This is a genomic window from Myroides sp. N17-2 (genome assembly GCF_002286775.1).
Lineage (GTDB): Bacteria > Bacteroidota > Bacteroidia > Flavobacteriales > Flavobacteriaceae > Flavobacterium.
The window spans coordinates 57,672-240,889 of sequence record NZ_NSGJ01000002.1; the positions used below are offsets into that span (position 1 = coordinate 57,672).

General features: G+C 34.8%; 156 protein-coding genes, 3 tRNA genes and 2 riboswitches (1 of these 161 only partly in view). Of the genes, 89 read left to right on the forward strand and 70 right to left on the reverse strand.

The window, feature by feature from the left end; translation table 11 throughout:
• Positions 1-2,194 carry the 3' portion of a PD-(D/E)XK nuclease family protein gene (locus CF599_RS01525; protein ID WP_121964280.1) on the forward strand. It extends 572 nt beyond the left edge of the window, so the window shows 2,194 of its 2,766 coding nt (coding positions 573-2,766); the start codon falls outside the window, past its left edge; it ends in the stop codon at positions 2,192-2,194.
• A 30-nt stretch (positions 2,195-2,224) separates the two neighbouring features.
• Here the strand turns inward: CF599_RS01525 and CF599_RS01530 are convergent, their stop codons facing one another.
• Positions 2,225-3,007 (reverse strand): alpha/beta fold hydrolase, encoded by a 783-nt coding sequence (locus CF599_RS01530; protein ID WP_121964281.1) that lies wholly within the window; start codon positions 3,005-3,007, stop codon positions 2,225-2,227.
• Positions 3,008-3,845: 838 nt separating this feature from the next.
• On the opposite strand from CF599_RS01530, the gene CF599_RS01535 reads away from it, so the two are divergent.
• The 6 genes from CF599_RS01535 to CF599_RS01560 all read left to right on the forward strand — a co-directional run bounded on the left by CF599_RS01535 (position 3,846) and on the right by CF599_RS01560 (position 10,298).
• A complete protein-coding gene (locus CF599_RS01535; protein ID WP_121964282.1) occupies positions 3,846-4,694 on the forward strand; it encodes a ChaN family lipoprotein in 849 nt (282 codons plus the stop codon).
• Between the two features lie 182 nt (positions 4,695-4,876).
• Entirely contained in the window at positions 4,877-5,704 is an 828-nt protein-coding gene (locus CF599_RS01540; RefSeq protein WP_121964283.1) for a succinate dehydrogenase cytochrome b subunit, read from the forward strand.
• 17 nt (positions 5,705-5,721) lie between these two features.
• The gene (locus CF599_RS01545; protein WP_121964284.1) at positions 5,722-7,722 is read left to right on the forward strand and encodes a fumarate reductase/succinate dehydrogenase flavoprotein subunit; all 2,001 of its coding nucleotides are present in this window, start codon (positions 5,722-5,724) and stop codon (positions 7,720-7,722) included.
• Positions 7,723-7,773: 51 nt separating this feature from the next.
• Complete coding sequence (locus tag CF599_RS01550; protein ID WP_121964285.1) at positions 7,774-8,517, forward strand: succinate dehydrogenase/fumarate reductase iron-sulfur subunit; 744 nt, start codon at positions 7,774-7,776, stop codon at positions 8,515-8,517.
• A gap of 91 nt (positions 8,518-8,608) precedes the next feature.
• Positions 8,609-9,445, forward strand: coding sequence for an ion transporter (locus CF599_RS01555; protein ID WP_254050215.1), 837 nt, complete (start codon positions 8,609-8,611; stop codon positions 9,443-9,445).
• An 88-nt stretch (positions 9,446-9,533) separates the two neighbouring features.
• Positions 9,534-10,298, forward strand: coding sequence for a nitrilase family protein (locus tag CF599_RS01560; RefSeq protein WP_121964287.1), 765 nt, complete (start codon positions 9,534-9,536; stop codon positions 10,296-10,298).
• Positions 10,299-10,356: 58 nt separating this feature from the next.
• Here the strand turns inward: CF599_RS01560 and CF599_RS01565 are convergent, their stop codons facing one another.
• Both CF599_RS01565 and CF599_RS01570 read right to left on the reverse strand, forming a co-directional pair.
• Positions 10,357-11,961, reverse strand: coding sequence for an Ig-like domain-containing protein (locus CF599_RS01565; protein ID WP_121964288.1), 1,605 nt, complete (start codon positions 11,959-11,961; stop codon positions 10,357-10,359).
• A gap of 67 nt (positions 11,962-12,028) precedes the next feature.
• Positions 12,029-12,712 carry a ComF family protein gene (locus CF599_RS01570; protein ID WP_254050216.1) on the reverse strand — a complete coding sequence of 228 codons (684 nt, stop codon included), beginning with the start codon at positions 12,710-12,712 and terminating at the stop codon, positions 12,029-12,031.
• A 128-nt stretch (positions 12,713-12,840) separates the two neighbouring features.
• On the opposite strand from CF599_RS01570, the gene CF599_RS01575 reads away from it, so the two are divergent.
• The 4 genes from CF599_RS01575 (at position 12,841) to CF599_RS01590 (ending at position 15,672) form a co-directional block, all read left to right on the forward strand.
• Positions 12,841-13,044, forward strand: coding sequence for a hypothetical protein (locus CF599_RS01575; RefSeq protein ID WP_121964289.1), 204 nt, complete (start codon positions 12,841-12,843; stop codon positions 13,042-13,044).
• Positions 13,044-13,430, forward strand: a complete 387-nt coding sequence (locus CF599_RS01580) for a YchJ family protein (protein WP_121964290.1) — start codon at positions 13,044-13,046, stop codon at positions 13,428-13,430. The genes CF599_RS01575 and CF599_RS01580 overlap by 1 nt, the downstream gene beginning before the upstream one ends.
• Positions 13,431-13,500: 70 nt before the next feature.
• A complete protein-coding gene (gene aspA, locus CF599_RS01585; RefSeq protein ID WP_121964291.1) occupies positions 13,501-14,901 on the forward strand; it encodes an aspartate ammonia-lyase in 1,401 nt (466 codons plus the stop codon).
• Between the two features lie 141 nt (positions 14,902-15,042).
• The gene (locus CF599_RS01590; RefSeq protein ID WP_121964292.1) at positions 15,043-15,672 is read left to right on the forward strand and encodes an NAD(P)H-binding protein; all 630 of its coding nucleotides are present in this window, start codon (positions 15,043-15,045) and stop codon (positions 15,670-15,672) included.
• 163 nt (positions 15,673-15,835) lie between these two features.
• Here CF599_RS01590 and CF599_RS01595 read toward each other — a convergent pair whose 3' ends face one another.
• The 3 genes from CF599_RS01595 to CF599_RS01605 form a co-directional block, all read right to left on the reverse strand.
• Complete coding sequence (locus CF599_RS01595) at positions 15,836-16,726, reverse strand: hypothetical protein (RefSeq protein ID WP_121964293.1); 891 nt, start codon at positions 16,724-16,726, stop codon at positions 15,836-15,838.
• A 246-nt stretch (positions 16,727-16,972) separates the two neighbouring features.
• Positions 16,973-17,548 (reverse strand): YceI family protein, encoded by a 576-nt coding sequence (locus CF599_RS01600; protein WP_121964294.1) that lies wholly within the window; start codon positions 17,546-17,548, stop codon positions 16,973-16,975.
• Positions 17,549-17,666: 118 nt separating this feature from the next.
• A complete protein-coding gene (locus CF599_RS01605; RefSeq protein ID WP_121964295.1) occupies positions 17,667-18,902 on the reverse strand; it encodes a lactate oxidase in 1,236 nt (411 codons plus the stop codon).
• Between the two features lie 773 nt (positions 18,903-19,675).
• Between CF599_RS01605 and CF599_RS19450 the strand changes: the two genes are divergently transcribed.
• Complete coding sequence (locus tag CF599_RS19450) at positions 19,676-19,924, forward strand: hypothetical protein (protein WP_143824782.1); 249 nt, start codon at positions 19,676-19,678, stop codon at positions 19,922-19,924.
• Between the two features lie 88 nt (positions 19,925-20,012).
• Positions 20,013-20,642: a hypothetical protein gene (locus CF599_RS01615; protein WP_121964297.1), complete on the forward strand. Its 630-nt coding sequence runs from the start codon at positions 20,013-20,015 to the stop codon at positions 20,640-20,642.
• 60 nt (positions 20,643-20,702) lie between these two features.
• Here CF599_RS01615 and CF599_RS01620 read toward each other — a convergent pair whose 3' ends face one another.
• The 3 genes from CF599_RS01620 to CF599_RS01630 form a co-directional block, all read right to left on the reverse strand.
• Positions 20,703-22,247 (reverse strand): glycine--tRNA ligase, encoded by a 1,545-nt coding sequence (locus tag CF599_RS01620; protein ID WP_121964298.1) that lies wholly within the window; start codon positions 22,245-22,247, stop codon positions 20,703-20,705.
• Between the two features lie 92 nt (positions 22,248-22,339).
• Positions 22,340-23,080, reverse strand: a complete 741-nt coding sequence (gene bla, locus CF599_RS01625; RefSeq protein ID WP_121964299.1) for an MUS/TUS/MOC family subclass B1 metallo-beta-lactamase — start codon at positions 23,078-23,080, stop codon at positions 22,340-22,342.
• Between the two features lie 35 nt (positions 23,081-23,115).
• Positions 23,116-24,279, reverse strand: coding sequence for a histidinol-phosphate transaminase (locus tag CF599_RS01630; protein WP_121964300.1), 1,164 nt, complete (start codon positions 24,277-24,279; stop codon positions 23,116-23,118).
• A gap of 531 nt (positions 24,280-24,810) precedes the next feature.
• On the opposite strand from CF599_RS01630, the gene CF599_RS01635 reads away from it, so the two are divergent.
• Entirely contained in the window at positions 24,811-25,182 is a 372-nt protein-coding gene (locus CF599_RS01635) for a hypothetical protein (protein WP_121964301.1), read from the forward strand.
• A 196-nt stretch (positions 25,183-25,378) separates the two neighbouring features.
• Here the strand turns inward: CF599_RS01635 and CF599_RS01640 are convergent, their stop codons facing one another.
• From CF599_RS01640 to CF599_RS01700, 13 genes are all read right to left on the reverse strand, one after another.
• Complete coding sequence (locus CF599_RS01640) at positions 25,379-26,542, reverse strand: efflux RND transporter periplasmic adaptor subunit (protein WP_121964302.1); 1,164 nt, start codon at positions 26,540-26,542, stop codon at positions 25,379-25,381.
• A gap of 4 nt (positions 26,543-26,546) precedes the next feature.
• On the reverse strand, positions 26,547-30,896 hold the full coding sequence (locus CF599_RS01645; RefSeq protein WP_121964303.1) for a CusA/CzcA family heavy metal efflux RND transporter: 4,350 nt from the start codon (positions 30,894-30,896) through the stop codon (positions 26,547-26,549).
• 99 nt (positions 30,897-30,995) lie between these two features.
• Positions 30,996-31,376 (reverse strand): hypothetical protein, encoded by a 381-nt coding sequence (locus CF599_RS01650; RefSeq protein WP_121964304.1) that lies wholly within the window; start codon positions 31,374-31,376, stop codon positions 30,996-30,998.
• A 187-nt stretch (positions 31,377-31,563) separates the two neighbouring features.
• Positions 31,564-32,052: a hypothetical protein gene (locus tag CF599_RS01655; RefSeq protein WP_121964305.1), complete on the reverse strand. Its 489-nt coding sequence runs from the start codon at positions 32,050-32,052 to the stop codon at positions 31,564-31,566.
• Positions 32,053-32,213: 161 nt separating this feature from the next.
• Positions 32,214-32,708 carry an SMI1/KNR4 family protein gene (locus CF599_RS01660; RefSeq protein WP_121964306.1) on the reverse strand — a complete coding sequence of 165 codons (495 nt, stop codon included), beginning with the start codon at positions 32,706-32,708 and terminating at the stop codon, positions 32,214-32,216.
• Positions 32,708-33,397, reverse strand: coding sequence for a DUF2625 family protein (locus CF599_RS01665; RefSeq protein WP_121964307.1), 690 nt, complete (start codon positions 33,395-33,397; stop codon positions 32,708-32,710). Before CF599_RS01665 ends, CF599_RS01660 begins: the two co-directional genes overlap by 1 nt.
• On the reverse strand, positions 33,394-34,047 hold the full coding sequence (locus CF599_RS01670) for a hypothetical protein (RefSeq protein ID WP_143824783.1): 654 nt from the start codon (positions 34,045-34,047) through the stop codon (positions 33,394-33,396). The genes CF599_RS01665 and CF599_RS01670 overlap by 4 nt, the downstream gene beginning before the upstream one ends.
• A 169-nt stretch (positions 34,048-34,216) precedes the next feature.
• The gene (locus CF599_RS01675; protein ID WP_121964309.1) at positions 34,217-34,837 is read right to left on the reverse strand and encodes a hypothetical protein; all 621 of its coding nucleotides are present in this window, start codon (positions 34,835-34,837) and stop codon (positions 34,217-34,219) included.
• A gap of 209 nt (positions 34,838-35,046) precedes the next feature.
• Positions 35,047-36,588, reverse strand: a complete 1,542-nt coding sequence (locus tag CF599_RS01680) for an acyl-CoA carboxylase subunit beta (protein WP_121964310.1) — start codon at positions 36,586-36,588, stop codon at positions 35,047-35,049.
• A 7-nt stretch (positions 36,589-36,595) separates the two neighbouring features.
• Positions 36,596-38,035, reverse strand: coding sequence for an acetyl-CoA carboxylase biotin carboxylase subunit (gene accC, locus CF599_RS01685; protein WP_121964311.1), 1,440 nt, complete (start codon positions 38,033-38,035; stop codon positions 36,596-36,598).
• A 2-nt stretch (positions 38,036-38,037) separates the two neighbouring features.
• The gene (locus tag CF599_RS01690; protein ID WP_121964312.1) at positions 38,038-38,523 is read right to left on the reverse strand and encodes an acetyl-CoA carboxylase biotin carboxyl carrier protein subunit; all 486 of its coding nucleotides are present in this window, start codon (positions 38,521-38,523) and stop codon (positions 38,038-38,040) included.
• Between the two features lie 540 nt (positions 38,524-39,063).
• Positions 39,064-40,122, reverse strand: a complete 1,059-nt coding sequence (thiL, locus tag CF599_RS01695) for a thiamine-phosphate kinase (RefSeq protein WP_121964313.1) — start codon at positions 40,120-40,122, stop codon at positions 39,064-39,066.
• A 76-nt stretch (positions 40,123-40,198) separates the two neighbouring features.
• The gene (locus tag CF599_RS01700; RefSeq protein ID WP_121964314.1) at positions 40,199-43,402 is read right to left on the reverse strand and encodes a DUF2723 domain-containing protein; all 3,204 of its coding nucleotides are present in this window, start codon (positions 43,400-43,402) and stop codon (positions 40,199-40,201) included.
• Positions 43,403-43,581: 179 nt separating this feature from the next.
• Here CF599_RS01700 and CF599_RS01705 point away from each other — a divergent pair.
• Together CF599_RS01705 and CF599_RS01710 are read left to right on the forward strand one after the other, a co-directional pair.
• Positions 43,582-43,652, forward strand: a tRNA-Gln gene (locus CF599_RS01705).
• A 521-nt stretch (positions 43,653-44,173) separates the two neighbouring features.
• Positions 44,174-44,244 (forward strand) — tRNA-Gln (locus CF599_RS01710).
• Positions 44,245-44,347: 103 nt separating this feature from the next.
• On the opposite strand, the gene CF599_RS01715 is transcribed toward CF599_RS01710, so the two are convergent.
• Genes CF599_RS01715 through CF599_RS01735 form a run of 5 tightly spaced genes read right to left on the reverse strand, consistent with a single transcriptional unit; the run spans position 44,348 to position 49,060 of the window.
• Positions 44,348-45,133 carry an enoyl-CoA hydratase/isomerase family protein gene (locus CF599_RS01715; protein WP_121964315.1) on the reverse strand — a complete coding sequence of 262 codons (786 nt, stop codon included), beginning with the start codon at positions 45,131-45,133 and terminating at the stop codon, positions 44,348-44,350.
• Positions 45,134-45,150: 17 nt separating this feature from the next.
• A complete protein-coding gene (locus tag CF599_RS01720; RefSeq protein ID WP_121964316.1) occupies positions 45,151-46,623 on the reverse strand; it encodes a PAS domain-containing sensor histidine kinase in 1,473 nt (490 codons plus the stop codon).
• Positions 46,623-47,162, reverse strand: coding sequence for a CopD family protein (locus tag CF599_RS01725; RefSeq protein ID WP_121964317.1), 540 nt, complete (start codon positions 47,160-47,162; stop codon positions 46,623-46,625). Before CF599_RS01725 ends, CF599_RS01720 begins: the two co-directional genes overlap by 1 nt.
• Before the next feature lies 1 nt (position 47,163).
• Positions 47,164-48,183, reverse strand: coding sequence for a ferrochelatase (gene hemH / locus CF599_RS01730; RefSeq protein WP_121964318.1), 1,020 nt, complete (start codon positions 48,181-48,183; stop codon positions 47,164-47,166).
• 4 nt (positions 48,184-48,187) lie between these two features.
• Positions 48,188-49,060, reverse strand: a complete 873-nt coding sequence (locus CF599_RS01735) for a helix-turn-helix transcriptional regulator (protein ID WP_121964319.1) — start codon at positions 49,058-49,060, stop codon at positions 48,188-48,190.
• Between the two features lie 232 nt (positions 49,061-49,292).
• Here CF599_RS01735 and hemA point away from each other — a divergent pair, with 232 nt between their 5' ends.
• The 16 genes from hemA to dnaG all read left to right on the forward strand — a co-directional run bounded on the left by hemA (position 49,293) and on the right by dnaG (position 67,926).
• Positions 49,293-50,543 carry a glutamyl-tRNA reductase gene (gene hemA / locus CF599_RS01740; RefSeq protein WP_121964320.1) on the forward strand — a complete coding sequence of 417 codons (1,251 nt, stop codon included), beginning with the start codon at positions 49,293-49,295 and terminating at the stop codon, positions 50,541-50,543.
• 1 nt (position 50,544) lies between these two features.
• The gene (gene hemC, locus CF599_RS01745) at positions 50,545-51,474 is read left to right on the forward strand and encodes a hydroxymethylbilane synthase (RefSeq protein ID WP_121964321.1); all 930 of its coding nucleotides are present in this window, start codon (positions 50,545-50,547) and stop codon (positions 51,472-51,474) included.
• Position 51,475: 1 nt separating this feature from the next.
• Complete coding sequence (locus tag CF599_RS01750) at positions 51,476-52,141, forward strand: uroporphyrinogen-III synthase (RefSeq protein ID WP_121964322.1); 666 nt, start codon at positions 51,476-51,478, stop codon at positions 52,139-52,141.
• A 37-nt stretch (positions 52,142-52,178) separates the two neighbouring features.
• Positions 52,179-53,207, forward strand: coding sequence for a uroporphyrinogen decarboxylase (gene hemE / locus CF599_RS01755; RefSeq protein WP_121964323.1), 1,029 nt, complete (start codon positions 52,179-52,181; stop codon positions 53,205-53,207).
• Positions 53,208-53,273: 66 nt separating this feature from the next.
• Positions 53,274-53,633 (forward strand): hypothetical protein, encoded by a 360-nt coding sequence (locus tag CF599_RS01760; protein WP_121964324.1) that lies wholly within the window; start codon positions 53,274-53,276, stop codon positions 53,631-53,633.
• A 6-nt stretch (positions 53,634-53,639) separates the two neighbouring features.
• Positions 53,640-53,960, forward strand: coding sequence for a hypothetical protein (locus tag CF599_RS01765; RefSeq protein WP_121964325.1), 321 nt, complete (start codon positions 53,640-53,642; stop codon positions 53,958-53,960).
• Positions 53,961-54,096: 136 nt separating this feature from the next.
• Positions 54,097-55,002 carry an oxygen-dependent coproporphyrinogen oxidase gene (hemF, locus tag CF599_RS01770; protein WP_121964326.1) on the forward strand — a complete coding sequence of 302 codons (906 nt, stop codon included), beginning with the start codon at positions 54,097-54,099 and terminating at the stop codon, positions 55,000-55,002.
• A gap of 310 nt (positions 55,003-55,312) precedes the next feature.
• A complete protein-coding gene (hemB, locus tag CF599_RS01775; RefSeq protein WP_121964327.1) occupies positions 55,313-56,305 on the forward strand; it encodes a porphobilinogen synthase in 993 nt (330 codons plus the stop codon).
• 287 nt (positions 56,306-56,592) lie between these two features.
• Positions 56,593-56,958 (forward strand): hypothetical protein, encoded by a 366-nt coding sequence (locus tag CF599_RS01785; protein ID WP_121964433.1) that lies wholly within the window; start codon positions 56,593-56,595, stop codon positions 56,956-56,958.
• Positions 56,959-57,122: 164 nt separating this feature from the next.
• On the forward strand, positions 57,123-57,509 hold the full coding sequence (locus tag CF599_RS01790) for a c-type cytochrome (protein ID WP_254050217.1): 387 nt from the start codon (positions 57,123-57,125) through the stop codon (positions 57,507-57,509).
• A gap of 567 nt (positions 57,510-58,076) precedes the next feature.
• A complete protein-coding gene (locus tag CF599_RS01795) occupies positions 58,077-59,678 on the forward strand; it encodes a fumarate hydratase (RefSeq protein WP_121964329.1) in 1,602 nt (533 codons plus the stop codon).
• Positions 59,679-60,052: 374 nt separating this feature from the next.
• A complete protein-coding gene (locus tag CF599_RS01800) occupies positions 60,053-61,927 on the forward strand; it encodes an SIR2 family protein (RefSeq protein ID WP_121964330.1) in 1,875 nt (624 codons plus the stop codon).
• Between the two features lie 153 nt (positions 61,928-62,080).
• Positions 62,081-63,430, forward strand: a complete 1,350-nt coding sequence (locus CF599_RS01805; protein ID WP_121964331.1) for an SWIM zinc finger family protein — start codon at positions 62,081-62,083, stop codon at positions 63,428-63,430.
• Between the two features lie 304 nt (positions 63,431-63,734).
• Positions 63,735-64,775 (forward strand): 23S rRNA (adenine(2503)-C(2))-methyltransferase RlmN, encoded by a 1,041-nt coding sequence (gene rlmN / locus CF599_RS01810; RefSeq protein WP_121964332.1) that lies wholly within the window; start codon positions 63,735-63,737, stop codon positions 64,773-64,775.
• Positions 64,776-64,881: 106 nt separating this feature from the next.
• Positions 64,882-65,859 carry a polyprenyl synthetase family protein gene (locus CF599_RS01815; protein ID WP_121964333.1) on the forward strand — a complete coding sequence of 326 codons (978 nt, stop codon included), beginning with the start codon at positions 64,882-64,884 and terminating at the stop codon, positions 65,857-65,859.
• Between the two features lie 84 nt (positions 65,860-65,943).
• On the forward strand, positions 65,944-67,926 hold the full coding sequence (gene dnaG / locus CF599_RS01820) for a DNA primase (RefSeq protein WP_121964334.1): 1,983 nt from the start codon (positions 65,944-65,946) through the stop codon (positions 67,924-67,926).
• Positions 67,927-67,949: 23 nt separating this feature from the next.
• On the opposite strand, the gene CF599_RS01825 is transcribed toward dnaG, so the two are convergent.
• Positions 67,950-68,435 carry a hypothetical protein gene (locus CF599_RS01825; protein ID WP_121964335.1) on the reverse strand — a complete coding sequence of 162 codons (486 nt, stop codon included), beginning with the start codon at positions 68,433-68,435 and terminating at the stop codon, positions 67,950-67,952.
• 72 nt (positions 68,436-68,507) lie between these two features.
• A complete protein-coding gene (gene nadE / locus CF599_RS01830; RefSeq protein ID WP_121964336.1) occupies positions 68,508-69,314 on the reverse strand; it encodes an NAD(+) synthase in 807 nt (268 codons plus the stop codon).
• A 74-nt stretch (positions 69,315-69,388) separates the two neighbouring features.
• Between nadE and gldB the strand changes: the two genes are divergently transcribed.
• Together gldB and gldC are read left to right on the forward strand one after the other, a co-directional pair.
• Positions 69,389-70,375 (forward strand): gliding motility lipoprotein GldB, encoded by a 987-nt coding sequence (gene gldB / locus CF599_RS01835; RefSeq protein ID WP_121964337.1) that lies wholly within the window; start codon positions 69,389-69,391, stop codon positions 70,373-70,375.
• Positions 70,375-70,713: a gliding motility protein GldC gene (gene gldC / locus CF599_RS01840; protein ID WP_121964338.1), complete on the forward strand. Its 339-nt coding sequence runs from the start codon at positions 70,375-70,377 to the stop codon at positions 70,711-70,713. Before gldB ends, gldC begins: the two co-directional genes overlap by 1 nt.
• Positions 70,714-70,771: 58 nt before the next feature.
• Here gldC and CF599_RS01845 read toward each other — a convergent pair whose 3' ends face one another.
• From CF599_RS01845 to CF599_RS01860, 4 genes are all read right to left on the reverse strand, one after another.
• Positions 70,772-71,752: an acyl transferase gene (locus CF599_RS01845; protein WP_121964339.1), complete on the reverse strand. Its 981-nt coding sequence runs from the start codon at positions 71,750-71,752 to the stop codon at positions 70,772-70,774.
• Between the two features lie 95 nt (positions 71,753-71,847).
• Complete coding sequence (locus CF599_RS01850) at positions 71,848-72,198, reverse strand: T9SS type A sorting domain-containing protein (protein WP_254050218.1); 351 nt, start codon at positions 72,196-72,198, stop codon at positions 71,848-71,850.
• Positions 72,199-72,308: 110 nt separating this feature from the next.
• Entirely contained in the window at positions 72,309-73,445 is a 1,137-nt protein-coding gene (locus tag CF599_RS01855) for a hypothetical protein (RefSeq protein ID WP_121964340.1), read from the reverse strand.
• Positions 73,446-73,767: 322 nt separating this feature from the next.
• A complete protein-coding gene (locus tag CF599_RS01860) occupies positions 73,768-76,521 on the reverse strand; it encodes a TonB-dependent receptor (protein ID WP_121964341.1) in 2,754 nt (917 codons plus the stop codon).
• Between the two features lie 184 nt (positions 76,522-76,705).
• Here CF599_RS01860 and CF599_RS01865 point away from each other — a divergent pair, with 184 nt between their 5' ends.
• From CF599_RS01865 to CF599_RS01910, 10 genes are all read left to right on the forward strand, one after another.
• Positions 76,706-77,398, forward strand: coding sequence for a response regulator (locus CF599_RS01865; RefSeq protein ID WP_121964342.1), 693 nt, complete (start codon positions 76,706-76,708; stop codon positions 77,396-77,398).
• Between the two features lie 3 nt (positions 77,399-77,401).
• Entirely contained in the window at positions 77,402-78,463 is a 1,062-nt protein-coding gene (locus CF599_RS01870; RefSeq protein ID WP_121964343.1) for a cell wall metabolism sensor histidine kinase WalK, read from the forward strand.
• 102 nt (positions 78,464-78,565) lie between these two features.
• A complete protein-coding gene (trmB, locus tag CF599_RS01875) occupies positions 78,566-79,237 on the forward strand; it encodes a tRNA (guanosine(46)-N7)-methyltransferase TrmB (RefSeq protein ID WP_121964344.1) in 672 nt (223 codons plus the stop codon).
• A gap of 1 nt (position 79,238) precedes the next feature.
• Positions 79,239-79,865: an amino acid permease gene (locus CF599_RS01880; RefSeq protein ID WP_121964345.1), complete on the forward strand. Its 627-nt coding sequence runs from the start codon at positions 79,239-79,241 to the stop codon at positions 79,863-79,865.
• Positions 79,865-80,200 carry an MGMT family protein gene (locus CF599_RS01885; protein ID WP_121964346.1) on the forward strand — a complete coding sequence of 112 codons (336 nt, stop codon included), beginning with the start codon at positions 79,865-79,867 and terminating at the stop codon, positions 80,198-80,200. Before CF599_RS01880 ends, CF599_RS01885 begins: the two co-directional genes overlap by 1 nt.
• Positions 80,201-80,793: 593 nt before the next feature.
• Positions 80,794-81,246, forward strand: a complete 453-nt coding sequence (locus tag CF599_RS01890; RefSeq protein ID WP_158221761.1) for a lipocalin family protein — start codon at positions 80,794-80,796, stop codon at positions 81,244-81,246.
• A 27-nt stretch (positions 81,247-81,273) separates the two neighbouring features.
• The gene (locus CF599_RS01895) at positions 81,274-81,756 is read left to right on the forward strand and encodes a hypothetical protein (protein ID WP_121964348.1); all 483 of its coding nucleotides are present in this window, start codon (positions 81,274-81,276) and stop codon (positions 81,754-81,756) included.
• Between the two features lie 108 nt (positions 81,757-81,864).
• The gene (locus CF599_RS01900) at positions 81,865-82,404 is read left to right on the forward strand and encodes an STM3941 family protein (protein ID WP_121964349.1); all 540 of its coding nucleotides are present in this window, start codon (positions 81,865-81,867) and stop codon (positions 82,402-82,404) included.
• Positions 82,405-82,592: 188 nt separating this feature from the next.
• Positions 82,593-83,849, forward strand: coding sequence for an AAA family ATPase (locus CF599_RS01905; RefSeq protein ID WP_121964350.1), 1,257 nt, complete (start codon positions 82,593-82,595; stop codon positions 83,847-83,849).
• Positions 83,840-84,388 (forward strand): hypothetical protein, encoded by a 549-nt coding sequence (locus tag CF599_RS01910; RefSeq protein ID WP_121964351.1) that lies wholly within the window; start codon positions 83,840-83,842, stop codon positions 84,386-84,388. The genes CF599_RS01905 and CF599_RS01910 overlap by 10 nt, the downstream gene beginning before the upstream one ends.
• 125 nt (positions 84,389-84,513) lie before the next feature.
• Here the strand turns inward: CF599_RS01910 and CF599_RS01915 are convergent, their stop codons facing one another.
• Together CF599_RS01915 and CF599_RS01920 are read right to left on the reverse strand one after the other, a co-directional pair.
• A complete protein-coding gene (locus CF599_RS01915) occupies positions 84,514-85,845 on the reverse strand; it encodes a PAS domain-containing sensor histidine kinase (protein WP_121964352.1) in 1,332 nt (443 codons plus the stop codon).
• Between the two features lie 8 nt (positions 85,846-85,853).
• The gene (locus tag CF599_RS01920; RefSeq protein WP_121964353.1) at positions 85,854-87,200 is read right to left on the reverse strand and encodes a sigma-54 dependent transcriptional regulator; all 1,347 of its coding nucleotides are present in this window, start codon (positions 87,198-87,200) and stop codon (positions 85,854-85,856) included.
• A gap of 152 nt (positions 87,201-87,352) precedes the next feature.
• Between CF599_RS01920 and CF599_RS01925 the strand changes: the two genes are divergently transcribed.
• The 13 genes from CF599_RS01925 to CF599_RS01985 all read left to right on the forward strand — a co-directional run bounded on the left by CF599_RS01925 (position 87,353) and on the right by CF599_RS01985 (position 104,966).
• Positions 87,353-88,594 carry an efflux RND transporter periplasmic adaptor subunit gene (locus CF599_RS01925; protein WP_158221762.1) on the forward strand — a complete coding sequence of 414 codons (1,242 nt, stop codon included), beginning with the start codon at positions 87,353-87,355 and terminating at the stop codon, positions 88,592-88,594.
• A 23-nt stretch (positions 88,595-88,617) separates the two neighbouring features.
• Positions 88,618-89,301 (forward strand): ABC transporter ATP-binding protein, encoded by a 684-nt coding sequence (locus CF599_RS01930; RefSeq protein WP_121964435.1) that lies wholly within the window; start codon positions 88,618-88,620, stop codon positions 89,299-89,301.
• A gap of 12 nt (positions 89,302-89,313) precedes the next feature.
• A complete protein-coding gene (locus CF599_RS01935; RefSeq protein ID WP_121964355.1) occupies positions 89,314-90,069 on the forward strand; it encodes a GIN domain-containing protein in 756 nt (251 codons plus the stop codon).
• Between the two features lie 3 nt (positions 90,070-90,072).
• On the forward strand, positions 90,073-92,451 hold the full coding sequence (locus CF599_RS01940) for an ABC transporter permease (protein ID WP_121964356.1): 2,379 nt from the start codon (positions 90,073-90,075) through the stop codon (positions 92,449-92,451).
• 2 nt (positions 92,452-92,453) lie between these two features.
• Complete coding sequence (locus CF599_RS01945; protein WP_121964357.1) at positions 92,454-94,901, forward strand: ABC transporter permease; 2,448 nt, start codon at positions 92,454-92,456, stop codon at positions 94,899-94,901.
• Positions 94,902-94,903: 2 nt separating this feature from the next.
• Positions 94,904-97,357, forward strand: coding sequence for an ABC transporter permease (locus CF599_RS01950; protein ID WP_121964358.1), 2,454 nt, complete (start codon positions 94,904-94,906; stop codon positions 97,355-97,357).
• Between the two features lie 19 nt (positions 97,358-97,376).
• Positions 97,377-98,207, forward strand: coding sequence for a GIN domain-containing protein (locus tag CF599_RS01955; RefSeq protein WP_121964436.1), 831 nt, complete (start codon positions 97,377-97,379; stop codon positions 98,205-98,207).
• Between the two features lie 23 nt (positions 98,208-98,230).
• Complete coding sequence (locus tag CF599_RS01960) at positions 98,231-100,657, forward strand: ABC transporter permease (protein WP_121964359.1); 2,427 nt, start codon at positions 98,231-98,233, stop codon at positions 100,655-100,657.
• On the forward strand, positions 100,650-101,945 hold the full coding sequence (locus CF599_RS01965; protein ID WP_121964360.1) for a TolC family protein: 1,296 nt from the start codon (positions 100,650-100,652) through the stop codon (positions 101,943-101,945). Before CF599_RS01960 ends, CF599_RS01965 begins: the two co-directional genes overlap by 8 nt.
• A 117-nt stretch (positions 101,946-102,062) precedes the next feature.
• On the forward strand, positions 102,063-103,193 hold the full coding sequence (locus tag CF599_RS01970; RefSeq protein ID WP_121964361.1) for an Mrp/NBP35 family ATP-binding protein: 1,131 nt from the start codon (positions 102,063-102,065) through the stop codon (positions 103,191-103,193).
• A gap of 20 nt (positions 103,194-103,213) precedes the next feature.
• Complete coding sequence (locus CF599_RS01975) at positions 103,214-103,453, forward strand: NifU family protein (RefSeq protein WP_121964362.1); 240 nt, start codon at positions 103,214-103,216, stop codon at positions 103,451-103,453.
• A 117-nt stretch (positions 103,454-103,570) separates the two neighbouring features.
• On the forward strand, positions 103,571-104,623 hold the full coding sequence (locus CF599_RS01980) for an NAD(P)/FAD-dependent oxidoreductase (protein ID WP_121964363.1): 1,053 nt from the start codon (positions 103,571-103,573) through the stop codon (positions 104,621-104,623).
• A gap of 1 nt (position 104,624) precedes the next feature.
• Positions 104,625-104,966, forward strand: coding sequence for a 2Fe-2S iron-sulfur cluster-binding protein (locus CF599_RS01985; protein WP_121964364.1), 342 nt, complete (start codon positions 104,625-104,627; stop codon positions 104,964-104,966).
• A gap of 448 nt (positions 104,967-105,414) precedes the next feature.
• On the opposite strand, the gene CF599_RS01990 is transcribed toward CF599_RS01985, so the two are convergent.
• Both CF599_RS01990 and CF599_RS01995 read right to left on the reverse strand, forming a co-directional pair.
• Positions 105,415-106,119, reverse strand: coding sequence for a DedA family protein (locus CF599_RS01990; protein WP_121964365.1), 705 nt, complete (start codon positions 106,117-106,119; stop codon positions 105,415-105,417).
• Positions 106,120-106,139: 20 nt separating this feature from the next.
• Positions 106,140-107,384 (reverse strand): dicarboxylate/amino acid:cation symporter, encoded by a 1,245-nt coding sequence (locus CF599_RS01995; protein ID WP_121964366.1) that lies wholly within the window; start codon positions 107,382-107,384, stop codon positions 106,140-106,142.
• A gap of 304 nt (positions 107,385-107,688) precedes the next feature.
• Between CF599_RS01995 and CF599_RS02000 the strand changes: the two genes are divergently transcribed.
• From CF599_RS02000 to CF599_RS02020, 5 genes are all read left to right on the forward strand, one after another.
• Positions 107,689-109,590: a S9 family peptidase gene (locus CF599_RS02000; protein ID WP_121964367.1), complete on the forward strand. Its 1,902-nt coding sequence runs from the start codon at positions 107,689-107,691 to the stop codon at positions 109,588-109,590.
• Positions 109,591-109,825: 235 nt separating this feature from the next.
• Positions 109,826-110,701, forward strand: a complete 876-nt coding sequence (locus CF599_RS02005; RefSeq protein ID WP_121964368.1) for a hypothetical protein — start codon at positions 109,826-109,828, stop codon at positions 110,699-110,701.
• Positions 110,702-111,173: 472 nt separating this feature from the next.
• A complete protein-coding gene (locus CF599_RS02010; protein ID WP_121964369.1) occupies positions 111,174-112,373 on the forward strand; it encodes an aminopeptidase C in 1,200 nt (399 codons plus the stop codon).
• 25 nt (positions 112,374-112,398) lie between these two features.
• Positions 112,399-113,232, forward strand: coding sequence for a mechanosensitive ion channel family protein (locus tag CF599_RS02015; protein WP_121964370.1), 834 nt, complete (start codon positions 112,399-112,401; stop codon positions 113,230-113,232).
• A gap of 111 nt (positions 113,233-113,343) precedes the next feature.
• Positions 113,344-113,931, forward strand: a complete 588-nt coding sequence (locus tag CF599_RS02020) for a type 1 glutamine amidotransferase family protein (protein ID WP_121964371.1) — start codon at positions 113,344-113,346, stop codon at positions 113,929-113,931.
• A gap of 327 nt (positions 113,932-114,258) precedes the next feature.
• Here CF599_RS02020 and dusB read toward each other — a convergent pair whose 3' ends face one another.
• Positions 114,259-115,251 (reverse strand): tRNA dihydrouridine synthase DusB, encoded by a 993-nt coding sequence (dusB, locus tag CF599_RS02025; protein WP_121964372.1) that lies wholly within the window; start codon positions 115,249-115,251, stop codon positions 114,259-114,261.
• 155 nt (positions 115,252-115,406) lie between these two features.
• Here dusB and CF599_RS02030 point away from each other — a divergent pair, with 155 nt between their 5' ends.
• Positions 115,407-117,773 carry a hypothetical protein gene (locus CF599_RS02030; protein WP_121964373.1) on the forward strand — a complete coding sequence of 789 codons (2,367 nt, stop codon included), beginning with the start codon at positions 115,407-115,409 and terminating at the stop codon, positions 117,771-117,773.
• Between the two features lie 104 nt (positions 117,774-117,877).
• Here CF599_RS02030 and CF599_RS02035 read toward each other — a convergent pair whose 3' ends face one another.
• A complete protein-coding gene (locus CF599_RS02035; RefSeq protein WP_121964374.1) occupies positions 117,878-119,035 on the reverse strand; it encodes a Pycsar system effector family protein in 1,158 nt (385 codons plus the stop codon).
• 27 nt (positions 119,036-119,062) lie between these two features.
• Here CF599_RS02035 and CF599_RS02040 point away from each other — a divergent pair, with 27 nt between their 5' ends.
• Positions 119,063-122,803 (forward strand): BamA/TamA family outer membrane protein, encoded by a 3,741-nt coding sequence (locus CF599_RS02040; protein WP_121964375.1) that lies wholly within the window; start codon positions 119,063-119,065, stop codon positions 122,801-122,803.
• Here the strand turns inward: CF599_RS02040 and CF599_RS02045 are convergent.
• Entirely contained in the window at positions 122,786-123,667 is an 882-nt protein-coding gene (locus tag CF599_RS02045; RefSeq protein ID WP_121964376.1) for a hypothetical protein, read from the reverse strand. The two genes, CF599_RS02040 and CF599_RS02045, sit on opposite strands and share 18 nt — an antisense overlap.
• A gap of 294 nt (positions 123,668-123,961) precedes the next feature.
• Here CF599_RS02045 and lepA point away from each other — a divergent pair, with 294 nt between their 5' ends.
• Together lepA and CF599_RS02055 are read left to right on the forward strand one after the other, a co-directional pair.
• Positions 123,962-125,758: a translation elongation factor 4 gene (lepA, locus tag CF599_RS02050; protein ID WP_121964377.1), complete on the forward strand. Its 1,797-nt coding sequence runs from the start codon at positions 123,962-123,964 to the stop codon at positions 125,756-125,758.
• A gap of 85 nt (positions 125,759-125,843) precedes the next feature.
• Positions 125,844-126,659, forward strand: coding sequence for a hypothetical protein (locus tag CF599_RS02055; protein WP_121964378.1), 816 nt, complete (start codon positions 125,844-125,846; stop codon positions 126,657-126,659).
• A gap of 73 nt (positions 126,660-126,732) precedes the next feature.
• Here CF599_RS02055 and CF599_RS02060 read toward each other — a convergent pair whose 3' ends face one another.
• The 7 genes from CF599_RS02060 to CF599_RS02090 form a co-directional block, all read right to left on the reverse strand.
• Positions 126,733-129,468, reverse strand: a complete 2,736-nt coding sequence (locus tag CF599_RS02060; RefSeq protein ID WP_121964379.1) for a pitrilysin family protein — start codon at positions 129,466-129,468, stop codon at positions 126,733-126,735.
• Between the two features lie 134 nt (positions 129,469-129,602).
• Positions 129,603-129,920 (reverse strand): thioredoxin, encoded by a 318-nt coding sequence (gene trxA, locus CF599_RS02065; RefSeq protein ID WP_121964380.1) that lies wholly within the window; start codon positions 129,918-129,920, stop codon positions 129,603-129,605.
• Positions 129,921-129,922: 2 nt separating this feature from the next.
• The gene (locus tag CF599_RS02070) at positions 129,923-131,356 is read right to left on the reverse strand and encodes a rhodanese-like domain-containing protein (RefSeq protein ID WP_121964381.1); all 1,434 of its coding nucleotides are present in this window, start codon (positions 131,354-131,356) and stop codon (positions 129,923-129,925) included.
• 73 nt (positions 131,357-131,429) lie between these two features.
• The gene (locus tag CF599_RS02075; protein ID WP_121964382.1) at positions 131,430-132,221 is read right to left on the reverse strand and encodes a sulfite exporter TauE/SafE family protein; all 792 of its coding nucleotides are present in this window, start codon (positions 132,219-132,221) and stop codon (positions 131,430-131,432) included.
• Positions 132,222-132,229: 8 nt separating this feature from the next.
• On the reverse strand, positions 132,230-132,862 hold the full coding sequence (locus tag CF599_RS02080; RefSeq protein ID WP_121964383.1) for a Crp/Fnr family transcriptional regulator: 633 nt from the start codon (positions 132,860-132,862) through the stop codon (positions 132,230-132,232).
• A gap of 77 nt (positions 132,863-132,939) precedes the next feature.
• Positions 132,940-133,353, reverse strand: coding sequence for a DUF6691 family protein (locus CF599_RS02085; RefSeq protein ID WP_121964384.1), 414 nt, complete (start codon positions 133,351-133,353; stop codon positions 132,940-132,942).
• Positions 133,354-133,554: 201 nt separating this feature from the next.
• Positions 133,555-134,115: a YeeE/YedE family protein gene (locus tag CF599_RS02090; protein WP_121964385.1), complete on the reverse strand. Its 561-nt coding sequence runs from the start codon at positions 134,113-134,115 to the stop codon at positions 133,555-133,557.
• A gap of 177 nt (positions 134,116-134,292) precedes the next feature.
• Here CF599_RS02090 and CF599_RS02095 point away from each other — a divergent pair, with 177 nt between their 5' ends.
• The 12 genes from CF599_RS02095 to CF599_RS02150 all read left to right on the forward strand — a co-directional run bounded on the left by CF599_RS02095 (position 134,293) and on the right by CF599_RS02150 (position 150,087).
• Positions 134,293-134,652, forward strand: coding sequence for a DsrE family protein (locus tag CF599_RS02095; RefSeq protein WP_121964386.1), 360 nt, complete (start codon positions 134,293-134,295; stop codon positions 134,650-134,652).
• A 64-nt stretch (positions 134,653-134,716) separates the two neighbouring features.
• Positions 134,717-137,161, forward strand: coding sequence for a bifunctional UDP-N-acetylmuramoyl-tripeptide:D-alanyl-D-alanine ligase/alanine racemase (locus tag CF599_RS02100; protein WP_121964387.1), 2,445 nt, complete (start codon positions 134,717-134,719; stop codon positions 137,159-137,161).
• 44 nt (positions 137,162-137,205) lie between these two features.
• Positions 137,206-137,646: a large conductance mechanosensitive channel protein MscL gene (gene mscL / locus CF599_RS02105; protein ID WP_121964388.1), complete on the forward strand. Its 441-nt coding sequence runs from the start codon at positions 137,206-137,208 to the stop codon at positions 137,644-137,646.
• 266 nt (positions 137,647-137,912) lie between these two features.
• On the forward strand, positions 137,913-141,272 hold the full coding sequence (locus CF599_RS02110) for a SusC/RagA family TonB-linked outer membrane protein (protein ID WP_121964389.1): 3,360 nt from the start codon (positions 137,913-137,915) through the stop codon (positions 141,270-141,272).
• A 13-nt stretch (positions 141,273-141,285) separates the two neighbouring features.
• Positions 141,286-142,830 carry a RagB/SusD family nutrient uptake outer membrane protein gene (locus tag CF599_RS02115; protein WP_121964390.1) on the forward strand — a complete coding sequence of 515 codons (1,545 nt, stop codon included), beginning with the start codon at positions 141,286-141,288 and terminating at the stop codon, positions 142,828-142,830.
• Positions 142,831-142,849: 19 nt separating this feature from the next.
• Positions 142,850-143,731: a putative zinc-binding metallopeptidase gene (locus CF599_RS02120; protein WP_121964391.1), complete on the forward strand. Its 882-nt coding sequence runs from the start codon at positions 142,850-142,852 to the stop codon at positions 143,729-143,731.
• A gap of 22 nt (positions 143,732-143,753) precedes the next feature.
• Positions 143,754-145,109, forward strand: coding sequence for a DUF4302 domain-containing protein (locus CF599_RS02125; RefSeq protein ID WP_121964392.1), 1,356 nt, complete (start codon positions 143,754-143,756; stop codon positions 145,107-145,109).
• 131 nt (positions 145,110-145,240) lie between these two features.
• Positions 145,241-145,855 (forward strand): 4'-phosphopantetheinyl transferase superfamily protein, encoded by a 615-nt coding sequence (locus CF599_RS02130; RefSeq protein ID WP_121964393.1) that lies wholly within the window; start codon positions 145,241-145,243, stop codon positions 145,853-145,855.
• Positions 145,856-145,907: 52 nt separating this feature from the next.
• Positions 145,908-146,627, forward strand: a complete 720-nt coding sequence (locus CF599_RS02135) for a Bax inhibitor-1 family protein (protein WP_121964394.1) — start codon at positions 145,908-145,910, stop codon at positions 146,625-146,627.
• A 71-nt stretch (positions 146,628-146,698) separates the two neighbouring features.
• Positions 146,699-147,325: a nicotinamide riboside transporter PnuC gene (pnuC, locus tag CF599_RS02140; protein ID WP_121964395.1), complete on the forward strand. Its 627-nt coding sequence runs from the start codon at positions 146,699-146,701 to the stop codon at positions 147,323-147,325.
• Entirely contained in the window at positions 147,310-147,708 is a 399-nt protein-coding gene (gene arfB, locus CF599_RS02145) for an alternative ribosome rescue aminoacyl-tRNA hydrolase ArfB (protein WP_121964396.1), read from the forward strand. Before pnuC ends, arfB begins: the two co-directional genes overlap by 16 nt.
• A 71-nt stretch (positions 147,709-147,779) precedes the next feature.
• Positions 147,780-147,868, forward strand: a riboswitch (TPP riboswitch).
• A gap of 74 nt (positions 147,869-147,942) precedes the next feature.
• A complete protein-coding gene (locus CF599_RS02150) occupies positions 147,943-150,087 on the forward strand; it encodes a TonB-dependent receptor (protein ID WP_121964397.1) in 2,145 nt (714 codons plus the stop codon).
• 250 nt (positions 150,088-150,337) lie between these two features.
• On the opposite strand, the gene CF599_RS02155 is transcribed toward CF599_RS02150, so the two are convergent.
• Entirely contained in the window at positions 150,338-150,793 is a 456-nt protein-coding gene (locus CF599_RS02155) for a hypothetical protein (RefSeq protein ID WP_121964398.1), read from the reverse strand.
• 312 nt (positions 150,794-151,105) lie between these two features.
• On the opposite strand from CF599_RS02155, the gene greA reads away from it, so the two are divergent.
• Together greA and CF599_RS02165 are read left to right on the forward strand one after the other, a co-directional pair.
• Positions 151,106-151,585 carry a transcription elongation factor GreA gene (gene greA / locus CF599_RS02160; RefSeq protein ID WP_121964399.1) on the forward strand — a complete coding sequence of 160 codons (480 nt, stop codon included), beginning with the start codon at positions 151,106-151,108 and terminating at the stop codon, positions 151,583-151,585.
• Positions 151,586-151,600: 15 nt separating this feature from the next.
• Positions 151,601-151,990 carry an HIT family protein gene (locus CF599_RS02165; RefSeq protein ID WP_121964400.1) on the forward strand — a complete coding sequence of 130 codons (390 nt, stop codon included), beginning with the start codon at positions 151,601-151,603 and terminating at the stop codon, positions 151,988-151,990.
• A 37-nt stretch (positions 151,991-152,027) separates the two neighbouring features.
• Here CF599_RS02165 and CF599_RS02170 read toward each other — a convergent pair whose 3' ends face one another.
• The gene (locus tag CF599_RS02170; RefSeq protein WP_121964401.1) at positions 152,028-153,179 is read right to left on the reverse strand and encodes a PAS domain-containing sensor histidine kinase; all 1,152 of its coding nucleotides are present in this window, start codon (positions 153,177-153,179) and stop codon (positions 152,028-152,030) included.
• A gap of 135 nt (positions 153,180-153,314) precedes the next feature.
• On the opposite strand from CF599_RS02170, the gene CF599_RS02175 reads away from it, so the two are divergent.
• The 3 genes from CF599_RS02175 to aat are packed head-to-tail and all read left to right on the forward strand — an operon-like array spanning position 153,315 to position 155,579.
• Entirely contained in the window at positions 153,315-154,187 is an 873-nt protein-coding gene (locus CF599_RS02175) for a flavin reductase family protein (RefSeq protein ID WP_121964402.1), read from the forward strand.
• 25 nt (positions 154,188-154,212) lie between these two features.
• Positions 154,213-154,884, forward strand: coding sequence for a DUF3127 domain-containing protein (locus CF599_RS20060; protein WP_121964403.1), 672 nt, complete (start codon positions 154,213-154,215; stop codon positions 154,882-154,884).
• A 50-nt stretch (positions 154,885-154,934) separates the two neighbouring features.
• Positions 154,935-155,579: a leucyl/phenylalanyl-tRNA--protein transferase gene (gene aat, locus CF599_RS02185; protein WP_121964404.1), complete on the forward strand. Its 645-nt coding sequence runs from the start codon at positions 154,935-154,937 to the stop codon at positions 155,577-155,579.
• Here the strand turns inward: aat and CF599_RS02190 are convergent.
• The 14 genes from CF599_RS02190 to rplM all read right to left on the reverse strand — a co-directional run bounded on the left by CF599_RS02190 (position 155,556) and on the right by rplM (position 167,109).
• The gene (locus CF599_RS02190; protein WP_121964405.1) at positions 155,556-156,293 is read right to left on the reverse strand and encodes a HesA/MoeB/ThiF family protein; all 738 of its coding nucleotides are present in this window, start codon (positions 156,291-156,293) and stop codon (positions 155,556-155,558) included. The two genes, aat and CF599_RS02190, sit on opposite strands and share 24 nt — an antisense overlap.
• A gap of 15 nt (positions 156,294-156,308) precedes the next feature.
• The gene (gene thiH / locus CF599_RS02195; RefSeq protein WP_121964406.1) at positions 156,309-157,418 is read right to left on the reverse strand and encodes a 2-iminoacetate synthase ThiH; all 1,110 of its coding nucleotides are present in this window, start codon (positions 157,416-157,418) and stop codon (positions 156,309-156,311) included.
• Between the two features lie 3 nt (positions 157,419-157,421).
• A complete protein-coding gene (locus CF599_RS02200) occupies positions 157,422-158,198 on the reverse strand; it encodes a thiazole synthase (protein ID WP_121964407.1) in 777 nt (258 codons plus the stop codon).
• Complete coding sequence (locus CF599_RS02205; RefSeq protein ID WP_121964408.1) at positions 158,195-158,815, reverse strand: thiamine phosphate synthase; 621 nt, start codon at positions 158,813-158,815, stop codon at positions 158,195-158,197. Before CF599_RS02205 ends, CF599_RS02200 begins: the two co-directional genes overlap by 4 nt.
• Positions 158,805-159,557, reverse strand: coding sequence for a hydroxymethylpyrimidine/phosphomethylpyrimidine kinase (locus CF599_RS02210; RefSeq protein ID WP_121964409.1), 753 nt, complete (start codon positions 159,555-159,557; stop codon positions 158,805-158,807). The genes CF599_RS02205 and CF599_RS02210 overlap by 11 nt, the downstream gene beginning before the upstream one ends.
• On the reverse strand, positions 159,524-160,156 hold the full coding sequence (locus CF599_RS02215; protein WP_121964410.1) for a thiamine phosphate synthase: 633 nt from the start codon (positions 160,154-160,156) through the stop codon (positions 159,524-159,526). The genes CF599_RS02210 and CF599_RS02215 overlap by 34 nt, the downstream gene beginning before the upstream one ends.
• 12 nt (positions 160,157-160,168) lie before the next feature.
• Positions 160,169-161,983, reverse strand: a complete 1,815-nt coding sequence (gene thiC, locus CF599_RS02220; RefSeq protein WP_121964411.1) for a phosphomethylpyrimidine synthase ThiC — start codon at positions 161,981-161,983, stop codon at positions 160,169-160,171.
• A 44-nt stretch (positions 161,984-162,027) separates the two neighbouring features.
• Positions 162,028-162,234 (reverse strand): sulfur carrier protein ThiS, encoded by a 207-nt coding sequence (thiS, locus tag CF599_RS02225; protein WP_121964412.1) that lies wholly within the window; start codon positions 162,232-162,234, stop codon positions 162,028-162,030.
• Between the two features lie 64 nt (positions 162,235-162,298).
• A riboswitch (TPP riboswitch) is annotated at positions 162,299-162,399 on the reverse strand.
• A gap of 96 nt (positions 162,400-162,495) precedes the next feature.
• Positions 162,496-162,975, reverse strand: coding sequence for a methyltransferase (locus CF599_RS02230; protein WP_121964437.1), 480 nt, complete (start codon positions 162,973-162,975; stop codon positions 162,496-162,498).
• 71 nt (positions 162,976-163,046) lie between these two features.
• Positions 163,047-164,216 (reverse strand): dicarboxylate/amino acid:cation symporter, encoded by a 1,170-nt coding sequence (locus CF599_RS02235; RefSeq protein WP_121964413.1) that lies wholly within the window; start codon positions 164,214-164,216, stop codon positions 163,047-163,049.
• Between the two features lie 89 nt (positions 164,217-164,305).
• Positions 164,306-165,271, reverse strand: a complete 966-nt coding sequence (gene tsf, locus CF599_RS02240) for a translation elongation factor Ts (RefSeq protein ID WP_121964414.1) — start codon at positions 165,269-165,271, stop codon at positions 164,306-164,308.
• 102 nt (positions 165,272-165,373) lie between these two features.
• Positions 165,374-166,120 (reverse strand): 30S ribosomal protein S2, encoded by a 747-nt coding sequence (gene rpsB / locus CF599_RS02245; RefSeq protein ID WP_121964415.1) that lies wholly within the window; start codon positions 166,118-166,120, stop codon positions 165,374-165,376.
• Between the two features lie 147 nt (positions 166,121-166,267).
• Positions 166,268-166,654, reverse strand: coding sequence for a 30S ribosomal protein S9 (gene rpsI, locus CF599_RS02250; protein WP_121964416.1), 387 nt, complete (start codon positions 166,652-166,654; stop codon positions 166,268-166,270).
• Positions 166,654-167,109, reverse strand: a complete 456-nt coding sequence (rplM, locus tag CF599_RS02255) for a 50S ribosomal protein L13 (protein ID WP_121964438.1) — start codon at positions 167,107-167,109, stop codon at positions 166,654-166,656. Before rplM ends, rpsI begins: the two co-directional genes overlap by 1 nt.
• Before the next feature lie 403 nt (positions 167,110-167,512).
• Here rplM and CF599_RS02260 point away from each other — a divergent pair, with 403 nt between their 5' ends.
• Entirely contained in the window at positions 167,513-167,902 is a 390-nt protein-coding gene (locus tag CF599_RS02260; protein WP_121964417.1) for an immunoglobulin-like domain-containing protein, read from the forward strand.
• An 82-nt stretch (positions 167,903-167,984) separates the two neighbouring features.
• Here the strand turns inward: CF599_RS02260 and CF599_RS02265 are convergent, their stop codons facing one another.
• Complete coding sequence (locus tag CF599_RS02265) at positions 167,985-168,548, reverse strand: 1-acyl-sn-glycerol-3-phosphate acyltransferase (protein ID WP_121964418.1); 564 nt, start codon at positions 168,546-168,548, stop codon at positions 167,985-167,987.
• 592 nt (positions 168,549-169,140) lie between these two features.
• Between CF599_RS02265 and CF599_RS02270 the strand changes: the two genes are divergently transcribed.
• Positions 169,141-169,701: a hypothetical protein gene (locus tag CF599_RS02270; protein WP_121964419.1), complete on the forward strand. Its 561-nt coding sequence runs from the start codon at positions 169,141-169,143 to the stop codon at positions 169,699-169,701.
• A 24-nt stretch (positions 169,702-169,725) separates the two neighbouring features.
• Positions 169,726-171,126, forward strand: a complete 1,401-nt coding sequence (locus CF599_RS02275; RefSeq protein WP_121964420.1) for a DKNYY domain-containing protein — start codon at positions 169,726-169,728, stop codon at positions 171,124-171,126.
• 124 nt (positions 171,127-171,250) lie between these two features.
• On the opposite strand, the gene polA is transcribed toward CF599_RS02275, so the two are convergent.
• Entirely contained in the window at positions 171,251-174,070 is a 2,820-nt protein-coding gene (polA, locus tag CF599_RS02280) for a DNA polymerase I (RefSeq protein WP_121964421.1), read from the reverse strand.
• Positions 174,071-174,256: 186 nt separating this feature from the next.
• Here polA and CF599_RS02285 point away from each other — a divergent pair, with 186 nt between their 5' ends.
• Positions 174,257-175,498: a metallophosphoesterase gene (locus tag CF599_RS02285; RefSeq protein WP_121964422.1), complete on the forward strand. Its 1,242-nt coding sequence runs from the start codon at positions 174,257-174,259 to the stop codon at positions 175,496-175,498.
• 202 nt (positions 175,499-175,700) lie between these two features.
• Positions 175,701-175,994: a co-chaperone YbbN gene (locus CF599_RS02290; protein ID WP_121964423.1), complete on the forward strand. Its 294-nt coding sequence runs from the start codon at positions 175,701-175,703 to the stop codon at positions 175,992-175,994.
• Here the strand turns inward: CF599_RS02290 and CF599_RS02295 are convergent.
• The 5 genes from CF599_RS02295 to CF599_RS02315 all read right to left on the reverse strand — a co-directional run bounded on the left by CF599_RS02295 (position 175,989) and on the right by CF599_RS02315 (position 182,782).
• Positions 175,989-176,618 (reverse strand): polysaccharide deacetylase family protein, encoded by a 630-nt coding sequence (locus tag CF599_RS02295; RefSeq protein ID WP_121964424.1) that lies wholly within the window; start codon positions 176,616-176,618, stop codon positions 175,989-175,991. The two genes, CF599_RS02290 and CF599_RS02295, sit on opposite strands and share 6 nt — an antisense overlap.
• Before the next feature lie 74 nt (positions 176,619-176,692).
• Positions 176,693-178,102, reverse strand: coding sequence for an efflux transporter outer membrane subunit (locus tag CF599_RS02300; protein ID WP_121964425.1), 1,410 nt, complete (start codon positions 178,100-178,102; stop codon positions 176,693-176,695).
• 1 nt (position 178,103) lies between these two features.
• Entirely contained in the window at positions 178,104-181,247 is a 3,144-nt protein-coding gene (locus tag CF599_RS02305) for an efflux RND transporter permease subunit (protein ID WP_121964426.1), read from the reverse strand.
• 3 nt (positions 181,248-181,250) lie between these two features.
• Complete coding sequence (locus tag CF599_RS02310; RefSeq protein WP_121964427.1) at positions 181,251-182,405, reverse strand: efflux RND transporter periplasmic adaptor subunit; 1,155 nt, start codon at positions 182,403-182,405, stop codon at positions 181,251-181,253.
• Between the two features lie 8 nt (positions 182,406-182,413).
• Positions 182,414-182,782, reverse strand: a complete 369-nt coding sequence (locus CF599_RS02315; protein ID WP_254050219.1) for a GbsR/MarR family transcriptional regulator — start codon at positions 182,780-182,782, stop codon at positions 182,414-182,416.
• A 346-nt stretch (positions 182,783-183,128) separates the two neighbouring features.
• Between CF599_RS02315 and CF599_RS02320 the strand changes: the two genes are divergently transcribed.
• A tRNA-Gly gene (locus CF599_RS02320) sits at positions 183,129-183,201 on the forward strand.
• Positions 183,202-183,218 lie beyond the last annotated feature (17 nt).

Below are 183,218 nucleotides of genomic sequence, written 5' to 3' on the forward strand. Positions count from 1 at the left end.
TAGTAACGACAAGGTATTTTACTTTGCAGGGTTTAATGCTTTAAATGCTGCAGAGGAGCAGATTATACAGCATTTCTTATTGGAGAAAAGAGGAAAGGTATTTTGGGATATAGATAAACACTTTTTAGAGGATCCTTATCATGACGCGGGGTTATTCTTACGCAGGATCAAAAATAGTTGGCAACATTATCAGTATAATCCATTTGAGTGGATTGTAGATGAGTTTGGCAAAGAAAAAAACATACAAGTTATTCAGACACCTAAAAGTGTAGGACAGGCTAAAATAGCAGGACAGATAGTAGAATCACTTGGTGAAGAGGCTTCTCGTCTTGAGAAAGTAGCGGTAGTATTAGGTGAGGAGAACTTGCTTCTGCCAGTATTACATAGTTTGCCATCGACTGTTTCGAGTTTGAATATTACTATGGGATATAGTGGTAAAAGTAACCCGATACAGATACTGCTAAACAAAATATTTAAACTTCACTTATCTGCTATACGCCGTTCGGGGAAGCAATACGTCGTTTATTATAAAGAGATCTTAGATGTATTAACGAATCCTGTGTTAGCGCAGATTATAGTTCCTGAGGAAGTTATTAAAGAAATTAATAACCGTAACTTAAGTTTCTTTAGCTTAAACCGTTTTAATGAATGGATTTCTGACAGTGATTTTCCAATGCGTGCATTAGTGTTTAATGCTTGGAAAGATCGTACTCCTGTTGAGATATTGCAGAACTTGGTTGAGATAGTATTAGCTATTAAGGCAAGTTTAAATGATGAGGTGCATAGTGAACGTATTAGTAAGACATTCTTATATTCGTCTTTTCAAATGCTTAACAGACTAGTATCATACTGTCAACGCTATGATTTTATTAAAAGTTATGATACTCTATATTCTCTATATAAACAAGTAATGGATATGTCTGAGGTTTCTTTTGAAGGTGAGCCTTTACAAGGATTACAAATTATGGGAGTATTAGAAAGTCGTGTTTTAGATTTTGATACGGTTATAGTTACTTCTGTTAATGAAGGTAAATTTCCTGCAGGTAAGTCGATAAATTCATTTATACCTTATGATGTTAAGCGTGAGATAGGTTTGCCGACTTATAAAGAGAAAGATGCTATTTATAGCTATCACTTTTATCATCTGTTATTAAGAGCGAAGAATGTATATTTGCTATATAACTCGCAGGCTGATGGGATGGATGCTGGTGAGAAGAGTAGATTCTTAACTCAGTTAGAAGTAGAGCAATTAGATACACATAATGTGAAATATGTTACTTATTCTGCTGATTTACCTGAGAAGGCGAATGAGTTAATACAAGTGCCTAAATCTACATTATTACAAGAGGAGTTAAAGAATATTTCAACAACGAAAGGGTTTTCTCCGTCGGCATTATCTAATTATCTGCGCAATCCTATACAGTTTTATATGCAGCGAGTATTGCGTATTAAAGAAGTAGAAGAGGTAGAGGAGAGTGTGGCTTTAAATACGCTGGGGACTATTATTCATAATTCATTAGAGAATCTATATAAACCTTATAAAGGAGCGAAGCTTACGGTAGATATTATTAAAAATATTCAGAGCAAAGCAGATGTAGAAGTTCAAGCACAGTTCGAAGAAGTTTTTAATAGCGATAAAGAGAAGATTGGTAAGAATTTGCTTGCATTTGAGGTGGCTAAGCGTAATGTGTACCATTTCCTAGAAGAGGAATTGAATAAACTGAAGGAAGGAGATGATATTCTACTTCTAGAATTAGAGACAGAATTAACCTATACTTTAGAGGATGATAGATTGCCATATCCTATTAATCTATTTGGTTTTGTGGATAGAATAGAGGAGAGAAATGGCGTGATTAGAGTTATTGATTATAAAAGTGGAAAGGTAGAATCTAATAATGTAAAATTAAGTACTTGGGAAGGGCTAACCCTTGATCTAAAAAATGATAAGATTATTCAGCTGTTATGTTATGCATTAATGTACACTAAGAATAATCCGAATCAATCTGTAGAGGCAGGTATTTATTCTTTTAAAAATAGAAAGGAAGGATTCTTGTTCTTTGGGGTTAGAGAGGGAAGGAATGAAGTTAATCATGAGATTACTTACGATACATTAGCTTTATTTAAAGAGGAATTAGTCACTCTGTTATTAGAGATACTTAATCCTGATATTGATTTTATACAGAATGAGTTATAGAAAAATAGGAAAGCTCTTGCTTTCCTATTCTTATTTTAGACTTGTTTTTAATGCTTCTAATAATTCTTCTTTAGCCTCTATCTGAGGCAAGTGACCACTATTAATCACAATAAGCTCTGTTTCTGTGTTCTCGATTTCTTTAGTAACTTCATTTAGTGAAAGTACTGGGTCTAGACGTCCTATAATCATTTTAATAGGGTAAGGAGCGAAGTGCAGAAGAATCTCTCTGTCATTTCGTGACTTCATTCCTTCTACAGCAGCTAATATTCCTTGTTTAGAGATTTTTAATGCTGTTTCTAAGTGCTGTTCTACTTCTTTGGCATGAGTGATTTTGGCATCTTCAAGGAATGTATTATTTATGGCCATTGTTACAAATAGGTCACTGTTTTTCTTAATAACATCTAGCGCTCTATCTCTGTTTATCTTTCTTTCTGCGCTGTCAGCTCTAGTAGAAGATGATACTAGAACTATTTTCTTTACATAATCTGGATATAACTCGCCAAAAGCTAATGATACATAACCTCCCATGGAGTGACCAATAAGAGTTACTTTCTTTAAGTTTAAAGAAGAGATTATGGCGAATACTGCATCAGCCATATCTTCCATAGTGTGTACATAACCTATGCATCCTGATTCTCCATGACCTAATAGGTCTATAGCAATGACTCTATACTTCTGAGAGAAGTAATCTAAGTAGTAATTCCACATGTTGCTGTTTTCTAAAAAACCATGTAAGAATACTAATGTATTTCCTTTCCCTTCGTCGTAGTATGATAAATTGGTGTTCTTATAAAGAATTTTTGTAACTCCCATCATTGTAATTTGCTACAAATTTAAAGTATAGTACCAATGAGTGCAAGCTTTTAGCGCTCAAAAAAATAAGTAAACAAAGGTAATGTCTTGTGTGGTTAATTGTAATTCACTAAACAGCTTATAGAGTCAAGTTAATATATAGTCAAATGGAATAGAAAGCATTTTAATGTCTAATGTATGTGTAAGTTTCTACAAGATTCATTTAGCGTACTGTTCTTTGATTATCAGTCAAATATAGCTTAATTGATGCCTAAGAGGAGACTTGTGGAAGAATAAAGGGAGAATTCTTGGGTAAATGTCTTGTTAGCCCGTTTATTGTCCTAGTATTCTCCTACAATTGTCCTAGGAAAGGCTAACATAGTCGGTATTTACTGTGGTTAGGGGGTGTTTATGAAATAATGAGTAATTGTTTTTTTTACGCTATAATATTGATTTGTAATTAATTACTCTTTTTGGGCTGAAAAAAAAACATCAGAAAAAGTGTTGTTTTGTATATTTTGAGGATTAAGAAAGGCCTTTTAGCTACAAAATAGTAGTTTCAAGTGTGTTGAATAGCAAATTTTAATAGGGAAGTAGTGCTGTAAAGAAAAAAAAGTTTTTAAATGTTTAGAAGGAAATACTTGGTTTAGGATTCTCTAATTTTTTTTTAAAATGTTTGTTTCGTCGGGAAATTGTTTTGCTTTTAATTCTTAATTTATTGCTCACAAATGGTTTAATCTATTGACTTATATCAGTAAATTAGATGTTGTTTATTTTGAGTGATTAGATGTAGATTAGTCTATCTAAACTAAATCTAAATAAACTAAAAGTATATCTTTGTCGTTCAAATTTATATACGATGAAAAATATTATAGCTGTATTTATGCTTTTTTGTACTGTGTCTTATGGTCAGTCAGGTCTTCCTTATCAAATCTATACAAGTAAAGGCAAGAAAGTAACTTATGAGAAAATGATTAAAGAATTGACTAAGAATGATGTAGTCCTTTTTGGAGAGTTTCACAATAATTCTTTAGGACATTGGCTACAATTACAAGTAACACAGTCTTTAGGAGAAAAAAGAGAGTTAATGTTAGGAGCTGAGATGTTCGAGGCTGATAATCAAAAGGGATTAAGTGATTATGTACATGGTGCAATTGATGAAGAGGCATTTGGTAAAGAGGTTAGACTTTGGAATAACTACAAAACAGATTACAAGCCTTTAGTAGAATACGCAAAAACAAATAAACGTGAGTTTATTGCTACTAATGTCCCTAGACGTTATGCTAGTTTACTATTTAAGAAAGGAACTGAAGCACTTGATTCGCTAAGTGTAGAAGAAAAAAGTTGGATAGCTCCACTGCCTTTTGCGTATGATGGAAATCTTCCTGGTTATAAAAAGATGTTAGATATGTTCGAAGATCATAAAGATGAGAACTTACCTAAAGCACAAGCAATAAAAGATGCTACTATGGGACACTTTATCGTTAAGAACTTTAAAGCTCCTCAATTATTTCTTCATTTTAATGGATCATACCACAGTAATAACTTTGAGGGGATCGTTTGGTATCTAAATCATTATAATCCTGGATTAAAAATTAATACAATTACGATGGTGGAAAGTGATAATACGGGCAATTTCGAAAATGATAATTTAGGTTTAGCTAACTTTATTATTGTTATAGATGCGAATATTTTAAAGTCTTTTTAACATAAAGCTATGTAAAACGCTTTAAAGTCTTAAAATGGTTTTGGATTGAGCTGTATAGTGTCTTTTTGATTGTGTTATTCTTTGTTTGTACTGAGTATAAATAGAAGTCTGCGCTTTGTGCATAACGTTAAGAAGGTGTATTTTTGAGAGATTTTTTCAAGAAAAACAATTAAAATTACATTATGGCAAAATCTGCACTTTTAAAGTCATCCCTAGCTAAAAAATATTGGATGGCTCTTACAGGGTTATTTTTATGCTTGTTTTTAGTAGGTCACTTGGCGGGAAACCTTCAATTGATCTTTGGTGACGCTTCAGCATTCAATGAGTATGCGTTATTTATGACTACTAATCCAGCAGTAAAAGTATTATCTTATGTTACTTACATTTCAATCCTTTTTCACGCGATTGATGGTATCGTTTTAACAATCCAAAACAAGAAAGCACGTCCTATCGGATATGCAAAAAACAACGCTGCTGCTAATAGTTCATTTTCTTCTAGAAATATGGCTATCTTAGGAACATTGTTATTAGTATTCATCGTTACGCACATGGCTAACTTTTGGGCTAAGATGCACTTTGCTCAAATGCCTGTTCAAACTGTAGAAATAACAGTAGAAGGTCAGCCTGATCCTGTTTTAATTTACAAAACAGTACAAGAGCAAGCAATTCCTGTATCAGCTGTTGAGAGTGGACAACTAGAGTTAAAAGGAACTCAGTTTTTCCAACCAGGTACAAATTTAAAAATTGCTGATGGATACAAAGATTTACATAAAATCACTATTGAGTTTTTCAAAAACGAGAGCACTGGTTTAATTGCTACTATTGCTTATGTATTAGCTATGGTTGTTCTAGGATTCCACTTATCTCACGGATTTGGAAGTGCATTCCAGTCTTTAGGTGTTAATAACCCTAAGTACAAAGGATGTATCAAAGGACTTAGTTTCTTAATAGCATATGTTATCCCTGCATTGTTTGCTATCATTCCATTATATATTCATTTTATTAAATAGTCCTAAAGAAATTTATCATGAAATTAGATTCTAAAATACCTAATGGACCAATTGATAAAAAATGGTCTGATTATAAAAATCATATAAAATTAGTTAACCCTGCTAATAAACGTAACATTGATGTTATCGTTGTTGGTACAGGATTAGCTGGTGGTTCTGCTGCTGCTACATTAGCTGAGTTAGGATATAACGTAAAAGCTTTTTGTTACCAAGATTCACCTCGTCGTGCGCACTCTATCGCTGCTCAAGGGGGAATCAATGCTTCTAAGAACTACCAAGGTGATGGTGACTCTGTTTACAGATTATTCTATGATACTGTAAAAGGAGGAGATTACCGTGCACGTGAGGCTAACGTTTATCGTTTAGCTGAAGTATCAGAAAACATTATTGACCAATGTGTAGCTCAAGGTGTGCCTTTCGCACGTGAGTACGGAGGTCTTTTAGATAACCGTTCTTTTGGTGGGGTACAAGTATCTCGTACTTTCTACGCTAAAGGACAAACTGGACAACAGTTATTATTAGGAGCGTACTCTGCTATGAACCGTCAAATCGGTCGTGGTAAGATCCAAATGTATAACCGTCACGAGATGTTAGACATCGTTAAAGTGGATGGTAAAGCAAGAGGTATTATCGCTCGTAACTTAATCAACGGTGAGATAGAGCGTCACTCTGCTCACGCTGTAGTTATTTGTACAGGTGGTTACGGAAACGTATTCTTCTTGTCTACAAATGCAATGGGTTCTAACGTTACTGCTGCTTGGAAAGCACATAAACGTGGAGCTTTCTTCGCTAATCCATGTTATACACAGATTCACCCAACTTGTATTCCTGTTACTGGTGACCACCAATCAAAGCTTACTTTGATGTCTGAGTCATTGCGTAATGATGGACGTATTTGGGTTCCTGCAAGAATGGAAGACGCTGTAGCTATTAGAGAAGGTCGTATGAAACCAACTCAAATCGCTGAAGAGAATAGAGATTACTACTTAGAAAGAAGATACCCATCATTCGGTAACTTAGTACCTCGTGACGTTGCGTCTCGTGCTGCTAAAGAAAGATGTGATGCTGGATATGGTGTTAACGCTACAGGTGAAGCTGTATACTTAGACTTCGCTTCTGCTATAGACCGTTACGGTAAAGAACAAGCTCGTATTCACCATTTAGATGAGAACGATGCTAAATTAGTTTATAAATTAGGTAGAGACGTTGTAGAGAATAAGTATGGTAACTTATTCCAAATGTATGAGAAAATCGTTGATGAGGATCCGTATACAACTCCTATGATGATTTATCCAGCTGTTCACTATACAATGGGTGGATTATGGGTAGATTATAACTTAATGTCTACTATCGAAGGATGTTATATCTTAGGTGAGGCTAACTTCTCTGATCACGGTGCTAACCGTCTAGGAGCTTCTGCATTAATGCAAGGTTTAGCTGATGGATATTTCGTATTACCTTATACTATTGGTAACTACTTAGCGGATGATATCCGTACAGGTACTATCCCAACTGACTTACCTGAGTTCGAAGCTGCTGAGAAAAATGTTCGTGATATTATCGAACACTTACTTAACAATAAAGGAACTCACTCTGTTGACTTCTTCCACAAGAAGCTTGGTAAAATCATGTGGGATAAAGTAGGTATGGCTCGTAACGCTAAAGGATTAACTGAAGCGATGGCTGAAATCGCTCAGTTAAGAGAAGAGTTCTATAAAGATGTGAAAGTATCTGGTACTAACGAAAGCTTTAACCAAGAGTTAGAGAAAGCGTTAAGAGTAGCTGATTACTTGGAACTAGGTGAATTATTCGCTAAAGATGCTTTACACCGTGAAGAATCTTGTGGAGGACACTTCCGTGAAGAACACCAAACTGAGGATGGAGAAGCAAAACGTGATGACGAAAACTTCGCTTACGTTGCTGCTTGGGAATACAAAGGTAATCCTAGCGATGCAGTGCTTCACAAAGAAGACTTAGTTTATGAAAACATTAAATTGGTAACTCGTAGTTATAAATAATATTGAGGCTTAGGTCTTCGGACCTAACCTTTTTGTAAAAATTCGATACAAATGAATCTTACACTTAAAATATGGCGTCAATCAAACGCTAAAGAACAAGGGAAAATGGTTGATTATAAAATCAGCGACGTTTCTCCTGATATGTCTTTCTTAGAAATGCTTGATGTATTAAACAACGAGTTAATCGAGAAAGGTGATGATCCTGTAGCTTTCGACCATGACTGTCGTGAGGGTATCTGTGGTATGTGTTCTTTATTCATTAATGGAGAAGCTCACGGACCAGATAGAGGAATTACTACTTGTCAGTTACACATGAGAAAGTTTAAAGATGGAGATACTATCTACATTGAGCCTTTTAGAGCTAAAGCTTTCCCAGTGATTAAAGACTTAGTAGTTGACCGTACTGCTTTTGATAAAATTCAACATGCAGGTGGTTTCATTTCTGTAAATACTTCAGGTAATACACAGGATGCTAATGCTATTCCAATTCCTAAACATGATGCTGACCGTGCTTTTGACGCAGCTACTTGTATTGGATGTGGTGCTTGTGTAGCTACATGTAAAAACTCTTCTGCTATGTTATTCGTATCAGCTAAGGTTTCTCAATTTGCTTTGTTACCACAAGGTAAAGTTGAAGCTGCTGACCGTGTATTAAATATGGTTGCTGAGATGGATGCTTTAGGGTTTGGTAACTGTACTAACACTGGAGCATGTGAGGTAGAATGTCCTAAAGGAATTTCTTTAGAGAACATCGCTCGTATGAACAGAGAGTACTTAAAAGCAAGCTTGAAATAATAGTTTTTCTTGAAATAAACGAAAGAGCAGATATATTTATATATCTGCTTTTTTTATTTTTATCCTTTAAATTTTTGAACATAGTTGACTGATGCAGAGCAAAACTATTAAATATAGAGTATATGATTTGTTGAATAATGAATCACATACTATCGGCAGTAAGATCGTACAAGGATCAATAATAGCGCTAATTCTTTTGAATGCAATCTCATTAATCTTTGAGTCTATACCAGAGGTTAAGATTGAGTATGCTCCTTTTTTTGTACAGTTTAATCTTTTTTCGGTGCTGTTTTTCTCAATAGAGTATGTCCTTCGTATGTGGTCTATTAGCTGTGATGAGCGTTTTAATAAACCATTTCTAGGTAGATTAAAGTATGCTTTTACGTCAATGCAGCTTATCGACTTATTGGCTATTCTACCATTTTATCTATCATTTGTTCATGTTGATTTGCGCATTTTACGCTTGTTAAGAGTTTTTAGATTATTGCGTGTATTTAAGGTCGCGAAGTATGTTTCGGCATTAGCTATTGTGATGACCGTTCTTAAACGAAAGGCAGGAGAACTTGCTATAGCTGCATTCCTATTAGTATTCCTTTTACTTATTGCATCTACCGCTATTTACTATGCTGAGAATTCCTCACAACCTGAAGCATTTTCTAGTATACCTGATTCGATGTGGTGGTCTGTTATCACTATTTGCACAGTTGGGTATGGAGATATATACCCTATTACGGTACTTGGTAAAGTTATAGGAGGTATTCTAGCAGTGATAGGTATAGGTTTTTTTGCATTACCTACAGGTATTATATCTTCTGGATTTACTGAAGTGTTAGAAGAACGAAAAGAAAAGAAAGCAATTGCAGATCAGTTAGTCAAAGAGAAAGACGCATTGGAGAGCTGTCCTTGCTGTGGGAAACCTATTGATTAATTGTATAGTAAAGTTAAGTTTATCATGAATTCAGAGTAGGTAGATATTATTGTTTATTTTTGAAATTAAATCATAGTAAATGAGTCATATGAAAGTAGCCCTGTTACAAGCTCCATTAGCTTGGGAAGATATAGAGAAGAATAAGACACACTTTATTGAGTTATTAAATAATATCGAATCAGAAACTGATTTGGTAGTATTACCCGAGATGTTTGTTTCAGGATTTACGATGAGCCCTGAGAGAGTATATATGACAATGACAGATAATTACATTGCAGAACTTCAATCGTTGTGCAAAACGTACTTATTTGCTCTAACAGGGAGTATAGTGATTAAAGAAGGAGACAACTATTATAATAGATTGTTCTTTATAACGGATACAGGTGAGATTAGTACGTATGATAAAAGACATCTTTTCTCTTTAGCAGGAGAGGAGAAGGTCTATAAAGCAGGTAATGATCGACTGATAGTAAACTATCGAGGATGGAATATATGTCCGTTAGTGTGTTATGATTTGAGATTTCCTGTGTTTAGCCGTAACTATGGTGAAGCTTATGACTTACTTATTTATGTCGCAAGTTGGCCAGATCAGCGAATTTATGCGTGGGATGCCTTATTAAAAGCACGTGCTATTGAGAATATGAGTTACTTAGTAGCAGTGAATAGATGTGGTAGTGATGAGAATAACAATATATATTCTGGACATTCTCAAGCCTTAGATATGTTAGGAGGATATCTATTAGAACCTTTAGTAGGAGAGCAGATAGCCTATGTTACACTAGATAAAGCTAGACAAGATAAGATTAGAAAAAGCTTTGGAGTCCTTAGAGACGCAGATGCCTTTACGATATAGCAGAAAGAATTATAAAATAGAAACGCCCCAAAGTATAATGCTTTGAGGCGTTTTTTATTTATAAACTGATTTGTTCTTTTATATCCCAGTTAGCGCGTACATCTATCTGTTCAGGGAAGTAGACAGTCTCTTCAGGTTGTCTTCTATCCCAGTAGTATCCAGTGTCCCATTTACCATTCTTATTATCATCATAGATTACTCTGATGTAATATTGTCTAGGAGGGAGCAGTGTGAATTCAAATGTATTCTTACTGTCACTAGATTGACTTACCACAACTTTTTCTCTTTCATCTAGTAGCTCTACTATCACTGGGAATCTTTTTAATCCGTTAAGTGTGATAGTTAGATTACCATAATCTGTGTAGGCCTGTGTCTTACTATTTATGATTAATGTATCATTTGCTTTGCCAAAGAAGTCTGTTATTGCTCCTGGCATTACTGATACTTTGTAACTATCTAACTCTTCTTTTTTAAACTTAAGAAAGATCTTTTGTTCTAGAGATTTGTTATCTATCTCGAAAGGTATAGCCACAGAATCTTTATTCAGGATAGTGATTAATTCTTTCTTTATATTTTTGACAGGAGTACTAGTCTCTATAAATAGGTCAGATAGGAAGTGCAATGTTCCTGAAGAAGCATTAACTGATAGTGAATCTATTTCTTTCATCTTTGGTCTTGGTTTAACCATAAATGTTTTAGTGAACTCTCCTTTAGATGCTGTGATATGTAGAGAATCTGCCTCGATTTTAGGGAACCATACTTGTAAGCTGTCTTTCTCTGGCATATAAGTATAAGTACTTGGAACTATGATGCCATTTTTCTTTACTTCGACTTTAGCATCCTCAGCATTACCTGTGTAAGGGATATACCATTTGTTTTGTGTAATCTGTGCAGGTCTAGTAGCTACAAATTTTTCTTCTGATTTAAATAAGGTAAGGTCAAATGTCTTATCAGTAGGGATCTCAATAGGCTCTTTTATGAATGCAATCTTGTCTTCTACAGGATTAAACATAAAGTTACTGTTCTTATCTTTTAATGCTACTAAGTAATATTTACCTGCCTTGATATTCTCTATAGAGAATGTCGTTAGACTATCTAATGTATTCGTTACGTATAGAGGCTTCTGTCTATAGATAGTAGAGTCTTTAAAAGTCTCAGCATCGTATAGCATTACATTGACGAAGTTATCAGATTTAAGTTGATGAGCAGACTTAATTGTTCCACCTAATTTCAGTGAGTCAATATAGTCTCCTGTAGAGAAGATGTACTTAAACTGCTTTAGTACATTCCCTTCATTGTTATCTATAATAGCATCCCCGAAGTTAAAGCTATAAGTAGTATTTGCTTTAAGAGAGTCTATAAGGTTAATAGTTACCGTCTTTCTAGCATTACCCATAGGTAATACCTCTGGCATTCTATCCATCGGTGGAGATATGATTAAGTTTTGATTCGCATTCTTAATCTTAACGAATTCGTCAAAATCTATAGTGATCTGTTTTTTATCAAAGTGGATAGAGTGATTCTTAGGATTACTACCTAATACCACAGGTGGAATAGTGTCTTTATCTCCTCCAGAAATAAATCCTCTTTTCGCACAGTTTGAAAATGTTATAAAACAAAATATCGTAAAGCAAACAATAAAGTAAATACGAAACTTAGACATAATTTTAATTTAAAAGACAAATTAACAACTATATTTTTTAGTTAGAAAATATCACTTCTTAAAACTTTTAAATGCTACGTGCTAAACACAAGATTGTAATCTTGGTATTAGGGATTAATAGTAGTTTTTTACAGCAGGCTTCTAATGTATTGCCTGTAGTGAGAATATCATCTAAGAGGAGAAAATGATTGTGTTCTTGGGTGATTTGTGTTCTATCGATATCAAATATCTCGTTCTTCTGATTCTTACGTTGAAAACGTGACTTGGTAGTTTGTGAAGACGTCTTCAGTGTTTTAATCAGTAGTTTGTTATTTATAGAGAGATTAAAGTGTTCACTTATCGCTTTTGCGAAACCATCTACTTGATTATACCCTCTAGTGCGCAATTTGTTTTTATGCATGGGTACAGTGAGTATAGAAGTAACATCTTGTAGTACAGAAGTTTTATCTAATTGAGAAGCGTAAATGTTGCCTAGAAAATAACTTATCTCTGGATGATTCTTGTATTTAAGATTATGGATAAGTTGCTGTACGATACCTCCTTTAGCGAAGTACATCATACAAGCCATATGTTCTAAAGGAATCTTACCATAGAACTTGTTGATAGAAGCATTGTTAGAAATGGTGTGTTCTTGAGTAAAGGGAAGGTCATTTCTGCAGCTCAGACAGATTATTTCTTCATTGTGTAGAAGCAAATTATTACAGGCTTTACAATTGTTAGGAAACAGGACATTCAGAATATCTTTTACCATTGTTCTTTTTAATAAGGATTTGAGTCTGATTTTTATTCATAATGTGTATTGTGGCATAAAATTAGTTATAACTAAACTGTGCTAATGATGAATAACAAATATCTTTGTAGTCAAATGAAAGTATTGAAATGAAAATAGAAGAAGTTCAACAACAGATTATGCAATTAATGGTATTAATTGCTCAGAATAAGAAAAGTGAAGCGTCTAAGGCAATTGAAAATATTGAAGAGGCTATCAATGAAGGATTAGACTTTGCTCAGACAGATGAGGAAGTGGTACATTGGGGTAAGTTTTTAAAGATTATAGAAGAACTAAAATTGAAAATAGCATAATGGAATTAGAGCAGCCGTGTTATTGTTGTAGTGGTAAGGAGTACTCGCATTGCTGCGAACCTTTTATCACACTCAAGGAGAATCCTAATACAGCTGAGCAGCTTATGCGTTCTCGTTATACTGCTTATGCACTAGCTAATGCTATTTATATCGTTAATACTACACACCCAAAGACAAGGCATGCTCATAATAAAAAAGCGATACTTCAATGGGCAAAAGAGAACATATGGTTGCAATTAGAAATTGTAGCAAGTGAAGAGTCGCGTGTAGTATTTAAGGCACACTTTAAGGATATAGAAGGGAATGTATATATACATTATGAGGATTCTCTTTTTGAAATATTAGGTGGTAAGTGGTACTATGTATCCGGTACATTTAATGAATAATACTCTAGATTTAGAGAGGTCAAGTTAAAATTACTTCGTAAATTAGTGAAAATATAAAAACTGTATTAATATGAAAACAACCAGAGTAGAAAGTGATTTAATAGGTGAATTACAAATTCCTATAAATGCTTATTATGGAGTACAGACACAGAGAGCAATTAATAACTTTAAGATATCAACAAGTAAGTTGTCTGATTATCCTGAGTTTGTTAAGGGGCTAGCTATAGTTAAATGGGCTGCAGCTAAAACCAATTTCGAGTTAAACGTATTAGACGAAAAAATATATAAAGTAATCGCTGATGTATGTCAGGAGATTATAGATGGTAAATTACACGCTGAGTTCCCAGTGGATATGATTCAAGGGGGAGCTGGTACTTCAGTAAATATGAATGCTAATGAGGTTATCGCTAATAGAGCGTTAGAGATCTTAGGATTCGAGAAAGGGGACTATGCACATTGTTCTCCTAATGATCACGTTAATTTGTCTCAATCTACTAATGATGCTTATCCTACTTCTTTTAAAGTAGCAATATTCGAAATGAATAAACGAGTAGTAGAGAAGTTAGAGTTATTAGTAAAAGGTTTTGAAGCTAAAGCTAAGGAGTTCGAAAACATTATTAAAATGGGTCGTACACAACTTCAAGATGCTGTGCCTATGACTTTAGGACAAGAGTTCGGAGCATTTGCATTTACTTTAAAAAGAGAAATAGCTACATTAAACCAAGCTAGCCAAGCATTCTTAGAGATTAATATGGGGGCTACAGCTATCGGTACTGGTTTAAATGCTGTACCTGGATATGCTGATCTATGTGCTAAGAACTTAGGCTTATTAATGAAACAACCTGTTACATCTGCTGAGAATCTTGTAGAGGCTACATCTGACACAAGCGGATTTGTTGCTTACTCAGGAGTATTGAAAAAAGTTGCTATCAAGTTATCTAAGATCTGTAATGACTTAAGATTATTATCTTCAGGACCACGTACAGGACTTAACGAGATACAACTTCCTCCTATGCAACCAGGATCTTCTATTATGCCAGGTAAAGTAAACCCTGTTATCCCTGAAGTGGTTAACCAGGTATGCTTTAAAGTGATTGGTAATGATATGACGATTACTATGGCGTCTGAGGCAGCTCAATTACAGTTAAACGTGATGGAGCCTGTATTAGCACACACATTAATGGAGTCTATGATATGGATGGAGAATGCTATGCAGACTTTAGTAGAGAAGTGTGTAGTAGGAATCAAAGCTAATGTAGAGCATAATAAAGACTTAGTGTTAGGAAGTATTGGTATCGTAACAGCATTAAATCCATATATTGGATATAAGGCAAGTACTAAAATTGCTAAAGAAGCTTTAGAAACGGGAAGAGGAGTTTATGAACTAGTATTAGAGCATAATTTATTGACTAAAGATAAGTTAGACGAGATCTTAGACCCTAAACATATGCTTGCACCGCATTCGATTTAATAAACAAAATAAATATCAATAAAAAAGTCTCCTATTGGGAGACTTTTTTATTGATATTTATGTAACTTTTTGAGAATCTGTTGTCTTAAGTGTAGATTGGTAGGTTTTTTGTGGTACTTAGTAAAGTTTAATATACGGATTATGAAAGCATTAGTTATAGGGGGTACTGGAGCAACAGGAAAAGTGCTCGTACGCCAATTGCTTTGTGATGATGCTTTTCACGAAGTAGTTATTTTTATTAGAAGAGAATGGGAATTACAGCATCCTAAATTAGTTACCCATATAGTTGATTTTGAGAATATCGATCAGTGGAAGCACTTAATTCAAGGAGATGTTGCGTTTAGCTGTTTAGGTACTACATTAAAAGAAGTAGGAAGTAAAAAGAAGCAGTGGCATATAGACTATGACTATGTAATGCAATTTGCTCAATATGCGAAAGGGAATAGGGTGAATACTTTTGTGCTATTATCTGCCAAAGCTGCTTCAGAGCGCAGTGCTTTCTTTTACAGTAGACTGAAAGGAACTCTAGAGCGTTCAATACTTAATTTGCGTTTTGATAATACTATTATCTTGAGACCAGGCTTATTACTACGTCCAGGTTCAAATCGTTTTGGTGAACGTCTAGCAGCTAAAATATTACTTGGTTTTAATGCGATAGGTATGTTTAAGAAACATAAACCAGTTGAAGTTGTCAAAGTAGCTAATCGAATGCGCCATGAAGCCAAGGTAGATTGCTGTCGACGATTAATTGTAGAGAGCAATGAGATGTAGATATGTGTATTAGTACACTTATTTGGTTATATTTAATATAAACAATACCTTTTAATTGCATTCTAGTAAGTCAGTTATACTAGTGTATTTAGTGTATAAACATAAAGTAGGCTTAACCCCATAAGAGTTAAGCCTAATCTTTAGTGTATTCTGAGTTTATATGTTATTTAAAACTTGCTGCTATTTTAAATAATGCATCTGGATTACTAACACCATCTTTTACATTCATTACTTTAATATTATCACTATCTCCTGTACCTGTACTTAACGGTAACTGTTGAGGTATCTTAGGAGTTTCTCCAAATAGTGTTTGGTATAATACGATAGAGTTAACGAATACTGCATCATTAAGCATGTGTCTTGATGAGTCTGTATGACGCAATACATCTTTCCCATCTTTGGTTGCTGTATAGCCTTCTTTACCTTCATATGCAGCACCTAATACAGAAGAAAAGTCTAGGTATCCAGTGTTAGGCAATGCTTTCGCTACTGCTACACCATTCTCTACTAATAGAGGTTGGTAATCTTTATAGTCTGCTCCATTGTACTCGAACGGCACAGTTAATCCATAGATATAAGTGGCCACACCAGGACTATTTGTAATTACTTGATCGTGTACATTCTTTGTATTTGTTTTGTACTTATCTAGTTCTTGGATTGCTACAGGAGTTGCTTCTTGTAAGATCACATAGTCAAAGTAATTGCCATCTTTATCTGTTTTACCAAACAGCTTATCTGCATCTTTCTTATTCGCACCGATGATTTTGTCGATACTTACTCCCATTGCTAGTAGTGATTTTACCTCTACTTCTTTATTATTCTCTTTTGCAAGAGCTTCTAACATTTTAGGAAAACTTGCGAAGTACTCTGTATGACTGTTACCAACGAATAATACTCTTACAGGACCTTCTGCTTTAGGAGGTGTAGGTTTAGCAACTAACTCTTTAGAAGTAGTTCCTTCAGTTGCTCCATCTGTACCTGCAGTCTTGTTCTTATCTCCACATGAAGTAAGTATTAACGCTCCGATAAAGGCACTTAATAAAATCTTTTTCATAGTATTTTTATTTAAAAATAATGTTAATACTATCAAAGCTAAACATTATAATCTTTCTAATACAACTTATCGATTTTTATTTTAATAGTCTTCGAACTCTATTTTTAATGCTTCTTAGGGTATTCTATCTATTTGTTATATAATAAAATAGGCCTCACATTATCTGTGAAGCCTATTTGGGAAATCAAGAGTCTATTTATATTTCTTGGGTAAATAATAGACAGACTCTTGGTAATTATGAAAGGATTATTTAGCCTTGTTGAATTCTAAGTTCACGTTAATTTTAACGTCTTTAGCGATACCTTGAGCTGTAGGGTCATACGCTACACCAAAGTCAAAACGGTTGATAGTAGTGCTAGCTTGGAATCCAAGTTTAGTATTACCTTGACCATCATCTTTTAATAAACCACCGTAAGTAAGATCAAAAGTTACTTTCTTAGTGATATCTCTTATTGTTAAGTTACCTTCTAATTTGTATTGGTCTTTACCTGTTTTTTTAATTGAAGTACTTTCAAAAGTCATTGCAGGGAATTTCTCTGCATTAAAGAAATCATTTGTTTTTAAGTGGTTATCACGCATCTCGATAGAAGTGTTCACACTGTTGATATCTACAGAGAATTTGAATGTTCCCTTAGTTAGATCTTCTGTATTTCCCTCAAATGTACCTGTGTATTTATCAAAACGACCATCTACATAAGAGATTCCCAAGTGCTTCACTGAGAAATTTACGAATGAGTGATAGTTATCTACATTCCACTTAGTTTGTGCGAATGATGCAACTGAGAATAATGTTGCTACGAATAATAATGCTATTTTTTTCATCTTATTAATTTTTATTGTTTTGTTATCTGTTACAAATGTAGTTCTGTTATATCCTTTATTGCTTAACCTAGATTAAGAACGGTATTGAGAAATAGTGATTGTAGATTATTTTTATGTATTAGATACTTAAATCTTTATCTGTATATAGTTTAGTGTTTTGTATTTCTTGAATATTTTTAGCTCCACCTAAGAACATATTGATGATTAACTCTTTGTTTAATTGGTCTATTACAGATGTTACTCCTTGACTGCCTCCTAAATGTAATGCATAAAGTATAGGTCTGCCGATAGCTACGATATCAGCTCCACTAGCTAATGCTTTAAAGATATGAGATCCTCGTCTAACACCACTGTCAAAGATAATAGGCACACGTTTGTTGACTGTTTTTGCAACCAATGGAAGCACATCAAATGAAGATGGACCTGCATCTAGTTGTCTACCGCCATGATTAGATACCCATATTGCATCTGCTCCAGCTTGAATTGCTATCTCAGCATCTTCAGGTGACTGTATTCCCTTAACGATAACAGGTAATCCTGTCATATCTTTTACATATTTAATATCTGTAGGTTTAAAGTCTTGCTTGGCTTGTGCATATATTTCTGTTATACCTGCGCCTTTTCCTGTTTTATTTCCATCAGTTTGCTGGGCAGCAAATAACTCTAAGTTACCCATTACTAGTGGAAATGTAAATCCTGTTTTGATGTCTTCTTCTCTATATCCTCCTACAGGTGAATCTACTGTCAGGATGATAGCTTTCGCTCCGTGTTTTTTTGCTCTTTCTAATGTGAATTTATTAAAGTCATCATTTTTACTCATGTATAACTGAAAGAAGAATGGCGCACCGTTTATTCCTTCAGCCACTTCTTCTATTGTCTTATTTCCATAAGTGCTCAGTGAGAATAGAGATCCTGCTGCTATCATTCCTTTAGCTGTAGCTACTTCACCGTCTACGTGAGATAATCCTTGAGCTGCCATAGGAGCTTGTATAATGGGAGTCTTTAATGAAATTCCAAATAAACTTGTTGATAGGTCTATGTCCTCATGTTTAATCCCTTTTAGCACGCGTGGCATGATATACTTCTTATCGAAGTTCTCAGTATTGATCTTAAGATTGTTTTGGTCTTCAGCACCACCTACGATATATCCAAATGCGCCTTTATCCATTTCAAGCTTGACTTGTCCTTCTAAGTCGTGTAAGTTGACAATCTTTAGTTTTTTCTCAGCAGTACTAGCTTGATATCCTTTTCCTTTTTTTTCTTTCCCTTGTGTAGTTGTTTCTGTAGTTGGTACATGAGCATAAGTACTAGTCATAAGTGTTACGGCTATCAATGTTACTATTGTCTTTTTCATATTCTTGAGATTTGTAATTTTTGATAGGACAAAGTTAAGATGAGGTGTTATCCTAATTGATTAACCTAGATTAAGAATGGATTTTGTTGTGAATAAACTAGAAACTACCTGATTACTAGCTTACTAATGGTAGTGATAATTTTTAAGACCTAATAAATAGGATGAGTTGGCAGTTGTATTTTTTACGAGCTAATTTTGGGTGGTCGGCTTGTGGTCGGCTGTTGATAGGCATGTGGTCGGCTGAAAAGCATTATAAATAAGCCCATCAAGAGCCTATCATATGGGGATCATTATTCGAACAGTTGGAAGGAGGTATATATGTCAATAACGATTTTTATAATAGACGTAGTTCAGGATGAGTTAAAGTTTTTTCTTGACTTAATCTGTTTTAAAAGAAGTATAATACATTATGCCTTAATGATTGTTAGTCTTTGATAACGAGTTTGTTGATTTTGTTTTTGATGATTGAAATGTCAGGAGCTTAAAAATATTTGATACTTTTGTATAGAAGATAAAAGACTGTATAATAGATAGGTAAGGTAGTGTCTGTCTAGTATGTGGAGTTAGTTGTATAAGTAAAAAGTGTGTTATTGTTTAGTATGAGGAAATTAACTAAATATGGGTGTTTTAACCTTTTAAATGTAGTACATATCTACCTTCTGAACTTTATAGTTGCACTTTTCATGATATCTGAAAGGGGCAATGAGACTGTAGATTTTGAGTATGTTTATAGGTTGTTTCTCATGCCATTTGCATTGATGGTTTTTACTTTTATGATACTTATTCCGCCAGTGATTTTGATGCTTGTTCTTATTTCGTGGTTTAATAAGAAGATGTTGCACGCGTATTGGTCTTCGTTAGTATTGTATTTGATTATTATATATCTTTTTTATGGAGGAAGTATACACGTATCATGTGTTGTCTCTACTGTAATTACAGGAGGATTAGTGACAGGTATGTTTTGGAAGACCTGTAAGAGATTGGATGATGAGAGAAGTCGTGAGAATACGTTAGAGTCGTAGTATATAAATATTGATTTTGGTATATAGTGCAAATTATTGCTGTATAGAGAAGAATTTGTACCTTTAGGAGTAATTTATTCTTGTTTGTATGAAAGAAGTTAAAGAATTAAGTTTTGAATTTATTGATTTGGCTTTATCTACTGTTATTGATTCAGATTTATTAGATAAAGTTCCCATTTTTGGCACGTTTAATAAGTTGTGTAATATTGGTAACCTTTTTAAGGTGAAATGTTTTGAACAAAAACTAAAGAACTTCTTTATAGAAATAGAGTCTATAAAGCTTGAAGATAAAATTAAATTTAAGGGAAAAATAGAGAAATTAAGTGAGTATAAAAATCTTGCTGAACGAATATTATTAGTTTTAGATGGTTTTGACGAAGTAGAAAAAGCAACAATTATAGGTAAACTATTTAAAGCTCTTATACTAGAAGATATTACAATGCAACAATATAAAAAATTTATGTATATAATTGATAATTGTTTTTTAGACGACTTGATCGAGTTTAAAGAGTATCATAGTTTCGAGAGGAGGGAGATATCGGAAGAAGCACAAAGAAGTATGTTGCAATTTGGTTTGTATGAGATTAAAGTAGTAGATATCAATAGACAACGTCAGAAAAATAAGAATGCAAGGAAAGATGATAACTTTAATGATTATAATTTTACAGATTATGAAACCAGTGGGATAGGACAACTTATTTTAAAAAATGGATTCTAATAGTTATAAAAAAAGCTGCTCCTCTCGGAACAGCTTTTGTATTTTAAAGTAATCTATTGATTACAACATTTTCTTTAACCAGTTTTTCATAGATACTTCGTTTTCTATGATACCTTTAAGTTCTGTGATAGCTACACGGTCTTGTTTCATCGTGTCTCTATGACGGATAGTAACAGTTCTGTCTTCTAATGTTTGGTGATCAACAGTGATACAGAAAGGAGTACCTAATGCATCAGCACGACGGTAACGACGACCTACTGCGTCTTTCTCATCATACGCAACATTAAAGTCCCATTTCAATTCTTCGATTATTTCTTGAGCAAGCTCAGGAAGACCATCTTTCTTCACTAATGGAAGTACAGCTGCCTTAGTAGGCGCTAATACAGAAGGTAATCTTAATACTGTACGAGTACTACCATCTTCTAACGTTTCTTCTACTAAAGACTTAGAGAATACAGAAAGGAACATACGGTCAAGTCCTACTGAAGTTTCTACTACGTAAGGTACATAAGAAGTGTTCGTCTCGTTATCAAAGAACTGAAGTTTCTTACCAGAGAACTTCTCGTGTGCTTTAAGGTCAAAGTCTGTACGTGAGTGGATACCTTCTAATTCTTTAAATCCGAATGGGAAGTTAAACTCAATATCAGTAGCAGCATTAGCATAGTGTGCTAACTTCTCGTGGTCGTGGAAACGGTAGTTCTCTGCTCCTAGACCTAAAGATAAGTGCCAGTTATGACGAGTAGATTTCCAGTACTCATAGTACTTCATCTCTTCACCAGGTTTAACGAAGAATTGCATCTCCATCTGTTCGAACTCACGCATACGGAAGATGAACTGACGCGCAACGATCTCGTTACGGAAAGCTTTACCAGTCTGTGCGATACCGAAAGGAATCTTCATACGACCTGTCTTCTGTACGTTCAGGAAGTTCACAAAGATACCCTGTGCTGTCTCAGGACGTAAATATAAGTCCATAGCTGATTCAGCAGAAGCTCCAAGTTTAGTTCCGAACATTAGGTTAAACTGACGTACTTCAGTCCAGTTTTTAGATCCTGTATCAGGGTCGGCAATCTCAAGCTCTTCGATAAGTGCCTTCACATCTGCTAAATCTCCTGTATCAAGACCTTTAGCCATACGCTCTAAGATCTCTTGTTTCTTCGTTAAGTATTCTACTACACGTGGGTTAGTAGCTACGAATTGTTCTTCGTCAAAAGATTCTCCAAAGCGTTTCTTCGCTTTTTCGATTTCCTTTTGAGCCTTTTGGTATAATTTTTCACAGTAGTCTTCGATTAGAACGTCAGCTCTATATCTCTTCTTACTGTCTTTATTATCAATTAATGGGTCATTAAACGCATCTACGTGACCAGAAGCTTTCCAAGTAGTAGGGTGCATCAAAATTGAGGCATCAATTCCTACAATATTTTCGTGCATCTGTACCATAGATTTCCACCAGTACTCGCGAATGTTTCTTTTTAACTCCACACCGTTTTGAGCGTAGTCATATACTGCGCTTAAACCATCGTATATCTCGCTAGATGGAAATATATAACCATACTCTTTAGCGTGCGAAATAACGTTCTTAAAAATATCCTCTTGTTTTGCCATAGTGCAAAAGTAATAAAAGACTTTAAGATTATGAACCTTGCCAAAGGCATTTTAGCGTTAATAATCTTAAGTTTATTGATTTACTATATTAATTAATCGTTTTTAATGGAATGTTGTTGATTGTATGTTGATATTATACGTTCAGTATTCTCGATATGACCAGACATTTTCCATTCATCATGTCCAGGTATTATTGTTTTAGCTTGTTTAAACTTGCGTTTAACTTCCTTCATAGTAGCAGGCCAAGCAGCCGTATTACCATCCACGATATTACCGATCGTAGTCGCTTCTGCACTTTTAATCAGACATCCTCCGACGAGTACTTTCTCTTTAGGGAACCACACGACAGTATTATCTAAGCTGTGCCCTTCTCCTAAGAAGTAAACAGACAACTTCTCTTTCCCAAAGGTAAAAGACTTCTCCTTACCGAATGTATGCTCTGCTTGCGGTTCGTTGCGTTGCTTTAGAATTTCGTTGGTTAGTGAGTAGGTGTAGGTCTTCGCACCTAATTTCTTAAAAAAATCTAGTCCTCCTGAGCGGTCTTCGTGGAAGTGAGTGGTCACTACCCATTTAATCTCTTTGTTGTGTTCTCTTTTAATATGCTCCACTAATGGGACATATTGATCTTTATCCCAAGGAGTATCAATAAGGATAACACCTTCGTCTGTGACTACATATAAGGCGTTAGAAGAGTAGAGTACTCCTTTAAACTCCTGATAGGTAATGTAGACATACATGTTATCATTAAGTTTTTCAATCTTTAGTTTGTCAGATTGGGCATGAGCAAAGACAGAACATGCCAGCAGTGCTATACTGCATAGTATTTTACGCATAATTTAGTTTGGGATATTATAGTTAAGGAGAAGTATTAAACCCATCCTTTTTTCTTGAATTTTTTTATAACAGATAGAAATTTGTTCATTTCTTCAGAGGTTCCAAGGGTTACTCTACTCCATTGCATTAACGGAGGGAAAGGGCGCCCTATAATAATGCCTTCTGCTTTCATTCCATCCATATACGTTTTTTGATCACATTTGATTTGGTGGAATAAGAAGTTACCTTGACTTGGTAAATACTCGATTCCCAAAGTATCAAATACTTGAGTAGTCATCGTTAAAGAATTAGAGTTCATCGCTCTACTCTGTTGGATAAAGCTCTTATCTTTTAAAGATGCCGTACCTGCTACTGCTGTTGGAATACTGATATTAAGTATGGCCATATAAGGAGCTAATTCTTTTGCTAACTTCTCTGTAGATAGTCCATATCCTAAGCGCATACCTGCCATAGCAAATATCTTAGAGAATGTGCGTAACACAATAACATTATCTCTGCCTTCTCGTATAAATGATGTACCACTAACAAAATTGGGGTCAGTGATATACTCAGCATACGCCTCATCTACCATAAAGAAGTTCTTATTGGCATCTGCTCCTTTTACCCAGTCAGCGATAGTAGTTGATGAGGTAAGTGTACCTGTAGGATTATTGGGGTTACATAAGTAACATATAGAAAGCCCATCGAAACTGTCTGCTATCTCTTTCATCTTCGCGATGTCCATACAGTAGTTTTTATTCAGCGGAACGCTAACTACTGATATTCCCATTCCTTTAGCATGATCAGCTGCTAAGAAGAATGAAGGATCAGGAGTGATCAATTGTATTTTTTGACCTTTCTGTTGAGTTTGGTAACCTAAGGCATTTACTGTAGCTCTTATGATATCAGAAGAACCAACACCTATCGTTATTTGTTTATCGGTCATTTTAAATTCACTAGCAAGCGTGTTTTGCAGTTCTTCAATATAACTGTCAGGATATCGGTTTACATTAGATAGAGAATCTATAATGGTATTCTTCGCTTTAGGTGATAAGCCTAGGCTATTCTCATTATAGTGTAAAAAGATAGGATGATTAGAAGATACTGAATCATCACTGTCTACGATAGAATCTAATGTAGTCGTTGCTGCAAATCCTTGTGTAAGGACACTTCCTGCGAACAACGTACCCGATAGTTTTAATAGATCACGTCTGTTCATAGTGAATAAAATTAATATGTTGTTTTAAATGAAAAAAGCCTTAGTGATAATTAAGGCATTTACCTGAAAGATATAGTATCTATGTTTTCAGATTAGAAAAAATAAAATTAGGACTTATAAAAAGAATAATCAATACGCTTCTCGAAGTTTTTTTGAGAAATTTAATTACCATTCCTTCTCTTTTTATGTAGAAAGGGAGTCGTTTAAGGCGTAAATACATTAAAAAAGGATGTATCTAGGTTGCCTGTAGAGTAAAAAAAGGCTTTATCAGTATATCTTATTTAGAGTGATGAAAAGGTTGAAAGTATTATGTTTGTTGATATTGTTAGTTTTTTAGGTGTATCAATTAGAATATGTGTGTAAATTTTTAGAAACAATAATGATAATTAATTGAGAAAATATTTTGCTGTGAGTTAATTTGTGTTAATTTTACTATGAATTTGAACAGGTATATTTTGGGTTTTAATTAATCTATAACAAGAAAATATTCTAACTGTTTAAAGTTGTTTAATTTTATATATAAAAAGAATTATGAAAAAAATCACGTTTATGGTATTAGGTATGGCTGCTATGGTAGCTGTAGCTTGTGGTGAGAAAAAAGAAACTGCAAAAGAAGGAGAAGCTATTACAACTGAAGCTCCTGCTGAAACTCCAGCAGCACCTGCTGAAGCTCCAGTAGCTACAGGAGATGCAGCTGTATTAGATAACTATATCGCTTTAGTAGATAAGTTAGTTGAAGCTCAAACTTCTAAAAACACTGCTGAATTAGCTAAATTAACTCAAGAGTTTCAAGCTATGGCTCCTGAATTAGCTAAAATCGATCCTAGTAAATTTACTCCAGAGCAAGCTGAGAAATTCGCTGCTGTAGGTAAAAAATATGCTGAAGCTATGATGGCTAAATAATTATTAGCCTAATAATATAAGAATGCTACTCGTAAGGGTAGCATTTTTTTTGCGTAATAGTATCCCACTTTTGCTACCAAAAGTGCATAAAGGCAGAAAGAGGTTGTTAATAATCAATACTTTTGTTTAAAGCGTATAAAAAAAAGGAGCCATTACAACTGTAATAACTCCTTTAGGTATAGTGATGAGGTTATGATTATTCTTCCTCTTCTGTATTCTTTAGTTTCATAAGTAGCGTATAAGCTCCCTTAGTTACTATCTTTTTATTTGCTAGTTCGTTAGCATTATTAATCTGTATGTAGCCATCTTCTTTAGCACCTACTTTTACTTCTATCATCTCGTAAGTCTGTTTAGCAGTCTCGATGAATACATAGTTCTTTGTTTCGAAGTAGACTACGCTCTCCTCAGGTAATGCCTGTGATACTGCTGCATGTGTATCTATATCAGCATTCATATACATACCAGGCACTAATTTCTTATCAAACTCTTCGAAGTGGCAGTGTACTTCTGATACACCATCTGTGTTAACATCCATACTGATTAACACAATCTCTCCTTCATATTTCTTGTCAGGAGCACCATTCGTATAACTTACTACTCGCTGTCCTACTTCTAATTTGTCCAAGTCCTTCTCATATACTTTTAGATTTAAGTGGATATCTGTAGGGTTGATTAGTTCAAACATTACATCTGAAGGAGTGACATATTTACCAACATTAACGAATACATTACTTACAAATCCATTGATAGGACTGTAAATATTCACAGTACGACTGATATTAGAATGTGTTAGTGAACTAGGGTTGATATTGATTAGGCTAAGTTGTTGAGATAAAGCATTCATCGTGATGCGTTGATTATTCATCTCTGCTTGTGCTATCTGCATTACTTTATCACTACTCGCTTGGCTAGCATTTAAGTCTTTCTGACGGTTATAATCTAACTTCGCAAACTCATATTTATCTTTAGAAATCAAGTAATTCTGTTGCAGTTGGATGTACTGAGGGTCTTCCATTGTTGCGATAAGTTCCCCTTTCTTAATGTGCATACCAGGTAATAACTTAGTGTACTTAAGATATCCACCTAGCGGATTCGTCACAGAGATTAAGTTCTGTGGTGGTACATCTATCTTACCATTTAGCTTTAAAGTCGTGGCTATCTTGCGTTCCGACAGTGTGCCTGTCTCTATAGTAGTGTTCTTCATTTGCGCATCAGTTAAGTGCACAGTTGTAGTGTTCTCTTCTACAGGAGCGGTTTGTTCTTCAGCAGCTTGTTCTTTTTTGCATTGGGTAAATAACATAGCACTACCTAAGGCAAGAGCTAGTGTTAATACTCGTGTATTGATATATTTAGTAAACATAATATTAGTTGTTAGAAGTTAGATAGTTGATTTGGATGATATTGTCATTGTACATTTTTAGAGTGTCTAAGTACCTGTTGACCGTTTCTAAAGCTTGGTTAATAAGCATTACATACTCTAAGTAGTTAATATCTCCATTGATGAATTGTAACTGAGCAGTTTTCGTGATTGTATTAGAGTTCTTGAAAGAGAAATTCTCATAGTTTGTCAGTATCTGTTCATTGCTATTATGCGATGTTAACAACTGTTGATAACGTGAATTCATCTGATCTTTTGTAGCGATGTAGTCAGCATCCGCCACCTGCTCTGCTATCTTAGCACTTTTAATACGCCCTCTCTGTCCACTAGTAAATATCGGTAGTGATACCCCCACTTGGAAAGCGTGGAAACGATTACTTCTATCATAATACACATCATTAGCTGCCATTCCCATAAAGCTACTGTTGTTATACGTGGCTTGTAGGTTAGGTAGCTGTTTAGAGCGTTCTAATTTAGTTTGTTCTTGTGTGATGATCTTCTGACTTTCTATCAATTGTAATACAGGATTGTGTTCTAAATCACTTTCTAAACTTGATAGCTCTATCTTTTTACTGTTTGTTATAGGGAGAATATTCTCTGTCGTGTTTAGAAGATATTGTAGTTGTACTTGGATAAGTTTCTTTGTCTTTTGTACTTCTCCTAGTTGAGCTTGTATACTCATTTGTTGATTTTGAGCAGTTGTTTTTTCTAAGATGTTACTCTCTCCTTTTTGTAAACGCAGTGTAGCTTTACTGTAGAAGTTAGCGTATAGACTATCTGCTCTTAATAGCAATGCCTCTTTCTCTTGCCAATACATATAATCATAAAAACTCTGAGTAACTGCTTTATTCAGTTCAAAGGTTTTTAAGTTTAGATTAAAGATGCTCTGTTGGTACTCTGCTTTATACACATTCTTCTGCTTGCTGTAAACAGTAGGAAAGGCAAAGTCTTGAGTAATAGCAAATTTGTTATCTGTATACGGTCCGTTGATTTGTCCGAATTCTCCTGTTACTAAAGTCTGTGGGATATCATTAGCGGTATTGATAAATGCCTTTGCATATTCTGTTCTCAGTTTCTCCGCACGGATAGTATTGTTATTTTCGATAGCTGTAGATAAGGCATTCTCTAAAGTAATAGGCGTCTGTGCCTGAGCAGATAGCCCTAGCCCTAAAAATAATGCGATAGCTGTGATAGCTTTTTTCTTCTTCATAAAGTTGAAGTTTAGTTTTTGTTCAAATGTGATGTATAGCAATGGCAATACGAATAGCGTTAAGAATGTCGCTAACATTAGCCCTCCGATAACTACTGTGGCTAATGGACGCTGTACTTCAGCTCCTGCACCGTTACTCAATGCCATCGGTAAGAAACCAAATGAGGCTACACAAGCTGTCATTAGTACAGGGCGTAGTCTAGACTTCGCTCCTCTAACGACGATGAAGACGATGTTCTTAATGCCTGATTTATGCAGTCTATTAAACTCTGCAATAAGCACAATACCGTTAAGTACGGCTACCCCAAAGAGGGCAATAAATCCAACACCGGCACTAATACTAAATGGCATTCCTCGTAGGGCAAGTAAGAACACTCCGCCTATGATAGAAAGAGGAATAGCAGTGAATATCATTAGACATTCTCTAATATCTCTGAATGCAAAGAATAACAATAAGAAAATTAGTACTAATGCTAAGGGTACGGCTACGGCTAGACGTGCTTTAGCTTCGTTCAAGTTTTCAAACTGACCACCATAAGTGATTCTATACCCTGTAGGTAGTTTTATTTGTGCATCTACTTTGCCTTGTAGCTCTTCTACGATACTCTGTACATCACGGTCTTTCACATTAAAACCAACGAATATTCTACGTTGGGCATTCTCACGTTGTATTTGATTAGGACCTTCTTTTATCTCTACAGAGGCTAATTGGTTTAGCGGAACTTGATTGCCAAGAGGAGTAGGGATCAGTAAGTTCTGTATATCAGTTAGGTTTTTGCGATTCTTCTCATCCATACGGACTACCATATCAAAGCGTCTTTCTCCTTCATAAACCATCCCTGTACTCTGTCCTGCAAGTGAAGAGTTAACGATTCTGTTTATTTCTGCGATAGAAAGTCTATAACGTGCGATAGCAGTTCTGTTATACTCTATCATCAACTGTGGCATACCAGTTACGGGCTCTACATATAAGTTAGTAGCTCCTTTTACCGTATTAGCGATGCTGCCTATCTTACCTGCTATATCAGCAAGTTGGTCAAGGTCTTCACCGAATACTTTGACTACTACATCTTGTCTCGCACCTGTCATTAATTCGTTAAAACGCATCTGTACAGGGAACTGAAAGCCTACTGTGATACCAGGTACTTCTTCTAATGCCTTAGACATCTTATCTGCCAATTCAGGGAATGACTCTGCTGAGGTCCATTCACTCTTATCTTTTAGGATAACCATTATATCACTTGCATCCATAGGCATTGGATCCGTTGGTACTTCGGCACTACCTATCTTAGTCACGATCTTCTCTACTTCAGGGAAGCGTGTCTTAAGGATGTGTACTGCTTTCTGTGTACTTTCTATAGTGGTGGTAAGATTACTACCATTTAAGACTTTAGTATCTACTGCGAAATCACCTTCTTCTAGTGAGGGAATAAATTCTCCACCCATAGTAGATAAAGTGTATATAGCAATAGCAAATAATACAGCGACTACCGAGTAGATAATCTTTGGTATTTCTAGAACCTTCACTAAGGCACTTTGATAGATCTTCTCTACCTTAGCCATAATACGCTCTGATAGATTGGGCTTATGGGTAACTTTACGGCTCATAATTAATGAGCTCATCATTGGTACATATGTTAGTGACAAGATGAATGCACCTAATAAAGCGAAGGCTACTGTCTGTGCCATCGGTTTAAACATTTTACCTTCGATACCTTCTAGCGTAAGAATGGGAATATATACGATAAGAATAATAATCTGACCAAATACTGCACTGTTCATCATTTTAGAAGCTGAGTGCACTACTGTCTTATTCATATCATCTTGTGATAACTTAGTCATAGACTTGTATCTCGCATTATGGGAGAACTGATGGAGGACGGCTTCTACGATAATGACCGCTCCGTCAATGATTAACCCAAAGTCTAATGCACCTAAACTCATTAAGTTTCCACTAACGCCGAATAGGTTCATCATGCAGATCGCAAATAGCATTGCTAATGGAATAATCGAAGCGACAAGTAGCCCTGCTCTCATATTACCTAAGAATAGAACAAGGACCAATACCACGATAAGCGCTCCCTCAGTTAGGTTGCGTTCTACTGTTCCGATAGCATTGTTAACCATCTTAGTACGGTCTAGGAATGCTTCTATGACCACCCCTTCAGGTAGTGTTTTTTGTATTTCGGCTACTTTTAGTTTGACATCTTTGATGACATCGTTACTATTCTCACCTTTAAGCATCATTACGACTGCTCCTGATACTTCACCTTTATCATTGTACGTCATCGCTCCATATCGAGTAGCGTGACCAATCTGTACTTTAGCGACATCTCTGATTAATAGAGGTACTTCAGTGTTTTTAGAAGTGATAGCGATATTCTCAATGTCTTCTAGAGTCCCTACTAGTCCTTCTGTACGGATGTACAATACAGTAGGTCCTTTCTCTATGTAAGCTCCACCTGTATTCTCATTGTTATTCTGTAGTGCAGAGAATACATCGTTAATAGTAATGCCGTATGAGTCAAGCTTGTTAGAGTTAACAGCTATTTCGTATTGTTTTAGTTTTCCACCGAAACTACTTACTTCAGCTACCCCTTTTACAGAAAGTAACTGACGGCGAATAACCCAATCCTGCATAGAACGCAGTTCTGTTAGATCATATTTGTCTTCATATCCAGGTTGAGGTCTTACTACATATTGGTATATCTCTCCTAATCCTGTAGATATAGGGCCTAGTTCTGGTTGTCCGATGTCTTGAGGTATTTCGGCTTTTATTTGATTAAGTCGTTCGCCCACTTGTTGACGAGCCCAGTAGATATCGACATCTTCTTCGAATACGATAGTTACTAATGATAATCCAAAGCGCGAGAAGCTACGCATATTCTTAATCCCAGGTATATTGCTATTCGCCTGTTCTATTGGGAAGGTTACTAAACGCTCTATGTCTGTCGCTCCATAAGAGGGAGCTACTGTGATAACTTGTACTTGGTTGTCAGTGATGTCTGGTACAGCATCAATAGGAAGTTTCGTTGTTTGGTAGATACCAACACCGATTAGAGCTAATACAAATAGCCCAATGATGAGTTTATTCTTTACAGAAAACTCAATTATTTTGTTTAACATGATTTATCTCTGTTAATACGTTAATATAAAATGAGGTGCATAGCCAAGTAGTTCATTACTATAGAAGTATGAACAGTGGTCTATGATAGGTATAATATATTAACAGTACTTCGGCGGTTGCCAAATAGTAGATAGGTAGTTACTCTCAACTTCATCTTCGTTGAAAGTGTGTATTTTATCATCAAGTGTATTAAACTTGATACGGTCTATCTTAAGAGTAGGGGTTGGGTTGACTATAGCCACAATACTAATAAAGTGTGTGTGTGTAACGAAGGGAAGCTTTTCATCTGTTGGATCTCCTTCTTCTTTGTGACTTTCGCTATAGTGTATTTGTAAGAATCCCCAAAGAGATAATTCAGGGTTATTCGAAGTGTGTTCAACGTAATGTTCAACCAATAGCGGAAACTTCAACACCTGACCTAATTCAGTTGTTGAAATCAAGAATAGCACCGTAAGGAATAAGGCAATCTTTTGTCTCACTTTAATTGATTGTTTATTAATTGACTAGTACAAAGTTATTAAAACTTTGTATAACTAGGGCGCAAGTTAGTAATTTGTATTTATTCAAAGTAAATATACCACCTACTTCTAATAAAATTCTAATAATTAAGAAGAAATAAAAAAAACACACCTCTGTAATAGGGTGTGCTATACTATTTTATGTTGCTTAATTCTCTAAGAAGCTATCTTCATCGAATTCTCCCTCTTTATTGAAAAAGACAGAATCATTATCAATACGCTCAAAGTGTCTCTCTATTTTTTCTAATGTATAGATTGTTTCTAATTGTCGCCAATGTTCTCTAGTTAGAGGTAGAAAGGCTAATGTGTCTGATCCTTTAGAGATCTTACAGAAGCGAATCTCATAATCAGGCTGTAATATCTGATTAAGCCAAATGATAGAGTGGTCTCTATCAACTATGATATGAGTATAACTATTACCATCATAATTAACTTTTAGTTGAAGTTCATCATTAGGCATATCTTCGATAGTAGCGATGAGATGCCCCGTTTGCAGGCATTTCTCTATAGAGGCTACGATAACATCATCATATTCTCTCCAGTCTACCCAGATTACTAGGTCGCTCTGTAAGGAATGGAAGTCTTCGTATAGACCTGTTTCGAAGTATTTTTCTAAAAGTTGTATTTTGTCTTGCATATATAGGGCTTAAACTTTAGTTTCTTGCTTTGTCTTGTTCTATCTAATTTACGCTAAAATTGGGACATTAGAAAGTAATGTTTGTGTTAAATAAAGAATAGTGACTCTTTATTGTCTTTGTTTAGTAGCAAATACTATGCTATACCTCCTCTTAAAGTAAATTACTTTTCATTAAAAGGTTCAAACTCTCTTTCTTCAAAAGCTTCAGTTAGAATACCCTTACTACATAACCACTCTAAAGCATCATGCAAGTTATTTCCTAATAAATAGATGTTTTCTTCATTACGTGGTAATACATAATAATTCTCTTGATAGAAGATAATCTCATCCCCATCTAAAGTATCTCCTAAGCAAATAGAGTTTAAGACTTGTTCTTTTGTCAATATATCTTTGCCCTCTTCCCAGAAGTAATACTCTGTCACTCGAGCTAACCATTCTGCTTGGTTAGTTGTTATCTGTGTAGGACCATAAATACGGATATATGTTCCTCCTAATAACCCAATTCCATATTGAAGCATATAAACTTTATAATCTTCTTCAAAACGGAAGCGTAATACTTGTTCACAATTGTTGATATCTTCAATCGTTGGTATTACTAATGTTGTATTGCCTGTATTGATATTAGGAATAATCGTGTAGTGTTCGAATTTGTTCATTACTTGTATTTGTTTTCAATATCGTTTAAGCCATTTCTAAAGTCTTTATTTATGTGGTATATATCTTCCGCAGGAACAATAGCAAGAGAAGTAGAGTCTATGTTTTTACCTTCTTTTGTCCAGAGAGGAGGGTAGATATGAAGCGCCTTATCCAAGGCTAGTTCAGCTGTATCTTCTTTCCATGTATTCCATCTGAAGTCTTGATAAAATTGTTCTAAGTTACCAGTGATAAAGAAAATTATTAAATCAGTGTAGTTAATATCTAATGCTTCAAAGTTTAGCGTATCTGGAGCGAAGTAATAAATGCTACCAGCATCTTGTCCTAATCCGCCACCGTTAATGCAAAAATACCCTCCTAGCAAATCGTATGCTACGATATAGTACCCTACAGTATTAACGCCAGCTTCCATCGTTTTACCTTTGTTCCATTGGCAAATAGAAGGGAAGATGTCCATTCCTCCTCCTAAGACTCTAACCCAACCGTTATCTATTAGGATTCCACCTGTATCATAAGCTATTGCTCCAAGTGGAGAACGTGTAGTTACCTGCAGTTCTAGTAGAGCTTCTTCTGCTATTTCTTTTGATAAGAGAGGTAGTATCTCTACGGGTCTAACAGCATCAGCTATCCATTCGTGGATAAGTTCTATACCGGGCTCTTCTGTATTTATTAGTTCTGTAAGTGTTCTCATGAGTAATAATTAAAAACAGTTTTAAAGGCTTCTATAGGACCTAATGTAGTAATCAAAAAAATACAAATGGCAAACCCAATCAATGAGATAACTAAACCTACCATAGCTAATTCTCTTGGTTTTTTAAATACGCCAATAATTGAAAATACCAATCCTAATATCCAAGTTAGTTGCGCTATAATAGGGACGAGTACAAGAATCCACGAGAAAACAGCTAGTGAAAAACCGATTATTCCAAATACATTATTCTCTTTCCTAGTAGTAGGAGGTATTGTGTTTATTGTTTGATAATTTTGATAAGGTTCACTGCTATATTTATTATGATAATCTTGTTGTTCTACTAATATTGGTTCTTGTGAAGATGTTTGTACTTCAGTTATTTCTAGTTCTTGAGGAGTACTCTTAGGTTTCGTGTTTTCAGTAGTATAGTTTACTTTATCTGTGACTAGGTAAACGGGATTTGCTAGACTGTCTATATCTGTTATAGTGAATTCTGTTGTTTCTTTAGTTACTTCAGCTCTGTCATTTATTTCTTGATTAGCAGTAGTCTCTTGGCTATTAAGTGTCGTTTCCTTATTATCGTTAGGAATAGAAGGAGGCATAAACCTAGAATGGTCATTACCGTTGTTTAACTCTTTTTCTTCTTGCATAGCATTTGCTTTTATAAACATATCAAATATACTCCATAATCTTAAATAAGAGATAGTCAAATAGTATTATAACCTACGGAGTTATATAAAAAACAAAAGAGGTAGCCTATTATCTAGACAACCTCTTTATGATATAGATTCTACTCATATATGAGTACTGAATTACTTTTTAGCTTAATGCTGCTGCACCTGCAATAAATGCCATACCAAAGATTAAGAAAATCAATAATATTAAAGAAATTACCACACCTGCAATCGCTAATCCTTTTGGTTTTTTAAATAGACCTGCTATTGAAAGGACTAATCCTACTAACCATATTAACCAACCGATAAAAGGAATCCATCCTACGAAGAATCCTACTATTGACACGATAAACCCAGCTAGTCCGATGTTGTTTTTCTCTGGAACTACTGGTGGATAATATGCTTGTTGAGTTTGGTTTTGTTGAGGTTGTTGGTTCTGAACAGGAGGAGGAGTATTGTTTACTTCTTCTTTTATCTCATGTACCACTTCTTCTACAGCATCTATTACTGGTTTTACTACCGTCTCTTTAACTTCATGAGCTACTTCTTCTGCAGTATTTGCTACAGTTTCTTTCACCTCGTGTACTACTTCTTCTGTAGTGTGTACTATAGGTTCTACGACCTTTTCTTGTAGTGTTTCTTTAAGTTGGTCTAGTTTAGATCCCTCTTCTTGTATAGACTCACTTGTATTATTTGGTTCTTCATTTACAGGATGAGTGTGCTCATTATTTTGAGCATCCTGATTTAAGTTTTTATTCTCTTCCATAAAAAGTATTTATTTAAATGCAGATCAAATATAATCTTTATTCTTAAAATTTTGATAAAATTAAAAGAATAGTTTGACTGTATATTGAAAATTGATATTATAAAATACGCTAAATAAAAACGCCTTCTAGCAAATTAGCTAAAAGGCGTTAGTTTATTTATTACCTTAAATTCTACAGTGAACTGTAGCAGCAGATTTAAGATGTCATTTTATAACGGAATATTTCCGTGTTTTCTAGTAGGCATATTGACTTCCTTGTTTTCTAACATAGAGAATGCTTTAATTAACTTTCTACGCGTCTCATTAGGAAGAATTACTTCATCTATGAATCCACGTTGTGCAGCTCTATATGGTGTTGCAAATTTGTCAGCATATTCTGCCTCTTTTTCAGCTAGTTTAGCTGCAGGGTCAGCTGCTTCTGAGATCTCTTTCTTAAATATAATCTCACTTGCTCCCTTGGCACCCATTACAGCAATCTCTGCATTAGGCCAAGCGAAGTTCATATCCGCTCCGATGTGTTTAGAATTCATTACATCATACGCTCCACCATAAGCCTTACGCGTAATCACAGTTACTTTAGGAACTGTAGCTTCACTTAATGCATATAGTAATTTGGCTCCGTGTACGATAATACCATTCCACTCTTGGTCTGTTCCAGGTAAGAACCCAGGTACATCTACTAACACAAGTAATGGGATATTAAACGCATCACAGAAACGAGTGAAACGAGCTGCTTTCTTAGAGCTATTCACATCTAGACATCCTGCTAAGAACATAGGGTTATTCGCTACGATTCCCACACTTTTACCACCAAGTCTTGCAAATCCGACTACGATATTCTCTGCATAATCTTTATGGATTTCAAAGAATGAATCTTCGTCGATAATATGACCGATTACGTCTTTCATATCATACGGCTTATTAGCACTCTCAGGTACGATATCATCTAGCTCATATTTATACTCTTCACCTATAGTATATGGAAGACTCATTGGTTTTTCCATATTGTTTTGAGGCATATAAGATAGCATCGTTTTTACATCTTCTAGACACGCTACATCATTAGGAGACGTAGTATGTGCTACTCCTGATTTAGTAGAGTGCGTACTAGCCCCACCTAATTCTTCAGAAGTTACTTCTTCGTTTGTAACTGTTTTAACAACGTTTGGCCCTGTTACGAACATATAACTAGAACCTTCTACCATCATCGTGAAGTCTGTCATCGCTGGAGAATATACTGCTCCACCTGCACAAGGTCCCATAATAGCTGATAGTTGAGGTATTACTCCTGATGCCTGTACGTTGCGATAGAAGATATCAGCATATCCCCCTAATGAACGCACTCCTTCTTGGATACGCGCTCCACCAGAGTCATTCAAACCGATCATCGGTGCTCCCATTTTAAGAGCCATATCCATTACTTTGCATATCTTCTCAGCATGTGTCTCTGATAGCGCTCCACCGAATACTGTAAAGTCTTGTGCGAATACATAGACTAATCTACCGTTGATAGTTCCATATCCTGTTATTACTCCATCTCCGTGGTAAACTTCTTTATCCATACCGAAGTCAGTAGTACGGTGTGTTACTAACATACCTATTTCCTCAAAAGAACCTTCGTCTAGTAAGTACTCTACACGTTCACGAGCAGTAAGTTTACCTTTGCTGTGTTGCGTATCTATTCTTTTTTGCCCACCGCCAAGTTTAGCTTGAGCTTGTATATCTTGTAATTTATTTATTTTCGGATTCATAGTGATCTTAGTTAGGTAAGCGAAGTTGTTTTTGATCTTCTAAATACTTTTGTAAAGCAACGAATGCAGCTACTTCAGCCTCATCTTTATACTCCTCTTTGATTAATTCAGCATTGTAATATTTCTTTACGAAGTTTGTATCGAAGTTTCCATCTCTGAATGCCTCGTGTTTCATCACAAACTTACCGAAAGGCAATGTTGTACTAATTCCCTTTACTTTAAACTCATCTATTGCCTTAATCATTATTTCTATAGCCTCTTCACGTGTCTCACCATAAGTGATCAGCTTTGTAAGCATTGGATCATAGTAAATAGGCACATCCATACCTTCTTCTATTCCATTATCTACACGGATACCAGGCCCTACAGGTAGTTTATATTGCTCTAAGTTACCCACACTAGGTAAGAAATCGTTTAGTGGATCCTCAGCATATACACGTACTTCCATAGCGTGTCCTTTTATCTTAAGATCATCTTGTGTGAAAGCTAATTTCTCTCCACGAGCCACTCTTATTTGCCACTCTACTAAATCTAATCCTGTGATTAATTCAGATACAGGATGTTCTACTTGTAGACGTGTATTCATCTCTAAGAAGTAGAAATTAAGATTCTCATCGATTAGGAACTCTACTGTACCAGCACCAGAGTAATCACATGATTTAGCTACCTTTATAGCAGCTTCTCCCATTGCTTTGCGGACTTCAGGAGTTAACACTGCTGAAGGTGCTTCTTCGATTACCTTTTGGTGACGACGTTGGATACTACATTCTCTTTCAAATAAATGTACTACATGTCCGTGGTTATCAGCTAATACTTGAATCTCTATATGTCTAGGCGAACCTATATATTTCTCTATAAAAACAGAACCATCCCCGAAAGCATTAGTCGCTTCTGAGATAGCACGTTGCATTTGACTTTCGAATTCACCTTCATTTTCTACTACACGCATTCCCTTACCACCACCACCAGCGGCAGCTTTGATTAAGATAGGGAAACCTATTTCCTTAGCTACCTGTTTTGCTTTAGCAACATCAGTTATAGCCTCATCTAGACCAGGAACCATTGGGATGTGATAAGCCTTTACAGTTTCTTTCGCAGCAAGTTTATTACCCATCACTTCGATAGCATGTGTGTCAGGTCCTATAAAAGTAATCCCTGCTTTCTGACAAGCGATAGCGAAGTTAGAGTTCTCACTTAAGAATCCATATCCAGGGTGAATACCATCTACATTAAGTGATTTAGCAACCTCTAGTATTTTATCTCCAAGTAAGTAAGATTGGTTAGAAGGAGCTTCTCCTATACATACCGCTTCATCAGCCATACGTACGTGAGGAGCATTTCGATCGACTGTAGAGTAAACAGCTACAGTCTTAATACCCATTTTTTTGGCTGTTGTCATGATACGAACAGCTATTTCGCCACGGTTGGCAACTAATATTTTCTTCATGATTATTCGAATTCAATTAAAACTAATCCTTTATCAACAGTTGCTCCTTTAGCGATGTTAATAGACTTAATCACTCCTGCTCTAGGAGAAGAAAGGTTGTTCTCCATCTTCATCGCTTCTAAGATTAGTAAGTGATCATTCTCAGCGACTTCTTGTCCTACTTCTACTAAGATATCAAGGATAAGACCTGGCATTGGTGCCTTAATGGAATTAACTTGTTTAGCAGAGTTCAGTGAGAAGCCTAGTTGATTGATTAGTTTATCGAGTTCGGTTTGGATATTTATGGAATAGGTGTTTCCATTCACAGATACAGTATAGTTTTTGTCCGTGAATTGGTTAGATAAAATCTCCACGTCATAAGATCTGTTATTTTTGAGTGCGTGGTACGCAGATGTCCCTACTTGTGACACATTAATGTCACTGTGTAGTAAATCATTACTCTCAAAAACAGTATCAGCATTTACTTTTAATTGATACGTTTTATTCATTATTCAAATTAGTTTTTGGTATTCTCAAATATAACCAAATGTGTGATATGTAAAACATTTTTTAAGGATAATTTAAAATTAAACCAATTGAAGAAGAATTATTGTTGTTTTGTGTGTTGTTGTGTGTTTTTGGTGTTGTACTTGGTTTGTTACACAGTATTTGGTTTGTTGTCAGTAAGATGAATTGTTTTTAAATATTGAGGTGTTACTTCTTTTTTACCCTCTGTTTCTTTATTCCTATCAAAATACTATTATCTATTATTTTTTGTCTAGCTTAATTCAGGGTGTATAATCAATGTTTTTTTAATATTTAGAATGGGAGATTTGATTTTTCGTAAGAAGTAGCGGACTTGTAATTATAAAATAGCAATAAGGTAGGAGAGGAGTGTAGCTACAGTAAGGAAGTATTGTGATATAGATTTTTAAGCTAAGAGGGAGTTTTAGTAGCTGTACTTTGTGTAGAGAGCAAATCCAATGGTAAATTTGGTGTAAAAAAAAGAGGCTATCTCTAAGTAGAAATAGCCTCTTATATTATATGTTTTATTCTTCGTCTTTATCTTCTAAAGGATTCCAACCTCTTGATTTTAGAGGGATCTTAGTGTTCTCTCTACTGATTAGGTGAACGCCTTCACTCTCTTGAGTCATGTGTCCTATGATAGATAGGTTAGGGTTACCTTTAATTTTCTCGAAGTCTTCCATTTTGATTGTGAATAGTAGTTCATAATCTTCTCCTCCGTTTATAGCCATCGTACTAGCGTCGATGTTAAACTCTTCGCAAGTGTTCATAAACTGAGGGTCAAGAGGAAGTTTGTCTTCATATAAATTACATCCTACTTTAGATTGTTTGCACAGGTGCATAATCTCTGATGATAGTCCATCTGAGATATCTATCATAGCTGTAGGCTGTACTTCTAAGTCTGCTAATAACTGTTTGATATCTGTTCTAGCTTCAGGCTTAAGTTGTCTCTCGATGATATATTCATAGATAGATAAGTCAGGTTGACTATTTGGGTTTACTAGGAATACTTGTTTCTCTCTTTCTAAGATTTGAAGCCCCATGTATGCTGATCCAATATCTCCTGATACTACTAGTAAATCAGTCTCTCCAGCACCACTTCTATATACTAGTTCTTCTTCTTTTGCTTTACCGATAGCTGTTACGCTGATGATAAGCCCTTTTTGAGAAGAAGTAGTGTCTCCACCTACTAGGTCTACTTTATAATAGTTGCATGCTAATGCGATACCTTCGTATAATTCGTCTAATGCTTCTAATGGGAATCTATTAGATACTGCTATAGATACTGTGATCTGTGTAGGGACAGCATTCATCGCACAGATATCAGATAGGTTAACCACTACTGCTTTATATCCTAAGTGCTTAAGAGGCGTGTACGCTAAGTCAAAGTGTACTCCTTCTATCAATAGATCAGTAGATACAACTACCTTATCATCTCCAAACGAAAGAACTGCGGCATCATCACCAATTCCTCTGTTTGTACTGTCATTTTGGATAGTGAAGTTTTGAGTCAAATGCTCTATTAATCCAAACTCACCTAATTGTCCAATATTTGTTCTAGATTGGTTTTTATTCTCGATCATCGTATATCTGCTTTATTTAAAAGTAGGGCAAAGGTAAAAAGAAAAGGCGATAGATTTAAATCTATCGCCTTTTAAACTATAAACTTGGTCGCTTAAAGTATGCAAAGTAACCGTTATATGTGTTGTAATCTGCAGTAAGAGTTTTGAAGTAACTAGGGTCTTCTTCTTTGACAGTCTCTAGTAATTCTCTCCAGATCTCTATGTCTGTAATGATTTCTTGTTGGTAATATTGGATATCATCCATCTGTAAACCTTTATAATAAGTAAGGGATTCTTTAGATTTCTGAACAAGCTCCTTAACCATTTCACGAGCTTTTTCTTTTTCTCCCACTTTATAATATCCTTCTACGAATGGGTGTACGATCTGATATAATCCATAATATTTGATAGGCATATTAGTCATCGCTATATCGATTACTTTCTTCGCTTTATCTTTCTTTCCTTCCGCGATTAGCTGCTCCATTAAACGAGCCATATTAATACGGTAGCTTAGCGCGTTACGTCTAGTCTGTGGGTCGTGGTAGATTTTATCACTTCCCATATTACCCCAATACCATTTATTGACGATGTCATACATTCTATCCGAATCAATAGACCCTCTATCTAGTGGGTGAGAGCTCTCAGCAGTAGATTTGATAGGAACTAATTTATAAATTAATCCTGATAACTGTAAGTAATCTTTCATCCACACGAAGTCATCATCATTCCAGCTACCTCCTGAAAAGTAAATAGGCCTCTCCCAATTATTATTAGCGATAATGTCTAACATCATTAGGCGGTGTTTATAGATTGCCTGATCAGTGATATCTATATCTAAGTATGGTAACACGTCTTTTCTCAGGTGAGGAGAGACGATATTATATTTAGCAATGTTAGCGCTGTCTACAGGTATTCTGATAGCACCAGTAGGAGCGATGTATAATGTTGTACCTGCTTCAGTCTTCATTTTTGTTCTATCATCATCAGATTTGATAAAGTTAAGAAGTGATTTGATATCAATTCTCTCTTCTATCATTTTGTTGACTAAGACAGCATCTCTCTTATTTCCTACATATTGATCATGTGTGAATGAGATAGGCAAAGGTTCTGAATCATAGGCTTTCGCTCTCATTTGATCGATATACCAGTCTAGAGGTAATAAACTTGTACATACTACACGTACATCTGTTCTATATCCTTCTACATCCTGTAAATACCATAGCGGGAACGTGTCGTTATCACCAATAGTGAATAAAATAGCATTCGGATCACAAGAATCTAAATATGCTCTAGCATTAGCTAATGCAGTATAACGATCTGAACGGTCGTGATCATCCCAGTTTTGTTGAGCTAATAAGACAGGAGCTGCGAGTAGCGATACAGCTAATACTATTGGCCCAGCTAGTTTAGGTTGTACATATTTCTTAAGTCCATCATAGATAGCATATACACCAAATCCAATCCACAGTGCAAATACATAGAATGCTGGAACTACAGCATAGTCACGCTCACGTGGTTCGAATGGACGCTCGTTAAGGAATATTTTTAGGGCAAAACTTGTAAATAAGAATAGCACTAAAAGTACCCAAAACATCTTAGGGTCTTTGCGGTAATGGAATACGACACCGATAAGTCCTAGTATAAATGGCAAGAAGAAGTATGTATTTCTTCCTTTATTTTCTAATACATCAGAAGGTAAGTTTTGTTGAGAACCTAAGCGAATCTCATCAAGGAAAGTGATACCACTAATCCAGTTACCATGTTGTAAATCACCTTGACCTTGGATGTCATCTTGTCTACCTGCGAAGTTCCACATTAGGTAACGCCAGAACATGTATCCGAATTGGTAGTCAAACATAAAGCTTATATTACTACTGAATGTTGGTACTTCGATATCTAAGTATTCACCATAAGTATCAAAGAATTTGTCTAAACCTTCGATACCAATCTCTCCAGAAGCCATTCCTTTCTTCACTCCATCGATTAGTTCTTCTAGTTCTTTATTACCAGCATATCCTTGTGCAGCTTTAAAGTCTAGTGGTTTAGTGTATCTCATGTAGTTAACACGGTGATTTTTATCCGTACTCCACAGTCTAGGAAGGAATCCTTTATGCGTTTCGTTAAAGTTCTGACCTGCGTTTACATATTCATTTACGATTTCGTATTTACCTGTTTGGTTATTACGTTCGTAGTTTGGTTTCTCATCTTTCCAAGGGTTAGCCTTGTCTAGACCTACATATTTCTTGGTGAAGTATGAGTCATAATAGATACTCTCATCTCCATACTGTTCACGTTGATAATAGGCTAATAATTCAGTAGCATCAGAAGGAGTATTCTCGTTGATAACCACTTTAGCATTGGCTCTAATCGGTAACATTAACCAACTCGTAAGCCCAATGCAGATAAATAATAAAGTAAGGATAAGCGTATTAGCCATTACTTTGTTTTTCTTCTCTGTATATCGTAATCCAAATACGAAGAAAGCGATAATCAAAAGGAATGCGAATATAGTACCACTATTAAAAGGCAATCCCATCGAGTTAACCATAAAGATCTCTGTCTTACCAAATAAAGCTAGGGTCTGTGGGAATAAGAAAGCAAACAGAAAAAATAAAACTCCCACCGCTGCTATGTTAGCAATGATAAAGTTCTTGATGTTTACTTTTTCATACTTCTTAAAGAAGTAAAGTAATACGATAGATGGAACTGTCAAAAGAGCCATTAAGTGAACTCCGAATGAAGCTCCGACTACTAAACCGATCAGTAATAACCAGCGGTTACCTCTGACACTGTTGATGTCATCATACCATCTAACGCCTAGGTAAAGAAGTAGAGAAGTCAAGAACATCGCCGAGGCATAAACCTCAGACTCCACAGCGTTAAACCAGAAACTATCAGTAAAACTAAAAGCTAATGATCCGATAGCAGCACTACCTAAAACAACGATAGCGTTATTATTCGTCCACTCACTTTTAGCAACAACGATTTTTTTAAGTAGATTAGACAATGTCCAATACATAAAAAGAATCGTGAAAGCACTTGAGATAACGGCAACCATGTTGACCATTAATGCTACTTTATCAGGAGAAGTGGCAAACATTGAGAAGAATGCACCTAACATTTGATAAAAAGGAGCCCCTGGAGGGTGTCCTACTTGTAGTTTAGCAGAAGTGGCGATATACTCTCCTGGATCCCAAAAACTTACAGTGGGTTCAACTGTTAGTGTATAAGTTAATAAAGCAATGGCAAAACACAGCCAACCGCCTATAACATTCCACTTCTTGTAATTGAATGTCAACATATTTGTAATTACTAGATATTTACTTAATTATACTTACAAAGAAAAGATTTTTTTTGTGTTGTGTAACGAAATTAGAAATATTTAATTTTTTTTCGTGTAATAATTTGGTTGTTTCAAAAAATGTGCTACTTTTGCATCCGCATTACAGAAGTAATCATGCTGAAGTAGTGACAAGGTAATGGCTCATGGTGTAATGGCAACACTTCTGTTTTTGGTACAGACATTCTAGGTTCGAGTCCTAGTGAGCCAACAAGTAAAGCTCCTCTATTTCTAGAGGAGCTTTTTTTTTGCTATCTCTAAAAAACTGATCATAGTTAGAATTTTGGAATTTATTTGAGACAAGAGTTCATCAAGAGTGGCTCAAGAATGATTCAATATAAAGGGCTTATAGTAGAGCAATGTTGAGGTAATATTGAAGAAGTGTTGAAGAGGTTACATAGCCTTAGTAATACTAGTGGTTTTACTAGTGATTTTTATCCTTTACTCTAGTGTAATTTAAGCATTCAGTTTTCCCTATTTCTTGCCATTAAGTTTAATCTAGATCATAGTCGGAATTTAGGAGTTAAGCCAAAAGCTTAGCTAATCAAAAAAACCTAAAAAAATAATTTGTTAAAATTAAAACTACTCCATATTGACTATGAGTATCTTAGCAAAATAGAGGGTTTTACGTGATTAAAAAAAACAAATTATATTTGGAGGAATAAAAAAAAGTGCTACTTTTGCATCAGCATTACAGAAGTTAACTAGTTAACTGAAGCATGTTAAAGGTAATGGCTCATGGTGTAATGGCAACACTTCTGTTTTTGGTACAGACATTCTAGGTTCGAGTCCTAGTGAGCCAACAAAAGCCTCTTGATTTCTCAAGAGGCTTTTTTATTTTATATTGGTTCGTGTGAAATTATCTAAAATCAAAAAGGCCAGACGTTAATCTGACCTTTTAATATATTAATTAGAACCCTTAAAGTTTGGTTTTCTCTTTTCTAAGAAAGCTGTTGTTCCTTCAGTAAAATCTTCTGTTTCGAAACATTCTCCAAAGTTTTTGATTTCTTCGTGATATCCATTGATACCTTCCTTAAAGTTTGCATTGATAGATTTAATTGCTCTACTGATGGCAGATGCCGAATTGAATGCAATTCTGTTTGCAATGTTTTTTGTGAAAGCTAATAGTTCATCTTGTTCCACGACATGATTAACTAAGCCATAAGTAAGAGCTTTGTCTGCTGTAATCATCTCAGCAGTCATGATAAGCTCCATTGCTCTTCCTTTACCAATAAGTTGTGGTAAACGTTGAGTACCTCCGTATCCTGGTATTAAACCAAGAGTTACTTCAGGTAATCCCATTTTAGCATTCGTTGAAGCTATTCTAAAATGCGAAGCCATAGCAAGTTCTAAACCTCCTCCTAAAGCAAAACCATTAACTGCAGCTATGATAGGTTTATTATAGTTCTGGATGTAATCAAATAACAACTCTTGTCCTTTGGCAGCTAGTTGAGAACCTTCGCTAGTATTGAAACTAGAGAACTCTTTGATATCAGCACCTGCAACAAAAGCTTTATCTCCGCTCCCTGTGATGATAATAACACGTGTTTCACGGTCTTTCTCTATCTGTTTCAGGGCTTGGTGTAGCTCTTCTATTGTAGCTTTGTTTAAAGCGTTTAGTTTAGTTGGACGATTAATTGTTATAATGGCCAGACTATTTTCTTTTTCTATTAGAATATTCTCAAACTCCATATTATATTTTTATTTGATTAACTATTTATAATTGGCAGGGTCACAATAAATGTAGTGCCTTTGCCATCTTCTGTTTCAAAAACTATAGTACCATTGTAATTGGTAATAATGTTTTTAATGATTCCTAGTCCTAGTCCCATTCCACTAGATTTGGTTGTAAACTTAGGTTGGAATATTTTACTAATGTCCTCTTCTTTTATTCCTGTACCATTGTCTGATACTTTAATAATAGCACTTTCGTTGGTTCTTGTAATACTCACTTTAACTTCAGGAGTATTTTGTTCTGAAGGAATTGCTTGTATTGCATTTTTGACCAAGTTAGTGATAATTCTGATTAGTTGTGTTCTATCTATTTTGGATATAATCTCTTTATCTGTTGTGCTAAACGAAATATAGTCTTCATTAAAGATATCTAAGGTTAGTTGAACTGTCTTAACTAGATCTAATGTTTCATTTTGTTGAGCAGGCATTGTAGCGAAACTTGAAAAGGCTGTAGCTACAGAGGTCATTGTATCTATTTGTTGGATTAGCACCTGAGAAAAGTCTTTCAGTTTATTCTTTATTTCAGGGTCAGTAGGGTCAAATCTTCTTTCGAAACTCTGCACAGTTAGGCGCATTGGAGTAAGTGGATTCTTGATTTCATGGGCTACTTGCTTAGCCATTTCTCTCCATGCCTGCTCTCGTTCTGTTTGCGCTAACTTAGCATAAGAATCGTCTAACTTCTCGACCATGTCATTATAGGCAGTGATTAATGTTGAGATTTCTTTACTAGTTGAAATAGTCTCTATCTTCTCATTCTTTTGACCAAGTTCGGTGCGCGTCATTTTGACACTGATGTCTTTAAGACTCTGAGTTATGTAATTGGATAAGAAATACGAAATGGCGATAGACATAATAAGCATAATAACATATACCTGTCCGAATTTAACCATGAAGTTTTGTATTTCATTTTCGTAGAACTCTGTTTTTTCTTCATAAGGTATTTTAAGAATACCCAATGGTTTAAACTTTAAATCTTTCAGAAAGCTATAAGCAATCCTAATGCGATTGTTGTCATAAGTTTTAATGTCTACAAAACGCTTGTTAGGAGATGACTGTATTGTCTTTAAAACTAGGGGAGAGATGTTTTTAGATATGCTATCTACAGAGAAAGTACCTCTTGAAGTAATCAAGAGGTGTCCCTGTAAATCGTGTATGTTGATTTCTGTATTGTGAATTGCGGCCAATTCATGTATTTTATCTCTGAATATCCGTGGTATGTTTTCGGTTGTCAGAGGGTATTCGCTAGTTGTAAGGATGTAATTTATATTCTCATTAATAGAGTTCTCTGTTCGTTCTAGTCTATACTGATGATAGGTACGCGCTTCTTCCCTAAACTGGTATACAGAAACGGCTGATATCAACACGGACGAGATGATACTTAAAAATATAAGTGAGAAGAATATTCTATTCCTCAGAGAAAAGTTCTTTAATATAAAATCATCTTTCATTAGTTTCTGCTATGGCGAATCTTTTTGTATAAGCGTATTCCTAGCATTAATAGTATTGATAAACCTACTAGTCCTACAACTCCAAATATCCAATTAAAAGTACTTTTTAAAATTACTAAAAATACTACAGAAAATAAAATAAGGGTAGCACCTTCATTCCATATTCTAAAAAAAGAGGATGTTTTGGTCATTGTTCTGTTGTTTATTTGCATAACGAACTGATGACATTTAAGGTGATAAGCTATCAGTAATACTACGAATAATAGCTTTACATGCATCCAAGGTTGACTTAGCCAAGCAGGTATTTCTATTAGTAACCATATTCCGAAAATAGTTGCTAATACAGCTGCGGGCCATGTAATGATGTTCCACAGGCGATTAGTCATTATGGTATATTGTTCCTTTAGTATTTCTGCTTTTGGTTCAGGCATATCTTTAGTCTCAGCATAGTAAACGAATAAACGTACAATGTAAAATAAGCCTGCAAACCAACAAACAATAAATATAACGTGTAAGGATTTTAAATATAGATATAACATACTATTGTTTGTTTTGCCATTCTTTAATCCAAGTTACCATAGCGTCAATCCACATATCGTCATCGTTCATACATGGGATAGTTCTGAACTCTTCACCACCGTGGTGAAGGAATTCGTCATGTGCTTCCATACCTATTTCTTCAAGTGTTTCTAAACAGTCTGCTACGAAAGCAGGTGTTACAACAGCAAGTTTCTTTATTCCTTTATCAGCTAATCCGTTTACAGTTACATCCGTAGGAGGTTGAAGCCATTTGTCCATTCCTAAACGAGATTGGAATGAGTTCGTGTATTTATCAGCAGGGATGTTTAGTTTTTCTACTACTTGTCTAGTTGTTTCTAAGCATTGATGTCTGTAACAGAACTCATGTGCTTTAGAAGCTGTCTGACAGCATGAACCATCTATTGTACAGTGTCCTTTAGTTACATCTGATTTGTGGATGTGTCTCTCTGGTACTCCATGGTATGAGAATACAATATGGTCGTAATCATAACCTTCTAGGTGTCCTTTAATGGTATGAGCTAAGGCATTTACATATTCAGGTTTATTATAGAATGCAGGGAAACTAGTTACTTTCATCTGAGGGAAGAACTTTGTTCTTATTTCTTCTGCTAGTACATCGATAGTCTCCGTAGTTGCCATAGCAAACTGAGGGTATAATGGTATCATTAATACATCATCTACTCCCTTGTCTTTTAACTCTTGAAGACCTGTTTTAATAGATGGTTCTCCATAACGCATTGATAGGGCTACAGGGATGTCTACTTTCTCCTGTACTTTTTTATGTTGACGTTGAGATATTACAACAAGAGGTGACCCCTCTTCCCACCATATTTTAGCGTAAGCCTCTGCTGATTTCTTAGGTCTTGTATTAAGAATGATTCCTTTTACTAGTAAATATCTTAGGATGTAAGGCATGTCGATTACTCTTTCATCCATTAAAAATTCTCCTAAATATGGTTTTACGTCTTTTGCTGTAGGGCTTTTAGGTGAGCCTAGGTTTACTAATAATATACCTTGCATGAGTTTAGTTATTTGTGTTAAGGGACATTAAATATTTTTTAGGTGTAGTGCCAAACTTCTTTTTAAAGGCTGCGATGAAGTGGCTAGATGAGCTATAGCCAATCTTTAGGCCTACTTCATTTACGTTATATGTACCATTATCTAGAAGTTTACGGGCGTACTCCATCTTATAGTCAAATAAGAAACTGAATACAGAATCACCATAAATCTGTTTAAAGCCCATTTTTAATTTTTTAATATTGATACCTACTGTGTCGGCTAATTCTTGTAATGTAGGTGGTTCTGCCATCTTGCTAATGATGATGTCTTTTGCCTTTTTGATTTTGACAACATCATCTTCATCAGATAAGAATGGGCAGTTCTCTATGTTTTGATCTTCATTTTGATTAAATAAAAGACTCAATAGTTCATATGTTTTCCCTGTGTAATAAAGTTTCTTTATAGTAGGGTTCATATAGAAGTTGAAAAGTTGGTTTAATACTATAGCCATAGAAGGAGTAATCTCTTCTTCTGAATAATATTTTTTGTCTCTGTTCTCTCCTGTTAGAAAACCGATGAACTCCGCTTCTGTAGAGAATAGGGCGTGAAACTTCTTAATCGAGATTAAAACACTTATGATCCAAGTATTGGGTGTTATTTCTAAGTGTACAGGGAGTTGCTTTTGAGGGTTATATAAGATTAGAAATTTCTCTTCATTTAAAGGTAAAGAGTAAGCCCCTCCGCTAAATAAAAACTTCGCTGACCCCTTTAATCCGAAATAGAATTGAATCACATCGGTTCCCATTTCTCTTTGAAAAGTGATATTCTCTTTGAGGTTGTTTTCGAACCTTAGCAGTGAAAAATTATCGTCAATTATTATTTCTTCCGTTGGACTCATAGCGTTACTTTTTAAGTAAAAGAGATAAACTTATTTGGTTACTTTTAATTTAGAACTATTCTATATAAGCCACTCTTTAACCCCTGTGTTTGTTGCAAATGTACTGTATTATAATGAAATGCGGTGCTTTTTTTTTGAGAAATCATTTAGCGATATAAATAGTCCCTCTAGCGTTACTTTTGTCAATTCTTTAATCTTAAATTTGTTTACTTTTTAGAATTAACTCTGTAGTATGGACAAAATAGATAAGACTAAACCTGCGACTTTTTATGCAGTGGGATTAAGTTATAAAAAAGCTGATGCAGAGATGCGTGGTAAGTTTAGTCTAAGTGATGAAGCTAAAGACAATTTATTGACTCAAGCAAAGGATGAAGGAATAGAGAGCTTAATAGTTATTTCTACATGTAATAGGACTGAGATATTTGGTTTTGCACAACACCCTTTTGAATTAATTAAATTGCTATGTGATAATAGTAATGGTACTGTGGATGACTTTCGCAATGTAGCTTATGTATATAAGACTAAGGAAGCGATAGAGCACTTATTTCGTGTAGGGACAGGATTAGATAGTCAGATCTTAGGAGACTTTGAGATTATTGGTCAAATAAAGAATGCATTTAATTTAGCTAAAGAGAAAGAGTTAACAACGAATTACTTCGAACGATTAGTAAATGCTGTAATCCAAGCGAGTAAACGAATTAAAAATGAAACGGAGCTTAGCTCTGGTGCTACATCAGTGTCGTTTGCTTCTGTGCAGTATATTATGGATAATGTGGAGGATATCTCTACTAAAAATATATTACTATTCGGTACAGGTAAAATAGGTCGAAATACTTGTGAGAATCTAGTGAAACACACTAAGAATGATCACATCACACTTATAAATCGTACAAAAGAAAGAGCATTAGAAGTAGCAGGTAAGTTTAACTTAATAGTGAAAGACTATGCTGATCTACAAGCAGAAATGCGTAAAGCAGATGTACTTATCGTTGCTACGGGTGCACAGAAACCTACAGTAGATAAGGCTCTTCTTAATCTAAACAAACCTCTTGTTATACTGGATTTGTCTATTCCTAAAAATGTTAGTGATAATGTGACAGAGATAGAAGGTGTAGAGTTAATACACCTTGATTATTTATCTCAAATGACAGATAAGACTATCGAGAGAAGAAGAGAGTTTATTCCTCAAGCAGAAGAAATTATAGAAGAGATCATGTCTGAGTTTATTGCTTGGACTAAAATGAGAAAGTTCGCACCGACTATTCATGCTTTAAAATCTAAATTAGAGCAGATTAAAGACGGAGAACTTGATTATCATAAAAAGAAATTTGATAATTTTGATTCGGAGCAAGCAGAAATAATAAGCATGCGAATCATACAAAAGATTACCACACAGTTTGCAAATCATCTTCGTCATGAAGATACTGTTGTGGATCAGAGTATAGAGTGGATAGAGAAAGTGTTTCATATAGAATCAAATTAAAATGAGTAAAATTATTCGTATTGGTACACGTGATAGTGAACTAGCAATGTGGCAAGCAAAAACAGTAGAGCAATCACTTCAAAAGTTGGGGTTTAAAACACAGTTAGTACCTGTGAAATCTACTGGGGATTTAGTGTTAGATAAGCCACTATATGAGATGGGTATCACAGGAATCTTTACTAAGACTCTAGATGTGGCAATGATCAATAAGGAGATAGATATCGCAGTGCATTCTATGAAAGATGTACCTACAGCTCTACCTGAAGGAATCGTACAAGGTGCCGTACTTAAACGTGCTAACACAGTAGATATTTTATTACATAAAGGAGATACTAGCTTTATGTCAGAAGATCTTGAAGGTGTAGTAGCTACAGGAAGTCTAAGACGCAAAGCACAATGGCTAAATCGCTTCCCTAAACATACAACGGTTGACTTACGTGGAAATGTAAATACACGTATGGAGAAACTTGAGAACAGCGATTGGAATGGAGCAATCTTCGCTTCAGCTGGTCTTGACCGTATCAAAAAGAAACCTAAGAACTTTATTAACCTTGACTGGATGATACCTGCACCTGCACAAGGAGCAATGGTAGTAGTGGTGAATGCTGATGATAACTTTGCACTTGATGCAGTAGCACAGCTAAATGACTATGAGACAGAGATGACTACGCACATCGAAAGACAATTCTTAAGAACGTTAGAAGGTGGATGTACTGCCCCTATTGGAGCATTAGCTACTTATAACGATCACGATGACACGATCAACTTTAAGGGAGTATTGTTCTCTTTAGATGGTAAACAGAAGTTCGAAGTGAATAAAGTAGTAGATATTGCGGAATGGAAGAAGCTTGGTTTCTTTGCTGCAAAAGAAATACTTGAGAACGGAGGAAGTGAGCTTATGGTAGCACTACGTGAACAACTAAAAAAATAGAATGTCTTTTATTCCAACGATTTTATCAACACGCAAGATTCATGATTCTACCTTAAATAATGTTGTTTTAGGTAATCTTAGCTTATTAAGTGAAGACTATATTCTTATAGAGCATATCGCCTTTGACTTAAATGCAGTGAATGACTATGTGCTTTTTACAAGTCAGAATGCTGTAAAGAGTGTGATTAATCAGGGATATAAAGGTGATCTTAATCGTAAACCTGCTATTTGTGTTGGAATAAAAACAAAAGAATTACTTGAGGAACATGGTTGGGAGGTTATCGTTTGGGCACATTATGCCAAAGAGCTTGCCCCAATTATTGTCGATAATTTTAATAGTAAGAGTATTACTTTTTTTAGTGGAAGTATTAGAAGAGACTTGTTACCTGATGCTTTTAGAGCGAATAACATAGCCTTTAATGAGTTTACAGTTTATCAGACTGTTCTTAATCCACTAAAAAATGAACAAATAATAGAAGGATTGTGTTTTTACAGTCCCTCAGGTGTTGAGAGTTATCTTAAGGCAAATAGCATTACTACAGAAGTGTGTTTTTGTATAGGAGAGACTACAGCAGAACCATTAAAAGAGATTACACAACATATCGTAATTGCAAAGCAACCTACAGTGGAAGCTACATTACAAGCTTGTGTGGATTATTACAAATAAAGTCAGCTAAAAATTGACGTTTTAAAATCGAAAAGAAATGATTAAAAATGATTTATTCTTAAGAGCGTTAAAAGGTGAAACAGTAGAGAGACCACCTGTATGGATGATGCGTCAAGCAGGTAGATATTTACCTGAGTTTATCGCTTTGAGAGAGAAGTATGATTTTTTTACACGTTGTAGAATGCCTGAAATTGCAGCTGAGATTACAGTACAACCAATTCGTATTGTAAAGCCAGATGCAGCTATTTTATTCTCAGATATTTTAGTCGTACCACAAGCTATGAATATTGATGTAGAGATGAGACCAGGAGTAGGACCATGGGTACCTAATCCTATTCGTTCTGCTAAAGATGTAGAGCAAGTTATCGTACCTAATATCGAAGAGACTTTAGGATATGTGATGGAAGCTATTAAAGTAACAAAAGAAATGTTGAATGATGAAGTGCCTTTGATTGGTTTCGCAGGTTCTCCATGGACTATCTTTTGTTATGCAGTAGAAGGTAAAGGATCTAAGAGTTTTGACATTGCGAAAAGTATGTGTTTCTCTGATCCAGTAGCGTCTCACACTTTATTACAAAAAATTACAGATACAACTATCTTATACCTTAAAGAGAAGGTAAAGGCAGGAGTAGATGCAGTACAGATATTTGATTCTTGGGGAGGTATGCTTTCTCCTGTTGATTACCAAGAATTCTCTTGGAAATATATCAATCAGATCGTAGAAGCTTTATCTGAAATCACTCCAGTTATCGTATTTGGTAAAGGATGTTGGTTTGCATTACCTGAGATGGCGAAGTCTAAAGCTTCTGCATTAGGGGTTGATTGGACTTGTAGCCCACAGAATGCTCGTCTATTCACAGGAGGAGATATCACACTTCAAGGGAACTTTGATCCAAGCCGCCTAATGTCACCGATACCAACTATTAAAAAGATGGTACACGAGATGATCGACGCGTTCGGTAAAGATAAGTATATCGTTAACTTAGGTCACGGTATCTTACCTCATATCCCAGTAGATCACGCAAAAGCGTTTATCGAAGCAGTAAAAGAATACGAACAGAAGTAATAATATATAGACAGAAAAGGCTACACTTGGTGGTAGGCTTTTCTGTTTTTTTATGACCTAATATTTATGCTAAATAAAGGAACTAAAAGTGAAGAAGATAGACGTATAGAGTCTATCGTACAGAAGTTGTCTTCTATGGGGTTTGTACCTGAGGACGCTACTTTTGTTGAAAGTCTAGATGAGGAATTAAACAAGATAGGATTAACTTATCAAGAGTTATTAACTATTTCTACTGATGAGTTACCTAAGCATATACAGTGTTTTAACTTTGGATGGGACCATATGGAGCAGTTCACGGATATTTTAGTGAAATGGTCTACTAAAGAACCTTCTTTTAAAGTTAAAGCAAAAGCACTATACCAGTTTATTCAAGATGAGAGCAAGGCTTTCTCTTTTAATATTATGACTAAGATTAGTAGCTTATAAGTAACAATGACTACACTAAACAAAGGAATATTAGGTGTATTTGTAACTATTACATTGTTTTGGTTAGTCTTTACGATAGATAGTGTTATCTATCACCATTACGAATATTGTGAAGACAGCATGTCTGTTTTTGTGTATGTGATAGTCTATAGTATATTAAGTTTATTAAGTGTTTTGTTTTTATCTGTAACTAATATATCTAAAAGTACAGAGGTTAAACGCTGCTTAAAGTTAGTAGGATTAATATATGTTATAACTGTATTTAGTGTATTTGCTCTTATTGCTTTTATGAATTATGTGTTAGGACCTGTAGATGTGAGAGGGTAATAGGAGTTAGGTGATATTAAGTATAAGTTAGATTAGTGCACTTATAATATTTGTTGATGTAGTAGATTATAGTTTAAATACTATTGTGAAAATAAGAGTGTGTCAAGTAGACAAGATTTAGAGTGTCAAAATAATTATGAAAGAACAGTTTTATCAATATATACAACAACTTCAAGATACAATTACTAAAGGTCTTGAAGAAGTAGATGGAAAAGCAAAATTCCAACAAGACCTTTGGGAACGCCCTGAAGGTGGAGGGGGACGTACTCGTGTAATTGAGAATGGGAATGTATTCGAAAAAGGAGGAGTGAATATCTCTGCTGTACACGGATCACTACCTGTAACAATGCAAAAGTATTTTAATGTAGGAGATGTAGATTTCTTTGCGTGTGGATTGTCTTTAGTGCTTCATCCAAAAAGTCCAATGGTTCCTACAGTTCATGCTAATTGGCGTTACTTCGAGATGTATGATAAAGAGGGTACAGTAGTGCGTTCTTGGTTCGGTGGAGGGCAAGACTTAACACCATATTACTTATTCGAAGAAGATGCTACACACTTTCACAGTGTGTGTAAATCAGCATGTGATAAGCACAATCCGGAGTTTTATCCACAGTATAAGAAGCAGTGTGATGAGTACTTTTGGAATGCGCATAGAGAAGAAGCACGCGGTATCGGAGGTTTGTTCTTTGATCGCTTAGAAGCTACGGAGGCAATGTCTATGGAACAATGGTTTAACTTCGTTACAGAAGTGGGTAATAGTTTCTTAGAGGCTTATGTACCTATCGTAGAAAGACGCAAAGAATTGCCTTATACAGAAGAACAACGCACATGGCAAGAGATAAGAAGAGGTAGATATGTAGAGTTTAACCTTGTACATGATAAGGGAACTTTGTTTGGCTTAAAAACCAATGGACGTATCGAATCTATTCTAATGAGTTTACCACCACACGTACAGTGGGTGTATGACCATCATCCTGTAGAGGGAAGTGAAGAAGATAAGTTGTTAAAGGTGTTGGCACAGCCAATTGATTGGATAAAGTAGAGACGCAATACTTTGCGTGTCACATAATATATATCCACGACAGTAGTAGAGACGCAATACTTTGTGTGTCATATAATGTGATTATGTAATCATAAATCCGTGACAACAATAGATGTAATATAGAACAGTATTAATAATTCAGGTCTTTGATTTTTTTGAATTTATGTAGATGTTGTCAGAATATCAGATTTCGACTTTGAGGGTTGGGGGTTCGAACCCTCCCGCGGACGCAATAGATAACAATGTGTGATAAATATTTGTATTAAATTCTAATGAAAGCCTGGGTTTATAACATAAAACCAAAATAATTATGTTTCCATTACAAAGAGGTAGAAGATTAAGAACAAATGAGTCTATTCGTAGTTTGGTAAGAGAGACTATCGTGACTCCACAAGATTTTATGTTTCCTATGTTTATAGCAGAAGGGACGAATGTACAAGAAGCTATTCCATCAATGCCAGGGATGTTTAGACGTTCTGTGGACTTGACTGTAAAGGAAGTAAAAGAATTATATGCATTGGGTATTCGCGCAGTGAATATCTATGTGAAAGTAAGTGAGCATTTAAAAGATAACGCAGGTACAGAAGCTTGGAATGCGAATGGATTAATGCAAACAGCTATTAAAGCGATTAAAGATGCATGTCCAGGTATGATCGTTATGCCTGATGTAGCTTTAGATCCTTACTCTATCTATGGACACGATGGTATTATCGAGAATGGTGTAGTAGTAAATGACCCTACAGTAGAGGCCTTGATGAAAATGAGTGTATCTCATGCTGAAGCAGGGGCTGACTTCGTAGCTCCTAGTGATATGATGGATGGACGTATCTTGCGTATGCGTGAGGCGTTAGACCAATCAGGATATACTGATGTAGGTATTATGAGTTATTCAGCTAAATATGCTTCTGCGTTCTATGGTCCATTCCGTGATGCTTTAGACAGTGCTCCAAAAGCAGATATGGAAATACCAAAAGATAAAAAGACATATCAAATGGATTATGCTAACCGTATCGAGGCTGTAAAAGAAGCTTTATATGATGTGGAAGAGGGTGCTGATATCCTTATGGTAAAACCAGGTATGGCTTATTTAGATATTGTACGCGAGGTGAAAGACGCAGTGAATGTGCCTGTAGCAGTGTACCAAGTATCTGGTGAGTATGCGATGGTGAAGGCTGCATCAGAGAGAGGATGGCTAGACCATGACCAAATCATGATGGAGCAATTAACGTGTATTAAGCGTGCAGGAGCAAGTATTATTTCTACTTACTTTGCTAAAGAAGCCGCAGTACTTTTGAATAAATAGTGGTATCAAATATAATAAATTGAAGAAGCTCAGTGATTAAGTTCACTGAGCTTTTTTTATAAGTCGCCTTTTTTTGAGTTTATACAAGAAGAGTTTTACCTTTACTTTTTTTAACCCATAATACGCAATAGACATATAAACGAAAAGTAATTATACAAAATAGGTCTAAATTAGTGATTAAAGCATACTATAGTATGCTTTTAGAGCTAATGAAAGTGCTATAAAGTAGAATTGCTTTGTAGTATTTGGCTAATGCGGAATGTGGGTTTAAGTTAATTGTGGATAAGATGTCAGATTTTAAAAATAAACAATATCAACTAGAAGAGTTTATACTTCTAGTTAAAGACAAAAAAGAGCGTACTGCAGGATATGATCCTGCCTTTGCTTATGCTATTTACGCTAGAGAAGAAGAAGTCGAGCTAGGATTAACTATTTATGTAGGTGAACCTGTTGAGGTAACAGATAATGATGAAGAGATTTACCCTAGCGAAGTTATAGAACAAGAGATGTGGTATTTGTGTTCTGATGAAGATATTCAGGATGTAGTAGATTTGGCGATAAGTCAAAAGCCTAGTGCAACAATGGAAGAGTTAGTGATGGCGCTAGATTACTATCTGACTATAGATGACTTTATAGATCTAATAGATGAATAAGTAATATTGCTTATTCATTATCGATAAATGGTAAATATGGCTAAGTTTTTTTGTCCGATTATTACACTAAAAGGACTGTTTTGTATAGTTGGAAGTTTAAGTTGTTTTTCTATTTTTGATGGAACAATAAAACAACAACGATGACAACAATTATTAAAACTAGTTTGCTTTTCCTTGCAACAACTCTCTTTGTCGCATGTGGAGGAAAAGAACAAAAAGAACAGCCAGAAGCAGTATACGAATCTGAACGTGGAGAAACGGCAGAGCTATCTATGTCTGAAAAACTCAAGTTAGGGGAGAAGATATTCACAGGTAAAGGTAATTGTACTACCTGTCATATGGCTGATAAAAAATTAATAGGGCCGAGTATGCAAGATATTGTGAAAGGTTATGATGCTAATGGGGCTGACTTAGATGCATTCTTACGCGGTAAAGCCGATGCTATTATCGAGCCTGCACAATTCCCAATGATGGAAGCAAACCTGACTATTACTAAAAAGCTGTCTGCTGTAGAAATGGAATCGCTGATCGCTTATATGCGCAGTTTATAGTCACTTATACTTAATTAAAATATTTGAAGCCCTGTATCATACGATGCAGGGCTTTTGTGTTTATAAGATTAATGACACTATCAATAGTTGATTCTGTTGACTTCTAAGAACATTTATATCAAGTTTAAATCTTGTAATAAGAGTATTAAATCTTGATTTTTTTACGATGAAAAAACAGTGGTCGCATAATGGTCGCATAGTGGTCACATAATGGTCGCATAGTTTTGGCTATTTTTGATGCGACCACTATGCTATCATTATTCCATCAAATTGCTATCAATGTATATTGTTCAAACGTTAGGGAGTTAACTTAATGGAGATGAGATTTCTAAGGTGGAGGAAAGTATTGTAAAAGAGTGTTTATTTTTGAAGTAGAACATAATATTGTTGTTTATTTTGTTTGAATAGTGATCTTTTATAGAGAAATATAATGAAGTGTTCTAATATTATTTATTAAAGTGGAATTGATTGAAAACCCTTGTAAACACTAGCTATTTAGACACATTCTAAGGGTTTATACGAATCATAATTTGTAATTTTACTGTACAAAAATAAATTAACAATTCAATGGACTTCATATATCAAGATCCGTATCCAATCCAAAAGGATGATACGCAGTACAAAAAGATTTCTTCTGAGTACGTAAAAGTTGAAAAATTAGGTGATCGCGAAATATTAGTGGTTGATCCTAAAGGAATTGAGTTAATAGCAGAAACTGCTATGACTGATGTTTCTTTCATGTTAAGAACATCACACTTAGAAAAATTAAAAGCTATACTAGATGATCCGGAAGCGACAGATAACGATCGTTTTGTAGCTTATAATCTTCTTCAGAATGCTGTAGTGGCTATCGATGGAGAGTTACCTTCATGTCAAGATACAGGTACTGCTATCGTAGTAGGTAAGAAAGGGGAGAATGTATATACAGGTGCGAATGATGCAGAGAGCCTATCTAGAGGTATCTTCGAAACGTACCAAAAGAAAAATCTTCGTTACTCACAGATCGTTCCGATCAGTATGTTCGAAGAGAAAAACTCAGGGTCTAACTTGCCTGCACAGATTGATATCTATGCTACTCAAGGGGCTAAATACGAGTTCTTATTTTTAGCAAAAGGTGGAGGGTCTGCTAACAAGACGTTCTTATACCAAAAAACTAAGTCATTACTTAATGATAAGAACTTAACAGAGTTTATCAAAGAAAAAATAATGGACCTAGGTACTGCTGCATGTCCTCCATATCACTTAGCTTTAGTGATCGGTGGTACATCTGCTGAGGCTAACTTAGCAGCAGTGAAGAAGGCGTCTGCAGGGTACTATGATAACTTACCTACATCAGGTAACATGGGAGGTCAAGCATTCCGTGACCTTGAATGGGAGAAAAAATTACAATTAATCTGCCAAGAGTCTAGAATCGGTGCACAGTTCGGAGGTAAGTACTTTACTCATGATGTACGTGTGATCCGCCTACCTCGCCACGCTGCTTCATGTCCAGTAGGATTAGGAGTATCTTGTTCGGCAGATAGAAATATTAAAGCGAAGATTACAGCAGAAGGATTGTTTGTAGAACAATTAGAAACTAATCCAGCACGTCTATTACCTGCATCTGCTCCTCATTTAGAGGCACCTGTAGTAATCGACCTTGATAAGCCAATGGCAGAGCAATTAGCTGAGTTAACGAAACAGCCAGTGAAAACTCGTCTAATGTTAAATGGAACTGTTATCGTGGCGCGCGACATCGCTCACGCTAAGATCCAAGAGATGCTAGACAATGGTCAAGAGATGCCAGAATACTTCAAAAATCACCCTGTATATTATGCAGGACCTGCTAAGACTCCAGAAGGTATGCCTTCAGGAAGTTTCGGACCTACTACAGCGGGACGTATGGATCCGTATGTAGATAGTTTCCAAGCGGTAGGTGGTAGTATGATTATGCTAGCGAAAGGTAACCGTAGCCAAGCGGTAACGGATGCATGTAAGAAACACGGTGGTTTCTACCTTGGTTCTATCGGTGGACCAGCTGCTATCCTTGCGAAAGAGAATATCTTAAGCGTAGAAGTGGTTGACTTCCCAGAATTAGGAATGGAAGCTGTACGTAAGATTAAGGTTAAAGATTTCCCTGCCTTCATCATCACTGATGATAAAGGAAATGACTTCTTTGCTGACCTATAGTATTTAATTAGGAATTGAGAATTAGGAATTAGGAATGTGTGCCTACGGCATGAGGTTATTCGTAAACCTAATTTTTAGCACAAGAATAAACTAACAATTTATAGACGACAATTAAAAGCCGATACTAGCGACAGTATCGGCTTTTTTATTGGCGTATATTAATTATAAGGAAGATTGATTATATGCATTCGTATAAGAATATTTAGTGCGTATTTATTTTTTTAATAATGAGTTGTTTACGGTTTTTGTCATAATCATGGCATGGATTATAGATCTGCTCTAATGGGAGTTTATTTTTGTTTAAATAGATTGATACTTGAAATAATTACTTTTATGTGTAACTTTACAGATAGGAGTTTTTAAATGTTATTAGGATGTTAGATAGGGTTTTTGATATAATAAAAGATGAGGATGCTATTTTGTTTGTAGGAGCAGGGTTGTCTATAGGAGCAGGGTTACCATCTGCTGATGGTTTAAGAGATGCCTTAATACAAAAAATGCCTGCTAGTATGTTAGAAGAGTTGGGAGGGTTAGCTTCTGTTAAATATAAGAATTTGACACACCTTGCAGAAGATATTTTTTTATTGGAGGGAAATAAACAATTATTACTTAGGACTGTTAGAGAGGTAGTTCTGGAGAAAGCTACAAATAATGAAGCACATGAACTTTTAGCCCGTATTCCTCAGTTTAAATATATTGTTACAACTAATTATGATACTCTTATTGAAGATAATAATAAGCAACTTGAAGTTGTACGAAATTCAGATCAATTAGCATTAGCAGGAATCAATAAGCAATTACTTTTTAAAATACATGGTGATTTTACAGTTCCAAATGATATAGTATTAACGACAACAGATTACAACAATTTTCTTGCGAAGAAACAGCAATCTATTTTTTGGAATACAGTTAAAGTTAAATTAGCATCTCATCATATAATATTTATTGGTTATAGTTTAGATGATACAAATGTTACTCCATTAATAGACTCTATAATGGAAGAATTGGGAGATTTACACAAGAATATATATTTTGTATCTCCAGAAGTACCTAAGCCCAAAGAACAGTATTTAAAAAGAAAGGGTATTAAGCATATTGTATCATATGGAGAAGACTTTTTGAGAGCGGTAGTTGAAGATTTAAAAAAAAACTATATACCTAATTTAAAAAAGAAAGTGTACTCTAAAGATATGATACATAAGGTTAGTGCTGATTATGATATAGGATTAACCTTGGATTTAGCTAATAATAATATAGTTGGTTTTAGTAGTTTAGGAGATAAAGAATTGGAAGGTAGGTTTAATTTGAGTATAAAGGGAACAATAGATGAGTTAGATCAAATACATAGAAAATTAAAGGGAGAAGATTTTGAAGATGTGATCTTAACTCCTGAAATGCTGCAGAGTTTTGGATTTTCAATAAACAATTTATGTATACACGATATTGAAGAGCTTAAAGCTTTTAGAATTTCCCCAAGCCCCAAATACGAAGGTATAGTTGACTTTATTTTTGAAGGAGGATTAGAGATAGATGATTTAGATATTGTATTGTTTGCTAGCCAAATAACAGAATATAAGAAGAAGTATAAAATTGTTTTATTTGAAACATTTTCTTTAGTTATTGAAATTACAATAGCAGAAAATAATAGATTAGAGTTTAGTTTAACATTAGATATATTAAAAGATATAAAGAAGACTAACATAGCAACGACTTTTTATGGAATGTTAAATAGATTTTTTCAGAACGAGAAATTTTGTGTTTTAAACAAAGATGGAGACGAGATTTATAATTACAATTTAAATAATAATTTTAAAGGTGATCCAATGGAAATCAATGTTTTAGTTGATTATTTTTCAGGATTACAAAAGGTAGAGCAATTCTTTAAAATTAGATTTAGAAATATTAAAATAAAAGATATTGATTATAGAAAGTTAAAGAATGTTTTAGACTATATAGATGATAAAGAAACTGCTTATAAAATTGAGGACATCAACGTTGGCAAACTGGATAGGAAAACGATAGTTAATCTTGTCAGTGTGCCAAATGAACCTATTTATAGTTTAGGTTGGATGGATAAAGAAGATACTGTTGTTATCTTTCATGAACAGGAATTTAATTTGGGAGTGAAAAACTATATCATTAAAGATGCGTATATAGTAAATAGGCAAGAATTAATGAAAAGTAGTACTGAGGAGTTGATTGTAAGAAGTTCAACTAATAAGTTGTATAGTTTTTTTACTAAAAAATGATACTAACAATAAGATAAAAATATTCATGAGCATAGCCTTATAGGAGTACTAGATTTAGTTCATACAGCTTGTAAATCCAAACAAATGTGTACAGTTTAAGGTGAGATTTATGTTCTTGAATTTTATTAACTTGCCTAATCATAATTGAATACCATGAACGACCTATTATCCTATATATACAATAACCCTTCTAATCTAACGAAGGGTAAGGGGGGAGATGAGTTATTCTTAGCGAAGTACAGTGAGATACAGAAGAATACGGATGCACCTTGCTTTTTTTGGGGTAATGTGAAGAATCCGTTTATTATGGCTCGTTGTCTGATCACGTTGTCTAATGTGGTGAAGTCAAGTTTTAATTTGTCGCCTGCTGATCTAGCTAAGCTAAAAGACCCTATCGCTACGGCAGGGGATGGTAGAGTGCGCTTTGAGGGATTCTCTCACTGTGCAGGTGTATATGCTAGAGTAAATGTGTTGCCTGATGGACTAGAAGGGGAGTTCTTAGAGAATGGGACAACTAATGTGGACTTTAATCAACCTATGCTTACTGCTTTGAATAGTATTAAACAGAAGGAGAATGTACTGCTATCTATTGGGCAAAAAGAAGTGAGTATTCAGACAGAGGATAAGAAAATAGTAGAACGCAAAGTACCTCTTCCAATCAAGTGGATTAAAGGGCTGAGTACTGTACAGATATACTTGTCTAAAGCAGAGCGTGTGCATACGTTTAATAAAATACAGACACAACAGTTGTTTAGAGGGATTCCTAAAGGGGTGATTAAGACAGATTATTATCTAACAGTACGTGGTAATATGCCTGTCTTTACACCTGTTAAGTCTGCTAATGCTGTCTGTGTAGGAGGTATTCATCGCTTGAGATTGTTAGAACCACTGTTACCTTATATCGATAGTATGCAGGTGTATCCGCATCCTGATATGCAGAGTACTACGTGGCAGTTATACTTCGGTGATATTCGTTTTAGTCTGTCATTGTCGAGAGATACTTGGCGTGGTTTCTCAGGAGAGGGAGCTGCATTAGAGTCTTTAATAGATGATGTGGATGATGAATGGATAGATGCGATGGATAAGTACGCTTATGCGAACCAACGCTTTAACCCAACGCTTTTAGCGATGGAAGAAGGATTAGGGTTTACGGATGTAGATAATCTTACAGCACGTATGGCAGCGATGGGGTTGTTAGGTTTTGACTTGGATGACAATGCTTTCTTTTATAGAAGATTGCCGTTTAAGTTAGAGCGTGTTATGAGTCTTAATCCTCGTTTAAGGAATGCTGAGAAGCTGATAGCAGAGAATAAAGTGGAGATTATCAGCAATGCTAATGGACGTGTAGAAGCTCGTGTAGATGGTACTGGAGGTGTACGTCATACAGTTATCTTAGATGGAGGGCAAGAACGCTGTACCTGTGAATGGTACGGGAAGTATCAGGGAGATAGGGGAATGTGTAAGCATGTGTTGGCGGTGAAGAAGGTAGTGGTTAACGGTTAATAGTTTATAGATGACTATGTGGCTGCATATTACGAGCTGTTGGCACGCAACGGTAGGGGCGTAATACTTTACGCCCACCTAAAACATCTTTTAGATGTTTTAATACGGAGCGGGTATATATATGATGGATATACTTTGTGGCTACGTTGCGGGGCGTATAGTGATACGCCCGTACTACTGTGGATATAGATGTCTCGGATTCCTAATTTTAAATTCCTAATTCTTAATTGATTCTTCCTTACAATATTGTTATATTTTTATTACAGTATTTGGCAGTCGCATAATTAGAGGTTAACTTTGCGGCATGCAAATAGACAAAAAAGACATCAGAAGTTTATCTAAGGAACAATTAAGAGATTTCTTTGTTTCTCAGGGAGATAAAGCATTTAGAGGAAACCAAGTGTATGAATGGTTATGGAGTAAAGGGGCTCATACTTTCGAGGATATGAGTAACTTATCTTTGGCTACACGTGAGATGCTAGATGCTAACTTCGTAATTAATCACATTAAGGTAGATAGTATGCAGGTTAGTTCTGATGGTACTATTAAGAATGGTGTGAAGTTACACGATGGTCTTATTGTAGAGTCTGTCTTAATACCTACAGAAACGAGAACTACAGCTTGTGTGTCTTCACAAGTGGGGTGTAGCTTAGACTGTGAGTTCTGTGCTACTGCTCGTCTGAAACGTATGCGTAATCTAAATCCTGATGAGATCTATGATCAGGTACTAACTATCGATCAACAGAGTCGTAAGAATCACGGACACCCTCTATCAAACATTGTGTTTATGGGAATGGGTGAACCACTGATGAACTATAACAATGTACAAGCAGCGATAGATAAAATCACTTCTGAAGAAGGGTTAGGAATGTCTCCTAAGCGTATCACTGTGTCTACTTCAGGACTTCCTAAGATGATTAAGAAGTTGGCTGATGATGGCGTGAAATATAAGTTAGCAGTTTCTCTACACTCAGCTATCGAAGAGATACGCAATAGAATTATGCCTTTCACAAAGAATTTTCCACTGACTGACTTGAGAGAGTCTTTAGAGTATTGGTATAGTAAAACGAAGAGTCGCGTGACGTATGAGTACGTGATTTGGAGAGGAATTAACGATGATAAGGCATCTATAGATGCGTTAGTGAAGTTCTGTAAATATTTACCATGTAAAGTAAACTTGATTGAGTATAACCCTATCGATGATGGAGAATTCCAACAAGCAGATGAACAAGCTACAAATAATTATATCAAAGCTTTAGAACGCAATGATATTACAGTAGTGGTTCGTCGTAGTCGTGGTAAAGACATCGATGCAGCTTGTGGACAGTTGGCTAATAAATCGTAATCAAAAGCAGTAAATATCTGTGTAATAGAAGACTTGACAATTTCTTAATCGTTTACTCTTAGAGGAAACTATTTAATGAGATAAAAAAGTCGTATTTTTGATTTCGATGAATATAGTACAGCAAATAAAACAGCCTATACAAAGTGAGATGGAACTTTTCGAAAAGAAGTTCCGCAACTCAATGACTACTAAGGTAGCCTTACTAAATAGAATCACTTACTACATAGTGAATAGAAAAGGGAAGCAGATGCGTCCTATGTTTGTATTCCTAGTAGCGAAGATGGTCGGTGAGCAAGTTAATGAGCGTACGTATAGAGGTGCTTCTGTTATCGAGCTAATACACACAGCAACTTTAGTACATGATGATGTCGTGGATGATAGTAATAAACGCCGTGGTTTTTTCTCACTAAATGCTTTATGGAAGAATAAGATAGCGGTGTTAGTAGGAGATTACTTATTAGCTAAGGGATTATTATTATCTATAGACAATGGTGATTTTGATTTACTTCGCATTATCTCTGTCGCTGTACGTGAGATGAGTGAGGGGGAGTTACTTCAAATAGAGAAAGCAAGACGTCTAGATATCACTGAAGAGGTGTATTATGAGATTATTCGTCAGAAGACTGCTACACTTATAGCAGCATGTTGTGCATTAGGAGCAGCCTCTGTTCAACCTGATGATGCTGAACTTATCGAGAAGATGCGTAAGTTCGGAGAGTTGATCGGTATGGCGTTCCAAATAAAAGATGACTTGTTTGATTATACTGATGGGCCTATTGGCAAACCAACAGGTATAGATATCAAAGAGCAAAAGATGACACTTCCGTTAATTTATACGTTGAATAATTGTGAACCAAAAGAGAAGAAGTGGTTGATAAATTCTGTGAAGAATCACAATGAGGATAAAAGACGTGTGAAAGAGGTGATCGAATTCGTTAAACAAAAAGGAGGTCTTGAATACGCTACTACTAAGATGGTAGAGTATCAGCAAGAGGCTCTAAATATACTTCGTGAGTTCCCTGAATCTATTTATAGGGAGTCACTGTTTACGATGGTGAACTATGTTATCGAGAGAAAGAAATAAAATATTGAAAAATAGAAAGAGTCGCTTAATATATATTAAGCGACTTCTTTTTTTATCTTTGTAGCTACATTCTTATACTATTATATGATTTCCAAAAGTACTATAGATTCCGTTTTTGATGCTGCTCGAGTAGAGGAGGTGATTGGCGACTTTGTAACTCTGAAAAAGTCAGGGACTAACTACAAAGGACTAAGTCCCTTCGTTAACGAGAAGACACCATCATTTATGGTATCGCCTGTTAAGCAGATTTGGAAAGACTTCAGTTCAGGTAAAGGAGGTAATGCCATCAGCTTTATTATGGAGCATGAGCACTTCACTTATCCTGAGGCTATTCGTTACTTAGCCAAGAAGTACGGTATCGAAATAGAAGAGACTGAACAAAGCGATGAGGAGAAGGAACAACTGAATGAAAAGGAGAGTATGTTCATCGTGTCTGAGTTTGCGAAGAAGTACTTTGAGGAAACGCTATTTCATGCAGAGGAAGGTAAGGCTATAGGAATGACTTATTTTAAGGAAAGAGGCTTTACTCAAGAAACAATCAAGGAATTTGGATTAGGATATTCTCCTGACCAATGGAGTGTATTCACTGAGGCTGCTTTACAGAAAGGATATTCTATCGACTATCTAGAGAAGACGGGACTGACTATCGTAAAGGAAGATCGCAAGTTTGACCGCTTTAAAGGGCGTGTGATGTTCCCTATTCAGAGTATGTCTGGAAGGGTGCTAGGGTTCGGAGGACGTATCTTAACTGCAGATAAAAAGGCAGCGAAGTATCTTAACTCGCCTGAGAGTGACATCTATCATAAGAGTAAAGTTTTATACGGTATATATCACGCTAAGCAAGATATCGCTAAGCAGGATAACTGTTTCTTAGTGGAGGGATATACAGATGTTATTCAGATGCATCAGACGGGGATAAAGAATGTGGTCGCTTCTTCAGGGACAGCACTTACACCTGATCAGATACGTTTGATAAGTCGTTTGACTAAGAATATCACAATGTTATTCGATGGAGATGCTGCAGGTATACGAGCTTCTTTAAGAGGAGTTGACTTGATTCTTGAAGCAGGGATGAATGTTAGGGTTTGTCCATTGCCTGATGGTGAAGATCCTGACAGTTTCGCTAGAAAACACACAAAGGAGCAACTAGACGAATACTTTAAAAACAACGCTACTGACTTTATTCGTTATAAGGCAAACCTATTAATGGGGGAGGCGAAGAACGATCCGATTAAGAAAGCTGAGTTAATACGCGATATGGTACAGAGTATCTCTAAGATACCTGATCAGATACAGAGAGAAATCTATGTGCAGGAATGTGCACGTATTATGGATATCTCAGAGGAAGTAGTGTTTAATTCATTAGCTCAGATAGGAAGAAAGGAGTTAGCTGAAGCAAATAAGAAATATACACAGGAACGCAAGCAGATGGAGGTGGTTCACTCAGAAGGAGTGAAGAAAGAGAGTATAGATCCACAGTATAACTTAGAACGCAAGATTATTGAGATATTGTTGTTATATGGCAATGTAGAAGAACAGTTTATCGAACTTCTATTAGACGTTAACGAGGAGAATGAAGTTGTAGAGGTAGAACATAAGGTAGTACAGAAAGTACATGAGAGAATCTACTTAAGTCTTCAAGAGGATGAGGTACAGCTGACGAACCCCATGTTTAAAGTGATTTATAAAGATCTTATCGATTATTTTAATCATAATACGTGGGAATTAGATAAGTATCTAAAGTCGCTTAGCCCTGAGATAGCTCAAGAGGTGACTAATATTATTATGGAGGATGAGAAAGAAACCTTACACAAATGGGAGTCTCAGAATATCATAGTGAAACAAAAAGATCAAGGTATCTCTCAATATGTTACAGAGACTATTTTGACGTTGAGAATGTTCTTATTGAATACAATGATTGAGAAATATAAAATAAAGCTTAAAGACTGTGATGAAAAGAGATCTTATGAGATGCTGACTCTAATTATGGATTATACTAGCCTTATGAATATGTTCTCAAATAGACTAGGACAAGTAACATCAAGGTTTAAAACGATAGATGAATAAAAAAAGAGGCGATTGCCTCTTTTTTAGTATATGAAGTTTGAATAAACGGAATATTGACTCTGTGAAATGTTTAATTTAGGTAGTATTACATTGTATGTAATAAAATGTGGACGATTGTTAATACTACTATTAATAAAGTCAACAGTTACATTAACTCTTGCTCTAGGGTAGCAGGTTTGCTCTGTTATTGTATTGATCTTTACATTACTCCCTTTTTTGATATATTCTTGTCCTATTAGAATATTTTCTTTGTTAAAGTTAATCTGGTCAACAAATAATCTAGCATCAGTTACTCTACTAAGAAATTCACTTCTAGATGTTATTACAGTGAATACACCTACATCATTACCGAAGTCTTTTACTTTTAGATCTCTTGGGTCAATACCATTTTTATAGAGATCTCTAGTAGGCATAAAACCCTCATAACAATCACGGTTGTCATCATCTGTAGAACATCCGGCTAAAGACAATGACACAATTGTAATTAAAAACAATAAATACTTTTTCATAGCTTAATATTTTTAACAAAGGTATTTAATTATTGCGAATAATTAACAATCACTATTGAATCCTTGTGTTGCTTATTTTAGTTCAGTCGGGATTATGCAGACGGGTATAGGGTTGATCTTGTGTTGGTTTATTCTATTTAATCGGCTATATATATCGAATACCTCTCTTTCTCTTCCTGTAAAGTCATCAGCTTTAGCGCCGTTCATATGTGCTGTCATTGCTATTTCTAGTTCATCATAGTTAGCGCCTAATTGATCTTCATCTGAACGTTCATCTCCGAATAATCCATCAGTAGGTTTAGCTATGATAATGCTACTTGGTACGCCTAAATATTCGCCTATAGCTCTAACTTCTGATTTCATTAAATCTGCAATAGGGCTAATATCTACACCTCCATCGCCATATTTAGTAAAGAATCCTACACCGAAGTCTTCTACTTTATTCCCTGTACCGGCTACTAAGCTTCTGTGTAGTCCTGCGTAGTAGTACAGTGTAGTCATACGCAGTCTAGCACGAGTATTCGCTAATGTTAGATTAAGTAGCGCTTCGTCATTAGAAGAAGGTAAGGAATCTTTTAGTGTTTCGAAAGTTGACGTTAGGTCTGCTACTGTTGATGTTACATTAGAAAAGTTGTTCTTTAAGAATGTAATATGTTCTTTTGCTCTTGACACTTGTGATGGATCTTGATGTATTGGCATTTCTACACATAGTAGTGGTAACTCTGTCATAGCACATAAAGTTGATGTAACAGCTGAGTCTATACCTCCTGATATTCCTATTACATAGCCACTAACTTTTGCATTAAGAGCATAATCTTTTAACCAAGTAACAATGTGATTAGTTACTGCTTCTGTATTCATTTTAATATTGTTTGTCATGACTTTGAAGATTTATGGAATAGGTTGATATCTATCTTATTATATTTGTACCTTGAAAAATAAAAAAAGATAAAATGACTTTCTCCAAATTTACTAATTTATCTAGTGTGGTTTTACTAGTAAGCTGTGTTTTTTGGTCAAGCTGTGGGGATAAGCAAAGTGAACTTGAAAAAGAGATTGCTACTATTCCTATAGAAATGACTATTGCTCGTTTTGATGAAGAGTTCTATAAAATGGATGTTTCACAATTCGAAGGAGTTAAAAAACAGTATCCTTATTTCTTTAATTCAAATCTATCAGATGATTTTTGGTTAGAGAAGAAGAAAGATACCTTGTTTATAGAATTAAACGAAGAGGTTGAGAAGAAGTTTACTGATTTAGGTACATTACCTACTCAGTTAGAAGATTTCTTTAAACATGTCAAGTATTATTATCCACAGGAGTCATCAAAGAAAAAAGTAATTACGCTGATTTCAGAAGTTGATGTTACTGCGAAGGCTATCTATGCGGATTCTTTAGTTTTGATTGCGTTAGATACTTATTTAGGTAAAGATCACCGCTTTTATCAAGGTTTTCCGGACTACTTAAGAGGAACGTTTGAATCAACACAAATCTTACCTGATTTAGCTGAGAGTTTTGTTCTTCAAAAAGCGCCTGCTAATAGAGATCGTACTTTTTTAGGCGGGATGATTCAGTATGGAAAGATTCTATATGCTAAGAAATTATTACTTCCTAAGGTAGAGGATGCTTATGTTATGGGATACACGATAGAGCAGATAAAATGGTGTCAATTAAATGAAGCGGATATGTGGAGGTATTTTATTGATAATAGTTTATTATATGAGACAAATCCTCAATTATCTAGTAGATTCTTGACTGCAGCTCCTTTTTCTAAGTATTATTTAGATATAGATGGAGATAGTCCTGGTAGAACAGGAGCATGGTTAGGGTGGCAAATAGTCAATTCGTATATGCAAAATAATAATGTAACTTTGCATGATCTGTTTAATACAGATGCAAAAGAAATATTTGAAAAATCAAAATACAAACCAAAGAAGTAATGAGTAAAAATCACGTTTCTGATATAAATATTAGAGTAGAGTTAGATGATAATAAGGTGCCTGATAAGATATTCTGGACTGCTGAGGATGGTGGTGTTAACGGTGCTGCAGCTAAGGCGATGTTATTATCTATCTGGGATCATAAAGCAAAAGAAACTCTGCGTATAGATCTATGGACTAAGGATATGCCTGTAGATGAAATGAAGAAGTTCTTTCATCAAACATTAGTTGCTATGTCTGATACTTTTGAGAGAGCTACAGAAGATGAGAAGATGGCAGCAACAATGAAAGATTTCTGTGATTACTTTGCAGAGAAATTAGAGTTGATTGAGAAGTAATAAATTATAAAAAAGCCCTGTGAAGTAATTCTTTACAGGGCTTCTTTTTTGTAGTAAGTTAAACCACCATTAGGTTGCAACCTCTTATATCTGAATGGTCAAATCTTCCTAATATTTCGAAAGAGCCATCTTTATATTTCTTACCTAAGTCTTGTGTTGCTATAAACGAACAAGAGTTTACATTCGCTAAGTCAATGACGTTAACTCCACCGGTTTTTCCTTCTTCCACATAGGTTAGTGCATCTTCAGGATCACGTGTTAGGATGTCCATCCATGGAGGACATTCGAAAATACCATCTCCGAAAGAATATCCTTGAGAAAGTAATTCGGTCATACCATATTCTGAATGTATTTTTGAAACTCCGAAACCATCGCATAGTACTTTATGGAGTTCTTCACGGATCATTTCTTTGCGTCTTCCTTTCATACCTCCAGTTTCCATAATAATTGTATTACTAAGAGAGAACTTCTGCATTTCTATCATGTCTAGTAAGGCATAGGTAACACCTATAAGCAAGATATTCTTTCCTTGTTTATCTAGATTTACTAGTGTTTTGGCTAGTTCTTCGTAATTGTTTAGGTAGAACCCGCTTTCAGGTTGATTAGACCCCTCTATTAAATCTTCTACCATATAGATAAGCGAAGACCCTTCTCTCTCTAGATAAGCTGGTAAAAGGGCTAGAACGACATAATCCTCAATGTTTCCATAGAAATGTGAGAATGCGGCTCTAAAGCTGTATTCATAGTAAGCTAAGTCTGTCACATGATGCTTACTTGTGATCATACCTGTAGTTCCACTACTGGTAAAAGTAATCTGTATAGGATCAGTAGAGCTTAGTATATCTCTACTTTTAAAAAATTCAATTGGAAGAAAAGGTACATCAGTGATAGTCTTAACTTGCTCAGGTGTTTTGTTGAGTAGATTACAGAATTGTTGATATATAGGATTATATTCATACTGGAATCTAAAAACTTTCATAGCTACTCTATGGAAGTCTTTTTTAGTTTGTATTTGTATGATTTCTTCAGGTCTAAACACGATGTATGATATTTAATTACAAAAATACAAATAAAAAAAGAGCATCACTTTCAGAGATGCTCTTTTTAAAAATATAAATCATTAAAATGTAATTCTTATTTGACTACTATTTTTCTAGTAGCAGTAGCGTTACTTTCTCTAATCTTCATTACATAAATACCTGCATTTACACTATAAGGTAGATTTAATTCTCTATTACTTACAGTGGTTGTAAATACTTTCTTTCCTACTACATTGTAAAGTTCTACTTCCTTAGGTTCGTTTTTAGTAGATTCAATGTACAATTTACCATTAGCCACAGCAGGGTTAGGGTAAATAGATAGCCCTTCAATATTCTGATTAGAATATTTTGGTTCATTATTGTAGCGTAAGCCACTTTGTGCAAATGCTGTGCTTCCGCCTAACATTGCAATGAACATCGTGATATAAAAGTATTTTTTTGCCATCTAACTAAAATTATGGTATAAAAGTAATTATTTATTGTGAGATATAAAAACAAAAAAGTGCCTATTTTTTTAAATAAGCACTTTTTTTTAACAATTTTATCTTTTTATTACTATAGGCCTACTGTCCATCCTTTAGTCCATTCTGGTGCATTTACTCCATTTCCAGCTCCTTTAGCTTCACCAGCAGTATACACTTTAGATACATCTACAGCTTCACCTTTCGTGTTTTTACCAGTAGTAGCTTTACCTACGTTAATTAGTTTAACGTTGCTTAAGATTAAAGAACCATTCTTAACATTGTCGATAGTTTCATCATGCTCTACGTCAAATCCTACAGCATAAGATCCGATAACTACATCTGTAAGTTTTCCTTTAGTTCCTTCACGTAATTTCATTGCTGTACCTTTTCCATCTACAGCAGGTAATAATGTTATACCTGTGATTGTTGGGTTAGAATATGGGTCTGCTGATCTGTTTTTAGAATTGTTGTCTGCTTCAACTCCTTTATCAGCAGTTCCTGATTGTTTAGAGAACCAAAATTTATTTTCTTGTCCATTCCATCCTTCTGTCCAGTCGAATTGATCATCATCATTGTTAGTAGACACTAAGTATTGAGCACTTACTGTTCCACCGAACCACTCAAATCCATCATCAGAACCTTCGTGTGCTTGTACATATTGGATAGTAGTTCCACTACCAACTCCGAATAATGAAAGACCATTAAATTCTTTCTCACTGTTGTAGTTTGCTCCTGAATACTCAATTCTTAAATATTTAATTGACCCAGAGTTATCATTTGTTACTTTACCTCCATAAGTTAAGTCAGATACTTCAGCTGTTGCTGATTCTGCTTTATTTATAGGTGCTTTACCACAGATCACTAAACCTCCCCAACTACCTCTTTTTTTCTCAGCAGCAGTCATTACTACTGGTTTGTCTTTAGTACCTTCTACGAAGATTTGTCCTCCTTGTGCTACTGCGATATATGCTGATGTTCCTCCAGTTCCGATAATTGTTGTTCCAGCAGGGATTGTTAATATACCACCATCTTCTACAACTAATTTACCTGTTAAGTTATATGTTTTAGTTCCGTCAAGAGTACGTTTTTCACCTTTCTTAACTGTTCCTTTGATTTCATTTGGTTTTGTAGTTGTTCCACCATCATTGTTGTCATCACTAGATGAACAGCTTACTAATGTTAATGTTGCCACTGCAATTGCGAATCCTGATCTTAATAATTTTTTCATGTGTAATATAGTTTTTTATATGTTTGATACAAAGATGTATAGAAATCAGCCAGTGGGTGTTAAGTGACTGTCATTGAATAATTAACTATTTGTAATTTTAATATTAACCGTGCGTTAACTGTGTTAATTTGATGCTTTTTGAGTGTTTAAGATTAAGTGAATGTGAATAGCCTTAAGGAGGCTATGCTTTATTGATAGACATACTCCTTTTATTTTGTTTATTTCAGGATCTATTATTGTATATAGGAGATAAAAAAAGCGAGAATCAAATGATATGATTCTCGCCTTTAGAAATTGGGGGGTATTTGTGTAATATGCTTGTTTAGAAATTATAGTTTAAGCTTAAACTAAAGTTTCTTCCTAATTTGTAAGATCTCACTAAGACATCTTGCGTTAGGTTTTGTTGTTCTCTTTCGATTTTAGGATCTAATAAGTTCTTTGCATTTACTCCTATACCGAAGTTTTTATTAAACTTCATTTTAAAAGTGAAGTCTAGCATTCCGAATGCTTTATCTACTAAGTTACCACCTTGTTCTGTACCGATAGAGTATAATTTATCAGAGAAGTGAGCATAAGACATTGTAGCCATTAAGTTCTTTTCTCCCCATTCTTTGATATAAGATAAGTCAGCGTTAAGTAAGAAATCAGAAGCTCCAGTAAAATCAGCATTGTCATGTGTAAATGAAGTTGATAAGTATTTATTCTCTTTATTTACTTTCTCGTTATCTAATTTTTGGTATGTCTTCATGATAGAAGCATTTAAACCTCCTGTTATTTTATTTGTATTTACATCATCAAAGCTGAATAAGTTTTTGCGTACTTCGATTTCTACTCCTGTAGCATATCCATAGTCACCAGTGTTAGCATATGTAATGTCGTTTGATGAAGAGGCAGATACGATTTCATTGATTGGGTTTTTGATGTATTTTCCAAATACTGTTGCAGAAACTACTTCGTCATTTGTTGGGAAGAATTCCCATTTTAAATCAGCATTGTAATCATCAGAAGCGTATAAGTCAGGGTTACCTACTTTAATCTCAGTTACATCTTCGTAGATAAATCTTGCTCTTTCTTTAAACTGTGGTAATGTATATGTTTTAGAAGCAGCAAAACGCAAGTTGTTTCTATCATCAACAGCATACTTTAAAGATAAGCTAGGTAAGAAAGCATTTTTATCTAATGTGTTAGATGTCTTTTCTGAATCTAACTGTGTTTGCCAAGTTACTTTTTGAGTGATGGTTTCAAATCTCGCACCGATTGTACCTGAGAATCTATCAGAGAATTTGTATTCAACATTTGCAAAACCTGCATTTACAGTCATATCTCCATCATAAGTTTGTGGAAGTAATGCTCCAGGAGTACTAGCTCCTCCTCTGAATGTATATGTCTCAAAGTATCCGTTGTTGAAGTTTTGTTGGTTAAAGAAGTTGTCTAAAGCGTGTGGATTAATGTTGTTGTTATAGTCAGCATTAATTTGGAATACATACTGAGTAGCTTTAAACTCTCTATTCTTTTGACGTAAGTTATATCCTAAAGTCAATTTACCATTATATTGGTCATAACTGTTCTTTCCGAATTTATAAGAAGCAGCAATATTAGCACTTACTTCATTCTCGATTAGATCTTCAAAATATCTATTGTTATCTGATCTAGAGTTAGTAGAGAATTCGTAGTTATCTTGTCCTTTAATCTTGTTTAAAGTGTACATCTGTCTGTCAGGAGTCTGAGCAGAGATGTTATTAAGCGCTAATCCCCAGTTAAGATCTACTTGATCATTAAGTTTATGATCTCCTAATAACTGATTTACTAATAAACGATCTTGTTTGTAATTTTGTCTTGTTAATAATGAACTCTCATAGTAGTCTTTTCTATCTGTAATATCTCTGATATATCCAGTATACTCATCTACCTTCTCTTGAGAACCATTGATTAATAACACATTGTATTTAATACTGTTGTTAGAGTTGATGTTATAATCAGCATTTAACATTGCAGTTGTATTCGTGTTGTATTCATAAGACTTCATATATAAGTCTTTTGTAAAACTGTTTTGTGCTTGTGCAGTACGGTTTACACCTTCTTTAAACTTATAATTATTGTCAAAAGATAAAGTCGCGAATAGATTTAATGAAGATTCTTTACCGAAGTAAAATGATTTACCACCGTTTAAACCTAAACTCATTCCGTAAGGAGATTTGTTTTTAGTTTGTGTTGAGTTTTTAAAACTAAAGTTGTTTAAAGCATTGCTTGGTTGTTTAGTTTCAGAGAACCCGATGAAACTTCTATCTGATAATGCTCTAAATTTGTCTTCACCTACAGCATTTGTGTTGATATTTGTTCCTACAGAAGCATTAAAGAAAGCTTCTCCACTGTGTTTTTTAGAGATAATGTCAATATTTCCTCCTGCGAAGTCACCTGAGTTTCTTGCATTGTATGTTTTATCGATAGAGATATACTCTACGATATCTGTAGAGAATAAGTTTAGGTCGATATTCTTTTTCTCTGGGTCATTAGATGCTAGAGGTAATCCATTAAGAGAAGTACTGTTATATCTGTCTCCTAATCCACGTACGAATATAGTACCTGTACCTTCTTGTTTAGATACTCCCGTTGTTTTAGCTACAGCAGATGCTACATCACTAACTCCTTTACGAGATAATTCTTGTGCACCGATCTGTTGTTTGATTTCACTAGAACGTTGTTGTTCTATAAGAAGTGCTGATTCTTTTGATTTAGAACGCGTTGTTTGTACTACTACTCCTTCTAGTTCAGTGTGTTCTGATGTTAGAGCAATATTTATTAGTTTGGTTTCTTTTTTTGCTACTGTGATTGTTTTTTCTTGAGTTACATACCCCATGTACTGAAACTGTAAAGTGTATGTACCTGCTTCTAATGAAAGATGGTAAGTACCATCAAGTTCTGTGTTGACCCCATTAGAAGAATTTTTGATAGCTACTGTTGCGTAAGCTAAAGCGTCGTGTGTAATGTCATCTGTTAATTTACCTTTGATATCAGCCTTCTGTCCATAGAATGAGGCTGATGCAAATAATAAGAAGATTACAAAATAATTTTTCATAGAATAAGTGTGTTGTATTATGTAGTGCAAAGAACTTGGTACTATGTGTCCTGAATGTTATTCAAATTTTAATTTTTTGTGTATATTACGTTATCAAATTGTTAACACATTAAATAATTGTAAAGTCTATATTTAGTAATGTATTATGCTCTATATTTGGCCTAGAAAAACACACAACACAAGTATGAAAAATTCTGAGATTAAGATCCTTTTAGCTGATGATGAGCAAGATATTATTGATATCATCGGTTATAACCTTGAACAAGAGGGGTATCAAGTATTCACGGCAAGTAATGGAAAACAAGCTGTAGAAGTAGCTAACACTAATAAACCACACCTTATTATATTAGATGTTATGATGCCTGAGATGGATGGAATAGAAGCATGCGAATTAATAAGAAAGAACACTGCATTAGCGAATAGCGTTATTACTTTCTTAACTGCTCGTGGAGAGGATTATTCTCAAGTAGCAGGCTTTGAGGCAGGTGCAGATGACTATATTACCAAGCCTATTAAACCGAAAGTATTAATGAGTAAAGTAAAAGCATTACTTAGACGTGCACGTTTTGGTGAGGATAGTGGTTCGGAAGTTATTGAAGTAGGAGATATTAGAATAGACAGAGACGAGTATAGAGTATTTGTTCGCAAAGAAGAAATTGTATTCCCTCGTAAAGAGTTTGAATTACTTTATTTGTTAACTGCTAAGCCAGGAAAAGTATTTACTCGTGATGAGATATTAGATGCTGTATGGGGTAATGAAGTAGTAGTAGGGGGTAGAACTATCGATGTACATATTCGTAAGCTAAGAGAGAAAATAGGAGATAACTACTTTAAAACTATTAAAGGAGTTGGATATAAATTCGACCACGCAGATTAATAAATGGCTATAAAATATAAGAGTTCTTATAAATTCGCAGTAAAGTCTTCACTCGCTATTACAGTGATAAGCTTTATTGTAACCTTACCTATCGGAGTCTTTTACCTAGATATACCTTTCTGGGTAGTATTAGGCTACCTTGTTTTTTTATACACTGTTTCTTTTTTTATTCTTCAGTACCGTGTAGAGCACTTTATCTACCGTCGTATCAAGAAGATTTATGATAATGTATCATTATTAGAACATACAGATTTAAGAAGTAAAGCTGTTACTACAGATATGCAGACCCTTACAGAAGAGATTCAAAAGTTTGCAAAGAACAAGAAGATAGAAATTGAGTCCCTACAAGTTAGGGAAGAGTATAGACGTGATTTTTTAGGTAATATTTCTCACGAATTAAAAACACCTCTATTCACTATACAAAGTTATTTAGAGACACTTCAGGACGGAGCTATCGATGATCTAAAGGTTAGAGATAGATATATAGAGAGAGCCGCACAGAGTGTAGACAGACTTATTTATATCGTTAACGATTTAGATATGATTACTAAACTTGAGTCCGGAGATCTTCATTTGAATGTTGTTACTTTTGATATCGTGGAGACGATTAGACATGCATATGATTTTCTTGACTATAAAGCGAAAAAACGAAACATCTCTTTAATATTCGATCTTAACTATAATAAACCTATTTATGTAGTTGGTGACAAAGAACGTATAGGACAAGTAATCACAAACCTTATTGATAACTCTATCAAATATGGGAAAGAAAAGGGAACTACAGAAGTCAGTATCGAAGATCTTGTGGATAATAAACTTATCGTGAGGGTAACTGATAATGGTACGGGAATTAGGAAGGAAAATGTCTCTCGATTATTTGAGCGTTTTTATCGAGTTGATAAAAGTGGTGCTCGTACTGTAGGTGGTTCAGGACTTGGTTTATCTATCGTAAAGCATATTGTAGAGGCTCATGAAGAACATATTTATGTAGAAAGTAGCTTTGGTTATGGATCAGAGTTCTCATTCACTTTAGAGAAAGCATTAGTTGCTCCTTTAGATAATTAATTATCAACCAATCTTATATCTATTGTCCTTGTATAAAATTAAAATAGGATAGTTTCACTATAATTACTTAATTTTGCGCAAATTTATAATGAAGTATATCACGTGGGAAGCAAAAATAAACTAAAGCGATTTAGAGAAAACGAAACTTTTGATATTGTATATCAACCGACTAGAGAAGATATGATAGGTGAATTACCTCAAAAGGGTAATTGGGGGAAAGATGTATTTAAGAATGACAATCCTATTGTTTTAGAACTTGGATGTGGAAAAGGAGAATACACGGTAGAATTAGCAAAACGTTATCCGGAGAAGAACTTTATCGGTATAGATATTAAGGGAGCTCGTTTTTGGCGTGGTGCGAAGACTGCTGTAGAGTCAGGAATGACTAATGTAGCTTTCTTACGTACGCAAATCGAGTTGATCGAGCATGCGTTTGCAGCAGGAGAAGTTAGTGAGATTTGGATTACTTTCCCAGACCCTCAGATTAAATATAAACGTACTAAACACCGTCTTACGAATAGTGAATTTTTACAGCGTTATAAGAAAGTTCTTACTGCAGATGGAGTAATGAATTTAAAAACGGATAGTGAATTTATGCACGGATACACATTAGGACTTCTTCATGGAGAAGGACATGAAGTTATCTACGCGAACCACCACATTTATAAGAATGAGGGTGCACCAAGTGTAGTAACTGAGATCCAAACTTTTTACGAATCACAGTATTTAGAACAAAATAAACCTATAACTTACATTCAATTTAGAATAAAGTAAGATGGGAGTAGAAGTTATCACACTTTTATTTTTCGGTTTTTTAGCAGCTACCTTGGGAGTTTCTCTTCCAGGGCTGCTTAATATGACAGCAGTTAAGATTGCTAAGGAAGAGGGAGGACGCCAAGCGTTTCACTATATCTTAGGAGCCTTAACTGTTATTTTTATACAGACTTTTGTCGCGATTTTCTTTTCTAAGCTTATTGATTCAAGCCCTGGTATTACTGAGGCACTTCACGAGATAGGGCTAGCTATTTTTGCTATCCTGACTATTTACTTTTTGTTCTTTGCTAAAAAGAAAGAGAAGAAAAAAGCTGATAATCTAGAGAAGAGAAAGTCTCCTTTTATATATGGAGTTTTCCTTGCCTCGATTAATGTTTTTCTGATACCTTATTACGTATTCCTAAGTATTACATTAGCTACTTATGACTTTCCTATTTTTGATATTCTTTGTACTACATTCTTTTCGTTAGGAGTAGTATTAGGATCAGGAATGATGTTTTATATCTATGTATCCTTGTTTAAAAAACCATCAAGAGAGGATGCTTTTATTCTTCGTAATATCAACTATGTTATTGGGACGATTACAGGTGTAATTTGTCTAATCACTATCTATAAATTACTTAAGTAATGGCTGCCGAAGAGAGTTTCTTTGAACGCGTCTTTACTGTAGCGAGGCAGATTCCAGAGGGTAGAGTGACTACTTATGGAGCTATTGCAAGAGCCATAGGAGCTGCGCGTTCTGCTCGTATGGTAGGGTATGCTATGAATGCATCTCATAATGATGATACAGTACCTGCTCATCGCGTAGTTAATCGCAACGGCATGTTGACAGGTAAGTTTCACTTCGATGGAACCAATCTAATGCAACAATTATTGGAGAATGAAGGTGTCGAGGTTATCGATAATAAAGTAGTCAACTTCAAAGAACTACTGTGGGAGCCAAAAATCCAAGAAGGAGAATAACAGGCCTGTTTATATCTTGTAAAATCAGAGTATTACTCATAGTGAGTATAATATAATCCTTATTGATTGTTTATTAGCGCTAATTGTGCACTCTACTCTAATCTATCCTTTTCTAGATATTTCATTGTATAATTTTATCTAATTCAATCTGTTTTTTTCTATTTTATTGATTAACTGATTCTGTTTTGGTCATGTTTTTTGATCTAAGAGTCTTATTATATCTAATTAGATAGATCTTCTATTAAAAATGCAGATTTTTTTTAGTTTGTTTTTGAGAATAAATGGGATCAATATGTTGATTTTTAAGCGTTAGTGTTGTTTTGCTCTAAATGGTAATTAATTTTTAAACTACCTTTAACCGCAGTAATGACGCACCTTTGTGTGGGATTCTAGGACAATAGTAGGAGTATTATAGGAGAATACCGGGGTAAGAGGTGTGTTTGCCCAAGGATACTCCTTTTATTCTTCAGTTATTCTTCTTCTATGTTACAATTATTTTAGTGAGGATGAAGAGTAGTGCTAAGTGTTTGAATTGTTGAATAATGTGTTTATAAAAAGACTTATATTTATAGAAAATGAAAAGTTTGTTGAGAATGAGGAAAGTAGTATTGTTTATGGTAGTTTGTTTTTTGACTATGGTTAGTTGTCAAGAGAAGGCATCTTATACTAAAGATGATTTAGCAGGAGCGTGGAGTTCGATAACTGTGAAATCATTTGATGCTGATAAGAAGCTTATTGAAGAAAGTGTACCTAAAGATGATTTTAATTGCGGGCAAATGATATGGACTATAGGAGCAGATGAGATTGATGTCATGCATTATGTAGGTAGGGATGGGGATGACAACTGCATAGAAGCTCACACAATATTAAAATATTCAGTTGCGAAGGATGTGATTAGTACGATAGATGAGAATGGAATACAAGAACATTTTGAGATCATAAACTTGACTAAGGATATATTAACAGTGATGGTTAAATTGGCTAAGCCTGTTGAGTATAATGGTTCTGCATTTCAGTATGTTGAACTTACATATGAGAAATTGTAAAGTATTTAGATTTTAAAATATAATATTATGAAAAAAATTATCATGTTGTTCGTCATGTCTATCGTGATGATAAGTGTTACAGGGTGTTCTAGTGACGATAATAGCACACCGACTTTTAATAAAGCAGATTTGTTTGGTAGTTGGGAGCATGTGTCATCTAAAGTATTTGATCCAAAGAAGAAACTATTAGGCGAAGCTGCTGCCGAGAATAAGGATAACTGTGGAGTGTTGGTTATGTCATTTACTGAGAGTCAGATGGGGTATGTTAAATACGAAGGTAAAGATTACAATGGTAATTGTATTGAGGTGATAGATATGAGTGGATATGAATTAAGAGGAAATCGCATTTATGAGAAGGATGAAAATGGCGACCTTGATGAAGATGTATTTCTTGATATTAAGAGTCTGAATGGTAATACACTTGTCTTATTCCAAAAGTTAGAAAAGCCATTTATTTATAATGGTATCGCATTTCAATACTTAGAAATGTATATGAGAAGGGTGAAATAATGTAATTAATTATACTCAAGAAGGAGAGTCCATATCAGCAGATAGAGACTCTCCTTTTTTTGTTGGCATTTAGCTTATATCGCTATATTTACAGCTAAAATTCACTGAATGAAAGAAGAGAAGTTATATTACTATGGAGTTAGTATGGGAAGGAGTATGCTGATCTTGGGCTTTATTAGTTTAATGTTTGGGATGATATTAAGCTATTTTATATTAAGAGATGCTAGTATTACGTTCTCTTTATTAGTAGAGTTTTGGCAGATGACTTTGTTGTTACTTTTATTCTTCGTTATGGGAGTTTTACTTATTTGTAATGGTGTGGTTGTATGGAAAAAATCTACTAACAAGGTCGTGCTATTAAGATTGTCACCTAAAGGAATAACTAACTATGAACATAATATTACTATAAAATGGAAGGATATAGAAGATGTGATTTATATTGGGTTTCGCAATAAACATGGTATAGGCGTAAAGATGAGGAATAAAGAACTTCTATTAAATCAATTGCCACTTCATAAGCGCTTAGTACAACGTCTTTTTGGGTTAAGCTTATTTGATGCACTCTCTGGCGAATACATTGAAGGCGATGGCAGGGTAGCACATCGAGAAATAAAAGAGTATTATGAGAGGGTGAGAGTTATAGAATAGTTGATAGATTTAATAGGTAGATTACATAAAATTTATATAAAATATTTAGTGTTTTTAGAGAGTAGTATTTCATGTCGTCATATCAGTAAATGAGTAAATTACATTTAGAGATGTTGATAAATGTGTAATATAATTTATATAAATATATAAAATGGTTTTATATTTGGGAGTATAATATAGTTAATACAATGCTGAGAAGAATTAAGGTTAAGAACTTTGGGCCAATAAGAGAAGGGAATATTGCTAATGATGGGTGGATAGATATCCATAAGGTGACTGTGTTTATAGGTGATCAAGGTTCGGGTAAAAGTACTGTAGCTAAACTTATTTCCGTCTTTACTTGGTTAGAGAAAGCATTGATTAGAGGTGATAAAGTAATGCCATTAAAAGAGAATACTTTTCTTGATTTATTAGCTTATCATCGTTTACAGAATTATATTGAATCTTCATCAGAGCTTGAGTATGAAGGAAAATATTACCATTTAAAAGTAGTAGAGAAAGATGGCAAATATGATGTAGAAGGTACCTTGTTAAATATAGATAATATTGTTCTTCCTAAGGTGATGTATGTACCTGCGGAGCGAAATGTGTTGAGTTCGATAGAGAATCTTACTCACGTGTCTAGTCTTGTAGCGGGTAGTTTACAGACGTACCTGATAGAATATAGATATGCTCAGCTAGCAAATAAAGATAAGGAAGTTAGTTTACCTATTAATAACGCTAACTTCTTATATGATTCTTCTTCTGATAATAGCTATGTAGTGGTCAATAATAAACGACTAAAAGTAACTGAAGCTTCTAGTGGATTTCATTCTGTAGTACCCTTGTACTTAGTATCAGATTATCTATCGCAGTTTATTAAACAGGATAAAGAGAAACTTATTAATTTACTTAGTACAGATCAGCAAATTAGATATATTGATGAAGTTAGTGGTTTATTTGATAAGAATATAAATAGTCCTACAAACGAGACGTACTATAAAAATCGAGAAGGATATAGTGAGGTTGAGAACAAATACATCTGTCGTAGCGTAATCAATATTGTAGAAGAATTAGAACAGAACTTATTCCCTAAGTCTCAACGTAAGGTACTTAATAAGTTACTCGCTTATAATAATGAGAATGAGTATAACCAATTAGTCTTAACTACGCATAGCCCTTATTTGATTAATTATTTGACATTGGCAGTCAAGGCTGGCCGTGTAGCGCAATTAGCAGTAGATAATATTGAGGCTCTAAACAGGGTGAGTAATGTAGTGCCTCTAGACGCATTATTAGGTATAGATGACTTAATGGTATATCAATTGGATGAAGAAAAAGGAAGTATTGAACAGTTAGAAATGTATAAAGGATTGCCTTCTGATGAGAACTATTTAAATGATAGTTTAGAAGATATCAATATACAGTTTTCAGAATTATTTCAAATAGAAGATTTATGCGAGTAGATTTTTTTGATACTTCTTGTTTGACCGTTATTTCTACTAGGAAGGTAGGGATTAGTGATGCAAATTCGAATAGTAATACACCTGCATTTGTGAAGTACGACGATGAGGATACTTGGGATTTTACGGTTCATAATCCTAATAGATATGAGGTAGAGTACAGAGCAATAGATTATTGTATAGATGTTTTTAGATTGGTTGGCGATGATACTTTTAGTAGTGCTTCGATAGGTGATGAATTAATCAAACGATGTGAAGGGTTTCTTTTTAAGGCAGAACACTTTGTTGTGTTTTTTGAGATAAAAACAGGATTGGGAAAAGGATGGTTTACGGATGCGTGTAGAAAGTTTGAAGAAACGATACAGAGTTTTAAAGAGCATCATTCTGATAAAAGAGATTTAATACGCAATCCAATTATTAGCAATAAGAATTACAGCACTTATAGAGTTCCGCAGAATTATGGTGTACAGAATGATATTTTAAGAGATAAAATAGGGCTAAATATTGAAGTGAAATTATCAACTTCTTATGATGTTGCTTAGATGATAAAGAAACTCCACTTAATCAGTGGAGTTTTGTTTTTATATAGTCTATGAAGCTATATGTTCATGTTAATGATAGAGGCGCATGATAATGAGTTTGCACATTATGCAGTAGGAACAGATTCTTAATTATAAATTGAGAAGTTAAGACTGAATACAGTTTTGTCTTCGCGTCTGTTATAAGTTAGGTACCCATTATGCATCTCTACGATGTTCTTAGATAGGGGAAGCCCGATACCTGCTCCTTCTTCACGGGTGGTGTAGAAGGGGATAAATATTTTTTCTTTAATCTCGGCTAGTATCCCTGCTCCGCTGTCTTCTATATCTATACAGAGACGGTTGTTCTTCTCGTATAGGTTGATATTTATTTCTTTTATTTTTTGCTTAGCTGTTGCGTGGATAGCATTAGTCAGTAGGTTGATAAATACTTGTTCCATTTGCTTAGCGTCCCATTCTACAGTAGTCTGTAGTGAGAGATTAGTGTGTACTGCTATTTGGTTGTTTTTAAATAGAGGCATCAGTGTCTCCACACTTAGTTTGATGATGTGGTTAGGATCTACTACTTGTTTTTTAGGAGAGGCTAACATCGTTAATTTTCTATAGTTATTGATGAATTGCTGTAAGTGATCTGTACGATTAACTATAGTATTAATACTTAGTTTGATATCATCTATATCCTCTTCAGATAGGTGTTCTTCTTCCTCTAATATCTGTTGCGTATTATGCGCTAGAGAGTGAATAGGAGTTAGGGAATTCATTATCTCGTGTGAGATAATCTTCATTAGATTTTCCCATGTGTCTTTCTCTTTTTTCTCTAATACTTTCTGGATAGAATCTAATAATACGATGAAGTACTCTTGATTTTGACTAGTAGTATTAGAAGTTTGAAGCATAAAGGTTTGTTTCTCTTCATCTTCTATTTTGATGTCTATAGATTCTTTTGACTCCTTAAAGTCTAGTAGTTGCAGATGATTTGCTAAAGAGGGTAGTAAGCGCTCTAGATTAGTCCATGATTTGATCTTAGGGATATCAAATAAGGTAGAGAAATAGTCATTAATAAAGAATATTTCCCATTGTTCGCCTTTCTTTTCTAGAATAAGAATACCGGACTCTATATTGTTTAATATATTGAGATAGACTAATTCGCGTATTTCGTTTTGTTGTTGTTGAGTTTGAAGCTTTTGATATAAACGCTGTAAGTTGTTTAGTGTTTCGTTAGCTTGGACTTTTGTTGTTTTAAGTGAATAGTCATCATATATCATCGCTAGTACAATGCGGTCTATCGCAGAATAATACCTCTTCTGAAAGAAGTATAATTCAGAGAATAAAGCGATAATCAAGATACATACTAATAAAAAAGAATAGGTAAGACCTACTTTAAATAAGTACATCCCCAATAATCCAAATGCAAGGATAACGATAATGCGCAAAAATGCTTTAAAGTGAAATGACTGCATAGTATTACTTAGTTTTTAATATTGTATTTTTCTAATCTTCTGTATAAGGCAGCTCTTGATAGACCTAGTTCTTCTGCGGTCTGAGAGATATTGCCATCGTGCTTTTCTAAAGCTTTTAAGATAGATTGGCGTTCCATATCCTGTAGGGTATTCTCTTCTGTGATATTATCATTAATCATAGTAGGTGAGATACCAAAATCAGTAAGGTTTAACTCGTCTTCTTCTGTAAGAATCAGTGCGCGTTCTACTCTGTTTTGCATTTCGCGTATATTTCCTTTCCAATCATAGCATCGCAGCGCTTGTTGGGTAGATTCACTAATTGTCGGAACAGTACGGTCATATTTATTTGCGTACTCCTTGATAAAGAATTGCATTAGTGGAAGGATGTCTTCTAGTCGCTCACGTAGTGGAGGCAACTGAAGTGTCACTGTATTAATACGGTAGTAAAGATCTTCTCTAAACAGTTTGTCCGTTACTTCTTGTTCTATATTAGCGTTAGTCGCTGTAATGATGCGGATATCTACAGGACGAGTCTTTGATTCGCCTAGCCTGATTACACTTTTGGACTGAATGACTTGAAGTAGTTTTGCCTGTAAATGTAGTGGTACATTCCCTATTTCATCTAAGAATATCGTACCTCCATTAGCCGCTTCAAATCTCCCTTCTGTATCTTGTTTGGCATCTGTGAATGCCCCTTTAGCGTAACCAAATAACTCACTTTCGAATAGATTTTCGTTTAGAGAACCTAGGTCTACATGTATAAAAGGTTGGTCTTTACGAGGGGAATTGTCGTGGATATATTTCGCTAGTACATATTTTCCGGTACCATTCTCACCTAAGATTAGCGCGTTTACATCAGTCTTCGCTACACGTCCTGCCATTGTATATACCTTTTGTATGCTTGTAGCCTGACCGATAAAGACATTATCTTCTTTTAGTGGATTCTCTGTTATTGTTTCTTTTTTTCGAAGTTGTTTCACTACACCTTTGACTGTATCTATAAGAGATTCATTGTTCCATGGCTTAAGGATATAATCTACAGCACCAAGTTTGATGCCCTCTACGGCAGTCTCTACTTTACCATAAGAAGTCATTAGAATAATCTGAGTAGTAGGAGATATTTTCTTAATCTCTTTAAACCAAAAGATACCTTCTTTACCATCCTCAAAACCGACGCGATAGTTCATGTCTAAAATAATTACGTCTACTTCTTCTTGAGAAAGTATTTCAGCTAATTTTTTAGGGTTATTATTCGTCAATATGTTTTCGAAGTGTCTTTTTAGAAGCATTTTTGCCGCGATAAGTACTTCGGAATTGTCGTCTAATACAAGAATTGTGGCGTTAGTTTTTCTCATGATTGTATGGTGTATTTCAAAAGCGAACGATTTAGTGTCCGATAGTGAACAGTTGTTTTTATTGATTATTATTAAGTTGTTGATTAGTAGTATTTAATGTGTTTTTTAATGATTGGCACATTATTGTTAGTATACTTATAAAACAGTTAATAATGGATCGTACTATTCCTCGTAAAAATAGAAAAAAAGTTAAGATAATACTCATCATAGTTGGTATTATCGCTTTGGGATTGGTGAGTTATGTTACTTTCTTTCAGAATATAGCGTTGAATGTTTCTAAGAAAGAGATTAGAGTTCGCTCTGTGGAAGAGAACTTTTTTGAAGAGTATATTTCTTTTCAGTCGCACGTAGAGCCACTACACTCTTTGTTAGTAAATATTACTGAAGGTGGGGCTGTATTAGAGCGATTAGTAGAGAATGGGAGTATAGTAGAGAAAGGACAACCATTAGTGAGGCTTTACAATCCGAGTTCTGAGTTTAGTTTTATGTCTCAAGAGGCTTCTTTGATAGAACAAATGAATAATTTAAACGTGAATAAGATGAATATTCGCAATCAAGAACTAAATTTAACGAAAGATTTAATAAGCATAGAGTACGACTATAAGAATGCAGAGCTTCAATATGATTTGAACAAGAAGTTACACGATCAAGAGATACTATCAGAGAGTGATTGGAACAAAACAAAAGAAGCGTTGAATTATCAGAAAAAGCGCAAAGCACTGATGGAAGAAAGTATTCAAAAAGAGAAACAAAGTAATATATTACAAGTTAGACAAATAGATCAGTCATTAGCTGTAATGAATAGAAGTTTAGAACAGCTGAGAGAAAATAAGCAGAACTTCTTACTTAAAGCGCCTGTATCAGGTAGGTTATCATCTTTTGAAGCGATCTTAGGAAAGACTTATAATGGAGGAGAGAGTATCGGTAAGATAGATGTAATGGAGGGATATAAATTAGTGGCTCAGGTAGATGAGTTTTATTTAGATAAGATTATCTTGAGACAGCGCGGTCAGATCGAAATGAAAGGAAAGATCGTGAATGTGGAAGTAATCAAGGTATTACCTGAAGTGAAAAACGGAAGATTTGAAGTACACTTAGCCTTTGATACGACAGAGGAATTAAAACTACAAGAGGGGACGACTTATGGGGTGAAACTGTTCTTATCAGGTAAAGAAAAGGCATTACTACTACCTAAAGGGAACTTCTATCAGGACACTAAAGGAGAATGGGTATATGTGGTAAAGAATAATAAGGCGGTAAGGAGAAATGTAGAATTAGGACGTGAGAATCCTGCTTACTATGAGGTAATTTCAGGATTAGAAGTAGGTGAGGAAGTAATAGTATCAAGTTATAAAGATTATTTAAGAGTAGAACATTTAAACATAGAGGAATAATTATGGTAATAGCAATCAAAGAAATGTCTCGTGTGTTTCAAACAGAAGAAATAGAGACAACGGCTTTAAATCAAGTTTCGTTAAATGTGAGAAAGGGAGAGTTTATCTCAGTGATGGGGCCATCAGGATGTGGTAAATCAACATTACTTAATATCATCGGATTATTAGATAATGCGAGTAGTGGAAGCTATTTGTTATTAGATAAAGAGATGGTAGGATTAACAGAAGGTCAGCGTGCACAAATCAGAAAAGAGAATATCGGATTTATCTTTCAAAACTTTAATTTAATAGATGAGTTGTCCGTATATGATAATATAGAATTACCTCTTATCTATAATAAAGTGTCTAGTAGTGAACGTAAGAAAAGAGTAATGGAGATAGCAGAACGACTAAACATCGTTCACAGACTGAAACATTATCCACAACAATTATCAGGAGGTCAACAACAACGTGTGGCTGTAGGTCGTGCGTTAGTAACTAACCCTAAGATCATCTTAGCCGATGAGCCTACAGGAAACCTAGATAGTAAGAATGGAAATGAGGTAATGGAATTATTAACAGAGCTGCACCAACAGGGAGCTACGATAATTATGGTGACTCACTCGAATCACGATGCGTCGTACTCAGAACGCACAATCTTAATGAAAGATGGTATGATATTATCAGAGAAGATAAATACTAAGATTGTGGATGTTTTTGCAGAATAAAAGCAAAAGATTATGATACGTTTTTTATTAACATTAATAGCTGCTCTACTGTCTTTCATAATGCACGGACAGGATAAGCAAACAGTTACAATCAGCGGTGGTGTACAGAGTATAGAAGTCTCTGCTCTAGTACTAGTCAATGTAGATGCAACTAAAGATTCTAACACAGTAGAAGTCATCGGAGATAGTGATGGTTTAGGAGAGCTAATTCAGGTGAGACAAGTGGGGACAAAGTTAATCGTAGACTTAAAGTCTTCGAATAGAAGATATAAAAATATAGGAAGAGCTACAGTGAATGTTTCTCAGAAGTCTATACTTAATTATTATGCTAGTGCTGTTGGGAGAATAGTGGTGACTGGCAGAGTGTCTGGAGATAATGCTAAGGTATCTGCTGATGGAGCTGGATCTGTGAATGCTAATTTCTCTGTAAATACAATAAGCATCAATGTAGATTCAGCATCTAAATATGTCGGAAATGTAACCGCTAAGACAATGAAGGCAAGTGTAGATTCGGCAGGTCGTGTAGAAGTGACAGGTGATGTAGAATCATTAGTGGTGAATGTAGATAGTGCAGGTTCATTTGCAGGAAAGGGGCTAAAAGCGAAAACGGTAAAAGCAGAAGTGGATTCGATGGGTAAAGCGGAAGTATATCCTACGGAGAGTCTTAATGCCTATGCAGATTCGATGGGTAAAGTAATCTATTATAATACGCCAAAAGAAATAAAAAAATATACGGACTCAATGGGTTCAGTTAAGGCAGGAAATTAGTATATGCTAAAGAATTGGATTAAAATATATATCAAAAACATCAGTAACTCTAAGTTGTTCTTTATATGGAATATCATAGGGCTAGCGGTAGGTATGGCATCTGTCATCTTAGCTGTGACTTACTATAAGAGTGAGCATAGTTATAACAGATGGGTACCTGGTGTTGATGCTATGTATGAGCTTAATCTAGAAATGGGTAAACAGGCCAATTCTATCTTTATACCTGCAGGAGTAGGGCCTTATTTGTTAGAAAATAAACTAGCAGAAGACTATTGCTACTATGCATTAGAATATCTAGACTTCTATGGGGAAAGCAAATCTGAACAAGGTATTGTACACAAGATATTAAATACACAAGAGACATTCTTTCACTTTTTTCCTTTCGAATTTAAGTATGGGGATCAAGAGAAGTTATTTGAAGATGATTTGTCTATAGCGATTTCGTCTACTCTAGCAACACAGTTTTTTGGAGATAAAAACCCTGTAGGAGATACGTTATCCTTAGCGCATCAGAAGTATATCATCAGTGGTGTGTATGAATTAGATAAACGTGCGACGATAATGCCTGATGTGGTACTTGCTAATATAGAGTATAACACAAAAGATAATAATGCATTATGGCAAGAGAATGTAGGTGGGTTAGTATTTAAGAAAAATAAGCATATTAATACTACGACTCTGCTTCAAGAGCTAGAAGAAGTTTATTATAATAGAAAGAAGAGTAATAAATACTTTGAGGATAGGGGAGATGAGATAATATCTAGGTTAATACCACTAAGCGAGACTCGCTTTGAAACAAAACAAACGACACTTTTAGAGGGAAAAACGAAGAGAGACACTATTGGTTTAATCACAGGGTGTTCATTCTTGATATTCGTCTTGACATTAGTGAATTACATCAGTTTGAATCAAGCGAATGTATTGAGTAGAGCGAAAGAGTTTACTTTAAGACGAGTGATAGGAGCTTCTAAGACACAGTTGGTTGTTCAGGTGATATTTGAGACTTTATTAAATGTCGTTATCGCATTAGTTATCGCATTAGTATTAGTAGAACTGAGTTTGCCGATTTATAATAATTTCTTACATCAGCACTTAGTATTCTCATGGGGAACTATGGGGATTATTATTGTAGTTATTATGTTAAGTGTTATTTGTATTGGAGGTTTATTACCTGCTTTATATGCTAGTGTTATTGCAAGACAAAGTACTAAAGGAGGCCAAGTGTTACTGAACGTTAGAATCTCAAAATGGAGGATGGTATTTGTGGGAGTACAGATTGCTACAGCTTTCTTCTTTTTGATAGCGGGATGGCTAGTGTATAATCAGGTAGATTATATGCAAAATAAAGAGCTTGGGTTTAAGGGGGAGCAGGTACATCAGGTTAAGTTATATACACAACAGATAAGACGTAAGCTGTATCGAACACCTAAACTTGTAGAAGAGATTAAACAGATTAAGGGGGTTCAAGATGTAGGGTTGTCCACTATTTCGTTTAAAGGAAGTAGTATGAATACGAATCATACAGTGTACTATCAGCAGCAGAAAGTCACTGACTTTATTATGGATGGTATAGATGAATCTTATCTTAAGATGATGGGATTTGAGATGTTATCTGAGAAAGAGGATATTGAAGCTGATTTACCTGTTGTATATATCAATAAGAAATTTGCTGATAAGTTAGGAGAGAAGCCAAGTGAGGTAGTTGGTAAAGTCATTGCCTATGATGGAAATACTTTTATTATCAAGGGTGTAATAGGTGATTTTAATAGAGATGGTTTTGAAGAGAGTATTAAGCCAATGCTTTTGTTTTATTGGAGAGATATAGAGTTCCTGCCTTATGGTATAGAGTCTCTATCTGTGCAAATAGATCCAAAGGAGCAGGAAGAAACTCTTGAAAGACTACATGCTTACTGGATAGTGAATGTGGATTATGAGTATCCGTTTGAGGCTATGGTTGTCAAGCAACAATTTGCACAGACTTATCAAAAGACACTATCTCAACGCAATATGTTTATGCTGTGGAACGGTGCAGTAGTGCTAATAGCCTTATTTGGATTATACGCTGTTATGTCATTTGTTATAGAACAACGATTAAGAGAGATAGTGATACGCAAGGTACTAGGGGCAAGTGAGAAAGAATTGTTTATGAAGTTGTTGAAACCTTTTATGGTTACTACAGTTATTGCTTACTTATTAGTGATCTACCCAACGTATTGGTTAATGAATAAATGGTTAGATAAGTTTATAGATCACACAGAGATAGCTGTTTATCCTTTTATACTATCATTTGTGATTCTATCTATGCTAGTCTTTATAGTACTGATAAATAAGATGTATAGAGCAGTACAGATAAATATTATTAATTACATCAAATACGAATAAGGATGTTAAAGAACTGGTTAAAGATTTATTGGTACAATACGATGAAGCACAAGATGTATTTCTTGTTGACAGTAGTGGGGTTGGCGATAGGTATAGCGTCAGTGGTATTGGCATCATTATATTATTTAGAGGAGTCTAGTTATGATCAATGGAATCCGTATAAGGATGAGGTGTATATCGTTGAAACAGTAGCTCCAAACTTCTCTATGACTGATCAGTTTCGTCCTATGGGAAGATATCTAAAGGATAATTATAAGGAACTAGATGATTATATGTACTATGGATATAAAGGTTCTTTGAATTTTAGTTATAAGGACAAGAAGACTGAGTTAAAGGATACTTATACAGTACAGGATAATTTCTTCGACTTTTTTCCATTCGAGTTTGTATATGGCAATGCAGAGAAAGCATTGGTTAACCCTAATGATGTAGCGATAGATATTAAAATCGCTGAGACACTGTTCGGGGTTGGAGTAAATCCAATAGGTAAGGCAATAGAAGCTATAAATCCTGAATATGATGAACAGGATAACACCAAGTTTATTATTTCAGGAGTATATAAAATAGGAGATCTACGTAGTTCTTTTGCTCCTAATGCAGTTATGAATAATTTATTAGTAAATCCTAATAATAGTGATGACTGGGAGGAGTTTGGATTAATTTTATGTGTGAAGACTAAACAGCCTGATAAGATTAAAAAGGCTATTATAGAGCTTAGAGATAAATATGTTAATCAACCTAAGGCGGAGAAGGAAGGTCTAACATTAGAGCAATATAAAGAAGAAGAGCCTTTTAAATACTATACAGGAGATATAGTGCTACACAAGTTAGTAGACTGCCATATGTTACCTAATAAGAGACTCTTTCCTGTAGGTAGTGCTAATGTACAGATGTTAAATGTCTGTATTTATCTATCAATAACAATCTTGTTACTGTCTATTTTTAATTATGTCAATCTATCTCTGACTCAAGTAGTAAATAGAGGTAAAGAAATAGGGATGAGAAGAGTGGCGGGGGCTGGTAAAAATAGTTTTTATCAACAGAGTATTTTTGAAACAACCATTGTAGTTATCATCTCTTTAGTATTGGCTATTTGTAGTATTGAGCTCATTCTACCTTATATCAATGTTTATTTAGAAACGAGTATCACTTTCTCATTTATCAATGATTTAGCTGTTTTACTTGTCATTACTGTTTTTGTGATTTTGATATGTGGTAGTGTCCCTGCTTTTTTTGTTTCAAGATTCGGAACGGTAAAACTATTAAAGGGAAATATAGTAGGAACTAAAGGAGGGAGGTGGCTTAGTAATGGATTCTTAGTTCTTCAATTCGCTATAGCTTGTTTCTTTATTATTGGTTCTGTGATTGTGAATGAGCAAGTAAGCTTTATGCTCAATAAAAGTCTTGGTTTTAAAGGGGATCAAGTTATTAATATAGAGTTTCTAAGTAGTAGTAAATATACAGGAAAACGTGCTACTAAATATGCAAGCTTTAAAGCAGAATTAGAGAAGGTAAAAGGAATTGAAGCGGTATCGACTAGTAATGTAAGCTTTGCAGGTAATCGTGGGGGTGTATTCGGAACCTATCATAACAATGGAAAAGAGAATGTGATGATTAATAATGCTATGATAGACTATAATTTCTTCGACGTATTAGAGATTGAATTAAAAGAAGGGCGAATGTTATCTGCTAAATTATCTTCTGATAGTTTAGATAATGTTGTGGTGAATGAGACTTTCGTTCGTACAATGAATTTGGCTAAACCTCTTGATACTCCAATAGAACATCTAGGTAAGAAGAAAACAATAGTGGGGATAGTTAAAGACTTTAATGTAGAGGGACTTGAAGAAAAAATATTGCCATTTGTGTATTCTTATATACCCGAGAGTAAGCATAGCTATGGAATGTATTCTGTCGTGTATGTTAAGCTTGATCCCGAAGATATTAGTAAGACTATTATAGATGTCGAGAAATTATGGAAGAAGTATAATGCTGGAGATAAGGATGTATTTAAATACGAATTTGTCGATAAGCAGTTTCAAGAGACATTCAATAAAGTACAGATGGAGAAGAAGATATTTAATGTTTTAAGTTGTTTTGTCGTCTTCATTGCCTTATTTGGATTGTTTGCAGTATCGTCATTTACTATAGGAACTCGATTAAGAGAAGTAGCTATTCGCAAAGTGCTTGGTGCAGATACAGGTGGTTTATTAAGACAACTATCATTCCAATATATAGTCTATTGCTTAATTGGATTTGGGATAGCAGTATTCCCTAGTTATTACTTCTTGAGTAAGTGGTTAGAGAACTATGCTTACCGCATAGAGATAGACTGGAGTATATATGTGTTTAGTTTATTGTTGATACTTGTATTAACAATCATAGTAGTGTTAAGTCGTGCTTATAAAGCGACTAGAGTAGATGTGTTGAAATATATCAAATACGAGTAGCGATGTTAAAGAACTGGTTAAAGATTTATTGGTCTAATGTGTTGAAGAATAAGGTTTATTTTATTCTGACACTACTTAGTTTGGGAGTTGGTTTCGCTTCAGTTATTTTGTCTTTTGTACATTATAGAGAGGAGGCATCTTATGATCAGTCTAATCCTAATAAGGATAATGTATTCACTGTCGAGTCTGTAATGAATGCGGAAACAAGTTGGGTAAAACTTCCTTATCCGTTTGGTGCGAAGTTAAAGGAGAGTTCTAGTCATGTGGTTGATTACACCTTTATGGATAATTATTATGATAGTGGAGTAATGACCATAAATGGAGTTAAGAGGTTAGTAGATAAGATAGGAACAGTACAATCTAATTTCTTTGACTTCTTCCCTTTTGAAATTCTAAAAGGCGATAAGAAAAAGCCTTTTTCAGGACCTAATACTGCAGTTATAGCAGATGAGTATGCGAAAGTGCTATTCGGAAAAGTAGATGTGATAGGTCAGTCTTTTGTTTTTAATAAAGAAACGTATGTCGTGAGTGCTGTTTACAGCCTTGGGCAGAAGAGGCATTCTGTTATGGCAGATATACTAATTAACCCTGTAGATAAGTACGAAAAGGACGCAATAGACTCTTGGGGTAATTATAATTCGTCTATATGGTTAAAGCTAGATGACGCTAAATATACATCAGAAGTAGCAAGTTTGATAAAAGATATACTTGTAAAAGAGGTATATGTCCCATTAGCTAGAGAGAAAGGGATGACTGTGGAGGAGTATATGGAGAAAGAAGAGGGGAAGACTTTAGAGGAATTTATTAAAGAAAAGGATAAAGGGTTTAGACTTCACTCACTTGCCAATCAAAGGATGCAAAAGGCTACTTGGTTAACAGGTACACCTGAAGGGGCGACTAATGTCTCGAGAATGTATATTATGATAGGATTATCTCTGTTGATATTAATTTTATCTGTGTTTAATTATGTCAATCTAACTACAGCGCAGGCTATTAGTCGTACACGTGAGGTTGGTATTAGAAAGACACTTGGAGCAACTAGATTAAATTTGATATCTCAAGGATTATTTGAAGCGTTGATTACTTCGTTGCTAGCGTGTATTGTTGCCTTTGTGATTATTGAGTTTTCGCTACCTTGGCTAAAGGTGTTCTTAGATTCTAAGATGGAGGTAGAACTGATTTTTATTATTCCTTGGTTAATCTTGTTTATTGTTCTTATTGTATTATTGGCAGGTATTGTACCTGCTGTGTTTACGGCTAGTTTTAAAACTTTAGAAGTATTAAAAGGAGAGGTGAATAAAAGCAAGAAAGGAAATACTCTGAAAAATGCGATGTTAGTCATACAATTTGTTGTGGCGTGCTTTTTTATGATAGGAAGTTATATCGTTTACCAACAGGTGGATTATATGATGAATAAGGATCTTGGGTTTAAAGGTGAACAAGTGGTTTTAATTCCTTATGTCCCTAAAGTAACTTATGAAGATAGGGTGAAACTTTATTATTCACTCAAGGAAGAAATGACAAAAGTAAGTGGCGTGGAAGATGTGACAATAGCATCTATAAGTATAGCGAGTAGTATGGGGAGTTCTTCAAGCTTTATGTATAAAGGTAATAAAGTTCAGGGGATAAATGTGGGGATGGACTATAACTATCTTGATATGTTTGATATTAAAATGAAAGAGGGTAGAATGCTGTCTCCTGAGTTTGCTAGTGATACAATATCTAATATTCTGATTAGTGAGCGTACAGCTTATGAGATGAAAGAGGCTAATCCTATAGGAAAAGTAATCGATTGGAATGAGATACCATTAACCATAGTGGGTGTAGTTAAGGACTTTAACTTATATAATCTTAAAGCTAATTATGTACCATTAGTTTACTTTCACTTAAAGACCGTGGATTGGGTTGGGCTTAATAGTAGACAAATCTCAGTAAAAGTAAAGGGAGATAATGTAGAAAAAACAATGAATGAGCTAGCGAATATTTGGGAACGAAGAGATGTGTCTGAAGAACCATTTAGTTATGAGTTCGCAGATAAACGCTTTGCTAAGACATTTGATAATGTGAAGAAAGAGCGCAATATTTTTATTACCTTAAATACAGTAGTTGTATTTATTGCTTTGTTTGGGCTGTTTAGCTTAGCGTCTTTTAATATTAATAATAGACTGAGAGAAGTAGCCATTCGAAAGGTGTTAGGTGCAAGTTCTGCTAGTTTATTAAAACAATTATCTCTACAGTATCTAATAATGTGCCTTGTAGGCTATGCTTTTGCAGTATTTCCTAGTTATTATTTTCTGAATAAATGGTTAAGTGATTACGCCTTTAGAATAGAGATAGGAGTATTGCCTTTTATATTAAGCTTTGTTGCGATTATTGTATTGACGGGGACGGTGGTCTTTATAAAAGCGTGGTCAGCAACGAAGGTAAATATGTTGAAGTATATAAAATATGAATAACCATAAAACAAATTTAAATATGAAAAAATTAGTAATGTTCTTCTTATTAGTAGGAGGAAGTGTGTTCGCACAATCAAAAGAAACTCGTCAAGTGAATGACTTTAGTTCAGTAAAATCTTCACAAGCGATAGAAGTTAACTTTACTTATGGAGGGGCTAAAAATGTCGTGGTAGAAGTAGAGAAATCTGAGAATATGAAGGATGTAATAACTGAAGTAGGTAGTAATGGAGAACTAAGAATATATATAGACCAAAAGTCTAATAAAAAATGGTTTAATGGTATCAATACAAAAGAATTTGGAAAAGTAACAGTGACTATTAGTAATCCTACTCTAGAAGGAGTGAGACTATCTTCATCATCGAAGTTTAATTTGTTAAACAAGGCCAAAGCGAAGTCATTTGACGTTAAGGTAAGTAGTTCTGGTAGATATAATGGAGAACTAGTACAGGCTGATAATCTGTCTTTAGAGGCTAGCTCTTCTGCAGATATAAATGGGAAATTTGAAGTGATGAACAATGCTTCAGCAAGCGCAAGTTCATCAGCAGACATTGATATCACATTGAAGGCAAAGAATGCAAGTTTCAGTGCTAGTAGTTCTGCAGATCTAAAAGTATCAGGTAGCGCAAATAAAGTTGATGCATCTGCATCAAGCAGTGGAAGTATTAAAGCAGGTAGTTTTTCTGTTAAAACATTAGATGGAAAAGCTAGTTCTTCAGGTTCTATGTTGTTTAATGTGACTGATGAGGTAAATGGAAAAGCTAGTTCATCTGGTCTTATTAAATATACAGGATCAGCTAAAATAGTGGATGCTAAAACATCATCGTCTGGTCAAGTTAAGAAAGTAGATTAGTTTAAAGCCTAATATGGATTCTAATGATTAATAATTGGTTCAAGCTTTATTTAAAGAACTTTTTAAAGAGTAAGTTCTTCTCTGTTTTAAATATTTTTGGGTTGTCTATTGGGATAACAGCCTTACTATTGGCTATGCTATATTGGAAGCATGAGAAGAGTTATGATCAGTGGAATCCATATAAAGATAGAGTATATGAGGTTTATCGAAATTTTAATGATGAACCTATGCCGTGGTTATCTGCTCCTTTTGCCAATCAGTTAGATCAGTTAAGTGATGTAATAGAGGTGTATAACTTTAGTTATAATAATTGGGGTGAATGGAGCATTGAGATTGATGGAAAGAAAGAGTATTTGTATGACGTGAAAGGAGTGCAAGCCTCGTTCTTTGAGTTTTTTCCTTATGAAGAGATTTATGGTAGTAGTGCAGATTATCAAGAACATTGGCAAGATGCTATTGCTATAGATTTAACCCAATCAGAAAGATTGTTTGGGAAGGGTGTAAACCCTATTGGGAAAAGCATTACAGTTAGTGAGGGTCTCGTGCTATCTGTTCGTTTAGTCTATAAAATACCTGGAAATTCGTCATTATCTCCTAAGGGAATTATCTCTTATGAAGCGGAAGAATGGATAGCTAATAATAGAGCAGGTAATTGGTCTGATGCTAATTACAACTTACTAATAAAACTAAAAGAAGGTGTAGTATTAGCAGATGTAAAGGATAGAATAGCAAGGGTGTTATATGATCCTCTTCTGCAAAGTGGTGCTAAATCAGAAGGAATAACGGTAGATGAACTGATTAAAAAAGAGTTTAAAGGAGAGATGTTTTATTTCTACCCACTCAAAGATGTTCATTTAAATCCTCAATCGTCTATCTTAGGAGCAGGAGCTTTAGCAGGTAAGATGCTGTATATATTAGTTGGGGCTTCTGTTTTACTAGTGTTGTTAACGATACTGAATACAGTTAATCTTTCTTTAGTATCTGGATTTAACCGTGCTAAAGAAGTTGGGATACGCAAGACATTAGGAAGTTCTAGAAGACAATTAGTCTATCAGTATGTTTTTGAGACGGCGATAACGATAGGAGTAAGTTTGTTGTTAGCAACTGCGATGGTTGAATTAGTATTGCCTTATTTTAATTTATTGATCAACAGAACAGTTGTATTTAATATTATTGAGTTTATTCCCTTGTTAATAGGAGTTTTCCTTATTCTAATTATTGTAGCAGGGGTATTGCCTGCACTGTTTATTTCTTCTTTTGAGACGCTGAAAGTGCTCAAGGGAAATTATATGAGAAGTAAGTCAGGAGTTGTTATTCGTAATACACTCTTGGTTGTACAGTTTTTTATAGCATTCTTCTTTTTGACAGTAACAATAATAGTGAATAAGCAAGTTGATTATCTGTTAAATCAAGACTTGGGCTTTAAAGGGGAGCAAGTAATTAACATAAACTATAAAGTTGACAAAGTTGATAATAAAGACACTTACTTTAAACAATTCGTCTCTGAATTTAAAAAGATTAAAGGAGTCAAGTCTGTAACAGCTCATTCCGTTAATTTTGGAGGTGTTTATTATAGTAATTCTACTAACTATATAGGTGATGTAAGTGCCCAAAGCGGTAATATAATTATAGACGAAGGTTTTAAAGAGACTTTCGGTGTCACTTTAAAAGAAGGTCGTTTTTTTGATCCTAACGTAAAGAATGATGGTGCGGCTAATATATTAGTCAACGAATCTTTTGTACGTACTTTTAATTTAGGAGACAATGTACTTGGGCGAGAAGTGAGATGGAACAATAAATTATTTACTATTATCGGCGTTGTAAATAATATGAATACACAAGGATTTTCTGCAGAGGTGGCACCTTGTACTTATTTTTTGCCGAATGCAGCAGACTGGTTTCACTTAATGTTAGGGACTATATCTGTAAAGATTGATACTGAAGATACACAAGCTACTCTAGATAGAATAGAAGAGTTTTGGAAAAAACGAGTAGATAGTACTTACCCTATAAAGTACAGTTTTGCGAATCAAGACTTTGCTAAAAGTTATGAAAGTACACTGTATCAGCGTACCCTATTTATGATTCTTACTGTTGTATCAGTGTTTATTGCTCTTTTTGGACTAATCGCTATTGTAGCATTTAGTATTCAGAATAGATTAAAAGAAATAGCTATTCGAAAGGTACTTGGTGCTGAGGTAGGCGGCTTAATTTATCAGTTGACTAAAAAGTATTTTGTCTACTGTATGTTTGGATTTATGATATCAGTATATCCTGTGGTATATATCTTAAGGATATGGTTAGAAGGTTTTGCTTATCATATAGAATTGAGTTGGGTGCCTTTTGCGGTATCATGGGGAGTATTAACCTGTTTCTCATTAGTATTAGTGATGTTTAAGGCCTGGAGGGCTACGCGTATCAATGTTTTAAAGTATATTAATTATGAGTAATAGATGGTGTTTATTGTTTGGAATTTTATTTAGCACAGTGTGTCTGTCTCAAGAAAAATGGACATTACAAGACTGTGTGAATAAAGGAAAAGAGAATAGTCTAAAGCTTATGATATCTGCTTTAGAAACTCAGGTAAGTGAGCGTCAGAAGCAGAGCGTGGGGTCTTATTACCTTCCTGATATAACCTTTAACGGTGGACAGAGTTATAATTTTGGTTCTGCCATTGACCCTAATACGAATAGCCGTGTAAGTTCAAATATACAATCTACTCGTGCTTCTTTAGATGCGGGTGTTACATTATTTGATTACAGTAATTTTATACAACATAAGAGAGATTTATTGAGCATTGATTATGCTAAGTTAAATGAAGCAGATGTGCTCTTTCAATATCAATCTACATTATTAGAATTGTTTTACGAAGCTATAGGATCACAGGCTTTTTTGGAAATTCAACAACAGCAATTAGTAAATAGTAAGGCTAATCTTGAACGTGTACAGAAAGAAGTAGAGGCAGGAGCTAAACCTAAAAGTGATTTTTATGATATAGAATATATCTACCATAGTGAAACAATTAGTATCAAGCAAACTCAGAATACACTCTATAATCAAAAACTTAGATTACTTCATTTGCTAAACTATGAGGGCATAGATGTAGAAAGTTTTAGCTTGGTACAAAAGGAGGAATCTATGGCACAATTAACAGCTTACGAGTTTAATCCTACTGTAGAAAAAGCGAAGTTACAACAACAAGTTTTAGAGCAAGAAAAGAAGCTGATCAGATCTAAAAACCTACCTCGTTTAGTAGGGAATTATCAGTATGGTTCTTTCTATTCTAAACCGTTTAATAGTGATGTAGAATTGCGTAGTAATCCGTTCTCAAAACAGATGGGTGATAACAAAAGTCAGTATGTTAGTTTTGGTTTAAGTATACCTGTTTTTCAAGGAGGGAATGTACGTCGTCAGCTTCGAGTGAAACAAGAGGAACTGCGCTTAAATACTGTGAAAATAAAGGAAAGTGAAGTTTCGCTTGCTAACCAAGTAAAGGAGTTAGATAACGAAATTATACAGCTAGAGGACATCGCTAAACAGCTGCAAAAGAGTATCGAATTATCTGAGAAATCTTTTAGTACTACTCAAGCAAAGTATGAAAATGGTCAGGTAGATATCTTCTCATTTAATGGTGCTAAAAACCAATTGTTGAATTCACAATTTGCACTCATAAAGAATGCATATAACCATTCTTTTATGGAAGATAAACGCAGACTTTATTATACGAATTCGCTATAGAATAGACTTATAACATTATTTGTATTTAGAATATATTAACATTAAGATTTCAAATATTCCCACTATATTTGCGTTAGTCAGAATTTATATTAAATTGTTGAAAACTAATCGCATATAATGAAATTAGATAGAAAAGAAATCCTTAAAGCATTAGAGACGATAACTCTAGCTGGTGAAGGGAAAAATATGGTAGAGAGTGGAGCTGTAAGTAATGTAATGACTTTCGGTGACGAAGTAGTAGTGGACTTAGTATTAAGCACTCCAGCTTTACATATCAAAAAAAGAGCAGAAGTGGACGTGATGAAAGCTATTCACGATCAAGTCTATGACAAAGCAAAAGTAAAAGTAAATATAAAAGTAGAAGCTCCTGAAAAGCCTGAAATCAAAGGTAAAGCTATCCCTGGTATTAAAAATATCGTAGCAATATCTTCAGGAAAAGGAGGAGTAGGTAAATCTACTATCACAGCCAATATAGCTGCTAGTTTAGCTAATATGGGCTTTAAAGTAGGAGTACTAGATGCTGATATCTATGGACCATCTATGCCTATTATGTTTGATGTAGAGGGATCTAAACCTATTTCTATAGAGGTTGATGGGCGTTCTAAGATGAAGCCAGTTTCTTCTTATGGAGTAGAAATTCTTTCTATTGGATTCTTCACTAAAGGAGACCAAGCTATTATCTGGAGAGGACCTATGGCTGCTAAAGCATTAAATCAGATGATCTTCGATGCAGATTGGGGAGAATTAGATTTCTTACTTTTAGACTTACCTCCTGGTACTGGTGATATTCACTTATCGATTATGCAGTCTCTACCTATTACTGGAGCTGTAGTGGTATCTACACCACAGGCAGTAGCACTTGCTGATGCTAAGAAAGGAGTATCTATGTTTATGTCAGAGAGTATTAATGTACCAGTATTAGGTATAGTTGAGAATATGGCATATTTCACACCAGAAGAATTACCAAATAATAAATACTATATCTTCGGAGAGAATGGTGCTAGAAACTTAGCAGCTGATCTTGATGTACCTTTCTTAGGAGAAGTGCCTATCGTACAGAGCATTCGTGAAGCAGGTGATTATGGTCGCCCAGCAGCTTTACAGAATGATTCTATCATCTCAAAAGTATTTGAAGATTTAAGTAGAAATGTTGTAGAACAAGTTGTATTGCGTAATGAGTCATTACCTGCTACTGAAGCTATCAAGATTACAACAATGGCAGGATGTTCTTCTGTTAAGAAAAAATAAGATAAATTATAGGAAAATATATGGCATCACAGACTATAAAACAGAATGTAGAAAAGGCGTTAGATGAGATTCGTCCATTCTTACAAGCGGACGGAGGAGATATCACTCTACTTGATATCGTTGACGATAAGCATGTGCATGTTCGCTTAGAAGGCGCTTGTACAGCTTGTAGTGTTAATCAAATGACGCTAAGTGCTGGAGTAGAAACTACTATTAAAAAGTATGCTCCACAGATCGAATCTGTAGTTAATGTGGGATAAAAATAACATTGTCAGTTATGTGTAATTAAGGACTTATATGGTACTTATTGTGCATAACTGACTTTTATCATTTTTAATAAATATCGCAAAGAGGAACTTTGCACAAAGAACTACATCATGATTGAGACCGATATAATAATTATTGGAGCGGGCCCTACTGGCCTGTTCGCTGTATTCGAAGCAGGATTATTAAAACTGAAATGCCATCTTATAGACGGACTTCCACAACCAGGAGGACAACTTACAGAGTTGTATCCTAAGAAACCTATTTTTGATATACCTGGTTATCCAAGTGTTGGGGCATCGGAGTTAATCGATAATTTAATGGAACAAATAAAGCAGTTTCAACCTGGCTTTACATTAAATGAAGTAGCGGAGACTGTAGAGAAGTTAGAAGATGGTACTTTTATAGTTACAACTAATAAGGGGACGAAACATCATGGTAGCGCAGTTGCTATAGCAGGAGGATTAGGTTCTTTTGAACCACGTAAACCAGAGCTAGAGAACCTTGCATATTATGAGGATAAAGGGGTAGAGTATTTTGTTAAAAAACCGGAAATGTTTGCTGGTAAGAAGATTGTTATCGCTGGTGGTGGTGACTCAGCTCTAGATTGGAGTATTTTCTTAGCGGATATTGCAGAAGAAGTTTACTTAGTACATAGACGTAATGAATTCCGTGGAGCTTTAGATTCTGTAGAGAAAGTACAGGTATTAAAAGATCAAGGAAAAATCACTATGATCACTCCTGGGGAAGTTGTTGAACTTAAAGGAGCAGATAAATTAGAAGCTGTAGTCGTGGATATCGATGGAGAGAAACGCGAAATAGCTTGTGATAATTTCATTCCTTTATTTGGATTAACTCCTAAGCTTGGACCTATTGCAGACTGGGGATTAGAGATAGAGAAGAATGCTATTAAAGTAAATAATGCACTTGACTATCAAACGAACATACCTGGTATTTATGCTATTGGTGATGTTAACATCTACCCAGGTAAATTAAAATTAATCTTATGTGGATTCCACGAGGCTACTTTAATGTGCCAAAGTGTATACAATATGATGAATCCAGGTAAGAAGTTTGTATTAAAATATACTACTGTTTCTGGTATCAATGGTTTTGATGGTACACGTAAGGAAGCTGAAAAGGCAGTAGTTAAATCAATTGACTAATATGGCTGAAGATATTAAAATAACCATTATTGATCGCGAAGGACAAACTCATGTAATAGACGCTCCTACTGATATGGGAATGAATATGATGGAAGTTGTTCGCGCTTATGAATTAGTAGAGGAAGGAACTTTTGGAATATGTGGAGGGATGTTAATGTGTGCTTCTTGCCAATGCTATATGATAAATGGAGACGAAGTAGAACTACCTGAGATGGGTGATGAAGAGGACTCTCTGTTAGCTTCAGATGCTCGTAATGTTAAACCTACTAGTAGACTTAGCTGCCAGATACCTGCAGATGAGAAAGTAGAGGGATTAGTATTCGAAATCGCTCCGATTGGATAAGGTGTTAGATTAATAATCATTATAATAAAGAAGGCTTGTATCTCTTGATACAGGCCTTTTTTTTGTGTATGTGCTAGGTACAAGTGGGATATACTTTAGTAAAGCGAATAAAAGAGATCTAAGGAAGTCTTGATATTGGTTTCGAAATGTTATCTTTTATTGCAGCCACTTCAATACTTCTTCAACATTACCACCACATTGTTCTACTATAAATCCTTTTTACTGAAGAATTCTTGACTCACTCTTGACCCACTCTTGACTCAAATAAATTGTCTAGCTTACAACTTTTAACGTTGATCTAGTTTTTCTCTTTAGATTAACTAGATTTTTTGCTTAGTCTCCAACTGTTGAATATACCCCATTATTACTAGTAAATGGACTATATACAAACAAAAAAGGATTGTCTTATAAGACAATCCTTTTTTGTTTATATGAGATAATGCTTAGACTAAGCCTCGTCTATATTTTCAGTTTCTTGTTTCCCTCCTTTACTTTTGATAAGTTTCATTACGATAGGAAGAGTAGTGACTAAAACTAAGAATAGAATGATATATTCAATATAGTGTTTTAGATCAATGCCATAATCGCTTAATAACCAAACTTGTAGGTAGTGTCCAGCGAAGATTAACGTAGTCGCCCATAAGAATGAACTAATAACGTTGTACAACATGAATTTCTTTAAATCCATATGTACAATTCCTGCTATAATAGGAGCGAATGTTCTAACTACAGGTAAGAAACGTGCGAAGATAATCGCTCTACCTCCATGTCTTTCGAAGAATACTTTTGATTCATAAAGATATTTCTTTTTGTATATGAAGTTGTCTTTAACATTGTAGAGGTAGTTTCCACTTTTCCTACCAAACCAATATCCAAAACTATTTCCTAGAATACCTGCTAATGCTACTAGTGTAGATAATAAAGCTACGTTAGCGAAGTCACTCTCTATAGGGAATACTTCTGCCATTAATGCTGTACTATAAATACCAGATAAGAAAAGTAAACTATCTCCTGGTAAGAAGAAACCTGCGAATAATCCTGTTTCTGCAAATACAATAAATAAAACTACATATATACCTATTGAGTGTCCTGCTATCTGTAAGTTTATATAGAATTCAGGGTTTATAAGCTGTGAGATTGTGAATTCGTCCATTGTGTTTTATATTCTGTAACCTAACTTAATAGGTTATTTTGTTCATGTTTTGTTTCAAATTTATCAATTGCAGCTGTTGATAATGCATTACCTAATACGTTAGTCATACTTCTTCCCATATCACAGAAGTGATCGATAGGTAAAATAAAAGCAATCCCCTCAGGTGGAATATTAAACATTGCACATGTGGCAACGATAACGATAAGTGATGCACGTGGAACACCTGCTACTCCTTTACTTGTAACCATTAATACTAATAACATTAATACTTGGTCTGCCAGACTCATGTGTACATCGTATATCTGTGCAATGAAAATAGAAGCAAATGTTAAGTACATCATACTTCCATCTAAATTAAATGAGTATCCCAAAGGTAAGGTAAATGAAACGATTTTTGGAGAACAACCGTAAGCTTTTAACTGCTCTACTAATTTAGGGAATACTGCCTCACTACTCGTAGTAGAGAAGGCGATTAATAGAGGTTCTTTAATAGCTTTTAATAATCTCCATACATCTTTACCAATGATTAAGTACCCTACTAAAATTAGTACAGCCCATAATATTACTAATCCTGAAGCAAACGCTACAAGGTATTTACCATAGGTTAAGAAGATAGATAGTCCATAAAGAGCAACGGCACTAGCAATAGCTCCTAATACTCCTAAAGGAGCAGTCCACATGATGTAAGTCACCATCTTAAGTACTACTTCTGCTACTTTATCAAATAACTTGATTACTGATTTTCCTTTTTTTCCTAATGTAGATAAGGCAATTCCAAAGAACACAGAGAATACCACAATCTGAAGAATCTCATTGTGTGCAAAGGCTTCGAATATACTCTTAGGGATTAAATGCTCAACAAATGACTGCAAGCTTAAAACATCTTTTTTAGTAAGCAGATCATCTGCTCCTGATACATTACTTAAATCAAAATTAGCTCCTACACCTGGTTTGAACCAATTAACTAATACTAATCCGATAGTTAATGATACTAAAGATGCAGTGATAAACCATCCCATTGCTTTAGCTCCTACACGGCCTACCATGCTCATATCTCCCATCTTAGCGATACCTACTACCAATGTACAGAATACTAAAGGAGCGATAATCATCTGTACTAAACGGATAAAGATAGTACCTAAAAGTTTAATGTTTTCAGCAAATGCAGGTATGTATTCTGGGAAAGCATAGTGATAAATACTTCCAAGAACTACACCTAGCAAAAGAGCGACAATGATAGCTATGAATAGTTTGTTGTTTTTCATAAAGAATAAATTTGAGCGTGAAAATACCTATTTTTTTTCCAATATCAGAGTTATTAAAGAAAAAATAACGCTCTTGCGTTTCCTTAGTACGAATTATGGACTTATTGGACGTTTTTTTAATGTTTTATTGATAATAATATGAGTTAATGTAGAATAGCTTCATTTTATATTAATATTTAATTTAGAATACTGCCTCATATACTGTTCTTTGTATAAGAAAACGGCGTCTTAATGATAGAATTACTTATCTTTCGCTCCAAATCAAATGAAAAGCCTATTTTTACGCTTTTATAAAACCCTAACAATGAAAAAAATATTCTTATTTGCTTTAAGCTTAGCGAGTTTATCTGCTTTTTCTCAAGAAGTGATGACTAAAGAGCTTCTTTGGAAATTAGGTAGAGTAAGTCCGATAGGAGTTACTAAAGATGGTAAAAACCTAATCTTTAAAGTAAGTCACGCTAATATGGCAGAAGATAAGTTTGATTCTAAAACTTATCAAATCCCTGTTACTGGTGGTTCTCCAGTTGAAATTACTGAATACAAACATTTACTAAGTGATAAGAATATCTCTCCTGACGGAAAGTTAATCTTATCTGATGAAGCAGTAAAGATTAATAAAGTATTAGGTAAAGATCTTTATCCTACTATGGAAAAATCGAATACTTATGTATTTGATGGTTTAGATTATAGACATTGGGATACTTGGAATGATGGTTCTCATAACCACGTGTTCTATGCAAATAAAGATAACAAAGAGTCTAAAGTAGATATTATGGCTAATGAGCCATATGATGCACCTCAAAAACCATTCGGAGGAGACGAAGACTATACTTGGACTCCTGATGGAACAGGTATTATCTATGTGTCTAAAAAGAAATTTGGAACAGAGTACGCTACTAGTACAAATACAGATTTATATTTATACGACTTAGCAACTAAGAAAACTTCTAACTTAACAGAAGCAAATAAAGGGTATGATACACACCCTACTTATTCTCCAGAAGGACACCTTACTTGGTTACAAATGAAACGCGACGGATTCGAAGCGGATAAGAATGATATCATTGTACGTTATAACGGAATTGATATGAACCTTACTGGTGGATGGGATGGTACTGTAGACAGCTATAAATGGAGTAAAGATGGTAAGAAAATATACTTTATCGCTGCTGTAAAAGGTACTGTACAGTTATTCGAAGTAAACTTCCCTGGTAGAACACGTATTGCTATTAACGTTAGACAAATTACTAATGGTGATTTTGACGTGAATGGTATTGTTGATGTGACTGGTGATACAGCTATCGTTACACGTACTGACTTTAACCATGCTTCTGAAGTTTATGCTTATAATATGGCTAAAAACACTTGGAACCAAATCACGAAAGTAAATAATGAGGCTTATTCTAAAATTGCATTAAGCAAAAGCGAGAAGAGAATCGTTAAGACTGTTGATGGAAAAGATATGGTTACTTGGGTAGTATATCCTCCTAATTTTGATCCTAATAAAAAGTATCCTACTTTATTATATGCTCAAGGTGGACCACAGTCTGCATTATCTCAATTCTATTCTTTCCGTTGGAACTTCCAGTTAATGGCTGCAGAAGGATATATCGTGGTAGCTCCTAACCGTAGAGGTATGCCTGGACATGGAGTAGAGTGGAATGAAGCTATCTCTAAAGATTGGGGTGGTAAACCAATGCAAGATTACTTAGCTGCTATCGATGATGTAGCAAAAGAAAAATATGTTGATAAAGCGAGATTAGGTGCTGTAGGTGCTAGCTACGGTGGGTACTCAGTATTCTACTTAGCAGGTATCCACGAGAACCGCTTCAAATCGTTTATTTCACACTGTGGAGTATTTGATTTAGTAAGTATGTATGGAACTACAGAGGAGGTATTCTTCCCTAACTTCGATACAGGTGGAGCATATTGGGAAAAAGACAATAAAGATGCACAAAATGCTATCAAAAACTTTAATCCTATCAACAACGTTGACAAATGGAATACGCCTATCTTAGTTATCCAAGGTGGTAAAGATTACCGTGTGCCTATCGGACAAGGACAAGAAGCTTTTCAAGCAGCACAACTTAGAGGAATCAAAAGTAGATTCTTATATTTACCAGAAGAGAACCATTGGGTAGTGAAACCACAGAACGCACAAGTATGGCAAGGTGAATTTTTCCGTTGGTTGAAAGAAACACTTTAGTTAATACTTAAACTAATATAATGAGCAGTGTATCCTAATTATGGGGTACACTGCTTTTTTTTGACAATATTATTCTGATTGTAAAAGGGTTAGAATGTTTGATTTTTTATATTAATGGCGTCTTGATAATGTGATTTGTGTAGATAAGTAATTGTAGAGGTTGTCTTTATGTAATAATGTATTTAGAATTATTAGGTATGCTATTTATGTTAATTTTGTCAAAAAATAAATTACTATGAAAAAGATTATTTACAGTGCTTTAGTTGCACTTGCATTTGTTGGGGTATCATGTAGTTCAGATGATAATAGTTCTAATGGAGGAGAGAATGGAGGAGTTACTCCACCTAATAAAAAGATATTAGTTATCGATAAGATTAATATTAATTCTACCGATAATTATGACGGTAAGCCTGATTATCAAACTTCTATATTTCTTTTTAAATATGAGAATAAGAAGTTAATCACTATGGAGAGTGAAGAAAATGACTTGTTTTATAAGTTTTCTTATGATGACAAGGGAATTGTAAAAGATATTGAGTCAACTGAAATAGAAGATACATACGAAGGAGAAAAGAAAGTAACTAAAAAACATATTGTTTCTGATTTTCTTGGTGTAACTCCTTTTAATCTTGGAAAAATAGGTAAAGTTAATCAAATGGATAAAGGTAATGCCGTTGACATGACTTTCTATTCTTACGATGAAACAGATAAAGTTATTGGAGAATATAAAAGCACAATGAGGTATGATACACAACCTTTTGCAGCTTTCCATACTTTAAATACTACTGGAGCTGTTGATTTAAGTAAAAAGACTCAAGTAGATTTTGGAGTGAATGCAGGTGCTTTTAATGGAGTTGATTATTTAAATAAATTGTTACCTGTAAATAATCCAACTTACTTAAAGCATGCCTTAGTGGGTAGTGAAGAGTATGTAGAGACTACTATAGCATATAAATACGATAAGGATAATTATCCGACTTCATTTGAATACACTATAATTGATCATGTATATGAAGATGATTGGAATCCGATAACTCATAAAGTTGAGTATAAGTGGGTTTCATATACAATAAAAGGTAACGCTACTATCACATATAAAGAGTTAAAATAACATTCAAGATATGTTTTTTGTAAAGGCTATTTCCCGTTTGGGAGGTAGCCTTTTTTCATTGTTATAAAGAGATTGACTTTTAGGATAGTCAAGCTAAAAGAGAGCTGTTGATTATGTGTTTTTTACCGTTCTTTTTAGGGGTGGTCGGCATGTGGTCGGCTGTTGATAGGCATGTGATGGGCTGAAAAGTACCAAAAACAAGCCTATCACCTGCCTATCACCTTCCTAGCATATAGTTATCAATAGTATGTTAATAGGTCAAAGAGGAAGTATAATTATTTAGCAAAAATTAGGTGTGAGATGTATAGATCAAGTAGGTGAGCTAGTAATAGGACTGTGTATATCTTGGTTAATACACAATAAATATGGTTGATTAAACTAGTGAAACAGAATAAAATAGTATTTAAAGTGTTGTTTTTATGCCAATTCTTATCCCTTTTTTTATCTTTACGATTCTAACAAACCTAACAATATGTATAAAAATCAATTTAAAGCATGGGTTTTAGCCCTAATGCTATCAGCTGGATATTCTGCAACTTCTTTTGCTCAAGATAATCTAGTTAATTCACTTAAATTAAATGCTAGTGCTAAGAGTAAAGAACTATATAAGTTCACAGATGTAATTAATATAGAGAATACTTCTATTAAAAATCAAGGTTCATCGGGAACTTGTTGGTCATATTCTGCTAATTCATTTATAGAATCAGAGATGATGCGTATGGGGAAACGCCCTGTTGAGATTTCTCAGATTTACTCTGCGCGTAATGCTTATGTAGAAAAAGGGAAAATGTATGTCAAAATGCATGGTGCTGTCACTTTAGGTGATGGTGGAGCATTTCACGATGTAATGAATATGTATAAAAAATATGGTGCTGTACCTCAGTCTGTCTATTCTGGATTAAACTATGGTACTGCAGCTAATAAGTTCGCTGAGATGGCAGCTGTCCAAGAGGGTATACTTAAAGCTGTTGTCTCTAATCCTAATAAAAAGCTTACGCCTAACTGGGAAAAAGCATATACTGCTGCGATAGATGCTTATCTAGGAGAAGTGCCTAAAGAGTTCACTTGGGAAGGAAAGACATATACTCCTGAGACTTTTGCTAAAGAGGTAGTAGGGATTAATGCTAATGATTATGTAGAGATTGGTTCTGATATGAACTATCCATTATATGAGAAGTTTATCTTATTAGTACCTGATAACTGGGGGTTTGATCAAGTGTATAATGTTCAGATCAACGAGTTAACTGATATTATTGATCACGCTGTTAAGAAAGGATTCACTGTAGCATGGGCTGGTGATGTTAGTGAGAAATACTTTAGCTGGAAAAATGGAGTAGCATTCGTACCTGAGAAAGAATGGGATGATATGACTACTGCGGAGAAAGACGATATGTTTAATGGGCCTAAGCCTGAGCGTAAAGTTACTGCAGAGATGCGTCAAGAGGCTTTTGATAATTATACGACTACAGATGACCACGGTATGCACATTGTAGGGATTTCTAAAGATCAAAAAGGTCGTGAGTATTACATCATCAAAAACTCTTGGGGAACTACGAATGATTATAAAGGGTATATGTATATGAGTAAAGAGTTTGTGAAATATAAAACTACTGATATCATGATACACAAGGATGGTATTCCTAAAGACATTGCTAAGAAACTAAGTTTGTAAAAAGAAAATAAATTAAAAAAGCGCTATGGAAAAATTTGCTGTTGGATTAGATGTGATGATTACAAATACGATGGGAGCCTTACCCCAGATAGGGGTAGGTGTACTGATATTAGTAATCGGAGGTTTTATTATAAAATCATTTTTAAGAGGACTACGTAATCGTTTTGAGAAGAAGAATATGGAGAAGTCTCTTAGAGGATTCTTACTAAGTATTATTCAGGCTTCATTATATGTGTTGTTGTTATTAACGGCAGCCTCTACTATGGGTATTCAGACTACTTCATTTTTGACGATATTTGCTTCTGCTGGTTTAGCGATTGGTTTAGCACTTCAGGGGAGTTTGTCTAACTTCGCAGGTGGGGTATTGATCTTGTTGTTTAAGCCATTTAAAGTAGGAGAGTATATCTCTAACCCTGCTGGTACAGAAGGTACAGTAGATAAGATTGATTTGTTATATACAACATTGACAGGGCCTACAGGACTGAAAATATATAGTCCTAATGGACCATTAGCAAACTCTGTGATTACTAATTATTCAGATATTGCCTCTCGTCGTTATGATTTCGTTGTCGGAATTTCTTATGATGCGAACATTAAGGTGGCACAAACAGTGATCTTAGAAGCGTTGGCTAAAGATGATAGAGTAAAACAAGATCCTCTTCCTTTAGTTTATGTCAATAGTCTAGCGGATAGTTCGGTTAACTTAAATGTCCGTGTATGGATGGAAAGAGCGAACTATTGGGATACAGTATTTGCTATTCAACAATTAGTAAAGAATGCACTAGATACTGCTAATATTGAGATTCCATTTCCTCAGCGTGATGTACACATAATAGATGATAAACATATTAGAGATTAATAAGTTAAGAGACTCCTTTCAATTTGAAAGGAGTTTTTTTTGCTATAATTTGTAGCGTATTTTTTTATACGACTGCTATTTATTGGGCTATATTTGAGTAAAATAAAAAAGATGGAAGCAAATCATATTTACGTTTACTTATTTGATGGATATTCAGACTGGGAGATTGGATACCTGATGCCAGAATTGAGACAAGATAATAGATATACTGTGCTAACTGTATCTGATACAGGGGCAGATGTAGTGTCTATGGGAGGAATGAAAGTAAGTGTTGATGCTAGTTTAGCTGATATAAACCTGATGAATATGAAGCTATTGATTCTAGTAGGAGGGCAGATGTGGGAAGAGAATAAGAAAGATCTTATGGATTTAGACAGTGTGATCTATAACATTTATCAGCGTAAGTTGCCTATTGCTGCTATCTGTGGAGCGACATTGTATTTAGCACATAAAGGAATGCTAGATCAGGTACAGCATACTAGTAATGCGTTGTTTTACATGCAGGGACTAGTGCCTTCTTATCAAGGGGAAGGTAATTATGTAAATGAACTTTCAGTGAAAGGGGATAATATAATTACAGCTACAGGTATAGCACCTCTTGAGTTTACAAAAGAAATTATGAAGGAGCTTGACTTTAATGAAGAATATATAAATAGATGGTATCAATTATTTAAATATGGAATTTTCCCTTCTGCTTAATACTAATTACCATAATAATGCGTTTGTAAATAGACCATGTTAGGAATGTCTGCATAAGACATTGGTTATAGTTAGTTAGGGAGTAGTTATTTAGTAGTAACTACTGTATTTGAATTCAAGTAAAATTGTTTTGAAAAAGAAAGAGGCTGTTGATATAGCCTCTTTTCGCATTTAATAGGGAGTGGAGTACTACAGATTGTCAGTTATATTTTTGAATATAAGGGTAGACTACTCTCTTATTGGGATAATTTTAGTTTTGTAGTTATAAAAAAAAGAGAATACCTTTTATAAGGTACCCTCTTGATTTATATGAAATAGTAGAAATCTTTATTCTACTACATAGTCTTTATATTCTTCTGCTATCCTATCGAATAGTGCTAATAACTCTATCGGATCATCAGTGGTTACTAATTGTAAACGATGTGGTTTAAAACCGCGGATTCCCTTAAAGTAATTTGTATAGTGTCGTCTCATCTCTACGATACCTAATCGCTCACCTTTCCATTCCATAGACCAAATCAAGTGATTTTTAGCTGCATCTAGCCTATCCTTTATAGTAGGTGGAGGTAATATCTCTCCAGTATTAAAGAAGTGCTTAATCTCGTTAAAAATCCATGGATATCCGATAGCGGCACGTCCGATCATCATTCCGTCTAACCCGAATGTCTCTTTATATTCTAGAGCTTTCTGAGGGTTATCTATATCTCCGTTACCGAAGATAGGGATGTGTATACGTGGGTTGTTTTTGATACGTTCGATATGTGTCCAATCTGAGTGACCTTTATACATCTGTGCTCTAGTACGTGCGTGTACTGTCAGTGCTTGTACTCCTACATCTTGTAAGCGCTCTGCTACTTCGTCAATATTGATAGATTCATCATCCCAACCAAGACGTGTCTTCACAGTAACCGGTAAGTGTGTGCTGGTAACTACTGCTTTAGTTAAGCGAATCATTAGATCAATGTCTTTAAGCACTCCCGCACCTGCTCCTTTAGAAACTACTTTCTTAACAGGACATCCAAAGTTAATATCAACTAAATCTGGCTGTACAGTTTCTACAATTCTTGCAGACTGTGCCATAGCCTCCTCATCACCTCCGAATATCTGAATACCTACTGGGCGTTCATAGTCGAATATGTCTAGTTTCATCTTACTTTTCATCGCATCTCTAATCAGTCCCTCAGAAGAGATAAATTCAGAATACATCAGGTCAGCACCATGTGCTTTACACAAACGGCGAAACGGTGGATCACTTACATCCTCCATAGGAGCTAAAAGTAATGGATGATCAGGAAGTTCTATATTGCCTATTTTAATCATATTCGTTCTAGAAATTTGATGCAAAAGTACGATTTTTTTGGCTTTTTGTTTTTTAGTTTAGTTAATGTTGTCTTTAATTCAAATAAGAGGAGACTCTCTAGGATATACACAGTCAGTTATTTTGTATCTTTAACCTTTATTATACATCCACCACTATGAGATTAGCGACGTTTGATTTTACTCCTTTTGAGATTAAATTCTCTTTTCATCGTTTAGTAGAAGCGATGCATATCTTTATAAATGACCCAAAGAAGAACGATATCAAAAAGACGTACTTTAAAGATTTGCTAGAACGTGTGAGTGAGGTGCCATGCCTGTTAGAGCCCATTATAGATGCTAAGATACTCGATGATAACCGCGTTCTGATTAATGAACTTTTAGAGATCTTGTTTCCTATCGCATTAACAGATAATGAGATCAAAGCTGTAGGGATGCCTTTTCAGAATTTGATGTTTAATCATAGTAGAAGGTTTAGAAAGATAATTGAAGAGAGCGGAGGGAATTATAATATAGAGATTCGTGATTTTAGCCAGCATCAGTATTATATCGCGAGTTGCTGTATTATTATGAATCATTATTTTAAGGCTAATTTTGATTTGACTAGGCCATTGTTTATTGATTTACCTGATGCTAAGGAGATTATTCATCACTATAGAGTATTATATAATGCAGACTTTGTAGAAGTTATTCCTAAGGAGAATGCAGTAATGCTGACCAAAGAGGATATTGAATTACTTGAAGATAACTTCGATGATTTAGCCTTGTGGAAAGAGAAGTTTCCTCAACATAGTTGGCAGTTAAATGGTTTTGGTATTATTAATCTTGTAGATGTTACTATAGAGAATGCAATGTCCTTGCTTAAGGAGAATTTCCTGAAGTCAGAGTTACAGAGTGTCTGTATTGGTAATATTATGGAGCCTTTGTTTAGCTCTATTTTTAGAGTTCCTAACTTGAGAATAGGATTTACTCCTCTAATCGCAGATGTCTTAATACAAAAGGAAACTAATGAGATAATGGCGATGTCTAGTTTCTTATTGAATGAAGAGAGATCGTCTATTATTCTATCAAAGAAAGCACAAGAGGCAGTAGTTAATCAGAAGGGATATTACAGTATTTCGGATATTGACGTAGCTTTAGAAGATGAAGATGAGAGAGAGATGTGTCTACACTTAAAGGCTAATGACATCAAGAGTTGTTTATTTAGTCCTGTCGTAATTTCTAGTGGAATCGAAGGAGTTTTTGAGATTGTCTCTAGTGAGGCTAGAGTATTGAATAGTGTGAATGCTCAGAAGTTAAATGGAATTATGCCTATTATTTCTGAGACATTTGAGCGAGTGAAAGCAGATATGCAAAACCACATCGAGGCAATTATACAAAGAGAGTTTACTACAATACATCCTAGTGTATATTGGAAGTTTTTAGAAGAAGCGAGACGTAATTATATAGATAGTGTGGTCGATAAGGATGTATATCTAAATCCGATATCGTTTAAGAATGTTTATCCTCTTTATGGCGAGATTGATATCAAAGGATCTGGAGCATTGCGTAATGAGGCAATCTTTAATGATCTTAAGGAACAATTAGTAAAACTAATAGCAATTTTTGACAATTGTTCTTTACAAGAGAATGCCTTAATATTAGAACGTCATATTCTTAAGTTACAGGCTTATCTTCGTCAGCTAGAAAATAACTTAGTATCTGGATTAGAACAGCGTATACAGACTTATATCACTAAAGAAGTGCATCCTTATTTGACAAAGGAAGAACATCTATTTTGTAAGCAAAAGTTAGAAGATTATTTTATGTTTATAGATATGCAGTTAGGTATATATTATAGATATAGAAAAGTTTATGATACACAAGTAGCAAAGATGAATAAGTCTTTCTCTGATTTGTTAGACTTCCGTCAGGAGGCCGTACAAAAAGTGTTTCCTCATTATTATGAACGATTTAAGACAGATGGTGTTGAGCATAATTTATATATCGGAAGTTCTATCAGTCCTAATAAATCATTTGATTTTACATATCTACATAATTTGAGATTGTGGCAATTGCAGGTGATGAGTGAGCAAATGTGTGTACATTACCGCAATAATATACAGGATGCTTTAGAGATGGATGTGACTGTATTAATCTTTGTCTATGATTCTTCTTTAGGAATTCAGTTTAGACTAGATGAAAAGCGCTTCGATATAGATGGTTCTTATAATACTCGTTATGAGATAATCAAAAAGAGATTAGATAAAGCCTGTGTTAAGGGATCAACTGAGCGCATTGTACAACCTCGTAAAATAACAATAGCATTTGCGTCTAATTATCATTTAGAAGAATATTTAAGCTATATAGAGTTTGGGCAAAAGATTGGATTGTTAGATAATAATCTTGAGCAATTCTTAATCGAAGATATGCAGAGTGTATCTGGTCTAATAGGAATACGCATAGGAGTGAACTTAGATTATAATATAGAAGATCTTGATTATAATACACTAATGCATAGATTTCTTAGAAGCCAATATTCTTAAAAGCTATTAATTTATATATTATAGAAATAGGCATTCAATGAGAGTTGAATGCCTATTATTATTTTATCGATCTAAAGATTAACATAAGTTATTGCGTAATGCTTTTAAAAACCAATACCTCTAAATGCTAAGGTAAAAGCTACTACAGATAATAGAATACCTATAGTGAAAACGGCATAAGTGATACGAAGAAATTTATACTTCTTATTAAGTACAATACCTAAGCTATATAAATCTTTAATTAAAGCATGATGTAGATATTGTTTGTCTTTCATAATCTCACTTAAAGATTCTTCATATTCTTCAAAAGGCATCTGATGAAAGGTGCCAAAGAATAATAAGTTGACCTCTTTATTCTGTACTTGTTCTTTGGTGAATTTACCAGATGTTAATTTGGGACGTGTAGATTGTATTGCAAAGATAATAGTAGCCACACTAAATATTAGCAATATAAAGGTAGGCATAATCAAGTGTGCATTACTCGGACTATCTAGTTTAGGGATAAGCGTAGATAAACATATTGAGATAATGATGGCATTAACAGATAGTAGTATGTTGGCTTTTCTATCTGCTATAGCACTAAGAGAAGTATGGTTTCTCAGTGTAGTTCTAAATAATGTGTCTATTGTTCTATTAGAATCTATCTTTTCTTTCTTCTTTTTATTTTCTTTTACTTTATCTATTTTGGCTAATACTTCTAATAAATTCTTTTGTTTAGTCGGTTGCCAATTTTGTTGTGTATATGAAGTATAGTAGCGATGTCTATATAACATCACATCTCTATTTTGTTCTAACCATTCTAGTTGCGTAAATGTCTTATCGCATAACTGTTCGATCTCTTTCTTTAGGAGATTACTTGTTTCTACATAATTATCATCAGAGAAATGGGCAAAGTCAGCATCTTTAAGAATACACTCTAAGTCATTCTCAGGGACATAATCTAGTTTAGTAGCGAGAATAAGAGACATAACAATTAGGACATCATCATGTGGAATGCCATTGTCTAACAGATAGGTCTGTGCAATCTGTGCTCCTCGCTCTTCATGACCCTCCCAAGAATTGATATATCCTACATCGTGAAACCAAGCAGCATAACGAAGAAGGTCTGCTTCGTGGTCAGTAACGGTTATATGTGTTAAAATTTCCTCTAAACCATTTACTACACGTAGAGTATGGTTAAAGTTGTGGTACGTATATTGATGTGATAGTGTATCTTTGTGTATCTGAAAGATATGTTCTTCAATCTTTTGTAGAATAGTCATGTTCATAACATTTATACCCCTAAAAATATGAAATTATTTTCTCACAGACCGTTAAAACAAACTAAAATACCTGTATTGCTATCAATTAGTGTTGTAGGAGTACTGTTTTCGTGTGCTTCCTTAGATCCACAGCATAAGTCTACGAAAGGAGACAGTAGTGTATTGTCACAGGGAGATCAGGGTCAAGTAGCTCATACATACTATTTAATAGGAAATACAAGTCAAGCTAATAGTAAAGAGGAAACAGCACATTTTAAGGCATTTAAAAATGTTATAAGTGAGCAAAGTACTAAGGGATCAACATTAGTGTTTCTTGGTGATAATACAAAAAAAGGATTGCCTAAGGATACCTCTAGTAAAAGAGAGAAAGAACAGAAAGCTCTAACACAACAGACAGATTTAATCAAAGATAACAAAGGGAATACAGTGTTTATCAAAGGTGAGTCAGATTGGGGTAGAGGATATGAGGGGGTGAAGAATTTAGGACAATATCTTGTAGAAACGACAGGAGATAAAAGAGTAATGCTTCCGCGTAAGGTGTGTGGTTTAGAGAGATTAAAAGTTAACGATGAAACAGTTTTACTAGTCATCGATAGTCAATGGTATCTAGAGAATTGGGATGAGCATGCTAATATTAATGAAGACTGTGATATCAAGACTAGAGAAGATTTCTTCGAAGAGGTTAGGGGGGAGATTAATAAGAACCAAAATAAAGTGGTTTTATTAGCAATGCATCACCCTGTGTATAGCAATGGTAATCACGGTGGAAAGTTTTCTACGAAGGATCACTTATTCCCTTTAGGTAATAATGTGCCATTACCTGTGATCGGTAGTATTTATAATTATACTCGTGCAATGTCTGGGTTTAATAATCAAGACTTGCAAAGCAAGAAATACAATGAACTAAATAAGCGTATTCGCACGACAGCTCAGATGTATAATAATGTGATTATCGTCTCAGCACATGAGCATAATATGCAATATATAGAACGAGATGGTGTGAAGCAAGTGGTGAGTGGTGCGATGAGTAATCTATCACCTGCACGTGCTATAGAGAAAGGTGACTTCTCAGCTGGAGTATATGGATATACGAAGGTAGAGGTAATGAAAGATAGAAGTGCTAAACTAGCATTTTATGGATATAAAGAAGGGAAATATGAGGAGCTTTATAATCAAGAGATATTAGAAGCTTTTGGAGATAGTTATAGCTCTCTAACGGCAAATGATGAAGTTAGTAAAGAAGATATCAAAGCTAGTGTATATCCTACAGAATGGACAGAAAAGACAGGATGGTATAAATTTTTATGGGGGCAACATTATAGAGATGTATATGGTACACCCATTACTGCTTCGGTAGCTGACTTGACCACATTAAAAGGAGGTCTTACGCCTACTATATCAGGAGGAGGTAATCAATCTATGTCATTGAGATTAGTAGATAAAGAAGGGAAAGAATATGTGATGCGTGGAGTGAGAAAGAGTGTGTCTAGATTTGTGCAGACAGCAGTCTTTAAAGATCAATATGTGATGAATTCTTTTGAGAATACTTGGGCAGAACGCTTTATCTACGACTTCTATACTACATCGCATCCTTATACGCCGTTTATCTTAGATGGGTTAGCGGATAAGATAGGGATGTATCATACTAATCCAGAACTATACTATGTGCCTAAACAAACTACATTAGGTCGTTTTAATGATAAGTATGGTGATGAATTATATATGATAGAAGAGAGACCATCATCAGGATATGAGGATGAGGCTAGTTTCGGAAATACTAAAGCGATAGTTAGTACAACTGATGTTATCGCAAAACTGCGTAAGGATGAGAAGTATACTGTAGATCAACAAGCATATATGCGTGCTCGTATCTTCGATATGTTGATAGGGGACTGGGATAGACACGGAGATCAGTGGAGATGGTCAGAATTTACAGAAGGAGATAAGATCGTATATAGACCTGTACCTCGAGATAGAGATCAAGCATTCGCTAAGATAGATGGAGCGTTATTATCACTGATAAAGAAGCTTCCTCCACTTAGACATATGCAGAATTATACAGAGGACTTTGCTAATCCGCGTTGGATAAATAAAACCGCATTTCCATTAGATCAATATTTATTAAAAGGGACTTCTGAAGAAGATTGGTTAACAGAGACTAGAGATATAGTTAGTAAACTAGATGACGTGGCTTTAGATGATGCATTTAATAGATTGCCAAAAGAAGTGCAGACAAAAGAAGTTGAAGACATCAAAAGAATCTTTAAAGCAAGAAGAGGTAAGATAGAGCAATTCATACCAAAGTATTATAAACAATTACGTGAGTATGTAATCTTGTCTGGGACTGATAAGAAAGACTTATTTAATATCGAAAGATTAGTAGGTGGTGATGTATTGTTAAAACAATATCGCGTTAAGAAAGATGGTGAAGCACTTGTGTTTGAAAAGACGTATAAGGCTGGTGAGACAAAAGAGATTTGGGTCTATGGGCTGAATGATGAGGATACTTTTAAAGTGACAGGGGATGAGAAAGCTAAAATAAAAGTGAGATTAATAGGAGGTAAGAACCAAGATTCATTCTTGGTTGATAATTCTTCTAAGGTTGTCGTTTATGATTATGCAGATAAGAAAAATGAAGTAGTTTCAGCAAGTACTAAAACGAAAACTATCTTATCAAATAAGTATGACCTTAATAACTTTAACTATGAGAATGTTCCACTGAATATTAATATGTTATTGCCTAACATTGGTTATAATCCTGAAGATGGAGTGAAGTTGGGAGTTTTATATAGTTCTAAACGATCTACATTTGTTCAAGATCCTTATACAGCTAAGCACGTTATTAAAGGTTTTTATTCATTTAATACAAAAGGATTTGAAGGGGAGTATAAAGGTTTTTTTCCTAACGCTACAGATAACTGGATGTTTACTATCGCTGGTAGAGCGACTAGTCCTAACTTCGCTGTGAATTATTATGGCTTAGGTAATGAAACATACTATTTTGACGAAGAAAAAGGAGATGATTATAAACGTGTGAGAGTAGAGAGTTATTCAATAACTCCTGGATATAGATATGAAGGAAAGCAAGGCGGTAGCTTTGAGGCCAACGTAGAATATAATGCTTTAAAAGTACAGGATAAGAGCGGTCGTTTTATCACTGATAATCCTGATGAGGTGAATGCTAAGGTATTCGACTTCCAACATTATGGAGGATTAAAGTTAGAGTATAATTATGAGCAATATAATTATCCTGCTAATCCAACTGTAGGTTTTGGATTTAATTCGAAATTAGGATGGAAGATGAACCTGAAAGAAACAGAGCAGAACTTCCCTTATTTAGATGTGAAAGCGAACTTTATACATAACATAGATAGAGCAGAGCGATTAGTATTCGCTACTAACTTTACATATCAAACTAGATTCAATAATAACTATGATTTCTACCATGCAGCTGTGATAGGTGGTAATGCTAATCTACGAGGGTTTAGACCAGAGCGTTTTACAGGTAAGAGTTCTTTTGTACAAACAACAGACTTGAGATATAATGCAGGTCAGTTTACAGCAGGTTTTATCCCAATGAGCTATGGTTTCTATGGAGGGTTTGACTACGGTAGAGTATGGCAACCAGGAGAGGTGTCTAATAAATGGCACAACTCTTATGGAGCAGGTCTATGGGTAAGTGCGATAGAACAAGCAACACTGCACTGCTCGTATTTTAGCAGTGCAGATGGAGGTCGCTTTGTGTTTGGATTAGGGTTTGGGTTTTAATGTACTCAAATCCACTTTATATATTTTACCACCAGTATTATCTTTCACTTCGTCTGCTAGATAGACAGTGTTGTTATCACCGAAAGTAACAGATTCTTTCTGTGAGATATGGTGTAGCTTATGCTCTGTTATTTTACCATCCATGATAGCATTCGGGTTGAATCCTTCTATGATCCACAGTTTAGAGTGAGACAATAAGACGAATGTCTTCTCATCAGGACTCATCGCAGCTCCTGTGATAGCACAGTGTTTATATACGTTACATCCATTAAAGGTTTGTACGTGTTCAGCTTTGTGATGTCCTGCTATGTTCGGTACTTTATACACTAGAGATGTTCCATCAAAGCCCTTGCTTCTGTTCTTAGTGAAGATATAGAAGTTATTATTGTATAAGATGAATGCTTCAGCATCATATAATAACTCTGTTTCTTTAGGAGGAAATGCCTTTTGTTCTGGATATTCAAAAGTGATTATATCTGCGACATTAGCTTTGTCTTTTTGTAAGTCATCTTTGTTGATCTTAAGGATGCGCAAGTCTTTACGTGTATTCTTATTGTTACCAAAGTCACCGATATAGAGATTTCCTTCTTTATCAGCAGTAAGTTCTTCCCAATCTATATTCTTTTGATCTTTTATCTTTAGAGTGTGTGCTATCTTACCGTCAGATTTGATTTGGTATAGTTCACTTTTGTTGCCACTATCTTGTAATGCCCAAAAAGAGCTAGAGGCATTGTCATAGTATAATCCAGAAACTTCCTTAAGGTTATTAGGCAGTATAATGTGGTCTTTGGTAATATCACTTTTTTGTCCACAACTAGCTAATGTAGTTAGAGCGACTATTGATATTGTTAGTAACGATTTCATAATGTATTTTTTTAAAATATAAAGTTACTAAATGTGGATATAAAAAACATACAATAAGCTCTGAATTGTTAGCAATAGGATATGATAAGTTTCTTTCTTTATGAAAGGGGCATTCTAATGCTCAAAAAAATCAGTAAAAATTGAAACTTTAAAGTATATTTGCAAAATATAGGCTTATTCTGTTTTAAATAGAAGAGAATAAAAGTCTTATAATAGAGGTTACACGATTATTGAATGTCATTTCAATGCTTCTAATGGGCGTGTGCACGTAATTATAACTTTGATTTAACGAAGATGAAGAACATTAGAAACTTTTGTATTATTGCTCATATTGACCACGGTAAAAGTACTTTAGCGGATAGATTACTAGATGCTACACAGACTGTTACAGCACGTGAACAACAAGCTCAACTTTTAGATAGTATGGACTTAGAGCGCGAGAGAGGGATTACTATTAAATCTCACGCGATCCAAATGGAATATACATATAAAGGAGAACAATATATACTTAACTTAATCGATACCCCAGGGCACGTAGACTTTTCTTATGAAGTTTCTAGGTCTATTGCAGCGTGTGAAGGTGCGTTATTGATCGTAGATGCAGCTCAGAGTATTCAAGCGCAGACTATTTCTAACCTATACTTAGCGCTAGAGAATGATTTGACTATTATCCCTGTATTAAATAAGGTTGACTTACCAAGTGCTAATCCAGAAGAAGTAAGTGATGATATCGTTGATTTATTAGGATGTGAATATGAAGAGATTATTCCTGCATCTGGTAAAACAGGATTAGGAGTAGAGGATATATTAGCGGCTATTATAGAAAGAGTACCAGCTCCTAAAGGAGATCCTGAAGAGCCATTACAGGCACTAATCTTTGACTCTGTATACAACCCATTCCGTGGTATTGAAGTAATCTTCCGTGTTATTAATGGTTCTATTAAGAAAGGACAGAAGATTAAGTTTATGGCTACGAACAATGAGTATCACGCTGATGAGATCGGTACGCTTAAACTTAACCAAGTTCCTAAACAAGAGATTAAAACAGGAGACGTAGGTTACCTAATATCTGGTATTAAAGAGGCAAAAGAAGTAAAGGTAGGAGATACTTTAACGGATGCTAAAACACCTACTCAAAATATGATCTCTGGGTTTGAGAACGTTAAACCAATGGTATTCGCAGGTATTTACCCAGTGGATACAGAAGATTACGAAGAGTTGCGTAACTCAATGGAGAAACTACAGCTTAACGATGCTTCATTAGTATTTGCTGCTGAGAGTTCTGCTGCATTAGGGTTTGGTTTCCGTTGTGGATTCTTAGGAATGTTACACATGGAGATTATCCAAGAGCGTTTAGAGCGTGAGTTTAATATGACTGTTATTACTACTGTACCTAACGTGTCGTACTTAGCTTATACTAAGAAAGAACCAGAGAAAGGTATTATCGTTAATAACCCTTCAGATTTACCTGAACCTTCTAAATTAGAAAGAGTAGAAGAACCATATATTAAAGCTACGATCATTACTAAAGCTGACTTCGTTGGGCAAGTAATGAGTCTGTGTATTGATAAACGTGGTATTATTACAAACCAAACATACCTTACAGAGAGTAGAGTAGAGTTGACATTTGATATGCCACTAGCAGAGATTGTTTTTGACTTCTATGATAGATTAAAAACAGTATCTAAAGGATATGCATCTTTTGATTACTCACCTATCGGTATGCGTACATCTAACCTTGTTAGAGTCGATGTAATGCTTAATGCTAACGTAGTGGATGCGTTATCTGCATTAATGCACGCTGACAACGCTTACCATATCGGTAAGAAGATGTGTGAGAAGTTAAAAGAATTAATCCCACGTCAACAGTTTGATATTCCTATTCAGGCAGCTATCGGAGTGAAGGTAATTGCTCGTGAAACAGTAAAAGCACTGCGTAAAGATGTAACTGCTAAATGTTATGGAGGGGATATCTCTCGTAAACGTAAATTACTTGAAAAACAAAAAGCAGGTAAGAAGCGTATGCGTCAAGTTGGAAACGTAGAGATTCCACAAGAAGCATTTATGGCTGTATTAAAGTTGAATGACTAAACAGTTCAAACATATTTAATGAAAAGACTATCAATTTTGGTAGTCTTTTTTTTTGACTAAAAACCACTAATACTTATAAAATCAAATGAAAAGAACACTGTTATTATTTACCTTACTTGTATTCATAGGATGTAAGGATGATAAAAAAGAAGTAGAAGTAACACAACCAACTACCACTACAGAAGTAGCTGAAGAGGTAGAGGAAGAAAAGCCGATATTAACAATATATGGAAAGGAGGAGAACTTAGTGTTAGATATACTTCTTCCAAGGTATTATGACAAAGACTTTCACCAAGCTGATCTTGATAAAGTAAATGATAAATGGCTTGCATTTGAAGAGAAGAAAGGATTGTTTCAAGTATTAAAGGCTGACTATGCAATTAGTGAACAAACTAATGAGTGTACAGAGAGTGAACAGATAGGTATCTTCTCAACAGGACCAATAGAGCCTGTCTTTTTCTTAGGACCTAATAACTTGATAAAGAAAGGAACCAAGACAGCTTTAAATATAAAAGACCAACCACTATGGCCAGAGAGTCCACAAGAATACTTGTTTAATGGTAAGCAGTATATTTTAAGATCTGAGGGTAAAGTGGTAGATTCATATAAATATACAGACGATGAAAGCCCTAAAGAAAAGGTGTTTAAGAAATTTAAAAACTATAAACTGTATCTAACTGTTAATGGAGAAGCAGAACAATTAATCTTAGATATCCCTAGTTTTAATGAGACTTTTGTCAAACTTTTGTTTGTTGGAGACTTAGATGGAGATGGGAATCTTGACTTTGTGTTTGATACATCACCAGAATATGAGATGCAGACTGTAGAGGTTTATTTGTCTAAAGGTGCTCAGTATTTTATCTATTTAGCAGGAACTGTATCGGTTGATTTTAGTTGCTAGTAGAATTGATCTATAAATAATAAAAAAACGCCCATTGAGTCTCAATGGGCGTTTCTAGTTTATATACTATTGATTATTTCTTGGTGAAGTCACCAGCATAAATAGTAGTGAACTTAGAAGGTTGTAAATACTTCTTAGCAGCATCATTAACTTGTTTGATACTTAGTTTTTCTATTTCAGCATCTAACTTATCATAATCTGTAAATGGAATATCATATAATAAGAATGATGAAGATAATCCAATAAGGTAATTGTCAAGTCCTAGATTTGTTTGTCTAGTACTTTTCCAAGCAGTCTTATTTGCTTTCAGCTCTTCTTCTGTGATTCCATTAGCGACTAATTTAGTAAACTCGTCATTAATAGCTTTCTCTACATCTGCACGTTTAGTAGGATTCATAAATGCATAAATCATCCAAGCTGAATCTTCTCTCTTAGGGTCATTAGGTACGCTTAGTGAAGATCCTGCACCATAACTAATACCTTCTTTCTCACGTAAACGTTGAGGAATACGTGCAGTCATAAATCCTCCACCCATTACTTCATTAGCAAATACTAAAGCTGCATAGTCAGGGTTAGTTTTGTTCATCTTGAAACCAACTTTACCTATAGCTACAGCATTCTCTTTATCTGGAGTTTCGAAAGTTTGTTTCTCTAATTTCGTTTCTACATAGTTAGGAAAAGCTTTTTCATACTTTGAAGAACTAGTAAAGTTACTGAAAGTACCTTCAAATAATTTGTTTACTGCTTCTGTATTATTCATACCTATAACTGTAGCAACTCCATTGTTTACACCAAAGAATGCTTTATAGAAATCTTTAATCTCATTAACTTTCACATTCTTATATCCTGCTATATCTTCTTGTGGAGAAGGTGTATAGAAGATACTTCCTTTTTCTTCTTTAGAAGTTATCTGAGATATTTTAGTGAAAGCTATTGTTTGAGGATCACTAAGCTGAGCTTCTATACCAGTTACAGTCTCTAATTTAAGTTTTTCTAATTCTGTTTCAGGAAATACTGGGTTAGTTAATATATCTTTTAAGATAGTCATCGTTTCATCTATACTGTTTCTGTACGCTGATACTGTAATGAAAAAAGTTTGACCGCCAAAACGCACACTTACAGAAGACTTCAATTGATCTAATTTGTCTTTGATCTGTTGTTTAGTCATGGTCTTTGTACCTGCTGTTAGTAAGTCAGCTGTAAATTCTCCGATATATTGTTTGTTCAATAAGTCTTTCTGATTACCAACTGGTAATGTGATACTCACTATCACTTTTTCACCTTTGATATCTTTATCTATTACTCCATATTTAAAACCATTCTTTAATTTGTTAGTCGAATAGTTCTTTTGAATATTAGCAATAGTAGCTTCGAAAGGTCTTAGTTCTGCTGTAGCCTCTCTTCCTTTATAATTTTCAACTAAAGCTTTGATGTCTTTATTCTGAATCTCCTCTGCTTTAACTCTCACTTCGTCTTTAGTAGGAATAAATAGACCGACAGTACGATTATTATCTCTAAAGTATTTTTTAGCGACTCTATTGATGTCCTCTAATTTTAGGTTTTCTATATTATCTCTATATAAATTAGCTAGACGGTAGTCACCTGCACCTATTATCTCTGTTAGGTTAATTGTGTAACTAATCGTGTTATTTTTAATATTCTCTAAGCCTTTAAGAATATTAGTTTTAGCTCTGTCTAGGTCTTCTTGTGTATACTTAATATCACCTATTTTAGCTAAAGCCACTTTTACATCTTTAAGTGTTGCTTCTAGATTTTTGTCATTTGGAACATCGAAGTTAAATAAAACAAACCCTGCATCTCTAACTGTGGGATTAAATGCCCATAAGCTTGATACTTTCTTTGTCTCTACTAATTCTTTGTATAAGTATCCCGATGGGTCATTGTTTAATATTGACTCTAAGGCACTCAATGCAGCATAGTCTTTATCCGCAAAAGAAGCTGTGTGATATAAGATATTTATATGTTGTGAATCTCCAGCACGCTTAACTTCTACTAACTTTTCACCATCTTGAGCAGGTTCTACAGTAAATATTTCGTCTAATACACGTTTAGGTTTAGCAATAACAGAGAAGTAATCTTCAACATATTTTAAAGCTTTAGCTTCATCAAATTTACCAGCAATAACTAGAGTAGCGTTGTCAGGTTGGTAATACTTTTCATAGAATCGTCTTAATTGAGGCGTTTTAACGCGTTCAATATCTTCTTTAGAGCCAATGGTGCTTAATCCATAGTTATGCCATAAGTAAGCCGTATTAATAGTTCTCTCCATTAATACTCTAGTAGGATTGTTTTCTCCTATTTCAAACTCATTTCTTACAACAGAAAATTCCTTATCTAAATCTTCTTGTAAGATAGTAGCATTGATCATACGATCTGCTTCCATCTGTAAAGCCCAAGCTAAGTTTTCGTCTGTAGAAGCAAATATTTCATAGTAGTTAGTTCGGTCATACCATGTTGTCCCTTGAGCACGTCCACCTTTATCAGATAACATTTTCTTAATGTCTCCAAGGTTCTTTGTACTTTTAAATAGCATGTGCTCTAGTAAGTGTGCCATACCTTTTTCGCCGTATCCTTCATGTTTAGAACCTACGTTATAAACGATGTTTACGATTAGATTACTTTGAGTAGCATCAGGAAGTAACAGTACTTTTAGTCCATTTGATAATTTGTATTCTTTAATATCTTCAACAGAAGTTACGAAAGTTGGTTTTTCCTTCTGTTGAGCATAAGAGTAATCTGCAGCGCTTATTGTTAATGCAAACAAAAGCGTATACACTATTCTTTTCATAAATCAGTTTTTTAGGTTAATTAGCTAAATATAAATAAATTTATTAGATAATTAGTAGACTGATATTTAATGACATATAAATATTTGAATATTGATATAAAAAAATAGCTACCCTAATGAGAGTAGCTATGATATTAGTAATTATTTTTATTCTGTTCGATATGTTTTAACAAGGTTTGCTTGTCCATATAACCTGATTGGCGCCATAGTAGTTTACCTTTTCTAAATAACATCAATGTCGGCACACCTCTCATCTGATACTGTGTACTATACTGAGTAGTAAGAGCGGTATTCTTATCCACATCTATTTTTATAATAGAGATTTGATCTTGTAGCTCTTTTTTTACTTCTTCTAGTACAGGGGCTAACATCTGACAAGGACCACACCATGTAGCAAAGAAATCAACTAAAGTCAGTTGATCTCTGTCAATTAACTCTTGAAAGTTTCCCATTATTAGTTTGTTTTAGTTGTACTACTGCATGTAGAAGTACAAGATGCTTCAGTTAGTGCAATACCAGTATTCTTTATAGCTCCAAAACCTCCGATTACATCTATCATATTGTGATATCCTCTAGCTTTCAGAATAGATGCGGCGATTAGTGAACGATATCCACCAGCACAGTGAATAAAGAACTTTTCGTCTGCAGGATAATCTTTATAATTATCATTGATATAATCTAAAGGAGCATGTGTTAAGTCTTTATAATCAATATGAGCAGCGTTGTATTCACCTGGTTTACGTACATCTACTACTTTAATATCTTCAGTAGTTAATTTATTTTTTAATTCCTCTGCAGTTACTTGTTGTACAGTATCATATTCGAAACCTTCTGTTTTCCAAGAAGCAAAACCTCCTTTTAGGTAACCTAAAGTATTATCATACCCTACACGTGATAGTCTGATGATAGCTTCTTCTTCACTTCCTTCAGGGGCAATGATAAGTATAGGCTGTTTAATGTCTGTAATTAGCGCACCTACCCATGGAGCGAATTGTCCACTAAGGCCAATGAAAATGGAACCTGGTATATGTCCGCTAGCGAAGTCTCCTCCTGGGCGTACATCTAGCACTAGTGCTCCTGACTCCTCTGCTAAAGCTTGAAACTCTTTAGGAGATAATTCTTTATTATTGTTAATGATAGTTTCTACATTTTCGTATCCTTCTTTATTAAGTTTTACATTAAGAGGGAAATAAGCAGGAGGAGGTAATAAACCATCAGTTACTTCAGCTACAAATTCTGCTTCTGTCATATCTGCACGTAGCGCATAGTTAGTTTGTTTTTGTTCACCTAATGTACCGACAGTCTCTTTGCTTAAATTCTTACCACATGCAGATCCTGCACCATGTGCTGGATATACGATAACGTCATCTGCTAGAGGCATAATCTTCGTGCGTAAACTATTGTATAACATACCTGCTAATTGTTCTTGTGTTAAACTAGCTGCTTTTTGAGCTAAGTCAGGACGTCCTACATCACCTAAGAATAGTGTATCTCCACTAAAGATAGCATGGTCTTTCCCATTCTCATCTTTTAATAGATAAGTAGTACTCTCCATTGTATGCCCTGGAGTATGTAAAGCTGTAATCGTGATATTACCTAATTTGAATACTTCTCCATCAGTAGCAATATGTGCCTTAAATGTTGGATTAGCATTAGGACCATATATGATAGGAGCATTAGTCTTCTCTGCTAAAGTCACGTGTCCACTTACAAAGTCAGCATGGAAGTGAGTTTCGAAGATATACTTAATACTTGCTCCATCTTTAGTAGCTCTGTCTATATATGGTTGTACCTCTCTTAGTGGGTCGATTATAGCTACCTCTCCATTACTTTCTATATAGTAGGCTCCCTGAGCTAAGCATCCTGTGTATATTTGTTCTATTTTCATATTGTCGTTTATTTCTTTGTTAGTAGTAAAAGTATTAATATGTTTTTAATTAAACTGTAACTTGGGTTACAAACTATAAAAACACTTCTTTTACAAGTATGTATATAGCCATAGTTAATACGAAATAACCAAAGCCTTTTTTTAAGTTTTTATCAGGGACAAACTTAGTAAGGTAGATACCTATAAATATCCCAATGATTGATATGCTGCTGAAGATTAATAACATATTCCAGTCTATATCAGTATGTCCTAAGTCACCTAAAAAACCTATTAATGACTGTATAGCAATGATGCATAGTGAGGTTCCTACTGCTTCTCTCATCGGCATATTAGCAAATAACACTAAGGCAGGAATGATTAAAAAACCTCCTCCAGCACCTACTGTACCTGCTAGTAAACCTATTAAAATACCTTGAACAAATAATCCTGATAACGCAGGTTTGTTGTCTTGTATTTCTTGTTGAGGTTTTGGCCTGATCATCTTAGTTGCTGATGTGAACATCACTAATGCAAATAAGATCATCAATGCTATATTTTTATCTAATCCCCACTCACCAATAGTTATTACATCAGGAACTAATGGTAGTAAGAATGCTCGTGTGATGTAAACCGTAATCACTGATGGTATCCCAAAGAGAGCGACTGCTTTTACATCTACTTTCTTGTCGATATAGTTCTTAATTCCTCCTACTAAAGAGGTAGACCCAACTATAAATAGAGAATAGGCGGTAGCGACAAAGGGCTCTACTTTCATAATATAGACTAGGATAGGGACAGTAAGTATAGATCCCCCACTGCCGATGAGTCCTAGCGATATACCTATGAGTAAGGCGAGACCGTAACCAATTATTGCTGTGTAATCCATAGGTATTATTACGGTCTTAGTAATTCTATATATTTTCTATTAAGCTGTATGATCCCTTCATTCTCAAGGGTTTTAAGTATCCTTGAGATTACTACTCTAGAAGTGTTTAACTCATCTGCTAGTTCCTGATGGGTATTATTAATAAAACGGCTGTTGTAAATCTTTGCTTTATTTCGAAGAAGATTACACAGGCGTTCTTCCATATTCATAAAAGCAAGACTATCTATAGCTGTCAGCATTTCGTTCATACGGTTATTATAACTGTTTAGTACGAAGTTTCTCCAACTCTTATACTTCACTAACCATTCGTCCATTTTACTCACTGGTATCATAACGACAGTACCATTGCGTTCTGCTATAGAACGCACTTGACTTTTAGTCTCTCCTAGACAGCAGGTCAATGTCATAGCGCATGTATCTCCTTCCTCTATAAAGTAGAGTACAAGCTCTCCTTCCTTTTGGTCTTCTCTGATAATCTTAATAGCCCCTTCTAATAATAAAGGAATCTTCTTAATGTATTCACCTATTTCCATTAACACATCCCCTTCTTTAAAGTTTTTAATAGTAGAAACTTCGATGATTTCACCTAACAATTTTTCTTCAAAAATATTGTTATATTTGTTCCTGATGATGTGCTCCATATTAGAATTAAGATTGATGCTATTGATAACTGAAGCAAGATATTAAAAGTATTGGAATCTATTAGGGAATTTAGGTATTAATGAGGTAACCATTTTTTGATTAGTCCGTAACACCATGTACCTAAGAGCGCTCCTGTGATAGCAATGAGTATAGGCAAGAACCCTGCTCCGAATAGGGCGAACATAGGTCCAGGACATGCTCCACCTAATGCCCATCCGAGTCCGAAGATGATTCCTCCGATTAGATAGCGGGGTACACTTTTTTCTTTCGGAGTAAATATAATTGGGTTACCAGAGCAGTCTTTGATGTTCTTTTTCTTGATAATATAGGTTGCTATAACTGCTATCGTTAAGGCAGTACCCATGATACCATACATGTGAAAACTGTCGAATTGGAACATTTCATAGATGCGAAACCATGAGGCAGCTCCAGATTTAAACATCCCTATCCCGAAGAGTACTCCCACTAGTAAATATGCTATTTTTTTCATTGTGATTCGTTGTTTTGATTTGTGATAATCTTATTTGTCTTATTGCTGTTTTTTGCGGAGTGAGTCCATAGTGAGTCCATAATGAGTCCATAGTGAGTCCATTAATTTAGTATAATCAATGGAGTCATGATGCTAGCATGATGTCGTCAGTATGTTACCACTTAGAATTAGGTAGAATGAATTATGTGTTTACCTCAATATTTAGAACAATAAGGGAAATATCAAGTGAACCATAATCAATCCACCAATAAAAAATCCAATAACTGCGATAAGTGAGGGCAACTGTAGGTTACTCAGTCCACTAATGGCATGTCCTGAAGTACATCCTCCTGCATACCTAGAGCCAAATCCCACAAAGAATCCTGCTAATAAAAGTAAACCAATTGATTTAAGAGAACTGAATGTTTCGTTAGAGAATAATTCAGTTGGAAGATAGGTTTGTCCTGCGCTGTTTATACCTAGTGCATGAAGTTTATCTATCGTGTTCTGACCTAAGGGAATGGCTGCTGTATCTGTGCTTAGATAGTGAAAGGCAATAAATCCACCGACAATCGTTCCTGCTAAGAACAACAAGTTCCATGTCTGCGCTCGCCAATTAAAACAAAAGAAATCACAGGTTTTCCCAGCTCCCATCATCGTGCACATTGTGCGGAGGTTAGAAGAGAATCCAAATGATTTTCCCATTAATAAGAGTAATATTAATGTAGTAGCAATAATCAGTCCGCCTACATACCAAGGCCAAGGGCCATATAACCAATCCATAGTATCGTTTTTTTAATTTGATAAGGCAAAGTTCTCTATTATAAATGAGAAGAAATGTAACCTAGGATACAATAATACAAAAAAAAGAAAGTGGAGTTTGTTAGCCCTTTTCGGCGGTTTTTAGTAGTTTTATAGAACCATTAAAAAGGAACCCAAAACTTAAAAATAGATAACCTTATGAAAAATACAAAACACAACGTTGTATTTCAATTAAACACAGACAACATTAATGAACAGAACGCATTAATGACTTATGTATCTAATGTGAAGAATCACTGGAATGAAGATGTAACTATACATGTAGTAGTACATGGACCTGGTATCGGTATGCTTAGAAAAAGCAAAACAATGGTAGGCGAACCAATGAAAGTAGTCATGCAAAAGGGAATCAAATTCTTTGCATGTGAGAATACGATTAACGCTCGTAAAATAGAGAAAAGTGATATTATAGAGAATGTTGGTTTTGTTCCGTCAGGATTGGTTTATATCATAGAGAAGCAAGAAGAAGGATGGTCTTACATCAAGTGTAATTTTTAAGATTTTTTATAGATAAAGAGAGTGTGAACTCTCTTTATCTTTGTCTATCAAACAGTGCGAAAGAATGAAATTTAATACGGATGCATTCTGTTCTTTTATAAAGGCAGATATTATAGGAAATAACAAGAGTGAATATATTGATATTACAAATATATCCGTAGATAGTAGATCGTTGCAAAATGATCAACATACCTTGTTTTTTGCATTAAAAGGAGGTAATCATGATGGACACAATTATATCGATGAATTGATAGCAAAGGGAGTTAGATATATAGTGATATCTGATGGAGAACGTGTTTCTGCTATTCCAGGTATATTTTTCTTTAAAGTTGAAAACACATTAGAAGCACTGCAACAATCAGCTACATTTCACAGAGACAGTTTTGATTTATCCGTTGTTGGGATAACGGGAAGTAAAGGAAAGACTGTGGTAAAAGAGTGGTTAAACTATCTCCTTAGTGAGGATTATAAGATTATTAAGAGTCCTAAAAGTTATAACTCTCAGACAGGTGTGCCACTATCAATCTTCGGAATCGAGGAGAAGCACAATCTTGGAATATTCGAAGTAGGTATATCTACAGTAGGAGAGATGGATAAGTTAGTGAATGTAGTGAAGCCGTCTATTGGGATATTTACTGCTATTACAGATGAACACGGTGAGGGGTTTACATCTTTAGAAGAGAAAGTAAGTGAGAAGATGAAGTTGTTTAAGGATGCTGAGGTAGTTATCTGCGAACAGACTCCTTTACTGCTTAAATATATTTCTGCGGTAACTTCTGTCTATACATGGAGTATGACAGATGCTAGTGCAAATGTATATGGACAAGTTAGTAATTCGAGTTTAATTATTACAGTCAATCAGACTAGGTCAGCTACTATAGAGCTACCTTTTACAGATGATACTTCTGTACGAAATATTATGACATGTATTAGTACGATGATTTATCTAGGATATACGACTGAAAAAATAGCCAGTAGGTTGAGAGGGCTTTATCCTGTAGAGCTTCGTATGCAGGTAAAGAATGGAGTGAACAACTGTACCATAATAGATGATGCGTATAATGCAGACTATCAATCTCTGTCTATTGCGCTTGATTTTTTAGAGAAACACAAAGTAAATAAATCTAAGACAGTGATTCTATCAGATATGTTTAAGAGTGGTTATGAAGTGGAAGAAATATATGCTCAACTAAGAGAATTGCTTGTTGCTAATCAGATTACACGTATTATTGGTATAGGGGAGCATATCAGTAATTATCTAATAGGGATGCCTAATACTTATTTATATAAAGATACAGAAGAGTTCTTACAGAAAGTGACTGTAGATGATTTTAATGAGGAGACTATCTTAGTCAAAGGCGCTCGTGGGTTTAGGTTTGATAGGATAGTGACTATGCTTGAGAAGAAGACACATGAGACTGTGTTGGAAGTGAATTTAACTGCGCTGAGACACAATCTTAACTTTTATCGTTCTAAGTTAAAACCAGAAACTAAGATTATGGTAATGGTCAAGGCTTTTGGTTATGGTAATGGAAGTTATGAGATAGCGAAGTTATTAGCTCATGAGAATGTAGACTACTTAGGTGTGGCTTTTGCGGATGAAGGAATAGAGTTGCGCAAGGCAGGCGTGAATACCAAGATCATCGTGATGAATCCTGAGATTAATGCTTTCTCAGCTATGATAGCGTATGACTTAGAGCCTGAAGTGTATTCGGTGCGTGAGTTAAACGCATTTCTTAAAGTTGCGAGAGAACGCAACTGCTATGAGTATCCTATCCACATCAAATTAGATACAGGAATGCATAGACATGGATTTCTAACAGCTGATTTAGATGAGTTAATAGATGTATTAAGACATACTAATGTAGTAGAGGTGAAGTCTATATTTTCTCATTTATCATCTAGTGATATGCCAGAATATACTGACTTTACATTAGATCAGATGAAAATGTTTACACATAATTCGGATAAATTAATTGAAGCACTTGAGATTAGTCCTATTAGACATATTCTAAACACATCAGGCATATATAGCTTTACAGAGTATCAGTTTGATATGGTGAGGGTTGGTATTGGACTATATGGTGTAGGAAATAACAAGACTGAAATGCAACAATTGGCTAATGTGAGCACACTTAAAACTTGCATAATGCAGATAAAAGAAATAAATGATGCAGACAGTGTAGGATATGGTCGAAGGTTCAGAGCACAGGGTAAAACACGTATAGCAACTGTGCCTATCGGGTATGCAGATGGCGTACATCGCTCTTGGGGCGCAGGGGTAGGCTACGTCTTGGTAAATGGGCAAAAAGCAGAGATAGCAGGTTCTATATGTATGGATATGTTAATGATTAATGTAACAAATATAAATTGTAAAGAAAATGATGAAGTTATTATATTTGGTAAGGACTTGCCAGTCACTATAATAGCAGATAAAATAAATACTATACCATATGAGATTTTAACAAGTATTGCACTTCGCGTTAAAAGAATTTTTTTTGAAGAGTAAAAAAGTTATATTTTTAACGAATCAAAACTTAAACAATAAAGACTATGGGATTTGTAAAAGAATTTAAAGAATTCGCTGTTAAAGGGAATGTAATGGACCTTGCAGTAGGGGTAATCATCGGGGGAGCATTCGGTAAGATTGTAACAAGTGTAGTTAACGATGTTATTATGCCAATCGTATCAGCTATTATCGGTACACCAGATTTTACCAACATGTATCTAGTATTAAAAGGAGATGCACCTGACGGAGCACCACTTGCAGCAGCAAGAGGAATCGATGGAAACGTTGTATTTGCTTATGGTAGTTTCATTACGGAGATTATTAACTTCACTTTATTAGCTCTATGTGTATTCCTTTTAGTAAAAGGTGTTAATACATTAAGAAAGAAAGAAGAAGTAGTAGTAGAAGAAGCTCCTGCAGGACCACCAGCTCCAACACAAGAAGACCTTTTAGCAGAGATAAGAGATTTGTTAAAGAAACAATAAAGTATGATGCTTAAAGATGTAAGTCTTTAAGATAAACTTGTTAATCAAAGCACGCCATAACGGCGTGCTTTTTTGTTTCTTGTATTTTATATTTGTTAAAATTATTTTTTTAGGTTGCCATATGTGCATAATTAAATATATTTTTTTAATAATTATAGGGTAAATGTGTGTATTATTAAAATATATGTAAAAATTAAAATGTATTAGTTTATTAAATTTTTATGTTATTTATTTGTTAATGATAAATTAATTAATAGTTAACAAGTATGAAGAAAGGTTTACTTAAGTTCTTTGTCTTCTCATTAGCATTAGCGGTAAGCGGTAGTGTATATGCACAAGAGAAAGTTATTAAAGGACGAGTAGTAGCATCTGATGGTGGATTATCATTACCAGGTGCAACTATATTCGTTAAAGGCTCAAAAGAAGCAGTTCAAACAGACATTGATGGTAATTACTCTATTAAAGTTAATGGAAAAGATGCCGTTCTTGTATTTGAATTTATGGGCTTTAATTCAACTGAAAAGAAAGTTGGGGAGCAAGTGGTGCTGAATGTTTCTTTAGCCGAATCAGCAGAGATGATTGATGAGGTAGTGATTAATACAGGGTACCAGACTATTACTAAACGTAAAGAGGCAGGGGCTGTTAGTCGTATTGAAGCAAAAGACCTTAAGGTTGATGGGGTAGCTGATGTAAGTAGAATGATTGAAGGTAAAGTTGCGGGGGTAACAATACAAAATCCTTCTGGTACATTCGGAGCTGCACCTAAGATTACTATTCGTGGAGCGTCTTCTATTATGGGAGATACTAAACCATTATGGGTTATTGATGGAGTAGTACAAGAGGATATTGTTAACGTATCTTTTGAGCAGTTAGCTTCTGGTAACTCAGAGTCTGTGTTGAGTTCTGCATTATCTGGTATTAATGCGGATGATGTATTAAGTATTGATGTACTTAAGGATGCTTCTGCTACAGCTATTTATGGATCACGTGCGATGAATGGAGTAGTAGTTATTACTACGAAGTCTGGTAGAAGAGAGACGCCGATGTCTATTAGTTATACGATGGAGAATACATTACGTCCTATTCCTCAGTATAGTCAATATGATGTAATGAATTCTCAAGATAACATGATGGTATATAAAGAGCTTCAAAACAAGGGCTATTTAGATTATGCATCTATGCTTTATGGGCGTAATAGTGGTGCTTATGGTATTATGTACCGAGCTATGAATCAGTTTGATGCTGTTCATAATCAGTATGGTGTATATAATAGTCAAGTAGAGCAAAACCGTTTTTTACAAACATATGAGAAGGCAAATACAAACTGGTTTAAAGAATTGTTTAGACCTTCTATTGTACAACAACACTCTCTAAGTTTTAATGGTGGAGGAAAAAATAGTGCATACTTTGCTTCTGTTGGTTATTTAGCAGATTCAGGATGGTCTATTGCTGATAAAGTTCACCGTTTGACAATGAACTTGAAGAATACATTCTTCGTTAATGACAAACTAAAGATATCTATCTCGTCTATCGCATCAGTACGTGATCAGAAAGCTCCTGGAGCTTATGATGCGGAGAAGGATGTGGTAAATGGAGCTGTAAAGCGTGACTTTGATATCAATCCTTTTAGTTATGCATTGAACACTACTCGTACATTACGCCCTTATGACAATAATGGTAACTATGAGTATTATAGAAGTAATTGGGCTCCATTTAATATCATGAATGAGTTAGATAATAACTATATGGATATTGACGTGAAAGATATTCGTTTCCAGTTGGATTTAGATTATAAGATACTACCTAACTTAACGTATAACTTAAGCGGATCAGCACGTTACGCAGATACTAAAAGGGTACATAATGTAACTCAAGATTCAAATGTTATTGGAGCATATAATGCGGATGAATCTACAATAGAGAGAGATCAGAATATCTTCTTATACAAGGATCCAAATAGACCAGAAATGGCACCATTGCCAATTATGACTAATTCTGGATTAAAAAGAACATTTACTAATAGCATGACATCTTTCTTGCTAAGAAATAGTTTTACTTATGATAACGTATTTAATGATGTACATGAGTTAGACATTTTTGGAGGTACAGAGATGAGGGTTGTTAATCGTAATAAGGATTATTTCTTAGCTCAAGGAGTTCAGTTTGATAAAGGATTGACTACTTATCCTGAGTTATTAGCAATGCGTAAATTGTTAGAACAAGGAGGTGATTATTTTACCTATAATGAAGAAAAAGAGCGAACTTTAGCCTTCTTCGCTAGAGCTGCTTATACGTATGACAGACGTTATACAGTTGCATTGACAGGTCGTTATGATGGGTCTAATAGACAAGGTGATTCAGGGTCATCTAGATGGTTGCCAACGTGGACAGCTTCTGGTAAATGGAATGTGTCTAGTGAGAAGTTTATGGAGAATTCACAAACAATAAGCAATTTAGCTTTACGTGCTTCTTATGGATTGACTGCTACTTCAGGACCTGCTACAAACTCTTTAGCTATTTATAAGCCTTATGTTACTCCTAGGCCTGATTTAGGTAATGTCGAGAATGGAATTAATATTAAAGACTTACAGAACACTGAATTAACATGGGAGAAACAACATGAGGCAAATATTGGTGTTGATTTAGGATTGTGGAATAATAGAGTTCAAATAGTTGCAGATGTGTACCAAAGGAATGCTTTTGATTTAATTGATTACGTTCGCACGTCTGGTGTAGGAGGTCAAGAGATTAAATTGGGTAATAATGCTGATATGCGTACTAGAGGGGTAGAATTTGGTATCACAACTACAAATATTAAGACCTCAGATTTTAGTTGGTCAACTACTTTAAATGGATCTTATTATAATCAAGAGGTTACTAGCCTTCAAAATACACCAAGAGTTATTGACTTAATACAAGGGTTTAATGGAAATGTAGTAGGAAGACCACGTAACTCTCTATATTCATATCAGTTTACAGGTTTAGATCATAGAGGTTTACCAACATTTACACAAGCACCAGGTGAAACTAATACTATTGGAGGTGCAAACTTCCAAGACACAAATAATCCAACGGGTTACTTAAAATATGAAGGATCTATTGAGCCTAATAAAACTTTAGGTTTAACAAATACATTCACATATAAAAATTGGAGTTTAAACTTCTTAATTGTTGCTTCTGGAGGAAATAAGATTCGTTTATATCCATCTTATGCAGCTAGATATAGTGATACTGACGTATTTAGTAAGACTTTTGAAGATCGTTGGATTAATGCTGGAGATGAAAACTTCACTAATGTTCCTACAATTCCAGATAATACAACTGTTAACGCTATAGGAAGTAGTTCTATACAAAGAGCATATAATACTTATAATTACTCATCTGAACGTGTAGCGGATGGTGGATTTGTGAGACTTAAAAATATCTCTCTAACTTATGAGTTCCCTGATCATTTTAAAAGATCTATGAAAATGTCTAATTTCTCATTGCGATTTAATGCAACTAATCCTTGGTTAATCTATGCAGATAAGAAATTGAATGGAGAAGATCCAGAGTTTTATAGAACAGGAGGGGTAGCAATGCCACAAACAAGTCAATATACATTGACACTTAATGTTGGTTTTTAAAAAATAGATTATTATGAAGAGAGTTAAGATATTAGTTGGTTTATTGTTTTTGGCGACAGCTACAGTTGGATGTAGTGACTTTCTTTCTGAAGTGCCAGACAATAGAACACAAATAGATACACCTAAAAAGGTTGGAGAATTATTAGTTGGAGCATATCCCAAAGCAACGTTTGTTGAGTTTGCTGAACAGATGAGCGATAACGTTATTGATAATGGGAAATTGAATCTTACTACTTTACAGTCAGAACAAAATTTTGGGTGGCTCGTAAGTACAGAAGAGGATTATGAAACGCCAAAGGAATTTTGGATGGCGAGCTATGCTGCTATAGCTACCGCAAATACTGCTATAGAAGCTTTAGAGAAGATGGAGAAAGAGTATGCAAATAAGCCTACTTCTCAAAATGGATTAAAGCAATTAAAAGGGGAAGCTCTTCTATCTCGTGCTTATAATCATTTTATGCTTGTGAATCTTTGGGCTAAAAGTTATGATCCTAAAACAGCAGAGAGTGATATGGGGGTGCCTTATGTGACTGGAGTTGAAACTCAATTAAAACAACAGTATAAACGTAATTCTGTAGCTGAAGTATATAAATTAATTGAGCAGGATCTATTAGAGGGTTTAGAGAAAATAAAAGGAGCTCAGTATGCTAATCCAGGAGTTACTAAGTATCATTTTACTGAGGCATCAGCTATAGCATTTGCTGCACGTTTTTATTTATATAAAGGGGATTATACAAAATCTATTGAATATTCAAATGGTTTAGGAAGTTTGCCAATAGGAAAGCTGCGTGATGTAGCTATGATTTCTAAGTGGGATTCTGCTCGAAATGAAAGAGAATTTGCGAAACCAGAACTAGAAACAAATTTACTAGTAATGACTTCTCCATCTAGAAAAAGAAGAACAAATGCAACAAGTCGTTTTGTTTTAACTCAAGGGGAAGCTACTAAAAGTGATAAAGGATTGTTTAGCCCAAATAGCAGTCCTTTAGGTATTGCATGGAATTATCCAAATGTTAATTATACAAATAATGATGCGTTTTATGTTCCTAAGTTTTATGAGAATTTTAAAGTAAATGACTTTACAAACATGACAGGTATACCTCATGTAAGTTTTGTATTATTTTCTAATGATATGCTTTTCTTAGATCGTATGGAAGCTTTTGTTATGGAAAACAGAATTGATGAAGCTCTTAAAATGTATACTTATTTGGTTTTGCTAAGAAGTAATATTAAACCTGAACTTAAACCTGAGACATTGCTTGACGCTATTGAATATGATGATGTTGCAGCTGTAATTGACTATGTTCCTGGTAAATATACTCCTGTAAAAGAAATTAATGAGAAACAGGCTGTTATGCTAGAAGCTGTTGCTGAAATGAGAAGAAGAGAAGGTTTTCATGAAGGATTCAGATGGTTTGATATTAGAAGGTTTAATTTAGAGATTAAGCATCAAGTTATTGGTGGAGAAGAGCTTATTTTGAAAAAAGGTGATTTAAGATATCAATTACAGATTCCTCAAGTTGCTATTGATAATGGGGTAACAGCAAATTCTAGATAATCATTTAAAAGTAAAAATTATGAAAGTAAAAAATATAGTTAAAGGAGTTGGTCTAGTTTTTACTGCTTCAGTATTATTAACAGCATGTTCTAAAGAAGATTCACTGCGAAGTGAATCTATCTTTGATACTACTGAAAAATCGAAAACTGAAGTGGATAAATGGATTGAAGCAAAATATACTAAGCCATATAACATCGCAGCTACTTATTTATGGGATGAGGCAATGGGGAAACCTGACAAAACGTTATTTCCTCCTAGGGTAGAAAGTGTGAAGCCTGCACTGCAAGTAATAAAGAAAATATGGATAGATAGTTATTCTGAGATAGGAGGAGTAAATTTTGTTAAAAAAATTGCACCAAGGCAGTTGCATTTGATAGGTAGTTATAATCTTAATCACAATGGAACTATTGTTTTAGGAGATGCTGGAGGGGGAGCTAAAATAACCCTTTATAACGCTGATTATGTGAATTTTAAAGATATATCAAGTGTTAAGAGATTTGTGCATACTATTCAACATGAGTATATTCATATTCTAAATCAGACCAAACCTTATGATACAAGTGCTTGGGATGTTGTTGCAAAAGTCAATGGTGGTTATACTTCTTCTTGGTATAATCAGACAGATGCAGCAAGTAATGCTTTAGGGTTTGTTACTCCATATGCTCGTAGTAATTATGATGAAGATTTTGCTGAAACTGCATCTTTTGTTTTGCTAAAAAGTAAAGCTGAGTATGATGCATTTATTGCGAAAGTTCCTGAACCAGGAAAAAGTGTAATTCAGAAAAAAGTCGTTATGGTTGAGAAATATTTTAAAACTCAATTTAATATGGATTTTTATGCATTGAGAGATGCTGCTGAAAGAAATACAAATGCTGTAGTTGCTGGGGATGTAGAGAATTAACATTTTTAATTGATTTAGATTTATGAAAAAATATATTACAAAAGCTTTTTTATTGACAATGATTCTTACTGGAGTAGTTTCTTGTCAAAAGGAAGAGGACCGTGTGTTTGATAAACCTGTGTCAGAGCGCCTTTCAGAGCAAGAGAAAAAGCTGCAAGATTTATTATTGTCTTCAGAATATGGTTGGAAATTAGTGTATAACACTTCTGAAGGAGATTTTGGTAGCTATACCTATTTAATGAGATTTAAGGATAGTCGCAATGTAGAGATGGTTTCTGATTTTACTAAGAATGGGAGCAAACCAGAGACAACAGAGTATTCTATCCAGCAAAGAGCGACTACAAGTCTTGTTTTTACTACTCGTGCAAAGATACATGAGTTATCTGATCCTATAAATTCACCGTATGCTGCTGGTAAGGGATATTATGGTGAATATCAGTTTGGATATTATGGAAATACAGAAAGTACAATAGATTTTAGATCACCAAAACAAGATCAAAAAGTAACTTTTGTTAAGGCTACTAAAGAAGATTGGGACACTTTTAGCCAAAATTATACAATGGTTGAAAAGATGAATTCTATTTCAGAACCTTATTTTAGAGTGTTAGAAATAGAATCAGGCGGAACTAAAGAAAGTATTGATTTTAATAATTATGGGGTTGTTAGGCTAATTGAGTTAGCCAATAACAACTTAATTAAAGAAGAGGTTTTTGGTTTGGCTTATAATCCTAAAGGAATAGTTTTGTCTCCTCCTATGGATGTTAAAGGGCAAAAGATATCTTCATTTATATATGATGCTTCTACAAATGCCTTTATAGGTAAAGAAGGAGATGTTAAGGTTAGCATTAAATATTCTAAGAATCCTGCTGTTTGGACTGATATGAGTTATAAGAAATTATTACCAGTACCAGGAAATGTAGTAGGTAGTACTTTTACTTTTAGAACTGCTAACAATCTTCAATTGTTTGGATCTAGTATTACTTCTGAATTGTTAAAACAAGAGATTGCTGCTATGGGTAAAGATGCTGCTGGACAGTATAATGTATCTTTTATAGATTTTACGTTTAATGCTAATATTGGTTTACCTGTTAATGCAAATTATGTTGAGTATACTTATAAAGGTAAAAAATATCTTTATTTCTTCTCTTTTGTGGATATGAAAGATAGGGTTAAGATTGTTCCAATTCAATGGAATAATTCATCTGCTGTTCCTAATGAAATAAAGAATTTGAATACATTAATTCTAGGAGAAGATGTATATTTTCGTTTAGAACCTAATAAAATTCAATATACAAATCCTGTATTGACATTTATATCGACGAAGGCTCCTATTTCTTTCCCTACATGGGATACAAGTGTACCTAATAAGGTTTTTTAATATAATAAATAACTTAAGCCGCTCGAATGAGCGGCTTTTTTTGTATCCTAAAAACTCTATTTATACACTTCAGTGAATGAGTTATAAAAGTGTTTTTTATTTGATATATCTTTGCTTTAAATAAATTAGTAATGCCGTTAGTAAAAGAGATAGTTGAAGTCAACATTAAAGTATTAGTTTGGAAAGTTGAAGAAACTTTTGAAGAATTAATACAGGATGTCAGTATGCGCCCACAGACAAAGGAACGCTTAGAGGGAATGAAGTCAGAAGTTCATCAGAAGGGTTTTATAGCTGTGAGACAGTTATTACAGTATGCAGGATATTCTGATTTAGACCTACGTTATGATGAGAATGGAAAGCCCTCACTTATAGACGGTAGTTATATCTCGATATCACATTCTTTTGAGTACGCATCTATTATCATTGGGAAAGAGAATGTTGGGATAGACATAGAAATGAAAAGGGATAAGATAAGACGCATAGCGAGCAAGTTTTGTAATGATAGTGAACTAGCCTTAGTTGATGGAGCTGATGATGAAGTAGATATGCTAACTGAAATTTGGTGTACTAAGGAAGCAATGTTTAAGATGTGTGAATCTCGTAGCCTTAGTTTTAAGAACCATATGTTAGTTAATCTCGCTGAGAAGGAAGCTGTTGTAGATAATGGAGTTTATAAACAAGTGTTTACTTATTCTCTAGTAGATTTTAATAATTTCACATTGGTTTATGCTGTAGAATTGAATTAGTATTGCATATTATAAATATTAATTAGTATTTTTGAATAAATAAAATAACGTTATGGAAAATAGTTTTAACAAAATAGAGTACATGGTTCCTGTAGCACAGGAGTCAGAGGTAGTAAGAGCACAGTTTTATAAAAAGACGTATGCTACTCTAGCAATGGGAGTATTGGCATTTATAGTGTTGGAAACGATTATGCTTAATACACCTTTTGTTGTAGAAGGAATGTTTAAGATTATGGGAATGGGGAAATTCTCATGGTTAATTGTTCTAGGAGCATTTATGGGAATTACATGGTATGCTCAGAAGTTAGCAGATAACACGACTAATAAAACGCAACAGTATGCAGGTTTCTTCCTATATACATTAGCTGAAGCATTCATTTTTGTACCTATTCTTTATGTAGCGATGTCGATGACTAACGATTTGACATTAATCTCTCAAGCAGGTATTATGACCTTAGCCTTATTCGGTGGATTAACAGGAGTAGTTTTTGGCTCTAATGCGAACTTCTCTTTTATGAGATCGATACTAAGTATAGGATTCTTCTTAGCATTAGGAACTATTATTTGTGGTATGATCTTCGGATTTAACCTTGGGTTATGGTTCTCATTAGCAATGGTAGCATTAGCTTCAGGATCTATTTTATACTCTACATGGCAAATTAAAAATGAGTACGCTGCTAATCAGTATGTGCCTGCTGCTTTATCATTATTTGCATCATTAATGCTTTTATTCTGGTATATTCTAAGAATTGTGATGAACAGAAGTAACTAATTAGAAAGATATATTATATTTTTGAACCGCGTTCCTAAAGGGACGCGGTTTTTTATTTTAAGTTATTGATTATGTTAGACTTTTTTTTCGGTGCTTATAAAGATGCAAGTACACTTCAGATAGTGTTAGAATCTATAGTATTCTTTTTTGGTATTTTTAGTGTTTGGTATGCGGGTAAGGAGAATATCCTTGTGTATCCGACAGGTATTATAGCGACTATCATTACTGTTTATCTACTTTATGTGATAGATTATTATGGAGACATGATACTGAACGGTTATTATTCTATTATGAGTGTCTATGGATGGTATAATTGGTCAAGACAGAAAGATGGAGATACCGTATTAAAGATTAGTAGAACCAATACTAGTGAGAAGATAAAAGGGATTGTAATCTTCGTAGTTACCTTAGTGGTTATCTATGGAGTATATCACTTCTCAAGCAAAGAGATCTTACCTGAGAATTACATAGATATCATCACATCAGGTATATTCTTTACAGGAATGTATTATATGGCATTAAAGAAGATAGAGAACTGGACGCTGTGGATTATAGGAGATATTGTCTCTATTCCGTTATATGCTTATAGAGGTTATGGTATATTAGCAGTACAATTTGCTATCTTTACAGTATTAGCGACCATGGCTTATATCTCATGGTATAAAACAATAAATAGAGAAAAATGCTTAGAGAAGTAATAGAAAGAGAATTAAGCTTTAAAGCTGTGCGAAGTAGCGGAGCTGGTGGGCAGAATGTTAATAAAGTATCTACTAAAGTAGTGCTGTCTTGGGATTGTATGAATTCGCAAGGGATAACAGAAGAAGAACGTACACTATTATTAGAACGTCTTAAAAATAGATTTACTAAAGAAGGTGTATTAGTATTAGATGCTGATAACACACGTAGTCAGATTAAGAATAAGGCAATCGTGATAGAGCGCTTCTTTCAGTTGCTGTCTATTGGATTACACATAGAGAAAGAACGCAGAGAGACAAAGACTCCTCGTAGGGTAATACAGAAGAGAAAAGAGAATAAACAGCAGAACTCTCTTAAGAAAGCACTTCGAAAAAGAGTACTTTAGAATCACCTGCCAAAATACTTTATTGTAGATATAGTTGTTTTACTCAATTAAAAGAGTCTATATTTGCAGCATCAATCTCAAAGGGGTGCCGTACGGCTGAGATCATACCCATAGAACCTGGGCGGGTAATGCTGCCAAGGGAGTTAATGCAGTTCTTATATAGAGCTGTAATGGATTAGTGTAATTATTAATTAATAAAAATAATTGCCCCTTTTATTTGTAAATGTTTTACGAATGAAAAAAACTTTATTTCAATCTTTGTTCCTAACGACAGCGTGCATAAGTACTATAGCACATGCTCAGGAAAAACAACTAAAAGATTCAATTCAACAAGCAACACTTAACGAAATCGTATTATCTGCTGTTCGTGCAGATGAGAAGACTCCTATTGCTTATGCTAATTTGTCTAAGAAGGATCTTAGTCAACGTAACCTCGGTCAGGATATTCCGACGATGATGTCTTATATGACTTCTGTTGTGACTACTACTGATGCAGGTAATGGGATAGGGTATTCTAGTTTTAGAGTACGCGGATCTGATGCATCACGTGTGAATGTTACCCTTAATGGTATTCCTTATAACGATGGGGAGTCACAAGGTTCGTTTTGGGTTAATATGCCTGACTTCACTTCATCCGTACAGAATCTACAGTTACAGCGTGGGGTAGGTACCTCTACTAATGGCTCATCTGCTTTCGGTGCTAGTCTGAATCTAAAAACAGATGATTATGCACATGAAGCTAATGGAGAAGTATCTAATTCTTTTGGTAGCTACAATACTCGCAAATCTACTGTGAAGTTCAGTACTGGTCTAATTAATGACAAGTTTGAGATTGCTGGGCGTCTGTCAGATATGAAGTCTGATGGGTATATCGACAGAGCTTCGTCTAATATGAAGTCTTATTACTTACAAGGGATGTATGTAGGGAAGACTTCTTTAGTAAAAGCAGTAGTATTCGGTGGAAAACAAAAAACGTATCAAGCCTGGAATGGGGTGTCTCAATCTGATATTGATAAGTATGGTCGCCGTTATAATCCTGCTGGAAAATATAAGGATGATCAAGGAAATACACAGTTTTATGATAATGAGACTGATAATTATATCCAAACACATTATCAATTGCACTGGAGTGAACAGTGGTCATCAGCGTGGTCTTCTAATGTATCCCTACATTACACTAAAGGCGATGGATATTATGAGAACTATAAAGAAAATCAGAAGTTTAAGAGTTATGGATTTAAGCCTATTACCGTAGATGGTAAGGAGGTAAATAAGACAGACCTTATTAGACAGAAGAGCCTTGCTAATCACTTCTATGGAATGGTGTTTAATACCAACTATACAGCTGATAAATTAAATGTTATCGTAGGTGGAGGAGCAAATAAGTATGAGGGGGATCACTTCGGAAATGTACTATGGACTAGACAGCCAGTAAAGTTTAGCCCTAACTATGAGTATTACAGAGATGATGCAGTGAAGACAGATCTTAATTTCTATGCTAAAGCTACTTGGCAGTTCGCTGATAAGTGGAGTTTATATGGAGATATGCAGTATAGAAGAGTGACTTATGAAGCGAATGGTATCGAGACAGGGTTAGTAAATGATAAGTTTAACTTTTTTAATCCTAAAGGAGGAGTTACGTTCCAACTAGATGAGGAGAATCAGTTCTATCTATCTTATGCTAAGGGAAACAGAGAACCAAATAGAAAAGACTACGAGGGGGAAGGTAGACCTAAGTCTGAGAGTATGGATGATTATGAGTTAGGATGGAGATTTAGAGGCGATAGAACCACGATTAATGTGAATGCCTATTATATGAAATACAAGGATCAATTGATCTTGACAGGAGAGATGAATGATGTGGGAGGAATGCTAAGAGCGAATAGCGGGGATAGTTATAGAGCAGGTATTGAGATTGACGCGAATGTACGTGTGTTAGAGAAGCTATATTGGTCTCCTAGTGTAACGATAAGTGCAAATAAGAATAAGAACTTTATGACTACTGTAGATAATAAACCTACAAATCTAGGGACTACTAATATTGCCTTTTCACCTGATTTTATCGCATCTAACGCTATTACCTATCTACCTTTAAAAGGGATGAGTGTATCGTTACTTACGAAGTTTGTAGGAGAGCAATATATGGCTAATCTAGATGCTAAGGAGTCTAAGCTTGATTCTTATTTTATCAATGATTTGAGTGCTTCTTATGAGTTCCCAATAAAAGGATGGGTTAGATCAGTAGGAGTTTCTGTACTAGCAAACAATATATTTAATGTGAAGTATATCTCTAATGGATATTATGATCCAGAATGGGGGCCAGCTTATTATCCACAAGCAGAGTTTAATATATTAGCAGGCTTGACAATTAAGTTTTAATTAGCGAAGTATAATAAAACAAAAAGCTACTATTGTTAAAATAGTAGCTTTTTTTATATCTAATCCTGTCGTTCAAGATTGCTTCAAGGTTTTTTCAAGATTTCTTCAACAAATGAACTCCTTTATAGGGAACTCTTGAACAAATGTTGAAGAGGTGTTGAAGAATATAGTTTGATTTTAGATGTGTTATAATTAGTCGATTTAGTTCTTCTTGTGAATTAAATAGTAGTATATAACTATGTGTTTGAAGTTAATAAGTGATGTACAAGTAATCACCTTGTTTTCTTACATGATAGGGTTTAAGTTGATATTGGATACCAGGAGTAAGAGACTGTCCATTAATAAGACTGAACTGCGCTTCTTGTCCGTCGTGATTGTGTAAACACTTGCAATAAACAAATACTCCTTTATTCTCTTTACGAGTTAGTACTGAACATTCTAGAGGTTTGTGATTTGGACAGGTAAGTTCATATGCGAAATACTGTGTTCCTGCATTATATATTCCAATACCACTAATACTTCCTCCAACTCCATAAGCTACATATACACCTCCAGGATTTAGTAAGTTTATTGCGTCAGGATTATTTAAATATACTGTGTAATTGATACTATTACTAGGTAGATTAGGGTTTACATATCTACTGTCGCTTTTACTACATGCTGCAGCTATAAGTATCGTAAAAAGGATTATAAATAATTTCTTCATTTTAATAAACTGTTTGAAAAACAAATTTAATTAATTATATTTGACAAATATAGTAGAACAATCAATTATTGATTTAACAATAAAATAAAAATATCTTTATAGTAAGGAATCCCGTTTTTATGGGATTTTTTCTATTTACCTTAAATCCGTAAAGAACGTTTAAACGAGAATAAATTATACAAAACAGAGCAAGATTAGTGATTAAAGTACACTATAGTGTGGTTTTAGAGCTAATTGAAGTTATGTAAAGTAGAATTCATTCGCAGTAAATGGTAGTTACGGATTTAAGGTTTTTATATAAACGAGTTAATTATGAGCAAGATTTCGTATTATACTGCGGAAGGTCTTAAGAAGTTAAAAGACGAATTAGAGCAGTTGAAAAGTGTGGAGCGTCCTAAAGCATCTCAAGCGATAGCTGATGCAAGGGATAAAGGTGACTTGTCTGAGAATGCAGAATATGATGCAGCTAAGGAAGCACAAGGATTATTAGAGCTGAAGATAGCTAAGGTAGAAGAAGTAGTAGCGAATGCTAGATTAATAGACGAATCTCAGTTAGATGTTACTAAAGCTTTGGTTTTATCTAAAGTAAAGATTAAAAATACTGCTAATGGTATGGAGATTACGTATACATTAGTAGCAGAGAGTGAAGCTGATTTAAAAGCAGGTAAGATATCTGTAACTTCTCCTATCGGTAGAGGTTTACTAGGTAAGTCTGTTGGCGATGTAGCTGAGATACAAGTTCCTAATGGTAGTATTTCGTTTGAAATACTTGAAATTAGTAGAGATAACTAAAAACATAGATAGATTATGAGTTCTATTTTCACGAAGATCATTTCAGGAGAGATACCTGCATATAAAGTAGCAGAGGATGATAATTTTCTAGCATTTTTAGATATTAATCCTAATGCGAAGGGACATACATTATGTATTCCTAAGAAGGAGATTAATAAGATTTTTGATATGGAAGAGGATCAATATCTAGAGTTGATGAAGTTCTCTCGTAAGGTAGCTAAGGCATTAGAGCTAGCGGTACCTTGTAAGAGAATAGGGATGGCTGTAGTGGGGTTAGAAGTACCTCATGTACACGTTCATCTAATTCCTCTTCAAGAGATGGATGATATGCGATTCACTAAGAAGGAAAAGCTATCTCCGGAAGAATTCGAACAAGTAGCTAAGGCTATTAATAGTCATTTATAAGACTATCCAAAATAACAAAAAAGGTTGCCTAGTAAGACTAGTGCAACCTTTTTTTGTTATACGTAATACAGAATGTGGTTCCTTTGCCTATTTCTGATTGGGTTATTTTAATTTTTCCATTTTGGAAGTCTTCTACTATCCTTTTTGTTAGAGATAGTCCTAATCCCCATCCGCGTTTCTTAGTAGTATATCCTGGTTCGAATATTTTTTTCAACAGTTTTTTAGGGATACCGCTACCTGAATCAGTGATCAGTATATTGACTACTTTGGGAGTGTCTTGTATGTGTATGGCTAGTTTTCCTTTTCCTTTCATAGCATCTATAGCGTTCTTGATAAGATTCTCTATCGTCCAGCTGTGTAGCTCCTTGTTTAATGGGATTAGTATCTCGTAGTCAGGACTATCCATTGTAAACAGTATTTGCTTCGAATTTCTAAGAGAAAAGTAATCAAAAGTCTTACGGGTCTCAGAGATAATATCGACATCAGTAAGCTTAGGGATAGAACCTATCTTGGAGAACCTATCAGCTATAATTTGCAGTTTCTTTACGTCCTTCTCTATTTCTGCTATGGTTTCAGGATTGACCTTGTCGAGTCTCATTATTTCTATCCATCCTAGTAGTGAAGATAAAGGAGTTCCTATCTGATGGGCAGTTTCTTTCGCCATACCTGTCCACAGTTTATTTTGGGTAGCTACTTTATTACTGCGATAGAAATAGAATAATAAGACAGTAAAGAATAAGAATATTAAAACTAGGGTAACTGGGTAATACTTCAGTTTTGTTAATAAAGAAGAGTTGCCATAGTACACGTATTGCGTTTGCTTACCTACTTTTAGTAGTATAGGTGGGTTTTGTGATTTTAATCTGCGCAGCAGTGCTTGTTTCTTCTCAGGTGTATTGACTATGTGTTCATCTATGTTGTTAATAGAAAGTATATTGTCATTTACGTCAGTTTGTATGATAGGAATCGTCTTATTCTCCATCATAATAAGAAAGGGAAGAGATACGTCTGCCTCGATAGAGGTAGCCGTGTCAAGAGTATTCAGCGCTTCAGCCCATATTTTCATTTTTGTTCTCTCTTCAGTCTTATAAGTCTGAAAAAAAGAATAGGTGTTCCAAAGAATTACTAATAAGGTGATTAATGCGGCAGCGATAACTGACCAACGAAATATTTCTTTCTTATTGCTCAAGATTTGAAATGGTTTAATATCAAGATTTAAAAGTAATTAAAATAAATGAATTGATTTAAGGTTTAATGAAGTATTAAAAGTTTTAAGGTTATTAAAAGCTTTTGTAACTTTACTTTTCTTGAATTAAAAGAATATATGAAATCTATAAAACCAAACGATATATCTGTAGTAGAACTACAGAGACTGATGCAGACGTCTATAGGGCCACGCCCAATAGCTCTTGCAAGTACGATAGATGCTGATGGTAGACCTAATCTGTCTCCGTTTAGTTTCTTTAATATGGTGAGTACTAACCCACCTATTTTAGTGTTTTCTCCGTCTAGACGTGTGAGAGATAATTCTAATAAGCACACACTGTTTAACGTGCAGGCTAATCTTCAGGTAGTTATTAATGTAGTGACCTATGATATGGTACAGCAGACTTCTCTATCGAGTACAGAATACAAGGATGGCGTGAATGAGTTTATTAAGTCTGGACTGACGATGGTACCATCAGATGTAGTTAAGCCGTTTAGAGTAAAAGAAAGCCCTGTACAGTATGAGTGTGTGGTGCAGGAGGTAATCGGTCTTGGGCAAGAAGGTGGCGCAGGTAATTTAGTTATCTGTGAGGTAGTGAAGATTCACGTAAGTGAAGAGGTATTAGATGAGAGCGGACAGATAGATCAACATAAGATAGATTTAGTAGCGCGTATGGGAGCTAACTGGTACACACGTGCTAATGATGGTATATTCGAAGTAGAGAAGCCATTGACTACACTTGGTTTAGGAGTGGATGCACTACCTGAAGGAGTAGTGGAGAGTGGTGTGTTCTCTGGTAATGATTTAGGAGTTTTAGGGAATATTGAGTTATTGCCTAATGATGAAGAGGTGTTAAGCTTTGTAAATTCAAATACAGAATTAAAAGAAATATTGGCATCTAAGAATCAAATCAATAAATTTAAATTAGCAAAAAAATATTTAGAAGAAAATAATGTACCTTTGGCTTGGAAAACAATTTTAGCCGAATAGATTGTAATTAAAAAAAGAGATTAAAATGGAAGTTACAGGAAGAATCAAATTAATTGGACATACACAAGATATTAGTTCATCATTCAGAAAGAGAGAAGTTGTAATAACTACGGAAGAGCAATATCCTCAGCATATTATGATTGAGTTCACTCAAGATAAAGTAAGTATGTTAGACACATATCAAGTAGGTGAGCAAGTTAAGGTGGCTATTAATTTGAGAGGAAGAGAGTGGCAAAGTCCACAAGGAGAAACTAGATACTTTAATACAATCCAAGGGTGGAGAATAGAACACATGATGCCTGCTCAACAAGGAGGTAATATGGGACAAAACCAACAACCTTATATGGGACAACAAGACAATATGCAGTCTCAATATGGTAACGCAGGTATGTCTCAACAAGGAGGTTTTAACCAAAACCAACAACAAGGGTTTGCTCAAAACACTCAAATGCAACAGCAAGGAGGTTTTAACCAAAATCAACAACAAGATTTTAATCAAAACACTCAAATGCAACAGCAAGGAGGTTTTAATCAAAACCAACAGCAAGGGTTTGCTCAAAATACTCAAGGTCAACAACAAGGAGGTTTTAACCAAAACCAACAACAAGGGTTTAACCAAGGGCAAAACAATATGGGACAACAGTTTCCTCCTGCTTCTAGCTACCAAGAAGAGGATCACGACGATTTACCATTCTAAAAAATATTATATATGTCCCTAAGTATTTCTTAGGGACTTTTTTTTCTACTATGATATCATCTATAGATAGTAATTACTTGTATTTTCCATCAGTGGAAAGTGCACACGAATCTGGTATATTAGCAATAGGTGGGGATCTGTCTGCTAATAGATTAATATTAGCATATAAGTCTGGTATATTTCCATGGTTTGAAGATGGAGAGCCTATCACTTGGTGGGCACCTGATATGCGTATGGTACTCGAACCTCATGAAGTACATATCTCTAAGAGTATGCGTAGTATCCTTAAAAAAGAACAATTTAAAATTACTTTCAATACTTGTTTTGCTGAAGTAATAAATAACTGTCAGAATGCTAAACGCAATGGACAATTAGGAACATGGATCACTGATGATATGATAGATGCTTATTGTAATTTAAATAAGCTTGGCATTGCACAATCTGTTGAGGTTTGGCAAGATGGAGAACTTGTAGGTGGTCTATATGGTGTAGATGTGAAACCTGTGTTCTGCGGAGAGAGTATGTTCTCCCGTGTTCCTAATGCTAGTAAAGTGGCTTTTATCTATCTATGTGAATATCTACAAAAGAAAAAGTACGCACTATTAGACTGTCAAGTATATAATGATCATCTAAGTTCTTTAGGTGCTTATGAGATACCTAGAGAGGTATTTCTAGAATATCTCCCTAAGAGGTAGTGCTCTAGCATATTTCAGTTTATTTATTTCCCAAGTCAATGTGTTTAATATAAGGAGTTGTCCTGATAGAGTGGGAAGGTCTAAGATGACTTTCAGTGTCTCGTGAGCCATTATAGTACCTATTATGCCAGGGAATGTACCAAGTACTCCATTAAGACTACAGTTAGGCACATCTTCTGTGGCAGGAGGCTCAGGGAAGAGATCACGGAGGCTTATCTTGTCACAGTGATTAAAGATACTCACTTGACCTTCAAAACCTAGTATAGTTCCATAAACTAGTATTTTATCTAAGGTTATACATGTATCATTCACTAGATAACGTGTGCTAAAATTATCACTACCATCTACGATAATATCGAATGAACCCAGAATAGCTATTGCATTGTCAGTGGTTAATTTCTCATCGTATGTTTTAAAGTGAATATGCGGGTTGATTTGTTCGATGCGTTGTTTCGCTATATTAGTTTTGTTTTTGTTTATGTCAGCTTCTGTAAAGAGTATTTGTCTGTGGAGATTGTGATGTTCGATAGTATCAAAGTCTATGACTCCTAGTGTACCTACACCACAGCTAGCAAGGTAAGTTAGCACTGGAGAACCTAATCCTCCAGCACCTATTACTAATACTTTAGCTTGTTTAATCTTCATCTGACCGTCTATTCCTACTTCAGTTAGATTCATCTGTCTGTTATATCGCAAGAAATCTGTTGTATCCATACTATAGTTTTGTAGTTATTGATAAGCTTTGTCCCAATCTTTCCATACAGGTTCATATCCTGACTCTTTAATAAGGTGATATATCTCCGATGTACTTCTAGTGTCACAAATCTCAAATTGCTCTAGTGAGTCTTCTGCTACACTATATCCTCCAGGATTGGTTTTTGAACCTGCGCTCATCGTAGTAGCTCCTAGTTTAAATACATTGTTTCTCAGCATTTCACTCTCACGAGTAGAGATAGATATCTCTAGGTCTTCATTCCATATTCTATAGGCGCATAAGAGCTGTATGAGGTCTCTATCTTCCATAATGAAATTAGGTTCTATAACACCTTCTGCAGGTCTTAGTCTAGGGAACGAGACAGAGTACTTCGTTTGCCAATAAGTCTTTTGTAGATAGTCTATATGTAGTGCATTAAAGAAGCTATCTACTCGCCAGTCTTCTAGTCCAAGGAGTACACCTAATCCTATCTTATGTATGCCAGCTCTCCCTATTCTGTCTGGAGTGTCTAGTCTATATTCAAAGTTAGACTTCTTTCCCTTAGGGTGGTATTGTTTATAGACTTCTTTATGATAGGTCTCTTGATATACTAGTACAGCATATACACCTAGATCAGCTAACTGTTCATACTCATCTTGCTTTAGGGGTTGTACCTCTATAGAGATGGTAGAAAAAGACTGCTGTATTTGTTCTATACTTTGTTTGAAGTAGTGGATATTGACTACGTGATTAGCCTCTCCTGTTACGAGTAATATATGATCATACCCTTGTGCTTTGATTACTTTGACTTCTTGTTCTATTTCTTTTGGAGAGAGTGTCTTTCTACGAATGTTGTTATCTAAGCTGAAGCCACAGTAGGTACAGATGTTATTACACTCATTACTTAGGTACATCGGCGCATATAGTGATATCGTCTTGCCAAATCTCTTCTGAGTAAGCTGTTGACTCTGCTGAGCCATCTCTTCTAGATAGGGCATAGCGGCAGGAGAGATTAGATGGATAAAGTCTGTGAGTGTCTTTTTACGGTTAGCTAAACTTTGTTTTACTTGTACAGAGGTTGTCTCATAGATCGTTCTTTTGATCTCTTCCCAATCGTATTGTTCATAAGTTTGTATAAAGGACATAGTTTACTCTGTTAGAAATGCGGTTAGTGGACTAGAAGCTTGAGCGTGATTTACTACAGTAGCTAGCTTAGCTTCATAAGCTAGACGACCAGCTTGCACGGCAAGTTTAAAAGCAGTTGCCATTTGTTCAGGGTTACCTGCTATTGCTATGGCAGTATTAACAAGTACTGCATCAGCACCTATCTCCATAGCTTTAGCTGCATCAGAAGGAGCTCCAATACCAGCATCAACAATAACAGGAACTTTACTATTCTCAATGATAATTTCTAAGAAGTCCATTGTCTTTAACCCTTTATTGGTGCCAATAGGCGCTCCTAAAGGCATAACAGCTGCTGTACCTACTTCTTCTAGTCGCTTGCACAATACAGGGTCTGCGTGAATGTATGGCAAGACAACAAACCCTAGTTTAGCTAATTCTTCTGTAGCTTTTAGGGTTTCGATAGGATCGGGAAGGAGGTATTTTGGGTCTGGGTGTATTTCTAGTTTAAGCCAATTGGTCTCGAGTGCTTCTCTAGCTAGCTGTGCAGCGAAGACAGCTTCTTTAGCATTTCTTGCTCCTGAAGTATTTGGTAATAGGTGGATATGTGGGTACTGTAGATGAGTGAGTATAACATCTGTGTCTGTGGTAGTATCTATTCGCTTTAATGCTACTGTTACTAATTCGCTTTCGGATGCTAATGTCGCTATTTCCATATCTGTGTTAGAACCGTATTTACCCGTTCCTAAGAATAAACGTGACTGAAAGGTCTTATCAGCTATTGTAAGTGGTTGTGTATTCATTTGAGTATATTGTTTAGTTGTTTTAGTAATGTTCTTTTATCTGTGCTATTTTGGAGTAAACTAGATATGGCTATGCCATGTAGCCCAGTTTGTTTTAAATTTTCTACATCTTCTAGTTGTATACCACCTATAGCAACAACAGGAATGTTGATAGTAAGTCGTTGCATCTGTTTTAATAACTGTTGATAACCTGCTATTCCAAGTATAGGACTTAGCTTTTGTTTAGTTGTAGTAAATCGATATGGGCCTAGACCGATGTAATCACAACCTTCAGTGTGTCTAAGTTTAATATCCTCTATCGTATTAGCTGTACCACCTATAATCTTGTTGGGCAAATAAGCTTTGGCTTGTGTGATACTTAGGTCAGTAAGTCCTAAGTGGACACCATCAGCCTCTATGGCTTTAGCTAAGTCCACATGATCATTAATGATAAGAGTAGCTTGATATTGTTCACATAGTTTTTTGACCAGTTCTGCTGTTTGCCACAGGGTGGTATTCGTGGTATTCTTGAAGCGATATTGTATCCACTGTTGTCCTGCTCCTAATACAGCTTCTATATGATATAGCTGTTCTTGTGGAGTATCTCCATGACTGATGTATTGTATCTTATTTAGCATGATATCCGAGTAATGTATGGTTAGAGTTGAAGAATGTTTCTATGTAGGCTTTTGCCTTTTGAATCGCTGTCAATGTGTTATACCCTCTAGCAATATTTGCTGTTATAGCAGAAGATAATACACAGCCAGAACCGTGTTTAGGATAATCTGATAGTTGAGTAGGAGGTATAGTTTGTATCACCTCTTTACTTACATAGTAGTCAAAGCCCAATGCATTAGGATTATGCCCTCCTTTTAGTAATACATCACAGTATTGACTCAAGGTTTGTGCTTTTTGAAGTGCATCGTCATAAGTCGTAAGTAGTTGATGTATCTCTAGGTAGTTGGGCGTGATAAGATCTATCTGTTGTAATACAGAGGTTAAAGAATCTGCTAGCTGTAGAGTCTGGAAGTCAAAACCACTAGATGAACGCAATACAGGATCCCAAATTACTTTTGTCATTGGAGATAAACCTTTAATTGTATCTGTGTATAGCTTCAATGTGTCTAGATCTTTGACAATACCTATTTTTACAGCTGCGATACAGTAATTCTCAAGTATCGTAACTAATTGACGCATACTGTATTCTTCTTCCCATCTTACATGAATAAAGTTATCCTCCGTCTGTATCGTATTAGCAGATAATACCGCCATCGGGTATACTTGATGATGTTCAAATGTTTTGATGTCTGCCATAACCCCAGCACCACTAGTAGGGTCAAAGCCAGCTATTGCCAATGCAATCGGTCGTAATGTTGACATAATTCAAATTGTTTTAATGGTTGCTTAGCTTCCCATATTGTTCCTAATAAGGCATAATCATCAAACCACATTGAATGAATAGATTCGATGTGAAAAGGAGTAATTCCTCCAAGGGCAACTAAGGTTACTCTGTTGTTGGTTCTTTGCTCTAATTCTTTTGTCCAATCTACATCTGAAGTGTAACCTTTCTTAGATATACTAGGATAGATGGGACTTATGAATGCTCTGTCTATACTTGTTGATAACTTATTAACTTCACTTATACAGTGAACAGATGTTGATAACTTAGGTAGTTCTATATTATAGTTATTAACATGTAAACAATCGGTTGTTGATAAGTGTATATAAGTACTGTTTATCTTGTTGATAAGTAGCTTATATTGTTCAAAACAGTGTTTATTATTGTTGATAACTATTGTTGGTATGTGTATAACTAAGTACTGATGATAGTAATTGTCGATATTATTCACCCATTTTACTAGCTCTTCAAAGGGCATATCTGGTTTGCGAACATGAAGTAGAGGCAAGCCTTTCTCAAACATTTTGTTGATAAGACTTGTCTCATTTTCTATAGGAGTTGGATAGGTTATGACTACCATCTCTGTTATCTTTTACAGGTATATTTCTTTTCCTAATTCTATAAACTCTTCTGACTTCTCGCGCATTCCTTGTTCTGCAGAGTCCCTAATTTCTTGTGATATTTTCATAGAACAGAATTTAGGTCCACACATAGAACAGAAGTGAGCTACTTTAGCACCATCAGCAGGTAATGTTTCATCGTGAAACTCTCTTGCTGTATCAGGATCTAGTGATAAGTTGAATTGATCTTCCCATCTAAATTCAAAGCGGGCTTTACTCAGTGCATTATCTCTGTATTGTGCTCCAGGGTGTCCTTTCGCTAAGTCAGCTGCATGAGCAGCTAGTTTATAGGTAATCACTCCATCCTTCACGTCTTTTTTGTTAGGTAGGCCTAAGTGTTCTTTTGGGGTTACGTAACATAGCATAGCCGTTCCGTACCATCCTATCATAGCTGCACCTATGGCAGAAGTGATATGATCATAACCTGGTGCTATATCTGTAGTCAAAGGGCCTAAAGTATAGAAAGGTGCTTCTCCACAGTCGCGAAGTTGCTTTTCCATATTCTCTTTAATCATGTGCATCGGTACATGCCCAGGGCCTTCTATCATGACTTGTACATCGTGTTTCCACGCGATTTTAGTTAGTTCACCTAGTGTTTCTAACTCTGCAAATTGAGCTGCATCATTTGCATCTGCAATAGAACCAGGTCTTAGTCCATCACCTAAAGAGAATGCTATATCGTATTGTTTCATAATCTCACAGATCTCTTCAAAGTGAGTATATAAGAAGTTTTCTTTGTGATGGAATAGACACCACTTAGCCATAATAGAGCCTCCACGAGATACGATACCCGTTACTCTATTAGCAGTTAAGTGTATATAGCGCAGTAGTACTCCTGCGTGAATGGTAAAGTATGATACTCCCTGTTCTGCTTGCTCAATCAGTGTATCTCTAAAGATCTCCCATGTCAAATCTTCAGCTATTCCTTTTACTTTTTCTAAGGCTTGGTAGATAGGTACTGTTCCGATAGGTACTGGAGAGTTGCGTATAATCCACTCTCTTGTCTCGTGAATATTCTTACCTGTTGATAAGTCCATAATCGTATCAGCTCCCCAGCGACATGCCCATACCGCTTTTTCTACTTCTTCTTCTATCGATGAGGTCACAGCACTATTTCCGATGTTAGCGTTGATCTTCACTAAGAAGTTACGACCTATAATCATTGGTTCGCTTTCTGGATGGTTGATATTATTAGGGATAATTGCACGTCCACTAGCTATCTCTTCTCTAACGAATTCTGGTGTGATGAAGTTCTTAGGTGTATTGGCACCAAAGCTATTGCCTTGATGTTGTTGCGTCATTGCTGAGGTAGCCTTGTTTAACTGTTCTATTCTTTGGTTTTCTCTGATGGCTACGTATTCCATTTCAGGAGTTATGATACCTTTTTTAGCATAATGTAGTTGAGTAACATTAGCTCCATTATTAGCAACCTTTGGGTTATGTCTAAACTCAAAGCGTAAGTGATCTAGTTTTTCATCTGCTAATCTTGCTTTGCCATATTCAGAGGTAATAGAAGATAGTGTGCTTACATCTTTTCTATCTAGTATCCATGCTTCACGTAGGCGTGGAATACCTTTGCGTATATCTATAGTGATATTAGGATCTGTATATGGCCCTGATGTGTCATATACTGTTACAGGTGGGTTCTCTTCTATACCACCATTAGATAGTTTAGTGTTGCTAAGAGCTATTTCTCTCATCGCTACTTCTATCGGAAAAATATCCCCTTTGATATATACTTTTTTTGAGTTAGGGAAAGGGGTTTGTGAAATACTGTGTTGTTCCATTGTCTTTTAGTTTTAAGTGTTATTAGTTCTTTTAACGAATGGAATCAACCACCTTGAGTAGCTGTGATAATTAAGATATCATCACTAGTAGATAAGTGATGAGTAGACCATTGGGTTTTAGCTATAACAGTTTGGTTTATTGCTACTGCTATCCCTTTTTGCTTATGTGGATGATAAATATCCAACATAGCCTGAATACTTAATGTATCCGTGTCAAATAGTACTTGTTGATTGTTGATTTTTAGTTCCATTCCTTTTCGTTTTGATATATAACTTTAGGAATGGCTACAATAGGGTACGTATGTACCTATCTAATGAAGTCATCTTACTTTTCCCTACGCTAGTATTAACTAGATCAGGTTCCAAGGGTGAAGTCTCAGCCTACAATGTATATGTAGACACCCCTAAAGCTTGAAGCAAATATAGGTCTTTTTTTGAACTGTGCAAATTAGGTGTGGATTTAACCTTGCATAATAAAAAAACGCTGAGGTAATTCCTCAGCGTTTCTCTATTTATATTTTTTCAGCGTAGATGATATAATATCTAGGGGTAAACCATCTAAAGATAGGGCGTATCCCTAATTTTTTGATAGGGTGTGTCCACATATCTCTATCTAAGATTTTATATCCTGCTTTTTCTACAAGCCAGTCTAATTGCCAAGCTTCAAATTCGTGATAATGCCTGTCTAACATATCTGTTTTACTTCTGTAGGCAGTACTAAACCACAGTCGTAATGGAACAGAAATCATTATTTTAGAAGCTTTACAAGATTTTAATACTGTGTACGGGTTTAGTAAATGTTCTACAATCTCAAAGGCTGTTAATACATCATAGTCTGTATTTAAAAGTACACTTTGATCTTCGTCTAGATCTTCACCTGAGGTATTAGAAACATGATATCCATCTTCTTGCATTATCTTAGTGAGTGGATTTATGACTCCTAGATCTAGTATCGTTGATTGTTTAGGGATATGTTTATTGACAAACTCTATTGTCTTGCGGAATCTTTTACTCGGATATGTTTTTTCGTACATAGTATTCTTAATAAGTTAATGCTTTGTATTTAAGCAGCAACTGGCTTATTTGATATTTTATTAACTATAATTGCGATAGCACCATCTCCCATTACGTTACAAGCTGTACCGAAACTGTCCATAGCAATATATAACGCAATCATTAAACTTTGTTGTTCTGTGTCAAAACCAAGGATTGAACTTAAAACTCCTAAAGAAGCCATAATCGCACCACCTGGTACTCCTGGTGCAGCTACCATTGCTATTCCTAACATAAAAATAAACCCTACCATTAATGTAAAATCTACATTTTGTCCTTGGACTAGCATTAAGGCAATAGAACAAGCAACTATCTTAAGCGTACTACCTGCTAAGTGAATAGTTGCACATAAAGGTATTGCGAATCCTGCTATTTTTGGGTCTACACCATTCTTGAGAGTATGCTCTAAGGTCACAGGTATTGTTGCCGCTGATGACTGGGTTCCTAATGCTGTGAAATATGCAGGTAGCATATTTTTCATTAGTTTAAATGGGTTTTGTTTACTCATTGTTCCAGCTATTACATATTGGAATATTAATACGAAGATGTGGAGAATAAATATTACCCCTATTATTTTCAGAAATGTATCAAGTACAATGAATACCTGACCATTATATGTCATGTTTAAAAAGATACCGAATATAAAGAGTGGTAAGAAAGGAATGATTGCTTTATTGATCACAGACATAATAATATCTTGAAAGTTGTTAAAAACACCTTCTAAGTACTTAAAATCGCCTTTTGATATTCCTATACCTAACATAAATGAAAGGATTAAAGAACTCATTACGTCAAACATGGGAGGCATTTCTATATTAAAGTAGGGAGTTAAACTCTTAGTAGACTCTGTTATATTTCCTAACTGTTCTGTTGCTAAGATATTTGGAAAAGTTGCCATACTGACTCCATAAGAAATAAAACCAGCAAATAGGGTAGAACCATATGCAATAGCTGTGGTAATCAGAAGTAGTTTACCTGCATTTTTACCGATGTTACCAATTGCAGGAACGATAAGTCCTATGATGATAAGAGGAATAGCAAAGCCTAAGAAGCCTCCGAATACACTGTTAAAAGTGCTGAAGATTCTACCAATTGATTCAGGTAGATAATTACCTAACACACTACCTAATGCGATAGCAATAATAATCTGAACTAACAGATTTTTCTTTAAGAATTTCATAATAAAATTAGTTGCGTTTGGGTAAAAGTAATAAAAAAAGCCTCAGAATGAACTGAGGCTTTTAATTATATTCTTAATAAGTTAAATGATTAACCTAAAGAAGCTCTTTTGAATCCAGTGATTTCAACATTGAAACCTTTCACATAGTCAGAAACTTTTTTAGACTCATCTTTAATAAAGTTTTGGTCTAATAAAGCTTTTTCTTGATCTAAAGTAGTGTTGTCACTGATGAAACGTTGAACTTTACCAGGTAAAATTCTGTCCCAAATATTTTCTGGTTTACCTTCAGCTTTTAATTCAGCTTTAGCATCTTCTTCCGCTTGTTTTAATACTTCTTCAGTAAGTTGAGCGTAAGAAATATATTGAGGTACATTTTTAAGTGTTTTACCTAAACGTACTAACTCTTCATTTTCTTTAACGATAACAGCGATACGAGCTTCAGTTTCTTTAGCTACGAATTCTGCATCAAAATCTTTGTAAGATAGAGTATCAGCACCCATAGAAGCAACTTGCATAGAAACGTCTTTAGCGATTTCGTCAGCTTTAGCTACAGCTTCTGATAAAGCAGTGATAGCAGCAATCTTGTTTCCGTGAACGTAAGAACCGATAAAAGCACCTTCTAATACTTCGAAAGCTCCGATTTCGATTTTCTCACCGATAACACCAGTTTGCTCAATACATTTTTCAGCAACAGTCATTGTAGCATCAAATGGAGAAGCTAAGAATTCTTCTTTAGTGTTAAAGTTGATAGCTTTCTCAGCTAATTCTTTTGCTAAAGTTTGGAACCCTTCGTTTTTACCTACGAAGTCAGTCTCACAGTTTAAAGTAAGAACTACACCTCTAGTTTTGTCTGCATTAACTAAAGCTACAGCAGCCCCTTCGCTTGACTCACGGTCAGAACGGTTAGCAGCAACTTTTTGTCCTTTTTTACGTAGAACTTCGATAGCTTTATCGAAATCTCCTTCAGCTTCAACTAAAGCTTTTTTACAGTCCATCATTCCGGCACCTGTTTGTTGTCTTAGTTTATTTACTTCTGCAGCAGTAATATTTGCCATTTTAAAAGAGTATTAATGAGTTAATAAAAAAAAGTCGTTATCGACAGTGTATACAAATGTAGACAACTATCAGCATAACGACTTTATGATATTGTTAAAAAATTATGCGTTAGCAGCAGGAGCTTCTACTTTAGCAGCAGGAACTTCTTCTTTTTCAGACTTTCTTTCTGCATTACCTTCGATAATAGCAGAAGTCACTAATGATAAAATTCTATCGATTGATTTAGAAGCATCATCGTTTGCTGGTATAACAAAATCAACTTGACGTGGGTCAGAGTTTGTATCAACCATAGCGAAGATCGGAATGTTTAATTTTTGAGCTTCTTTTATCGCAATGTGTTCAGCTTTAATATCTACTACAAATAGAGCTGCTGGTAGACGAGTCATGTCAGCAATAGAACCTAAGTTTTTCTCTAATTTTGCACGAAGACGTTCAACTTGTAAACGCTCTTTCTTAGAAAGAGTCATAAATGTACCGTCTTTTTTCATTCTATCGATTGAAGCCATTTTTTTAACAGCTTTACGAATAGTAACGAAGTTTGTTAACATACCACCAGGCCATCTTTCAGTGATGTATGGCATGTTAGCTGCAGCTGCTTTTTCAGCTACGATGTCTTTCGCTTGCTTTTTAGTTGCAACGAAAAGGATTTTTCTTCCTGATGCAGCGATCTTTTTCAAAGCTTCATTAGCTTCTTCTATTTTAGCTGCAGTTTTATATAGATTGATAATGTGAATACCATTACGCTCCATATAGATATAAGGAGCCATATTTGGATCCCATTTTCTAGTCATGTGTCCAAAATGAACACCTGCTTCTAGTAAATCTTTTACTTCTACTTTGTTTGCCATTTTCTAATAGTTTACGTTCTGTTACTTTAGCAATAGTCGAGTAGCGATACCGAAGTATTGGTCTCAATTATTTAGATGCTAAACTACCTCTTACAGCATTTTGTAAGTGGGGCAACAAAAACCCAGATTTTTAATAATAAATAAATATTAACGTTTAGAGAATTGGAATCTCTTACGAGCTTTCTTCTGACCAAATTTCTTACGCTCAACCATACGAGGGTCACGAGTCAATAATCCTTCTGGTTTAAGAACACCTCTGTTCTCAACATCAAGTTCACACATTGCTCTAGCGATAGCCATACGCACTGCTTCTGCTTGTCCTGTTGTTCCACCACCGTATACATTTACTTTAATATCAAAGTTCTCAGCGTTCTCAGTTAATGTAAGAGGCTGTAATACTTTGTACTGTAATGTACCCGTTGGGAAATAAATTTTAAAATCTTTTTTGTTAACTGTGATATTTCCTGTTCCTTCTGAAACATAAACACGAGCAACAGCGGTTTTTCTTCTACCGATTTTGTGAATAACTCCCATTACTTAATTTCGTTTAAATTAACGGCTTTAGGTTGTTGAGCCTCATGTTTGTGCTCAGCGCCCACATTAACATTTAAATTACGGAATAATTGTGCTCCTAATTTGTTTTTAGGCAACATTCCTTTTACTGCTTTCTCAACTAATAATGCAGGGTTCTTTTGTTGCATTACTTTAGCAGTTAATGATCTTTGACCTCCTGGGTAACCAGTGTGACGGATATACGTCTTTTCCTCTAGTTTGTTACCAGTTAGGTTGATTTTTTCTGCGTTGATAACGATTACGTTGTCTCCACAGTCTACGTGCGGTGTGTAATTTGTTTTGTGTTTACCTCTTAAAAGTACTGCAACTTTTGAAGCAAGACGTCCCAAATTTTGACCTTCAGCGTCAACAATTAACCACTCTTTTTGAGCAGTAGCTTTGTTAGCCGATACTGTCTTGTAGCTTAAACTTTCCACAATAAATTTGTATTTAATTAAACATTCCATTCCCAATTAAGGGAGTGCAAAAGTACAATTATTTCTGTACTTTACAAATTTCTACTTCCTTTTTTCGAAAATATTGGCTCTCAAATGTTTGACTAACAAACGTATCGGTATTCTTTACCTCTCTTGTTTGTTGTCTTTTTTATTTCTCATTTCTAAAGATGACTAATTTACTTTTTTTTAAAATAAAAAACTAATAACTGACACGAATTGAGTAATTTAGATTATAATTGCGATTGTATTATGAATAGATTGTATAGTTTTTTTGGACTTATTTTCCTTGCTGTGGCTGGTATTGCTTGTAATGATAAGCAAAGCGCTGCTGTAGAGGATATCTTGCTAGAACAAGAAGGAGGAGGTTAGTGAAGAAGAGGAAATGTTTTATCTTAGACTACCTGATGTCGCTTTTATAGAGATGGACGATGTGCTTAAGAATGTCTCTATTCATATCGATAAAGAGACTTATGAGTCAGCTCCTAGTACTTTAGATGTTTTGATTCTTAATGATTCAGATGTTGATATTACAACAGAATCAGTTTATGAGATAAGTAAATTGGAGTCTGATGACTGGATTAAATTGGATATGAGGAATGTAAATCTTGCTCAACGTTCGCATTCTATTTCCGCAGGCGGTAGAGAGAGAATTTCTATTGACCTTTTTTCTGAACAATTGGTTTATTCTAAAGGCACCTACCGCATTCAACTGTTTTTTAGTTTTGAGTGGGGAACTTTTGAACAGGAGGTAGAGGTTACTATTTTAGAGTAGTATAATGTAGAGCGTTTGTTGAGTAGATAGATAGAAAAAGAGGATGACTTTCACAGTCATCCTCTTTAATATAAATTTGTTTCTAGTATAATTTTGGGTTGAAGTTCTCAGGGAACTTAGCCATCTCTGGACTGTAATGAGGTGCTATTTCATCTAGTACTTGTTCAAATGTTTTGTCTTCTACATTCACTAGTTTGATGATACCACACGCTTTCTTTTTGTAATCTGCATATGCTAGTACGATAGGTACATTTGCAGATTTAGCGATGTGATAAAAGCCTTGTTTCCATTTATCAGAGTATCCTCTAGTACCCTCAGGGGTATTAATAATAGCAATGTCGTCAGTATTATTGATTACATTAACAGCATATTCTACTAGATTTTGACTTTTAGATCGGTCTACACCTATACAGCCAATAGCTCTAAAGAAAAAACCAAATAATCCTTTAGTATAGTAGTCCTTAATAAACATGCGAATAGGCATACCCATTATCCAAAAACAAGCTAGAGCATAGTAAAAATCCCAATTAGAAGTATGTGGTACACATATTAGCATAGTCTTTCTTACTTGTTTAGGATCAAAGTTATTAGGAACGTACTTCCATCCTGTAAGCCCTAACATTATTTTGCCTAGTACTTTTTTCATCGTGCTGTTTTTTATATATCAGTGACAAAGATAGAATAAAACAGATATGTTCTGTATTAAATCCAAGTACGCACCTTGTTAATAGTGTGTGAATTATAGATTTTTAGTTGCTAAACTAGCATTTGTATGATTTGCAAGACTTCTCTTTCTATGAGTTTAATGAGTCTTGTAAGGTATTATAATTAGAATTTTAGGTTAGTCGTAATGTTTAGTTTCTTAGGTGAATAGGCAAAAAAATTAGAGTGGTCGCATAATGGTCACATAGTTTTGCCCCATTTTAATGCGATCACTATGCTATCATTATCCCATTACTATCCTATCATTGAGTCTTAGCTTATAGTTTAGGGTGTTTGTTTCGTTTAATTAAAGTGTTTTTATTGTTTTATTCTTGTTTTTTTTATCTTATTCAGTACTTCTTGTTTATTTATTATTTTTTAACAAAATTGTTTATTTTTACAATACTTATTTTTGTGTTATTAAGTTTTTTTAAAAGGAAAGAGGTATGTTTTTTAGTGGATATTATTATCAAATTATAAGAAAGATTTTCCTGAAGAGACATTATGTGTGTCTTGAATGTAGCACTGCTAGGGACATGTATATAGAAGTTGGGTGTAGAGTGCATCACGCGATGTATGTTCCTCTGTATGCCAATAAGAAAAGTGTTGTAGTGAGTTGTTCTGTTTGTAATTCATCATATTATCCTGATGGTTTTCCTAGTATACCAAGTGGGATACTTCGTGAAGCTGAGAAAACACCGTTTAGATGGACTAGTTTTATAGGGTCTGGTATGATGGGACTATTAGCATTGATTAGTTTCATACTGATGATTATAGGTCAGTTCGAATCAAGTGACAGAAGATTAGAAGATATCAGCAATGTGTCTACTGGAAAGATTATCTTCTATGAGCTAGATAATGGGAATAAGACCTGTATGTATGTTACTGATACTTCAGGGGATACTTTATATGTTAGGCAAAATATGAAAGCAGTAAAACAAGGGAAGGTTTCACTTATCGATGAACCTAAGAATTATAGTGAGGAAGTAACGATATTTAGTAGAAAAAAAGTAGAACAATTAAGTAATGAGGGTAAAGTTAGTGATATATGCACTTCTACTACTGCAGGAGTGTTTAATCCTGAGTTATTTGAATAGTTAGAAAATATTTATTTTTAGAAGATGACAACATTAAAGTTTAATTGGTTAGATCAAAAAAAGAGCACTCTTCTGTTGAGTGTATACTTAGTAATCATAGTTGTTTTGGGTATTTTTAATTTGCCAAAAATTGTTCAGGCATTTGATAGAGGCTCATTTATGATGTATGTTTATATAGGTATGATTATTTTGGTGTTAATTGGTATCTTTTTCGTAAAGAGTAAATGTCTTGAGAAAATATCAGTGGTTATAGACGAAAGTTATATTAAAACGGTAGTAAAAGGACAATCAATCAAGATTTTGCACTCTTCTGTTTTGATGATAAAAAGAGAAAAACTGAATAGTGGTGAGGCTGTATTATCTGTCTTTATTGTTGGTAGTACCGTGTCTGCCTTACGGTTAGAAACGATAGATGTAGAGCAAGTAGAGTTATTTATAGATGAATTAAGGAAATATCACAATTATAGTACAGCTGATAAACAAGGTAGTTTAGGACAGACTTGGGTAGAATATATCAATAATGATGCTATACAGTCATCAGCTAATATATCTATGTTAGATATTGTGAGAAGTAAGGAAGGTAATCTCCGACGTACGCTCTTTATGTCGTTAGGAATAGCATTTGTAGTTTTAAATTTAGTGGTGTTTGTTCCATTTATTATTAATCCATTTAATACTTATGCCCCAAAAGAGGGGAAGATGTATTACGGAGATAAGGAATTGGCAGGTGTGATTCCCGACTCATGTAAGATATTAAGCACATCTGTTTTAAAGGATTCAATTCATGTATATTATAAAGGAGAAGTGTTAGAATGGGCAGATCACCCTAGTTTTAATTACCTTGAAGGAGAATTTTATAGTGATAAAAATGGGATCTATTATGAGTCAAAGGGCAAGATTACGAAAGATAAGTTAGTACCTATAGAGGGGGATTATGACAAGGCTACTTTTAGAACCTTAGGCTCGGGTATGTTGTATAAAGATATAAATAAGCTATATTATTTTGAAACAAACTTGTTAAATAGCAGTAGTCCTTTGATAGAAATAGATGTAGAGGGAATCGATATAGCGTCTTTTGAATTACTAGATTCTAAATGGGCGAAGGACAAACATCAAGTGTACTTTTTGGTTTGGGAAGAAGTAAGACCTTGTTTAGAAATAGATGTAACTAGCTTTGAAGTTGTCGATAATGTCACTGCAAAAGATAAAAACTATGTATACTATCTAACTAAGAATCTAGACTCTGATAATGTGCGTGCTACCCATAAAGATGGATATGCTATATTAGAAGATGCGGATGCTCCTACCTTTAAGAAGATAGAATATAATCTATATCAAGATAAAAATACTGAATGGAGTATCTCTACTGCTAGAGAGAAAAAGCGCAGAGATAATACTGTGATTATAGATAGAGATGATATTTAGAGGATAGGGAGTGAGATAATAGAGGAGATGTGTATTCCTTTAGGAATGGTTAGAAAATGCAGTGGTAACAAAGTAAAACGCCCGTTAAACTATCTTGTTTAACGGGCGTTTTATATCTATTTAATTAATGTGCTTCTAGCCAGTTGTCACCAGTGCCTAGATCTACTATTAATGGAACGTCAAGTTTATAGGCATTTTCCATTTCTGATTTGACCATTGTCTTCAGTGTTTCTAGTTCATCTTTATGAGCATCGAACACAAGCTCATCGTGTACTTGTAATAACATTTTAGACTTCCAGTTCTCTGCTTTCAATCTTTTATTGATATTAATCATCGCTATCTTGATGATATCAGCAGCACTACCTTGTATTGGAGCATTGACAGCATTACGCTCTGCAGCTCCTTTTACAACTGCATTATGTGAGTGAATATCCTTAAGATATCTTCTGCGTCCTAAGATAGTCTGTACATATCCATTTTCACGAGCGAAGTCTACCTGAGAAGCTATATAGCTCTTTAATTTAGGATATGTTTCGTAGTATGCATCAATTAGCTCCTTGCTCTCTGCGCGAGATAAATTAGTCTGATTACTTAGTCCAAAAGCTGATACCCCATAGATAATACCGAAGTTAACAGTCTTGGCATGACTACGTTGTTCTTTAGTTACTTCTTCTAATGGAACATTGAATACCTTAGCGGCAGTAGAACGGTGAATATCTTCTCCACGTTGGAACGATTCCATCATATTAGGCTCTTGACTTAGAGCTGCTATGATGCGAAGTTCTATCTGCGAATAATCGGCTGCTAGTAGTACATAGTTTTCATCACGTGCTATAAAAGCTTTTCTTACCTGACGGCCTCTCTCCGTACGGATAGGGATATTCTGTAAGTTAGGATTGTTAGAACTTAAACGCCCTGTAGCAGCTACTGCCTGCATGTATTCTGTATGCACGCGATTAGTCTTTGTATTTACTTGATCAGGTAATGCATCTACATAAGTATTCTGTAACTTGACCATCTGTCTCCAGTCTAGTATATCACGTACTATCTCATGCTTTGGAGCCAGTTCACTTAATATTTCTTCACCAGTAGCGTATTGTCCTGTCTTCGTTTTCTTAGGTTTAGAGCCTCCTATCTGAAGTTTTTCAAATAAGATGTCTCCTAATTGTTTTGGAGAGGCTAGGTTAAAGATCTCTCCAGCTTCAAGGAATATTCTTTCTTCTAATAATTTAATATCTACAGATAGTGTCTCAGATAAGGTCTTAAGGTAATCAGTATCAAGTCGAATACCTTCTGTTTCCATATCTGCAAGTACATTTACTAATGGTATTTCAATAGTGTCAAATAACTCTTGTGTATGTGTTTCGACTAATTGAGGTGCAAAGTTCTCTTTAAGTTGGAACGTGATGTCAGCATCTTCACCAGCATATTCTTTCACTAGTTCTACATCAATGTCACGCATTGTCTTTTGGTTCTTCCCCTTTTTACCAATTAAATCTTCTATAGGTTGAGGAGTATATCTAAGATAGGTCTCTGCTAATACATCCATGTTATGGCGCATATCAGGATTGATTAGATAATGCGCTATCATTGTATCAAACATAGGACCTTGTACTTGAATATCATATTGTTTTAATATTTTGATATCATATTTAAGGTTTTGCCCTATCTTCTCTATATTTTCTGCTTCAAAGAATGGTCTGAATTGCTGTACAAATATTTTAGCTTCTTCTTGATTCTCAGGTACAGGTACATAGAATGCATTTCCTTTCTCAAATGAGAAAGCGATACCCACAAGTTCTGCTGTGAATGGATCTAGACCAGTAGTCTCTGTGTCAAAACATACAGACTTCTGATTTAGTAAGTTTTGTATTAATAAACGCACAGCCATACCACTATTACATAGTTGGTATACGTGGTTAGTTGTATTTAATGTACTAAAGTATTGTTCTGATGGTGAATCTACACTATCTGAAGTATCTCCGAATAATGAGAATTGCTCATCGCCACCTGTTGTAGTAGCAGTAGGTGCACTAGGAGTAGGAATAGCTTCTTTACCTTTATTAAAAAGTTTATCGAATTGCTCTTTCATTCTTCTGAATTCAAGTTCGATAAATAATGCTTCCGATTTCTCTACATCTGGACATTCTAATACATAGTCTTTCTCATTAAACTGCACAGGGCAGTCTAATATGATAGTAGCTAATTTTTTAGATAGCAATCCTTTCTCTTTATTGGCTTCAATGTTCTCCTTCATTTTTCCTTTTAGCTCATGTGTATGAGCTAATAAGTTTTCCATAGAACCGTATTCTTTGATAAATTTCTTTGCAGTTTTCTCTCCTACACCTGGTAGGCCAGGAATGTTATCAACAGCATCACCCATCATACCTAAGAAGTCTATCACTTGCTCAGGATAGTCTACTTCGAATTTTTCTTTTACTTGATCAACACCCCATATTTCTATACCATTACCCATACGAGCTGGTCTGTACATAAAGATATTCTCAGATACTAACTGAGCATAATCTTTATCAGGAGTTACCATATATACTTCGAAACCTTCTTTCTCAGCTTGTTTAGACAATGTTCCAATCAAGTCATCAGCTTCAAATCCACTAACTTCAACGATAGGAATATGCATAGCCTCAAGGATTTGTTTGATATAAGGAATCGCTATTTTGATAGCTTCAGGAGTTGCATCTCTATTAGCTTTATATTCAGGGAATAGATCTAGTCTTAATGTACTACCACCTCTATCAAAAGCAACAGCTAAGTGATCAGGTGATTCTCTTTTAATAACGTCTATCAAGGAGTTCATAAAACCTAGAATAGCAGAGGTATCAAGCCCTTTAGAGTTAATTCGTGGGTTTTTAATGAATGCATAGTATCCTCTGAAGATCAGGGCATATGCATCAAGTAAGAAAAGACGGTTTTTATTAGCCATTTATACTTTGAGTTTTTATTAAAGGTAATTATTTTCTGATGTTCAAAGATAGTGATTTTGTACTAGGGGAGTTGGGAGGTTATCAAGTTTTATACGATGAGATTATAGAAAATATCAATAAATATTGTTAAAGATACTTTGAATGCTTTTATAAAAATCTAAATTTGTTTTTTATAGATTATTGAAATGGGGGGACTTATAGTGTTACTGTTAGTAATTGTTTTATCAGAATTTTATTGTTTTCAAGCAGTTCGTCAGATAACCAAAAATAAAATATTAAGATGGGGATATGTTATCGTATCCATATTAGGTATAGCCTATATGATTTACGGATTCTCACAGTTTGACCGTAATCATGGTAAAAATCATCAGGCATTAGTAGCAGGAGCCTTGGTTGTGTTATTCTATCTACCTAAAGTTATTATCACTCTGTTGTTGATTGTGGAGGATATTGTTAGAATTGTTAGAGGGATTATTAACTATGCGAAGGGCATTACAATCAAGAAGGATGATAAAGAAAGCTATGTGCCAAGTAGAAGAAAGTTTGTTTCAACTGTAGCTTTTGGAGTAGTATCTATTCCTTTTATATCTGTACTTCACGGAATTACAATCGGTAGATATAAATTCGAAGTACGCAAACAAATCTTGGAATTCGAAGACTTGCCAGAGGCTTTCGACGGATTTAAATTTACACAGATATCAGACATACACAGTGGAAGTTTTGATAATGAGGAAAAGATTAGATATGCTGTAGATCTAATTAATAGTCAAGAGTCAGATGCATTATTATTTACTGGTGATATAGTGAATAGCCTAGCAGATGAGATGATACCTTGGTATGATGTATTCGGTAAGATACGCAAGTATAAGTATGGTAAATATTCTATCTTAGGTAATCATGATTATGGTGATTATGCACGTTGGGATAATGAGGAAGATAGAGTTGCTAATTTTAATGGTATTTGTGATATTAGTTCTAAGTTAGATTTTAGACTACTAAGAAATGAGCATGTGTGGTTTGAGAAGGATGGGCAACGCATAGCTGTGGTAGGAGTTGAGAACTGGGGAGTGAGAGGTCACTTCCAAAAGTTAGGTGATTTAGACAAATCAACAGAAGGTATAGGAGCTAAGGATTTTAAAATATTAATGAGCCATGATCCTTCACATTGGGAAGCTAAAGTATTAGAGCATCCAAAGAATTTCCAACTTACTTTATCTGGACATACACATGGTAGTCAGTTCGGTATAGAGATACCTGGATTAATTAAGTGGAGTCCTATACAATATATATATAAGCAATGGGCAGGGCTATATGAGAAGATGGGGAAATACATCTATGTGAATAGAGGATTTGGATATCATGCTTATCAAGGCCGTACAGGTATCTGGCCAGAGATTACAGTTATAGAATTACGAAGAAAAAAGTAACGAATAATGCTAAAAAAGTACGGAATGTTGCTAGAAAGTAATATTTTTGTATATTAAACCTATAAATCACAACTGTAGATTATAGCAAAAGAGCTTTGTTTAATAATCTTGGTGGATTAGTTGAATATCATACATGATGTGAACTTATGTAGTACATAGTATAGGTTTATAAGAACAGTTTTAAAAAGTTAATTTATAGTATATGTCAAAATTCGGAGATTTAGTAACAGCAGACGTTCCTGTTTTAATCCACTTCTATGCACAGTGGAACGAAGCATGTACTACAATGAATCCTATCTTAATCGATGTGGCTGCGGCTATGGGCGATAGGTTGCGTATAGTGAAAATCGATGTAGAAAAGAATGGTGAATTAGTAGAGGCACTGCGTATTAAGCAGGTACCTACTATGATGCTTTATAAAAAAGGGAGTATGATATGGCGCCAAAGTGGTGTTATGGATGCTAACTCACTTATCAATGTCACAAAAACATTATAAGTTATCTAGGGAATAACCTTGTGATAATAAATATTCGATAGTTTTCGGTAGGGCATAACGCAAGTTGACGTTAGCTTTGATACTATCGTGAAATACAATAATACTTCCAGGAGCCATACTCGTTATGGCTCTTTTATAACATTCTTCTGGTGTTATAGTCTTGTCATAATCTTTCGTTAGATGTGACCACATAATAATTTCATACCCATTATTAAGTATTTTATTAGCTTGTGATTTCTTTATTTTACCATAAGGAGGTCTGTATAACAATGTTTGCTTATCTAGTGATAAGTGTTTAGACATTTCCTCTTTAGCTAATTTTATATTGTTTAAATAGTATTCATTCTCATTCTTCCAACCGTTTAAGTGATTAAAAGTATGGTTGCCTACTTGGTGTCCATCGTTGATGATTCTGTTGAATATATGGGGGTACTTACGTATATTATCTGCGATGCAAAAGAAAGTTGCTTTAGCATTATATTGTTTTAAAATATCTAACACCCATTCTGTCACTTCAGGAATAGGGCCATCGTCAAAAGTTAGGTAAACTGTCTTTTGATTAGTCTTTTGTCTCCATGTGTATCTTGGAAATAAATGGGGAAGTATGGCTCTTGATATATTCATAACTCAAATGTATAAAAAAAGAGTAGTTAACTAAATAACTACTCTTTTTTAATGAATAACAATTAACTATAAAATTATTTTATACCACCTCCGACAGCTCTGTAAAGCTGTACAACAGAAGTAAGTTGAGCTAATTCAGTATTGATATAACTTAATTCAGCAGCAAGAGCGCTTTCTCTAGCAGTTAATACATCTAGGTAGTTAGCCATACCTTGGATTAATAACTCTTCTGAATACTCAGTAGCTAGGTTATAAGCTTCGTATTCTTGCTTTTTAAGTTTCAACTTGTCAGAAGAACTTTGGTAAGTATATAAAGCATCAGAAACTTCTTTAGAAGCAGTTAAGATTGACTTTTTATAGCTTAATAAAGCTGATTCTTGTTTCGCTTTAGCTACTTCATGTGCAGTTTTAACTTTTCTACCGTTTAAAATAGGTTGAGTTAAACCTCCGATGAAGTTTGCAAAAAGAGAACTTGTGTTGAATAAGTTATCAAAGTCTAAACTCTGTAAACCTCCATTAGCTGTTAATCTAAAAGAAGGATAGAAGTTTGCACGAGCAACATTAGTCATCTCGAAGGCATTGATTAAACCATATTCAGCACTTCTTACATCTGGTCTATTGCTTAATAATTGAAGAGGTACACCTACAGTTAAATCAGCGTTTAATTTCTGAGATTTTAGGTCAGCTCTATTAATAGCATTAGGGTTGTCTCCTAACAAGATACTGAAAGCATTTTCAGTAAGTTTAATATTATTTTCAAGATCTACTAAAAGTGCTTTGGCATTAAATAACTGAGCTTGTGTTTGTTTAACAGCTACCTCATTTACTTGTCCTGATTCTTTTAAAGCCTCAATAGTTTCTAAACTGTTTGTTCTGTTCACTATTGTTTGTTCAGTCACTCTCTTTTGTTCATCTAACGCTACTAATTGAAAATACGTAGAGGCAATAGTTGATATAAGTTGAGTTTTCACAGCTTGATGTGCAGATACAGTTTGTAAGAAGCTAGCACTAGAAGCTCTTTTGTCGCTTCTAATTTTGCCCCATACATCTAATTCCCAAGAGAATTGTCCTGTGATATCATACATGTCATTTTTCACTCGAGTATCACCAAAAGCTTGTCCTTGAGGTCCGTTTTTAGATAGTACTGAGTGTGTATAGTTTGCACCTAAGTTTAATGTAGGAGCATATCCCCATTTACCTTGTTGCATATAAGCTTGAGCTGCATTAATATTCTCTAATGCGATTCTGATATCTAAGTTGTTCTCTAAACCTTTCTCAATATGTTGAATAAGGATTTGGTCTGAGAAGAGCTCTTTCCATGACATTGCTGCCATAGAAAGAGTATCCTGAGATATTTTATCAGTACGGAATTGCGCTTCGTTAGTTACTTCTGGTCTCTCGTAGTTTTTCGAAACTATACAAGATTGCATTGTAATTGCTAAAACGGCAATAGGTAAAGCTCTATATAAAGTTTGTTTTTTCATATTATTCTGACTTGTGCTCTACGAATTTAATCGGTTTAATTTTTTCTTGTAAGTACTGGAATATAGCATAAAGTACAGGAATTACGAATACTCCTAGTATAGTACCAATCAATAGTCCAAATGCAGCACCTGTACCAATAGATCTGTTACCAACATCTCCAACACCTTTAGCAAATACTAATGGCATCATACCTAAAATAAAGGCGAAAGATGTCATTAAGATTGGTCTTAAACGAGCTTTAGCACCGTTTATAGCTGACTCAGCTATTGATTCTCCATGTTGACGTCTCTGTAAAGCAAACTCAACAATAAGAATAGCATTCTTAGCAAGAAGACCGACCAGCATCACCAGTGCAATCTGGAAGTAAATATTATTTTCTAATCCTGCATATTTCTGTGCAATGAAAGCTCCCATAATACCTGTAGGTAATGATAAGATTACTGCTAAAGGCAATAAATAACTTTCATATTGTGCAGATAATAGGAAGTAAACGAAAATAATACATAAAGCAAAGATCATTACAGTTTGGTTTCCAGAACTAATCTCTTCACGAGAAAGACCTGTAAAGTCAATTCCATAATCAGCACTTAACGTTTGAGCAGCTACTTCTTGTACAGCTTTAATCGCATCACCTGAACTGAATCCTGGTTTTGGAGCTCCAGCAATATTAGAAGAAGTAAATAAGTTGTAACGGTTTACTGATTGTGGTCCATATACTTTTTTCAAATCGACGAACTGAGTTACTGGCGCCATTTCTCCAGAAGCTGTTCTAACATAAATCTCATTTAAGCTATTTTTGTCAGATCTATACTCTGGTAATGCTTGAACCATAACACGGTATTGTTTACCAAAACGTGTAAAGTCAGCTGCATATATACCTCCAATATAACCTTGTAATGCAGAGAATATATCACTTACTAATACTCCTGATTCTTTTGCTCTAGGGATATTTAAGTCTAATTCGTATTGTGCATAGTTTGTATTAAACGATGACTGTGCATACATAATCTCAGGACGTTGCATTAATGCACCTAAATATTCTTTAGATTTTTGATCAAAATCAGTAAGAGCCCCCCCTGTTTTATCTAGTAATTTCATCTCAAAACCTGAAGACATACCAAAACCTGGTATACTTGGTGGTTGGAAGAAGATCATTCTAGCATCTTGGAATTGCGTTGCAGCAATACCGAATAAGTTTCCGATAATAGCATCAGTAGCTAATTCTGGTGTAGTTCTTTCTGCGAAGTCTTTTAATTTGATCATCGCCATACCGTAGTTAGATCCCTGTCCATTGATGAATGAGAATCCTGATACGATAGTTACACCTTCTACTCCAGGGATTTGTTTTACTACTTTTGAGAACTCTTTTTGTAAACTTGTTACACGGTCTTGAGAAGCTCCAGCTGGTAATTCAATGTTACCCATAATAAAACCACGGTCTTCGTTAGGAACAAATCCACTAGGCATAGTCTTAGCAGAGTAGTAAGTTATTCCTAAACATGCTATTAATATAGCAAACGTTACCCATTTGTGTTTTAATAAGAACTTGAATGAGTTACCATACTTATGTGTTAGGTTATTAAATGCAACGTTGAAAGCATCAAAGAAACGCTGTACAAAGTTTCTTTTCTTTTCACCGTGATTTGCATCGTGTTGCTTTAAGAATAAGGCACATAATGCTGGACTCAATGTCAAGGCATTAATAGCAGAAATTAAGATAGCAACAATAAGTGTGATACCAAATTGCTTGTAGAATACTCCTGTAGGGCCTGGAATGAAGGTAACAGGTATAAATACTGCAGACATTACTAATGTAATAGAGATAATCGCACCTGATATTTCTGTCATAGTGTTTAAACTCGCCTCTTTAGCATCCTGTCCAGTTTCTTCCATTTTGGCGTGTACGGCTTCTACCACAACGATGGCATCATCCACCACAATACCGATGGCTAGTACAAGAGCAAATAGTGTTAACAAGTTAATTGAGAACCCGAATACACTCAAGAAGAAGAACGTACCTACAATTGCTACTGGTACTGCGATCAACGGAATTAATGTTGAACGGAAATCTTGTAAGAAGATATACACTACCACGAATACTAATAAGAACGCTTCTATAAGAGTGTGAACCACCTTACTAATAGAGGCATCTAAGAATTCGTTAGTATCCATCAGTACAGTATAATCAATACCTTCAGGGAATGTAACTTTCATTTTCTCAAGTTCAGTATGTAAGTTCTGAATAATTTCTTGAGCGTTAGAACCTGGAGTCTGATAGATAGCCATTGCTACCCCTGGGTACCCATCTTGTTCTGAACTTCCTACATAAGACATAGCTCCTAATTCTATTTTAGCTACATCTTTTAAGTATAGTACTTGTCCATTACCCAATGATTTTACAACGATATTTTCGTATTGATCTTGAGTTTTGTATTTACCACTATATTTAATTACATATTGAAATGCTTCTGCATTGTTTTCACCTAGTTGACCTGCAGCAGCTTCCAAACTCTGTTCGTTTAATACTCTAACTACGTCAGATGGTACTAAACCATAAGCTTTCATTTTTGCTGGATCAATCCAAATACGCATTGAATAGTTACGAGAACCAAAAGCAGATGCATCTCCAACACCACTTACACGTTTAAGTACAGGAATAACGTTGATATTCATGTAGTTTTGAATGTAAATAGCATCGTAGTTAGGGCTTGTCGAATAGAATGACAAGAACATTAATGCACTTGTTTGTTGTTTCTGAGTAGTAACTCCAGAACGTGTTACCTCTGCTGGTAAAAGTGGTGTAGCACGTGCTACACGGTTTTGTACGTTTACTGCAGCGATATCTGGGTCAACTCCTTGTTTGAAAACTACTTGTATACTAGCACTACCATCATTCGATGCAGTAGATGTAATATAGTCCATGTTTTCCACCCCATTCACCTGCTCCTCGATTGGGATAACCACAGATTGCATTACTGTTTCAGCATTCGCTCCTGGATATGCTGCTGCAATCTGTACAGTAGGAGGTGCAATATCAGGATATTGCGTTACCGGAAGTACTGTTAGTCCCAGCACCCCTAGTATTACTATAAGTATAGAAATAACTGTAGATAATACAGGTCTTTCAATAAATGTTTTTAACATACTTTAGAATGTTGATTTGATGTCTTCGTTAATTTTTTCAAATTTCTCAGGTACTGGTGTAATTGGTGTTCCACTACGTAGAGTTCCTAATCCAGTTCCAATAATTTTTTCACCTTTCTTCACACCTTCTTTAACTATAGCCAACTTGTTAACTCTATCGATAACTTCAATTTTAGTTGCTTTAGCAGTATCATTAGCGACAGTGTATACATATACTTGTCCTTGTTGTTCGAATGTAGCTGATTCAGGTACTACTAATACATTAGTATATTCGTTAGGCAATAGAAGAGTTCCACTGTTTCCGTTAGATAATAATCTGTTTGGATTATTAAATAAAGCTCTTAGTTGAACTGTACCAGTAGTTGGGTTAATTTGACCTGAGATAGTTTCAATTTTTCCTGACTCTTCATATACTTGTCCATTAGCTAACTGTAGTTTAACAGTAGGTAAGTGACCTAGTTTTTCTTTTAATGATTTACCTTCTATTTTTTCTAAGAAGTCAAAGTACTCTTTTTCATTAAGAGTAAAGTAAGCATAGATGTCACTATCATCAGACACTACAGTTAAGGGCTGTGGATCACTAGGACTAACAAGTGTTCCTTCACGGAATTTGATAGCTCCTACGATACCATCGATAGGACTTTTAACGATAGCATAGTCTATGTTCGCTACTATGCTTTTGTGTTGTGCTTTAGCTGCAGCTACTTGGCTTTTAGCACTAGCTAAGTTAGCTTGAGCCGTTTCTAATTGAATTTTACTGATAATACCTTTAGTTACAAGCGGGACTAATTTATCAACGTTTACTTGAGCTACATTTACTTGAGCCTCAGCTGTTCTGATAGCTGCTTTAGCTGCATCAGCGCTTTCGTTTAACATGTTAGTCTCAAGTCTAAATAGGGGTTGCCCTTTTCTTACGATAGCACCTTCATCTACGTAGACTTCTTGGATGTAACCAGATATTTTCGCACGAACGTCACTTGCTACTTTTCCTTGAATAGTAGTAGGATAGTTTTTATATCCTGTTACGTTTTGTGTTGGAACTTCCACTACCTTATAAGGTAACGGTCCATGTCCACCTTGTTGTTGATCTTTTTTTCCACATGATGCTACAGTGATAGCGATAGCAGCGAAAGTGATCGTTTGTAAATAACGTTTCATATAATTACTTAATTTGTACTTTTTAATTTTTCTATTGTTTCTGACATATGGTTTTTGCCTTTCTCTAAATGGTCTATATATAGTTCCATTTTTTTATTGCAATTATTAGCCTTTAGTGTGCCTTCATCTACACATTTGACTAATCTCAGGCTAAGCGCATGTTCACGTTCTAATACATCTCGTATTATTTGTAGTCTTAAAGTCATGTAATTAGGGTTTAACCTAAAAAACCTTTTTCTTTCATCTATTTTATTGAAATGCTCAATCTGATTGTTTGATATTAATAAGTTCAAACTAGTAGAAACAGAACTTTTGCTTGCATTTAGTCTTTCAACTAACTCATCAAAAGTTACGCCATCTCTGTTATTATTAAACATGATATAAGTATATATCTGTGCCGTGAGAGGCGACAGTTGATAAACTAGCTCATGATGTGCACAGAAGTCTTGAAATAAGTCTACTAAATCTTGGTCGTATTGCATTTTATATTAAAATTTTGATGAAGCAAATATACAGTTAGTTTTGTAATTACCGAACCAAACAAACTTAAAAGTTTCTTAATTATTTAGATGGCGTCTACATAGTGATAAATATTGTTTTTTTATTCTATGGTCATCTATTTGATAATGTGATAGAAATAGAAATAGTGAGATTTTGTTTTTAAAAAAATTAAAGAATGCTTGCATAACTTTTGAAAATAGCATTATATTTGCATCCACAAAAGCGGAAGTAGCTCAGTTGGTAGAGCTCCAGCCTTCCAAGCTGGTTGTCGCGAGTTCGAGCCTCGTCTTCCGCTCTGCTTAAACCTGATGT

Bases quoted from the DNA above. Each gene is read 5' to 3' on its own strand.
- CF599_RS01880 (WP_121964345.1), top strand. From the start codon at position 79,239: ATGGGAGTAGAAGTTATCACACTTTTATTTTTCGGTTTTTTAGCAGCT.
- CF599_RS02055 (WP_121964378.1), top strand. From the start codon at position 125,844: ATGAAAAGAACACTGTTATTATTTACCTTACTTGTATTCATAGGATGT.
- CF599_RS02085 (WP_121964384.1), bottom strand. From the start codon at position 133,353: ATGAAAAAAATAGCATATTTACTAGTGGGAGTACTCTTCGGGATAGGG.
- CF599_RS01935 (WP_121964355.1), top strand. From the start codon at position 89,314: ATGATACGTTTTTTATTAACATTAATAGCTGCTCTACTGTCTTTCATA.
- CF599_RS02035 (WP_121964374.1), bottom strand. From the start codon at position 119,035: ATGACTATTCTACAAAAGATTGAAGAACATATCTTTCAGATACACAAA.
- CF599_RS02125 (WP_121964392.1), top strand. From the start codon at position 143,754: ATGAAAAAATATATTACAAAAGCTTTTTTATTGACAATGATTCTTACT.
- CF599_RS02265 (WP_121964418.1), bottom strand. From the start codon at position 168,548: ATGAAAAAAGTACTAGGCAAAATAATGTTAGGGCTTACAGGATGGAAG.
- CF599_RS01635 (WP_121964301.1), top strand. From the start codon at position 24,811: ATGAAAAAAATCACGTTTATGGTATTAGGTATGGCTGCTATGGTAGCT.
- thiH (WP_121964406.1), bottom strand. From the start codon at position 157,418: ATGTCCTTTATACAAACTTATGAACAATACGATTGGGAAGAGATCAAA.
- CF599_RS01670 (WP_143824783.1), bottom strand. From the start codon at position 34,047: ATGCAAGAAGAAAAAGAGTTAAACAACGGTAATGACCATTCTAGGTTT.
- CF599_RS01900 (WP_121964349.1), top strand. From the start codon at position 81,865: ATGAAAGAAGAGAAGTTATATTACTATGGAGTTAGTATGGGAAGGAGT.
- bla (WP_121964299.1), bottom strand. From the start codon at position 23,080: ATGCGTAAAATACTATGCAGTATAGCACTGCTGGCATGTTCTGTCTTT.
- CF599_RS01750 (WP_121964322.1), top strand. From the start codon at position 51,476: ATGTCTTTTATTCCAACGATTTTATCAACACGCAAGATTCATGATTCT.
- polA (WP_121964421.1), bottom strand. From the start codon at position 174,070: ATGGCTAATAAAAACCGTCTTTTCTTACTTGATGCATATGCCCTGATC.
- gldB (WP_121964337.1), top strand. From the start codon at position 69,389: ATGACTTTCTCCAAATTTACTAATTTATCTAGTGTGGTTTTACTAGTA.
- CF599_RS02110 (WP_121964389.1), top strand. From the start codon at position 137,913: ATGAAGAAAGGTTTACTTAAGTTCTTTGTCTTCTCATTAGCATTAGCG.
- CF599_RS01545 (WP_121964284.1), top strand. From the start codon at position 5,722: ATGAAATTAGATTCTAAAATACCTAATGGACCAATTGATAAAAAATGG.
- CF599_RS01965 (WP_121964360.1), top strand. From the start codon at position 100,650: ATGAGTAATAGATGGTGTTTATTGTTTGGAATTTTATTTAGCACAGTG.
- dnaG (WP_121964334.1), top strand. From the start codon at position 65,944: ATGATTTCCAAAAGTACTATAGATTCCGTTTTTGATGCTGCTCGAGTA.
- CF599_RS02300 (WP_121964425.1), bottom strand. From the start codon at position 178,102: ATGAAAAAACAAACTTTATATAGAGCTTTACCTATTGCCGTTTTAGCA.
- hemF (WP_121964326.1), top strand. From the start codon at position 54,097: ATGAAAGAACAGTTTTATCAATATATACAACAACTTCAAGATACAATT.
- lepA (WP_121964377.1), top strand. From the start codon at position 123,962: ATGAAGAACATTAGAAACTTTTGTATTATTGCTCATATTGACCACGGT.
- CF599_RS01620 (WP_121964298.1), bottom strand. From the start codon at position 22,247: ATGGCAAAACAAGAGGATATTTTTAAGAACGTTATTTCGCACGCTAAA.
- nadE (WP_121964336.1), bottom strand. From the start codon at position 69,314: ATGACAAACAATATTAAAATGAATACAGAAGCAGTAACTAATCACATT.
- CF599_RS02235 (WP_121964413.1), bottom strand. From the start codon at position 164,216: ATGAAATTCTTAAAGAAAAATCTGTTAGTTCAGATTATTATTGCTATC.
- hemA (WP_121964320.1), top strand. From the start codon at position 49,293: ATGGACAAAATAGATAAGACTAAACCTGCGACTTTTTATGCAGTGGGA.
- CF599_RS02115 (WP_121964390.1), top strand. From the start codon at position 141,286: ATGAAGAGAGTTAAGATATTAGTTGGTTTATTGTTTTTGGCGACAGCT.
- CF599_RS02060 (WP_121964379.1), bottom strand. From the start codon at position 129,468: ATGAAAAGAATAGTGTATACGCTTTTGTTTGCATTAACAATAAGCGCT.
- trxA (WP_121964380.1), bottom strand. From the start codon at position 129,920: ATGGGAAACTTTCAAGAGTTAATTGACAGAGATCAACTGACTTTAGTT.
- CF599_RS02270 (WP_121964419.1), top strand. From the start codon at position 169,141: ATGTATATAGAAGTTGGGTGTAGAGTGCATCACGCGATGTATGTTCCT.
- CF599_RS01530 (WP_121964281.1), bottom strand. From the start codon at position 3,007: ATGGGAGTTACAAAAATTCTTTATAAGAACACCAATTTATCATACTAC.
- tsf (WP_121964414.1), bottom strand. From the start codon at position 165,271: ATGGCAAATATTACTGCTGCAGAAGTAAATAAACTAAGACAACAAACA.
- CF599_RS01535 (WP_121964282.1), top strand. From the start codon at position 3,846: ATGAAAAATATTATAGCTGTATTTATGCTTTTTTGTACTGTGTCTTAT.
- CF599_RS02295 (WP_121964424.1), bottom strand. From the start codon at position 176,618: ATGAATATATCAAGAGCCATACTTCCCCATTTATTTCCAAGATACACA.
- CF599_RS01735 (WP_121964319.1), bottom strand. From the start codon at position 49,060: ATGAGTCCAACGGAAGAAATAATAATTGACGATAATTTTTCACTGCTA.
- hemC (WP_121964321.1), top strand. From the start codon at position 50,545: ATGAGTAAAATTATTCGTATTGGTACACGTGATAGTGAACTAGCAATG.
- aspA (WP_121964291.1), top strand. From the start codon at position 13,501: ATGAAAACAACCAGAGTAGAAAGTGATTTAATAGGTGAATTACAAATT.
- CF599_RS01995 (WP_121964366.1), bottom strand. From the start codon at position 107,384: ATGAAAAACAACAAACTATTCATAGCTATCATTGTCGCTCTTTTGCTA.
- CF599_RS01605 (WP_121964295.1), bottom strand. From the start codon at position 18,902: ATGAAAAAGACAATAGTAACATTGATAGCCGTAACACTTATGACTAGT.
- CF599_RS01950 (WP_121964358.1), top strand. From the start codon at position 94,904: ATGTTAAAGAACTGGTTAAAGATTTATTGGTCTAATGTGTTGAAGAAT.
- CF599_RS02120 (WP_121964391.1), top strand. From the start codon at position 142,850: ATGAAAGTAAAAAATATAGTTAAAGGAGTTGGTCTAGTTTTTACTGCT.
- CF599_RS02075 (WP_121964382.1), bottom strand. From the start codon at position 132,221: ATGGATTACACAGCAATAATTGGTTACGGTCTCGCCTTACTCATAGGT.
- aat (WP_121964404.1), top strand. From the start codon at position 154,935: ATGATATCATCTATAGATAGTAATTACTTGTATTTTCCATCAGTGGAA.
- CF599_RS02150 (WP_121964397.1), top strand. From the start codon at position 147,943: ATGAAAAAAACTTTATTTCAATCTTTGTTCCTAACGACAGCGTGCATA.
- CF599_RS01550 (WP_121964285.1), top strand. From the start codon at position 7,774: ATGAATCTTACACTTAAAATATGGCGTCAATCAAACGCTAAAGAACAA.
- CF599_RS01555 (WP_254050215.1), top strand. From the start codon at position 8,609: ATGCAGAGCAAAACTATTAAATATAGAGTATATGATTTGTTGAATAAT.
- CF599_RS01925 (WP_158221762.1), top strand. From the start codon at position 87,353: ATGGATCGTACTATTCCTCGTAAAAATAGAAAAAAAGTTAAGATAATA.
- CF599_RS01975 (WP_121964362.1), top strand. From the start codon at position 103,214: ATGGCATCACAGACTATAAAACAGAATGTAGAAAAGGCGTTAGATGAG.
- CF599_RS02040 (WP_121964375.1), top strand. From the start codon at position 119,063: ATGAAATTATTTTCTCACAGACCGTTAAAACAAACTAAAATACCTGTA.
- CF599_RS02045 (WP_121964376.1), bottom strand. From the start codon at position 123,667: ATGAAATCGTTACTAACAATATCAATAGTCGCTCTAACTACATTAGCT.
- CF599_RS02310 (WP_121964427.1), bottom strand. From the start codon at position 182,405: ATGAAACGTTATTTACAAACGATCACTTTCGCTGCTATCGCTATCACT.
- accC (WP_121964311.1), bottom strand. From the start codon at position 38,035: ATGAAGAAAATATTAGTTGCCAACCGTGGCGAAATAGCTGTTCGTATC.
- arfB (WP_121964396.1), top strand. From the start codon at position 147,310: ATGCTTAGAGAAGTAATAGAAAGAGAATTAAGCTTTAAAGCTGTGCGA.
- CF599_RS02000 (WP_121964367.1), top strand. From the start codon at position 107,689: ATGAAAAAAATATTCTTATTTGCTTTAAGCTTAGCGAGTTTATCTGCT.
- CF599_RS02090 (WP_121964385.1), bottom strand. From the start codon at position 134,115: ATGGATTGGTTATATGGCCCTTGGCCTTGGTATGTAGGCGGACTGATT.
- CF599_RS01580 (WP_121964290.1), top strand. From the start codon at position 13,044: ATGGAATTAGAGCAGCCGTGTTATTGTTGTAGTGGTAAGGAGTACTCG.
- CF599_RS01885 (WP_121964346.1), top strand. From the start codon at position 79,865: ATGGCTGCCGAAGAGAGTTTCTTTGAACGCGTCTTTACTGTAGCGAGG.
- CF599_RS01985 (WP_121964364.1), top strand. From the start codon at position 104,625: ATGGCTGAAGATATTAAAATAACCATTATTGATCGCGAAGGACAAACT.
- CF599_RS01540 (WP_121964283.1), top strand. From the start codon at position 4,877: ATGGCAAAATCTGCACTTTTAAAGTCATCCCTAGCTAAAAAATATTGG.
- CF599_RS02215 (WP_121964410.1), bottom strand. From the start codon at position 160,156: ATGGTAGTCATAACCTATCCAACTCCTATAGAAAATGAGACAAGTCTT.
- rpsI (WP_121964416.1), bottom strand. From the start codon at position 166,654: ATGGGAGTTATTCACAAAATCGGTAGAAGAAAAACCGCTGTTGCTCGT.
- CF599_RS02275 (WP_121964420.1), top strand. From the start codon at position 169,726: ATGACAACATTAAAGTTTAATTGGTTAGATCAAAAAAAGAGCACTCTT.
- CF599_RS01940 (WP_121964356.1), top strand. From the start codon at position 90,073: ATGCTAAAGAATTGGATTAAAATATATATCAAAAACATCAGTAACTCT.
- CF599_RS02030 (WP_121964373.1), top strand. From the start codon at position 115,407: ATGAGATTAGCGACGTTTGATTTTACTCCTTTTGAGATTAAATTCTCT.
- CF599_RS01945 (WP_121964357.1), top strand. From the start codon at position 92,454: ATGTTAAAGAACTGGTTAAAGATTTATTGGTACAATACGATGAAGCAC.
- pnuC (WP_121964395.1), top strand. From the start codon at position 146,699: ATGTTAGACTTTTTTTTCGGTGCTTATAAAGATGCAAGTACACTTCAG.
- CF599_RS01660 (WP_121964306.1), bottom strand. From the start codon at position 32,708: ATGAACAAATTCGAACACTACACGATTATTCCTAATATCAATACAGGC.
- dusB (WP_121964372.1), bottom strand. From the start codon at position 115,251: ATGATTAAAATAGGCAATATAGAACTTCCTGATCATCCATTACTTTTA.
- CF599_RS01800 (WP_121964330.1), top strand. From the start codon at position 60,053: ATGTTAGATAGGGTTTTTGATATAATAAAAGATGAGGATGCTATTTTG.
- CF599_RS20060 (WP_121964403.1), top strand. From the start codon at position 154,213: ATGGAAGTTACAGGAAGAATCAAATTAATTGGACATACACAAGATATT.
- CF599_RS01645 (WP_121964303.1), bottom strand. From the start codon at position 30,896: ATGTTAAACAAAATAATTGAGTTTTCTGTAAAGAATAAACTCATCATT.
- CF599_RS02165 (WP_121964400.1), top strand. From the start codon at position 151,601: ATGAGTTCTATTTTCACGAAGATCATTTCAGGAGAGATACCTGCATAT.
- CF599_RS01640 (WP_121964302.1), bottom strand. From the start codon at position 26,542: ATGTTTACTAAATATATCAATACACGAGTATTAACACTAGCTCTTGCC.
- CF599_RS02020 (WP_121964371.1), top strand. From the start codon at position 113,344: ATGGAAGCAAATCATATTTACGTTTACTTATTTGATGGATATTCAGAC.
- CF599_RS01575 (WP_121964289.1), top strand. From the start codon at position 12,841: ATGAAAATAGAAGAAGTTCAACAACAGATTATGCAATTAATGGTATTA.
- CF599_RS02305 (WP_121964426.1), bottom strand. From the start codon at position 181,247: ATGTTAAAAACATTTATTGAAAGACCTGTATTATCTACAGTTATTTCT.
- CF599_RS01825 (WP_121964335.1), bottom strand. From the start codon at position 68,435: ATGAAAAAGTATTTATTGTTTTTAATTACAATTGTGTCATTGTCTTTA.
- CF599_RS02205 (WP_121964408.1), bottom strand. From the start codon at position 158,815: ATGCTAAATAAGATACAATACATCAGTCATGGAGATACTCCACAAGAA.
- CF599_RS19450 (WP_143824782.1), top strand. From the start codon at position 19,676: ATGATACTTATTCCGCCAGTGATTTTGATGCTTGTTCTTATTTCGTGG.
- CF599_RS02200 (WP_121964407.1), bottom strand. From the start codon at position 158,198: ATGAATACACAACCACTTACAATAGCTGATAAGACCTTTCAGTCACGT.
- CF599_RS02285 (WP_121964422.1), top strand. From the start codon at position 174,257: ATGGGGGGACTTATAGTGTTACTGTTAGTAATTGTTTTATCAGAATTT.
- CF599_RS02210 (WP_121964409.1), bottom strand. From the start codon at position 159,557: ATGTCAACATTACGACCGATTGCATTGGCAATAGCTGGCTTTGACCCT.
- mscL (WP_121964388.1), top strand. From the start codon at position 137,206: ATGGGATTTGTAAAAGAATTTAAAGAATTCGCTGTTAAAGGGAATGTA.
- CF599_RS01860 (WP_121964341.1), bottom strand. From the start codon at position 76,521: ATGAAAAATTATTTTGTAATCTTCTTATTATTTGCATCAGCCTCATTC.
- CF599_RS02175 (WP_121964402.1), top strand. From the start codon at position 153,315: ATGAAATCTATAAAACCAAACGATATATCTGTAGTAGAACTACAGAGA.
- CF599_RS01560 (WP_121964287.1), top strand. From the start codon at position 9,534: ATGAAAGTAGCCCTGTTACAAGCTCCATTAGCTTGGGAAGATATAGAG.
- CF599_RS02260 (WP_121964417.1), top strand. From the start codon at position 167,513: ATGTTTTATCTTAGACTACCTGATGTCGCTTTTATAGAGATGGACGAT.
- CF599_RS01805 (WP_121964331.1), top strand. From the start codon at position 62,081: ATGAACGACCTATTATCCTATATATACAATAACCCTTCTAATCTAACG.
- CF599_RS02135 (WP_121964394.1), top strand. From the start codon at position 145,908: ATGGAAAATAGTTTTAACAAAATAGAGTACATGGTTCCTGTAGCACAG.
- CF599_RS01765 (WP_121964325.1), top strand. From the start codon at position 53,640: ATGACTACACTAAACAAAGGAATATTAGGTGTATTTGTAACTATTACA.
- CF599_RS01980 (WP_121964363.1), top strand. From the start codon at position 103,571: ATGATTGAGACCGATATAATAATTATTGGAGCGGGCCCTACTGGCCTG.
- CF599_RS01960 (WP_121964359.1), top strand. From the start codon at position 98,231: ATGATTAATAATTGGTTCAAGCTTTATTTAAAGAACTTTTTAAAGAGT.
- CF599_RS02290 (WP_121964423.1), top strand. From the start codon at position 175,701: ATGTCAAAATTCGGAGATTTAGTAACAGCAGACGTTCCTGTTTTAATC.
- CF599_RS01600 (WP_121964294.1), bottom strand. From the start codon at position 17,548: ATGAAAAAAATAGCATTATTATTCGTAGCAACATTATTCTCAGTTGCA.
- CF599_RS01675 (WP_121964309.1), bottom strand. From the start codon at position 34,837: ATGGAAGAGAATAAAAACTTAAATCAGGATGCTCAAAATAATGAGCAC.
- rlmN (WP_121964332.1), top strand. From the start codon at position 63,735: ATGCAAATAGACAAAAAAGACATCAGAAGTTTATCTAAGGAACAATTA.
- greA (WP_121964399.1), top strand. From the start codon at position 151,106: ATGAGCAAGATTTCGTATTATACTGCGGAAGGTCTTAAGAAGTTAAAA.
- hemH (WP_121964318.1), bottom strand. From the start codon at position 48,183: ATGCAAGGTATATTATTAGTAAACCTAGGCTCACCTAAAAGCCCTACA.
- CF599_RS01655 (WP_121964305.1), bottom strand. From the start codon at position 32,052: ATGCAAGACAAAATACAACTTTTAGAAAAATACTTCGAAACAGGTCTA.
- CF599_RS01930 (WP_121964435.1), top strand. From the start codon at position 88,618: ATGTCTCGTGTGTTTCAAACAGAAGAAATAGAGACAACGGCTTTAAAT.
- CF599_RS01665 (WP_121964307.1), bottom strand. From the start codon at position 33,397: ATGAGAACACTTACAGAACTAATAAATACAGAAGAGCCCGGTATAGAA.
- CF599_RS01920 (WP_121964353.1), bottom strand. From the start codon at position 87,200: ATGAGAAAAACTAACGCCACAATTCTTGTATTAGACGACAATTCCGAA.
- CF599_RS01890 (WP_158221761.1), top strand. From the start codon at position 80,794: ATGAGGAAAGTAGTATTGTTTATGGTAGTTTGTTTTTTGACTATGGTT.
- CF599_RS02015 (WP_121964370.1), top strand. From the start codon at position 112,399: ATGGAAAAATTTGCTGTTGGATTAGATGTGATGATTACAAATACGATG.
- CF599_RS02190 (WP_121964405.1), bottom strand. From the start codon at position 156,293: ATGGATACAACAGATTTCTTGCGATATAACAGACAGATGAATCTAACT.
- CF599_RS01720 (WP_121964316.1), bottom strand. From the start codon at position 46,623: ATGAAAGATGATTTTATATTAAAGAACTTTTCTCTGAGGAATAGAATA.
- CF599_RS02095 (WP_121964386.1), top strand. From the start codon at position 134,293: ATGAAAAATACAAAACACAACGTTGTATTTCAATTAAACACAGACAAC.
- CF599_RS01850 (WP_254050218.1), bottom strand. From the start codon at position 72,198: ATGGCAAAAAAATACTTTTATATCACGATGTTCATTGCAATGTTAGGC.
- thiL (WP_121964313.1), bottom strand. From the start codon at position 40,122: ATGATCGAGAATAAAAACCAATCTAGAACAAATATTGGACAATTAGGT.
- CF599_RS01570 (WP_254050216.1), bottom strand. From the start codon at position 12,712: ATGGTAAAAGATATTCTGAATGTCCTGTTTCCTAACAATTGTAAAGCC.
- CF599_RS01725 (WP_121964317.1), bottom strand. From the start codon at position 47,162: ATGTTATATCTATATTTAAAATCCTTACACGTTATATTTATTGTTTGT.
- CF599_RS01870 (WP_121964343.1), top strand. From the start codon at position 77,402: ATGGCTATAAAATATAAGAGTTCTTATAAATTCGCAGTAAAGTCTTCA.
- CF599_RS01865 (WP_121964342.1), top strand. From the start codon at position 76,706: ATGAAAAATTCTGAGATTAAGATCCTTTTAGCTGATGATGAGCAAGAT.
- CF599_RS02130 (WP_121964393.1), top strand. From the start codon at position 145,241: ATGCCGTTAGTAAAAGAGATAGTTGAAGTCAACATTAAAGTATTAGTT.
- thiS (WP_121964412.1), bottom strand. From the start codon at position 162,234: ATGGAACTAAAAATCAACAATCAACAAGTACTATTTGACACGGATACA.
- CF599_RS01855 (WP_121964340.1), bottom strand. From the start codon at position 73,445: ATGAAAAAATTATTAAGATCAGGATTCGCAATTGCAGTGGCAACATTA.
- CF599_RS01595 (WP_121964293.1), bottom strand. From the start codon at position 16,726: ATGAAAAAGATTTTATTAAGTGCCTTTATCGGAGCGTTAATACTTACT.
- CF599_RS01910 (WP_121964351.1), top strand. From the start codon at position 83,840: ATGCGAGTAGATTTTTTTGATACTTCTTGTTTGACCGTTATTTCTACT.
- hemE (WP_121964323.1), top strand. From the start codon at position 52,179: ATGATTAAAAATGATTTATTCTTAAGAGCGTTAAAAGGTGAAACAGTA.
- CF599_RS02080 (WP_121964383.1), bottom strand. From the start codon at position 132,862: ATGGAGCACATCATCAGGAACAAATATAACAATATTTTTGAAGAAAAA.
- CF599_RS01590 (WP_121964292.1), top strand. From the start codon at position 15,043: ATGAAAGCATTAGTTATAGGGGGTACTGGAGCAACAGGAAAAGTGCTC.
- CF599_RS01785 (WP_121964433.1), top strand. From the start codon at position 56,593: ATGTCAGATTTTAAAAATAAACAATATCAACTAGAAGAGTTTATACTT.
- CF599_RS01680 (WP_121964310.1), bottom strand. From the start codon at position 36,588: ATGAATCCGAAAATAAATAAATTACAAGATATACAAGCTCAAGCTAAA.
- CF599_RS01715 (WP_121964315.1), bottom strand. From the start codon at position 45,133: ATGGAGTTTGAGAATATTCTAATAGAAAAAGAAAATAGTCTGGCCATT.
- rpsB (WP_121964415.1), bottom strand. From the start codon at position 166,120: ATGGCAAACAAAGTAGAAGTAAAAGATTTACTAGAAGCAGGTGTTCAT.
- CF599_RS01795 (WP_121964329.1), top strand. From the start codon at position 58,077: ATGGACTTCATATATCAAGATCCGTATCCAATCCAAAAGGATGATACG.
- CF599_RS01760 (WP_121964324.1), top strand. From the start codon at position 53,274: ATGCTAAATAAAGGAACTAAAAGTGAAGAAGATAGACGTATAGAGTCT.
- CF599_RS02155 (WP_121964398.1), bottom strand. From the start codon at position 150,793: ATGAAGAAATTATTTATAATCCTTTTTACGATACTTATAGCTGCAGCA.
- CF599_RS02070 (WP_121964381.1), bottom strand. From the start codon at position 131,356: ATGAAAATAGAACAAATATACACAGGATGCTTAGCTCAGGGAGCCTAC.
- gldC (WP_121964338.1), top strand. From the start codon at position 70,375: ATGAGTAAAAATCACGTTTCTGATATAAATATTAGAGTAGAGTTAGAT.
- CF599_RS01615 (WP_121964297.1), top strand. From the start codon at position 20,013: ATGAAAGAAGTTAAAGAATTAAGTTTTGAATTTATTGATTTGGCTTTA.
- CF599_RS01895 (WP_121964348.1), top strand. From the start codon at position 81,274: ATGAAAAAAATTATCATGTTGTTCGTCATGTCTATCGTGATGATAAGT.
- CF599_RS01630 (WP_121964300.1), bottom strand. From the start codon at position 24,279: ATGAACAGACGTGATCTATTAAAACTATCGGGTACGTTGTTCGCAGGA.
- CF599_RS02010 (WP_121964369.1), top strand. From the start codon at position 111,174: ATGTATAAAAATCAATTTAAAGCATGGGTTTTAGCCCTAATGCTATCA.
- hemB (WP_121964327.1), top strand. From the start codon at position 55,313: ATGTTTCCATTACAAAGAGGTAGAAGATTAAGAACAAATGAGTCTATT.
- CF599_RS01970 (WP_121964361.1), top strand. From the start codon at position 102,063: ATGAAATTAGATAGAAAAGAAATCCTTAAAGCATTAGAGACGATAACT.
- CF599_RS01700 (WP_121964314.1), bottom strand. From the start codon at position 43,402: ATGTTGACATTCAATTACAAGAAGTGGAATGTTATAGGCGGTTGGCTG.
- CF599_RS01915 (WP_121964352.1), bottom strand. From the start codon at position 85,845: ATGCAGTCATTTCACTTTAAAGCATTTTTGCGCATTATCGTTATCCTT.
- CF599_RS02315 (WP_254050219.1), bottom strand. From the start codon at position 182,782: ATGTTTAATAATAACAGAGATGGCGTAACTTTTGATGAGTTAGTTGAA.
- CF599_RS01815 (WP_121964333.1), top strand. From the start codon at position 64,882: ATGAATATAGTACAGCAAATAAAACAGCCTATACAAAGTGAGATGGAA.
- CF599_RS01990 (WP_121964365.1), bottom strand. From the start codon at position 106,119: ATGGACGAATTCACAATCTCACAGCTTATAAACCCTGAATTCTATATA.
- thiC (WP_121964411.1), bottom strand. From the start codon at position 161,983: ATGGAACAACACAGTATTTCACAAACCCCTTTCCCTAACTCAAAAAAA.
- CF599_RS01905 (WP_121964350.1), top strand. From the start codon at position 82,593: ATGCTGAGAAGAATTAAGGTTAAGAACTTTGGGCCAATAAGAGAAGGG.
- CF599_RS02005 (WP_121964368.1), top strand. From the start codon at position 109,826: ATGAAAAAGATTATTTACAGTGCTTTAGTTGCACTTGCATTTGTTGGG.
- CF599_RS01955 (WP_121964436.1), top strand. From the start codon at position 97,377: ATGAAAAAATTAGTAATGTTCTTCTTATTAGTAGGAGGAAGTGTGTTC.
- CF599_RS01565 (WP_121964288.1), bottom strand. From the start codon at position 11,961: ATGTCTAAGTTTCGTATTTACTTTATTGTTTGCTTTACGATATTTTGT.
- CF599_RS01690 (WP_121964312.1), bottom strand. From the start codon at position 38,523: ATGAATAAAACGTATCAATTAAAAGTAAATGCTGATACTGTTTTTGAG.
- CF599_RS02100 (WP_121964387.1), top strand. From the start codon at position 134,717: ATGAAATTTAATACGGATGCATTCTGTTCTTTTATAAAGGCAGATATT.